This window comes from Pseudomonas sp. VS40 (assembly GCF_018587885.1).
GTDB classification, from domain to species: domain Bacteria; phylum Pseudomonadota; class Gammaproteobacteria; order Pseudomonadales; family Pseudomonadaceae; genus Aquipseudomonas; species Aquipseudomonas pergaminensis.
The window spans coordinates 510,608-739,422 of the sequence record NZ_JAGYWD010000003.1 but is presented as its reverse complement, the minus strand read 5'-3'; the positions used below and the strand labels follow the sequence as shown (position 1 = coordinate 739,422).

Below are 228,815 nucleotides of genomic sequence, written 5' to 3'. Positions count from 1 at the left end.
GCAAGTGATGGCCGACACCCCGCAAGGCGTGCTGTCCAAGCCGTTCAAGACCCAATATGGCTGGCACGTGCTGGAAGTCCTTGGCCGTCGCGCCACCGACAACACCAGCCAGGCCCGCGAGCAACAAGCGTTGAACGTGCTGCGTAACCGCAAATACGACGAAGAGCTGCAAACCTGGCTGCGTCAGATCCGCGACGAAGCCTACGTTGAGAACAAGCTGCCAGGCGCCCAGACAGGCACCGACCAGGCCGTTCAGTGAAACCCCAGCGTTTCGCGGTGACACCCGGCGAGCCGGCCGGCATTGGTCCTGACCTGTGCCTGCTGCTCGCCTCGCAACCCCAGCCACACCCCCTGATTGCCATTACCAGCCACGACCTGCTCCTTGAGCGGGCCGTGCAACTGGGTGTGGCTGTCAACTTGCTGAAGGTGGCGCCAGGCAACTGGCCCGACCTGCCCGCCCCCGCCGGCAGCCTGTACGTGTGGGACACCCCGCTGCAGGCCAAGGTGGTTGCCGGGCAACTGGACAAGGCCAATGCAGCGTTCGTGCTGGAAACCCTGACACGCGCGGGGCAAGGCTGCATCGACGGCGACTTCGCCGGCATGATCACTGCGCCAGTGCACAAGGGCGTGATCAACGAATCCGGCATCGCGTTTTCCGGTCACACCGAATTTCTCGCCGAGCTGACCCACACCGAACAAGTGGTGATGATGCTGGCGACGCGCGGCCTGCGGGTCGCTCTGGTGACCACGCACTTGCCGTTGCGTGAGATTGCCGATGCCATCACCGCCGAACGACTGGAACGCGTGACGCGCATCCTGCACGCCGACCTGCAACAGAAGTTCGGCATCGCCCAACCGCGCATCCTGGTCTGTGGGCTCAACCCCCACGCCGGTGAAGGCGGCCACTTGGGCCATGAAGAAATCGACATCATCGAACCAACCCTGGAGCGTCTGCGCCAAGAAGGCATGGACCTGCGCGGCCCACTGCCTGCGGACACTCTGTTTACCCCCAAATATCTGGAGCACTGCGATGCAGTGCTGGCGATGTACCACGACCAGGGGCTGCCGGTGCTTAAATACAAAGGCTTCGGCGCCGCAGTCAACGTGACACTGGGCCTGCCGATCATCCGCACCTCCGTCGACCATGGCACCGCCCTGGATTTGGCGGGCAGTGGCAAGATCGATACCGGCAGCCTGCACGTGGCCCTGGAAACCGCCTATCAGATGGCCGAGACCCGTATATGACTGAGCATTACCAACACCGGGCGCGCAAGCGCTTCGGGCAAAACTTCCTGCACGACGCTGGCGTGATCGACCGTATCCTGCGCTCCATCCATGCCAAGCCCGAAGACCGTCTGCTGGAAATCGGCCCAGGCCAGGGCGCATTGACTCAAGGCCTGCTGGCCAGTGGCGGCCAATTGGACGTGGTTGAGTTGGACAAGGACCTGATCCCGATCCTCAACCAGCAGTTCGCCGGCATGCCCAACTTCAAGCTGCATCAAGGTGATGCATTGAAGTTCGACTTCAATACCCTCAACGCCGCGCCCAACAGCCTGCGGGTAGTGGGAAACCTGCCATACAACATCTCTACGCCGCTGATTTTCCACCTGCTGAACAATGCCGGGATCATCCGCGACATGCACTTCATGCTGCAAAAGGAAGTGGTGGAACGCCTGGCTGCCGGGCCTGGCGGTGGCGATTGGGGCCGTCTGTCGATCATGGTCCAGTACCACTGTCGCGTCGAACACCTGTTCAACGTCGGCCCGGGCGCGTTCAATCCGCCGCCGAAGGTCGATTCGGCCATCGTGCGCCTGGTGCCGCATGCCGTGCTGCCACACCCGGCCAAGGATCACAAACTGCTGGAGCGCGTCGTACGCGAAGCCTTCAACCAGCGCCGCAAGACCCTGCGAAACACGCTCAAGGCGTTGTTGAGCAATGCCGAGATCGAAGCCGCCGGCGTCGACGGCAGCCTGCGTCCCGAGCAACTGGACCTGGCCGCGTTCGTGCGCCTGGCTGACCAGCTTGCCATTCAGCCCACGCCAGCCGCTGAATAACCCTGTAGTAGCCGGCTAGCCGGCGATGTCGCCCTCAAGATCGCCATCGCCGGCAAGCCGACTACCATAAGGGCGTGCCCACCCGGCCAGACGGCAAGTCTGGCCTAGTGCCCTCCTCTTGGCCTAGACTGACCCGCATCTGCTGTCCTCCGCTTTTGCTTTTAAGGCCTCTTGCATGTCCGATCCTCGCTACCAGATCGACGTCAGCGTCGTCACCCGCTTCCTGGCGGACCAATCGCAACCTGAACAGAACCGCTTCGCCTTTGCCTACACCATCACGGTGAAAAACAACGGGCTGGTGCCGGCCAAGCTGCTGTCGCGCCACTGGGTCATCACCGACGGTGACGGTCAGGTCGAAGAAGTTCGCGGTGCAGGCGTGGTGGGTCAACAGCCGTTGATCGACAGCGGCGCCAGCCATACCTACAGCAGCGGCACGGTGATGACCTCCAAGGTCGGCACCATGCAGGGCTCGTATCAGATGAAAGCCACCGACGGCCAACTGTTCGACGCCATCATTGCGCCCTTCCGCCTTGCAGTGCCGGGAGCCCTGCACTGATGGCAACCTACGCGGTCGGTGACCTGCAAGGCTGTCTGGAGCCCCTCAAGTGCCTGCTTGAACGCGTGAGCTTCGATCCGGGCAACGATCGGCTGTGGCTGGTCGGTGACCTGGTCAATCGTGGCCCGGCATCCCTGGAGACGCTGCGCTACTTATATAGCCTGCGCGAATCCCTGGTGTGCGTACTGGGCAACCACGACCTGCACCTGCTGGCGGCCGGCAATAACATCGAGCGCCTGAAAAAGGGCGATACCCTGCGCGAAATCCTCGAAGCGCCCGATCGCGCCGAGTTGCTCGACTGGCTGCGCCGGCAAAAAATCATGCATTACGAGGAAGGCCGCAACATGGCGCTGGTCCATGCCGGCATCCCACCCCAGTGGACACTCAAGAAAGCCCTCAAATGTGCCGCCGAAGTCGAGAGCGCCCTGGCCGATGACAACCTGTACACCGCTTATCTTGACGGCATGTACGGTAACGAGCCGGTGAAGTGGGACAACGACCTCACGGGCGTTACGCGGCTGCGGGTAATCACGAATTACTTCACGCGCATGCGCTTTTGCACCGCGGAAGGCAAGCTGGACCTCAAGAGCAAGGAAGGTGCCGACACCGCACTGCCCGGCTACAAACCCTGGTTCGCCCACAAGGAACGCAAAACCCGCGACACGAAGATCGTCTTCGGTCACTGGGCCGCCCTTGAGGGCAAATGCGATGAACCCGGCGTATTCGCCCTCGACACCGGTTGTGTGTGGGGCGGCGCCATGACCCTGATGAACATCGACACGGGCGAGCGCCACAGCTGCCAGTGCGAATCCCCCCTTCCCGTTACACTGCCGGCCGCCGCCAAGCGCTAGACGCCGCCGCTGCCAAGCCCAAGGAGCCCGCCATGAGCGAATTCAAACGTATCCCCCCTGAACAAGCCCAGGCCCTGCGCGAGAGAGGTGCAGTGGTGGTCGACATCCGTGACCAGCCGACCTATTTGGCTGCCCACATCACCGGCGCCCAACATCTGGACAACGTCAACATCGCCGATTTCATCCGCGCTGCCGACCTCGATGCACCGGTGATCGTGGCCTGCTACCACGGCAATTCCAGCCAGAGCGCGGCGGCCTACCTGATCAGCCAGGGCTTCTCCGACGTCTACAGCCTGGACGGTGGCTTTGAGCTGTGGCGCACGACCTATCCTGCGGAAATTTCCTCAGGCAATTCGCAATAATTTTTTTACACCCCGCTACCCCGCGTGACGCTTGGGCTCGCGCCGTTTCTGACGAACGGCGCAGCCAAACTAATTGCGCATCGCGCCTTGACCTCTCCGATTCCGAACTATCCTTAAGCGCAGGCCATCCGAATCAGGGGAGAGCCGGTACACCGGCGTGCGGGTCATCGGTAGCGTTTCAGGGTGTTTGGGGGGAAAACAGCCGTTGGCGTTCGCCAATGTCTGCCAGCATCGACTGATTGATCCGGCGTCGGCTCCACGTATCGAGCGAGGTGACGACGTCATGAGTATTTTTAGCCACTTCAAAAACCGCTTCGAATCCACACAGCAGGAAGAACTCACGCTGCAAGAGTATCTCGAGCTGTGCAAACAGGATCGCAGCACCTACGCCTCTGCCGCCGAACGTCTGCTGCTAGCAATTGGCGAGCCGGAGCTGATAGACACCTCGAACAATTCGCGCCTGTCGCGAATATTCTCCAACAAGGTGATCCGCCGTTATCCGGCCTTTGAAGACTTCCACGGAATGGAAGAATGCATTGACCAGATCGTCTCCTACTTCCGCCATGCCGCCCAAGGCCTGGAAGAGAAGAAACAGATCCTCTACCTGCTCGGTCCCGTCGGCGGCGGCAAGTCGTCCCTGGCCGAAAAGCTCAAACAGCTGATCGAGAAGGTGCCCTTCTACGCCATCAAGGGCTCACCGGTCTTCGAGTCGCCCCTGGGCCTGTTCAACGCCACGGAAGATGGCGCGATCCTCGAAGAAGACTTCGGCATCCCGCGCCGCTACCTCAACACCATCATGTCGCCGTGGGCCACCAAGCGCCTGGCCGAGTTCGGCGGTGATATCAGCCAATTCCGCGTGGTGAAACTCTACCCATCGATCCTCAACCAGATCGGCGTAGCCAAGACCGAACCAGGCGACGAGAACAACCAGGACATTTCGGCCCTGGTGGGCAAGGTCGATATCCGCAAACTCGAGGAATTCCCACAGAACGACGCCGACGCCTACAGCTACTCGGGCGCACTGTGCCGGGCCAACCAGGGCCTGATGGAGTTCGTGGAAATGTTCAAGGCACCGATCAAGGTGCTGCACCCCCTGCTTACCGCGACCCAAGAAGGCAACTACAACAGCACCGAGGGCCTGGGCGCGATCCCGTTCACCGGGATCCTGCTGGCCCACTCCAACGAATCGGAATGGCACACCTTCCGCAACAACAAGAACAACGAAGCCTTCATCGACCGGATCTACATCGTCAAGGTGCCGTACTGCCTGCGGGTCAGCGATGAAATCAAGATCTACGACAAGCTGCTGTTCAACAGCTCCCTGTCCAAGGCTCATTGCGCACCCGACACTTTGAAGATGCTCGCCCAGTTCACCGTGCTGTCGCGCCTCAAGGAGCCGGAAAACTCGAACATCTATTCGAAGATGCGCGTGTACGACGGCGAAAACCTCAAGGACACCGATCCGAAGGCCAAATCGATCCAGGAATACCGCGACACTGCCGGCGTGGACGAGGGCATGAACGGCCTGTCGACACGCTTTGCGTTCAAGATCCTGTCCAAGGTCTTCAACTTCGACCCGCACGAGATCGCCGCCAACCCTGTGCATTTGCTCTACGTGCTGGAACAGCAGATCGAGCAGGAACAATTCCAGGCGGAGACCCGCGAGCGCTACCTGCGCTTCCTCAAGGAATACCTGGCGCCGCGCTATATCGAGTTCATCGGCAAGGAAATCCAGACCGCGTACCTGGAGTCCTACAGCGAGTACGGCCAGAACATCTTCGACCGCTACGTGCTCTACGCCGACTTCTGGATCCAGGACCAGGAATACCGCGACCCGGAAACCGGCGAAATCCTCAACCGCGTAGCGCTCAACGAGGAACTGGAAAAAATCGAGAAACCCGCCGGTATCAGCAATCCGAAGGATTTCCGCAACGAAATCGTCAACTTCGTACTGCGCGCCAGGGCCAACAACAACGGCAAGAACCCTACCTGGCTCAGCTACGAGAAGCTGCGGGTGGTCATCGAGAAGAAAATGTTCTCCAACACCGAGGATCTGCTGCCGGTCATCAGCTTCAACGCCAAGGCCAGCAAGGAGGACCAGCAAAAACACAACGACTTCGTCACACGAATGGTCGAGCGCGGCTACACCGACAAACAGGTACGGCTGCTCTCCGAGTGGTACCTGCGGGTTCGCAAATCGCAGTAAGGCAGCGACAGGCGTGCGCTGCCGGGCCTCAGGCCTGGCAGCCGACCGCTTGTCTCTAAGCTTCCAGCTCGCGGCTTGAAGCTTGTAACGTGAAGCTGCCCGGAGGGCTCCCCATGAGCTATGTGATCGACCGACGCCTCAATGGCAAGAACAAAAGCACGGTAAACCGCCAGCGTTTCCTGCGGCGTTACCGTGACCACATCAAAAAGGCCGTTGAAGAGGCCGTCAGCCGCCGTTCCATTACCGATATGGAGCATGGCGAACAAATCAGCATTCCCGGACGGGACATCGACGAACCGGTGCTGCACCACGGCCGGGGCGGTAAGCAGACCGTCGTGCACCCAGGCAACAAGGAGTTCACCACCGGCGAACACATCCAGCGCCCCCAAGGCGGTGGCGGCGGCAAAGGCCCGGGCAAGGCGGGTAACTCCGGCGAAGGCATGGACGAGTTCGTGTTCCAGATCACCCAGGAAGAATTCCTCGAATTCATGTTCGAGGACCTGGAACTGCCCAATTTGGTCAAGCGCAACCTGACCGGCACCGACACGTTCAAGACCGTGCGCGCCGGGATCAGCAACGAGGGCAACCCGTCACGCATCAATATCATTCGCACCCTACGCTCGGCCCATGCCCGGCGTATCGCCCTTTCCGGCAGCAGCCGCGCCAAGCTGAAGGAAGCCAAGGACGAATTGGCGCGCCTGAAGCGTGAAGAACCGGATAACTTCGGCGATATTCAGGAAATCGAGGCGGAAATCGAGAAACTCAGCGCGCGTATTCATCGCGTGCCCTTCCTCGACACCTTTGACCTGAAGTACAACCTGCTGGTCAAACAGCCCAATCCCAGCTCCAAGGCGGTGATGTTCTGCCTGATGGACGTGTCGGGCTCCATGACGCAGGCCACCAAGGACATCGCCAAGCGCTTCTTCATCCTGCTGTATCTGTTCCTCAAGCGGAACTACGACAAGATCGACGTCGTGTTCATTCGCCATCACACCAGCGCACGGGAAGTGGACGAAGAAGAGTTCTTCTATTCACGCGAAACCGGCGGCACCATCGTTTCCAGCGCCTTGAAACTGATGCAAGAGATCATGGCCGAACGCTATCCGGCCAATGAGTGGAACATCTACGCCGCCCAGGCCTCGGACGGGGATAACTGGAACGACGACTCGCCCATCTGCCGCGACATCCTGATCAACCAGATCATGCCGTTTGTGCAGTACTACACTTACGTTGAAATCACCCCCCGTGAGCACCAGGCACTGTGGTTCGAATACGAGCGCATCGGCGAAGCCTTTGCCGACACATTCGCCCAGCAGCAATTGGTCTCGGCCGGCGATATCTACCCGGTCTTCCGTGAACTCTTCCAGCGCAGGTTAGTGACATGACCGCCAAAAAAGAGCAAAAACGCCAACCTATCTCCACGGGCTCCGAGTGGACCTTTGAACTGATCCAGGCCTATGACCGGGAAATCAGCCGCATTGCGGCGGGTTATGCCCTGGACACCTACCCCAACCAGATCGAAGTGATCACCGCCGAACAGATGATGGATGCCTATGCATCGGTGGGCATGCCGCTGGGCTATCACCATTGGTCCTACGGCAAACACTTCCTCAGCACCGAGAAATCCTACACTCGGGGCCAGATGGGCCTGGCCTACGAGATCGTGATCAACTCCGACCCCTGCATCGCTTACCTGATGGAAGAAAACACCATCTGCATGCAGGCACTGGTGGTGGCGCATGCCTGCTACGGGCATAACAGCTTCTTCAAGGGCAATTACCTGTTTCGCACCTGGACCGACGCCAGTTCGATCATCGATTACCTGGTGTTCGCCAAGCAGTACATCATGCAGTGCGAGGAACGCCACGGCATCGACGCAGTGGAAGACCTGCTCGACTCCTGCCACGCGCTGATGAACTATGGCGTGGACCGTTACAAACGCCCGTACCCGATCTCCGCCGAGGAAGAACGCCTGCGCCAGAAGGAACGCGAGGAACACCTGCAGAAACAGATCAACGACCTGTGGCGCACCATCCCCAAGCGCGCTGGCAAGAACAGCGACAAGGACAATGCACGCTTCCCCGCCGAACCCCAGGAAAACATCTTGTACTTCCTGGAAAAGCACGCCCCCTTGCTTGAACCTTGGCAACGGGAAATCGTGCGCATCGTGCGCAAGATCGCCCAGTATTTCTATCCACAGCGCCAGACCCAGGTCATGAACGAAGGCTGGGCAACGTTCTGGCACTACACGCTGATGAATGACCTGTACGACGAAGGCCTGGTCACCGACGGCTTCATGATGGAGTTCCTGACCTCTCACACCAGCGTAGTCTTCCAGCCCGGCTTCGACAGCCCTTACTACAACGGCATCAACCCCTATGCACTGGGCTTTGCCATGTACCGCGACATTCGGCGCATGTGCGAACACCCTACCGAGGAAGACCGCCGCTGGTTCCCGGAAATCGCTGGCAGCGATTGGTTGTCCACCATCAAGTTCGCCATGAGCAGCTTCAAGGATGAGAGTTTTATCCTGCAGTACCTGTCGCCTCAGGTAATCCGCGATCTCAAGCTGTTCAGCATTCTCGACGATGATCTCAAGGATGATCTGGTAGTGCCGGCGATCCACGACGAACCTGGCTACCGCATCATCCGCGAAACCCTGGCGGCGCAGTACAACCTGGGTAATCGCGAACCCAACGTGCAGATCTACAGCATCGATGTGCGTGGGGACCGCTCGCTGACCTTGCGTCACCAGCAGCACGACCGCAAACCCCTGGGTGAGTCCACCGAGGAGGTGCTCAAGCACTTGCACCGGCTATGGGGCTTCGATATCCATCTGGAAACCCTGCAAGGCGATCAGGTGATGAAGACCCATCATGTGCCACCGCGCACCGATCACAACGACAACGACTACGGTCGCCTGGACCTGGCCGTCGTACATCTCTGAAACAGCAAAGCCTCCATTGGCCAGGCACAGGCGGTATCCTGTGGCGCTAATGGAGGCTTTTTCATGAAAATCTACAAAGTCGGCGGTGCCGTGCGTGACCGCCTGCTGGGCATCAAGGTCACCGACATCGACCGCGTCGTCGTGGGCGCAACCACCGAGGAGATGCTGGCCAGGGGCTTCAAGCCTGTGGGCTCAGACTTCCCGGTATTCCTGGACCCTAAAAATGGCGACGAATACGCCTTGGCCCGTACCGAACGCAAGAGCGGCCGCGGCTACGGCGGCTTTGTGTTTCATGCCAGCCCCGAAGTTACCCTGGAAGAGGACCTGATCCGTCGCGACTTGACCATCAATGCGATGGCGGAAGACGACGACGGCAACCTGACCGATCCCTACCATGGCCAGCGTGATCTTGAAGCACGCATTCTGCGCCACGTTTCCCCGGCGTTCGCCGAAGATCCATTACGTGTACTGCGAGTCGCGCGCTTTGCTGCGCGCTATGCGCACTTGGGTTTTACCGTCGCGCCGGAAACGCTGGAACTCATGCGTCAACTCAGCGAATCCGGCGAGTTGGAAGCCCTGACACCTGAGCGCAGCTGGAAAGAAATATCCCGGGCACTGATGGAGGACCAGCCTCAGGTGTTCATCCAGGTACTGCGCGACTGTAATGCGCTGAAAACCTTGATGCCCGAGGTCGATGCACTCTTTGGTGTACCGCAACCCGCAGTTCATCACCCGGAAATCGATACCGGCCTGCACACCTTGAGCGTGTTGGAACAGGCTGCACTCCACCAGCAGCCGCTGACTGTGCGTTGGGCCTGCCTGCTTCACGACCTGGGCAAAGGCACGACACCTGTGGATAAGTTGCCGCAGCACATTGCCCATGAACACCGGGGTTTGGAGCTGATCAAGGCTGTCAATGAACGCTTCAAAGTACCGAAGGATTGCCAGGAATTGGCGTTGCTGGTGGGCCAATACCACACTCACGGCCATCGGGCACTTGAGCTAAGAGCCTCGACGTTGCTGGAATTGCTGCAGAGCTTTGACGTGTATCGTCGGCCACAGCGCTTTGAAGAGTTTGTGGTCGCCTGCGAGATGGACGCCCGAGGCCGCAAAGGGCTGGAGCAAAGAAGTTATCCACAAGCGGATTATTTGCGTGGGGCCGCGAAGGCCGCTCGCGAAGTGGCGGTTGCCCCCTTACTGGAGAAGGGTTTCAAAGGCCCTGAGCTGGGCGAGGCCCTCAAGCGCGAACGGCTCAAGGCCCTAAAAATCTACAAAGAACACCACGCACTGTAGGCGCCCGGCTTGTCGGCGATAGCGACCTCAAGAACGCCATCGCCGGCAAGCCGGACGCCTACAGGAGAATGTTTGGCGTGAGTGGCTGGCCCTGCCATTCAAACGCGACAGGCGCCAGCACCTGGTCAATCTGCGCGTCGCGCCACAGCTCAGCCAGGCTCTTGCCCACTTCAGGGTGTAAGCGCCCGGGCGCCATCAGCGACAGCGGCCACAGCACAAACGCGTTCTTCAGGATCTCTGCACGCGGCAGCACCAAACCATCGAAATTGCCCACTAGATCGCCATACAACAGCACGTCTATATCCAGCGGCAGCCCCTTGCGATCCGGCGCGTAGCGGCCATTGTCGGCCTCGATGAACTTCAAACGGCGATCCAGCTCCATCAACGGCAGATCGGTGTAGGCCGACACCACCAGGTTGAAGAACGGCCCGCTCTTGATACCCACTGGCTGGCTTTCGAACACCGGCGAACAACGCACATCCGTCAGGAAACTCGCCAACGCGTCCAGACCGGCGCACAGATGCCGCTCACGCTCGATGTTGCTGCCTAGGCCTAGGTAAACCTGAGTTAGCGACATCCGCGCTCGATCTCCACGCCCACGCCCTTGGCAGCCGGCACGGCGCCTGGCTTGGTCAGTTTGAGGTGCAACCAGGGAATCTGGAATTCACTCATCAACACGTCGGCCAGGCGCTCGGCAAAGGTTTCCACCAGTTGGAACTGGGACTGTTCGGCAAACGCCTGGATACGGGCGGACACACTGGCGTAATCCAGCGCCAAGGTCAGGTCGTCACCAGCGGCGGCCGGGCGATTATCCCAGGCGAAGCTCAGGTCCAGGCGCAGGCATTGGCGGATTCCGCGCTCCCAGTCGTAGGCCCCGATGACGGTGTCGACTTCCAGGCCTTCGATAAACACTCTGTCCAAGCACTCTTCTCCGCAGCACGACAAGGGCGCGATGCCCCGTTAGAATCAGGGCGTCCTCGCCCGGAATAGTTAGCATGTTTTGGTCACTGGCGGTTTTCGCCTACCTGCTCGGCTCGCTGTCCTTCGCCATCTTGCTCAGCCGCCTGACGGGAAATCCCGACCCGCGAATGAGTGGCTCAGGCAATGCCGGCGCCACCAATATGTTGCGCCTGGCCGGCAAGAAGCTCGCCGTACTGACGCTTTTGGGTGACGTCTGCAAGGGCCTGTTGCCCGTGCTGATCGCCAGCCTCGCCGGCCTTACCCTGCAACAACAGGCCTGGATCGGCGTATGCGCGGTCCTGGGCCATCTGTTTCCACTGTACTTCCGCTTTCGCGGTGGCAAAGGCGTCGCCACGGCTGCCGGCATGTTGCTGGGGATTTACCCACCGGCAGCGTTGCTGGCCGTTCTCGCCTGGCTGCTGACGTTCTACCTGACCCGCACCAGCTCACTCGCCGCGCTGATCGCCACTCCGCTCACCCTGCCGCTACTGGCCTGGCAGGAACCGGCGGCATTGCTGCCGATGAGCGTACTGACACTGTTGATCGTCTGGCGCCACCGGGGCAATTTACGCGACCTGTTTGCCGGGCGCGAACGGCATTTTTAAATACGTTCGCTGAGCCCGGCCCACGTTACGGCGTTACAGCGGCGACAATTGCTCCATCGGCCAGCGCGCCTGCACGCTGATCGCCAGGCTTTCATGCTGCCCGGCCTGCAGGCGCTGGCAACCGGCGTAGGCGATCATCGCGCCATTGTCGGTGCAGAACTCGGGCCGCGCGTAAAACACATCGCCTTTCATGTCGCCGAGCATTTTTTCCAGTGAACTGCGCAAGGCCTTGTTGGCGCTGACGCCGCCTGCGATCACCAGGCGCTTCATACCCGCCTGTTTCAGGGCGCGCTTGCACTTGATGGTCAAAGTCTCCACCACGGCCTGCTGGAACGCCAGTGCGATGTCGCAACGGGCTTGCTCACTGTCGTCCCCGGCGCTGACGCTCTGCTGCCAGGTGTTCAGCGCGGAGGTTTTCAAGCCGCTGAAGCTGAACATCAAGCCGGGGCGATCACACATCGGGCGCGGGAAGGTGTAGCGACCGGCAACACCCCTTTCGGCGAGACGGGCGATTTCCGGTCCGCCTGGATAATTGAGGCCCATCATCTTCGCGGTCTTGTCGAAAGCTTCCCCGGCGGCGTCATCCAGGGACTCACCCAAAAGGGTGTATTGACCGATACCATCCACCTGAACCAACTGCGTATGGCCGCCCGAAACCAACAAAGCGACGAACGGGAACTGTGGCGGTGTTTTTTCCAGCATCGGCGCCAGTAAATGGCCTTCCATATGATGCACACCGAGGGCCGGAATACCCCAGGCAAAGGCCAGCGCCTGGGCGCAAGAGGCCCCCACCAGCAGGGCTCCAACCAATCCAGGCCCGGCGGTATAGGCAATGGCGTCGATTTCGGTCGGCACGCAGCCGGCCTCATCCAGCACCTGGCGAATCAGGGGCAGCATACGCTTGACGTGATCACGGCTGGCCAGCTCCGGCACCACGCCGCCATAGGCACGGTGCAGGTCGATCTGGCTGAACAGCGCATCGGCCAAGAGCCCGCGTTCACTGTCGTAAAGTGCGACACCGGTTTCGTCGCAGGAGGTTTCAAGTCCCAGTACTAGCATGGGTTTGCGCCTTGTAGAGGCTGAATTCGAAGGCGCGCATAATAGTCGCCACTCCCCCTCCCGACTAGCGGTTTTCGATCAGAGGCTTTGCATTCCGGGCAATGAGGGGTTAACATCCGCAACCCTTAAAAACCGACGACCTCAGCCGCGAATTTTTTGCGACGAGAACGTTGATCCCGGTAATGAAAGAAGGTAGCTCTGGATGCCAGCCGTCAAAGTTAAAGAGAACGAACCCTTCGACGTAGCTCTGCGTCGTTTCAAGCGCTCCTGCGAAAAAGCCGGTGTACTGGCTGAAGTTCGTAGCCGCGAATTTTACGAGAAGCCTACTTCTGAGCGTAAGCGTAAAGCAGCAGCCGCTGTTAAGCGTCACGCCAAGAAAGTTCAGCGCGAACAGCGCCGCGCCGTTCGTCTGTACTAATACACAGACGTCTGTAGCAAGCTTCTGCCAAGCCCGGCCCTCAGCCGGGCTATTGGCATTTGCGGATATCGCTTGATGCTTCACTGTTGACGCCGCACACGCGACCGAGACAACTGCTTCACACGTCAGGACTGGCTTTTTGCCAGCGGTGCACGTCTCTTCTGACGAGCCTAACAAGGCTACTGACGAGCACACTCATTCTGTAAACAGGCGACCCACTGTGTCGACTGTGCCTATCGAAGCGTATCCGAGGCCCGCCAATGGCCAAGACCGGACGCTGGGGCAACATTTCCACACCGATAACTGATCAGAAATTAACGTCAGTGAATATTCGGCAGATACACTTCCGTACACCCCATGCAGTCGCTAGATGCTCGAGCACTCGATACGTGCGCTTGAACACTTCACGGGCCCTCATTTACACGCAGTGATGACGAGAACGCCATGGCCGGGCTGATTCCCCAGAGCTTTATTGACGACCTTCTGAACCGCACCGACATCGTCGATGTTGTCAGCTCGCGCGTGCAAATGAAGAAGGCTGGCAAGAACTACACCGCCTGCTGCCCGTTCCACAAGGAAAAGACCCCGTCGTTCAGCGTGAGCCCCGACAAGCAGTTCTACTACTGTTTCGGTTGCGGCGCGGGCGGCAATGCCCTCGGCTTCATCATGGACCACGACAACCTGGACTTCCCCCAGGCCGTCGAGGAACTGGCAAAAGCCGCCGGCATGGAAATCCCTCGCGAAGAAAGTGGGCGCCCGCACAAACCGCGGCAACCCACGGATTCGCCGCTGTACCCGTTGCTGACTGCCGCTGCCGACTTCTACCGTCAGGCGCTTAAAAGCCATCCGCAACGTAAGGCAGCCGTCGACTATCTCAAGGGTCGCGGCCTCACGGGTGAGATCGCCCGCGATTTCGGGCTGGGGTTCGCTCCACCCGGCTGGGACAACCTGTACAAGCACCTGAGCAGCGACACTCTCCAGCAAAAAGCCATGATCGACGCAGGCCTACTGGTGGAAAACGCCGAGACCGGCAAGCGCTACGACCGATTCCGCGACCGCGTGATGTTCCCGATCCGCGACAGCCGGGGCCGCATCATCGCGTTTGGTGGCCGCGTGCTGGGGGACGACAAGCCCAAGTACCTGAACTCGCCGGAAACCCCCGTGTTCCACAAAGGCCAGGAACTCTACGGCCTGTTCGAAGCGCGCAAGAACAACCGCAACCTCGATGAGATCATCGTGGTTGAAGGCTACATGGACGTGATCGCGCTCGCCCAACAGGGCCTGCGCAACGCCGTCGCCACCCTCGGCACCGCTACCAGCGAAGAGCACATGAAACGCCTGTTTCGCGTGGTGCCCAGTGTGCTGTTCTGTTTTGACGGCGACCAGGCGGGCCGAAACGCTGCCTGGCGTGCGCTGGAGGCCACGCTGTCGAGCCTGCAGGACGGCCGTCGCGCGCGCTTTTTGTTCCTGCCCGAAGGCGAAGACCCGGACACCCTGGTGCGCTCCGAAGGCACCGACGCGTTTCGCGCGCGCATCAATCAACACGCACAGCCGCTGGCAGACTATTTCTTCCAGCAACTGACCGAAGAAGCCGACCCGCGCTCCCTCGAGGGCAAGGCCCACATGGCCACCCTCGCCGCCCCGCTGATCGACAAAGTACCCGGCGCCAACCTGAAATCGTTGATGCGCATGCGCTTGCTGGAAATCACTGGGCTTAGCGGTGAAGCCGTCAGCCAGCTGGTGCACAACGCACCCCATGATGCAGCGCCACCGGCCTACGACCCAGGCATGGATTACGACGCCATGCCGGACTATTCCGACTTCCATCAACCGCAGGAAGCCTACGCGCCCCAGCAGGAATGGACGCCGAAGAAACCCGGCGCCGGCGGCAAGAAATGGGACAAGAAACCCTGGAGCAAAAACGGCAAGCGCGGTGACGGCGATGAGGCCTATGCCCCACGCACCCCGGTTGCTGTGGAAGCGCCGACATTGATTGCGCTGCGCACGCTCATCCACCACCCGCAACTAGCGGAAAAGGTCGAGAGCGCCGATCACTTTGCCAACGAGAGCAATACCTACGCCCAGGTGCTGATCGCCTTGATCGAGGCGGTACAGAAAAATCCTAAGCTAAACTCAATTCAGTTGATGGCGCGTTGGCATGGCACCGAACAAGGCCGGTTATTGAAAGCCCTCGCAGAAAAGGAGTGGCTAATTGACGGCGATAACCTTGAACAACAGTTTTTAGACACCATTACTAGGTTATCCGCGGGTCAGCACACGCAGACCCTCGATGAACTCATCAAGAGAGCAAGGCAGCCGGGATTATCGGCTGAAGAGCAAATTCAGATAGCAAAACAGATGCGCGACCTCTTAAAACAGAATGTTTCCGCATCAAACCCGACCTCAGCTGGCGTGTGAGGTCATAGCTCGGGTATAATCCTCGGCTTGTTTTTTGCCCGCCAAGACCTTCAGTGGATAGGGTGTTATGTCCGGAAAAGCGCAACAGCAGTCTCGTATCAAAGAGTTGATCGTTCTCGGTCGTGAGCAGGGTTACCTGACTTACGCGGAGGTCAACGACCACCTGCCTGAGGATATTTCAGATCCAGAGCAGGTGGAAGACATCATCCGCATGATTAACGACATGGGGATCAACGTATTCGAAGCTGCGCCAGATAAGGATTCCCTTATGCTGGCGGACGCCGATACCGACGAGGCTGCCGCTGAAGAAGCGGCTGCCGCGCTGGCTGCTGTGGAGACCGATATCGGTCGTACCACCGACCCTGTGCGCATGTATATGCGTGAAATGGGTACCGTCGAGCTGCTGACACGCGAAGGCGAAATCGAAATCGCCAAGCGTATCGAAGAGGGCATCCGTGAAGTGATGGGCGCAATTGCGCACTTCCCTGGCACGGTTGACCATATTCTCTCCGAGTACACCCGCGTTACCACCGAAGGTGGCCGTCTGTCCGACGTCCTGAGTGGTTACATCGACCCGGACGACGGCATCGCGCCGCCTGCCGCCGAAGTGCCGCCGCCTGTCGATGCCAAGGCTGCAAAAGCCGACGACGACTCCGAAGACGACGACGCTGAAGCCAGCGGCGACGATGAAGACGAAGTTGAAAGCGGTCCAGACCCGATCATCGCTGCCCAGCGTTTCGGTGCGGTTTCCGACCAAATGGAAATCACCCGCAAGGCGCTGAAAAAGCACGGTCGTGGCAACAAGCAGGCGATTGCCGAGCTGTTGGCCCTGGCTGAGCTGTTCATGCCGATCAAGCTGGTGCCGAAGCAATTCGAAGGCCTGGTTGAGCGTGTTCGCAGCGCCCTTGAGCGTCTGCGTGCACAAGAGCGTGCGATCATGCAGCTCTGTGTCCGTGATGCGCGCATGCCGCGTGCCGACTTCCTGCGCCAGTTCCCGGGCAACGAAGTAGACGAAAGCTGGACCGACGCACTGGCCAAGGGCAAGGCAAAATACGCCGAAGCCATTGGTCGCCTGCAGCCGGACATCATTCGCTGCCAGCAGAAGCTGACCGCGCTTGAGACCGAAACCGGTCTGACGATTGCCGAGATCAAGGACATCAACCGTCGTATGTCGATCGGTGAGGCCAAGGCCCGCCGCGCGAAGAAAGAGATGGTAGAAGCCAACTTGCGTCTGGTGATCTCCATCGCCAAGAAGTACACCAACCGTGGCCTGCAATTCCTCGACCTGATCCAGGAAGGCAACATCGGCTTGATGAAAGCGGTGGACAAGTTCGAATACCGTCGCGGCTACAAGTTCTCGACTTATGCCACCTGGTGGATCCGTCAGGCGATCACTCGCTCGATCGCCGACCAGGCTCGCACCATCCGTATTCCGGTGCACATGATCGAGACGATCAACAAGCTCAACCGCATTTCCCGGCAGATGTTGCAGGAAATGGGTCGCGAACCGACCCCGGAAGAGCTGGGCGAACGCATGGAAATGCCTGAGGATAAAATCCGCAAGGTATTGAAGATCGCTAAAGAGCCGATCTCCATGGAAACCCCGATTGGTGATGACGAAGACTCCCATCTGGGTGACTTCATCGAAGACTCGACCATGCAGTCGCCAATCGATGTCGCCACCGTTGAGAGCCTTAAAGAAGCGACTCGTGACGTACTGTCCGGCCTCACTGCCCGTGAAGCCAAGGTACTGCGCATGCGTTTCGGCATCGACATGAATACCGACCACACCCTTGAGGAAGTCGGTAAGCAGTTTGACGTGACCCGTGAGCGGATCCGTCAGATCGAAGCCAAGGCGCTGCGCAAGTTGCGCCACCCGACGCGAAGCGAGCATCTGCGCTCCTTCCTCGACGAGTGATAACAGAACCCCCGGCCCAGGCCGGGGGTTTTGCTTTCTACAGATAAAATCCCAAGCAACACCCCTCCCCCGCAATGCCCGTCTACACTCGAAACATTCCCCGTGCCATAACGAGACCGTTATGCCCAGACTGCCGGCCGTGTTACTGCTGTCGCTGCTGACCTGGACCGCAACGGCTGGCGCGTTGACTCTTAGCGATGATGAGCGTGGCTGGCTGGCGGACCATCAGGAGTTGCGCTTGGGGGTGGACGCCTCTTGGCCACCCTTTGAATACCGTGACGAAGAGGGTCGCTACCAAGGCTTGGCGGCCGATTACGTGCGCCTGATCCAGGATCGCCTGGGTGTGCGGGTCAAGTTGATCGAGCCAGTTAACTGGAGCGCCGTGCTGGAGCAAGCCCGCAACAACCAGCTCGACCTGTTGCCCGGCATCATGTCTACGCCCGAACGCCAGGGCTACATGGCGTTCACTCGCCCGTACCTGGACTTTCCCATCGTCATCCTGGCCCATGAAGGCGGCGCCAAACCGCGCACCCTGAAGGACCTCTACGGCTTGAAGATTGCCGTGGTGGAAAACTACGCCCCCCATGAACTGCTGCGCACCCATCATCCCGATCTCAACCTGGTGGCCATGCCCAACGTCAGCTCGACGCTGCAGGCCCTGGCCACCGATGAAGTGGATGCGGTGGTCGGCGACCTCGCCTCAAGTGTGTGGAGCCTGCGCCAACTCAAGCTCGACGGCTTGTACGTCAGCGGCGAAACGCCCTACCGCTACCAATTGGCGATGGGAGTACCGCGCGACAACAAGATGCTCGTGGGCATCCTCGACAAGGTACTGGCCGACCTCAGCCCGGAGGAAACCGACGCGATCCAGCAACATTGGGTCGGCAGCTTTACCGACCATCGCACGTTCTGGGCGGACCTGCTGATATACGGCCTGCCCGCCGTGCTGCTGTTGAGCACCGTATTGGCCGTAGTGATTCGGATCAATCGCCGGCTCAGCTCGGAAATTTCCCGCCGCGTCGCCCTAGAACAGGAGTTGCGCAGCAGCGAATACCACTATCGCGGATTGGTGGAGAGCCTGTCCGCTATCGCCTGGGAAGCCAGTGTCACCGACTTCACCTACAGCTACGTGTCGCCGCATGCCGAGGAGTTACTCGGCTATCCCCGTGCGCATTGGCTGATTCCGGGCTTCTGGCGCAACATCATTCACCCGGCCGACCTGACGCGCACCGAAGCCTATTGCTACCGCGAGACCCGCGCCAACCGCGACCACAGCATCGATTACCGCGTAATCACCGCCGACGGCCGCTGCCTGTGGGTGCGCGACATCGTCAGCCTGATCGAACACGGCCATGAGCCGGTACTGCGCGGCTTGATGATCGATATCAGCGAAGCCAAGCGCACCGAGGAAGCCTTGCAGCTGTCCGAGCAGAAATTCGCCTCGGTATTCCAGCAATGCCCGGACATGTTAGTGATTGCACGCCTGTCCGATGGCTGCCTGCTGGAGGTCAACAAGGCATTCGAGGACCAGATAGGTCTCAAGGCCGAACAAGTGGTGGGCAAAACCGCTACCGAATTGAATATCTGGGGTATCCAGGGCGTGGGGCCGGACCTGCTGCAACGGGTGCAGACCACCAGCATCCGCAACCTGGAAATGCCCTTTCTGCGCAGCAATGGCCAAGCCTTCACCGGGTTGATTTCCGCCGAGCCGTTTCAACTCGATACCGTTGAAGCCATTGTGGTGGTGGTTCGCGACATCACTCAGCTCAAGGAAACCCAGCAACAGCTGCAGACCTCCGAAGAGAAGTTCGCCAAGGCCTTCCACGCCTCCCCCGACGGCTTGCTGCTGAGCCGACAGCGCGATGGCCTGTTGATTGAAGTGAACGATGGCTTCAGTCGGATTACCGGCATCAATAGCGCGGCCTCCCTCGACCAATCGACGCTGGACCTGGGCATCTGGGTCGATCTCAATGAACGCAAACACATGCTCGAGCTGATGCAGCGCGATGGTTTTGTGCGCGACTTCGTCTGCCATATACGCCGCAGCGATGGCCAGATTCGCCTCTGTGAGCTGTCCAGCCGCCCGCTGCCGATCGGCGACGACGATTGCATGCTGACCATCGCGCGGGACATCACCGAGCGCCAACTGATGCAGGAAAAACTGCAACAAGCCGCCACCGTGTTCGAGAGCACGGCAGAAGGCGTATTGATCACCGATACCCAGCAGAACATCAGCGCCGTCAACCGTGCCTTCAGCGAGATCACCGGCTACAGCGAAACCGAAGCCCTCGGCCAGACCCCTCGCCTGCTAGCCTCCGGCCTGCATGACAGCGCCTTCTACGCCGCCATGTGGCACCAGTTGACCGCGCAGGGTCACTGGCAGGGCGAGATTTCCAACCGCCGCAAGAACGGCGAGCTGTACCCAAGCTGGTTGACGATCAGTGCCGTGCGCAACCGAGAACACCTGGTCACCCACTTTGTCGCGGTGTTTGCCGACATCTCCAGCCTCAAGCTCGCCCAGGCGCGCCTCGACTACCAGGCACACCACGACCCCTTGACCGGCCTGCCCAACCGCACGCTGTTTGAAAGCCGGCTGCAGGCGGCTCTCAACGGGCAACAAGAAACCGGCAAGCAAGGCGCCGTGCTGTTTCTGGACCTGGATCGCTTCAAACACATCAATGACAGCCTCGGCCACCCGATCGGTGACCTGCTGCTTAAAGACATCGCCGTACGCCTCAAGGAACAACTGCGCGACATCGACACCGTCGCTCGCTTGGGCGGCGACGAGTTCATCATCCTGCTCCCCGGCCTGCAACACGCCAGCGACGCCCAGTACCTGGCCAATAAACTGCTGGCCTGCTTCACGCCGCCGTTCCAGGCCGGTGAGCATGAGTTCTTTATCAGCGCCAGCATCGGCACCAGCCTGTACCCCCAGGACGGCACCGACGTCGCCACCCTGGTCAAGAACGCCGACGCCGCGATGTACCGCTCCAAGGCCAAAGGGCGCAACCGCGTCGAAAGCTATACCCGCGACCTCACCGCCCAAGCCAACGAACGCGTAGCACTCGAACATGAACTGCGTCGCGCCATCGAGCGCGACGAACTGAGCCTGTACTACCAGCCGAAACTGAGCCTGGAGACCCAGGCACTGATCGGTGCCGAAGCGCTGATCCGCTGGCGCCATCCCACTTTTGGCGACGTGCCGCCCGAACACTTCATTGCCCTGGCCGAAGAGAACGGCATGATCCTGCAAATCGGCGACTGGGTACTGGAACAGGCCTGCCAACAACTGCACGCCTGGCAAGGCACGTTCGACGATTTCGGCCCGCTGTCGGTGAACCTGGCTGGCGCCCAACTGCGCCACCCCGGCCTGCTCGGTCGCATCGAACAGCTACTGCGCGACTACCGACTAGACCCTGGCTGCCTGCAACTGGAGATCACCGAAAACTTCATCATGAGCCAGGCCGAAGAAGCGCTGGAAGTCCTGCACCAACTCAAGGACCTGGGCGTGCAACTGGCCATCGACGATTTCGGCACCGGCTACTCCTCCCTCAGCTACCTCAAGCGCTTGCCGCTGGACTTCCTCAAGATCGACCAATCCTTCGTCCGCGGCCTGCCTGATGACCCCCACGATGCCGCCATCGTCCGCGCCATCATCGCACTGGGCCACAGCATGCAATTCACCATCATCGCCGAAGGCGTGGAGAACCCCGCACAGCAAGCCTTCCTGGCCGCCGAAGGCTGTGAACAGATGCAAGGCTACATCGTCAGCCTGCCGTTACCACCGGAGCTTTTTGCCGCGACGTTTCTTCGTATGAGCATTGAGGATTTTTCGGATGGCACAGCGGGGAAACCATCGTTATAATCCGCGACCTGTTACAGGGCCTATAGCTCAGTTGGTCAGAGCAGAGGACTCATAATCCTTTGGTCCACGGTTCAAGTCCGTGTGGGCCCACCAAACAAGAAAGCCGCGCAATGCGCGGCTTTCGTGTGTCTGGCAGTCTCACTTCGCAAACAACTGCCCAATATCCCGGAATGCCTTGAACTCCAGCGCGTTCCCGCATGGATCAAACAGAAACAACGTCGCCTGCTCCCCCACCTGCCCCTTGAAGCGAATGTGCGGCTCCAGCACAAAACGGGTTTCCCTGGCCCGCAGACGTTCTGCCAAGGCCTGCCAATCTTCCCAGCCCAGCACCACGCCAAAATGCGGCACGGGCACGTTATGGCCGTCTACCGCGTTGGTGTGGGCTGACTCCTGGGAGGCGGTTTTCGGGTGTTCGTGAATGACCAACTGATGCCCGAAGAAGTTGAAATCTACCCAGTGTTCGCTGGAACGCCCCTCTTCAAGGCCAAAGACTTCACCGTAGAAATGCCGCGCAGCGGCGAGGTCGTATACCGGAATTGCCAGGTGAAAAGGTGCGAGTGTCATCAGGTCAAACCTCTGTGGGCATTAAGTCCCCCCGAGTTTAGCCTTGCTCCTGGCGATGAAAAGACGATAGTTTTTGCGCCGAGCTCAAATTATTTCGATCAATCGAGACGCCCATGCTGCGCGAATTGAAAACCTTTATTGCGGTAACCCGTCACGGCACGTTTGCGTCGGCGGGCATGCATATCGGGCTGACGCAGTCGGCGGTCAGTGCGCAGATTCGTCAATTGGAGCAGGCGCTTGGCGCGCAGTTGTTCGACCGTACCGGGCGCCAGGCCACGTTGAATGCAGCCGGTTTGCGGGCCTTGCCGTTGGCCAGGGAGATCCTGGAAACCTTCAATCGCATGGCCGTGCCCGTGGATGCCAACGAGTACCGGGGCGAACTGAAAGTGGGCGCCATCACCACCGCGCAGACCGGCCTGCTGCCCCAGGCGCTGGTGCGTTTGCGTCAGGCGGCGCCGACGGTGGAGTGCAAGTTGATACCGGGCGTTTCCCTGGAGCTGTTGAGCCGGGTGGACGCTGGCGAATTGGACTCGGCCATCATCATTCGACCGCCCTTTGATTTGCCCAAGGAGTTGCACGTACAGGTACTGCGCAAGGAGCCATTTGCGCTGGTCGTGCCTCATGCACTGACCGGCGATGACCCTTTGCATTTGCTCGCGACACAGCCCCATGTGCGTTACGACCGTGCGTCGTTTGGCGGTCGGTTGGTCAGCCGTTTCCTGCGTGAACAGAAGCTGGATGTACAGATGGCGCTGGAGCTGGATGAGCTGGAAGCCATCGTCAAGATGGTCGAGTGCGGCCTGGGCGTGTCGCTGATTCCTCAGGCTGGGTTGTGGTTGGAGCGCTCGCCCAATGTGCGAATCATCCCCTTGGGCAGCCTGACTTTTCACCGCGAAATCATCCTGCTCAGTCGCTACAGCCAACACCACCTCCCCGTACCGCAACTGTTTACCCGCTGCCTGCTCGCCGATGCCAGCCTGTAAGATGCACGCACACTGCCCCCCCTTATCGGAGCCCTCGCCTTGCCCGCCCTAGACGAAATTGATCGCCAACTGATCGCCGCCCTGCAGATCAACGCCCGCGAAAGCGTGGCCATGCTCGCCCGGCAGTTGGGCATCGCGCGCACCACGGTGACGTCACGCCTGGCACGCCTGGAGAAAACCCAGGTGATCACCGGTTATGGCGTGCGCCTTGGGCAACGCGTGGTCGATGGTGGTCTGCAGGCTTACGTCGGGATCACCGTACAAGCGCGCTCGGGCAAGGAAGTGTTGCGAAGGTTGAGTGCGATGGCACAGGTGCAGCAGTTGTGCGCGGTGAGTGGCGAGTTCGATTACGTCGCTTGGCTGCGCACGGATTCGCCCGAACAGTTGGACCAGTTGCTGGACCAAATCGGCAGCGTGGACGGGGTGGAGAAAACCACTACATCGATCATCCTGAGTAACAAATTGGATCGCGGTCAGCCAATCTGATCAACATGTTCGTCATTTCGACTAAAAACAGATCAATCCGACGACACATTGCGTCTTATTAACGAACGCTACGCTCCCTAAACTGGCTGCCATCTTTTCCTATACTCAGCGGGTCACGCCCGCCAGGTCGCCAGTAAGGGTCAGCCATGAGCATTCCGTCCAGCACCATCAGCAAGACCAATCGCCACCCCGCCGACGGCAAGAAACCCATCACCATTTTTGGCCCGGACTTTCCGTTTGCCTTTGATGACTGGATCGAACACCCGGCCGGCCTGGGCAGCATCCCCGCCGCCAACCACGGCGCCGAAGTGGCGATCGTCGGCGCCGGGATTGCGGGCCTGGTGGCCGCTTACGAACTGATGAAACTGGGCCTCAAGCCGGTGGTGTACGAAGCCTCTAAAATGGGCGGCCGCCTGCGCTCGCAAACTTTCGAAGGCGCCGAAGGCATCATCGCAGAGCTGGGTGGCATGCGCTTCCCAGTGTCATCGACCGCCTTCTACCACTATGTGGACAAGCTCGGCCTGGAAACCAAACCCTTCCCCAACCCGCTGACGCCAGCGTCCGGCAGCACGGTGATCGACCTCGAAGGCCAGACCCACTACGCCGAAAAACTCTCCGACTTGCCAGCCCTGTTCCAGGAAGTGGCTGACGCCTGGGCGGATGCCCTGGAAGCCGGTTCGCAGTTCGGGGATATCCAGCAAGCCATCCGTGACCGCGACGTGCCGCGCCTCAAAGCGCTGTGGAACAAGCTGGTACCGCTGTGGGACGACCGCACCTTCTACGACTTCGTCGCCACCTCCAAGGCGTTCGCCAAGCTGTCGTTTCTGCACCGCGAAGTGTTCGGCCAAGTGGGCTTCGGCACGGGAGGCTGGGACTCGGACTTCCCCAACTCGATGCTGGAAATCTTCCGCGTGGTGATGACCAACTGCGACGACCACCAACACCTGGTGGTCGGTGGCGTGGCACAAGTGCCAATGGGCATCTGGCGCCATGTCCCGGAGCGATGCGCCCACTGGCCGGCCGGCACCAGCCTGAGTTCGCTGCACCGCGGCGCGCCGCGCGCCGGCGTGAAACGCATTGCCCACGCCGCCGATGGCCGCTTTGCGGTCACCGACAACTACGGCGACACCCGCGAATACGCCGCGGTGCTGACCACCTGCCAGAGCTGGCTGCTGACCACCCAGATCGAATGCGACGAGACCCTGTTCTCGCAAAAAATGTGGATGGCCCTCGACCGCACGCGTTACATGCAGTCATCTAAAACCTTCGTGATGGTCGACCGCCCGTTCTGGAAAGACAAAGACCCGGAAACCGGGCGCGACTTGATGAGCATGACCCTCACCGATCGCCTGACCCGTGGCACCTACCTGTTCGATAACGGTGACGACAAGCCAGGGGTGATCTGCCTGTCTTACTCGTGGATGAGCGACGCCCTGAAAATGCTGCCACAGCCCATCGACAAGCGCGTGAAGCTGGCCCTCGACGCACTGAAAAAGATCTACCCGAAAGTCGATATCAAGGCGCGCATCATCGGTGACCCGATCACCGTGTCCTGGGAAGCGGACCCGCATTTCCTCGGCGCCTTCAAGGGCGCGCTGCCGGGCCACTATCGCTACAACCAGCGCATGTATGCGCACTTCATGCAAAAGGACATGCCCGCCGAGCAACGCGGAATCTTTATCGCCGGTGATGATGTGTCCTGGACTCCTGCGTGGGTGGAGGGCGCGGTGCAAACCTCGCTGAACGCGGTATGGGGCATCATGACTCACTTCGGCGGCAGCACTCACCCGGAGAACCCGGGGCCGGGGGATGTATTCGATGAAATCGGGCCGATCGCCCTGGCGGATTAAGGAGTTGAACATGCGTGTCGCCCTGTACCAATGCCCACCGCTGCCTTTAGATGTGGCCGGCAACCTCAAGCGCCTGCATCAACTGGCGCATGAGGCGTCCGGCGCCGATGTGCTGGTGCTGCCGGAGATGTTCCTGAGCGGCTACAACATCGGCGCCGAAGCCGTTGGCGCCTTGGCCGAGGCACAGGACGGGCCGTCGGCGCAGGCGATTGGCGAACTGGCCAAAAGCGCCGGGCTGGCAATTCTGTACGGCTACCCGGAACGGGCCGAAGATGGCCAGATCTACAACGCCGTGCAGTTGATCGACGCCCACGGCCAGCGCGTGTGCAACTACCGCAAGACACACCTGTTTGGTGATCTGGACCATTCGATGTTCAGCGCCGGCGACAATGATTTCCCGCTGGTGGAGCTCAACGGCTGGAAGCTGGGTTTCCTGATCTGCTACGACCTGGAGTTCCCGGAAAACACCCGGCGCCTGGCCCTCGCAGGTGCCGAATTGATCCTGGTGCCCACGGCCAATATGGTGCCGTTCGACTTTGTCGCCGATGTGACCGTGCGGGCGCGGGCCTTTGAAAACCAATGTTATGTGGCCTACGCCAATTACTGCGGGCACGAAGGCGATATCCAGTACTGCGGGCAAAGCAGCATCGCCGCGCCGAATGGCCAGCGCATTGCACAGGCGGGCCTGGATGAAGCGCTGATCGTCGGAGAGCTTGATCGCCAGTCGATCCTCGACGCCCGCGCTGCCAATCACTACCTGCAAGACCGTCGCCCTGAGTTATACGGCGCGCTGCACAAGCCCTGATCCAGCCGGTTTGTTAGCATAGGCACATTCTACGTTTCGGAAGTGCCCATGCCTGCGCCGGCCCACCCTCATCCTCTTCACCTGACCCTGGCCAACGGCTTGCGGGTTTCCTTGCAGCACGCGCCGCGTTTGAAGCGGTGCGCAGCCGTGCTAAGGGTGGCAGCTGGCAGCCATGACGTGCCGCCGGAGTGGCCGGGGCTGGCGCATTTCCTCGAGCATCTGTTGTTCCTCGGAACCGAACGTTTTCCCACAGACGAAGGGTTGATGGCCTACGTGCAACGTCATGGGGGCCAGGTCAATGCCAGCACCCGTGAGCGCACCACGGATTTCTTCTTTGAACTGCCGGTCGCAACGTTTGCCGGTGGACTGGAGCGGTTGGTGGACATGCTCACCCACCCACGCCTGACCCTGGAGGATCAACTGCGCGAGCGCGAAGTGCTGCACGCTGAGTATGTGGCTTGGGCCCAGGATGCCAAGGCACAACAGCAGGTCGCGTTGCTGGAAGGGCTGGCGGCGGACCACCCGCTGCGGGGTTTTCATGCGGGCAACCGCGACAGCCTGCCGGTGGAGCGTGAGACCTTTCAGCAGGCCTTGCGAGAATTCCACGCGCAGTTTTATCAGAGCGGGCAGATGACCTTGAGCCTCGCCGGCCCATTGCCGCTGGAGGAGCTGGAAGCCTTGGCACAACGGTTCAGTGAACAACTGACCTCAGGGCCTCTACGCCCACAATCCGCGCCCCCGGCATTGATGCAGGGGCAAGCGCAGCGCTATCAGCACATCGCCGATGATCAACTGCACCACGTCATCACCTGCAACGCCCCGCGTGAAGCACTGGAATTTCTCTGCACTTGGCTCAACGCCCCGGCACCCGGCGGGCTGCTGGCTGAACTGAAAATTCGGCAACTGGGCAGTGCACTGCAGGCTTCGGTGCTGTATCACTTCGCCGGGCAGGCGGTGTTGGATATCGACTTTACACTCAATAATCCCGCAGGATCGGCGACGCAGGTCGAGGCGATGCTGCACGACTGGTTGAGTTTTTTCGCACACAGCGACTGGGCTGCCTTGCGCGAAGAATTTGCCCTGCTGGCCGCTCGCCAACAACAGACCCTAGGCGCCTTGGCACTGGCTCGGCACGACAGCGAGGCACTGTCGGAACAGGCGGTCATCGCCCTCAAGAGTCTGCTCGACACACTGCACCTGCCGCCCTCCGGGCACACGTGGCAACTGCCGCCGAACAATCCATTCCTGCGCCCACCGGTGCAGGAAGAGCGCGCCGGCCTGATTCGCGGACAGACCAGCGCCCACCGAGGGTTGCGCACCTTCGCCCAGGATCGCTCCCGCGGGCGTCGTGAGGTATCGGCGCTGGCGTTCAGCCAGGCAGTGGCGGCCGACAGCGATGAAGGTGCGCTGTATCTGCAATGGCAGTCTGCGCCGTCCGGGCTGGAAAGCGCCGTGCAGTCGCTGCGCGAAAATGCTCGTCAGGCGGGCGTTGATGTGTCGTTCGAATGCCTGGGTAGCCACGAGCTGGTGAAGATGGTCGGGCTACAGGAACCCATTCCAACCATGCTGGAGGTATTGGCGCGGAGCCTGAGCGAACCGCACGCCGCCCCAGCCGTCTCGCCGCCCATGATTGCCATCCGAACCTTGCTCAAGGCGCTGCCCGCTTGCTGCACCTCGACCATGCCCGAACCGGCATCCTGGGCCACCGCGCGCTGGCAAGGCCTGGGGCTGGGCTTCTCTGCCGCGCATGAAGCCGCGATCAAAACCGCAGCGGCTCGTCTACCGGGGCAACCCGCGAGCCTCACTTCGGTCGCGCCGCCCCTCAGCGGCCAACGTATCTGGCATGAGGTGCATACCGACTCAACCGAAGCCGCATTGCTACTGTTTTGCCCGGCACCCAGCCAGTCCCTGGCGGACGAGGCCGCATGGCGACTACTCGGCCATCTGCTCCAGGGGCCGTTCTACCAGCGCCTGCGCGTGGAGCTGCAAATCGGCTACGCCGTATTCAGCGGCATCCGACAGATAAACGGCCAGACCGGCCTGCTATTGGGTGTGCAGTCCCCCAGCGTGTCCCTCGAAGGCATCGCTGATCACCTGCACACCTTCCTCCAGCAATTGCCGGCACTGATCGACAGCCTCGATGACTTGGGCAACCAGGCCTTGGCGCAGCAGTTCTCGGCGCAAACACTGCCCAACGCCCAAGCCGCCGAACTGCTGTGGCACGCCCACCTGGCGGGCCATCCGTCGGGGTATTTGGCGCACCTGCGCACTCATATCCAAACCTGTACACGGGAAGCCTTGCAGCTTGCCGCCCAGCAATTGAACGACGCCGCGGGCGGTTGGCGTTGCGTGGCCAACGGCCCGCGCCTTTCGACCATCTGGCAAACGGCAGGCTGATCATTGCCGCCCCTGCAAAAGGCTTTTTCCACCAAGACAGCGCTAACTTGAAAAGAATTGAGTAACATTCCTACGCACACATCTGAACATCTCCGACTGGAGGTGGACTATATGTATTACTTGGTAGTAAACGTCCCATCCCTTCGTAGGAGTAAGAATATGACCTGGTCCAAACCTGCTTACACTGATCTGCGCATCGGTTTCGAAGTCACCATGTACTTCGCCAGCCGTTAATCCGCTGGGTAATACAACGCCTCGGTTCGCCCGGGGCGTTTTTGTTTTGAGCTTGATGGAGCTGCCATGTTTGTCCAGATTCTAGGTTCCGCCGCCGGCGGTGGTTTCCCGCAGTGGAACTGCAACTGCGTGAACTGCGCGGGTTTTCGTGATGGCAGCCTGCGGGCCCAGGCGCGTACCCAGTCGTCCATCGCGATCTCCGACGATGGCGTGAACTGGGTGCTGTGCAATGCCTCACCGGATATCCGCGCGCAACTCCAGGGTTTCGCACCGATGCAACCCGGGCGCGCCCTGCGGGATACCGGCATCAGCGCGATCATCCTGATGGACAGCCAGATCGACCACACCACTGGCCTGTTGAGCCTGCGCGAAGGCTGCCCGCACCAGGTGTGGTGCACCGACATGGTCCATGAAGACCTCAGCACCGGCTTCCCGCTGTTCACCATGCTCACCCACTGGAACGGCGGCCTGGCCTGGAACCGCATCGAGCTGGACGCCAGCTTCACCATCCCGGCCTGCCCGAACCTGCGCTTCACCCCGCTGCCACTGCGCAGCGCCGCACCGCCCTACTCGCCGCACCGCTTCGATCCGCACCCCGGCGACAACATCGGCCTGATCGTCGAAGACCTGCGCACTGGCGGCAAACTGTTCTACGCCCCAGGCCTGGGCAAGGTCGACGCGCCGCTGCTGGAGATCATGGCCGGCAGCGACTGCCTGCTGGTGGACGGCACGATGTGGGATGACGATGAAATGCAGCGCCGTGGCGTCGGCACCCGCACCGGCCGCGAGATGGGCCACCTGGCGCAAAACGGCCCCGGCGGCATGCTGGAAGTGCTGGAACAGTTGCCCGAGCAGCGCAAAGTACTCATCCACATCAACAACACCAACCCGATCCTCGATGAAGACTCCCCCGAGCGAGCGGAACTGGTGCGGCGCAATGTCGAAGTGGCTTACGACGGCATGAGCATTGAATTGTAGGAGCGACCGACATGACTGACACGCCATTGACCACCGCCGAATTCGAAGCAGCCCTGCGGGCCAAGGGCGCCTTCTACCATATCCATCACCCGTACCACATGGCGATGTACGAAGGCCGCGCGACCCGCGAACAGATCCAGGGCTGGGTCGCCAACCGTTTCTATTATCAGGTGAACATCCCGCTCAAGGACGCCGCGATTCTGGCTAACTGCCCGGACCGCGAGATCCGCCGCGAGTGGATCCAGCGCTTGCTCGATCACGATGGCGCCCCCGGTGAGGACGGCGGTATCGAAGCCTGGCTGCGCCTGGGCCAAGCGGTGGGCCTCGACCCAGACCAACTGCGCTCCCAGGAACTGGTATTGCCCGGTGTGCGTTTTGCCGTGGATGCCTACGTCAACTTCGCCCGCCGCGCCAACTGGCAGGAAGCCGCCAGCAGCTCGTTGACAGAGCTATTCGCGCCGCAGATCCACCAGTCGCGCCTCGACAGTTGGCCGCAGCATTACCCGTGGATCGACCCTGCCGGCTACGAATATTTCCGTACCCGCCTCGGCCAGGCCCGCCGCGATGTGGAACACGGTCTGGCGATCACCCTGCAGCACTACACCACCCGCGAAGGCCAGGAACGCATGCTGGAAATTCTCCAGTTCAAACTCGATATCCTCTGGAGCATGCTGGATGCCATGAGCATGGCCTACGAACTCAAACGCCCGCCGTATCACAGCGTGACCGAGCAGCGGGTGTGGCATAAAGGGATCACCCTATGAGCTTTGATCGCAGCAGAATACCGACCTGGCGCCAGGGCTATCGCTATCAGTACGAGCCCGCGCAAAAGGGCCATGTGCTGCTCTACCCCGAGGGCATGATCAAGCTCAATGACAGCGCCGCGCTGATCGGTGGTTTGATCGACGGCGAGCGCGACGTGGCGGCGATCATCGCCGAGCTGGATAAACAATTCCCTGGCGTGCCGGAGCTCGGCGAAGACATCGAGCAATTCATGGAGGTCGCCCGTGCTGAGCACTGGATCACCCTTGCCTGAGAAGCCAGCCATCGGCCTGCCGCTGTGGTTGCTGGCCGAGCTGACCTACCGCTGCCCGTTGCAGTGCCCGTACTGCTCCAACCCGTTGGACTTTGCCGAACAGGGCAAGGAGCTGACCACCGAGCAGTGGTTCAAGGTGTTTCGCGAAGCCCGCGAGATGGGTGCCGCGCAGTTGGGTTTTTCTGGCGGTGAGCCACTGGTGCGTCAGGACCTTGCCGAGTTGATCGCCGAGGCCCGCAAGCTGGGGTTCTACACCAACCTGATCACCTCCGGCATCGGCCTCACCGAGCAGAAGATCAGCGACTTCAAGAAGGCCGGGCTCGACCATATCCAGATCAGCTTTCAGGCTAGCGACGAACAGGTGAACAACCTGCTGGCCGGCTCGAAAAAAGCCTTCGCGCAAAAGCTGGAAATGGCCCGCGCGGTGAAGGCGCACGGCTACCCGATGGTGCTGAACTTCGTCACCCATCGGCACAATATCGACAAGATCGACCGCATCATCGAGCTGTGCATTGCGCTTGAGGCGGACTTTGTCGAACTCGCCACCTGCCAGTTCTACGGCTGGGCGCAGCTCAATCGTGTGGGCTTGTTGCCAACCCAGGAACAACTGGTGCGCGCCGAACGCATCACCAACGAATACCGCGCCAAGCTCGAAGCTGAAGGCCACCCGTGCAAGCTGATCTTCGTTACACCGGATTACTACGAAGAGCGCCCGAAAGCCTGCATGAACGGCTGGGGCAGTATCTTTCTGACAGTAACACCAGACGGCACCGCCCTGCCCTGTCACGGCGCCCGTCAGATGCCGGTGCAATTTCCCAACGTGCGCGAGCACAGCATGCAGCACATCTGGTACGACTCGTTTGGCTTCAACCGCTTTCGTGGCTACGACTGGATGCCCGAGCCGTGCCGTTCGTGCGATGAAAAAGAGAAGGACTTCGGCGGCTGCCGTTGCCAGGCCTTCATGCTCACGGGGGATGCGAGCAATGCCGACCCGGTGTGCAGCAAGTCCGAGCAGCACGGCATCATCCTGCAAGCGCGGGAAGAGGCCGAACATGCCACCCAGACCATCGAGCAACTGGCCTTTCGCAATGAGCGCAACTCACGGCTCATCGCAAAAGGCTGAACGCCTCAGCGCTTGGCGATGATGTACACGGCGTGGATGATGCCTGGGAAGTAACCGCACAGGGTCAGCAGAATATTCAGCCAGAACGCACCGCCGAAACCCACTTGCAGGAACACACCCAGTGGCGGCAGCAGAATGGCGATGATGATACGAATGATGTCCATGGGTAAGCTCCAAAAAATCGGCTCGTGTGAGCCGTGTAGCTAATCGACCTTGGGCGTTCGTGAGGGTTCAGTGGGATCTGGCGTTGGGCCATCCATCGTTGTTGCGCAGACAAAAAAACGCCCCCAGCCAAAAGAATCAGGCCGGAGGCGCCGCGTAGTCCGCGAGACGGTTCAGGAATAGGGCGTTAAACGGCGATGCCCTTGCGGCACTGCAGCTGTGCAGTGCGTACGCGGGAGAAGGCGCGGGCCAGGCGCAGGAGCATTTCGTCGATGTTGCTTTTGCTCACGGTCAGGGCCGGGGTGAAGCGCAGGCAGTCAGGTTGCGGGGCATTGATGATCAGGCCTTCGTGCAGGGCAGCTTTTACGACGGCTTGCGCCGAATCATCCGACAACGTCAGGCCCCACATCAGGCCGTGACCGCGCAATTGACCGTGGTCGTAGCGGTAGGCCAATCGGGCCAGGCCTTCGCCGAGGTAAAGGCCGGACTCACGCACTTGCTCCAGGAAGCCGTGCTCCAAAACGGTATCGAGCACAGCAACCCCGGCTGACGCCATCAGCGCATTGCCATGATGGGTGCCATCCAGTTCGCCCACGTCGAAACAGCAGGCCTTGCCGCGTGCCAGCAGCGCCGCCAGGGGCACGCCGCCGCCCAGGCCTTTGCCCAGGGTGATGATGTCAGCCCGTACGCCGTATTGCTGCTCGGCGAGCAGAGTGCCGCAGCGGCCAATGCCGGTGTGCACTTCGTCGAGGATCAGCAGGATGCCCAATTCGCGGCACAGGCGCTCGACCCCTTTGAGATAGTGCTCCGTCGCGGGGACCACGCCGGCCTCACCCTGGATCGGCTCAAGCATGATCGCAACGGTTTGCGCATCGACTGCCGCATGCAGCGCTGGCAGGTCATTGAAGGGCACATGGCTGAAGCCCGGCAGGTGCGGTTCAAAACGATTGCCACGCTCACTCGCCGACGCCGACATCGCCGCAAAGCTGCGGCCGTGGCAACCACTGCTCGCGCTGATGATGCGGTAGGCGCCACCGCGATGCAGTTGCCCCCATTTGCGCGCCAGCTTGATCGCCGCTTCGCAGGCTTCCGCGCCGCTGTTGAGCAGGTACGCCTGGTCGCTGCCGGTGCGGTGGCACAGGCGATCAACGAGGTTGAGTTGGGTGCGGTTATGCAGGCCGCTACCCGGATTGATCAGCGCCTGGGTCTGATCGGCCAAGGCCTTGATCAACACCTGTGGGCTGTGGCCGAGGCTGTTGGCTGCGCCGCCCTGGCTGAAGTCCAGGTAAGCGCGGTCGTCGCTGTCCCACAGCCAGGAGCCCTGGCCGCGCACAAACACTTGAGCCGGCCGCGCCACTGTGGGCATCAGCGATTCGCTGGAAGGACTGTCGCCTGGTGTATCGAGGATCAGGTCGTCGAGGCTCGGCGCGGGACGGCGCATATTGAACAGGTTCACACCTCACCCCCGCTGGCAACCGGACCTTGGTCGGTAGACACCCTGTGCCCTGGCCGGAAATTGTTTGCCTTGCCTATGTAAACGCTATCAACATAAACGCTGTTCATTGCCCGATCCGGCCCTGTAAGCCCTGCGAATAGGCGCTAGACTAGGCGTCTCGGGGGCCAACAGCCATTTCGTTTTTCCAGCTTTTTCGATAAGTAAGTCTTATGGATTTCAAGCAACTGCGTTATTTCGTCGCGGTGTATGAGGAAGGCCACGTAGGCCGTGCCGCGGAGCGTCTGTCGATCTCCCAGCCGGCGCTGTCTCAGCAGATTCGCCAGTTGGAACAGAACCTGGACGTGAGCCTGTTCGAACGCAGCAGCAAGCGCCTGCTCCCGACACTGGCGGCGCACACGTTATACAACCATGCCCTGCCGCTGATCGATGGTCTGCAGCAGGCGGTTGAAGCGCTGCGTAACTTCAAGGGCCAGGCGATGCGCACGTTGGCCATTGGCGTACTGCAAACCGTGCACACCAGCCTGGTCCCGCAGATGCTCGAACGCGTGCGCAAGGCTCAGCCGCACTTGGTGGTGCAGATCTACGAATTGACCGGGCTTGAGATCGAACGGCGGTTGCTGAACGGTTCGCTGGATATCGGCATCAGCTATTTGCCGCCACGCCAGCCGGGGCTGCATGGCGTGTTGCTGTATGAAGATGAGCTGAAAGTGGTCATCCCCGAGGACCACCCGTTGCGCGAATTCAAGAAAGTCTCGCTGAAGCAGGCGGCCGAGTTGCCCATGTTGCTGCTCGGGGAAGAGTTCCAGGTGCGACAGATCTGGCAGGGCCAACTGTCCAACCTCGGACGGCGCCCGCAAGTGCAGGCGGAGCTCAATACCATGGTGGGGATTCTCGACAGCTTGCCGCACACAAAACTGGCGACCGTGCTGCCGGGGCGCTCCCAAGACGAGCACAACAGCCAGTTGCTGCTGTGGAAACCCTTGAGTGAACCCAGGGTGCCGCTGAAAGTGGGGTTGGTGTGCCGCGATGTGCAGCGCCAGCAGGCGACGGTGGCGCTGCTGCGCACTTTGCTGGAAGACGTGATGAATGCCCCGCAGGCGCCTGCCTGACTTTTTCGCGGGCAAAAGAAAACCCCGCCGAAGCGGGGCTTTGCAGACTGTTTCCCTGACATCCATTTCACTCCGCCTTCCTGGCAGAATCCTACGTGTCCGTGTTGTTGCTTTGCGCTTCCTGCGCGACGTCCATGTGAAGTAGATTATCCGTGGATCCAATCTGGCGATAGAGGACGAATAGCAGCACGTCATGTAAGAGAATGCTTACACGCCCTCCAATCCCTTAAAACAGGGCTTCATCCAGCAAGAACAGCGATTCACTACCGGATTTTACCGACGCACTCAGCGAGTGAATGCGTGGCAACAAGCGCGCAAAGTAGAAGCGCGCGGTGCCCAGCTTGCTGGCGTAGAAATCTTCTTCCGATTCCTTGCCCAGCGCGGCCTTGGCCATGCGTGCCCACATGTAGGCGTAGGCCATATAGCCAAAGGCGTGCAAGTACTCCACCGACGCTGCGCCGATTTCGTTCGGGTTGGTCTTGGCGCGATCCAGCACCCAGGCGGTCAACTCATCCAGGTTATCCACGGCCGCGCTCAACGGCTTGGTGAATTCACCCAGCTCGGTACCCGCCGAGGCAATGAACGCGCGGATCTCATCGGCGAACAAGGTGTAGAACGCTCCGCCGCTGCCGACGATCTTGCGGCCCATCAGGTCCAAGGCCTGGATACCGTTGGTGCCTTCGTAGATCTGGGTGATGCGCACATCCCGCACCAGTTGCTCCTGGCCCCACTCGCGAATGTAACCGTGGCCACCAAACACTTGTTGACCGAGCACGGTGGTTTCCAGGCCCAGGTCGCTCAAGAACGCCTTGGCCACCGGGGTCAATAACGCAACCAGGTTATCGGCGCGCTCACGGGCTGCGGCATCATCGCTGAACTTGGCGATGTCCAGTTGCGTCGCCACATAGGTGGAGAACGCACGGCCACCTTCGTTCGCGGCCTTCATGGTCAGCAACATGCGGCGCACGTCCGGGTGCACGATGATCGGGTCGGCCACTTTGTCTTCATGCTGTGCGCCGGTCGGTGCACGGCTTTGCACGCGGTCGCGCGCATATTCAATGGCGTTCTGGTAGGAACGCTCGCCGGACGCCAGGCCCTGGATGCCCACACCCAGGCGCTCGTAGTTCATCATGGTGAACATCGCCGCCAAGCCACGGTTCGGCTCACCCACCAGGTAACCCACGGCTTCGTCGAAGTTCATCACGCAGGTCGCCGACGCCTGGATCCCCATCTTGTGCTCAATGGAACCGCAGCTCACGGTGTTGCGCGCGCCCAGGCTACCGTCGGCATTGACCATGAATTTCGGCACCAGGAACAGCGAGATACCCTTTGGACCGGCCGGTGCGTCCGGCAGCTTGGCCAGCACCAGGTGGATGATGTTGTCGGTGAGGTCGTGTTCACCCCCGGTGATAAAGATTTTGGTACCGCTGACTTTGTAGGAACCGTCCGCCTGCGGTTCGGCCTTGGTGCGGATAATCCCCAAGTCAGTACCGGCGTGGGCTTCGGTCAGGCACATGGAGCCGGCCCATTCACCGGAATACATCTTCGGCAAATAAGCGGCTTTCAGTTCTTCGCTGGCGTGGGTGTTGATCGATACGCAGGCGCCGGAGGTCAGCATCGGGTACAAACCGAACGCCAGGCTCGACGAGTTGATCATCTCTTCAACCTGGGCCGACACCGCCTTGGGCATACCCATGCCGCCGAACATCGGGTCACCACCTACCCCAACCCAGCCGCCTTCGGCATAGGTTTTGTAGGCCTGTGGAAAACCGTCCGGGGTGAACACCGCCGTGTTGTCCCAGCGGCAACCTTGTTCATCGCCGCCGCGGCTGAGCGGGGCGATGGACTTGGCGGTGACCTTGCCGGCTTCTTCGAGGATGGCCTCTACGGTTTCGGCGTCAACGGTGTCTGCCAATGCCGGCAATTGGGCCCAAGTGGTGGCGACCTCAAAGACTTCGTTGAGGACGAAGCGCATATCACGCAGCGGCGCTTTGTAATCAGCCATGGCAAACCTCGTGAGAACATGAAAGTGATTCGGTAGGATCGGTTTTACAGGCCCCGAGTGTACCCGAACAACTTTTCAGACACATAGGGTCTACTTGTGACTGATAGGTATTTTTAAGTCATCACAGCGCAAATGCCTCCGCAGGCAGACTCATCAGGCATTCGCTGCCCGCTTCCACAGCCGCGCGGTGGGTGGCGGTGCGCGGCAGCAGCCGCTTGAAGTAGAAGTCGCACGTGGCCAGCTTGGCCTTGGCAAAGTCGGTGTCATCGTGGGCCAAGGCCGCAATAGCCATGCGCAACCACAGGTAGGCGAGAATGACGTAGCCGCTGTACATCAGGTAATCCACGGCCGCCGCGCCCACTTCATCAGGGTTCTTCATCGCGGCCATGCCGACTTTGGTGGTCAGTTCGCCCCACTCCCCGTTCAGTTGGTTGAGCTGCGCCACATAGCCCTTGAGCTGCGGGTGCTCGGCATTCGCCCCACAGAACTTATGCACAATCTTGGTAAAACCACGCAGCAGCTTGCCCTGGCTGCCCAGCACCTTGCGCCCCAGCAGGTCGAGGGCCTGGATGCCATTGGTGCCCTCATAGATCGGCGCAATCCGCGCATCGCGTGCCAGTTGTTCCATGCCCCATTCACGGATGTAACCGTGGCCGCCGAAAACCTGCATGCCGTGGTTGGTCACCTCCAGCCCGGTGTCGGTCATGAAGGCTTTGCAAATAGGTGTGAGAAACGCCAACAGGTCCTCGGCGTCCTGGCGCTGGGTGGCGTCGCTGCTCAGGTGCGCCGTGTCGAGCAATTGCGCGGTGAAGTAGGTCAGCGCGCGGTTGCCTTCGTTAAAGGCCTTCATGGTCAGCAGCATGCGGCGCACATCAGGGTGCACAATGATCGGGTCGGCGGCTTTTTCCGGGGCCTTAGCGCCGGTCAGCGAGCGCATCTGCAGGCGGTCGTTGGCGTATTTGATCGCCCCCTGGAAGCTCGCCTCGCCATTGCACAGGCCCTGCATGCCAGTGCCTAGGCGGGCATGGTTCATCATGGTGAACATGCAGTTGAGGCCCTTGTTCGCCTCGCCGATCAGGAAGCCCTTGGCGCCATCAAAGTTGAGCACGCAGGTCGCCGACCCCTTGATGCCCATCTTGTGTTCGATAGAACCGCAGTGCACCGCGTTGCGCGCGCCGGTATCGGCATGGAACTTGGGCACGATAAACAGTGAGATACCTTTGGTGCCCGCCGGCGCATCCGGCAGCTTGGCCAGTACCAGGTGGATGATATTGGCGCTCATGTCGTGTTCGCCGGCGGAGATGAAGATCTTGCTGCCGGTGACCGCGTAGCTGCCGTCCGCCTGGGGCACGGCGCGGGTCTTGATCAGGCCCAGGTCGGTGCCGCAGTGGGCTTCGGTGAGGCACATGGTGCCGGTCCATTCGCCGGCGGTGAGTTTGGTGAGGAACGTGTCTTTCTGCTCGGCGGTGCCATGGGCATGGATCGCCGACATCGCCCCGTGGGTCAGCCCTGGGTACATGCCCCAAGAGGTATTGCTGGAGCCGATCATCTCGCTGAGTACCAGGCCCAATGACTGCGGCAAGCCTTGGCCACCGTAGGCCGGATCCGCCGCCACGCCGTGCCAGCCGCCGTCCACGTACTGGGCGAAGGCGTCCTTGAAGCCTTTGGGTGTGGTGACGACGCCATTGTCGAAATGGCAGCCTTCTTCATCGCCACTGCGGTTGAGCGGTGCGAGCACGTTCTCGCAGAATTTCGCACCTTCTTCGAGGATCGCGCCGACCATGTCCGGGCTGGCATCGGTGGCGCCCAATGCGGCGTAGTGGCCGTGGAAATCAAACACGTTGTCGATCAGGAAGCGCATGTCGCGAAGGGGAGCTTTGTACTCAGGCATGGCAATGTCTCCGTCAGCAGATGGTTTCAACCTACTGCTAGCCACTGCCGCGAACAATCACTGTAGAACCGCTGAATACACCGCCATCACTCAACCGGCAGCGCTCTCCATGCGCACTGCGCCGCGCCGCGTTTGCCCAGCCGCCACCACGCAGTTGCGCCCCGCGCCCTTGGCGGCGTACAGCGCCTGGTCGGCGGACTTGAGTACTTCCTCCGGCGTGCGCTGCTCGGCCTGGCGTTCGGCCACACCGATACTGATGGTCACCGACACACTGGAAGCGCCGCTGCCCGAACGACGCTGACGCCCCTGTTGATCGTCCTGGGGACGGTCCGAATTACGCAGCTTGATGTCGTAGTCGGCAATGATCTCGCGGATCTCTTCCAGGTGCGGCAAGCATTCCTCCACCGTCTTGCCGGCGAACACCACGGCGAACTCTTCACCGCCGTAGCGGTAGGCGCGCCCGCCGCCGTTGACCTTGGACAGCTTACTCGCCACCAGCCGCAGCACCTGGTCACCGACATCATGGCCATGGGTGTCGTTGAAGCGCTTGAAGTGGTCGACGTCGCTCATCGCCAGCACATAATTGCGCCCCAGGCGCTGCATGCGCTCGTTCAACGCGCGACGCCCCGGCAGGCCGGTCAGCTCATCGCGGAAGGCCATTTGATAAGCCTCATGGGCCACGCCGGCGGCGATCATCAACATCACCTGGCTGCACATGATGTTCAGGGTGAACGGCAGGATGAACGTCTGCGGCAACATCCAGAACAGGCCCAGCAGCCCCACCAGTTGCGCCGCATGCAGCGGGCGCGGTTGGTACCAGTATTGCGCCGCCAGGGTCAGGAAGCCGATCAGGAACATCGGGTAAGACAGTTGGATCAGGCTCATCCAACTGCCGTGCAGCGCCGGCCAGCGAATCTCCGCCAGCCAGTTCAGCACCGCCTGGGGATAACTCTGCTCCAGCGCCAAGGCCACGCTGCCGATCGCCAGCAACACCGCACCACGCGCGACGAAGTCACGGAACAGGTGGGTCTTCTCCTGCCACAGCGCGTAGATGCTGAACAGCAACGGCAGCAACAGGCAGCACAAGTGGAACACCACGGCCGCGTCTTCGCGCACACGTCCGTTGTCGCGGTAGAAGTCGGTCTGGGTATCCAGCAGGAAGTAGGCGATGTACACGGTGATCATCAAGAACAGTTCACGCTGACGGCGGTACACCGCGCAGTACGAACCGCCGAGCAACAGCACCAGGGTCGGCAACACATTGAACAGCGAAGTGAAGAAGACGTTGAGGTCCTTGACGTACGCAGCCGAGAGCCCCGCCAGCAAGAGCAGCAACGAAGGAAGAAAGTGACTGAACCGTACAGCGGACACGCGTGACAAGGGTAAAACTCCGACCCGCAAAAAATGATGGCACTGTGCCTTTATGCGAACAGTTAAGCACACCCTGCCGCACATGTATCACATTGCCATCACTGTAACGGCAGCCGGCGACAATCCCTGAGCGCTGTACTGCGGTTTTTTATCGCCCACAAAAAAGCCGCCGCTCCCGTAAAGGAGCGGCGGCTCTGGAAGTGAACCCGGTGAGGCTTAGTAAGCCAGGCCGAAGTCTTCTTCTTTCATGTCCATCAGGTTGTTGGCACCCGACAGCATGGTGGCCACGTGAGTGCGGGTACGCGGCAGGATGCGCTGGAAGTAGAAGCGCGCGGTCTGCAGCTTGGCGGTGTAGAACGCCTCTTCGGTAGTACCGGTCGCCAGTTTTTCGGCAGCCAGGCGCGCCATGTCGGCCCAGAAGTAAGCCAGGCACGCGTAACCGGAGTACATCAGGTAATCCACCGAGGCGGCACCCACTTCTTCGCGGTCTTTCATCGCGGCCATGCCGACCTTCATGGTCAACTCGCCCCACTCTTTGTTCAGTGCAGCCAGCGGTGCAACGAATTCTTTGACGGCTTCGTTGCCTTCGTTGGCCTGGCAGAACTTGTGCACGATCTTGGTGAAGCCCTTGAGCGCTTCGCCCTGGGTCATCAGCACTTTACGGCCCAGCAGGTCCAAGGCCTGGATGCCAGTGGTGCCTTCGTACAGCATCGAAATGCGGCTGTCGCGAACGTTCTGCTCCATGCCCCACTCGGCGATGAAACCGTGGCCGCCGTAGATCTGCACGCCGTGGTTGGCCGATTCAAAACCGACTTCGGTCATGAACGCCTTGGCGATCGGAGTCATGAAGGCCAGCAGGCCGTCGGCCTGCTTCTTGGCCTCGTCGTCGGTGCCGTATTTGACGATGTCCACTTGCTTGGCGGTGAAGTACACCATCGCACGGTTGCCTTCGGCGAAGGCTTTCATGGTCAGCAGCATGCGGCGCACGTCGGGGTGCACGATGATCGGGTCAGCGGCTTTGTCCGGAGATTTCGGGCCGGTCAGGGAGCGCATTTGCAGGCGGTCACGCGCGTATTTCAAGCCGCCCTGGAAGCCGATCTCGGCGTGGGACAGGCCCTGCAGCGCGGTGCCCAGGCGAGCGGTGTTCATAAAGGTGAACATGCAGTTCAGGCCTTTGTTCGCCGGGCCGATCAGGAAACCGGTGGCTGCGTCGAAGTTCATCACGCAGGTGGCATTGCCGTGGATGCCCATCTTGTGTTCCAGGGAACCGCAGGACACGGCGTTGCGCTCACCGATGGAGCCATCGGCGTTCGGCAGGAACTTCGGCACGATAAACAGCGAGATGCCTTTGGTGCCGGCCGGTGCATCCGGCAGGCGGGCCAATACGATGTGGACGATGTTATCGGCCATGTCGTGTTCACCGGCCGAGATGAAGATCTTGGTGCCGGAGACTTTGTAGGAACCATCAGCCTGAGGCTCGGCCTTGGTGCGCAGCATGCCCAGGTCGGTGCCGCAATGTGGCTCGGTCAGGCACATGGTGCCGGTCCATTCGCCCGACACCAGCTTGGTCAGGTAAGCCTCTTGCTGCTCGGGGGTGCCGTGCTCGGAGATGGTGTTCATCGCACCATGGGACAGGCCTGGGTACATGCCCCACGACCAGTTGGCGGCGCCAACCATTTCGCTTACCGCCAGGCCCAGGGATTCCGGCAGGCCTTGGCCACCGTGCTCCACGTCGTGGGCCAGGCTTGGCCAGCCGCCTTCGACGAATTGTTTGTAGGCTTCTTTGAAACCCGTAGGGGTCTTAACGCCTGACTCACTCCAGGTGCACCCTTCGATGTCGCCCACGCGGTTCAACGGTGCCAGTACTTGCTCACAGAACTTGGCGCCTTCCTCAAGGATGGCGTCAACCATGTCCGGGGTAGCGTCCTGGCAAGCCGGCAGGCTCTGATAGTGCGCTTCATAGCCAAGCAGTTCGTCACGAACGAAGCGAATATCACGCAAGGGGGCCTTGTAGTCAGGCATAGCGATAAACCTCTGCTGATGTATCTGGAATGAACAACCGCGTGGAATTGTGCTGTGGCGGTCAAACAGGTGTTTGAAACATACGTTTACCACCTGGGGATGTCAAGCGTCGTCCGGGCGCCGTTTGTCATGACGTGAATCAATCGCGCAAGGGCAACGCCTGCGGCGAGATGCCACACGAACGATCAGGAGAGAAACACGACTGTAGGAGCTGGCTTGCCTGCGATACAGGCGCCGCGTTAAATCAGTGAAAACGATTAGATGCTAGCGCAGGCAAGCCAGCTCCCACGTAAAGCGAGAGCCGACTGGCATGTAGAGGGGGGTTAAGCGTAGGTGTCGATCAAGGTACCGAGCATTTCATCCGAAGCCTTGGCGACTTTTGCACCCAGTTCCACTTGGAATTTACCTTGGGCCATTTCCACCATATTGCTTGCCGAGTTGGACGGTTGGGCCCGATCGTTGGCTTGCAGACGGTCGCTTTGCGCATCCGATGGCTGGGTGGTCGCGGCGCTGGCAATTTTGCCGGCGGCCTGGTCGACACGGTTCTGCCCGGCCTGAATAGTGCTCAGCCCCGAGTAAAACGCGCTGCTTCCAGAGATTTCCATGGCGTAAGCCTGCCTTTAGAGAATCGTGAAGTTGAATTGAAGCAGATATCCCGGCAAACAGCCCGTCAAAAACACTAATGGCATAATGCCTTGCTGATAGCCAAAATCAGTCAAGCAGGTCCAATTGCAAGTATTCAGCAACGGCTTCGGCCCCGGCGTGCTTGAGTTTGGGCACGCGCCCCAGGCAGGGTGCAGGCAGCCGCTCGGCCAGGGTGGCGAGGTTCTCTTCCAGACGAGAGGTCTTCGGGTCGATGATATTTGCCACCCAACCGGCCAACTGCAAACCGTCCCGGGCGATGGCTTCGGCGGTAAGCAAGGCATGGCTGATGCAACCCAGGCGCACGCCTACCACCAGGATCACTGGCAGCTTGAGCGCCATGGCCAAATCCGACAGGTTCGCCTGATCCGCCAGTGGCACGCGCCACCCGCCTGCGCCTTCGATCAAGGTGAAATCTGCCTGCCGCGCCAGAATCTGTTGCATGGGTTTAAGCAAGGATTGCACTGTCAGTGATACACCCGCCTCACGCGCCGCCAAATGCGGCGCGATGGCCGGTTCAAACGCCACCGGGTTGACCTCGGCATAACTCAAGGGCAAGGAACATTCGGCCAACAACGCCAGGGCATCGGCGTTGCGCAGGCCCTTGGGCGTGACCTGGCAGCCGGATGCCACGGGCTTACCGGCCGCCGTGCTTCTGCCGGCTTGCCGCGCAGCGTGCAACAGGCCGGCGGCGACAGTGGTCTTGCCGACGTCGGTGTCGGTCCCGGTGATAAAGTAAGCGGCGCTCATAGAGGTTTCTCCAGTACGGCATACACCACTTGGTAAGTCGCCGGCAGGCCCGGGGCCTGGCGGAACTGCTCATAGGCTTGCACCAGTGCAACAATCCGCGCGCGGCCCGTCAACCCTCCTGGCCGCCCCGGATTGAGGTTATGGGCGCCCAAGGCCTTCAATTCGTGGGTCAGGCTGCGCACGTCCGGGTAATGCAGCACATGGGGGCGCCGTTCCAGGCTGACCACTCGCAGCCCGCTGCCCGCGCACAGTTGTTGATAAGCCTCGAACGTACGGAAGCGATTGACGTGCACCAGTCCATCCGCCGCGCGCCAGCTTTCGCGCAGCTCTTGCAGGGTGCCCACGCAGAGACTGGCGAAAGCCAGCACACCGCCCGGTTGCAACACGCGATAGGCCTCACTGAGAACCGCCTCGAAGTTGGCGCACCATTGCACGGCAAGGCTGGAGAAGACCAATCCCAGGCTTTCATCCTTGAGCGGCAAGCGCTCCGCATCACCCGCGACGAAGTGATGTGCGCCCCCCAAGGGGCGTGCGTGGTTGAGCATGCCCTCGGCGATATCCAGCGCAATGCCTTGGCTTGCCGGCAACCGTTCGGCCAGCACGCGGCTGAAATACCCGGTGCCGCAGCCCATGTCCAGCCAGCGTTGTGGCGCAGTGCTCGCCGGCAAGCGCGCCAGCAATTGGCTGCCCACCGCCCGCTGCAACTCGGCGACGCTGTCGTAACTGGCAGCCGCGCGGGAAAAGGAAGCCGCCACCTGGCGCTTGTCCGGCAAGGCCCCCGGCAGCGGGGCGTGGGATAAATCAGTCATCGACGCACTCATGCAAAAAAGCCTGGATCGCCCCCGCAACACCGTGGGGGTCCTCCAGAAGAAACGCGTGGCCGGCCTGTTCAATCAGGCCGATTTCAACATCGGGGAGCAAGGCCAGCAGGTCGCTGGCGGCTTCGGCGGGCACCAGCCCGTCCAGTCCGGCGAACAGGTGCAACTGTGGCCCGCGATACGCCAACAAGGCCTCGCGTGTGTCGAGTTGGGCGAGCAGTTCAAGCCCGGGCATCAACACGCTCGACGGCGTATTCGGTGCGCCGCTGACCAGCAGGCGCGACAACCCGCGCGGGTCTTCGGCCCCCTTGGCGCACAACAGGCCGAAACGCTTGAGGGTGACCTGGGAGTCGGCATGGCAGCCGGCGAGAAAGGCGTCGAAGGTCTCGGCGGGCATCGCGCTCGGCCAATCGTCGTGGGCGACAAAACACGGGTTGCTCGCCAGGGTCAGCAGGCCGCAACAGCGTTCGCCGCGCCGCGCCGCCAACTCCGACGCCAGCATGCCTCCCAGGGACCAGCCGCCCAGCCAGGCGTTGTCCGGCAGCGTGGCGTCGAGTTCGTCGAGCCATTCAGCCAGGTCGCCGGAATCCAGCGCAGGCAACGGCTCGATCTGCACCTGCAGGTGCTCGTCCAACCCCTGCAACGCAGCGGCCAACGGTTCCAGCGGCGATACGCCCAGGCCCCAGCCGGGGAGCAATATCAGTCGATCACGCATGGCTTCGCTCCGAACTGCCTAACAAGCGGAAACACGCCTCCAATGCGTTTAACAATAGCTGCACCTGCGCCGCGCTGTGGGCTGCCGTCAGCGTCACGCGTAAACGCGCGCTGCCCGCCGGCACGGTAGGTGGACGGATCGCGGTGACCATCAAGCCGCGCTCGCGCAGCATCTGCGACAGGCGCACGGCCTTGGCGCTGTCGCCGATCAGGATCGGCTGGATCGGCGTGAAGCTGTCCATCAGGTCCAGGCCCAGTTGCTCGGCCCCCTGGCGGAACTGGCGGATCAAACCACTGAGGTGCTCGCGTCGCCAATGTTCTGTGCGCAACAGCTCCACGCTTTTGAGGGTGGCGCACGCCAGCGCAGGCGGTTGGCTGGTGGTGTAGATGTACGGGCGGGCGAACTGGATCAGGCTTTCGATCAGGTCTTCACTGCCGGCCACAAAAGCGCCGGCGGTGCCGAATGCTTTGCCCAGGGTGCCGACCAATACCGGCACGTCGTCCTGGCTCAGGCCGAAATGCTCGACGATCCCACCGCCATTGGCGCCCAATGGGCCGAAGCCATGGGCATCGTCCACCATCAGCCAGGCGCCTTTGGCCTTGGTTTCACGGGCCAGCGCGGGCAGGTCTGCCAGGTCGCCGTCCATGCTGAACACGCCGTCGGTGACCACCAGGGTATTGCCGGTGGCTTTCTCCAGGCGCTTGGCCAGGCTGTCAGCGTCGTTGTGCAGGTAGCGGTTGAAGCGCGCACCGGAGAGCAAGCCTGCATCCAACAGCGAGGCATGGTTGAGGCGGTCTTCCAGCACCGTATCGCCCTGCCCCACCAACGCCGTGACTGCGCCGAGGTTGGCCATGTAGCCCGTGGTAAACAGCAGCGCACGCGGGCGACCGGTGAGGTCCGCCAGGGCTTCTTCCAGCTCATGGTGCGGCGTGGCATGCCCAACCACCAGGTGCGAAGCGCCACCGCCCACGCCCCAGCGGGAGGCTCCGGCGCGCCAGGCTTCGATCACCTGCGGGTGATTGGCCAGGCCCAGGTAATCGTTGTTGCAGAACGCCAGCAGCGGCTGGCCGTCCACCACCACGTCCGGGCCTTGGGGGCTGTCCAGCAGCGGGCGTTGACGATAAAGGTGTTCGGCACGGCGGGCAGCGAGGCGCGCGGCGAGATCGAAAGACATGCTGGCCTCGGTTTAACAGGATTAACTCAGTCGAGAATGTCGGAGGGGCCGCTTCGCAGCCCTGCGCAGGACAAGCCTGCTCACCACAGCAAGCCGGCTCCTACAGGGTCCGAGTCAAACAACGGCGTTATAAAACTGCTCGCTGCTCTTCTGCTCCACCAACGCCTGCTCGATCGCCGCTTGATGCACCTCGTCCGCGTGCTCTTCGCGCGCTTCCGGCAGGATGCCCAGGCGCGAGAACAGTTGCATGTCCTTGTCGGCCTGCGGGTTGGCGGTGGTCAGCAACTTGTCGCCGTAGAAGATCGAGTTGGCACCGGCAAAGAACGCCAGGGCCTGCATCTGCTCGTTCATCGCTTCACGGCCGGCCGACAGGCGCACATGGGACTGCGGCATCAGGATGCGCGCCACGGCGAGCATGCGGATGAAGTCGAAGGGGTCGATGTCCTCGGCGTTTTCCAGCGGCGTGCCGGCGACTTTCACCAGCATGTTGATCGGCACCGATTCCGGATGCTCCGGCAGGTTGGCCAACTGGATCAGCAGGTTGGCGCGGTCGTCGAGGGACTCGCCCATGCCGAGGATGCCGCCGGAGCAGATCTTCATCCCTGAATCACGCACATAGGCGAGGGTTTGCAGACGCTCGCTGTAGGTGCGGGTAGTGATGATGCTGCCGTAGAACTCCGGCGAAGTGTCGAGGTTGTGGTTGTAGTAGTCGAGGCCGGCCTGGGCCAAGGCCTCGGTCTGGTCCTGGTCGAGGCGGCCAAGGGTCATGCAGGTTTCCAGGCCCATGGCCTTTACGCCTTTGACCATCTGCAGCACGTAGGGCATGTCTTTGGCCGACGGGTGCTTCCAGGCGGCGCCCATGCAGAAGCGGGTCGACCCGATAGCTTTGGCGCGAGCGGCCTCTTCGAGGACCTTCTGCACTTCCATCAGCTTCTCTTTTTCCAGGCCGGTGTTGTAGTGGCCCGACTGCGGACAATATTTGCAATCTTCCGGGCAGGCGCCGGTTTTGATCGAGAGCAGCGTCGACACTTGCACACGATTGGCGTCGAAATGCGCGCGGTGCACGGTCTGCGCCTGGAACAGCAGGTCATTGAAGGGCTGCACGAACAGCGCTTTGACTTCGGCGAGGGACCAATCGTGACGCAAAGTGGCGGTGGTGCTGGCGCTCATGGGCGATTCCTTGATTATGCTTTGGCAAGCGCTGCGGGAAGGGCAATACCCACAGGCACGACACGGATGCTCGGCATATTTAAGGAAGATCCATGCACTGTCAACCCGACTACAAACACAAGGTTTACATCTGGTTAAAAAACGCTCAACCCTGTTTAATCTGCGATGAAGCGACCGACTCCGCCAATTGTGTATGCAACGTCTGCGAAACCGAGCTTCCCTGGCTGCTGGAACACTGCGAGGTGTGCGCCCTGCCCCTGCCAATGGAGGGCCTGATCTGCGGTCAATGCCAGAAACACCCTCCTGCCTTTAAACAGGTGATCGCACCTTGGACCTACAGCTTTCCCATCGACAGCCTGATCAGCCGCTTCAAGCACCAGGCGCGCTGGCCCCTTGGGCAGATGCTCGCGCGGCTTTTGGCGCAGCACCTGCAACACCGCCTCGACAATAGGGAACTCACACGGCCCGAATGCTTGCTGCCGGTGCCCATGGCACGCCAGCGCCTGCGCGAACGCGGCTATAACCAGGCGCTGATGCTGGCGCGCTGGCTCAGCACCGACCTGAACATCCCCTACGATGCACAGCTGTTGTTACGCCCCCATGAAACTGTCGCCCAGCAAGCCCTCGATGCCAAGACCCGCAAACGCAACTTGCTCGGCGCTTTCGCACTGGCGCCCGACGCCCAGGTGCAAGGCCGTCACCTGGCCCTGGTCGACGACGTACTCACCACCGGTGCCACCGCCCACAGCCTGGCGCGGTTGTTGATGCAGGCCGGCGCGCGGCAGGTCGATGTGTACTGCCTGGCGCGCACGCCCAAACCCGGCAGCTGACTTGACTCCCGCCCACCTTGCCCGCAACGTTCAGCCCATCACATCGAAGCGTATCCCTATGTCTCTGCCTGCATCCCTCAGCCAACACATCATCCGTCGCCCCCAGCGCATTGCCCTGCTGGCGCATATCGCCGAGCAGGGCTCCATCACCCGGGCCGCGAAAAGCGCCGGTTTGAGTTACAAGGCGGCGTGGGATGCCATCGACGAGTTGAACAACCTGGCGCAAAAACCGCTGGTAGAACGCAGCGTTGGCGGCAAAGGCGGCGGTGGCGCCAAGCTGACGGCCGAGGGCGAGCGCGTGTTGCGCCTTTACCAACGCCTGCAAGCGGTGCAGGCCGAAGTGCTGGGCTCGGATGAAGCCGCCAGTGACTTCAACCTACTTGGCCGCTTGATGCTGCGCACCAGTGCACGTAACCAATTGCACGGCCAGGTCATCGCCATCGAGCCGCATGGCCGGAATGACCTGATCCGCCTGCAACTGGCGGGTGGGCTGAGCCTGGATGCGCAGATCACCCGTGACAGCACGCAGCGGCTGGAACTGGAAACCGGTGTTGAAGTGGTCGCGCTGATCAAGGCCGGCTGGTTGGAACTGCTGGCGGCCGGGTGCCCTGCAACAACTGGACACAATTGCATGAGCGGCACCGTCGACGCCATTCTCGACGCCGACGACGGCCCCAGCGAAGTCCGCATCGCCCTGCCCAGCGGCCAGGTTTTGTGCGCCCTGGCGCAGCCCGACGCACTCAAGGCCCTGGGCGCCGCCGAAGGCCAGGCGATCCAGGTGCAATTCGCACCGAGCAATGTGCTGCTCGGAACGCCGGTGTAGCCGCCGCCCGTATTCAAACTGCAACAATTTCGTCACGCCCGCTCCTTATGGTGTCTGCAAAAACCGCAGGGAGCCTGAGATGAGCCTATTAGAAGAAAACCAAGCCACCGACCTTGAACAGATGGTCGGCGGCCTCACCCGCCGCCGCTTCATCGGCGCCGGCGCCTTGTGCGGTGCCGCGATGTTCCTGGGTGGCAACCTGCTGACCCGCAGCGCCCTGGCCGTCAACGCCGCCAGCGCCAGCCCGCTGCTGGGCTTCACCAGCATCGCCGCCACCACCAGCGACGCCATTACCTTGCCGCCGGGCTATAGCGCCTCGGTGCTGATCAGTTGGGGCCAGCCACTGAGCAAGAGCGCGCCGGCCTTCGACCCGTCCGGCAACGGCACGGCCAAGGCCCAGGAACAGCAGTTCGGTGACAACAACGACGGCATGAGCCTGTTCGCCTTTCCCGGCGACGACAACCGCGCGTTGATGGCAATCAACAACGAATACACCAACTACCGCTACCTTTTTGCCCACGGCGGCGCGCCGCAATCGGCCGAAGACGTGCACAAGGCCCAGGCCAGCGAAGGCGTGTCGGTGATCGAAGTGCGGCGCAAGGGCGACACCTGGCAGTTCGTCCAGGACTCGCGCTACAACCGGCGCATCCACGGCAACTCGCCGATCCGCCTCAGTGGCCCTGCCGCTGGCCACGCCTGGCTGAAGACCAGCGCCGACAAAACCGGCAAGAAGGCCCTCGGCACCTTCCAGAACTGCGCCAACGGCAAGACACCGTGGGGCACTTACCTGACCTGCGAAGAGAACTTCACTGACTGCTTCGGCAGCACCGACCCACAACAAACCTTCGACGCCGGGCAGAAACGCTATGGCGTGGTGGCGGCCAGTAAAGAGATCAACTGGCACCCGCACGACCCGCGCTTCGACCTCGCCAAGAACCCCAACGAACTCAATCGCCATGGCTGGGTGGTGGAAATCGACCCGTTCGACCCGCAGTCCACGCCGGTCAAACGCACCGCCCTGGGGCGCTTCAAGCACGAGAACGCCGCCCTGGCCGAAACCCGTGACGGCCGCGCCGTGGTGTACATGGGCGACGACGAGCGCGGCGAGTTCATCTACAAGTTCGTCAGCCGCGACAAGATCAACCACAAGAACCCCAAGGCCAACAAAGACCTGCTCGACCACGGCACCTTGTACGTGGCGATCTTCGACGCGGGCGACGGCAACGCCGATCATCCCAAGGGCAAGGGCCAGTGGGTCGAGTTGACGCACGGCAAGAACGGCATCGACGCCAGCACCGGCTTCGCCAGCCAGGCCGAAGTGCTGATCCACGCACGCCTCGCCGCCAGTGTGGTGAAAGCCACGCGCATGGACCGCCCGGAATGGATCGTCGTCAGCCCCACCGATGGCCAGGTCTATTGCACCCTCACCAACAACGCCAAACGCGGTGAAGACGGCCAGCCGGTGGGTGGCCCCAACCCGCGTGAAAAAAACGTCTACGGCCAGATCTTGCGTTGGAAGGCCGACGCGGATAACCACGGCTCAACGGCATTCAGCTGGGACCTGTTTGTGGTGGCCGGCAACCCGGGCGTGCACGCTGGCACACCGAAAGGCGGCTCGTCGAATATCAACCCGCAGAACATGTTCAACAGCCCTGATGGCCTGGGGTTCGACAAGGCCGGGCGCTTGTGGATCCTTACCGATGGCGACTACAGCAATGCCGGCGACTTCGCGGGGATGGGCAATAACCAGATGCTCTGCGCCGACCCGTCCACTGGGGAAATCCGCCGCTTCATGGTCGGTCCGGTGGCCTGTGAAGTGACAGGCATCAGCTTCTCGCCGGATCAGAAAACGCTGTTTGTGGGGATCCAGCACCCAGGCGAAACCGGTGGGTCGACCTGGCCGGAGCACCTGCCGAACGGCAAGCCGCGTTCGTCGGTGATGGCGATTCGTAGGGATGATGGTGGGATAGTCGGCGCCTGATAAGCACTCTTCGCGAGCAAGCCCGCTCCCACACTTGACCGAGTTCCAGCATGAGAACGCGGTCGAATGTGGGAGCGGGCTTGCTCGCGAAGGCGTCCGCACAGTCACCACCTATCACTGTTACCATACCCGGCCGGACGCGGCGCCCTGCTGCGCGCAGGAGTTCGCATGGCCCACCCGTTTGAAACACTCACCCCCGACCTGGTGCTCGACGCTGTCGAAAGCATCGGTTTCCTCAGCGATGCTCGCGTTCTGGCGCTCAACAGCTACGAAAACCGCGTCTACCAAGTGGGCATCGAAGACGCCGAGCCACTGATTGCCAAGTTCTACCGCCCGCAGCGCTGGACCAACGAGGCGATCCTCGAAGAACACCGCTTCACCTTCGAACTGGCCGAATGCGAAGTGCCGGTGGTCGCGCCCCTGATCCACAACGGCGAAAGCCTGTTCGAACATGCCGGGTTCCGTTTCACCTTGTTCCCTCGCCGTGGCGGCCGTGCGCCGGAGCCGGGCAATCTCGATCAACTGTATCGCCTTGGGCAATTGCTCGGCCGTTTGCATGCGGTGGGCTCCACCCGCCCGTTCGAACACCGCGAAGCCTTGGGCGTGAAGAACTTCGGCCACGACTCCCTCACCACGTTGCTGGAAGGTAATTTCATCCCCAAGAGCCTGCTGCCGGCCTACGAGTCCGTGGCCCGCGACCTGCTCAAGCGGGTGGAAGAGGTGTACAAGGCCACGCCGCACAAGAACATCCGCATGCACGGCGACTGCCACCCCGGCAACATGATGTGCCGCGACGAGATGTTCCATATCGTCGACCTGGATGACTGCCGCATGGGCCCGGCGGTGCAGGACCTGTGGATGATGCTCGCCGGCGATCGCCAGGAATGCCTGGGCCAATTGTCGGAATTGATGGACGGCTATCAGGAATTCCATGACTTCGATCCGCGCGAATTGGCGTTGATCGAACCCCTGCGCGCCCTGCGCCTGATGCACTACAGCGCCTGGCTGGCGCGGCGTTGGGACGACCCGGCGTTTCCCCATAGTTTCCCGTGGTTTGGCAGCGAGCGTTATTGGGGCGATCAGGTGTTGGCGCTGCGTGAGCAACTCTCGGCCCTGAACGAAGAGCCTCTGAAACTCTTCTGACAGCTTCTTTGTGGGAGCCGGGCTTGCCCGCGATGCAGACGCCTCGGTTTTGCAGGCGTACCGAGGTGATGCTATCGCGGGCAAGCCCGGCTCCCCCAGAAAGCAGATCCCATTGCCTGAGAAATATCCTTACAATCGCGCTTTGTTAGCTGCCTAAGCAAGGATTCTGCAATGCACGCCGCCAACCCCCGGAAGGGGTACATCCTGGGCCTGAGCGCCTACGTCATCTGGGGTCTGTTCCCGCTTTACTTCAAAGCCATCGCCAGCGTACCTGCCGCCGAAATCATCGTGCACCGCGTGTTGTGGTCGGCGCTGTTCGGCGGTTTGCTGTTGATGGTCTGGAAACACCCCGGCTGGTTTCGTGAACTGCGTGACAACCCCAAGCGCCTGGCGATCCTGGCCCTCAGCGGGTCGCTGATCGCGGGCAACTGGCTGACCTACGTATGGTCGGTGAACACCGGGCGCATGCTGGAGGCGAGCCTGGGTTACTACATCAACCCGTTGGTGAACGTGGTGCTGGGCATGCTGATTCTGGGGGAGCGCCTGCGCCGCTTGCAGTGGGTCGCCGTCGGGCTGGCGGCCGTGGGTGTGGCGCAACAGGTCTGGCAGGTCGGCAGCCTGCCATGGGTGTCGCTGGTGCTGGCGCTGACCTTTGGTTTCTACGGGCTGATCCGCAAGCAAGCGCCGGTCAAGGCGCTGCCGGGGCTGGTGGTGGAAACCTGGATGCTGGTGCCGATTGCAATTGCCTGGCTGCTGTTCAACCCAACCGCCCACAGCGCGCAAATGGCGTTCTGGAGTACGTCCGAAGCCTGGTGGCTGGTGGCGGCCGGCCCGGTGACGCTGATCCCGCTGGTGTGTTTCAACGCCGCCGCACGGCATTTGCCCTACACTGCATTGGGCTTTTTGCAGTACGTCGCACCGACCCTGGTGTTGCTGGAAGCCGTGCTGCTGTTCGGCGAACACCTGGCACCGAGCACCTTGACGGCTTTCGCCTTCATCTGGGCGGGCCTGGTGGTGTACAGCGTGGATATCTGGCTCAGCGTGCGCAAACGCTGATCAAATAACGTACAAACCTCTGCGAGCCACAGCCGGCGTGGCTTGCAGGCATCCACCCCAAGGTTATCCACAACCTGATCCCCGCCATTTGTGCACAAGCTTTTGAAATTGCTCGTTTTTTGCTCAGATGCCAGAGAAGCCCGGCCGGCGTGGCCTGGCGCCGGGTCTCTACAGGTTATCCACAGGCCCATGCAAGATTTACATGCATAACCCTGTGGGCAGATCATTCCTCGTGGTGCAGTTCCACCATCAAGTCATCGGCCAGGTTTTCCAGGGACAACTGCAAGGTATCCAGGGATAACGCAGCCGGCACCTGCAACAGTGCCTCGGCGGTAAACAACGGATCACCGCTCATGGGTGCCGGACGTACATCTGTACTCAGGCTCTCCAGGTTCACGCCCTGTTTGCTCAGCAGCGCGGTGATCTCGCGCACAATGCCTGCACGGTCATTGCCCACCAGCGTCATCATGATCGATTTGGAGGCCGAGGCCTGCCCGCTGCTGCCCTCGCCCACCAGCACGCGAATGCCATGGGTGGATAAATCCTCCAACGCCCCGACCAATGCCTGACGTTGCTCTGTAGGCACGCTGACCCGCAGGATCCCGGCAAACTGCCCGGCCATGTGGGCCATGCGGCTTTCCAGCCAGTTGCCACCGTAGGCAGCGATATTCTGCGCGATGCGTTCAACCAGGCCGGGTTTGTCGGCAGCGATAATTGTGAGTACAAGATGGTCCATGGCAACGCCCTCTGGAATTCAATCTACAAGGTGGACCCGAAGGGCCTCGATAACAAATCGTGTACCATTTTTAGATTTATCTGGAACAATCCAATAGTTTTTTGAGAACATCCGGTTCTCCGCTGTGACCGTACGACCAAAGTGGGTCGCTAAACGACGTATTTAGTCTAATTTTCACAACCGCAAGTCATCATGTAGTATGCGCAACCTGGCACTACATAATGAAAATCTAAAAAGCGCTTAAGCTGTGCAGAGTGAGGCAAGCAATGACTGAACACGTTCAAGTCGGTGGCCTGCAGGTCGCCAAAGTCCTGTTCGACTTCGTGAACAACGAAGCCATTCCCGGCACCGGCATCACTGCCGACCAGTTCTGGGCCGGTGCCGACAAGGTCATCCACGACCTGGCACCGAAGAACAAAGCCCTACTCGCCAAACGCGACGATTTCCAAGCGAGGATCGATACCTGGCACCAGACCCACGCCGGCCAGGCGCACGACCCGGTGGCCTACAAGGCCTTCCTGCAAGACATCGGATACCTGCTGCCAGAAGCCGCAGACTTCCAGGCCACGACCCAAAACGTCGATGACGAAATCGCCCGCATGGCCGGCCCGCAGTTGGTGGTGCCGGTGATGAACGCCCGCTTCGCCCTCAACGCCTCGAACGCGCGTTGGGGCTCGCTGTACGACGCGCTGTATGGCACCGACGCCATCAGCGAGGCCGACGGCGCCGAGAAGGGCCAGGGCTACAACAAGGTACGTGGCGACAAGGTGATTGCCTTTGCCCGTGCCTTTCTCGATGAAGCCGCACCGCTCAGCGCCGGCAGCCATGTGGATTCGACCGGCTACAAGATCGTCGATGGCACGCTGATCGTCAGCCTCAAGGGCGGCAGCAACAGCGGCCTGCGTGACGACGCGCAGTTGATCGGCTTCCAGGGCGACAGCGCCCAACCGATCGCGATCCTGTTGAAACACAACGGCCTGCACTTCGAAATCCAGATCGACGCCAGCACCCCAGTCGGCCAGACCGACGCCGCCGGCGTCAAAGACGTGCTGGTGGAAGCCGCGCTGACCACCATCATGGACTGCGAAGACTCCGTCGCCGCCGTCGATGCCGATGACAAAGTGGTGATCTACCGCAACTGGCTCGGCCTGATGAAGGGCGACCTGGCCGAAGAAGTGGCCAAGGGCGGCAAGACCTTCACCCGCACCATGAACGCCGACCGCGTCTACACCGGCGTGAATGGCCAGGACGTGACCCTGCATGGCCGTTCGCTGCTGTTCGTGCGCAACGTTGGCCACTTGATGACCATCGACGCGATCCTCGACAAAGACGGCAACGAAGTGCCGGAAGGCATTCTCGACGGGCTGATCACCAGCCTCGCGGCGATCCACAGCCTCAACGGCAACAGCACGCGCAAGAACAGCCGCACCGGTTCCGTGTACATCGTTAAACCGAAAATGCACGGCCCGGAAGAAGCTGCGTTCACCAACGAGCTGTTCGGGCGCATCGAAGACGTACTGAACCTGCCGCGCAACACGCTGAAAGTCGGGATCATGGACGAGGAGCGCCGCACCACGGTCAACCTCAAGGCCTGCATCAAGGCGGCCAGCGAGCGCGTGGTGTTCATCAACACCGGGTTCCTCGACCGTACCGGCGACGAGATTCACACCTCCATGGAAGCCGGCGCGATGGTGCGCAAGGCAGCCATGAAGGCAGAAAAATGGATCGGCGCCTATGAAAACTGGAACGTCGATATCGGCTTGAGCACCGGCCTGCAAGGCCGTGCACAGATCGGTAAAGGCATGTGGGCGATGCCCGACCTGATGGCGGCGATGCTCGAGCAGAAGATCGCCCACCCACTGGCCGGCGCCAACACCGCCTGGGTACCGTCGCCTACAGCGGCAGCCCTGCACGTGTTGCATTATCACAAGGTCGACGTATTCGCCCGCCAGGCCGAACTGGCCAAGCGCGAGCGCGCGTCGGTGGACGATATCCTGACCATTCCCCTGGCCAGCAACACCGATTGGTCCGAAGAAGAGATCCGCAACGAGCTGGACAACAATGCCCAGGGCATCCTCGGCTATGTGGTGCGCTGGATCGACCAGGGCGTCGGCTGCTCGAAAGTGCCGGACATCAACGATGTGGGCTTGATGGAAGACCGCGCCACCCTGCGTATCTCCAGCCAGCACATCGCCAACTGGCTGCGTCACGGCATCGTCAATGAAGCCCAGGTCATGGAAAGCCTCAAGCGCATGGCGCCGGTGGTGGACCGTCAAAACGCCGGGGATAAGCTGTACCGTCCACTGGCACCCGACTTCGACAGCAACATCGCGTTCCAGGCAGCGGTGGAGTTGGTGATTGAAGGGACCAAGCAGCCTAACGGGTATACCGAGCCGGTGTTGCATCGCAAGCGTCGGGAGTTCAAGGCTAAAAACGGCCTATAACGAGTGACCGAAACTTAAAAAGCCCTGATCAAACGATTAGGGCTTTTTATTTACCGCAACTAGATTTTGCAACCGGTGAATAGTTGATGAAAAGCCCCCAACTTAAAGCTGGGACTCAATAGACCGGTTCAGAACCTCTTTTAATTTTCTAACTACGAGATGAATAAAATGTCACTGTGAAACTTCCGCTTAAAGAAACCTTGAGCTTCTCGTCCTCATAGCTGATATTCAAAAAACAACCCTCGTGGGTAAAGGTGCCATTTTGATGATCCGTTACATCAACGTAAACGTCACCGCTCTTGGCGTAATAAACCTCTTGACCGTACGGATCACGATACCCATTTCGAAACAAGCTCTTAACATCAAAGTGATAACTCCCCACCTCTAGCTCCTTCCCATATACCCAAAACAGGCTCTCACGAGAAAAAAAATCATCACTATGGATCGATATACCGGATCTCTGACCCGAGATAATTGTTGTACGAAAAAAACGGGCTGCTCCGTCGGCCAACACTAATACATGCCCCACAGATTCCACAACTTTTGCACGCACTTCTTTAAACTCGACATTATCGGTAAAGTGGTTATCAGTATTCATTCTCTGCACCTCTTTTAGCGTTAGGGAACGACAAGCTTGTCAGGCCTTCGCACAGTAAAGGAGCAGCGCTGAGGATTGCCTACTGTTAGAGTTAACAGTTTTAGCCACCTACTGACGGACGGTACTGCGATATCCCCAGCTCCCGCTTCACCCTCCTCGCCAATTTCATGCTATCAATCGGTTGGGGAGGGAAATCCGCCACGCCCAAATGCATCGTGCTGATCAGGTCTGGCGCCTCCGCTTACCCTGGACTGCTCCACCCTGCGTATCTCCAGCCAGCAGATCGCCAACTGGCGCCGGATTTCGACAGCAACGTCGCATTTCCCGGCTGCGGTGGAGCGAGTGATTGAAGAGACTAAGTGGCCTAATGGGTACACCGAGCCGCTGTCGCACCGTCGGCTGAGAAGTTCAAGACTCAAAAGGCATTTAAGTAATCTAAAACCAAACAAGCTCTAATTGCAGAATTAGAGCTTGTTCATGACAACTGATTAAGGGAATGAGTAGACACCCTCTTGTTTTACTTCGACCGAGATTACTCGCCCATCGCTTTCAAAGGTAGCGGAAATTGTCCCCTCTTGAACATCACCATTGTTTGATGCAACGACGCGAACTTTTCCGGTTAAGCCGTATGCTTTACTGCCTGAATAATATTCCAGGTGGTACCCACCCCCACCATCGCCACCTACATAAGCGAACTCGTACACCCCCTCAAGTACGCGTTCTGGATAGGTCATAGAAATACTTTCGCCACCTTTATTCCCTGAAAAGGCACGATCATTAAAGTAGATGGATGTTGCGTCGAACGTATGAGTTACCACCCCATTCAAGTAAAACTTTGCGCTCATGCTCCCGATAAATGAACGCCCATTTCCACCCGCGCCACAACTTGAATTACTTTTCATAATAGACTCCCATTCTTCATTTAGTGATACGCGAATCTAATTCCGCGCTCTCAACGAGTGAATAAGAATTAGAAGTCGACGACTACTGTCAGAATTGACAGTCCCGACAAACGGTAGAAACTGCGCCATCCCCCCAAATTCCGCGTCACCCCTCTTCGCCAATTTCACGCTATCAATCGGCTTGAGTGGGAAGTCCACCACGCCCAAATGCCAGCCGATAGCGTACCGATGGTGACGGGAGTTCAAGGCCAAGAAAGGCCTGTAGACAAAAAGCCCTGATCGCGAGATCAGGGCTTTTTCAAGGGTTCAGGGAGACCGACGTGGCCGCATCGCTGGCAAGCCAGCTCCTACGGGATAAATACATTCCATTGTAGGCATTGGCTTGGCAGCAATAGCGCCCGACCAGTAACGTGAAATTCAGGACGCCATCCCCAACTCCCGCTTCACCATCTTCGCCAACTTCACGCTATCGATCGGCTTCAGCAAAAAGTCCACCACACTCAAATGCATCGCATCGATCACGTCCGGTGCTTCCGCGTCCCCCGACATGATGATGATCGGCAGCGCTGCCCGGGTGGATTCGCGTACCTGGCGGATCAACTCCAGGCCATTGCTGGGGGCCATGCGCAGGTCGGTGATCAGTAAACCGATGGAACTGCTGGACTTCAACAAATCCCACGCCGCCTCACCACTGTCGGCGGTCATGCAGCGAATACCGTCCAGCCCCAGGATTTCCGCCAGCAGTTCACGTGCGTCCTTGTCATCGTCAACAATCAACACACGTTGTGGCGGTAAATCAGGCTCCAGCATCACGGCGCTCAGCGCCTCGCGCTCGGCATCACTCAAAATATCGTGGTCGGACATACGGTTCTCAGCAATTCTCATCAATCTCCCAGCACACTCGTCAGACATCTGCGGAAGGGCGATCAATGTGCACTTCGTCGGAAAGTTTGCCTAGTGGGCGTTCTACGGGTTTTGGACGATAGTCATGTAAGGTTTTTCCCTAGGTGTGTGCCGTTTGTATCGACCTAGACTTACGTCCAATGGGCACCCGCTGCCCAGGAGTCGACCATGAGGGACGATAACGACAAAAAAACTGCGGTCACTGTTATGAGTAAAGCTGATGCCTTCGCCCAGGCGGGGAAAACTGCTGTGTTGCAAAATATCCACGGCACCCTGCAATTCCTGCAACGCTTCCCGCCGTTCAACCAGATGGAAAATGCCCACCTGGCGTTTCTGGTGGAACAGTGCCAGTTACGCTTTTATGGCCCCGGCGACAGCATCCTCAAACCGTCGGGCGGGCCGGTTGAACACTTCTACATCGTCAAGCAGGGCCGCGTGGTGGGAGAGCGGCCGGACAGCGCCGAAACCACCTTTGAAATCACCACCGGCGAATGCTTCCCCCTGGCAGCCCTGCTAGGCGAGCGGGCGACCCGCACCGAACACAAGGCCGCCGAAGACACCTTCTGCCTGCAACTGAACAAGCCCGCCTTTATCAAGCTGTTCGCGCTTTCCAGCCCGTTTCGCGACTTTGCCTTGCGCGGCGTCAGCAGCCTGTTGGACCAGGTCAACCAGCAAGTCCAGCAAAAGGCAGTGGAAACCCTTGGCACTCAATACTCCCTGAACACTCGCCTCGGCGAGTTGGCCATGCGTCACCCGGTGACGTGCAGCCCAACCACACCGCTACGCGAAGCCGTCACGCTGATGCATGAGCAACAGGTGGGCAGCATTGTGATCGTCGACGAGCACAAGGCGCCCCTGGGGATTTTCACCCTGCGCGATCTGCGTCAGGTTGTGGCTGACGGCACCAGCGATTTCAATCAGGGTATCGAAGCCCATATGACCCAGGCGCCCTTCTTCCTCACCCCGGACCACAGCGCCTTCGACGCTGCGATCGCCATGACCGAACGGCATATCGCCCATGTGTGCCTGGTCAAGGACCAGCGCCTATGCGGCGTGGTGTCCGAGCGCGACCTGTTTTCCTTGCAACGGGTGGACCTGGTGCACCTGGCGCGTACCATCCGCAATGCACCGCGGGTCGACAACCTGGTGGCGATTCGCGGCGAGATCGGCCAGTTGGTCGAACGCATGCTGGCCCACGGCGCGTCGTCCACCCAGATCACCCACATTATTACGCTGCTCAACGATCACACCGTGTGCCGGGTGATCGAACTGACCCTCGCCGAAAAAGGCGACCCCGGCGTGCCGTTCAGTTGGCTGTGCTTTGGCAGCGAAGGCCGCCGCGAGCAGACGCTGTACACCGATCAGGACAACGGCATCCTGTTCGATGCCAAGGACGCCGCCGAAGCGGCCGACATCCGTGGCCGCCTGTTGCCACTCGCGCAGCAGATCAACCAGAGCCTGGCGCTGTGCGGGTTCAGCCTGTGCAAGGGCAACATCATGGCCGGCAACCCGGAGTTGTGCTTGTCGCGGGCCGAATGGGCGCGGCGGTTCGCGGCGTTTATCCGCGAGGCGACGCCGGAAAACCTGCTGGGCTCCAGCATCTATTTCGATTTGCGTGTGGTGTGGGGCGATGAGCGCGGTTGCGAGCAATTGCGCCAAGGCATTCTCGACCAAGTGGCCGATAACCGATTGTTCCAACGCATGCTGGCCGAAAACGCGCTGCGTCAGCGACCGCCCGTAGGGCGTTTTCGCGAGTTTGTGCTGACCCGCAACGGTGGTGAGAAAGCCACCCTCGACCTCAAGGTGCAGGGCCTTACGCCCTTTGTCGACGGCGCACGCCTGCTGGCCCTGGCCAACGGCATCCACGCCAACAACACCCTGGAGCGCCTGCGTCAGCTGGTGGTCAAGGAAGTGATCGAGCCCCTGGACGGCGCGGCCTACGAAGAGGCCTACCACTTTATCCAGCAAACCCGCATGCAACAGCATCAGTTGCAGACCCGTGAGAACCAGCCCTATTCCAACCGTGTCGACCCGGAGAGCCTCAACCACTTGGACCGGCGCATCCTGCGTGAATCCCTGCGCCAGGCTCAGCGCCTGCAAAGCAGCCTGACATTGCGGTATCAGCTGTGAGTTTGTTCGGCTGGCTGCGTACGAAGAAGCCCGGGCTCGACAGCAGTCAACAACAGCGCCTGGAGCAACTGCGCCAACCCTCGCCATTGGGCGACCAACCGTTACGCAGCCAACGCTGGGTCGTGCTGGACCTGGAAACCAGCGGCCTCAACCTCAACCGAGACCAAGTGCTGTCCATCGGTGCGGTGGTGATCGAGGACGGCGCGGTGGACTTTTCGCAGATGTTCGAGCGCACCCTGCAACGGGTCGAAACAAAACTCAGCCCCAGCGTGTTGATCCACGGCCTCGGCCCCAGTGCGATCGCCGCCGGCAGCGACCCGGTCGACGCGTTACTGGACTTCATGGACTTTGTGGGCGACAGCCCATTGCTCGCCTTCCATGCGCCATTCGATCAACACATGCTGTGTCGGGCGCTCAAGGACAGCCTGGGTTACCGCCTGGCCCATCCGTTTCTTGACGTTGCAGACATCGCCCCTCTGCTCTGCCCGGATGCGCATATCCGTGAAGCCGGGTTGGACGATTGGATCAACCACTTCCATCTGCACGTAGGCGAGCGCCATCACGCCAGCGCCGATGCCCTGGCCACGGCGGAGCTGATGCTGATCCTGTTCAGCCGCGCGCGCCAGCAACACATCGACACGCCACAGGCGTTGCAAGAGCGTTTGAGCCAATGGAAACGGCGTCAACACGCGCCATCTTTTTAATGTCATCTCCCGACAGACGCCAATTGCGCCCACTCCACGGCTCTGACACAATCGCGAATAATTCTCGTTAGTTTAAACATCCCGTTTACTAGGTGATGCCTTGTCGTCGATCCAGAACCCACACAGTGAGCTTGTTGGCGCGTTGTATCGCGACCATCGTGGCTGGCTGCTGGCCTGGCTTCGACGCAACGTCGCCTGCCCGAGCCGCGCCGAAGACCTGAGCCAGGACACCTTCATGCGCCTGCTGGGCCGTGACGAGTTGCGTGAACCCCGCGAGCCACGGGCCTTCCTGGTAGCCATCGCCAAGGGCTTGTTGTTCGACTACTTCCGCCGCGCCGCCCTGGAACAGGCCTACCTCACCGAGCTGATGCTGATCCCGGAAAGCGAACACCCTTCGCCGGAAGAACAGCAACTGATCCTCGAAGACCTCAAGGCCATCGACCGCCTGCTCGGCAAGCTGTCGAGCAAGGCCCGCGCAGCCTTCCTCTACAGCCGCCTCGACGGCCTGGGCCATGCAGAAATCGCGCAACGCCTTGGCGTGTCGGTGCCCCGTGTGCGCCAGTACCTGGCCCAGGGCATTCGCCAGTGCTATATCGCCCTGTATGGCGAGCCGCAGTGACGGTGATCAGTTCCAAACCGGTCTCGGCCCGCGTGCTTGATGCCGCGATTGCCTGGCAATTGTCCCTCGACTCGGGCGACGGCAGCCTGGTGGAGCGCGAAGAGTTCGACAAATGGCTGGCCAGTGATGAAGAGCACGCCCGCGCATGGCGCCAGTTGGGCATGCTCGACCAGCGTTTCAGCGTGGCCTCGGGCCCCGCACGGGCGGCACTGTTGCAATCGCGCGAAGGCATTCGCCAGCGCGTGCGCAAGCTGGGCAGCGGCCTGGCGAGCATTGCACTGGTCGTCGGCCTGGCGTTGTTTGCCGGTGAGCGCTTTGTGCCGATCCACTATTGGCTGGCCGACCAACGCACCGCCACCGGCGAACAGCGCACGCTGAAGCTGGCGGATGGCACGCTGATCAACCTCAACACCCACAGCGCCATCGACGTGCGTTTTGACGAAAAACGCCGGCTGATCGTGTTGCAGGAAGGCGAGATTCTGGTCGAGACCGGCCACAACGACGCACGCCCCTTTTATGTACAGACCCGCGACGGCAGCCTACGCGCATTGGGCACGCGGTTTATCGTCAAGCGTGAAGACGACGCGACGCGCTTGAGCGTGCTGCAATCGGCGGTGGCCGCCCGGCCCGAGGCGCTGCAACAGGAACAGGTCTTCAAGGAAGGCCAGCAAGTGCTGATGCGCAGCGGCGGCCTCGGCCCGCTGCTGGCCGTTACCCCGGCCACTGACGCCTGGACCCGCGGCATGCTGGTGGTGGACAACGCCCGCCTGGGCGATGTGGTCGAGGAGCTGAGCCGCTACCGCACCGGCTACCTGGGCGTGGATAAAACCGTGGCCGACCTGCGCATTACCGGCAGCTTCCCACTGCACGACACCACCTTGGCACTCAATGCGCTGCTGCCGACCTTGCCGGTACAGATTGAGCAGCACACGCCGTGGTGGGTGACGGTTAAGGGCAAGCCTTAGGTTTGGCGGTGCCTTGGCTATCGCTTTCGCAGGCAAGCCAGCTCCCACACTTGACCGCGTTCCACCTGAAAAAACTCGGTCGAATGTGGGAGCCGGGCTTGCCCGCGAAGAGGCCCGCAAGCACACCTTAACGCCCAGGGAAAAATATTTTCATCCTGCCCTATCACTTTTCGATTCTCGTTCGGCACCTAGGCAATTGCGAAATATTTCCATTCAGGAGCCGCTTTATGTCCCGCACGCTAGACACCCTGTTGCGCCCCAGCCTGTTAGCCATGGCCATTGCCCTCAGCGCCCCGCTGGCCAGCACCTCGCTGATCGCCGCCGAACAGGCCTCCAGCGTGCGCGCCTACAACCTGCCGGCGGCACCGTTGGCCACGACCCTCAACCAGATCGCCAGCCAGGGCGGCCTGGCGCTGACCCTCACCCCGGCGCTCGCCGCGGGCAAGACCTCGGCGCCGGTCCAAGGCCAGTTCGATGCGCCGGGTGCGCTGCGTGAAGCGTTGCGTGGTACCGGGTTGCAGTTGGAGCAGAGCAGTGCTGGGACTTATACCTTGGTGGCGGTGCCCGATGGCGTGATGGCACTGCCGGTCACCAACATCACAGGTCAGGACGGCGACCAGGAAAGTGCCTGGGGCCCGGTGCACGGCTACCTGGCTACGCGCACCGCCGCGGGCACCAAGACTGACACCGCGCTGGTCGAGGCACCACGCTCGATCTCCGTAGCCACCCGCGAACAGATGCAGGACCGCAACGTCCAGAACCTGGATGACGCCGTCAAATACATGCCTGGCATTGTCTCCGCCAGCTACGGCAGTGACACCCGCTACGATTGGATGCGTGTGCGCGGCTTCGAACCGACCCAGTTCCTCGACGGCCTGCCACTGCCGCGTGGCGTGTATGCCAACCCCAAAGCCGAGACCTGGAACCTCGATCGCCTCGCCCTGCTGCGCGGCCCAGCCTCGTCGATCTACGGTCAGACCCCACCGGGTGGCTTGCTGGACATGGTCAGCCGCCGTCCCAGCGCTGAGTCGAGCAATGCCGTCCAGGTGCAATACGGCAGCGACAACTATCGCCAGATCAACTTTGCCAGCACCGGTAAGATCGATGACGAAGGCCAGTTCCTCTACGGCCTCAGCGGGGTAGTGCGCGATGCCGGTACCCAAGTCGACCATATCGACAACAAGCGCTACAACATCGCGCCGAGCCTGACCTGGAACATCGACCCCGATACCAAGCTGACCTTCCTGTCGCAGTTCACCCGCGACGATACGGGCACCACCAGCCAGTTCATGCCGATCCAGGGCACCAAGATCAAATCACCGCTGGGCGACGTTTCCCACCACAAGAACCTGGGCGACCCGGACTACGAGTTCTACGACCGCACTTACTACGCGCTGGGTTATGCGTTCGAACATCGCTTCAACGATACGTGGCAGTTCAAGCAGAACCTGCGCTACACCAAGTCGGAGTTGGACTTCCAGCAATTGACCGTGGGCTCCTATGCATTCTCCCCAGCCAATGCGGCGGGCGATATCTCCCGGTCGACCACCAACGTGAATGAAAGCATCGGCCAGTTCGCGGTGGACAACAACTTCCAGGCTGACTTTGCCACTGGCGACATCACCCACACCTTGCTGCTCGGCCTGGATCACCAACGCACCGATACCACCTATCGCGCAATCTACGGCACCGCATCGAATATCAACATCTTCAACCCGGTCAACACTCAGCCGACATTGCGCCCAACCGGCGTTCGTCCTTTTTACGACTACAACCAGAAAACCGTTCAAACCGGCCTCTACGCGCAAGACCAGATGGCCCTGGACAACTGGCGTCTGACCCTGGGCGGGCGTGAAGACTGGGTGCATCAGGGCACCACCTACTTCAACGACAACGACGCGACCAACACTGACCGCATCAAACACTTCAGTGGCAACGCAGCCCTGAGCTACGTGTTCGACTCGGGCTTCGTACCGTACTTGTCCTACGCCGAATCATTCCAGCCAGCGAGCAACGCCGATACCAACGCCACCAAGACGTTCAAACCGACAGAGGGCAAGCAGTGGGAAATGGGCGTCAAGTACCAGCCGCCCGGCTCCAATACGCTGCTGAGTGCGGCAGTCTATGACCTGACCCAGAAGAATGTGCAGGTGACCACCCTCGGCGCCGGGGGCCAGCAGATCAACAGCCAGACCGGCGAAGTGAAGGTCAAGGGCCTGGAGCTGGAAGCCGTGTCTGACGTGACCGAGAACCTCAAGGTCATCGCCGCCTACACCCTGGCGAAATCCGAGGTGCAAAAAGGCATCTACAAAGGCAACCGCCTGACCTTGATGCCCAACCAGCAAGCGTCGCTGTGGACCGACTACACCTGGCACACCGGTGTTCTGGATGGCTTCGGCATCGGCTTCGGCGCACGCTACACCGGCAACACCTACGGCGACCAGGCCAACACCTGGCTGGGCAAGGCCAATGCCTACACCGTGTTTGACGGTGCCGTGCACTACGACCTGGGCCGCCTGGACAACAGCCTGAAGGGCGCCTCGGTGAAGTTGAACGCCACCAACCTGTTCAACAAGGACTACCTGTCTACCTGTGATGGCAACTACTGCTACTTCGGCGACCAACGCAGCGTCGTCGCCAGCGCCACCTACCAGTGGTAATCGGCTGAGTTAACCGCCAGGCCGCCCCAGTGGGCGGCTTTGGTGTGTCTGAAGGTTGAAAAAAATGAAAAGCAAAACCATCCGCCGCTGGTCCTTCATCCATACCTGGACCAGCCTGATCTGCACGGTATTCCTGCTGCTGCTCGCCCTCACTGGCCTGCCACTGGTGTTTCACCACGAGATCGACCACCTGCTGGGCAACGAGCCGGAGTTGGCGCAGATGCCTGCCGACACGCCACAGCTCAACCTGGAACAACTGGTGGCCAAGGCTCAGGCCCATCGTCCTGGCGAAGCCATGCAGTACCTGGCGTGGGATGAAGATGACAAGAACGGCGTGATCGCGATCATGGCCGCCACCGCCGGCACCGAACCCAACTCGTCCCACACCTTCATGCTCGACGCGCGCACGGGCGAAGCCGTGGAGACCCCGGCGGCGAACGGCGGCTTGACCCTGTTCCTGCTGCGCCTGCATGTGGACATGTTCGCCGGCCTGCCGGGCAAGCTGTTGCTGGCGTTCATGGGCATTTTGTTTGTGCTGGCGATCATCTCGGGCACGGTGTTGTACCTGCCGTTCATGCGGCGCTTGACGTTCGCCACTGTGCGCCAGGACAAATCCACCCGCCTGCGCTGGCTCGACCTGCATAACCTCATCGGCGTGGTCACACTGACGTGGGCGCTGGTGGTGGGCGTGACCGGCGTGATCAGCGCCTGCGCCGACCTGATCATCGCCGCCTGGCGCCAGGACAGCCTCAGCGCGATGATCGAACCTTACAAAAACGCCCCGCCACTGACCCAACGTGCGCCAGCCACCGAGCTGCTGGCGATTGCCGCCAAGGCCGCACCCGGCATGGCGCCGGACTTCATCGCCTTCCCCGGCACGCGCTTTTCCAGCGAGCACCATTACGCCGTGTTCATGAAGGGCAGCACCCACCTGACCTCGCACCTGCTCACGCCGGTACTGATCGACGCCAGCACCCTGGCCGTCACCGCCATCGCCGAACGGCCGTGGTACATGGACGCCATGGGCATGTCCCAACCGCTGCATTTTGGCGACTACGGCGGCATGCCGATGAAGATCCTGTGGGCGGCGCTGGATGTGCTGACCATCATCGTGCTGGTCAGTGGTATTTACTTGTGGATCGTGCGGCGCAAGGCGGGCAAGGCATGAAGCCCAGGCAATCGAATTTCTGGAAGGTGTTTGGTGTGCCGCTGGTGATTGGCCTGCTCAGCGCCGCCGGGTTGTTTGCGGCATTGCTCGGCGATGGGCTGTGGGATTCGCTCAGTTGGCTCGGGTTAGGCATTCCCGCTGCAATTGGCACTTGGGCCTTGCTCAAACGGTGAGATAGATTAGCCCAGCCCTTTCTTGAGGAATGCCCATGTCCGCTCCCAGCATGACCTTGTTCCACAACCCCGCTTCACCGTTCGTTCGTAAGGTTCGCGTGTTGCTGGCTGAAACCGGCCAGCAGGATCGCGTCGCCCTGCACGGCTGCATGCCGACCCCGGTCAACCCGGATGCGCAGGTGGTGCAAGGCAACCCCGTGGGCAAAATCCCGGCCCTGCGCCTGGCCGACGGCACGGTGCTGCACGACAGCCGGGTGATCCTCGATTACTTCGACCACCAGCACGTCGGCAACCCGCTGATCCCGCGCGACGGCTCGGCCCGCTGGCGCCGCCTGACCTTGGCCTCGATGGCCGACGGCATCATGGATGCCGCCGTGCTGGTGCGCTACGAGACCGCCCTGCGCCCGGCGGAAAAGCAATGGGACCAATGGCTGGACGAGCAGCGCAACAAGATCCGCCGCAGCCTCGCCGAATTGGAAGCGGACGCGATTGCCGAACTGACCAGCCACTTCGACATCGCCGCCATCAGCGTGGCCTGCGCCTTGGGTTACCTGGACTTCCGTCATCCGGATATGCAATGGCGCCTGGCTAACCCGAAGCTTGCCGCCTGGTATGCCGAGGTCAGCCAGCGGCCTTCGATGCTGGAAACCCAGCCGCCCGTGTGACGTTCACACCGACCCAATGTGGGAGCGGGCTTGCCCGCGATCGCGGTATGTCATTCAGCACATCTGTTTCTGAACCACCGCTATCGCGGGCAAGCCCACTCCCACATTGGACGGTGGTGGTATTGAGGAACGTAACGATCCTTGAGGCTAAATGCGCCCCCACTTGCTGGTCCTCCCGCAACCCGATCATTGCACCGCCTCCAGGTCAAACGACATCGGCTCAGCCGCCTTGCGCTTGCCCACGCCATACCAATCCAACTTACGCGTCAGCACCATCACCGTGCCCAGCAGGCCAAACAGCAGCAGCGAGCCCATCAGCAACGCGTAATCCTCGGCACTCAGCAGCCCGTACAACAAGCCATACAGCGCCGCCAACCCCGCCGAGAAGCCCAGGCCGTGGGTAACGCTGCGCAGCACATGGCACACGTAGAAGCCAATCAACAACACGCAGGCGCTGGCAGAGATGAGATAAGCCAGCGCGAACCCAATGTGCTCGGACAACGACAGCAACAGCAGGTAGAAAAACGCCAGCGCAAACCCCACCAACGCGTACTGCACCGGATGCACTGCCAGGCTCTTGAGTACTTCGAACAGGAAGAAGCCGGCGAAGGTCAGGGCGATGAACAGCAGCGCGTATTTGATCGCACGGTCGCTCTTGAGGTACTGGTCCACCGGGTCGATGAAGTTCACGCCGAAGCTGCGGTTGTTGAAGTCTTCACAGCCCTGCTTGTCCAGGCAGGTTTGCAGCGCTTGCTCAAGGTTGGTGGAGAAGAACGAGGTCTGCCAGTTGGCGCTGAAGCCCTTGTCGGTAATCTCGCGTTGTGCCGGCAGGAAATTGCCGATGAAGCTGGGATGTGGCCAGTTGGAAGCGAGTGACACCTGGCTGGTCTTGCCCACCGGCACCACTTGCAGTTGCTCGGTGCCTTGCAGGCGCAGGTCGAAAGCAAAGTTCACGACGCTGGGCTTTTTGCTGTCGTGTTCCGGCAGTGTCACGTGCACGCCTTCGCCCAGCCAGTCCACCTGGGAGCCGGGTTCGAACTCCAATTGCTGGCTGCCCAGCTCCAGCTTCAGCGCGTTTTCGATGCCGCGAATATCGCTGATGCCCACCGCGAGAAATGCCGGCTCAAAGCGGTAATCGGCGAAGTCTTCGGTGATACCCAACTGCGCAGGCAATTCGAAATGCCCGCTGATGCGGTTGTCGGCATGGAACAGCCGCGCCTGGTAGATGCCCCGTGCGCGCAATTCGGTCTGCACCTTGCCGTCGAGTTCAAATCGGTCCGGCAGGAAATACAGACGACCGCGCTCTTCACGGGTGACTTCGTAGCGTTTGTTGAGCTTTTCATTGAGCTTCCACTCGCGGACGGTCTTGCGATACGGCACTACCATCACCGGGCCGGTGAGGCGCTGGGCGTAGCTGGAGCTGCGGGCGATGTCCATCAATACGCCATCGCGCAGTTGCTGGCGGTCGCTGATAATGCCGTTGATCATCAGCAACGGAATCAGCAACAGCAGGATCAGCAGCGCAATTGCGCCAAGTTTGAAAAGCAGGCTGCGGTTCATGGGTCTCTCCCTGTTTTGATGGGGAGAGTCTGGGCAGCCTGTGTGGGGGATTTATGTGGGCAATGTGGAGACTGTGTGGAGATGCAGCACCGCCTGCACGCCGCCGTCGACATTGCCGATCTGCAATGCGCCGCCGTGCAGCTTCATCACTTCCTCGACAAAGTTGAGGCCCAGGCCGGTGCTTTTGCGCCCACTGGCCGGGCGTGGCAGCGAGTAGAAACGCTCGCTCAGGCGTGGCAGGGCGTAGTCGGGAATCGGCGTGGCCTGGTTGAACAGGCTCACCTGCACGTCGTTGTGTCGCGTCTGCGCGCTGAACCTCAGCAGGCCGCCGGGCGGCGTGAAGTCCAGTGCATTGTCCAGCAGGTTGCCCAGTGCCTGACGCAGCAGAAAGGGTTCGCCATATACGTTTACATCCGCCGCAATCGTCTGCTCGACGCGCAACCCGGCGCCTTCGATACGGGCACACTGGGCCTTGATTACCTCATCGACCATGGCCGCCAGTGCAATACTGGCCTGCTCTTCCAGGCCCTGGCGTTGTTCGACCTGCGCCAGGTTCAGCAGGCGCTCGATCAACTGCTGCAGGCGCGCACTTTCGCTGTCGATATTGCCGACGAAGCGCTGCTGCTGCTCACGGGTCATATCGCCCTGCAACAGCTCGGCCGCACCGCGTATCGCCGCCAGCGGGCTCTTCAATTCATGGGTCAGGGTGTGCACGTAGCGCTCGACGTAAGCCTTGCCTTCCAACTGCGTGCGCATGTGCTCAACGGCAGTAGAGAGCTGCTTGAGTTCGCCGCCACGGTAATGGGGCAACTCGGCACGCCGGCCTTCGCTCACCGCTTCGGCATAGGCCGTCAGCCGCCTAAGGGCAACGCTCAGCCACCACGACAATACCGCACCAAGCAACAGGCCAAGAATCACCAAGCCAGCGCCGTACCACAGCAAGCGCCGCTCAGTGCGGTCGACATACGGCTGCAACGAGCTGTTCGGCTTGGCCACGGTGACCACGCCAATGATCTGGCCGTTGTCACGGATCGGCGCGCCCACGTGCATTACCGACGAGGCAGGGTCATCCAGTTCGCTGCGGGTGGAGCGCGCGCCGTACTCGCCACGCAAGGTCAGGTACACGTCGTTCCACTTCGAATAGTCCTGCCCCACCGCTTTGCCCGTGGAATCGAGCAACACGGCGCCCTTGGCGTCGGTCACGTAGATGCGATGGTTGACCTGGTTTTTCGGCAGCCCCCAGATGGTCGCGCCCGGCTGGCGATTGCCGTAGGCCTTGAGCAACTCCGGCCAGTGGCTTTGGCCGAGGGTGCCGTTCTTTACGTCGTCGCGCAGGATCTCGGCCAGCAGGTTGGCGGTGTCCACCAGGGTTTCTTCGGTGGACTGGCGCACGCCGGGGCGGATTTCCTTCATCACGGTGCTGAGCACAAAGTAGCCGGTCAGGCCGATAAACAGCGCGTACACCAGGAAGATGCGCAGCCCCAGGCGCATCAGCTATTGCTCGGGCTGTAGCTGTAGCCGAGGCCGCGATGGGTCTGGATCGGCTCGGCCTCGGCGGCCACGTTGCGTAATTTGCTGCGCAGGCTTTTGATGTGGCTGTCGATATTGCGCTCGTAGCCGGCATCCGCCGCCACGCCTACCGCGTCCAGGAGTTGCTCGCGGCTGAACACGCGCTCGGGCTGTTCCAACAGACTTTGCAGTAAACGGAATTCATGGCGCGTGAGGCTCAACGGCTGGCCGCGATAGCTGATCTGCATGCGCTCCAGGTCAACCTGGAACAGCGCCGGCGCAGCACCGGGGCCAATCCGCTTGAGGATCGCCCTGACCCGCGCCGTCACTTCCCGTGGGCTGAAGGGCTTGACCACATAATCGTCGGCGCCGATCTCCAGCCCCACCACGCGGTCGATCTCGCCATCCCGGGCACTGAGGAACATCACCGGCACTTCGCTGAACCGGCGCAGTTGCTTGCAGGTTTCAAAACCCGTGATATCCGGCAGCCCGATGTCGAGGATGATCAGGTCGGCAGGCGTCTGGCGCTGATGGGCCAGCGCCTCCTGGCCGAGGCTCAGCCAGGTGGTGGTGAAGCCCTCGCCTTGCAGGGCGAATATCAGTGTGTCGGCTATTGCCGCTTCGTCTTCGACAATCAGGATATGCGCCATGGTGGTCCGTCAGCAGTCCGGTTTGTCGGCAGTGTAACGACGTGCCGGGTTCACCGCCGCGCCAAATTCACGCAGGGCCTTGGCGCCGATCAACAAGGGGTAGTTGAAGCTGCTGCGGTCGGTGAGGTTGACCTCGACAGTGCGCTTGACGTTGCCCAGGCACATTTCCAGGTCGACCACCGGACGCTTGGCCACGGACGGCTCGTCCTTGTCGTCGTCTTCGTCGGCGCGGCTCTTGATCTTGCTGATGCGCGACACTTTGTGTTCATAGACTTTATTGGACGCGTCCTTGCCGCCGAGGCGGAAGCGCACCCAATCGTCGCCATCACGGGTGAAGGTCTCGATGTCGCGGGCCGACAGCGAGGCAGTCAGCGCGCCGGTGTCCATCTTGGCCTTGAAGGTTTCGCCGATCTCCGGCAGTTGGATGTATTCGTAGCGACCGTACAGGGTCGGCTCGGCGGCCATGACAGGCAAGGCAGCCAGGGCGAGGGAGGCAAGGAGCAGTTTCACGAAGTGATTTCCTCGGAAAGAAGTAGGCGGATTCTAGACCGCAAAGGCAGCACTTAGTTAGCTCGCTCCAGCATAACCGGCACATTGTGAAACATTCGTCCGGCGAATTCGGATTTGGCCTCTAGACTCACCTCTCTTATCATGGCCCGCCCACAGGATTCCAAGAGTTACTTATGCGCCGCCTGCTCACCGGCTGTTTCGTCACACTGCTGCTATTGCTCAACACCCTGGTGCTGTTCGGCCCGTTGATGGTGTTTGCCCTGCTCAAGCTGGTGGCCCCCGGTCGCTTGCGTGACTACATGTCGTGGGCGGTGATGTGGATCGCCGAGACCTGGGCCGAGATCGACAAGCTGATTTTCTCGCTGTGCATCCCCACCCGCTGGGATATTCGCGGCGGCGACGATTTGCGCGGTGACACCAGCTACCTGGTGATCAGCAACCACCAATCCTGGGTGGATATCCCGGCGCTGATCCAGGCCCTCAACCGGCGCACGCCGTTCTTCAAATTCTTCCTGAAAAAAGAGCTGATCTGGGTGCCCTTCCTGGGCCTGGCGTGGTGGGCGCTGGATTACCCGTTCATGAAGCGCTACACCAAGGCGTTCCTGGCCAAGCACCCGGAACTGGCGGGGCAGGATTTGAAGATCACCAAAGAGGCCTGCGAGCTGTTCAAGCGCCAGCCGGTGACGGTGGTCAATTACCTGGAGGGTACGCGGTTCACCGAAGGCAAACGCAAGCAGCAGGACTCACCGTTCACGCGCCTGCTCAAGCCCAAGGCCGGTGGCGTAGCATTCGTGCTGGCGGCGATGGGTGAACAACTGGACGCGGTGCTCGACGTGACGGTGGTCTACCCGCAAGACAGGATTCCGGGGTTCTGGGATTTGATCTGCGGATCGGTACCGACGGTGATCATTGATATCCGTACCCGCGAGCTGGACCCCGCGTTGTGGCAAGGGGATTACGAGAACGATCCGGCATTTCGCCAGACCGTCCAGAACTGGGTCAACCAGCTCTGGACGGAGAAGGACGCGCGCATCGAACAACTGCGCGCGGAGCGTCCTTAACTGCCGGTGCCCCAGGCCTGGGCCAGCTTGCCCAGCACCGAGCTGCTGGCACCCTGGCCGCCCAGGTATTGCAGGATCACCGGGGCAAACTGGCCGACCATGCCACTGTCCATGCCCAAGGCGCTGAACGCGGTGTTCAGGTCGTTGGTGTTCTTCACATTGCCCAGCAGGCCGTCGAGGCCGCTGGTCTTGCTGCCGCCGGTCTGGCCGAGCATCCCGCTCAAGGCCCCGAGGCTACCCAACGCATTGTTGCCCGACAGCTGGTCGAGCCCCGGCACGCTATTGCCCAGCTGCGAATAGTCGTTGCCGCTCAGTTTGTTCTTGGCCAGGCCCAGCATGGCGCCCGTACCGCCCACCGCTTGTTCGGGGGTGATGTTCAGTTGCGAGGTCAGGGCGCTCAACAACCCGGCCGTCTCGGACGACGGTGCGGCTGCAGCGGCCTTGTTGTTGCCACCCTGCATACCGGAAATGGCATTGGCCGCGTCGCCAAGGCTGAACCCTGCGGCGAACACCGGGCCGGCCGCCAGGGTCATCAGGCAGGAAAGGGCGAAACCGCGTGAAATCTTCATCGAAACAACCTCTGGGTGTAGGGGTGAAAGCAGGCGTTTGACTGGGGATCCGGCGCATTGTTCCGGGTCGGCCGAGGAACCCAATCGGCATATCAGAGTCCATGAAATGACTTCAAGACTTGCCAGGAACAGCCATATGAGCGCCACCCGTCCCCAAGTAATTGAGCAAAAGCCGCCTTTCTGGAACCGTCCACGCGTGTTCATCGGCGTCTGCGTGGCCATCGTCGCCGGCCTCGGCGGCGCGTTCTACACCCAGGACAACGTCAATTCCGCCGCCACCCTGGTGACCACCGCCCAGCAACCCGCGGCGCAGATTATGGCGCACAACGATTACCTCGAAGTAGAGCCGATCGCCACGGCAGCAGTTGAGCCGGATCGCAGCCTGGAACTGTGGGCCATGCCCGACGGCAGCGCACCGGTGTCGCTTGGGCTATTGCCGGAGGATGGCAAAGGCATCATCGGACTCAACCCCCGCCAGCAGGAAAGCATCAGCAAGCCGGTGGAGCTGATGGTGAGTTCGGAGACCAAGGGTGGTTCCATCAGCAAACAGCCGACGGGGCCGACCGTCTACCAAGGCGCACTGGCCACACGCTGATCCCCCAAACACCACAAACCCATGTGGGAGGGGGCTTGCTCCCGATAGCTGTAGTTCAGTCACAACTTTACTGACTGAGCCACCGCCATCGGAGCCCCCTCCCACATTGATATTCAGTGCCTGGGTGACTTGCTCGTGGCAAGGGATGGCGCTTTATAGTTCGGCCGTCGTCCACATGGCGACACGGGTTTGGCGACCCGGTGAATGGTGCAAAAGCTTCTGCTTTTTTGCAGGCCCTTTTGCGTCCGCAATAGCCGCTTTCGTGGTGGCTGTGCGCGGGAGACCTTCGGGTCTGCCGGTTCCATTCCCGGTTCGCCAACCTGCGTACAGCTGCCACCCAATTCGTTTGGCGACAAATATGTGTGTAGCCCACCTCTACTTGAATGGGTTCAAAACATGAACCGATACATGCCGCTCACCGGCCACGACAGCGCCACCCCATCCCTGCACACCGACACCCTCGTCCCCCAGGACTTCGACCTGCTATGCGCCATTGCGCTGTGCGACGGCTGCGATTTGCTCGATGTCATCAGCCGGCGATTGCAGGCTTAAAAATTGCCGCAAAAAGGGCGATGCCCTGTCGCCCTTTCTGTACCTGCGTATGCAATTTCTGGCAGCTTCAAATATACCGACTTTCATATAAAACGAATTTTTCATACCGAATAATTATAAATTACTGTCATTTCTAACAGTATCCCACGCTAGCAAGCCGTCTTAGCATTCAGACGTCACCTCACAATTCAATTAAGGATCAGATATGAATTATCAATTCGCCGTAGGAATGCTGGCTGCTTGTGTATTGGCCGGGGGCGCTCATGCAGCTGATATCAAGGACTGCCCGGCACCTAGCACCATTAAATCTGAAGCATTCCAAGAAACCATCCAAGGTAATAGCGTCGACGGTTTCAAATACACCGCCGAGAGCGGTGGTAAGAAGTGGACGGGCCAAACAGGTAACACTAAACATGATTACCTGGAACGTAAATATGAACTCGAAGCAGAGACGATCAATGTAGTGAATGGAAAGCTGCGCTGTGACTACGGCGGCAAAACGCTGATAGAAAATGGTGAAACTGCAGTTCCTAATCTAAGACTCACAGCAACGCAATAATTAATAAGGGCGACTTTGCGGTCGCCCTTCCCGCAACCCACAGGAGGCGGGTAATGAGAAGCTCACTACTTGCAGGTATGTTGGCCACGATGGCCCTGATGAACACTGTCGGTGCAGCGACCTCCACCTGTCCCTCGATCCAAGCCATCAAACAAACGGAGATGATCAATGGCGGTTACCGCTATGAGGCGTCACAACCTGATGGACGGGCCTGGATAGGTGAAAACCCGTTGGCTGCCGCTTCGTACTTGAATGATTCGACCTTTCACGATGCCCGGTACGATGCAAACAACAAAACCGTCACCTGCACCTATAAGGGCCCCATGAATAACGACGCGAGCTTTTCGGTCGCGCTCAAACCTGTGTCTGCCTGGAACCTTATCCCTCCTATTGGCGAGTGGAAAGGCACGTATTGCGAAGCCCTGGCAATTTCCAAGTGCTCATTTACGCATCAGTAAAAACGTCACCCGAATCATTCCGACCGTTCACGTTCACAAATCCTCAGCCAGCCGTCGACGTTCTTGCGGAACTGTGGGCCCGGCACGGCCCACCCAAGGCAGCCTTCTCACGATTTTCGACGCGAAGGTTCAGCCACAAACAAAGGAACTGTGACGACATGATCGGATTGATACCCAATATTTTTGCTGCCGCTACCGCACTCAACCTTCTCGATCTTCGCAGGCCACACCAGGCCTCATCGGGCCAGGCCATCGACATCGGCCAATGCCCAGCCGTCAGCGACATCCACTCCAAACCCTACACGGACCCTGACCTGCCACCGCCCTACGGCGAAGGCTATAAATACTCGGCCCACACCAGGGGCAGGACATGGAAGGGCCAGACAGCCGGAACAGATGACGATTATCTAGCCCCCAGGTACGCACTCAAGGCAGAGACCATCACCCAGACAGAGGGAAGGCTACGTTGTGACTATGGCGGAAAGACTGTCGTTGAAGAGGGTGTAACAGCCACTCCCTACCTGCGGCTCAACTCACAATAAATAATAAGGGCGACCCTGGGGTCGCCCTTATTATTTGCCCTGCTCTTTATGCCGCACTGAACAACTTATGCGGATCAATCACAAACTTCTTCGGCACACCCGCATCGAACTCGCCATACCCACGCGGCGCGTCGTCCAGGCTGATCACCTGCACACCGACGATCTCGGCAATGTTGATACGGTCCCACATGATCGCCTGCATCAACGCGCGGTTGTACTTCATCACCGGGGTCTGGCCGGTGTGGAAGCTATGGGACTTGGCCCAGCCCAGGCCGAAGCGGATGCTCAGGCTGCCCATTTTTGCCGCAGCGTCCACAGCACCCGGGTCTTCGGTGACGTACAGGCCAGGGATACCGATCTTGCCCGCCACGCGCACCACGCCCATCAGGGAGTTGAGCACGGTGGCCGGGGCTTCCGCCTTGACGCCTTCATGACCATGACCACGGGCTTCGAAGCCCACGGCATCGACGGCGCAGTCCACTTCCGGCTCACCCAGCAGTGCGGCGATCTGTTCGTGCAGCGGGGTGTCCTGGGACAGGTCGGCAATCTCGAAGCCCTGGGCCTTGGCGTGGGCCAGGCGGATCGGGTTGACGTCACCGATGATCACCACTGCCGCACCCAACAGGCGCGCCGATGCCGCCGCCGCCAAGCCCACAGGGCCGGCACCGGCGATATAAACCGTGCTGCCTGGGCCAACGCCGGCAGTGACGGCGCCGTGGTAGCCGGTGGGGAGAATGTCGGAGAGGCAGGTCAGGTCGCGGATTTTCTCCATGGCCTTGTCGCGGTCCGGCAGTTTGAGCAGGTTGAAGTCGGCGTACGGCACCAGCACGTACTCGGCCTGACCACCGGTCCAGTCGCCCATGTCGACGTAGCCGTAGGCGCCACCGGCACGGGCCGGGTTGACGGTGAGGCATACGCCGGTGTGCTGCTCCTTGCAGGAACGGCAGCGGCCGCACGCCACGTTGAAGGGTACGGAAACCAGGTCGCCGATCTTCAGGTTTTCGACGTCGCTGCCCTTCTCGATCACTTCACCGGTGATTTCATGACCGAGCACCAGGCCGGTCTGGGCAGTGGTGCGGCCACGCACCATGTGTTGGTCGGAGCCGCAGATGTTGGTGGAGACCACGCGCAGGATGACGCCGTGCTCAATCTTCCTGCCACGGGGGTCCTGCATTTTGGGATAGTCGATTTTCTGTACTTCGACCTTGCCGTTGCCGAGATACACGACACCACGATTACCAGACATGCTTTCACCTCGCTGTTGTTTTTATGGAACCACGTTGCCCGTTTGGGTGGGCAGCGCGTTAAGTGCTCGGGTTACAGATGCTGTTTTTGCGTTGTTTGTAAGGGCCTCATCGCGGGCAAGCCCGGCTCCCACATTTTGATCTATGAACACATTCAAAAATGTGGGAGCTGGCTTGCCTGCGATAGCGATCTAAAGAACGACCGTGCGATTGGCGTTCAAAAACACCCGCCGCTCAATGTGATACCCAACGGCCCGGGCCAACGTCAGCCCTTCGATATCGCGCCCCTTGGCGATCAAATCCTCGGGGTAATGACTGTGATCCACCACCTCCACACCCTGGGCAATGATCGGGCCTTCATCCAGATCGTTGTTGATGTAATGCGCCGTGGCCCCCACCAACTTCACGCCCTTGTTGTACGCCTGGTGATACGGCTTGGCGCCCTTGAACCCCGGCAGCAACGAGTGGTGAATGTTGATGGCCTTGCCATCCAGCTTGCGGCACAGCTCCGGCGACAGCACTTGCATGTAGCGCGCAAGGATCACCAATTCCGCGCCGGTGTCTTCCACCACCTGCCACACCTGACGCTCCTGGGACGGTTTGTCGTTGGGGTCGAGGGGGAAATGGTAGTAGGGAATCTGGTGCCAGTCGGCCAAAGGTTTCAAATCGGGGTGGTTGGACACCACCGCGACCACGTCCATCGACAGTTGGCCGATACGCTGGCGGTACAGCAGGTCGTTCAGGCAGTGATCGGCCTTGGAGACCATGATCACCACTTTTGGCCGGTAGTTTGGCGCGGTGAGTTCGAAGATCATGCCGAAGGCTTCACCACGGGTGGCCAGGCCATCGCGGAAACCTTGTTCGTCAAAACCGTCGGGCTGGCGGAACTCCACGCGAATAAAGAACCGGCCCGAAAGCCGGTCATCGAACGAGTGGTGCTCGGTAACGTAGCAACCCTGCTCGAACAGGTAGCGGGTGACCGCGTCCACCGTGCCGAGCACGCTGGGGCAGTCGGCGGTCAAAATCCATGTATCGGGTGCGCGGCTCATGGGGCATTCCTCAGGCTTGGACGCTCAGGCCGAATTCGGCGGATGCATCCTGTAACCACAACCACCAGTAATCCGAGAAGCTGCGACGAATCACCAGCTCCCAAGTGTCTTCAGCCGTGTGGCGGATCACCAGTTGCGACTTGGCGAACACCGTGCCCACCGCCTTGCCCACTGGGAAGTTGTTGGGGTGCACGTCGTAGCTGGTGGATTTCATCAACACATCGCGCACATTCGGGCCGCTGAGCTCAAGGATCTGCTGGCCGCCGCTGACGTTGACGATCTGGATATGCAGGTCGCCCAGGGCCTCACGCAGGCTTTTCTCGGCGGCGAATTCTTCACCGCTTGGCACGATCAGCAACCACTCATCCGGGCCGAGCCACTGCAGGCTGGTTTCACCCTTGACGATCACTTGCAAGGCGCCGGGCAATTCGATGCCCAGGGCCTTGTGCACGCCCGCAGCGAAGGCTGCATCGTGGCCATCGCCACGAATGGTCAGGTGGCCCAGAAGTTTCTTTTCACGCACGGTCACGCCGGCGTTCTTGCGACCCTTGCCGACCAGGCTGGCGAGGTCGGCATGGTGCAGCGACGACTCGGCCTTGGCGCCGGTGGTGGGGCGTTGTTGGTAAACATTGGCTGCTGTCATAAAGCACCTGTTTGAATGCTGTGGTGTCTGTTCTGGCCTCATCGGGGGCAAGTCCCTCCCACATTTTTGAATTGTGAATCGATTCAAATGTGGGAGCTGGCTTGCCTGCGATGCAGGCACCTCGGTCTGTCAGATGTTCTGGCGATCGCCTTTGGGGTCGAAGAACACCGAGGACACAATCTCCGCCTCGATCACGCTGCCATCCGCTTGCGGTGAGAACACCCGCTCGCCGATGCGCTTCAAGCCACCCTTCACCACCGCCATCGCAAACGAATAACCCAGGGAGTTATGCGCATAGCTCGATGTCACGTGGCCGACCATCTTCATCGGGATCGACTGCTTCGGATCGAACACCAACTGCGCGCCTTCCGGCAGCCATACTTTCGGATCGACCGGCTTGAGGCCCACCAGTTGCTTGCGCTCTTCGCGCACGCAGTCTTCACGGTTCATGCCGCGCCAGCCGATCCACGAGAACGGCTTGGTGCGGCCGACGCACCAGCCCATGTTCAGGTCGTCCGGGGTCATCGAGCCGTCGGTGTCCTGGCCGACGATGATGAAGCCCTTCTCGGCCCGCAGCACGTGCATGGTTTCGGTGCCGTACGGGGTCAGGTTGTACTTTTGGCCGGCCGCGACGATCTGTTCCAGCACGCCCATGGCGTAGTCGGCCTGCACGTTGACTTCGTACGACAGCTCACCGGTAAACGAGATCCGGAACACACGGGCCGGTACGCCGCCGACCAGGCCTTCTTTCCAGGTCATGAACGGGAAGCCGTCCTTGTCCAGGTCGATATCGGTGACTTCCGCCAGCAGCTTGCGGCTGTTGGGGCCGGACAGGGTCATGGTCGCCCAGTGGTCGGTGACCGAGGTGAAGTACACCTTGAGGTCTGGCCATTCGGTCTGTTGGTAGATTTCCAGCCATTGCAGCACACGGGCAGCGCCGCCGGTGGTGGTGGTCATCAGGAAGTGGTTGTCGGCGAGGCAGGCAGTCACGCCGTCGTCGAAAACCATGCCGTCTTCCTTGCACATCAGGCCGTAGCGCGCCTTGCCCACATCGAGCTTGGTCCAGGCGTTGGTGTAGATGCGGTTGAGGAATTCGCGCGCATCCGGGCCCTGGATGTCGATCTTGCCGAGGGTCGACGCGTCCAGCAGGCCGACGCTGTCACGCACGGCCAGGCATTCGCGTTTGACGGCGGCGTGCAGGTCTTCACCGTTGCGTGGGAAGTACCAAGGGCGTTTCCACTGGCCGACGTCTTCAAACTCGGCGCCGTTCTTCACGTGCCAGGCGTGCAGCGCGGTGTAGCGCACCGGTTCGAAGATGTGCCCACAGTGACGACCCGCTACCGCGCCGAAGGTCACCGGCGTGTAGTTGGGACGGAACATGGTGGTGCCCATCTGCGGGATGGTCACGTTCAGCGAACGAGCGGCAATCGCCAGGCCGTTGACGTTGCCCAACTTGCCCTGGTCGGTGCCGAAACCCAGTGCGGTGTAGCGTTTGACGTGCTCGACCGACTCGAAACCTTCGCGGGTCGCCAGTTCGATGGCGGCGGCGGTCACGTCGTTTTGCAGGTCGACAAATTGCTTCGGTGCCCGTGCGGTTGGCTTGTCGTGCGGCACTTGGTAGATCGCCAACGTCGGCTCTTCCAAGCGGCTCAGGGCTTTCGGCAAGGTGCCTTCCACCGGGGCAAAACCGGCTTCGCTGGCCGCGCGCACGCCGCCTTCAAAACCGTCTGCCAGGGAATCGCCAAGGCCATAGACGCCGTTGATACCGCCGACGCACACGCGTTTCTGCGGGGCTTCACCGGGCACAAAACCGAGGATGTCTTCACGCCAGGTCGGCTTGCCGCCCAGGTGCGAAGCCAGGTGGACCACTGGGCTGTAGCCGCCGGAACTGGCCACCAGGTCACAGTCCAGCCACTCGCCTGGGCTGGTGACTTTATGCGCTTTCACATCAATCGCAGCGACGCGGGCGGCGGTGACGTGCTTGCTGCCACGGGCCTCGATCACAGCGCTGCCGGTGAGGATTCGAATACCTTTGGCGCGGGCTTCTTCAACCAGTGCGCCGCGTGGGTTGTGGCGTACATCAGCCACGGCCACCACTTGCAGGCCGGCGTCGAGCCAGTCCAGCGCAACGCGGTAGGCATGATCGTTGTTGGTCGACAGCACCAGTTTCTTGCCCGGCGCAACGCCGTAGCGGCGCACGTAAGTGGAGACGGCACCGGCGAGCATGTTGCCCGGCACATCGTTGTTGCCGTACACCAGCGGGCGCTCACACGCACCGGTCGCCAGCACCACGCGCTTGGCGCGCACACGATGGATACGTTGGCGCACCACACCAATCGGCGCACGGTCACCGAGGTGGTCGGTGAGGCGTTCGTGAATGGTCAGGAAGTTATGGTCGTGGTAGCCGTTGACGGTGGCGCGGGGCAGCAACACTACGTCCGGCAGCGCCTTGAGTTCAGCGATCACGCTGGCAACCCATTCCGCAGCCGGCTTGCCGTCGAGGCTTTCACGCGAATCCAGCAGCGAACCGCCAAACTCTTCCTGCTCGTCGGCGAGGATCACACGAGCACCGCTGCGGGCGGCAGCCAGTGCGGCAGCCAAGCCCGCAGGGCCGGCGCCGACGACCAGCACGTCACAGTGACGGTTGAAGTTGTCGTAGGTGTCCGGGTCGTTCTCGGTCGGCGAGCGGCCAAGACCTGCTGCCTTACGGATGTACTTCTCGTAAGTCATCCAGAACGATTGCGGGTACATGAAGGTTTTGTAGTAGAACCCCGGCGGCATCAGCTTGCCGCCGACCTTGCCGAGGATGCCCATCACGTCAGTGTTGACGTTCGGCCAGCCGTTGGTGCTGGTGGCGACCAGGCCTTGGTACAGCGCCTGTTGCGTGGCGCGCACGTTGGGAATCTGGGTGGCTTCGGTGGCGCCGATCTGCAGCACCGCGTTCGGCTCTTCGGCGCCCGCAGCGAAGATGCCGCGAGGGCGCGAGTACTTGAAGCTGCGGCCGATGATGTCGACGCCGTTGGCCAGCAGGGCTGCGGCCAGTGTGTCGCCTTCAAAGCCTTTGTAGCTCTGGCCGTTGAAGGTAAACGTCAGGACTTTATTACGGTCGATCCGGCCACCGTTGGACAGGCGATTGGTCTGGCTCATACCTTCTCTCCAGAGGCCTTGGCGGTGAATTGTGGCTTCTCACCGATCTTGTAGGTTTCAAGAATTTCGTAGGTCAGGGTGTCGCGGGTCGCGTTGAAGTACTGGCGGCAACCGGCGGCGTGAATCCACAGTTCGTGGTGCAGCCCGCGGGGGTTGTCGCGGAAGAACATGTAGTCGCCCCACTCTTCATCGGTGCAGGCATTCGGGTCCAGCGGGCGCGGGATGTGCGCTTGGCCGGAGGCGTGGAATTCCTCTTCGGAGCGCAGTTCGCCACAGTGAGGACAGAAGATATGCAACATAGGGAATTTCTCCTGTTAGTGGGCGACGGCCGCAGCGCCGTGTTCGTCGATCAACGCACCGTTGTGGAAACGGTCGATGGAAAAAGGTGCCGCCAACGGGTGCATTTCACCCTTGGCCAGGCTGGCGGCAAACACGTTGCCTGAGCCCGGCGTGGCCTTGAAGCCACCGGTGCCCCAACCACAGTTGAAGAACATGTTCGGCACGGGGGTCTTGGAGATGATCGGGCAGGCATCCGGCGTGGTGTCGACGATACCGCCCCACTGGCGGTTCATGCGCACGCGGGACAGCACCGGGAACATCTCGACGATGGCCTGGATGGTGTGTTCGATCACCGGGTACGAGCCGCGCTGGCCGTAGCCGTTGTAGCCGTCAATACCGGCGCCGATCACCAGGTCGCCCTTGTCGGACTGGCTGATGTAGCCGTGCACGGCGTTGGACATGATCACGCTGTCGATAATCGGCTTGATCGGCTCCGACACCAACGCTTGCAGCGGGTGGGACTCAATCGGCAGGCGGAAGCCCGCCAACGACGCCATGTGCCCGGAGTTACCGGCGGTCACCACACCGACGCGCTTGGCGCCGATAAAGCCCTTGTTGGTTTCCACGCCGATGCACACACCGTTTTCCTTGCGAAAGCCGATCACTTCGGTCTGCTGGATCAAATCCACGCCGAGGGCGTCGGCGGCACGCGCAAAGCCCCAGGCCACGGCATCGTGACGGGCCACGCCGCCGCGACGTTGCACGGTGGCGCCGAGCACCGGGTAGCGGGTGTTTTTCGAGCAATCGAGGTACGGGATCTCGTCGGCCACTTGCTTGGCGTTGAGCAGTTCGCCGTCCACGCCATTGAGGCGGTTGGCGCTCACACGGCGCTCGGAATCACGGATGTCTTGCAGGGTGTGGCACAGGTTGTACACGCCACGCTGGGAGAACATCACGTTGTAGTTCAGGTCCTGGGACAGGCCTTCCCACAGTTTCATCGCGTGTTCGTACAGGTGCGCCGACTCGTCCCACAGGTAGTTGGAACGCACGATGGTGGTGTTGCGCGCGGTGTTACCGCCGCCCAGCCAGCCTTTCTCGACCACGGCCACGTTGGTGATGCCGTGTTCCTTGGCCAGGTAGTAGGCGGTCGCCAGACCATGCCCGCCGCCACCGACGATGACCACGTCGTAGACCTTTTTAGGGGTCGGCGTGCGCCACATCTTCTGCCAGTTTTCGTGGTGGCTGAGTGAGTGCTTGAAGAGGCCGAAGCCCGAGTAGCGTTGCATAGTCATTACTCCAAAACCGCGCTCAGCGATAAACCGGGAAATCAGCGCACAGGGCAGACACGTGCTTGGCCACGTTGGCCTCGACGTCGGCGTCGCCGAGGTTGTCGAGGATGTCGCAGATCCAGCCGGCCAGTTCGATGCACTGCGGCACTTTGAAACCACGCGTGGTCACCGCCGGAGTGCCGATGCGCAGGCCCGAGGTCACGAAGGGCGACTGCGGGTCATTCGGCACGGCGTTCTTGTTGACGGTGATGTGGGCGCGGCCGAGGGCGGCGTCCGCCTCTTTGCCGGTGAGGCCCTGACGGATCAGGCTGACCAGGAACAGGTGGTTGTCGGTGCCGCCGGACACAACATCGTAGCCGCGTTTGATAAACACGCTGGCCATGGCCTGGGCGTTGTCGATCACTTGTTGCTGGTAGACCTTGAAGCCAGGTTCCTGGGCTTCCTTGAAGCACACGGCCTTGCCGGCGATCACGTGCATCAACGGGCCACCCTGGGCGCCGGGGAATACAGCAGCGTTGAGTTTCTTCTCGATTTCTTCGTTGGCCTTGGCCAGGATCAGGCCGCCACGGGGACCGCGCAGGGTCTTGTGGGTGGTGGTGGTGACCACATCGGCGTACGGCAGCGGGTTCGGGTACAGGCCGGCGGCGACCAGGCCGGCGACGTGGGCCATGTCGACGAACAGCAGCGCACCGACCTTGTCGGCGATGGCGCGAAAGCGTGGGAAATCCAGGGTCTTGGAGTAGGCGGAAAAACCGGCCACGACCATTTTAGGTTTGTGTTCCACCGCCAGGCGTTCGACTTCGTCGTAGTCGATCAGGCCGGTGTCGGTGTTGATGCCGTACTGCACGGCGTTGTACAGCTTGCCCGAGGACGACACCTTGGCGCCGTGGGTCAGGTGGCCGCCGTGGGCCAGGCTCATGCCGAGGATGGTGTCACCGGCGTTCAACAGGGCCAGGTACACCGCGCTGTTGGCGGAAGAACCGGAGTGCGGCTGCACGTTGGCGTAATCGGCGCCGAACAATTGCTTGGCGCGTTCGATGGCCAGGGCTTCGACCTTATCCACGTGCTCGCAGCCACCGTAGTAGCGCTTGCCCGGGTAGCCTTCGGCGTATTTGTTGGTGAGGCCGCTGCCCTGGGCTTCCATCACGCGTTTGCTGGTGTAGTTCTCTGACGCGATCAGCTCGATATGATCTTCCTGACGCTGCTCTTCGGCATTCATGGCCGCCAGCAGTGCGTCGTCATATCCCTGGATCTGGTCTTTTTTGCTGAACATCGCGTCTCTCCCAGCCTTTCGTATTGTTGAGGCCCGTGCAGGGCCCTTTGATGCGATGGTAGGGCTGGCGCAGACAGGTCAAATGCCTACGGACGCCACGCAAAGGTGCGTTTACGACATGGAATGAATTCTGCGACTCAGGCAAGGCTGTGGCGCAAGGCCAGCAGCAGCAGGAAATGCGCGGGATAGAGGGCATACGCCCAGCGGCGCATAGGCGGCGGGGAGGCATTTTTGGCATGTCGCAACAGGACCAGGCCGAGTGTTGGCGCAATCAGACAAGTGGCCAATCCCGCCAACGCGACAGGGGAGCCACTAGCGAGCAGAACCTGCCATTGATTGGCCGCGACGCAGACCACGCCCGGCAATACGCTGAAATACCAGGGACGACGGAACACCAGCAGCATCGCCAGTGGCAGCAATACACCGAAAAAACCGAACATCAGCTGCGTGGAAAACACCGCGGCAATCGTGGCCGCGATCAGCGCCAATCCGCGATCAAAAAGTACTTTCTGCTGCCATCCTCGGGCAATAAGCAAGCCCAACGCCAACGTCGGCAATACGTTCAATGTATCGGCATCATCGATAAAAAGTCGGTACGGCACTTCGCTGATTACGCTGAACAGTAACAGCCAGCCCAGATACCGCCACTGGCCGGTGACAGGTGAGTTTCTCGCCCGATGAAGGTTCGCCGCAATCGCCAGGCAAAACCACGGAAACGCCAGGCGCCCCGGCACATACAGGCCATCCAGGCTCAAACCGACATACCGCAGGTGGTCCAACACCATGCTCAACAGCGCCAGCCACTTGAGCAGATCCAGAGCGCCATCACGGACGCGTCCGACAGGAATCGTTTGAGTACCGTGCATAATTCCCCAGTGACTTTGCATTTACAGTGCGTGCGCACCCGCAACAATCTTGGTTACAGTGCGCACCAACATCGACCACAGGAATGGGCCATGACCGACAAGAGCCAACAATTCGCCAGTGACAACTATTCCGGCATCTGCCCGGAAGCCTGGGCCGCCATGGAACAAGCCAACCAGGGCCATCAACGCGCCTATGGCGATGATGAATGGACCCACCGCGCCGCCGACGGTTTCCGCAACCTGTTTGAAACCGACTGCGAAGTGTTCTTTGCCTTCAACGGCACTGCTGCCAACTCCCTGGCGTTGTCTTCGCTGTGCCAGAGCTACCATAGCGTGATTTGCTCGGAAACCGCCCACGTCGAAACCGACGAATGCGGCGCGCCGGAGTTTTTCTCCAACGGCTCCAAGCTGCTCACCGCCCGCACCGAAAACGGCAAGCTGACCCCCGAGTCGATCCGTGAGATCGCCCTCAAGCGCCAGGACATCCACTACCCGAAACCGCGCGTAGTCACGCTCACCCAAGCCACCGAAGTCGGCAGCGTGTACACCCCGGAAGAAATCCGCGCCATCAGCGTGACCTGCAAAGAGCTGGGTCTGAACCTGCACATGGACGGCGCGCGCTTCTCCAACGCCTGTGCATTCCTCGGCTGCTCGCCGGCGGACCTGACCTGGAAAGCCGGCGTGGACGTGCTGTGCTTTGGCGGCACCAAGAACGGCATGGCCGTGGGCGAAGCGATCCTGTTCTTCAATCACGAGCTCGCCGAAGACTTCGATTACCGCTGCAAACAGGCCGGCCAACTGGCCTCGAAAATGCGCTTCCTGTCTGCCCCTTGGGTAGGCCTGCTGGAAAACGACGCCTGGCTCAAGCACGCCCGCCACGCCAACCACTGCGCGCAACTGCTGAGCAGCCTTGTGGCAGATATTCCCGGCGTGGAACTGATGTTCCCGGTGCAGGCCAACGGTGTGTTCCTGCAACTCTCGGAACCAGCCATTGCGGCGCTGACCGCCAAGGGCTGGCGCTTCTACACCTTCATCGGCAAAGGCGGCGCGCGCTTTATGTGTGCGTGGGATACCGAAGAAGAGCGTGTAAGAGAATTGGCGGCGGATATTCGGAAAGTGATGGAGGCCTGAAACCACGGGCCTTCCAGCGGTGTTGCAGAGACTGTTTGTACGTATTTCTGACAGTATCTATCTACCCCCTGCGTTGGATAGGATTTCGTCACCCCGAACACACGGACGCGTTACTTCGGGGTTGACTGCCTGCCGAATGATCGGTCGGAAATGGAAATCCAGCAGAGGGTTACATCATGGAATATCAGAACAACGGCAACACCCTGCAAAGCGACGGCACGATCAGCACCACCGTCATTGATTGGGATGAATTCAGGAAACACGCAAAAGTCGGTGACACCATCCGAGAGCCATTAAAGACATTGAGGATCTACGAAAAAGCCTATGAATTGACAGCATCAGGCCAGCACTTTGTAGTCCATATCTACGCCCAATAACCGTTAGCGCCTAAGACCCGCGCCGCAGACTCATGACCTGAAACGCGGGACTGTTGATCGTTCCCACGCTCTGCGTGGGAACGATCATTGGTTAGAACTCGATGCGCACATCACCCTTCGGCACACTGCAGCACGACAGGATGTAGCCTTCGGCTTCGTCTTCCTCGGTGATCCCGCCGTTGTGGTCCATCTCGACCTCCCCGCCCAGCTTCATCACTTTACACGTGCCACAGATGCCCATGCCGCAGGCTTTCGGGATCAGCAGTCCAAGCTTCGCAGCAGCGGCATGCACGGTTTCGCCCGGTGCCACGCGAATGCTCTTGCCCGAGGCAATGAATTCCACCTGATGCAGGTCCGCCAAGTCGATTTCCGGCGCATCGGCGGCTTGTTCGGCCTGCTCCACCGCGTCTGCACGGGCTTCCGGCGGCGTGGCGCCGAAGGACTCCTCGTGATACCGCGCCATGTCGAAACCGGCCGCTTCGAGCAGGCGCTTCACCGCGTTCATGTACGGCGTAGGCCCGCAGCAGAACACTTCGCGCTCCAGGAAGTCCGGCACCATCAGTTCGAGCATCTTGTGGTTCAGGTAACCGCGATAGCCGGCCCATGGCTCACCCAACCCATGTTTCTCGCAAATCAGGTGCAGGCTGAAGTTGTCGATTCGCGACGCCATGTGCTCCAGCTCGCGGTGGTAGATGATGTCCTTGGGCGAGCGCGCGCTGTGGATAAACGTCATATCGACGTTGGCGTTGGTGTCGTAGAACCAACGGGCCATGGACATCACCGGCGTGATGCCGACGCCGCCGCTGAGGTACAGCACCTTCGGGCTCGGATAGTCGATGGCATTGAACAGACCTACCGGCCCGTGCACCGCCAGTTCCTGGCCTTCGTGCAGGGTGTCGTGCAGCCAGTTCGAGACTTTGCCACCCGGCACGCGCTTGATCGTCACCGAAAAGCTGTAGGGCACCGATGGCGAGCTGGAAATGGTGTAGGAACGCATGATCGGCTGACCGTCGATTTCCAGCTCCAGGGTGACGAACTGCCCCGGCTTGAAAAAGAACAGGATCGGCTGGTCGGCCATGAAACAGAACGTGCGCACGTCCCAGGTTTCCTGGATGACTTTGACGCAACGGACAATGTGCCGACCATTGGCCCAGGTCTGGGTGGTTACCGGATTCAGGAAATTGCTGGACATGTTGTTCTCCACCGCCGACATCGGCCTTATGGTGGCGATTCTGCGTAACGCAAGAACCACCCATTTACCTATCTGCGACATTCACATACTTATCGCGACCAGCCCCCAACGACCTAGGGTTGCGCGTCGGGATCAGATTGGGCCATGTCGCCCATGGATAAGGTTCGGCGCATCAGCGGCCCCACACTCGCTCCCAACACAGACGCTTTCTTTACGCCTTGCTGCAAACCTGATTAGCCACTTATCTCGGCCACACAGAATGGCCATGAGGACACACACGATGGACGTCACCGCAACCTTAAGCTTGGGCGATCCGCTGGAACCCGCACGCAAGGCCACCGCGCAAATGCTGCAAGAGCGCGAGCGCACGTTTTCGCTGCCACAGCCGTTCTACTCTGATGAGCGGTTGTTTGATATCGACATGCAGGAGATCTTCCAGAAAGAGTGGCTGATCGCTGGCATGACTTGCGAGATCCCCACAAAGGGCAACTACCTGACCCTGCAAGTGGGCAAGAACCCGATCATCGTGATCCGTGGCGCCGAAGGTGTGGTGCATGCCTTCCACAACGTGTGCCGCCACCGTGGCTCGCGCTTGTGCACCAGCGACAAGGGCAAGGTCGCCAAACTCGTGTGCCACTACCACCAGTGGACCTACGAACTGGACGGTCGCCTGCTGTTCGCCGGCACCGAGATGGGCGCCGACTTCGACATGAAGCAGTACGGCCTGAAGCCTGTGAATGTGAAGACCGCTGGCGGCTACATCTTCATCAGCCTGTCGGAGAACCCGCCGGCCATCGATGACTTCCTGTCGACGCTCAACCACTACATGGAACCGTACGACATGGAGAACACCAAGGTGGCGGTGCAAACCACCTTGATGGAAAAAGCTAACTGGAAGCTGGTGCTGGAAAACAACCGCGAGTGCTACCACTGCAATGCGTCGCACCCGGAATTGTTGAAAACCCTGCTGGAATGGGACGACGTTACCGACCCGCGCGCCGACCAGGCCTTCAAGGATCACGTCGCCGCCTCCGCCGCCGCCTGGGATGCCGAGAAGATTCCTTACGCCCACGCCAGCTTCGGCCTGCGTAACCGTATCGTGCGCATGCCGCTGCTCAAGGGCACCGTGTCGATGACGATGGACGGCAAGCAGGGCTGCGCCAAACTCATGGGCCGCATCAAGAACCCGGACCTGGGCTCGATGCGTATCCTGCACCTGCCCCACTCCTGGAACCACTGCATGGGCGACCACATCATTGTGTTCACCGTGTGGCCGATCAGCGCCCAGGAGACCATGGTCACCACCAAGTGGCTGGTGCACAAGGACGCCGTGGAAGGCGTGGACTACGACCCGGCGCGCATGCGCGAAGTGTGGGACGCCACCAACGACCAGGACCGTCGCCTGGCCGAAGAGAACCAGCGCGGCATCAACTCCACCGCCTACCAGCCTGGCCCGTACTCCAAGACCTATGAGTTTGGCGTGGTGAACTTTGTGGACTGGTACAGCGAGCGCATGCTGAGCAACCTGGGCGCCGCCCCCGCGCCGTACCTCAAGGGCGTTGCTGTTCACGAATAACCCCCACCCCCGTAGGAGCCGGCAAGCCGGTGCCTACGGGGGTGCGTTGTTCAAGAATTGATCGATAGCGTGCTAAGCCTGTCTTTACCTGCCCTCCAGCCTTTACCCAACAACTTATCCACAAAGCCACCCACAGCAATTGTGGGCAAGTACGTCTCCCGCCCGAAATTAAATCAAGAAAATCCGTGACTTATTCAAATGGATCGGTTTGAACACTCATTGATCATTTATTAACCAATACATCGAAAGCTCCGTAATACGTGGCGTGTAGCGGTACGCGAACACCTTATCCACAGAAGCACCAACAGACTTTGGGGGCAACTTAAACAGCGCTGTGGAAAACCACCTCAAACCTTCATAAATCGTGGTTTACAGGGATTTTAATCAGCAAAAAAGCCAAATTGGTCAGATTTTAATCAATCCTTTGAAAGCCTTTATTTATAAGGCCTGTAGCCGAGAGCGAACACGTTATCCACAGAAGCGCCAACAGAGTATGGGGGCAAGTCCGCCAGGTAAACCGCACAGGCACAGCAAAAAACCCAAGTAAAAACCGTCAGTTAGCCTGGTTATTTTTCGTACAGAGGGCTGCAGGGCTTGATTTTCAGGGGGTGTGGACAACCGCGAACAGGTTATCCACAGACGGGTCAACAGGGATTGTGGGTAAGCCACCCACATGCCCCTTCAATCAGCGTACGACGCCTTCCTCAACCAGCAGCTTGAGAATCGCCTCGGCACCCGCTTGCGGGCTAAGGCCCTTCAGCACTTGCCCGCCGCCGCCACTGGCCTTGGCCGTGGCGGCCTTCATACGGTCCGCACCGCTCTTGGCCTTGATCACCTTGAGGCGCTTGGGCCGTGGCTTGGCCGGCTGCAGCACGGCGCCTGTGAATAACTCGTCTTGTTCGATTTCAACTTCATGGGCCGCCAACTCACCGCGTTGCGCCGGGCCATAGGCGCTCTGCCGGGGTTTGGGGGCGGCGTTATCCACCGTCGCCAGGAACGGCAAGCGTACCTTCAGGCGACGCCGCTGGCCGCGTGGCAAGGCTTGCAGCACATGGGCCACGCCACCTTCGATGGATTCCACCTGCGCCAGCCCCACGATCAGCGGCCAGCCCAATTGTTCTGCCAGCAGGAACGGCAACATGCCCGAGCCTTCACCGGTTTCGGCCTGGCTGCCGGCGAGCACCACCTGGGCACCCGCATCGCGCAGGTACTCGCTGAGCACCGGCAACGCATCGCTGCCCGCCGGTTGCTCCAGCACATGCAATTGCGGCAGGCCCATGCCCAGGTAGCTGCGCAGGGTCGGTTCGGCGATGTTACCGGCGTGCAGCACCTGCAACTTATCACCAGCCATTTGCAGGCCCAGCTCCACGGCTCGCGCATCCTGCTCGGCACGGCGCGGGCGCCCGGAAGTCGGGTGGGCGCCGATGGACACCAGGCTGATTACATTCGTGGACATGGCCATCTCCTTAAGCTGCATCGCGCTTGGCGCCGTTGCGGTAGGCCTCGACCGCAACGATCAAGGCTTGCAGTATCGCGGCGCTTTCGCCAATCACCGACAGGTCGGCACGCTTGATCATGTCGCAACCAGGGTCGAGGTTGATTGCCACTACTTTGTCGCAGGCGCCAATGCCCTGCAGGTGCTGGATCGCCCCGGAAATGCCCACGGCCACATAGACCCGCGCCGTGACCCAGGTGCCGCTGGCGCCGACCTGGCGATCACGCGCCATGAAGCCATCGTCCACCGCCACCCGCGAAGCGCCTTCGGTGGCGCCCAATGCAGCGGCAGTCTGGTGGAACAGCGCCCAGTCCTTCACGCCGTTGCCGCCAGAGAAAATAAACTCTGCCTCGGCCATGGGAATCGCCGCCGGGTCCACCGCCACCGCGCCGAGGTCTTCGATGCGTGGCAGGCTGCGCGCCAGAGCTGTGGATAACTCCACTGGCAGCACTTCGTGACGGGTTTCGCTGACTGGCTCAGCGCATTCTGCGGCAGCCAGGATCAAGCGCGGCAGCGGCCGCGCCAAGTCTTCCTGGCCAGCGCCGGCGCGGCCGATGCACTCGTCGCCCTTGATCTGCCACACCCGTGTGGCCGGGCGTTCCTTGAGGCTGGCGGCAAAGCGCCGACCCAGTTCGCCGCCACCGCTGCGGCTGTCCGGCAGCAACCAATGACGCGGGTTGAACTGGTTATCCACAGCGCGCAAACCTTGTACCCGCTGTTCCGGTGAATAACCGTCGAACTCATGGCCTTCCAGCACCAGCAGACGGTCGACGCCAGCGGTAGCGAACGCGCTCTCCTTGTGTTCGCCAAACACCACCGCCAGCACCGCACCCTCGCTGCCGGCGAGCTGCCGCGCCAGGCCCAGCAAGTCGCGGTCGTGGCTGCTCAGGCGGCCACCCACCATGTCCGGCACCACGTTGATGTAGAACGCCGGCGCAGGCACCTGGTGCAGTGGCAACTGAACCTCCACCGCCGCGGTGCGCTTGGCTGCCCCGCCCTGCTGGGCGCCGCTGCGGTCGATGCGCTTGATGCCGTTGGGGCCGATAAAACCGACGCCATGTACATTCTTGCGGATGACGCCGTTGGGTCCCATCCAGCTGTGTTGTACCGGCTGCATCGCCGCGTGCAGCGGGTGCAGGCGGTTGCGGGCGATCCATTCGGCCCGTGGGTCGCGGCGGATAATGTCGCTCATTAATGCACCTCCGCAGGTTCACGCTTGATGGGAGCTTTGGTAGGCGCTGCCTCTTCAAGTAATGCGTCGGCCACCAGCTCGGCAATATCCTTGATCAACGGTCGCGGCTCGACCACGCCTTCCAGCATCGCCGTGCACTGTGGACAACCCACGGCCACCAGCTCGGCGCCGGTTTCGCGGATGTCTTCCATGCGCATATCGGGGATCCGTTGCTTGCCGGGAATGTCGGTAATCGGCGCCCCGCCACCACCGCCGCAGCAGCGTGAACGGAAGCCCGAGCGTTGCATCTCCTTGACCTCAATGCCCAGCGCCCGCAGCACTTGGCGCGGCGCCTCGTACTCGCCGTTGTAGCGCCCCAGGTAGCACGGGTCGTGATAGGTCACGCTGTTGCCTTTGTGTTGGCCCAGGTTCAGCGCGCCCTCGCCGATCAACTCGGCCATGAAGGTGCTGTGATGCTGCACGAGGTAGTTGCCGTTAAAGGCGCCGTACTCGTTCTTCAGCACGTGGAAGCTGTGCGGGTCGCAGGTGACGATGCGCTTGAAGCTGTACTTGGCCAATGTCTGGATATTGCGCGAAGCCAGCAACTGGAAGGTCGCTTCATCGCCCAGGCGACGGGCCACGTCGCCACTGTCGCGCTCCTCCAGGCCGAGCACGGCGAAGTCGACCTTGGCTGCTTTCAGCACTTTGACGAATGCGCGCAAGGTCCGTTGGTTACGCATGTCGAAGGCGCCATCGCCCACCCAGAACAGCACCTCGCAACTGCCCTTGTCGCTGAGCAGTGGCAGGTTCAGATCCGCTGCCCAGTTAAGGCGCCCACCCGGCGCGAAACCGCCAGGGTTGTCGGTGGCGATCAGGTTTTCCAGGACTTCGGCGCCCTTGTTCGGCGTGGCGCCCTTTTCCAGGGTGAGGTGGCGACGCATATCGACGATGGCGTCCACGTGCTCGATCATCATCGGGCACTCTTCCACGCAGGCGCGGCAGGTGGTGCACGACCACAGGGTCTCGGCGTCCACCAGGCCGTTGACGATGGGCTGGTGCGGGTTGCCGCTGTGTTCGCCGATCGGTTTGCCTGGATAGGGGCTACCGGCGAACTTGGCATCCGTGCCACCGGCCAGGCCAACGACCATGTCCTGGATCAGTTTTTTCGGGTTCAGTGGCTGGCCGGCGGCGAACGCCGGGCACGCGGCTTCGCACTTGCCGCACTGCACGCAGGCGTCGAAGCCGAGCAGTTGGTTCCAGGTGAAATCCTTGGGTTTTTCCACGCCCAACGGCGCGGTTTTATCGCTGAGGTCCAGCGGCTTCAACCCGGTGGAACGGCCACCGCCAAAGCGTTCGGCGCGACGGTGCCAGGCCAGGTGCAGGGCACCCGCGAAGGCGTGCTTCATCGGGCCACCCCAGGTCATGCCGAAGAACATCTCGGACACGCCCCACAGCACACCGACACCCAGCAACGCGGCCAGCAGCCAGCCGCCGAAATCAGCCGGCAGGATGCCCGCCACCGGCAGTGTCACCAGGAAGAAGCTCACCGAGAACGCCATCAGGCTTTTCGGCAGGCGCATCCACGGGCCTTTCGACAAGCGCGCCGGCGGATTGCGCCGACGCAGGTAAACGAATGTGGCGCCGACAAACATCAGCACCGAGGCCAGTAGCAAGGCGTAACCGAGGATGCGGTTATGCAGGCCAAAACCGTGCACCAGGATCGCTAACAGCGCCGACAACACAAAGCCCAGCGCGGTAGCGACGTGGGTGTTGGCGATGTATTTGTCGCGGGCGACCACGTGGTGCAGGTCGACCATGTAGCGCTTGGGCATGGCCAGCAGGCCGCCCAGCAGGTCGACCTTGGAAGCACGGCCACGGCGCCACATGTTCACCCGGCGCAGGGCGCCAAGGACGGCAAGCCCCAGGGCCGCGAACAAGAGGATAGGAAGCAAGGTGTTCAACATGGTGAAGCTCCCAAAGACCACACAGGTCCTGTATGGGAGTCGGCTCACTGTGGGAGCTGGCTTGCCTGCGATGGCATCGCCTCGGTATCACTCAAAACCGAGTCGCCTGCATCGCGGGCAAGCCCGGCTCCCACACTGATCAGCTCCCACATTTAGATCGAGTACACAGTGGTTCTGTGGTTTTCTAGAAATCCTTGCACAAGCGCAGGGCGTCATAGATCGCAGCATGGGTATTACGCTGCGCCACACAATCGCCAATGCGGAACAGCAAGTACCCGTCACCCGCCTCGCTCAAGCACGGCTGCGGCTTAATCGCAAACAGCGCTTCAACGTCGATCTGGCCCTTGTTGCGCGAGCCTTCCTTGAGCGCGTAGTAGATGGCTTCATCCGGACGCACGCCGTTCTCCACCACCACCTGGTCAACCACCCGCTCCTCTTTGGCGCCGGTGTATTCGTTCTCCAGCACCGCCACCAGCTTGTCGCCCTCGCGGTAGACCTTTTCCAGCATCATGTCGCCGGTCATGATCACTTCCTTGGGGTACATGCTGCGGTAGTAGGTCGGGAACGACGTACCGCCGATGGCCACGCCCGGCTTGATATCGTCGGTGACGATCTCGACCTGGCTGCCTTTGTCCGCGAGGAAATCCGCCACCGACATGCCGGTGAATTCGCAGATGGTGTCGTACACCAGCACGTTTTTACCCGGTGCCACCTTGCCGTCGAGCACGTCCCAACTGCTCACGACCAAGCCTTCAGCCGCGCCCCAGTGTTCGTTCTGCTCGACATTCGGGTGCCCGCCGACCGCCAGTACCACCACGTCCGGACGCACGTCCAGGATAGTGTCGGCATCGGCGGCCACGCCCAGGCGCAGGTCGACCTTCAACCGTGCCAGTTCCAGTTGGTACCAGCGGGTGATACCGGCAATCTGGTCACGTTGCGGCGCCTTGGACGCCGTGGTGATCTGCCCACCAATAAACTCTTTTTTCTCGAACAGGGTCACGTCGTGACCACGTTCGGCTGCCACGCGCGCAGCCTCCATCCCGGCCGGGCCGGCACCGACCACCACAACCTTGCGTTTGACGCCGGTGGTTTTTTCGATGATGTGCGGCACACCCATGTATTCACGGGACGTCGCGGCGTTCTGGATGCACAACACATCCAGGCCCTGGTACTGGCGGTCGATGCAGTAGTTGGCGCCGACGCACTGCTTGATCTGGTCGATCTGGCCCATCTTGATCTTGGCGATCAAGTGCGGATCGGCGATGTGTGCACGGGTCATGCCGACCATGTCCACGTAGCCGCCTTCCAGGATGCGCGTGGCCTGGTTCGGGTCCTTGATGTTCTGCGCGTGCAGCACCGGGACCTTGACCACTTCCTTGATACCGGCAGCCAGGTGCAGGAACGGCTCCGGTGGGTAACTCATGTTGGGGATCACGTTGGCCAGGGTGTTATGGGTATCGCACCCCGAGCCCACCACGCCGATGAAATCGAGCATGCCGGTGTCGTCGTAATACTTGGCAATCTGCTTCATGTCCTCATGGGACAGGCCGTCCGGGTGGAATTCGTCACCACACAGGCGCATGCCCACGCAGAAGTCATCACCCACTTCGGCGCGCACGGCTTTCAATACTTCCAGGCCGAACTTCATGCGGCCTTCAAAGGTGCCGCCCCATTCGTCAGTACGTTTGTTGACCCTTGGGCTCCAGAACTGGTCGATCATGTGCTGGTGCACGGCGGACAGTTCCACCCCGTCCAGGCCACCGGCCTTGGCGCGCCGTGCGGCCTGGGCGTAGTTGCCGATCACGCGCCAGATTTCTTCCGGCTCGATGGTCTTGCAGGTGGCACGGTGCACCGGCTCACGCACGCCGGACGGCGACATCAGGGTAGGCCAATTGAAGCCGTCCCAACGCGAGCGACGGCCCATGTGGGTAATCTGGATCATGATCTTGGCGCCATGCTTGTGCATGGCGTCAGCCAGGTTCTGGAAGTGCGGGATAATCCGATCGGTCGACAGGTTGACCGAACTCCACCACTCCTGCGGGCTGTCGATGGCCACCACCGAGGAACCGCCGCAGATTGCCAGGCCGATGCCGCCCTTGGCTTTCTCTTCGTAATACTTCACATAGCGGTCGGTGGTCATGCCGCCGTCGGTGGCGTACACCTCGGCGTGGGCGGTACTGAGCACGCGGTTACGGATGGTCAGTTTGCCGATCTGGATCGGCGCGAACATTGCTTCGAAAGCCATGGCACGGTCCTCGGCTTACAACGGCTTGACGGTGAACAGGCCGTCATCGTGGCCCTCTTCGGAGCCTCCGTAGACTTGTTCGGCGACGGTGCGGATCTGGCTGCCGCGCGCTTGCAGAATCTGGTCCATGGCACCGGCAAACCAGCCGGTGAACATGTAGTCCACTTTGCGCCCGACCTTGCCGTACACGTAGACGAAGGCCGAGTGTTCGAGCTTGACGCTGGCGGTACCTTTGTCGAGGTCGATGTCCTGGATCTTGAACAGGCCCCAGCCGCGTTGCGACAGGCGCTTCATGTAGTGCTCGAACACCGCGACGCCTTCCAGGCCGTGGCATTCGGCTTCTTTTTCACACCAGTGCCAGGCGGATTTGTAGCCGGCCTTGTAGAGGATCTCGGCATAGGCATCGGCGCCCAGCACTTCTTCGATACCGATGTGGTTGTTGACGAAGAAATGGCGGGGCACGTACAGCATCGGCAGGGCGTCGGAAGTCCAGACACCGGTTTCGCTGTCGACTTCGATAGGCAATTGCGGGGCGATCTTGGCCATGGAAATTTAACTCCAGAAAATTCGTTTTCAGTGCTTAGCAAAGCTTTTGCTTCGCTCTTATAAACAAGCCGTGTGAATGACTTTGGAGCCGTAGCGAGCACGTCGAGAGCAAGGAAGGACCGGAGCGACAAGCGAGACAGTACGGAACGTACGGCGAGTTTGGCGCGAGGACCTGACGCAGCTATCGGCGAGCGGAGTAGGCTCCAGAGTTATTCACTCGCCCCAGACGTCTTTCAGGACGCTCACCCAGTTCTCGCCCATGATCTTGCGCACCACGCGCTCAGGATGGCCGCGCTTGAGCAAGGTCTCGGTGAGGTTGGGGAACTCGCCCACGGTGCGGATGCCCAGCGGGTTGATGATCTTGCCGAAGCTGGTCAGGCGGCGCGCGTAGCCCTTGTCATGGGTCAGCATTTCGAAGAAATCCTGGCCATGGCCCTGAGTGAAGTCGGTGCCGATGCCGATCGCGTCTTCGCCGACGATGTTCATGGTGTATTCGATGGCTTCGGCGTAGTCGTCGATGGTCGAATCGATGCCCTTGGCCAGGAACGGCGCGAACATGGTCACGCCAACAAAGCCGCCGTGGTCAGCGATGAACTTCAGCTCTTCGTCGGATTTGTTGCGCGGGTGCTCTTTGAGCCCGGACGGCAGGCAGTGGGAGTAGCACACCGGTTTCTTCGATTCGAGGATGACTTCTTCGGACGTCTTGGAACCCACGTGGGACAGGTCGCACATGATGCCGACGCGGTTCATCTCGCCGACGACCTCACGACCAAAGCCCGACAGGCCGCCATCGCGCTCGTAGCAGCCGGTGCCGACCAGGTTCTGGGTGTTGTAGCACATCTGCACCACACCGACGCCGAGCTGCTTGAAGATCTCGACATAGCCGAGCTGGTCTTCGAAGGCATGGGCGTTCTGGAAACCGAAGATGATGCCGGTCTTGCCTTGTTCCTTGGCTTTGCGGATATCAGCGGTGGTTTTCACCGGGATCACCAAATCGCTGTTCTCACGGATCAGGGTCTGGCTGGCCACGATATTGTTGATGGTGGCCTGGAACCCTTCCCACACCGACACCGTGCAGTTGGCAGCGGTGAGGCCACCTTTGCGCATGTCCTCGAACAGGTCGCGGTTCCACTTGGCAATAATCAGCCCGTCGATAACGATGCTGTCGGCGTGCAATTCGGCTGGGCTCATCAGGCGTCCCCTTATTGGCAATTCATGCGCCGAATCGTCTGCCGGCGCTTTGGGGCCAGCATATGCCCAGGGGCCGACAGAGCCGGGTGCAAAAACGACAGGGGAATTGCCGAAAGCGTCAATCCGCGACAAAGGCTGTTAAGAGAGGTCTGACTGGCGGCTGTTCTTTGTCCTACGCTTGAGCCAGAATTCCCGCATCACCTGATATGAGACGGCGCAATGAAATCGATTTTCCTGGCTTTGGCACTCATCGCAACCGGCGCCCACGCGGCCGAAGACACCGACAGCACGCCGTGCGACGGCATTGAAAACGACAAGCAAACCCTGGAATGCGCCACCTACAATAAAACCACTGCCGAGCAGCTGCTCAAGGATAACTATCAGGGCCTGCTGGAACGCATGGGTTCGACCTATGGCAGCGACAAGACCAAGCTGGCCGACATTACCGCTCGTCTGAAGGACGCACAGCAGAAGTGGGAAAAACTGCGCGACGCCGACTGCGCCGTGGACACCTTCCCGGCGGTGAACGGCACCAAGGCCTATGCCATTGCGCAGAATGATTGCCTGGCGCGGATGAGTGATGAGCGGTCGGAGTTTTTGGAGTCGATCGGGCAGGAATAAGCGACAATCCCCGCCACTTTCTCTCTGGACCAAGGCTACCCATGAAGACTTGCGGCATCGAAATCAAAGGCAGCGAAGCCATCATCGCTGTCGCCTCCCTGGACAACCAGGCGCTGACCCACGTTGCCCTGCCCACCAAAAAGATCGCCCTCGACGATGATGACGAGGCCGCCAACGTCAAAGCCTTCGCGGCCCAGGTGAAGGCGTTCGTGCAGGAAAACGCCGTCGAGCGTATCGCGATCAAGAAGCGCAGCAAGAAAGGCGAGTTCGCCGGTGGCCCGACGACGTTCAAGATTGAAGGGGTGTTTCAGTTGCTGGACGGGGTTGAGGTGACCTTGCTGTCGCCGCAGACCATTAATGCGCAGAACAAGAAGCACAATTTTGATCTGCCCGCGACGCTGAACAAGTATCAGCATGAGGCGTACAAGGCGGCGTGTTCAGCGCTGGTCAAGAAATAAGCCACACCCTATATCAATGTGGGAGCTGGCTTGCCTGCGATGGCGGTGTATCAGCCAGCATCTACAGCGCTGCCTCACCGCTATCGCAGGCAAGCCAGCTCCCACATGTGCTCAGCGTTTGATTCAGTTAAGTGCACGGCGCCGGTGCTGCAGCCAATCCCCGAAGGATTTGTCCTCCAGGGCATAACCCCCCCGGCTCGACTTCCATACCAGCTCTTTATCGCGCAGGGCATCGATACAGGCCTGAATGGTCTGCGTGCCTGGTACCACGTCGCTGCCCATGTCTTCCAAGGCCTTGCTGACGGCCGTGATGGTGCTGTCGGTAAACGGCGCGAACGGTTCGTTGTTCTGTGAGCGCTCCACCATCACTTCCAGCACCGCACGCTGGGGAATGGTGAGGGCGTTCCAGGCACTTTCGAACTCGGTCCAAACGCCGGCGCGCAGCAGTTCGGCGCGACTGTGCAGCAGTTGGCCCAGATTGCTCGCCTCCCCCAGTTCCAAGGCCACTTCACCAATGATGGTGCGCAACATTTCCGGGCGACGGCCCACCAGCTCAAACGCTTCATCGATGTCGGCAGCATTGAACTGGTTGGTCTTGGCCAGAAGGCCGTTGAGGTACACGGTGTAGGCCTGTGTGAATGCTTTGCCCAGCAGTGGAAATGGCGTGATGCTGGACCCGAAGAACGGCTGGCTTTTACCTAATACCAGGTGGGCAAGCTTGTCGCGATTGGACCCCGTGAACACCAGGCGCAACCCGCTGCCCTCGCCTTCACGGCCTTGGTTGAGCTGGTCACGTGCGGCCTTGAGGGCAAACATCGCATTAACACCGGCTTCGGTGGTGAGCGCGTGTTGCGCTTCGTCGATCACCAGCACGACGGTTTTCTCGGCAGCGCTGTGAAGCAACTCCAGCGCTTGCGTCAGTGTCGCGCCAGCAGGCAATTGAGGCTTGGTGAAATCCCAGGACAAGGTGCGCAGGAAGCTGAGCTTTTCAATGCCGATATTCTTGGCCAGCTTGCGGATGCCCTTTTCAAAGGGCACCAGGGCACCGGCGATGGCACTGGAGATCAGGTCGGCGGGGTCTTTTTCTTTGTCCGCCCATAGATCGACATACACAGCCAGCCAACCACGCGCCTGGCATTGCGGAACAAGGTCCTCACGCAAAAAAGTACTTTTGCCCGTGCGACGCGGCGCCGCGAGAAACAGGCCAGAGGTGAAATCCTGAATACCGGCGCCCACCAGGCCATCGGCAATGCTGCTTGCCAGGTCGGGGCGGCGGAACACGAAGCCGCTGTTCTTGGACATGCTTTTATACCCAATTATGGAAAGGACTATAAATTATAGTCGTGAGTATAATTGACTATAATCAGCCGTCAAACGACCTCCCGTCGCCGATCTTCCCTTGGGCATTTCGCAAACCGTGCCCGATAACTCCGCGTGAAATACGACGGCGACTCAAACCCGCAGGCAATGCTCACTTCCAGCACACTCATACCGCTTTGACGTAAGAGCTGCCGGGCTTTCTCCAGGCGCAGGCCGAGGTAGAAGTTGCTCGGGGTGTCATTCAAATGCAGGCGAAACAGCCGCTCCAGCTGGCGCCGGGTCACCTTGATCGTCTCAGCCAGGGCCAATGTGCTCAGCGGCGGCTCGGTGTGCTGTTCCATCTCACCGATCACCTGCACCAGCTTCTTATTGTTGATGCCATAGCGCGTGGCGATCTGCATGCGTTGGTGGTCTTTGCGTGGACGGATACGGCCGAGCACGAATTGCTCGGAGACTTGGATCGCCAGGTCGGGGCCATGGGCCTGGGCGATCAGGTCGAGCATCAGGTCGATGGAGGCCGTACCACCGGCGCAGGTGATGCGACGGCGGTCGATCTCGAACAGCTCCTGGGTGACGCTCAGGTGCGGATAGGATTCCTTGAAGGCGTCGATGGCTTCCCAGTGCAGGGTCAGGCGGTGGCCGTCGAGCAGGCCGGCTTGCGCCAGTACGCAGGCGCCCGTATCGATGGCGCCGAGGGTCACGCCGTCGTGGTCGAGACGGCGTAGCCAGTGCTCCAGCGCAGGCGTGGCGAACTGCAGCGGTTCGAAGCCCGCCACCACCAATAACGTCGCGCCCTTTTTCAACGGTTCCAGCGCGGCGTCGGCGTTGACCGACATGCCATTGCTCGCCAGCACCGCGCCGCCATCGGCGCTCAGCACGTGCCAGCGGTATAGCTCGCCACGAAAGCGGTTGGCCACCCGCAGCGGTTCGAGCGCAGAGATAAAACCGATGGCCGAGAAGCCCGGCATCAGCAGAAAGTAGAAATCCTGGGACATGGTAGCGCTCTCGTCGGACGGGCAGCGTGGCACTGTGATACTCCCGTTCTCGGCTGGATTCAAGGGGGCAGGTCGCTGCAGTGCAAGAGCTGGTCGCCGCCGTGCGTTTTGTCGGCCCTCAAGCTGCGTAACTTGATCCCACGGCGCACAAAGACGCCGGACCCCACAATAACGACCTGCCGAGGGATCCACCATGAACCGACTGATCAGCCGCTGCGTGCTCGCACTCAGCGCCAGCGCCATCTTGAGCACGAACGTACTGGCTGCCGACGCGGCATCTTGCCAGAACGTGCGCATGGGCGTGGTGAACTGGACCGACGTAATCGCCACCAGCGCCATGACCCAAGTGTTGCTCGACGGCCTCGGCTACAAGACCAAACAGACCAGCGCCTCCCAGCAAATCATCTTCGCCGGCATTCGCGACCAGCGCCTGGACTTGTTCCTGGGCTACTGGAACCCGCTGATGACCCAGACCATCACCCCGTTCGTCGACGCCAAGCAAGTCAAGGTGCTCGACAAGCCCAGCCTGGAAGACGCCCGCGCCACCCTCGCCGTGCCGACTTACCTGGCAGACAAAGGCCTGAAAACCTTCGCCGACATCGCCAAGTTCGAAAAAGAGCTGGGCGGCAAGATCTACGGCATCGAGCCAGGCTCGGGCGCCAACACCCAGATCAAGGCGATGATCGCCAAGAACCAGTTCGGCCTGGGCAAATTCCAGCTGGTGGAATCCAGTGAAGCCGGCATGCTCGCCGCCGTCGACCGGGCGGTGCGCCGCAAGGAAGCCGTGGTGTTCTTCGGCTGGGCGCCGCACCCGATGAACGTCAACGTCGCCATGACCTACCTGACCGGCAGCGACGACGCCCTGGGCCCGAACGAAGGCATGGCCACCGTGTGGAGCGTCACTGCGCCGAACTACGCCGAGCAATGCCCGAACGTGCACAAACTGCTGACCAACCTCACCTTCACCGCCGCTGACGAGAGCCGGATGATGCAGCCGTTGCTGGATCACAAGGACGCTATCGAGTCCGCCAAGCAGTGGCTCAAGGATCACCCGCAAGACCAGGCGCGCTGGCTGGAAGGGGTGACCACCTTCGACGGCAAGCCGGCCGCGGCCAACCTGCAACTGACCAGCAAATAACTTTTTCTGAACCACCGTTTCGCAGCTCAACCGGGCTGCGAACGGCACCACCACGCCTGTAAGGAACCGCCTCATGAACCACGACGTCATCATCACCTGCGCACTCACCGGTGCTGGCGACACGACCAGCCGCAGCCCACATGTGCCGGTCACCCCCAAGCAAATCGCCGCTGCGGCCGTGGAAGCCGCCAAGGCCGGCGCCACCGTTGTGCATTGCCACGTGCGCGACCCCGAGACCGGCAAATTCAGCCGCGACGTCGCCCTGTACCGTGAAGTAATGGAGCGCATCCGTGAGGCCGACATTGACATCATCGTCAACCTCACCGCCGGCATGGGCGGCGACCTGGAGATCGGCGGCGGCGAGAACCCGATGGAATTCGGTCCCAACACTGACCTGGTCGGCCCGCTGACCCGCCTGGCCCACGTGGAAGAACTGCTACCGGAAATCTGCACCCTCGACTGCGGCACCCTGAACTTCGGCGATGGCGACACCATTTACGTGTCCACCCCGGCGCAACTGCGGGCGGGCGCCAAACGCATCCAGGAGCTGGGCGTCAAGGCTGAGCTGGAGATCTTCGACACCGGCCACCTGTGGTTCGCCAAGCAGATGATTAAGGAAGGCCTGCTCGACGACCCGCTGTTCCAACTGTGCCTGGGCATCCCATGGGGCGCGCCGGCCGACACCACCACCATGAAAGCCATGGTCGACAACCTGCCCGCCGACGCGGTGTGGGCCGGCTTCGGCATCGGCCGTATGCAAATGCCGATGGCGGCGCAAGCCGTGCTGCTGGGCGGCAACGTGCGGGTCGGCCTGGAAGACAACCTGTGGCTGGACAAAGGCGTGCTCGCCACCAACGGCCAGTTGGTGGAACGGGCGAGCGAAATCCTCAGCCGCCTGGGTGCACGGGTCATGACCCCGGCCGAAGGTCGCGTGAAGATGGGCCTCACCAAACGCGGCTGATCAAAATGTGGGAGGGGGCTTGCCCCCGATGGCGGAGGATCAGCACCCGCTGTATCGACTGACACAGCCCCCTCCCACAGGGGATTACCAACCTCTTTAGGAATTTGCCATGAGCTTTATTACAGAAATCAAAACCTTCGCCGCCCTCGGCAGCGGTGTCATCGGCAGCGGCTGGGTCTCCCGTGCCCTGGCCCACGGCCTGGATGTGGTCGCCTGGGACCCGGCGCCCGGTGCCGAAGCCGCACTGCGCAAGCGTGTCGCCAACGCCTGGGGTGCCTTGGAGAAACAAGGCCTGGCACCGGGCGCCTCCCAGGACCGCCTGCGCTTTGTCGCCACCATTGAAGAGTGTGTGAAAGACGCCGACTTCATCCAGGAAAGCGCCCCGGAGCGCCTGGAACTGAAACTGGATCTGCACAGCAAGATCAGTGCTGCGGCCAAGCCGAACGCGTTGATTGGGTCGAGCACCTCCGGCCTGTTGCCGAGCGAGTTCTACGAGGGCTCGACCCACCCTGAGCGGTGCGTGGTCGGCCATCCGTTCAACCCGGTTTACCTGCTGCCACTGGTGGAAGTGGTCGGCGGCAAGAACACCGCGCCGGAAGCCGTTCAAGCCGCGATCAAGGTGTACGAATCCCTCGGCATGCGCCCCCTGCATGTGCGCAAGGAGGTCCCAGGCTTTATCGCTGACCGTCTGCTCGAAGCGCTGTGGCGTGAAGCCCTGCATCTGGTCAATGACGGCGTGGCCACCACCGGCGAAATCGACGACGCGATCCGCTTTGGCGCGGGCCTGCGCTGGTCGTTCATGGGTACCTTCTTGACCTACACCCTGGCCGGCGGCGACGCCGGCATGCGCCACTTCATGGCGCAGTTCGGCCCGGCGCTGCAATTGCCGTGGACCTACCTGCCGGCGCCGGAGCTGACCGACAAGCTGATCGACGATGTAGTCGACGGCACCAGCGATCAACTGGGCAAACACAGCATTTCGGCGCTGGAGCGCTATCGTGATGACTGCCTGCTGGCGGTCCTAGAGGCGGTGAAAACCACCAAGGCCAAGCACGGCATGACCTTCGCCGAATAACGGAACCCCTGACATGCCCGCACTCACCACCTACACCACCCAGGTCCACCCCGACTGGGTGGACTACAACGGCCATCTGCGCGACGCGTTCTACCTGCTGATCTTCAGCTACGCCACCGACGCGCTGATGAACACCCTGGGCCTGGACAGCGAAAACCGCGAAGCCAGCGGCCATTCACTGTTCACCCTGGAGCTGCACCTCAACTACCTGCACGAAGTGAAACTCGGTGCCGACGTGGAGGTGCATACCCAACTGATCGCCTTTGATGCCAAGCGCCTGCACCTCTATCACAGCCTGCATTTAGTGGGAGATGAAAAGGAGCTGGCGGGCAACGAGCAGATGCTGCTGCACGTTGATCTGGCGGGCCCGAATTCGGCGCCGTTCACCGAGGCCACATTGGAAAGACTCACGGCTATCAGTGCGGAGCAGGCCGACCTGCCGCGCCCCGCCCTGCTTGGCCGAGTGATTGGACTGCCGCTGAAAAAATAGCCACCCAAAAAACCATAAGGAGCCACCATGCAAACCGCCGCCGCTGTTGCCGACTTCCGTACTTACCCGAAGATCTGCGACATCGCGGACGTCAGGGTGCTGGAGGATCAAATCCTTGTGCAGTGGGTGGATGGGCGGGTCAGCCCGTTTCATCATCAATGGCTGCGGGACAACTGCCCGTGCACGGAATGCGTGTACAGCGTGACCCGTGAGCAGGTGCTGGAGATTGTCGACGTGGATGCCAATCTCAGTGCGGCCTCTGCATGCATTGATCAAGGCAATCTGAGCCTGGAATGGAGCGGCGGGCACCGCAGCCAATACGATCCCGGCTGGTTGCGGGCCCATGCCTACGACGATGAATCCCGTGCCGAACGCCGTGCCGCAAAACCCAAATCGCAGTTGTGGGACAGTCGCTTCCAACTGCCGGTTTTCGAATACAAGGCGGTCATGGAGGATCCGCACGCACTGCTGCAGTGGCTGCTGGCGCTGCGCGATTCGGGCTTGACGCAGATCCGAGGCGTCCCCACCGAGCCCGGCTCCCTGGCGCTGGTCGCCAAGCGCATATCCTTCATCCGCGAGAGCAACTTCGGCGTGCTGTTCAACGTGCAATCCAAGGCCGATGCCGACAGCAACGCCTACACCGCTTTCAACCTGCCGTTGCACAGTGATCTGCCCACGCGCGAGCTGCAACCGGGCCTGCAGTTTTTGCATTGCCTGGTGAACGATGCCAACGGCGGCGAGAGTATTTTTGTCGATGGATTTGCCATCGCCCATGCGTTGCGCACAGAAGACCCCGAAGCGTTTCGCGCACTGTGTGAAATACCCGTGGAGTTTCGCAACAAGGACCGTCACAGCGACTATCGCCGCCTGGCGCCGATCATTGCGCTGGATGCCCTGGGGGAGGTGGCGGAGATTCGCATGGCCAACTTTCTGCGCGGGCCGTTCGAGGCCAGTGTGGAACAGATGCCCTTGCTGTATCGGGCCTACCGGCGGTTTATTGCAATGACGCGGGAGGACCGTTTTCGGCTGGTCAAGCGCCTGAACCCGGGCGAGTTGTGGTGCTTCGACAACCGCCGCACCTTGCATGCACGCAATGCTTTTGATCCCACTTCGGGGGCGCGGCACTTCCAGGGATGCTATATCGACCGGGATGAATTGCTCTCGCGCATCCTGGTATTGCAGCGCTAGACCGTGCCGGCGATGGCGTCCGTGTAATCAGCACAAATCCCAGGCAAAAAAAGCCCCGGTCCAGCCGTGACTGGATCGGGGCAGAGTGCTTTGTGTGGCGTGACATCCCGAGGGTGACCAAACCTTCAAGTTGCTTGCCTGGCATTCAGTGTGCCTATTACTTCTGTCGGCAAATGGCTCGAAAACGACCTGCTCATAGCCATCTGAGGCATTCGTGCAATCTGCCCTTGCCGACCGTTTGAGCGGCTACCAGAATCCAAGTCAAACCCCGCTCCCTTCACCAGGATAAACGTCATGATGCATGCGGATTTGATTGACCAGGATGACCTGCTGGGCCAACTGCGCTCGCTGGGTTTCGAAGTGTCCAGTGGCGCCACTGCCGAACAGGCCTGCGAGTGTGCCGTGCGCGGTTTGAGCCCGGCGCGGGCCAAGGCCCTCAAGGGCATGGTTGAGCAGATGTATACCGGCAGCGCGACGATTCTGCCGGCCGTGCGGCAGGCAATCGACAAACAGCTGCTGCCGGCGTTGGTGCAGTTCAAACAGAACTCCGGCGCCTGATAAAACGCCATCGCAGGCAAGCCAGCTCCCACATTTTGAATGTATTCACAGATCACAATGTGGGAGCTGGCTTGCCTGCGATGAAGCCCCCTCGGTCTAGAGCCTTACACTGGCAAACGTCGACTCGTTGCGCGCCTGGCTCAACGCCGACATCGGCCCCGACAACGGTGACAACACCAGTGCCTGCGGAATTGGCATCATCGCCACTTGCTGGGTGGTGTTGGAACCCACACGCTCATCCCGTGGCGGAATGCCGAAGTATTCGCGATAGCACTTGGAGAAGTGCGGCGTCGACACAAACCCGCACACCGACGCCACTTCGATGATCGACATCGGTGTTTGCTTGAGCAACTGCCGTGCACGAATCAAGCGCAGCTTGAGGTAGTAGCGCGATGGCGAGCAGTGCAGGTATTTCTGGAACAAACGCTCAAGCTGGCGACGCGACACGGCGACATACACCGCCAGTTCATCCAGGTCGATCGGCTCTTCCAGGTTGGCTTCCATCAGCGCGACGATTTCCTGCAGCTTCGGCTGGTTGGTGCCGAGCATGTGCTTGAGCGGCACACGCTGGTGGTCCTGTTCATTGCGGATGCGTTCGTACACGAACATCTCGGAGATCGCCGCCGACAGTTCACGGCCGTGGTCGCGGCTGATCAGGTGCAGCATCATGTCCAACGGCGCGGTGCCGCCGGAGCTGGTGAAGCGGTTGCGGTCGAGGGTGAACAGGCGTGTGCTCATGGCCACGCGGGGGAAGGCCTCCTGCATCGACGCCAGGCATTCCCAGTGCACGCTGCAATCAAAGCCATCGAGCAAACCGGCGCAGGCCAGGGCCCAACTGCCGGTGCACACCGCACCCAGGCGACGGGACTGACGCGCCTGGCTTTGCAGCCACGACACATGTTCACGGGTCACGGTGCGTTGGATACCCACGCCGCCGCACACGATTACGGTGTCCAGGGCTGGGGCTTTGTGCATGGACGCATCGGGGGTGATTTGCAGACCGTCGCTGGCCCACACCTGGTTTCCGTCAACGCTCAAGGTCGTCCAGCGATACAACTCGCGACCGGAGAGCTGGTTGGCCATGCGCAGGGGTTCGACTGCGGAGGCCAGGGAAATCAGCGTGAAATTGTCCAGCAGCAAAAAGCCGATGGATTGAGGCGCACGGTTCTGGGGTTGGGCCCCGGAGTTGAACGACGTCATCGCGGTATCTCCTCACACAAAGCGGGTGATGGCCTCAGGCGAGGCTCTTGTTATTGCGCTCTGCACCTTAAGGAAACTCCTATGGCGAGACGCTTTGTGTTGATAGAGCAAATGCCATGCCTAAACTTGAATGGCCGTCCAATAACTCCTAAAAACGACCTGCTGACCCGTCTAAATAAGCCCGCGCGCGAAGTACGGGATATGCCCCGAAAAGGACGTCAGAGCGAGCCTGCTCAAGGTGTGTGAGCAGATCGGTAGCACTTGTGGGAAGGCGCTTTGAGGGCGTAGGAGAAGTCTGTCACCACACGCACAGGTGACGGGTGGTCGGGCGGGAAATCGTTTGGGAGCTACTTATCTGTTTGCGACGCGCTAAAAGGTGGCGCTTTTGCATCCGGGTGTTCACTTTATGCGCAATGTTGTCTGGACTACCGTATTCGCGAGCAAGCCCGCTCCCACACTTGACCGCGTTCTCATGTTGGAACTCGATCAAATGTGGGAGCGGCGGTGCGACGATTCGACTTGCTCGCGAATACAGGCGACGCGGTCTCAACACTCAACAGCGCTGACCGCCAACCCACCCCGCGATGTCTCTTTGTATTTGTCATGCATATCCGCCCCGGTATCGCGCATGGTGCGAATCACCCGGTCCAGGGAGATAAAGTGCTGGCCATCGCCACGCAGCGCCATTTGCGCCGCGTTGATCGCCTTCACTGCCGCAATTGCATTGCGCTCGATGCACGGCACTTGCACCAGCCCACCCACCGGGTCGCAGGTCAGGCCGAGGTTGTGTTCCAGGCCGATTTCGGCGGCGTTGCACAGTTGCTCCGGCGTGGCACCAAGAATCTCCGCCAACCCGGCGGCAGCCATGGCGCAAGCCGAGCCCACCTCCCCCTGGCAGCCGACTTCGGCACCGGAGATCGAGGCGTTCTTCTTGCACAGAATGCCCACCGCCGCAGCGCCGAGCAGGTAGTCGACCACATTGGCTTCCGTCACTTCTTCACTGAATTTCATGAAGTAGTGCAGCACCGCCGGAATGATCCCCGCCGCGCCGTTGGTAGGCGCGGTCACCATGCGCCCACCAGCGGCGTTTTCCTCGTTCACCGCCAGGGCGAACAGGTTGACCCACTCCATGGCGCTCAAGGTCGAGCCGATCACGTTCGGCTTGCCCAGCTCCTGCAAACTGCGGTGCAACTTGGCCGCGCGACGGCGCACGTTCAGGCCACCGGGCAAGATGCCTTCGTGCTTGAGGCCTTGCTCCACGCAGTCCTGCATGGCGCGCCAGAGTTTCATCAGGCCGCTGCGGATTTCTTCTTCGGAGCGCCAGACCTTTTCGTTGGCCAACATCAATTCGGCGACGCGCAGGTTGTGGGTCTTGCACAGCTGCAACAGCTCGACCGCGCTGGAGAAATCATAAGGCAGCTCGGTGCGATCCATGTCCGCCACGCCGCTCTGCGCCTGGGCTTCATCCACTACAAAACCACCGCCCACTGAATAGTAAGTGTCGCGGTGCAGCTCGCCGTCATCACCAGACACCACCAGCGTCATGGCGTTGGGGTGGAACGGCAGGTTCTCGTCGAGCAGGCGCATGTCCCGTGCCCATACAAAAGGCACTGGCAAACGCCCATCCAGCAGCAGTGTGTCGGTCTCGCGCAGGGTGTGGATGCGCAGACCGATTTGCGACGGATCGATCGCATCCGGCCACTCGCCCATCAGGCCCATGATGGTCGCAGTGTCGCTGCCATGGCCGATGCCGGTGGCCGACAATGAGCCGTAGAGCTGAACTTCGACGCGCCTGACTTGTTCCAACAGTTCACGTTCACGCAGTGCCTGGACGAACAACGCCGCGGCGCGCATGGGGCCGACGGTGTGAGAACTAGAAGGCCCGATGCCGATCTTGAACAGGTCGAAAACGCTGATAGCCATTAACGTGGAACTCCGCAGGTGAGCAGGCCGGACACCAAGGAGCTGCTACGCTCAGATCGCCCAGATGGCGGCATCATCAAGCTTTTACTCGCCGTCACGGCGTCTCACACCGACGCACTCATGCTCACCAGCGTCGCGCCCGTGCGATCGCCTGTTTTGGCCGTTTTTAGCGGTGCAGATGGGCAAAACCTACAGTTTTGCCGCTGGAAAAATCTGTAAGCGACGTCACCGACACTGGATACGACCATCCCTGTACTGGATACGACGCCCCCTGTAGGCGTCAGATTTTCACTGGTACATGATCAGTCTCGACTCGTTTGCAAGGCACCGTGCCAGAGCTGTTGTCGCACGCACCAACCGCAACACTTATAAAGCGCGGCGAAGGCCGCCAGAAAAAACACAGGAGTCTACCCAGATGAAAGGTTCACCCTCGTTGTTGTTGGCCGCCATGCTGAGTCTGCCAGTCATGGCGCACGCCGCAGAACCGGCACAATGTCAGACCGTCAATTTCTCCGATGTCGGCTGGACCGACATCACCGTCACCACCGCGACCACCAGCGAGATCCTCAAGGGCCTGGGCTACAAGCCGCGCACCACGATGATTTCGGTACCAGTGACTTACAAGTCCCTGGCCGACGGCAAGAACATGGACATCTTCCTCGGCAACTGGATGCCGACCATGGAAAACGACATCAAGCAGTACCGTGATGCCGGCACCGTGGAAACCGTGCGCGCCAACCTGGAGAACGCCAAGTACACCCTCGCGGTCCCGGAAGCGCTGTACAACAAAGGCCTGAAAGACTTCGCCGATATCGCCAAATTCAAGGATGAGCTGGGCGGCAAGATCTACGGCATTGAGCCAGGCAATGACGGCAACCGCACCATCCAGACGCTGATCGACAAAGACGCCTTCGGCCTGAAAACCGCCGGTTTCAAAGTCGTCGAGTCCAGCGAAGCCGGCATGCTCTCCCAGGTCGAACGCGCCACCAAGCGCGACCAGGCCATCGTGTTCCTTGGCTGGGAACCGCACCCGATGAACACCCGCTTCAAGATGAAGTACCTGACCGGGGGTGACGATTCGTTCGGCCCCAACTACGGCCAGGCCACCATCTACACCAACACCCGCAAGGGCTACACCCAGGAATGCAGCAACGTGGGCCAGTTGCTGAAGAACCTGGTGTTCACCCTGAACATGGAAAGCACCCTGATGGGTAAAGTCCTGGACGAAAAACAAAAACCCGATGCTGCCGCCAAGGCGTGGCTCAAAGCCAACCCGCAAGTGCTCGACACCTGGCTCGCCGGCGTGACCACGGTTGATGGCAAACCAGGCTTGGAGGCCGTTAAAGCTTATCTCGCCAAATAACACCCGCTGACCCCAGGCCGGTGCGCTGGCCTGGGATGTTTTCCCCTTCGCATGTGGACATTCACTACCATGCTGACTGAACAGAAAATCCCACTAGGCCAGTACATCGCTGCCTTCGTCGAATGGTTGACCCAACACGGCGCCAACTACTTCGACGCAATCGCATCGACACTGGAAACGATGATCCACGGCGTGACGTTCGCGCTGACCTGGTTCAATCCGCTGGCATTGATCGGTCTGATTGCGCTGCTGGCTCACTTTATCCAACGCAAATGGGGACTGACTGTTTTTGTCATCGCCTCCTTCCTGCTGATCCTCAACCTGGGGTACTGGCAGGAAACCATGGAAACCCTCGCGCAGGTGTTGTTCGCCACCCTGGTCTGCGTGGTCATCGGTGTGCCGCTGGGCATTGTTGCCGCGCACAAACCGTTGTTCTACACCATGATGCGGCCGGTGCTCGATCTGATGCAGACCGTACCGACCTTCGTCTACCTCATCCCTACCCTGACCCTATTCGGGCTGGGTGTGGTGCCTGGGCTGATTTCCACGGTGGTGTTCGCGATTGCCGCGCCGATCCGTCTGACCTACCTGGGTATCCGCGATGTACCGCAAGAGTTGATGGACGCCGGCAAGGCCTTTGGCTGCTCGCGCCGTCAGTTGCTCTCGCGCATTGAACTGCCCCACGCCATGCCGAGCATTGCCGCCGGCATTACCCAATGCATCATGCTGTCGTTGTCGATGGTGGTGATCGCGGCCCTGGTGGGCGCCGATGGTCTCGGCAAACCCGTGGTCAACGCGCTGAACACCGCCGACATCGCCCTGGGCTTTGAAGCCGGCCTGGCGATCGTGCTGCTGGCCATCATGCTCGACCGCATCTGCAAACAACCCGACGCTAAAGTAGGGGGTGATGCATGAGCATTATCCGATTCGACAAAGTCGACGTGATCTTCTCCAAAGACCCACGCGAAGCGCTCAAGCTGCTGGATCAGGGCATGAGCCGTAATGAAATCCTGAAAAAGACCGGGCAGATTGTCGGCGTGGAAAAAGCCAGCCTGGATATCGAGAAAGGCGAAATCTGCGTACTGATGGGCCTGTCGGGCTCCGGCAAATCCAGCTTGCTGCGCTGCATCAATGGCCTCAACACCGTGAGCCGTGGGCAACTGTTCGTGGAGCACGAAGGTCGCCAGATCGACATCGCGTCCTGCACCCCGGCCGAGCTGAAAATGATGCGCACCAAACGCATCGCCATGGTGTTCCAGAAATTCGCCCTGATGCCCTGGCTGACAGTGCGCGAGAACATTAGCTTCGGCCTGGAGATGCAGGGCCGCCCGGAGAAAGACCGACGCAAGCTGGTGGATGAAAAGCTCGAACTCGTGGGCCTGACCCAATGGCGCAACAAGAAGCCGGACGAGCTCTCCGGCGGCATGCAACAGCGCGTCGGCCTGGCCCGCGCGTTGGCGATGGACGCCGATATCCTGCTGATGGACGAACCCTTCTCGGCACTCGACCCGTTGATCCGCCAAGGCCTGCAGGATGAACTGCTGGAGCTGCAACGCAAGCTGAGCAAGACCATCGTGTTCGTGAGCCACGACCTTGATGAGGCCCTCAAACTGGGCAGCCGTATCGCGATCATGAAAGACGGCAAGATCATCCAGTACAGCGTGCCGGAAGAGATCGTGCTGAACCCGGCGGACGACTATGTGCGCACCTTCGTCGCGCATACCAACCCGCTGAACGTACTGTGCGGCCGTAGCCTGATGCGCACCCTGGACAACTGCAAGCGCGTCAACGGTTCAGTGTGCCTGGACCCGGGCGGCGACTCGTGGCTGGACCTGGCCGAAGGCAACACCATCAAGGGTGCCCGCCAGAATGGCGCGGTGATGAATTTGCAGAACTGGGCACCGGGGCAAGCGGTGGAAGGCTTGGGCCGAGTGCCGACGCTGGTGGACTCGAACATCGGCATGCGCGATGCGTTGCAGATTCGCTATCACACCGGGAACAAGCTGGTGTTGCATGACAACAACCAGGTAGTGGGGATCTTGGGCGACAGCGAGCTTTACCATGCCCTGCTGGGCAAGAACCTCGGCTGACAGATACCGCAAAAGCAACTGAAGAAACAATGTGGGAGCTGGCTTGCCTGCGATAGCGGTGGTGAATTCACTACCGCTATCGCAGGCAAGCCCGCTCCCACAGTTGATCCCATTCCAACATTGGAACAGTGGTGTCAGTGAAGACACCACCTAGCTCACGTATCAGCTATAGACACGGCCAAGGAGCTGCCGATGGCTTTCAAACTGATCGAGCACGTCCCGGGTGATCTGTTCCTGGGCGAAGCCCATCAGGTCGTATTCCTGAGGCCCGTTGTGCAGGTAAACCTCGGCACGGTAATAACGGGTGCGCTCTTCCTCGGGCAGGTCACTCGGTGCCGACGAGTAAGCATCCAGGCTCACTTCGTAGACAAACGGGTTGCCCTCTTCCATCTCGATGCGCACACCGATGCAACGCTTGGATTTACCCAGCAGGGTCTGCACTTCCAACCCCTGTTCACGCAACGCAGTCGCCGCTTCTTCCAGCGCTGGCGTGACATGCTTGTCCATAAAGCGCTGCACAGTGCCCTGGCTCGGTTGCAGGTCCAGTGCGGTCAGGCGCTCGCTGAAGCCACGACGACCACGCTCGGCCAATTGCGCCTGCTCCTGTTCGATCGCCACATCCTGGCGCATGGCCTTGTGCAAGCCGAACATGAAGAAGATCAGCACCACCGAGAACGGCAGCCCGGCCAGCACCACCATGGTCTGCATGGCTTCGAAGTTACCGGCGAACAGCAAGCCGATGGTCACCAGGGTGATCACCGCCGACCAGAAGATCCGCAACCAGTGCGGCGCATCTTCGTCCACGTTGCCGCCTTTGCAGGACAGGTTGGCCATCATCACCGCGCCGGAATCCGCCGGGGTCAGGAACAGCACGAAGCCCACGAAAATCGACACACCGATGACGATTTTCGACGCCGGATAATGCTCAAGCAACTGGTAGATCGCCATAGACGGCTGTTCCAGCGCGGTCTTGCCCAACTCCACCGCACCGTGGTTCAGCACCAGGTCCAGGGCCGAGTTACCGAAGATCGACAGCCACGCCAGGGTAAAGCCCAGCGGGATCAGCAGCACGCCGGCCACCAGTTCACGCACCGTGCGACCACGGGAAATACGCGCGATGAACATGCCCACGAATGGCGCCCAGGAAATCCACCACGCCCAGTAGAACAGGGTCCACAGGCCCATCCAGCGCTCGGTCTTGTCGGCGTCACCTTCGTAAACATAGAGGTCGAAGGTTTTCAGGATGATGCCGTTGAGGTAGTCACCGGTGTTCTGCACCAGGCCGTTGAGCAAGTGCAAGGTCGGGCCGAACAGCAGCACGAAGATCAGCAGGCCGCTGAACAACACGATGTTGAGGTTGGACAGGCGGCGGATGCCGTTCTCCACGCCCGACACGGCGGCGATGGTCGCGACGGTGCTCATCACGATGATCACAATCAGCAGGTTGGTGTTGCTGTGCTGCATGCCGAACAGGTTTTCCAGCCCAGACGACACCTGCATCGAACCAATCCCCAGGTTCGTCACCAGGCCCAGCAGGGTCACGAACATGCCGAAACCGTCCACCGCGTGGCCGGCCGCACCTTTCACCCAGCGCTCGCCCACCAGCGGGTACAACGCCGAACGCAAGGCCAGCGGCTGGTTATGGCGATAAGCGAAGTACGCCACGGCCAGGCCGACCAGGGCGTAGATCGCCCAGCCATGCAAGCCCCAGTGCAGGAAGGTCAATTGCAGCGCCTGGCGTGCGGCGCCATTGCTGGCGGCTGCGCCTTCGGGCGGGTTGAAGTAGTGGTCCAGCGGCTCGGAAGCGCCGAAGTACAGCAGCGAAATGCCGATGCCCGACGAGAACAACATGCCGGCCCAGGCGCCGTAGCTGAAGTCCGGGGTGTCGTCCTTGCTGCCCAGTTTCAATTTGCCGTAGGAGGAAAACGCCAGGCCGACCACAAACACCAGGTAGGCGGCGATGACCACCATGTAGTACCAGCCGAAGCTTTTCGACAGCCACGCCTGGGCGACACCGAGCATGCGCCCGGCCTCCTGCGGGGCGATGATCAGGATGGCGGTCAACAATAGAATCAACGCGGTGGAGGTGTAGAACACCCAACCGTTGACCCGTACCTTTTCCGGCGGGGTCTTTATAAGAGAGGCAGAACTCATGGCGCAGATGCTCCGGGCAGTGCGAGAGAGAAACACAAGGCAACGGTTATCCCGGGACATCGATTTTTCGGCAGTCGACGGACGGGTGTTATAAAGACACCCCTTAAATCCCTGCACCCCATGGGCGCAGTGCCCAGGGACGTTTCAGGGGTTTAACCAGGTGCCAGATGTCGTGCCTACACGTAGGAAATACCTGTAGGACGCGACCATTTGTCGCAGATCTTATTCTTTGTTGATTGAACGTTCAATCAAAACAAAATAGACTGGCCCTCAAGCCGACGGACGTTGATCGCCCATCGGCAGGCCTAAGGAGAGGTGCTACATGCCCAAGGTCGGTATGCAACCCATACGCCGCCAGCAGTTGATCGAAGCCACGCTAACGGCCATCGATCAGGTCGGAATGGGAGATGCCAGCATTGCGCTGATCGCCCGTTTGGCCGGCGTCTCGAACGGCATCATCAGTCACTACTTTCAGGACAAGAACGGCCTGATCGCCGCAACGATGCGGTACCTGATGAACGTGCTGATCGAGAACGTCCACGAACGCAGGCTTGCGCTGAAGGATGACAGCCCACGGGCGCACCTTCAGGTGATCATCGAGGGCAACTTCGATGCCAGCCAGGTCAACGGCCCGGCAATGAAAACCTGGCTGGCCTTCTGGGCCACCAGCATGCACCACCCGTCATTGCACAGGTTGCAGCGGATCAACGATCAACGTCTGTATTCCAACCTGTGCTGCCAGTTCCGCCGAGTGCTGCCGCTGCCGCACGCACGCAAAGCAGCCCGAGGCCTGGCGGCCCTGATCGACGGTTTGTGGTTGCGCGGCGCCCTGTCGGGAGACGCTTTCGACACGGCGCAGGCGCAACGGATCGCTTACGAATACATGGATTTCCAATTGGCCAAGCAGGTGAGTTAGAGCACACATAACCGCTCAACCCCTGAACTGCTGTTGATCAGTGTTGCCAGACCCTTATGGCCCACTTTTCGGCGGTTAACGCCAACCACTTATGCACTTGCGAGGACTTTATGGCCCGTTTCGAACTGCAAAAACTCTACATTGACGGCGGCTACAGCGACGCTGGCAGCGATGCCACCTTCGAAGCCATCAACCCGGCTAACGGTGAAGTTCTCGCCCAAGTGCAACGCGCGACGAAAGAAGACGTTGAACGCGCCGTGGTCAGCGCCGAAAAGGGCCAGAAAATCTGGGCCGCGATGACCGCCATGGAGCGTTCTCGCATCCTGCGTCGTGCCGTCGACATCCTGCGCGAGCGCAACGACGAGCTGGCCGCCCTGGAAACCCTGGACACCGGCAAAGCCTTCTCCGAAACCAAATACGTCGACATCGTCACCGGCGCCGACGTGCTGGAATACTACGCCGGCCTGGTGCCCGCCATCGAAGGCGAGCAGATCCCGCTGCGTGACACCTCGTTCGTCTACACCCGCCGTGAGCCGCTGGGCGTGGTTGCCGGTATCGGCGCGTGGAACTACCCGATCCAGATCGCCCTGTGGAAATCCGCACCGGCCCTGGCTGCCGGTAACGCAATGATCTTCAAGCCAAGCGAAGTCACCTCGCTGACCACCCTGAAACTGGCTGAGATCTACACCGAAGCCGGCGTTCCGGCGGGCGTGTTCAACGTACTGACCGGCAGCGGCCGTGAAGTCGGCACCTGGCTGACCGAGCACCCGCGCATCGAGAAAGTCTCGTTCACCGGCGGCACCGACACCGGCAAGAAAGTCATGGCCAGCGCTTCCAGCTCTTCGCTGAAAGAAGTGACCATGGAACTGGGGGGCAAGTCGCCGCTGATCGTGTTCGAAGACGCCGACCTGGATCGTGCGGCCGACATCGCGATGATGGCCAACTTCTACAGCTCCGGCCAGGTCTGCACCAACGGCACTCGCGTGTTTGTGCCCAAGCACCTGCAAGCGGCGTTCGAAGCCAAGATCGTTGAGCGCGTGGCGCGCATTCGTGTGGGCAGCCCGCAAGACGACAACACCAACTTCGGCCCGCTGGTCAGCTTCGCCCACATGGAAAGCGTGCTGGGCTACATCGCCAAAGGCAAGGAAGAAGGCGCACGCGTACTGTGCGGCGGCGACCGCCTGACCGACGGCGAATTCGCCAAAGGCGCTTTCGTGGCCCCGACCGTGTTCACCGACTGCACCGACGAGATGACCATCGTCCGTGAAGAAATCTTCGGCCCAGTGATGAGCATCCTCACCTACGAAACCGAAGAAGAAGTGATCCGTCGCGCCAACGACACTGACTTCGGCCTGGCCGCTGGCCTGGTGACCAAGGACCTGAACCGCGCCCACCGCGTGATTCATCAGCTGGAAGCGGGTATCTGCTGGATCAACGCCTGGGGCGAATCCGACGCGAAGATGCCGGTCGGTGGCTACAAGCAATCCGGTGTTGGCCGTGAGAACGGCATCAGCTCGCTGAACAACTTCACCCGCATCAAATCGGTACAGGTTGAGCTGGGCGACTACGCCTCGGTGTTCTAAGAACCCGAGCCTTGTAGTGCCTTTGAGGCCGCCATCGGGGGCAAGCCCCCTCCCACCTTTGACTGTGTAAACCCGATCAAATGTGGGAGGGGGGCTTGCCCCCGATGAGGCCCGACCTGACCACACATCAAAGAGGGTGCATCCAATGTCCCAAGAATACGATTACATCATTGTGGGTGCCGGCTCCGCCGGTAACACCCTGGCGACCCGTCTGACCGAAGACGAAGGCGTCACCGTCCTGCTGCTGGAAGCCGGCGGCCCGGACTACCGTCTCGACTTCCGTACCCAGATGCCCGCCGCCCTGGCCTTCCCGCTGCAGGGTCGCCGCTACAACTGGGCCTATGAAACCGATCCAGAGCCCCACATGGACGGCCGCCGGATGGAATGCGGTCGCGGCAAGGGCCTGGGTGGTTCCTCGCTGATCAACGGCATGTGCTACATCCGTGGCAACGCCATGGATTACGACAACTGGGCGAAATTGCCAGGCCTGGAAAACTGGACCTACCTCGACTGCCTACCCTATTTCCGCAAGGCCGAAACCCGCGACATCGGCCCGAACGACTGGCACGGCGGCGATGGCCCGGTCAGCGTGACCACGCCGAAAGCCGGCAATAACCCACTGTTCCACGCCATGGTCGAAGCCGGCGTGCAGGCCGGTTACCCGCGTACCGAAGACTTGAACGGCTACCAGCAAGAAGGCTTCGGCCCGATGGACCGTACCGTCACGCCGAATGGCCGTCGCGCCAGCACCGCGCGCGGTTACCTGGATACCGCCAAGAAGCGCTCCACGCTGACCATCGTCACCCACGCCCTCACCGACAAGGTGTTGTTCGAAGGCAAGCGTGCCGTTGGTGTGCGTTACCTGATCGGCGCCGCTGAAGAGCGCGTTGAAGCCCGCGCGCGCAAGGAAGTGCTGGTGTGCAGCGGCGCAATCGCGTCGCCGCAACTGCTGCAACGCTCCGGTGTCGGCCCGGCCAAGCTGCTGGAAAGCCTCGACATCCCGGTGGTCCACGACCTGCCAGGCGTCGGCGAAAACCTGCAGGACCACCTTGAGCTGTACCTGCAATATGCGTGCACTCAGCCTGTGTCGCTGTACCCGTCGCTGCTCTGGTACAACCAGCCGGCGATCGGTGCCGAATGGCTATTCAACGGCACCGGCATCGGCGCCAGCAACCAGTTCGAAGCGGGCGGTTTTATCCGTACCCGTGAAGAATTCGAATGGCCGAACATCCAGTACCACTTCCTGCCGGTCGCGATTAACTACAACGGCAGCAATGGTGTGAAAGAGCACGGCTTCCAGGCGCACATGGGCTCCATGCGTTCGCCAAGCCGTGGCCGCGTGCAATTGAAGTCGAAGAACCCACGGGACTACCCGAGCATCCTCTTCAACTACATGGCCACCGAGCAGGACTGGCAGGAATTCCGCGACGGCATCCGCCTGACCCGTGAAATCATGCAGCAGCCGGCACTCGACCAGTACCGTGGTCGCGAAATCAGCCCAGGCATCGACGTGCAAACCGATGAGCAGCTTGACAAGTTCATCCGCGAGCACGCCGAAACCGCGTTCCACCCATCCTGCTCGTGCAAGATGGGCACCGACGAAATGGCTGTCGTCGATGGCGAAGGCCGCGTGCATGGCATGCAGGGTCTGCGTGTGGTCGATGCGTCGATCATGCCGATCATCACCACCGGTAACCTGAACGCGCCGACGATCATGATCGCCGAGAAAATCGCCGACAAGATCCGTGGCCGCCAGCCACTGCCGCGCAGCACCGCCGACTACTACGTGGCCGGCGATGCGCCGGTGCGTGGCAAGCCGATGCGTGAAATTGCGCAGTAACTGAAATACCGCGTTGCCTGTATCGCAGGCAAGCCAGCTCCCACAGTTGATCGAGTTCGGCTGAACAACGTGATCACCTGTGGGAGCCGGGCTTGCCCGCGATGAGGACCGACCGGCCAATGCAAAACCCCTCCTTGATCAGCTACTCTGTTTGCCTGCCCGCGACGAGCCGCCCACAAGGAAGGCCCCATGTTCGACCACCACGCCACACTCAAAAAACACTTCACAGCCCTGCGCACCCGCGCCGAATTCTTCTCGCTGCGCTACGTACGCGAGTCCGGCCACTACCTGGCCGTACGCAAAAACGTCGCTGAACCACCGCACCTGAACCACGACGAAGGCGCCATGCTCACCGTGCGTCTCAACGGTGTGGAAGCCTACGCGGCAACCAACGATATTTCCCTGCCTGGCCTGCAAGCCGCCCTTGAGCGTGCCGAACAGCAAGCCCGGTTGATCAAACCCCACGCCCTGCTCGACCTGCGTGATCAGCATGTCTCCAGTGATGTGGCGGACTACCTGTCCCCCGAACTCAATCAGCCTTTCCCGTCCCTGAGCGACTGCTACCAATTGCTGGGCGACGAATCCGCCGCTGTGCCCAAGGACGAGCGCCTGGTGAGCTGGGAAGTCAGCCTCGGCCTGACCCACGTCGAGCAGATCTACCTCAACAACGCCGGCGCCGAGCTGCGCCAGGCCCAGCGCTTTGTGTTCCCAGGCGTCAATGTCACGGCCTACGATGGCAACGACAGCCAGAGCCGCACCCTGGGCGGCAGCAACTTCGGCCAGCAAGGTGGCTTTGATGTGATCAGCCGCTTCGGCCTGGTCGGCGCAGCGCCACGCATTGCCGACGAAGCCCTGCAACTGCTGCTCGCGCCCAACACCCCCAACGGCCCGCGCGACCTGTTGCTGATGCCTGACCAGATGATCCTGCAGATCCACGAATCCATCGGCCACCCGCTGGAGCTGGACCGCATCCTGGGTGACGAGCGCAATTACGCCGGCACCAGTTTTGTGAAGGCCAGCGACTTCGGCCATCTGCACTATGGCTCCAAGTTGCTCAACGTGACGTTCGACCCGGACATCCCAGAGCAACTCGCCAGCTACAGCCATGACGACGACGGCACGCCCGCCAGCAAGCAGTTCCTGATCCGCGAAGGGTTGCTGCTCAAACCGCTGGGCGGTGCGCTGTCGCAATTCCGTTCGGGTATGAGCGGCGTGGCCAATAGCCGGGCCAGCAGTTGGAACCGTGCGCCCATCGACCGCATGGCCAACCTGAACATCGAAGCGGGCGACAAGAGCCTGGCACAACTGATCGGCGGTATTGAAAGCGGCATCCTGATGTCGACCAACCGCTCATGGTCCATCGACGATGCGCGCAACAAATTCCAGTTCGGCTGCGAATGGGGTCAATTGATCGAGAACGGCGAGCTCAAAGGTGTGGTGAAGAACCCTAACTACCGCGCCATTTCTGCCAACTTCTGGCGCAACCTCAGCGCGGTCGGTGACGCCAGCACCTTCAAGGTCCTGGGCACGCCGAACTGCGGCAAAGGCGAACCCAATCAGGTGATCCGCGTCGGCCATGCGTCGCCGGCCTGCGTATTCAGTGATGTCGACGTATTTGGGGGAGACGCCTGATGAACAACTTCAAGGCATTGGTGGAGTGGCTCAAACATGCCATCACCGACAATGAACAATTCCACCTCGGCTATGCGGATGAAGCGTCCGAATTCGTGCGCTTCAATCACACCAAGGTGCGCCAGGCGGGCCAAGTGCAACAGGCCAGCCTCAACCTGAAACTGATCAACGATGGCCGCCACGCCGACCTCGGCATCACCCTTGCCGGCGAGCCCGAGCTGGACCGCCAGCGTTTGGCCGATGGCCTGCAACAGTTGCGCGAAACCCTGCCGCTGCTGCCACAAGACCCGTACCTGCTGCTGAACCACAACGCCTGGCAAAGCAACAACGAACAAACCCGCCCGCTGCCGGAACTGGCCCAGGTACTGGAAGACATCAGCCGGGCCGCCCAAGGTGTGGACCTGGTCGGCTTTTATGCGGCCGGCCCCATCAGCCGGGGCTTTGCCAGTTCGTCGGGCGCCTTCGGCTGGCACCAGGCCAATAGCTTCAACTTCGACTTCAGTCTGTTCCACGCCAATGGTGAAGCGGTAAAGGCCAGCTACGCCGGGCACACTTGGGACAGCGCCGAGTTTGCCGCGCGCTTCCAGCAGGCCCGCGAGCAGCTTGAGTTCCTCGGCCGTCCACTGCACAAGCTGGCCCCCGGACACTATCGCGCCTACCTCGCCCCGGCGGCGATTGAAGAAATCATCAGCATCATCACCTGGGGCGGGTTTTCCGCCCAAGCCATCGCCAGCAAGGGCAGTTCGCTGCAAAAGCTGTATGCCGGTGAACAGTCCCTGAGCCCGCTGGTGACAGTAGCGGAACAGATCAGCGGCTCCCTGAGCCAGGCGTTTTCCACCGAAGGTTACCCGCGCGGCGACGTCACGCTGATCAAGGCGGGGCAAGCCGACGGCCAATTGATCAACTCGCGCAGCGCTGCTGAATATGGTTTGAGCACTAACGGCGCAAGCAGCGATGAATCGCCCAGCGCCTTGCAAATGGCGGCGGGCAGCCTGGCCCAGGCCGATATCCTCAAGCAGTTGGGCACCGGGTTGTACATCAGCAATCTGTGGTACCTGAACTATTCTGACCTGCCGGCGGCCCGCCTGACCGGCATGACGCGCTTTGCCACCTTCTGGGTGGAAGACGGCGAGATCAAGGCGCCGGTCAGCACCATGCGTTTTGATGACAGCGTCTACAACCTGCTCGGCGCGCAGTTGGAAGCCCTGACCGCTGATCGGGAACTGCTGCTGTCGGCCAGCACCTACAGTCAGCGCAACACCGCCTCAAATCTGCTGCCAGGGGCCTTGGTCAAACGCCTGACCTTAACCTTGTAAATACAAAACCCTTGTGGGAGCGGGCTTGCTCGCGAAGGCGGCGTATCAGTCAACTTATCCGGTGGCTGGCGCTCCGCCTTCGCGAGCAAGCCCGCTCCCACACTGTCTTGCGATTACTTCAGACACCTCGACTCAATCCTTCCTACCGTCAAATCCCATCTCACGCTTGCTCCAGCGTGCTCAGTTGTCGCGCTTAAAAAACCTCGTTATAAGGGTTAGTGGCATCCCGCCACCCCCACCCACGAGAGCACGACCTTGCCCGGGAAGGGCAAGCTGGAGCGTTGACATGAACCATGGAAGTTTTGTCATTGAAAAGCTGTTCAAGCACTACAACGTTCATGTTGAGCAACTGGGAAACGATTCGCAAAAAAAGACCGTCCTGATGGTCAACGGTGCGCTGTCCACCACACGCTCCTTCGCCCGCACCAGCAAATGCCTGGCCGAGCATTTCAATGTGTTGCTGTTCGACCTGCCGTTCTCCGGCTATTCCCGCGAACACAACACTGACCTCGACTTGGTGACCAAGGACGACGAGGTGCAAATGCTGCGCGCCCTGGTCGAGCGCTTCCAGGTCAACCACTTGGTGTCGGCCTCCTGGGGCGGCATCTCGACGCTGCTGACCCTGGCACACAACCCACCCTCCATCGAAAGCTCAGTGGTGATGGCCCTCGCGCCCAACCTCAACCAAGCCATGCTCGACTATGTGGAACGTGTACGCGTATTGATCGAAGCGGACGACAAGTCCGCCGTCGGCCACTTGCTCAATGAAACCGTGGGCAAGTATTTGTCGCCCCGGCTCAAGCGCAACAACCACCGGCACCTGTCGACCATGGCCACCACCGAATACCGCCAGGCGCGTTTTCATATCCACCAAGTGTTGGCCTTGGGCGATGGCAACTACCTGCCGGCACTGCGGCAGATTGAAACGCCGGTGCACTTCCTCAACGGCGCCCTGGACGAATACACCCCCGCCGCCGAGGCCCAGTTGTTCAAGCAATACGTGGGGCGCAGCAGTTTTGCCGTGGCCGAACATACTGGCCACTTGCTCGACCTTGAATCCAACGAAGCCGCCGTGGCGGTGCACCGTGAATTGCTGGATTTCCTGGTGGGAAAACGCGCGACGAATGGCGCATAATCGCCAACACATAGCCTGCTAACCAAAAAGGGTTTCCATGCCGAATCGCGTCCCGCTCGATGCCAAGACCGCCCGCTGGCTCCCCTGGGTGGTCGCGATTGCCTTCTTCATGCAGTCGCTGGACGGGACGATCCTCAATACGGCATTACCGGCCATGGCCCGGGACCTCGCGGAAAACCCGCTGCGCATGCAAGGGGTGGTGATCGCCTACATGCTCACCGTCGCCTTGCTGATCCCGGCCTCGGGCTGGATCGCCGACCGCTTCGGTACCAAGAAAATCTTCTTTGGCGCAATCATGCTGTTCAGCATTGGCTCGCTGCTGTGCGCCTTGTCCAGCAGCCTGACCATGCTGGTGGGTGCGCGAGTCATTCAGGGCCTGGGCGGCGCGCTGATGCTGCCGGTGGGACGACTGGTGGTGCTGCGCGCGTATCCGCGTTCCGAGCTGGTGCGCATCATGGGCTTCATCACCATCCCCGGCTTGCTAGGCCCGTTGCTCGGCCCGACCATGGGCGGCTGGATGGTGCAATACCTGACCTGGCACTGGATCTTCCTGATCAACCTACCGGTGGGCATGGTCGGTTGTTATGCCGTGTGGAAACTGATCCCCGACCTGCGCGGCAGCGAACGCACGCGCTTTGATGGCATCGGCTTCCTGCTGTTTGGCGCCGCGATGGTGTTGATCACCATCGCCATGGAAGGCCTGGGCGAGCTGCACTTGCCGCACCTGCGGGTGATGTTGCTGCTGTTCGGCGGCCTCGCGTGCCTGGCGGCGTACTGGCTGCGCGCCGGGCACATCGACAACCCGCTGTTCTCGCCGGTGCTGTTCAAAACGCGCACCTTTGCCGTGGGCATTCTCGGCAACCTGTTCGCGCGGCTGGGCAGCGGCGCCCTGCCGTTCCTGGTGCCACTGCTGTTGCAGGTAGCGCTGGGTTACTCGCCGTCCGAAGCGGGCATGAGCATGTTGCCCCTGGCAGCGGCGGCGATGTTTGCCAAATCCATCGCCCGCACGCTGATCGAACGCCTCGGCTACCGCGTCGTGCTCACCGGCAACACCCTGGCGCTGGGCATTATGCTCGCCAGCATGGGCCTGGTCAGCGAGCACACGCCCTACCCGCTGCTGTTGTGCATGCTGGCAGTACTGGGGGCGATCAACTCCCTGCAATTCACTGCAATGAACACCGTCACCCTGATCGACCTCGACGACGCCCAGGCCAGCAGCGGCAACAGTTTGCTGTCGGTGGTGGCGCAGTTGTCCCTCAGCCTGGGCGTGGCCTGTGCCGGTGCATTGCTCGGCGGTTTTACCGCCGAAACCGGCAATGACGGTGTGGAAAGCGTCCTCGGCGCGTTCCAACTGACCTTCCTCACGGTGGGTATCATGGCGATGCTGGCGGCGGCGATCTTCTTGCAATTGTCGCCAACCGACGGCAAACGGGTGGTCAGCCGCGAGCACGACATCGAGCATTAACAGGCTTCTCGTCTAGAACTTGCGGGGAAATTCCCACGAGACTGGTACACTGCGCGACATTTTGTTTTGCAGAGCCAGTCCCGTGACTACCATCGCCACCGCTTTTAATACTTTGCCCCTGTCCGCCGCCATGCTGGCTAACCTCGACTCGCTGGGTTATGTCGAGATGACGCAGATCCAGGCGCAAAGCTTGCCGGTGATCCTCAAAGGGCTGGACCTGATTGCCCAGGCCAAGACCGGCAGCGGCAAGACAGCTGCATTCGGCATCGGCCTGTTGAACCCGATCAACCCGCGCTACTTTGGCTGCCAGGCCCTGGTGATGTGCCCGACCCGTGAGCTGGCCGACCAGGTCGCCAAGGAAATCCGTCGCCTGGCCCGTGCCGAAGACAACATCAAGGTACTGACCCTGTGCGGTGGCGTGTCCCTCGGCCCGCAGATCGCCTCCCTGGAACACGGCGCCCACGTCATCGTCGGCACCCCGGGCCGTATCCAGCAGCACCTGCGCAAAGGTTCGCTGGTGCTGGATGGCCTCAACACGCTGATCCTCGACGAAGCCGACCGCATGCTCGACATGGGCTTCTACGACGCCATCGAAGACATCATCAGCAAGACCCCGCCACGCCGCCAGACCCTGCTGTTCTCGGCCACTTACCCGGTGAGCATCAAGCAGCTTGCTTCCAAATTCATGCGCGCGCCGCAGCAGGTGAAGGCCGAAGCCTTCCACTCCGATGACCAGATCGAGCAGCGTTTCTACGAGATCTCGCCGGAAGAGCGCATGGACGCGGTGACCAAGGTCCTGGCGCATTTCCGCCCGGCCTCCTGCGTGGCCTTCTGCTTTACCAAGCAGCAAGTGCAGGAAACCGTGGATCACCTGACGTCCAAAGGCATCTCCGCCGTCGGCCTGCATGGCGACCTGGAACAGCGCGACCGTGACCAGGTGCTGGCGATGTTCGCCAACCGCAGTACCTCAGTGCTGGTCGCTACCGACGTTGCCGCCCGTGGTTTGGACATTGATTCGCTGGACATGGTGATCAACGTCGAATTGGCCCGCGACTCGGAAATCCACATCCACCGCGTCGGTCGTACCGGTCGTGCCGGTGAGACCGGCATCGCTATCAGCCTGGTCGCCCCGTCCGAAGCGCACCGCGCCCAGGCCATCGAGCAACTGCAGAAGTCACCGCTGAACTGGGATCAACTGGACAACCTCAAGCCGCAAAGCGGTGGTCCGTTGCTGCCACAGATGAGCACCCTGTGCATTGCGGCCGGGCGTAAAGACAAGGTTCGTCCAGGCGACATCCTTGGGGCACTGACCGGTGAAGCGGGCATCCCGGGTGCCCAGGTCGGCAAGATCGCGATCTTTGATTTCCAGGCCTTCGTGGCCGTGGAGCGCGGGATCGCCAAGCAGGCATTGCAGCGCTTGAATGACGGCAAGATCAAGGGCCGCTCGTTGCGCGTGCGAATCCTGTAAAGCACTCAAGCTCTACAGAGATCAAAATGTGGGAGCGGGCTTGCTCGCGAAGGCGGTGGACCAGTCAAGTTATTCGGTGGCTGACACACCGCATTCGCGAGCAAGCCCGCTCCCACATTTGACTATATTCCAAATCAGATTTTGTATGAGGACACCGTTTTGCGCTCGACCGAAGTTGTGATCATTGGCGCCGGCGCCGCAGGCTTGATGTGTGCACTGACCGCCGCCGGGCGTGGGCGCAAGGTGATGTTGATCGACCATGCCAACAAGGCCGGCAAGAAGATCCTGATGTCCGGCGGTGGCCGCTGCAACTTCACCAATATGTACACCGAGCCGGCCAACTTCCTCTCGCACAACGAACACTTCTGCAAATCCGCCCTGGCGCGCTACACCCAGTGGGATTTCATCGGCCTGGTAGCCAAGCACGGGGTGCCCTACCACGAGAAAAAACTCGGCCAGTTGTTCTGCGATAATAAGTCCAGCGACATCCTCGGCATGCTGCTCGACGAGTGCATTCAGGTCGGTGTGAGCCTGCACCTGGATACGTCAGTCCAGGAGATTGCCAAGCTGGAAGCCGGGTATCAGCTGCAAACCACCTTGGGTGAACTGCGCTGCGAATCCCTGGTGATCGCCACGGGCGGCCTGTCGATTCCGACCCTGGGCGCCACCGGTTTTGGTTACCAGGTGGCCAAGCAGTTCGGCCATGAACTGCTGCCGACCCGCGCCGGGCTGGTGCCGTTCACCATCACCGACCAGCTCAAGGACCTGTGTGGCGAGCTGTCCGGTACGTCGGTGGATTGCCTGCTCAGCTGCAACGGCCAGAGCTTTCGCGAGAACATCCTGTTTACCCACCGCGGCCTGAGCGGGCCGGCGATTTTGCAGATTTCCTCGTACTGGGAACCGGGCGACACGGTGGAGATCAACCTGCTGCCCGACCACGACGCCCACAGCTGGCTGCAGCAGCAACAGGCCGAGCGCCCCAACAGCGAGCTGAAAACCCTGCTGGGCGAGATCTTCACCAAGAAGATGGCCAACCTGCTGGCAGACAGCTGGTTCGTGTCCAAGCCGATGAAGCAGTACACCCACGCTGAAATTGCCGACATCGCGCAGAAACTCGGCAGTTGGCAATTGGTGCCGGCGGGCACCGAGGGCTATCGCACCGCCGAGGTGACCTTGGGTGGGGTGGACACGCGGGAGGTGTCCTCCAAGACCATGGAATCGCTGAAAAGCCCGGGGTTGTATTTTATTGGGGAAGTACTGGATGTGACCGGTCACCTGGGTGGGTTCAACTTCCAGTGGGCGTGGGCGTCCGGCTATGCCGCCGCGCAATACGCCTGACAAAAGGCTGTACTCGGTCAAAATGTGGGAGCTGGCTTGCCTGCGATAGCGGCGGTGAATTCATCGCCGCCATCGCAGGCAAGCCAGCTCCCACTTTCGTTTTGGGGTGGCACTCAAAAATATGCAATGAGATGTGATTGTCACGCTTGCCGTGACGTCACTGATGGCTCAATTTAACGGCATCGTCCCGGAAGACTCCAGACTTCATGTCATCGACCTCGTTCAAGCAGTCCATGCGGCGCCTGTGGGCGCTGGATAAATTCAGCTACAGCATTCGGGTATTCATCGCCCTCACCGGCAGCATGGCGCTGTGCTGGTATCAGGATGAAATGACGCTGCTGATCCCGTTGTTCCTGGGGATTATCGCCAGCGCCCTGGCCGAGACCGATGACAGTTGGCAAGGCCGGCTCAACGCCCTGGCGGTGACACTGGTGTGTTTCAGCATCGCCGCGCTGTCGGTGGAGCTGCTGTTCCCTTACCCGTGGATCTTCGCGATCTCCCTGGCCCTGGCCACCTTCTGCCTGACCATGCTCGGCGCCTTGGGCGAGCGCTATGGCGCGATCGCATCGGCAACGCTGATCCTGTCGGTGTACACCATGATCGGCGTGGACCAGCGTGGCGGCGCCGTTTCCGACTTCTGGCACGAGCCGCTGCTGCTGGTGGCCGGTGCCGCCTGGTACGGCGCACTGTCGGTGCTGTGGCAGGCGCTGTTTTCCAACCAGCCGGTGCAACAGAGCCTGGCACGGTTGTTTCGCGAGCTGGGGCGTTACCTCAAGCTCAAGTCGTCGCTGTTCGAACCGATCCGCCAACTGGATGTGGAAGCGCGACGCCTGGAACTGGCCCAGCAGAACGGCCGCGTGGTGGCAGCGCTGAATGCGGCGAAGGAAATCATCCTGCACCGTGTAGGCAATGGTCGTCCCGGTTCGAAAGTCAGCCGCTACCTGAAGCTGTACTTCCTGGCCCAGGACATCCACGAACGCGCCAGCTCGTCCCACTACCCCTACAACGCCCTGGCCGAGGCCTTCTTCCACAGCGACGTGCTGTTCCGTTGCCAACGGCTGCTGCGCCAGCAGGGCAAGGCCTGCCAGACCCTGGCCGAATCGATCCAGATGCGCCAGCCATTCATCTATGACGACAGCTTCGCCGAAGCCCTGGGCGACCTGAACGCGTCCCTGGAACACCTGCGCATCCAGAGCAACCCGGCCTGGCGCGGCCTGCTGCGTTCGTTGCGCGCCCTGGCGGCCAACCTGTCCACGCTGGACCGCCTGCTCGGCGACGCCAGCAACCCCGACAGCCTGGCGGACGCCACTGACAGCAACCTGCTGGACCGCGCTCCGCGCAACCTCAAGGAAATGTGGACGCGCCTGCGCACGCAGATGACGCCGACGTCGCTATTGTTCCGCCATGCGCTGCGCCTGTCCCTGGCGTTGACCGTCGGCTACGGCATGCTGCATGCGATCCACGCGTCCCAGGGCTATTGGATCATCCTCACCACGCTGTTCGTGTGCCAACCGAACTACGGTGCCACCCGACGCAAGCTCGGCCAGCGGATCATCGGCACCGCCATCGGCCTCACCGTGGCCTGGGCGCTGTTCGACCTGTTCCCGAGCCCCTTGGTGCAGTCGATGTTCGCTATCGCCGCCGGCCTGGTGTTCTTTATCAACCGCACCACCCGCTATACCCTGGCCACCGCCGCCATCACCTTGATGGTGCTGTTCTGCTTCAACCAGGTCGGCGATGGCTACGGGCTGTTCCTGCCGCGCTTGTTCGATACCTTACTCGGCAGCTTGATTGCAGGCCTGGCGGTATTCCTGTTCCTGCCCGACTGGCAAGGCCGTCGCCTGAACAAAGTGCTGGCCAATACCCTGAGCTGCAACAGCATTTACCTGCGTCAGATCATGCAGCAATACGCCGCCGGTAAGAGCGACGATCTGGCCTACCGCCTGGCCCGACGCAACGCACACAACGCCGATGCGGCGCTGTCGACCACCCTGGCGAACATGCTGATGGAGCCGGGGCACTTCCGTAAGGAGGCGGATGTGGGCTTCCGCTTCCTGGTGCTGTCGCACACCTTGCTCAGCTATTTGTCAGGGCTGGGCGCGCACCGCGAAACCCAGTTGCCGGCCGAAGTGCGCGAACATCTGATCGACGGCGCTGGCAATACCCTAGCGGCGAGCATCGATGAAATCGCCACGGGGTTGGCCAACAAGCAGCCGGTTGCGATTCAGAGCGATGCCGAGGAAGCGCTGGCGGCGGACCTGGAGCAGATGCCGGACGAGATCGATGAGGGGCAACGGTTGGTGCAGACACAGTTGGCGTTGATTTGTCGGCAGTTGGGGCCGTTGCGTACGCTGGCGGCGCACTTGATCAAGGACACCAGCGCGGCTTAGGCCGTTATCGCCGGTAAGCGCACTACATCCCATGCTGCTTCATCAACCGCGCATAACTGCCATCCGCCTTCATCTTCGCAATCTCCCGGTCAAAGCTGGCAACAATCTGCGCGTGCTCGGGGTTCTTCAGACTTACCAGGATATGCAGGCTGTTTTCACTCAACGGCGTGGGTAAAAACTCCACCGAGTTGCGCACGCGTGCCGACTCGCGCGACAAGTAATAGCGCGCCACATACTCATCCTCCACCGTCAGCCGCACGCGCTGCGCCGCCAGCATGCGCACGGCCATGGCGAAGTTATGCACCGGCACCTTCTGCAACTGCGCATCCCCATCGAACGCCGCCGAATAGGCATACCCACGCACCACGGCGATGGGGTAGTCGTGCAGTTGCCCGAGGTTCTGGTACTCGATGGGATCGTCGCGACGCTTGAGAAAGCGCACGCGGTTGAGCAGGTATTCGCCAGAGAACTGCCCCAACTGGGTGCGGGCATCGTCGTACCAGGCGTTGACCAGCACGTCATAACGTCCGTCACCCACGCCCATCAGTGCCCGGGCCCAGGGCACCTGTTCGAAATCACTAGCGTAACCGGCGCGGGCCAGGGCTGTACTGACGATGTCGGTGGCCAGCCCGCCGTTGATCAGGGTCGCATCGGTAAAGGGTGGCCAGGCGTCCGCTACCAGGCGCAAACGCTGTGCGAATGCCGGCTGGGCCAGCAGCAACACTCCAATCAAAGCAACGGCACGAGTCAATCGCGGCATGCTCAAAGTCCTTGGCAGGCAGGCGGTAGCCTTGGCTCAGGCGGGGCCCGAGGTCCTAACAGTAGCTCAGATTACACAAAGAAACCGGCGCCGAACGCACTCAATGATGGCAATTTGATTTCACTCACAAAAATAGCTGATTTAGACAGCGCCGCCGGCTGCGCTTACTATCGTGAACAGACATTTATAAGAGAACACGCCATGACAGTTGAATGGGTCTGCAAACATCACAATGACCTCGGCAAGGAACAGCTTTACGCCATCCTGCGCTTGCGCAACGAGGTGTTTGTCGTTGAGCAGAAATGCGTTTACCAGGATCTCGACGGGCAGGACCTGGAAGGCGACACCCATCACCTGATGGCCTGGCAGGACGACCAGTTGGTCGCTTACCTGCGCCTGCTGGACCCAGAGTCCCAGGGCGGTGATGTGGTGATCGGCCGGGTAATTGTAGCGCCGGTCGCGCGCGGCACCGGGCTGGGGCATCGGATGATGGAAGAAACACTCAAGCAGATTGCCGAAATCTGGCCGCAGACGCCGATATTCCTGTCAGCCCAGGCGCATTTGCAGGGGTACTACGGGCGGTATGGTTTTGTAGTGGCGGGTGAGGAATACCTTGAGGATGATATTCCGCACATCGGCATGCGCCGCGACTGAGGGCCTCATCGCAGGCAAGCCCGCTCCCCCATTTGAACGCATCCACAGGTCCAAATGTGGGAGCGGGCTTGCCCGCGATAGCGCCGGGTCACCCACCACTGACCTTCAGGGATACCCCAACACCTGCTTCACCGAAACCAGATTCACCTCGATCCACCGCCGATCTATCGCCCCCCAACTGCGAATCCGATAACACCCGGCATGGTTGCGGGCGCCGTCTTCCTGCTCGAACTCGCAGACGATATCCAAGTCGGCCAAGGCCGCAATCGTATCCTGGGCCGTACGCCGGGGCATGCCCGTCACCTCAGTCAACGCCGGCACACTGCTGGCCTGGCCGCTGTCGATCAGGTAGGCCACATACAGGCGGCGATAAAAGCTGCTCTTGGTCTTGCTCACATCCATGGTCGGTCGCCTTGTGCGGTCAGGGTTTGCCCTGCAGGTCGCGGTACGTGAGGTAGACCCGCAGGTCGAATTCCACCTGATGGTAGCCCGGCATCATGTACTCACAGAGTTTGTAGAACGCCTTGTTGTGGTCCGACTCCTTGAAGTGCGCCAGTTCGTGTACCACGATCATGCGCAGGAACTCCGGCGCCGCCTCTTTGAACAGTGCGGCAATGCGGATCTCTTTCTTGGACTTCAGGTTGCCGCCCTGCACCCGCGAGATCGTGGTGTGCAGGCCGAGGGCGCGATGGGTCAGGTCCAGGCGGTTATCGAACAGCACCTTGTCGATCGCCGGCGCGTTGCGCAGGTGCTCCTGCTTCAAGGCCAGGGCGTAGGCATACAAGGCCTTGTCGCTTTGCACGGCGTGGCGTTCGGGGTATCGCTGTTCCAGGTAGGCACCCAACTGGTCCTTGGCGATCAGCTGGCGCACTTGCTCCTGAAGGGTGGCGGGATAGGCCTGGAGGTATTTCAGCGCGGTCATGGGGTCTGCAACAGGGCTTGGATGGCCGCCAGTGTAGCGAATTCAGCGCGCGCGAGCGCGAAACCAGTGCGCCACTTCCTCGACCATCAGCGGCTCTGACGCCAGCGGGCCCTGAATGAACGGGCACCCATTGGCCTTGAGCCATTGGGCTTGCTCCTGGGTCTCCACGCCCTCGGCCACGACCACCACATCAAAATGACCGCACAGTTCGATGATGCTGCGCGCCATCACTGCATCCCGCGCGGAGCCCGGCAGGCGTGCGACCAATTGCGGGTCGAGCTTGAGCGTATCGAACGCCAGGTCGCGCAGATGCGCCAGGGAACAATTGCCCAGGCCGAAGTCATCCAGGGCGGTGCGCACGCCAATCTGGCGCAATAACCTGAGCTGCTTGGTCGACTCTTCCAGGTTGTTCATCAGGCTGTCTTCACTGATCTCCACCTCCAGCTGGCGCCCCCGTAGCCCATGCCGCTCAAGCACCTGCTGCAGTTGGGTGGCCAGGTTAGGCATGTTGAACTGGTTGCTGCTCAGGCTCACGCTCAGCACCAGCTCATCATCGAAGGCGGCTTGCCACGCCTGGCGCTGAGCGCCGACTTGTTGATAGATCCACGTGCTCAGTTGGCTGATCAACCGCGCTTCTTCCAGCAACGGTAGGAACAGCCCCGGCGATACATCACCAACACTCGGATGCTGCCAGCGCAACAGCGCTTCGACGCCACGCACGCGCCCGTCCTCCAAGGCCACTTGAGGCTGGTAGACCAAGGTGAAATCCTTGCTTTGAATCGCCGTGCGCACGCTGTCTTCGAGCATCAGTCGCGAACGGGCGCGGCCGTTCATTTCCTGATCGTAATAGCGATATTGCTGACGGCCCGCACGCTTGGCTTCGTACATGGCGATGTCAGCCGCGCGCAGCAGGCCGTTCAGGTCCGAGCCGCAGTCCGGGAAGGTGGCGATGCCGATGCTGACGCCGAGCATCACATCCAGGCCGTCCACCTGTTGGCAGATCGACACGCGTTCGATCAGTTTTTCCGCAATCTTCGCCGCCTGCTCGGGGAACTCCAGCTCCAGCAGCGCGGTGAATTCATCGCCCCCCATGCGCCCGAGAATGTCGTAGGACCGCAGGCAACCCTGTAATTGTTCAGAGACCCAACGCAGTACCCGGTCGCCCGCGTCATGGCCGAGGGAATCATTGACCCGCTTGAAACCGTCGAGGTCCAGGTAGAGCAACACCAGTGATTGCTCCAGCCGTTCGCTGCGCAGCAGGGTGTTCTCCACCGCCTGATAAAACCCGCGCCGGTTGAGCAACCCGGTCAATGGGTCGGTGACGGCCTGGAACTCCAGTTGCTGGTGCAGGTGGTGCACCTCGGACATATCCAGCACGGTCACCACCATCGCCTTCTGCTCGGCCGGCAACGGCGCACAGGACAACGCCACCGGCACCTGCTGGCCGCGGCCGGTGCGCAGGATCGCATCGTGTAGGCGCCAGGTCTCGCTCTGGCGGTAAGCGCTGTGCATCTGCGATTCGAGCCACGTGGGCACATGAGGTTTTTGCAGGAAGCTCAAGAACTCTTGGCCTTGCAGCTCATCCATCTTCGCATTCAGCAGGCGTGAGATCGCCGGGTTGGCGTACTCGATCACGCCCTCCTCGCTGACCACCAGAATGCCTTCGGCGGCGTTGTCCAACACCGAGGCATTAAAGGCGCGCGCAGACTCCAGGTCATGGCTCAGGCGCTGCAAGGCCCGGCGATTGCGCTGGTGCTCCAGCAACGCCTGGACCTTGGGCTTGAGGATATGCGGGTCGAAGGGCTTGAACAGGTAATCGATGGCGCCGCTGGCGTAGCCTTCCAGCACGGCGGCGGGTGATTGGGCGTTGGCGCTGAGGAAGATGATTGGCGTCATGCGGGTGCGCAGGCTGCCGCGCATCAGGCGGGCGACTTCAAAGCCGTCCATGCCGGGCATCTTCACATCCAGCAGTACCAGGTCGACTTCGTGCTGCAGCAGCAATTCGAGTGCTTCCAGGCCGGAACCTGCGGTGATCACCTGCCAGTCTTCCCGCTGCAAAAGTGCGCGCATGCTGAGCAGGTTTTCCGGGTAGTCATCGACCACCAAAAGAACCGAATCGCCATCGCCGTGGTGTGGAGCGCAATCCATGCTACGTCTCTTCCTTAAGGAGCTGCTCCGGTCACTTCTGAGATAAACCCGGATAAACGCTGAGGCCTCACTCTATCCCCGGTTCCAAAAAATCAGAAGTAATGGCAGTGCCATCATTGCGCCAATTTTCAGTAAGCCGACTAACGGTAAGTGCCTGAAGCCCACGGATCATGGGAAACATGGCTTTTTGACATTCCCTTGACGCCAATAAGTTGCCAGCAAACATTTAACAAGATGGTTAACACCACCTATAAAGAACCTGTCTGGCCCAAGGGCCATAGCCTACACCCCTCTGTAAAAAGGCCTACGCCATGATCGACCTATCTACCTGGAACCTCAGCATCCCGGTCGGCTCCCCGCCCGCCACCATCGACACCCCGAAGCTGATGAATGGCTTCAAAGACCAATATTTCCAGGCCGAAGGCAGCAACGTGCAATTCTGGACCCCCGTCACCGGCACCCGAACCGAAAATGCCGTGTACCCCCGCAGCGAACTGCGTGAGACCTACGCCGATGGGCGTTTACGCAACTGGACGTATTCGGATGCGGACAACTTTCTACGCGCTACCCTGCAAGTGAATCAGGTGCCGTCCACCGGCAAAATCGTGATTGGGCAGATCCATGCCTATGACAGCCAGAAGCCGCTGATCAAGCTGGAATATCAATTCAAGGAAAAGACCCAGACCGGCAATATTGTCGCCAAGGTACGCATGCGTCCGGATGACGGCGAAGGGCGGGTGATCACCATAGCCTCGAATGTGCCGCTGGAAAAAAGCTTTACCTACGTGATCAACCTCAATAAAGCCGGGTTGCTGAGCGTGTATGCCGCGGATGGAGAATGGAATGAGCGCATTGGTGCGGCGTGGGGCGCCAAGCCGCTGTACTTCAAGGCGGGGGCGTATGTGCAGGACAACAGCGGGGACAGCAAGGAAGGCGCGCGGGTGACGTTTGCGAAGCTGGATATTGATCACGATTGAGCATCGCCTAGTATTGCGTAGGCCTTGTCCTAACGAGCCCATAGATCATTCGCACTCTTGAATATACCAACGATCCATGTGGGAGCCGGGCTTGCCCGCGATGGCGGTGTATCAGGCAACATTTTCGGTGGCTGGCCCACCGTCATCGCGGGCAAGCCCGGCTCCCACATGGGTTCTGTGTCCTACAGGGCCGTTGCGGTGAATCGGAGCGCCGCTTATAGCTCGCCCCGTCGCCGGCATTGAATGGCGATAGGGTTTCGCAGCCCTACAGAGTTAATGCCGTACCCGTCAAAATACGGCATAGGCAGTCCTGCCAATGCTCGGCTTTTTATGGCGGTTGTACGTGGGAGGCCTTCGGGTCTGCCGGGTCTTAACTCCTGGGTCTGCGAACCCGCGCACAGCCGCCATCCTATTTGTTTCGCAGCAAACGGTGGCCAATCTTCTCTTGAGTTAAGGGTTTGCCATGAAGAACCAACTACCACCCCGCCGCTTCTACCCCTGCGCCGAGAACGCTACCGATAACCCCGTCCTTTTGATCGACAGCGCCGCCCCTCTGCGGGATTTCCACGTCTGCCTGCGCGAACGCCTGAACGCCGCCCTTGAACACCTCAACCTGATCGCCGCTCCAGCCTGCCGGACTTCGCCGAGCGCGACCTGAACAATGTGGCCAATACCGCACGCATTTTGATCCAAGACGTAAGTGATGTGTTCCGAGTTATTGAACACCGAGGTTTCGACTCTCCACCCTCACCACTGTAGAAGCTGGCTCGTTGCTCCTACAAGGCTTGCGTCAGCCACAAAAAAGTCCGCTTTGCTGCAGATTTTTATAAGCGCTCTGGCTGAGTTGAACTTGGTGTGCAGCTTACCATTCAGAAGCAGAACTCAACAAATCCGCTCACCCTTATCTAAAAAAACCCACCATTATAAAAAAAAGATATTGAACACTGTTATTTCTAACAGGTGCCAAACGATAAAACCCGCTTAATAATCAAAGTGAGAAAAAGGAAAAATTATGCCTATCAATTCTCTTAAACTCTAAATGAGTGGAGTATCAAAATGGCAAACTATCTATTTGGACTTTTTGAAAAAACCACGAAACCGTTTCCTCCAGCCCATCTCTGGCCTAACGGAGTTGCGCCCGACATAGAAATACTCAGAGAGGTTATTTGGACTTATCCGGCCCCCCCCCCAGGAGTCCCAGGAGCGCGGGGGAATCCAAACGCAAGCTGGCTCGAGCTGCCAAGTGACGCTTACATGGAGGGGGCAGCTATTTGTAACGGGATGCTTTTTACCAAATCGCAAACAACAGCATGGGTTGAACAACAATTGAACAGCTTGCCGTCCAACATGGAACATGTGGCGGTTGTGCAAGTTGTGGGGCAAGACAATTTTAACGTTAAAAAATTCTTGGTGGACACTAATAAAACTCGTGTTGCCGGTCTCAAATCTACAGCATCCAGTAGCGGGAAAATCGGCCCATGCATCTGCGCTACCTACTGGACCCCTGATTCAATTATGAACATTGCTAAGAGTAGAGACCATAGTATACGTTTTGATGCAGCAAATCGTTGCAATAGTGCATTATCCGGTGGCGTGCCAATTGGCCAAAATCCACCAGTATCGATGGGAGGCCAAGTGCTATATGATAATATGTGGCTAAACGAAATGTACGGGAGAGTTGTTATATATAAAACCGTCTTTCCCCGAAACGACACTGGGTTAGACATAGATTGGGCAGATATTGGTTTTGATTTGTTTTTTGGCGTCCTTGAGGACTTCTTCGATACCTTATTCGATGCCCTAACCGGCCGGCACTCAACCGACATAAATATTCTTAATTACCAAAAAGACTCACAAGATCAGTAAAAATAAAAGTCGCCACCCGTTAGCCCTGCAGCTTTCAGCTGCAGGGCATATTTTTAAACTCTACGTTATCCGTTGAACCGGATCCCTTTTCACTGGCGACGAACGGGTCGTTCTAGTCGCCATACGAGTCAAGCGGAAACAATATATGAGAGCCAACCTCAACCCAATCTTATTATTTTATTTAAGCATCTTCTTAACACTGTAACAACACTGAGTCTAAGACGGTCACAGGTATCACCTGTACCGGACTTCGGTCAAGCCAATCTGGAATTTGTCCTTGATAGGTGACATCTGACACAACGTAAACATGAACTCGGCGTAGAGATCCGGACAAAAAAGAAACCCGCTCACGGCGAGTTTCTTTCAAATCAGTTCAACACCCGGCCTCAATTGACCTTAGCGTTCAACTCACCTTTCAGGTAACGCTGGTACATCGCTTCCAGAGAGATCGGTTTGATCTTCGAAGCATTGCCAGCAGTACCGAACGCTTCATAACGCGCAATAGATATCACATACGCCGGTATCGGCCGCAAGGGTAATTGCCAGCCACGGTCTAAATCAACGTAGCCTCACCATGGCCATGCTTGGCGTCCTCGATCAACGCTTCTAGCATTGACCACCCGCGAAAACCATATTTGTACCACGACGTCATTGAACCCTTGACTTAAATGCAACCGAGTCCATGGTAGAGCCTACCTCTATCCGTTTGTTTGGTTTTTGAATGGCTTTAGCTATGAGATGTTAATAATATCTTCAAACATAATCCCCCAACAATTATACCCTTCTGAAAATATCGGAAGAGTCTCCATGTCCTTCAGAAGTATCCAAATGCTATGCGTTATAATTGGACCTTCCTTAGGCACACTGCTAATAATCGCAGGCGGTCGCCCAGCGCCTTTTGTTTTGACTGCATGCATGGCTTTTTTAACAGCGTCAGTGTCAGTTGCAGCCTATTTATACTTGTACAGAAAACAGCCGCCCCCCCTATCAGTTAGTACAGAAGCGAACGATTCATCTAGCGAGCCTCCTGTCACTTAAAGTTGCCTAATCAAATCCCAGCCACAAAAAAACCCGCATCGCTGCGGGCTTTTGTTTAAACGCCTGAGGCTCAGTTCACCTTAGCGTTCAACTCGCCTTTCAGATAACGCTGGTACATCGCTTCCAGAGAGATCGGTTTGATCTTCGAAGCATTACCGGCAGTACCGAAGGCCTCGTAGCGCGCGATACACACATCACGCATCGCGGTCACGGTGGCGCCGAAGAACTTACGCGGGTCAAACTCGCTCGGGTTGGTGGCCATCAGGCGACGCATGGCACCGGTGGACGCCAGGCGCAGGTCGGTGTCGATGTTGACCTTGCGCACGCCGTACTTGATGCCTTCGACGATTTCTTCAACCGGCACGCCGTAGGTTTCTTTGATGTCGCCGCCGTACTGGTTGATGATCGCCAGCCACTCTTGCGGCACCGAGGAAGAACCGTGCATCACCAGGTGGGTGTTGGGGATGCGCTTGTGGATTTCCTTGATGCGGTCGATGGCCAGCACGTCGCCGGTCGGCGGCTTGGTGAACTTGTAGGCACCGTGGCTAGTACCGATGGCGATGGCCAGGGCGTCAACTTGGGTCTTCTTCACGAAGTCAGCGGCTTCTTCCGGGTCGGTCAGCATCTGGCTGTGATCCAGCACGCCTTCGGCGCCGATGCCGTCTTCTTCGCCGGCCATGCCGGTTTCCAGGGAGCCCAGGCAGCCCAGCTCGCCTTCAACCGAAACGCCGCAGGCATGCGCCATGGCCACGGTTTGTTGGGTAACGCGTACGTTGTACTCGTAGTCGGTCGGGGTCTTGCCGTCTTCGCCGAGGGAGCCGTCCATCATCACCGAGCTGAAGCCCAGTTGGATGGAGCGCTGGCACACGTCAGGGCTGGTGCCGTGGTCCTGGTGCATGCACACCGGGATGTGCGGGAATTCTTCGATTGCGGCGAGGATCAGGTGACGCAGGAACGGGGCGCCAGCGTATTTGCGCGCACCGGCCGAAGCCTGGACGATCACGGGGGAGTCGGTCTTGTCAGCGGCTTCCATGATGGCGCGCATCTGCTCAAGGTTGTTGACGTTAAAGGCTGGGACGCCGTAGCCGAACTCGGCTGCGTGGTCCAGCATTTGACGCATGCTGATAAGTGCCATTGTGTTGTCTCTCCCGGTCGAGGGTCGTTAATCGTGCAAGCCTGCCGTAGCGGCGGCTGCTATTCAAGTTATTGCAGGCCAGGCTTTACACACCTGGCCTGCTGAATCGTTATTGCTGATGTGGCTGACTCAAATTCCAGTCTGGAACCGAATCGATGTGGGCGCTGGCTTGCCTGCGATCGCGGTGTACCAGAGACCGAATTCGCCAACTGGCCCACCGCTTTCGCGGGCAAGCCCGCTCCCACATTTGATCTTCAGTGATCTGACTATTGGGCCTTGCAGCCGCGGCCGATCAAATCATCAGTGGCTACCCAGTAGACCAGGCCTTCCTCACCTTTTGTGTGAAACGCCAACTGGTCGTTGCTGTACAGCACGCCCGAGGCGGCAACGTCCTGCTTGAGGCGGTAAACCTGATCGGAACCGCCCAAACGGACATCCACCTCGGATTTGGCCTGATTAGCAAAGCGCCAGTTCACCTCGGCTTTGCTGTCGCAGGTCCAAGTAGTCCACTTGTCGGCAGTTTCTGCCTTGTTGCCGAACATGTTCATGCTGCTGCAGCCGGCCAATAGGGCCAGGGCTGCCAGGGCGAAAACGCCTTTCATTGCCAATCCTCGTGAGGCGACCGATGGCCGCCAGTTGATCAGACCCGTCAAGGGCAACCCTGTTCCTGACCGTTGGGCGCGGCGTCGTATTTCTCCAGCCGTTCGTTGCCGATGCGCTTGTTGATCACCGGCATGGTTTCGGCTTGCCAGTCAGCCTGGTAGCAACTTTTTTTCGACGACGGCCCCGATTTATCAGGCTCCGGCGCCGCGTTTGGGGTGCTGCCGCAGCCGGCCAACAGGCCCGCTGCGATCACCAGTGCCAACGACTTGAACATGGGAATACTCCTTTTCCGGATCACGAGCCTTAGCCTTTGGCTCGGGTTTCCAGCACTTCAACGGCCGGCAGTACTTTGCCTTCGACGAATTCAAGGAACGCGCCGCCACCGGTAGAAATGTAGGAGATCTGGTCGGCAACGCCATATTTATCGATGGCGGCGAGGGTGTCGCCGCCGCCGGCGATGGAGAATGCCGAGCTTTCGGCGATGGCCTTGGCCAGTACTTTGGTGCCGTTGCCGAATTGGTCGAATTCGAACACACCCACCGGGCCGTTCCACAGGATGGTCTGGGAGGCTTTCAGCAGTTCCGCAAAGTTGGCGGCAGTTTGCGGGCCGATATCCAGGATCATGTCGTCGGCGGCCACGTCAGCGATCAGCTTGACGGTGGCTTCGGCGCTTTCGGCAAATTCCTTGGCGACGACCACGTCCACCGGCAGCGGCACGCTGACCTTGGCGGCGATGGCGCGGGCGGTGTCGAGCAGGTCCGGCTCGTACAGGGACTTGCCCACCGGGTGACCGGCTGCGGCCAGGAAGGTGTTGGCAATGCCGCCGCCGACGATCAGCTGGTTGCAGATCTGGCTCAGGCTGTTGAGTACGTCCAGCTTGGTGGACACCTTGGAACCGGCGACGATGGCAGCCATCGGTTGCGCCGGCGCGCCCAGGGCCTTGCCCAGCGCGTCCAGCTCAGCGGCCAGCAGCGGGCCAGCAGCGGCAACCTTGGCGAACTTGGCCACGCCATGGGTGGAGCCTTCGGCGCGGTGAGCGGTGCCGAATGCGTCCATCACGAACACATCGCACAGCGCAGCATATTGCTGGGCCAGTTCGTCACTGTTCTTTTTCTCGCCCTTGTTGAAGCGCACGTTTTCGAACAGCACGATGTCGCCGGCCTTCACATCCACACCACCCAGGTAATCAGCCACCAGCGGCACGTCGCGGCCCAGGGCTTTGCTCAGGTAGTCGGCGACAGGCTTGAGGCTGTTTTCGGCGGAGAACTCACCTTCGGTCGGGCGACCCAGGTGGGAGCAGACCATCACGGCCGCACCTTTTTCCAGGGCCAGCTTGATGGTCGGCAGCGAGGCCAGGATTCGCGCATCGCTGGTGACAACACCGTCCTTGACTGGGACGTTGAGGTCTTCGCGGATCAGTACGCGCTTACCTTGCAGATCGAGGTCGGTCATCTTCAACACGGTCATGGGTCGCAGTTCCTGAGTTACTGTTGAGGTTGTTTGGAAGCGATGTGCAGATAATGTTCCGCAACATCCAGCATTCGGTTGGCAAAGCCCCATTCGTTGTCGAACCAGGCCAGGATATTCACCAGCCTCGGGCCGGAAACGCGGGTCTGGCTGGCATCGACAATCGCCGAATGCGGGTCATGGTTGAAATCGCAACTGGCGTGGGGCAACTCGGTGTAGGCCAGCAAACCTTTGAGCGGGCCGCTGGTGGCGGCGTCGCGCAGGATCCGGTTGACCTCCGTCGCATCGGTGTCGCTGACGGTCTGCATGGTGATGTCCAGGCAGGACACGTTCACCGTCGGCACCCGTACGGCTTTGGCCTGGATTCGCCCGGCAAGTTCCGGCAACAGTCGCTCGATACCGCGAGCCAGGCCCGTGGACACCGGAATCACTGACTGGAACGCCGAACGCGTACGGCGCAGGTCTTCGTGGTGATAGGCATCGATCACCGGCTGGTCGTTCATTGCCGAGTGAATCGTGGTGATCGACACGTAGTCCAGGCCAATCGCCTGGTCCAGCAGGCGCAACAGCGGCACGCTGCAGTTGGTGGTGCAGGACGCGTTGGACACCAGCAGCTCATCGCCAGTCAGGCAATCCTGGTTGATGCCATAGACGATGGTGGCGTCGACATCTGCCTCGCTGGCCATCGGCTGGGAAAACAGCACACGCGGCGCGCCGGCGTCGAGGAAACGCTGGCCATCGGCACGGGTGTGATAGACACCGGAACACTCCAGCACCAGGTCGACGCCCAGTGCTTTCCAGTCGATGCCTTCGGGGGTGGCACTGCGCAAGACTTGCACGCAGTTGCCATTAATGTGCAGACAATCGCCTTCGACTCGTACTTCGCCGGGGAAGCGACCGTGGGTGGAGTCAAAGCGTGTCAGGTATTCGATGCTGGCCATGTCGGCCAGATCATTGATCGCAACAATTTCAAACCCGGCCGCCACCCCTCGCTCGAACAGCGCACGCAAGACGCAACGACCAATGCGGCCGTAGCCGTTGAGTGCAACTTTGTAGGGACGGGGTTGGGGCATGGGGTTCTCGATCAAGGTTCGTTCGGTGCTGAATGTTCTGACGCCATCGCGGGCAAGCCCGCTCCCACATCAGACCGCGGTCAAAATGTGGGAGCGGGCTTGCCCGCGATGGCGCCAGTACACACAACGCAGACTGACTTAGTCTTCCAGCAGCTCTTCAGCCTGACCCAGGATGTTTTCCAGGGTGAAGCCGAACTCTTCGAACAACGCTGGCGCCGGCGCCGACTCACCGTAGGTGGTCATGCCGATCACGCGGCCTTCCAGGCCCACGTACTTGTACCAGTAGTCGGCATGCGCCGCTTCGATGGCAATGCGCGCGCTGACCTGCAACGGCAGCACCGATTGCTTGTAGCCGGCGTCCTGGGCTTCGAACACGCTGGTGCACGGCATGGACACAACGCGTACGTTGCGGCCTTGGGCAGTCAGCTTGTCATAGGCTTGAACGGTCAGGCCCACTTCGGAACCGGTGGAGATCAGGATCAGCTCCGGCTCGCCAATGCAGTCCTTGAGCACGTAGCCACCACGGCTGATGTCGGCGATCTGTGCGTCGGTACGCACTTGGTGCTGCAGGTTCTGACGCGAGAAGATCAGCGCCGAAGGGCCGTCCTTGCGCTCGATGGCGTGCTTCCAGGCCACGGCGGATTCCACCGCATCGGCAGGGCGCCAGCAATCCAGGTTTGGCGTGGTACGCAGGCTGGTCAGTTGCTCGACCGGCTGGTGCGTCGGGCCGTCTTCGCCCAGGCCGATGGAGTCGTGGGTGTACACGTGGATCACGCGCTTCTTCATCAGCGCAGCCATGCGTACGGCGTTGCGGGCGTATTCCATGAACATCAGGAAGGTCGCGCCGTAAGGCACCAGGCCGCCGTGCAGGGACACGCCGTTCATGATGGCGCTCATGCCGAACTCACGCACGCCGTAGTACATGTAGTTGCCGCTGGCGTCTTCAGCCGAGACACCTTTGCAGCCTTTCCACAGGGTCAGGTTGGAGCCGGCCAGGTCAGCCGAGCCGCCAAGGATCTCAGGCAGCAGCGGGCCGAAGGCGTTCAGGGTGTTCTGGCTGGCTTTACGGCTGGCGATGGTCTCGCCCTTGGCCGCGACTTCGGCGATGTAGGCCGAGGCTTTTTCCGAGAAGTCGGCAGGCAGGTCACCGGCGAGGCGACGCACCAGCTCATTGGCCAGCTCAGGGAATTCGGCGGAGTAGGCCGCGAAACGCTGGTCCCACTCGGCTTCGGTGGCCAGGCCTTTTTCCTTGGCATCCCATTCGGCGTAGATGTCGGCCGGGATTTCGAACGGGCCGTGGTTCCACTTCAGGGCTTCACGGGTCAAGGCGATTTCCGCGTCACCCAGGGGGGCGCCGTGGCAGTCTTCTTTGCCCTGCTTGTTCGGCGAACCGAAACCGATGGTGGTCTTGCAGCAGATCAGGGTCGGCTGTGCGCTCTTGCGGGCGGTGTCGATAGCGGTCTTGATCTCTTCCGGATCGTGGCCGTCGACATTGCGGATCACCTGCCAGTTGTAGGCTTCGAAACGCTTAGGGGTGTCGTCGGTGAACCAGCCTTCGACTTCGCCGTCGATGGAGATGCCGTTGTCGTCGTAGAAGGCAATCAACTTGCCCAGGCCCAGGGTGCCGGCCAGGGAAGCGACTTCATGGGAAATGCCTTCCATCATGCAGCCATCACCCAGGAACACGTAGGTGTGGTGGTCGACGATGTCGTGGCCAGGGCGGTTGAACTGCGCGCCCAGGACTTTTTCAGCCAGCGCGAAGCCTACGGCGTTGGCCAGGCCTTGGCCCAGGGGACCAGTGGTGGTCTCGACGCCTGGGGTGTAGCCGAATTCCGGGTGGCCCGGGGTGCGGCTGTGCAGCTGGCGGAAGCTCTTGAGGTCGTCGATGGTGACGTCGTAGCCGGTCAGGTGCAGCAGCGAGTAGATCAGCATCGAGCCATGGCCGTTGGACAGCACGAAGCGGTCACGGTCGGCGAACGACGGGTTGCTCGGGTTGTGTTTCAGGTAGTCACGCCACAGGACCTCGGCGATATCCGCCATGCCCATGGGGGCACCGGGATGGCCGCTGTTGGCTTTTTGCACGGCATCCATGCTGAGGGCACGAATGGCGTTGGCACGCTCACGACGGCTGGGCATCGCTGATCTCCTGAAGTTTGAATATAAAAGAAACGGAAAAAAGGACCGGCATTTTCCCTCAGCCACCGCCTGCGGGCAATGACAGATAGTCACTTGAAGGTGTTTTTCCTGTGCTTTGGGCGGCAATCGCCTGCAGAAACGGTTAACGGGTTCGTCTAGAGGTTATAGCGGCTGCTTATAACCGCCACTTATCGTTCAATATCAAAACTTTTTGATATTGGCCTTGCGGGTATTTCCACCCATCACTAGACTGCTGGCCTTATGAACCTACCCGTGCCCTCACTGCGCCCCGACGACGGCGATGAACTGGCAGCCTTGTGCAAGGCCGCTGGCGATCCGTTGCGCCTGAACGTATTGCGCGCACTGGCCAACGATTCCTTCGGCGTACTGGAGCTGGCACAGATCTTTGCCATCGGCCAGTCCGGCATGAGCCACCACTTGAAGGTACTGGCACAGGCTGACCTGGTGGCCACCCGCCGCGAAGGCAATGCGATTTTCTACCGCCGCGCCCTGCCCCACACCGAACTGCTCGGCGGCAAGCTGCACGCCGCCCTGCTCGAAGAAGTGGACAACCTGAGCCTGCCGGGCGACGTGCAGTCGCGCATCGGCCTGGTGCATGGGCAACGCGCTGCCGCGAGCCAGGACTTTTTCGCACGGGTTGCAGAGAAGTTTCGTGCGCAGCAGGACCTGATCGCCGGCTTGCCCCAGTACCGCGACAGCGTACTGGCGCTGCTGGACAAGCTGAGCTTCAGTGAGGAAGCCACGGCACTGGAAGTCGGCCCGGGCGATGGCGGTTTCTTGCCCGAGCTGGCGCGGCGCTTCCAGCAGGTCACCGCCCTGGACAACAGCCCGGCGATGCTCGAACTGGCGCGCCAGCTGTGCGAACGCGAAGCGCTGGGCAATGTCAGCCTGCAGTTGGCGGACGCACTGAATAGCACGACGATCAAGGCCGACTGCGTGGTGTTGAATATGGTGCTGCACCATTTCGCCGCCCCCGCCGACGCCCTCAAGCAAATGGCCGGGCTGCTGCACCCCGGCGGTAGCCTGCTGGTTACGGATTTATGCAGCCACAACCAGAATTGGGCCAGGGAGGCCTGCGGTGATCTCTGGTTGGGTTTTGAACAGGACGATCTGGCCCGTTGGGCCACCGCTGCGGGACTCGTTCCCGGGGAAAGCCTCTATGTAGGTTTACGTAATGGTTTCCAGATCCAGGTCCGCCATTTTCAGCGGCCGGCTGGCGACACTCACCATCGGTAAATATCAGGAAAACATCGAGATGAGCGAATACTCCCTTTTCACCTCCGAGTCCGTGTCTGAAGGGCATCCGGACAAAATCGCCGACCAGATTTCTGATGCGGTGCTGGACGCCATCATTGCTGAAGACAAGTTCGCCCGTGTGGCGTGCGAGACCCTGGTGAAAACCGGTGTAGCGATCATCGCTGGCGAAGTAACCACCACCGCCTGGGTTGACCTGGAGCAGATCGTTCGTGACGTGATCACCGACATCGGCTACACCAGCTCCGACGTCGGCTTCGACGGCGCGACCTGCGGCGTGATGAACATCATCGGCAAGCAGTCCCCGGACATCAACCAGGGTGTTGACCGCGCCAAGCCAGAAGACCAGGGCGCCGGCGACCAGGGCCTGATGTTCGGCTACGCCAGCAACGAGACCGACGTGCTGATGCCAGCACCGATCACCTTCTCGCACCAACTTGTACAACGCCAGGCCGAAGCCCGTAAAAACGGCCTGCTGCCGTGGCTGCGTCCGGACGCCAAGTCCCAGGTGACCTGCCGTTACGAAGGCGGCAAAGTCGTCGGGATCGACGCTGTCGTGCTGTCGACCCAGCACAACCCGGACGTCTCCTACGCCGACCTGCGCGAAGGCGTGATGGAGCTGATCGTCAAGCATGTGCTGCCGGCTGAACTGCTGAGCAAGGACACCCAGTTCCACATCAACCCGACTGGCCAGTTCATCATCGGTGGCCCGGTGGGTGACTGCGGCCTGACCGGTCGCAAGATTATCGTCGACAGCTACGGCGGCATGGCCCGTCACGGCGGTGGTGCGTTTTCGGGCAAGGACCCATCCAAGGTTGACCGTTCGGCGGCCTACGCGGGTCGTTACGTGGCCAAGAACATCGTCGCCGCCGGCTTGGCCGAGCGCTGCGAGATCCAGGTGTCCTACGCCATCGGTGTGGCCCAGCCTACGTCGATCTCGCTGAATACCTTCGGCACCGGCAAGATCAGCGATGACAAGATTGTGAAGCTGGTGCGTGAGATCTTCGACCTGCGACCTTACGCGATTACCACCATGCTCGACCTGCTGCACCCGATGTACCAGGAAACCGCAGCCTACGGCCACTTTGGTCGTACCCCTGCGCAGAAGACAGTCGGCGACGACACCTTCACCACCTTTACCTGGGAAAAAACCGACCGCGCCAACGACCTGCGCACTGCCGCCGGCCTGTAATCGCATTCGGTCCACAAAAGCCCTGCCGGGTGCATCCGGCGGGGCTTTTTATTGCCACGCAAATGGCGCGACAACCTTCACACTTTTTGGATCCAAAGCTTGCAGGCCCAATGATGGCCCTCTAGAATCCGCGCCCTCTCGGGCCCTTCACCTTATTTGGATATTGCCCTGCGCCAGCCCGGGATTCACACGTGTGCGGGCAATCGAACATTGAGGTTTTTCATGCGCATTTCCACGCTCGCCCCCACTGCCCTACTGCTTAGCCTGTTCGCCTTGCCGGTAAATGCCGCCGACCTGAGCGCGCTGAGTGGTGCCCTGGGCGCCCAATTGGGTGGCGGCAACTCCGGCGACTGCCAGAAGCAAGCCAACGACCTGCAAGGCAAGATCGATGCGGCCGAGGCCCAGAAGGACACCTTGAAAGTGAAGGCCTTTAAAGCGGCCCAGGACCAGATCAACAAAGGTTGCAACAAACTTTCCGAAGCCCAGGCCAAAGCCGACGTCAAGCAGCAAACACAGGAAGCCAAGGCCGATAAGCCGGACGCTGTGAAAGCCCTGGGCGGTCTGTTCAAGTAAATAGAAACACCCAGTAAAAAGCCCCGCCTTGTCGGGGCTTTTTTGTGGCCGAGTGGATCATTTAGGCTGGGCGCCCCTTCCGAGCAAGGATGCTCATGATGCATTTACTGGTTGCCCTTTTACTCATCGCATTACCTCTCTGGGTGTGGGCCGAAGAGTGCCCGGATGCAGCCCGTTCACAGGTGGGCGCCCTGGCCGAGCAGATCCGCCACTGGGATGACAGTTACCACCGGCTTGGCCAGTCCCCCGTCAACGATGAACTCTACGACCAGGCGCGCCAGCGCTTGACCCATTGGCACCAGTGTTTCCCGGAAACGGCTGCGGCGCCTGCCAACCCACTGGCGAGTTCACGCGGAACCCTGTCTCATCCCGTTGCCCATACTGGCCTGGAGAAGCTACTGGACGAGCAGGCCGTCGACGCCTGGTTAAGTACGCGCCAGGATGTCTGGATTCAACCCAAGGTCGATGGTGTTGCAGTGACCCTGGTGTATCGACAGGGGCACTTGAAACAGGTCATCAGCCGAGGCGATGGAACAGCAGGCCACGACTGGTCCGCCTCTGCGCGCAAGATTCCCGGCATTGTCCAGCAGTTGCCCAAGCCCATCGACCTGGTGCTGCAAGGCGAGCTCTATTGGCGTCTCGATGACCACGTGCAGTCAGCAAGCGGCGGGCTCAATGCTCGCAGTAAGGTGGCCGGGTTGATGAACCGCAAACATTTGAGCGACACCGACGCCGCTGGCATTGGCTTGTTCGTTTGGGCCTGGCCGGAAGGCCCGGCAGCGTTTACCGAACGCCTGGCCACCCTGGCACGCTGGGGTTTCATCGATAGCCGGCGCTACAGCCAGCCCATCCGCGACATCAGCGAAGCCGCGCACTGGCGCGCCTATTGGTACAACCACCCCCTGCCGTTTGCCAGCGATGGCGTGGTGCTGCACCAGGCACAACACGCACCTGCCAAGCGTTGGCAAGCCAGCGCCCCCTATTGGTCAGCCGCCTGGAAGTACCCGGTGACCAAGGCCTTGGCATGGGTGCGCAACGTGCAGTTCAAGATTGGCCGCACCGGGCGCATCACGCCCATGCTGGAATTGGAGCCGGTACGGTTGGATGACCGGCAGATCAGCCGGGTGAGCGCTGGCTCATTGAAACGCTGGCAGGCACTCGATATCCGCGCGGGCGACCAGGTTTCCATCAGCCTGGCGGGCCAGGTTATTCCTCGGCTGGACGAGGTCGTCCTGCGCAGCCCCACCCGGGCGGACTTGCCAGTGCCCAACCCGGCTAGATTCCACGCCTTGAGCTGCTGGCAACTGGACCCCGGTTGCGAGGAGCAGTTGCTGGCACGCCTGACCTGGCTGAGCGGCAACCAGGGCCTGGCCTTGCCATATATCGGCCGCGAGACCTGGAACGTATTGATCCAGGCCGGTCTAATCGCAGGCTTTCTCGATTGGTTGACCCTGGATGCGGCAGAGCTTGCTAACATTGACGGCTTCGGTGATCGCAGCCGCGCACGAGTGCTCGAGGGCCTCCACAGCGCGCGGCAACGGCCTTTTGCACAATGGCTGAAAGCCTTGGGTGTACCGCCTGCGGCACGTAACAACCTGGAAGGCGACTGGCAGACGCTGGTCGCCAGAGACACCCAGGCCTGGCTGGCCATCGATGGGATCGGCCCGGGCCGCGCGGCGCAATTGAGCGCTTTTTTTCGCGACCCGCATGTACAGGCCATGGCTGAAACATTACGCGTGGCGGGGGTGGACGGCTTTTGAACCTGTTCCCTCCACCATCAGATTGCGACTTTGGAGCACCCTATGAAATTTCTAGCCCCCTTTGCCTTGCTGACCGTCGCAAGCTTCATGGCCACGCCGCTGCTGGCTGCCGAAGAAGCCTCCCAGCTCACTGGCTGCGCGGCCAAGCGCCAAGCCATCAGCACCCAGATCGAACAAGCCAAGGCCCACGGCAACAGTGCCCAACAAGCCGGCCTGGAAAAAGCCCTGAGCGAAGTCACCGCCAATTGCACCGACGCGTCCCTGAAGAAAGAACGGGAAAACAAGGTGCTCGACGCCAAGCATGAGGTCAGCCGCCGCCAGGCCGACCTCGACAAGGCCATGAAAAAAGGTGACGCGGACAAGATCAACAAGCGCAAGGACAAGCTCGCCGAGTCCCGCAAGGAACTGCAGGACGCTGTCGACGAACTCGACGAATAAACCCGGTCAGTGGTCCCGGAACTGTTTATGGCAGGCGCTGCAGGCATCTTCGACTTTCTGCACCGCCGGCCCCAGGTTGCTGGCCTTGTAAGGCTGCACCTGGCTGGCGGTCACCAATTCACCGGTGGCCGTTTCAAGGTTGCGGGCCAGTTGCTGGAACTGCGCCTGTTTCTGCCACACGTCATCCTTGGCGCTGGTGTGATCTTCTTCACGCACGCTTGGAAAATGTTTCCACGGTTCATGGGACAACGCATCCAGCTTGACCGCGCCTTCGGCGAATTTCGCGCCGTCGAATGGAATACGCCCGCGCAGCATGCCGCCCAGGTCTTCACCGGTCTTGAGCATCTGTTTGAAGATCGCCTTGCGCTGGCCCAGTGGCGAATTTGGATCAACGCCGCCACAGGCGGACAGGGTCAGGCAGGCCAGCAGTACAACGGTCAGTCGTTTAAAAGTCATGGTGGCTTCGAGGTCACGGAAAACGGCGGCCAGTATCCTCGCACCGCCCGCAAAGACCAATAGCCCTATTAATAATAAGGGTTGCCCAAGGCGCTGCGGCGCGGGCAATCGCTTCAGGAATTGTTTGTATGAATGTCACTTTGAAAACCTGGAGCCGCCGCCTGGCGTGGGCTCTACCGATGATCGCGCTGCTGGCCGGCTGCGACGCGGGCAAAGAAACAGCCAAAGATGAAACGTCCAAACCCCACGCCGTTGCCACCTATGTGAATGCACCATGGGAAGCCTTGCCGGCAGTGTCCGACAGCGACCTGCTGGCCGGTTTTGAATCCTGGCGCAGCGCCTGCCAACGCCTCAAGGCGGACCCGATCTGGGGTGCGACGTGCGCAGCCGCTGCGACCGTGCCCGCTAATGCTGCGGCGGTGCGGGGCTTCCTCAAGGAGCGTCTGGATGTGTTCGGCCTGCGCTCTGCCGACAACACGCCCAACGGCTTGATCACCGGCTACTACGAGCCGGTCTACCCCGGCAGCCTGACCAAGACCGCCACCGCCAACGTGCCGGTGTACGGCGTGCCGGACGACCTGATCATCGTCAATCTCGAAAGCATCTACCCCGAGCTCAAGGGCAAGCGCCTGCGCGGTCGCCTTGAAGGTCGCGTGCTCAAGCCCTACGACGATGCCAGCGCCATCAACGGCCAGGGCTCCACGGCCAAACCGATTGCCTGGCTGACGGACCCGATGGACCTGCAATTCCTGCAGATCCAAGGCTCGGGCCGCATTCAACTGGCGGGTGGGCGCCAACTGCGCGTCGGTTATGGTGACCAGAACGGCTACCCTTACCGCCCGATCGGCCGCTGGCTGGTGGAACAAGGCGAGTTGAAGAAAGAAGACGTGACCATGGGCGCCATCAGCGCCTGGGCCAAGGCACACCCGCAGCGCATTCCGGAACTGCTCGCGAGCAATCCCAGCTATGTGTTCTTCAGCGCTCGGCCTGACAGTAACGAAGGCCCGCGCGGCTCGTTAAACGTGCCATTGACCGCCGGCTACAGCGTGGCGGTGGATCGCAAGGTGATTCCGCTGGGCAGCCTGTTGTGGCTGTCGACCACCAAGCCCGACGGTTCGCCAATCGCACGGCCCGTCGCGGCACAGGACACCGGTGGCGCGATCACGGGTGAAGTGCGTGCAGATTTGTTCTGGGGCACCGGCGATGCGGCGGGTGAACTGGCGGGGAACATGAAGCAGCAGGGGCAGATCTGGATGTTGTGGCCAAAGGGTGCAGCGCTGCCCCAGGTGCCGGATGCCCCTGCGGGGAACTAAGGGACGCTGAAAATCCAAAATGTGGGAACGGGCTTGCTCGCGAATGCGGTGTATCAGCCACCTATGTACTGACTGGCACTCCGTATTCGCGAGCAAGCCCGCTCCCACAGGGGATCGTCATCAACCCGTCAAATCGAGACGAAGAAGAAACTCGCAATCAACGCCATCCCCACGAACCACACCAGCGAACGCAGCATCGCCCAGTCCGCCAGGTAGCAGATGATGTACAGCAGGCGGCTGGTTATAAACAGCACGGCCAGCACATTGATGGTCACCAATTCGGCCGTGCCGGCCAAATGCGCGATAATCACTGCAGCCGCAAAGGCCGGCGTGACTTCAAAACTGTTGAGTTGCGCACTGTGGGCGCGTTTGGCAAACCCTTCGAGGGTATCCAGGAACGCGCGAGGATCGTGGTTCTGCCGAGGGCCGAACTTGCCACCGCTGAACTTGGCCACCCCCGTGCACAGGTAAGGCAGGAAAATTGCGATCAACACACACCAGAAGGCCACCGTCATCACTGATTCCTTATTCAGATTGTTATTTGAGTTCGAGGCAGAAATTAGAGTTTTAGCACTAAATATGCACAGCCGCACCTATCGCTATGAGCCGCCAGCCCCGGAAAGGTTCTATCGGTGATTTGCCCTCAGCCCTGCAACATCGCGCCGCTGCTGCGGTCCATCCCCCATCAACGCTGTCCCACCCAACTTCCAAGGACCCCGGATGCTTGAACTTGTCGCCGCTTTTATTTGCCTCACCACCCTGCTCACCTATGTGAATTTCCGTTTTATCGGCCTGCCGCCCACCATCGGCGTGATGGTCACGGCCCTGGTGTTTTCACTGATCCTGCAAGGCTTGAGCTTTCTCGGCTACCCAGGCTTGGAGGAACGTATCCAGCAACTGATCGGCCAGATCGACTTCGGCGATTTGCTGATGAACTGGATGCTCTCGTTCCTGCTGTTCGCCGGCGCCCTGCACGTGAACCTGAACGACCTGCGCAGCTACCGCTGGCCCATCGGCCTGCTGGCTACCTTCGGCGTATTGATCGCGACCGTGGTGATCGGCAGCCTGGCGTATTACATCTTTGCCCTGTTTGGCTGGCACGTGAGCTTCCTCTACTGCCTGCTGTTCGGCGCACTGATTTCCCCCACCGACCCGATTGCAGTGCTGGGTGTGCTGCGAACCGCCAATGCCTCCAAGCCCCTGAAGACCACCATCGTCGGCGAGTCGCTGTTCAACGACGGCACGGCGGTAGTGGTGTTTACCGTTTTACTGGGCATTGCACAGTTGGGCGAAACGCCGACCGTGAGCGCCACCGCCATGCTGTTTGCCCATGAGGCGATTGGCGGCGTGGTGTTCGGGGGCCTGATCGGCTACCTCGTTTACCTGATGATCAAGAGCATCGAGCAGCACCAGATCGAGGTGATGCTGACCCTGGCGCTGGTCATCGGCGGTTCGGCGATGGCTACTGAGCTGCACGTCTCGGCGCCGATTGCGATGGTGGTCGCCGGCCTGATCATCGGCAACCTGGGGCGCAAGCTGGCGATGAACGACATGACCCGTCGCTACCTGGACGGTTTCTGGGAATTGCTCGACGACATGCTCAATGCGCTGCTGTTTGCGCTGATCGGCATGGAGCTGCTGCTGTTGCCATTCAACTGGCTGCACGTGTTCGCCGCCAGCCTGCTGGCCGTGGCGATCCTGCTGTCGCGCCTGCTCACGGTTGCACCGGCCATCCTGCTGTTGCGTCGCTGGCGCACGGTGCCACGCGGGACCATCCGCATCCTGACCTGGGGCGGCCTGCGCGGCGGCGTCTCGGTGGCACTGGCGTTGGCCCTGCCGCTGGGCCCGGAGCGCGACCTGCTGCTGAGCATCACCTACATTGTGGTGCTGTCGTCGATCCTGTTGCAGGGGTTGAGCATCGGCAAGCTGGTCAAGCGCGTGACCCGGGACGAGCCCCAGGCCACGCCTGACGCTCACTGATCCTTGTCGATCTGCTGCGGATGCCTCGGGTCCGCAGCCTTTTTACCCGGCAAACTGCCCTCGCTGCGGATTTGCGCATGGCTGATCAGCGCGAAGATAAAGCTGCCGCCAATGATGTTGCCCGCCAGCGTCGGCCCGGCGAACACCAGCCAGAAATCCTTCCACGGCAATTCGCCGGCGAACACCAGGTACGACACCTCGGCCGAACCGACGACGATATGGGTGAAATCACCCAGGGCCATCAGGTAGGTGATCAGGATGATGATCCACATTTTGGCGCTTTCCATGGAGGGGATCATCCACACCATGGTGGCGATCATCCAGCCGGACACAATGCCCTTGGCGAACATCTGGCCGGCATCGTTCTCCATGATCTTGCGCCCGATTTCGAGGAAGGCCAGGTCAGTCTTGGTGTCGAAGATCGGCAGGTGCAGCATCACATACGCCACCAGCAGGGTGCCGCACAGGTTGCCCACCAGCACCACTGTCCACAGCCGCAGTAGTCTTCCAGCATTGCCCAGTGTGGGTTTACTCATCACCGGCAGCACGGCGGTCAGGGTGTTTTCGGTGAACAATTGCTGGCGCGCGAGGATCACCGCGAGGAAACCCGCGCAGTAACCAAAGCTGGCGATCACCTTGAAGGCTTCGCCTTCCGGCAGGCGCGAGTTGAGCAATCCCATCGCCATCAGCGACAGCCCCATGGTTAGCCCGGCGGCCAGTGCCGACCACCACAAGGCGGCGACACTGCGCTCCAGTTCCTGATCGCCCTGGGTGCGGATGATTTCATGCAAAACCGCCGCGCGGGGTGGCTGGTTCTTGTCGACATCCTGTTGCTCTTCCTGCGACAGGTTGGGGGTCTTGCCGTCTGCGTTGGTGGCCATGATGTTCCAGAGTCCGAGGGGTGCCTGTAGCTACGACACGCCGCGACGGTGGCTGTTCAGTGACCATGCAACTAAACCGGGATGCGCCAGGCCTTGGCCGCTTCCACCGTGGTAGAGCTGAACGGAGCACTCCAGGGCTTATTGCTCGCCGGGTAGTCTTTGACGATGCCGTCGAGCACGTTGTTGAACGCCTGTGGCGTCTTGGCATCCGCCAAGTCACGTGCCGCACCTCGCAGCAACTCGACGTTGGCTGCCGGCTGGCCCGGACGATAAAGCGACGGGTAAATGACTTCCCGCGTGAAATTTTCGGATTTAACCGCGAGATCGCGCCTTTTCATCTGCGCAACCGCGCTCGTCATAACCTTCGACAATGCCTCTGCGTTGCCAGGTGACTGCTTGCTCATCACTTGCAGGAGTTGCTGAAAATTGGGCTTGCCGGCTGCATTGAGACGCCGCCCAAACCATTCGAAATGCTCGGGACGCCGCGCCAGTGCATCGAGGTTACGCAACGCCGCCGCCAATTTGGGGGTCACCGTCAGTTTGTCACTGGCCTGATTGGCTTCGGTAATGGCGACATCCATCGCTTGCATGGCTTGCTGCGCGCTCTGGCGAAACATCAGCACATCCTTGGCGGCAGGATCTTTCTTCAGATCATTCTCGACGCTCGCCAGCATTTCATCGTCCATGGCCAATACAGCGTCGTCCAATGACTGAAATGGATAGCGCTCACGGAGCTCGGCACGCTTTTCCAGGTGCGCGCCTACCGCCGTACACGCCGATGTCTGCAAATGCTGTTTCTGAGCGTCGGTCATGGTGAAATTAACCGTGCCGCCCAGCATGCCGCGAAAATCGCCCTTGTCGGACTTCAGCGGTAACACGACGGTTTGGTCCGCCTGGGCCATGAGCTTGTCTTCCTGATACCCCACCGCGGCCGCATGCGAGACACCAATGAGGGTATCGACCAGGCCACTCACAACGCTGCCTCCCTTTGCAGGCTCCGGCTTATCGGATTCGAACTTGACGACCAGCGACTCGGTCTTGCTCAGGGGGCTTTCTGGAAAAGACGGATCAATCACCGCAGAAGAGGGTGTATTGACCAGCAGCCCACCATCCTGAAATGCCGTTTGCTCAGCATGCTCCTGAAAGGCGTGGCCTTGCTCCTTCGGGCTTTTGAACAGACCAGGCAATGAGCCGGAAATATGAGCCGCCCGGACAATGTCCATCTCCGGGGTGGTGCTGGTGTTGAAGACCACCAACTGCGGCCGGCCATCGAACATGCCGGTACCCGTGATATTGAGCTGCTTGACCGCCGGAATGTGGCGACTCAACACCTCTATGTCGCGAAAAGTCGGCCCCTTCCCCGCACTGAGCCGGTCGGCAATCTTCATGACTTCATCTGGCCGGCTTTCCCGAGATGTTCCTGCAATCTGTGCCAGCAGCGACTTGCGCGCTTCACTGCCAATCAAATCTTCAAGAGGTTGCGCTTCGGTTTGCAGACGCGGCAGGAGGGTGAACAGTAATTGCGCAATGTTGCCGGCAGGCCCAGGCAAGCGCCCCGCCCATTTGCCAATTTCAGCACTGGCATTCTGCAGCTTGGCAATCAACGGGGTTTTGCTGTTCAGCAATTCAGGCAGGTTGACGCTGTTCGACAACTTTTCAAAGGCCTTGGCATCCATGCCACTGGCCAGCAACGCAGCAGAGATCGCCCCTGCGGATGAGCCGGAAATTACGTTTACGCCGCCCAATGCTTGGTGGTCTTCAAGCGCCCGGACCATGCCCGGGAATGCAATCCCCTTCGCCCCACCGCCACTCAATACCAAGTGTGCAAGCGGCGGCGGCGACAGGGTCACTTCCACTCGGCCATCGCTGAAGCGAACAAGGCTCACCTTGCGCTCGCCTACGCTGTTGACCAGAGAGGTCTTTACATCTTTATCGACACCTTCAGACTGTTGAGACTGAAAATTGGCATTAGAACTGGACACTTTCATACACGGCTCTCTCTACAGGATGTAGTCCTGAGTGACGCGAGAGCCTGGGATGGGTCCACCCGGAATGGTTTGGTAAAACAAATCAACCCGGGCCTGGGTTACTCGGGAAGACTGTCGTCCTTGAACTGGTCTTTCACGTACTTGATCTCGGTGCGGCCATGAGGTGCTGGCAGGCCATCTTCACCAAGGTTGACGAAGACCATTTTCTCTACCGTCAGGATGCTTTTGCGGGTGATTTTGTTGCGCACTTCACACGTCAGGGTAATGGAGGTGCGGCCGAACTCGGTGGCCGTGATGCCCAATTCGATGATGTCGCCCTGGCGCGAGGCGCTGACAAAGTTGATTTCGGAGATGTACTTGGTCACGACGCGCTGGTTGCCCAACTGGACGATGGCGTAGATGGCCGCTTCTTCATCGATCCAGCGCAGCAGGCTGCCGCCGAACAGGGTGCCGTTGGGGTTGAGGTCTTCGGGTTTTACCCATTTGCGGGTGTGGAAGTTCATGGTCACTCCAAAGCATGTTGCGAAATGATGGTCAACATCATGGCAGAGCCCGGCCCCAAGCTCTATGCGCCATTGCCTATCAAGCCCATGCGCGATCTTCATATGGCCGACAGAAAGGCTTGGGATGTGCCGCGTACACGGCTATAATCGCCCCGCTTCAAAACGGTCATCTTCAATTGATACCGTTCTCCCGCCACCTGTCCGAGGGGCGCTGCAGCAGGTTCAACCTGTCAGGCTCGGATGGGGCGTTGTCCGGCCTGGTTTACCTGGCCTGATACTAAACGCACAACGGCGCCCATTCGCACACTACGAATGGAGGCTCTCTATGAGCGCTGTAATCACGCCTGCAGATTTCAACGACTACAAAGTCGCCGACATGTCCCTCGCTGCCTGGGGCCGTCGCGAAACCTTTATCGCCGAATCCGAAATGCCGGCCCTGATGGGTCTGCGTCGCAAGTACGCCGCTGAGCAACCGCTCAAGGGCGCGAAGATCCTCGGCTGCATCCACATGACCATCCAGACCGCCGTGCTGATCGAAACCCTGGTTGCCCTGGGTGCCGAAGTGCGTTGGTCGTCCTGCAACATCTTCTCGACCCAAGACCAGGCCGCTGCCGCCATCGCTGCTGCCGGTATCGCGGTATTTGCCTGGAAAGGCGAGACCGAAGAAGAGTACGAGTGGTGCCTGGAGCAAACCATCCTGAAAGATGGCGCGCCTTGGGATGCCAACATGATCCTCGACGACGGCGGCGACCTGACCGAGCTGCTGCACAAGAAGTACCCGCAGATCCTGGACCGCGTCCACGGTGTGACCGAAGAAACCACCACCGGCGTACACCGCCTGCTGGACATGCTGGCCAAGGGCGAGCTGAAAATCCCGGCCATCAACGTCAACGACTCGGTGACCAAGAGCAAGAACGACAACAAATACGGCTGCCGTCACAGCCTGAACGATGCCATCAAGCGCGGCACCGACCACCTGCTGTCGGGCAAGCAAGCGCTGGTGATCGGCTACGGTGACGTGGGCAAGGGTTCGTCCCAGTCCCTGCGTCAGGAAGGCATGATCGTGAAAGTTTCCGAAGTCGACCCGATCTGCGCCATGCAAGCCTGCATGGACGGTTTCGAAGTGGTCTCGCCGTTCATCAACGGCCAGAACGACGGCACCGAAGCCAGCATCGACAAGGCCCTGCTGGGCAAGATCGACCTGATCGTCACCACCACCGGTAACGTGAATGTTTGCGACGCGAACATGCTCAAAGCCCTGAAGAAGCGCGCCGTGGTCTGCAACATCGGTCACTTCGACAACGAGATCGACACTGCTTTCATGCGCAAGAACTGGGCATGGGAAGAAGTGAAGCCACAGGTCCACAAGGTTCACCGTACCGGTGCGGGTGATTTCGACCCACAGAACGATGACTACCTGATCCTGCTGGCTGAAGGCCGCCTGGTTAACCTGGGCAACGCTACTGGCCACCCGAGCCGCATCATGGATGGCTCGTTCGCCAACCAGGTACTGGCCCAGATCTTCCTGTTCGGCCAGAAATACGCCGACCTGTCGCCAGCCGAGAAAGCCGAGCGCCTGACTGTGGAAGTTCTGCCGAAGAAACTCGACGAAGAAGTGGCCCTGGAAATGGTCCGCGGCTTCGGCGGCGTCGTGACTCAACTGACCAAGACCCAGGCCGACTACATCGGCGTGACCGTTGAAGGTCCGTTCAAGCCGCACGCTTACCGTTACTAAGTAACCGGCTCTCTCCCTGTCGGAGCGGGCTTGTGTGGGAGCGGGCTTGCTCGCGAATACGGAGTGTCAGTCGAAGCAATCATGACTGACCCACCGCATTCGCGAGCAAGCCCGCTCCCACATTGACGGTGTAAGCCTTCCAGTTTTGAGTTTCCAAGGATACGACCATGTCCCAAGACCGTCGCTACAGCTTCGAGTTCTTCCCGACCAAGACCGATGCTGGGCATGAAAAACTGATGGCGACTGCCACGCAGTTGGCCAGCTACAACCCCGACTTCTTCTCCTGCACCTACGGCGCCGGTGGCTCGACCCGCGATCGCACGATCAACACCGTGTTGCAGCTGGAAAGCCAAGTCAAAGTTCCCGCCGCTCCGCATTTGTCCTGCGTGGGCGACAGCAAGGCCGACCTGCGCGGCCTGCTGACCCAATACAAGGCCGCCGGCATCAAGCGCATCGTCGCCCTGCGTGGCGACCTGCCGTCCGGCATGGGCATGGCCAGCGGTGAGCTGCGCTACGCCAATGACCTGGTGAGCTTCATTCGTGAGGAAACCGGCGATCACTTCCATATCGAAGTGGCGGCTTACCCGGAGATGCACCCCCAGGCCCGCAACTTCGAAGACGATCTGCAGAATTTCGTGCGCAAGGCCAACGCCGGCGCCGACAGCGCGATCACCCAGTACTTTTTCAACGCCGACAGCTACTTCTACTTCGTCGAGCGTGTACGGGCCATGGGTGTGAACATCCCGATCGTGCCGGGCATCATGCCGATCACCAACTACAGCAAGCTGGCACGTTTTTCTGACGCCTGCGGTGCCGAGATCCCACGTTGGGTGCGCAAGCAACTGGAAGCCTATGGCGACGACGTCAAGAGCATCCAGGCGTTTGGCGAACAGGTCATCAGCACAATGTGTGAAGAATTGTTGCAAGGTGGCGCACCAGGGCTGCACTTCTATACCCTTAACCAGGCTGAACCGAGCTTGGCCATCTGGAACAACCTCAAGCTGCCGCGCTGAGGTCTGTTCAAGCAGCCCCCAGGCCCCCGTTTATACGGGGGCTTTTTTTGTTTATCTCTCCCCGGAATGGATGCCTGCAGTAAATGAATACAGCGTCACTGACTCACCGCCCTCAGCTGGTTTACCTGGTATTCGGGGCCGAGACCTATCATCAGGAAGCGGTATTCAGCATCGCCAGCGCCCTGTCACACCTGGGCGGCACCGCGAACATGCCGCTGGACATCCAGGTGTTCAGCGACAACCCGGCGCCCTACGCGGGCTTGCCGGTGCAGGTCCACACCCTGGATGACGCCACGCGCAAACGCTGGAGCGAGCCCCACGGCTACCATTTCCGAACCAAACATGTGCTGTTGCGCCAAGTGCTGGAAACCGCGGAACGGGCCTTGCTGATCGATACCGACACGTTCTTCCACGACTCGCCGATGGCGCTGTTCGAACGCGTCGCCCCCGGCACCCTGCTGTGCAATGCTTTCCACGCCAAATACGGTGATAACCGCGAAAGCGTGCTGTATGAATCCCTGGCCAAGCACCTGGCCGACAAAGGTGTCGCCGACGACGATATGTGGCTGCTCAACTCCGGCGTCATGGGCATGGCCCGGCAGGACGCGCACCTGCTGGATCATTCGATCGAGCTGATGGACGAGCTGTTTCCAATGGCCCAAGGTGCCTACACCCTGGAAGAGTTCTGCCTGTCGGTTGCCGCGTACCGTCACGTCAACGTGCGCCAGTGCCCGGACCTGATCCATCATTACTGGAGCCGCAAACAGCTGTTTCGCGCCAAAGTCAGGGCCTGGATCAACAAGCACGCCACCGCCCCCACCTGCGACCAGGCGCTGGCCGATACCCGCAAGGTCTCCTCCCACCTGCCCCGTCCACCGCGCCTGCAGCGCTTGATGTACAAGCTGATCACCCTGGCGCTGCCCAAGCGCAAGCAGCAATTTATCCGCGAGATTCTCTACGGCTGCTACGAACACGAAAACGAGTTCGATCAGGCGTGTGGCCCGGTTTGGTGGGACAAAGCGCGACAGAATCAGGAAGAGCGCCAGCAATGCCCGGTTGACGCGCACCAACTGGAACACTGGTTCGCCAACCCGCTGGTGCGCCTGATTCTCGGCGAGCGACGCGCAGCCATCTACGAACACCTGATGACCTCAGAGACCAAATAGCATCGCCCGCAGATGCTTGTTGCAGAGCTTCTCTTTAACGGCGGGGCGTCGTAACCTCAGGGCATGCCCGTCATTCTGAAGTTGTTGACTGCTGCCTTATTCACTTGCCTGAGCCTGGCCGCTTATGGCGAGAAACTGCGCATTGTCACCGAGCCCTGGGCGCCCTACGTGTATGAGGACCAGGGCACCATGCACGGGCTGGACTACGAGACCACCGTGATCGTGTTCCAGCGCCTGGGGGTGGACGTGCAATGGCAGTTCCTGCCCTGGAAGCGCTGCCTGGTCATGCTCGACCAGGGCCAGGCCGACGGGGCGCTGGATATATTCCACAGCCATGAGCGCGACGCCTTGCTGCTGTACCCCAGCGAACCGCTGTCGGAAGTCGAGTTCGTGCTCTTCTATGCCAATGAGCGTCCCCACCCAGCCCAAAGCCTCGAAGACCTGCGCGGCCTTACCGTCGGTACCTCGCCGGGCTACCTGTACGGTGCAGAGTTCAGCGACTCCGGCCTGTTCAACCGCGAACCGGCCCCCAGCCATGAGGCCAACTTCGGCAAACTGATGCTGGGACGTATCGACATGGTGATCACCGACCGTCGAGTGGGCCAGCATGTGATCAAGGCGCTGGGCCTGGAGGGCAAGGTCAGCCAGGCGCCGGCGGTGGTCAGCCGCCAGCCGCAGTTCCTCGCAGTACGCCGTGGCGCGGGCATGGACCTGCTGGTACAACGGTTTGCCGCCGAGCTCAAACGCTTCAAACAGGAACCGGCCTATAGTGCCTTGAGCGCCAAATATGGTGGAATCCAGGCGAATACGGGGTCTGGACGCACCGTTGAGCAGCAGGAAAGCAGCGCGCCCTGATTGCTCTGTTATACTCCGGCCTTTCCGCCAGGCTCACGCCCGGCCGCTGAGGTCTTGAAAAAGGCACCCAACCCCGCTACAGCGCAGCTTTCAGCCCGCGCGAGCCGGTGGAGTGCCCGCCAGACGCAGCAGGACCGGACGGGGTTGCGCTCCCCTAAGCGCCATTCACGCCCGGCAAGATTATCCCTTTGGGCCAAGCCCTAACTAAAACAGGATTACTCATGTCCTTTGCTTCCCTCGGTCTCTCCGAGGCTTTAGTCCGCGCCATCGAGGCAGCGGGCTATACCGAGCCTACTCCGGTGCAACAGCGGGCCATTCCCGCCGTGTTGCAAGGTCGCGACCTGATGGTTGCGGCTCAGACAGGTACTGGTAAAACCGGCGGCTTCGCCCTCCCGATTCTGGAGCGGTTGTTCCCCAACGGTCACCCGGACAAATCCCAGCGTCACGGCCCGCGCCAACCACGCGTACTGGTCCTGACCCCAACCCGCGAACTCGCCGCCCAGGTGCACGACAGCTTCAAGCTGTATGCCCGCGACTTGAAGTTCGTCAGCGCCTGCATCTTCGGCGGCGTCGGCATGAACCCACAGGTTCAGGCCATGTCCCGTGGCGTCGACGTACTGGTGGCCTGCCCGGGTCGTTTGCTCGACCTGTGTGGCCAAGGCAGCGTCGACTTGTCCCACGTGGAAATCCTCGTGCTGGACGAAGCCGACCGCATGCTCGACATGGGCTTTGTCCATGACGTGAAAAAGGTCCTCGCCCGCCTGCCGGCCAAACGTCAGAACCTGCTGTTCTCGGCAACGTTCTCCCAGGACATCACTGCCCTGGCCGGCAAGCTGTTGCACAACCCGGAACGCATCGAAGTCACGCCGCCGAACACCACGGTCGAGCGGATCGAGCAGCGCGTCTTCCGCCTGGCCGCCAGCCACAAGCGTGCGCTGCTGGCCCACCTGATCACCGCCGGCGCGTGGGAACAGGTGCTGGTGTTCACCCGCACCAAGCACGGCGCCAACCGCCTGGCCGAATACCTGGACAAGCACGGCCTCACCGCCGTCGCCATCCACGGCAACAAGAGCCAGAACGCGCGCACCAAGGCCCTGGCCGACTTCAAGGCCGGCTCTGTGCGCATCCTGGTTGCCACCGATATCGCCGCCCGCGGCCTGGATATCGACCAACTGCCGCACGTGGTCAACTTCGAGCTGCCCAACGTCGATGAAGACTACGTGCACCGTATCGGCCGTACTGGCCGTGCCGGTCGCTCGGGTGAAGCCATCTCCCTGGTCGCACCAGACGAAGAAAAACTGCTGAAAAGCATCGAGCGCATGACCAAGCAGAAAATCGCCGACGGCGACCTGATGGGCTTCGATGCCAGCGCCGTGGAAGCCGAGAAGCCAGAAGCGCGCGAGCGTCCGGATGTGCGCAACCCGCGCAACCCACGTGGTCCGAAGGGCGATGGCCCGAACGGCGGCGGTGGTGGCGGCGGTCGTCGCGACAAAGGCAAAGACAAAGGCAAGGAAAAATCCGCCTCCAGTGGCCGTGGCGAACGCCCAGCCCGTGAGCAGAAACCCCGTGAAGGCACTCCGGCCCGCGAACAGCGCCAGCCGAGCCAGCCACCACGCGCTGCTGCCGACCGCGCTCCGGACGAGTTCCTCGACGACGATGTGGATAACTTCGGTAACCGCGTTGACTACGTGCCACAGGCCAAACCGGCCCAAGGCCGTGGCCGTCGTCCAGGTGCCCCGGCACAGGGTGCAGGCGCAGGCGCTCCACGTGGCGGCCAGCCACAAGGCGGCCGCCAGAACGGCCCGCGCAACAGCAGCGGCGGCACCACCGGTACGCCGCCTGCCAAGCGCAACGGCCCGCGTAACGGTGCACCCCGTGACGGCCAAGCTCGCCGCGAAGACTCGCGCAGCAACAACCGTCGCCCAGCCCGTGACGACCAGCCTCGCTCCTCCGAACCGGCCGTGCAGAACCCACGCGGTGGCCCGGCGCCAAAGATCATCCACAAGGAGTCGAAGGCTGACCGCTTCCCGACACCCGAGCAGTTGGATCAACTGCCAGGCCGTCCTCGTGGTGAAAAACCAGCGCTGCTGACCCGCAATCGCTGATTTTCAACGCCGATAAAAATGCCCCGCCTCTTTCGAGACGGGGCATTTTTTTTGACTCAACACAAATCAACTGTGGGAGCTGGCTTGCCTGCGATTGCATTGACTCGGTGTGCCTGATGCTCCGAGGTGCCCGCAGCGCAGGTAAGCCAGCTCCCACATTGATTGCATTCCAGGCATAAAAAAACCGGATCTCAGGATCCGGTTTTTTCGTGTAAAAACAGAAATTACTTCTGCTTCACACCTTCCAGCGAGATGTCCAGGTCCACAGTCTGCGAGGACGGACCTGGGCCTTTGATGCCGAAGTCGTTCAGGTTGACAGTGGTCTTGGCGTTGAAGCCGGCGCGCTCGCCGCCCCACGGGTCTTTGCCCTCACCGTTGAAGGTGGCCTTGAAGGTCACCGGCTTGGTCACGCCGTGGAAGGTCAGGTCGCCGGTCACGTCAGCGGTTTTGTCGCCGGTGGACTTGACTGCGGTGGAGACGAACTTGGCATCAGCGAACTTGGCAACGTCCAGGAAATCTTTGCTGGCGATGTGCTTGTCACGTTCTGCGTGGTTGGACCACAGGCTGGCGGTTTTCACGTCGACCGCGATTTTGCTGGCCTCTGGCTTGGCGGCATCCCAGCTGAACGTGCCATCCCAATCCTTGAAGGTACCGTGAATGAAGCTGTAGCCCAGGTGGCTGATTTTCCAGTCGATGAAGGCGTGCTGGCCTTCTTTGTCGATCTTGTAGTCAGCTGCCATCACCTGACCTGCAGACAGCAGGGCAGTACCGATTGCCAGAGCGGCGAGGGTCTTTTTCAACATGCTTTCTATTCCTTGTGAGTCGAGGTTGAACATCAGGCTTTGCGCCCCAGCATACGAACCAGGGTCGCATCACGATCAATGAAGTGGTGTTTGAACGCAGCCACGCCATGCAAGCCGGCGAAGACCACCAACACCCAAGCGAGGTACAGGTGTACCAGGCCTGCGTTATCTGCCTGGTCCGGTAGCCCGGAAACCACGGCAGGAATCTCAAACAGGCCAAACACCGGGATACCGACACCGTCTGCGGTGGAAATCAGGTAACCGGCGATCATCACGGCAAACAGCCCGAGATAAAGGAACGCGTGGCCAAATGCAGCACCGATACGGGTCATGCGGCTGTAGCTGGCCAGTGGTGGTGGCGGTGGGCTCACCAGCCGCCAGACAATACGCACCAGCATGATGGCGAACAGCGTGATGCCAATGCTCTTATGCAGGTCCGGCGCGTCTTTGCGCCAGGCGCTGTAGTAGTCGAGACCGACCATCCACAAGCCCAGGGCGAACAGGCCAAACACCACCAGGGCGACGCCCCAGTGCAAAACAATGCTGACCCAACCATAGCGGGCCGATGAATTACGTAGCTGCATGTCCCAAATCCCGTAAGAGCTGTGCCCAAGACTAGCGATTTACCTATCGAATTAAAGCGGAAAATTTCGCTTTGAAATATCGAGAAATACGATCTGGAGCCTAGGCACAATAAGTTAACGACGGATTAAGGACTATTCCTAAGAAACGTGACAGACCGTCCTGTGTTTACCGCGAATTCACTCACAATAGGTTGTGACTCGAGCCACCATTGCATAGGCTTGCGCGATTGATTCACCTGCGCCCGCCGCAGGACCGCTTCGAGGAGATAACCGATGGGCTTGAACAACCAGTGGATGCAACGCGACCTCGCCGTGCTGTGGCATCCCTGCACCCAGATGAAAGACCACCAGCAATTGCCGCTGATCCCGATCAAGCGCGGTGAAGGCGTCTGGCTGGAAGACTTCGAAGGCAAGCGCTACCTCGATGCCGTCAGTTCCTGGTGGGTCAACGTGTTTGGCCATGCCAACCCGCGTATCAACCAGCGCATCAAGGACCAGGTCGACCAGTTGGAACATGTGATCCTCGCCGGTTTCAGCCACCAGCCGGTGATCGAGTTGTCCGAGCGCCTGGTGCAGATGACACCCGAGGGCCTGACCCGCTGCTTCTACGCCGACAACGGCTCGTCGTGCATCGAAGTCGCGCTGAAGATGAGCTTCCACTATTGGCTCAACCGTGGCCTGCCGAACAAGAAGCGCTTCGTCACCCTGACCAACAGCTACCACGGCGAAACCATCGCCGCGATGTCGGTGGGCGACGTGCCGCTGTTTACCGAGACCTACAAGGCGCTGCTGCTCGACACCATCAAGGTGCCGAGCCCGGACTGCTACCTGCGCCCCGAAGGCGTGAGCTGGGAAGACCACTCGCGCACGATGGCCCAGGTGATGGAGCAGACCCTCGCCGAGCACCACGACACCGTCGCCGCCGTGATCGTCGAACCGTTGATCCAGGGCGCCGGCGGCATGCGCATGTACCACCCCGTGTACCTCAAACTGCTGCGCGAAGCCTGCGACCGCTACGGCGTGCACCTGATCCACGACGAAATCGCCGTCGGCTTCGGCCGTACCGGGACGATGTTCGCCTGCGAGCAAGCCGGCATCCGTCCGGACTTCCTGTGCCTGTCCAAGGCCCTCACCGGTGGCTACCTGCCGCTGGCGGCCGTGGTTACCACCGAAGATGTGTACAGCGCGTTCTACGACGACTACCCGACACTGCGCGCTTTCCTGCATTCCCATAGCTACACGGGGAACCCGCTGGCCTGTGCGGCGGCGTTGGCGACGCTGGATATTTTCGAAGAAGACAACGTCATCGAGAACAACAAGGCCCTGGCCCAGCGCATGGCCACGGCCACCGCGCACCTGGTGGACCATCCTCACGTCTCGGAAGTGCGCCAGACCGGCATGGTGCTGGCCATCGAGATGGTGCAGGACAAAGCCACCAAGACCGCCTACCCGTGGCAGGAACGCCGTGGCCTGAAGGTGTTCGAACACGCCCTGGAACGCGGCGCACTGTTACGTCCATTGGGCAGCGTGGTGTATTTCCTGCCGCCCTATGTGATCACGCCGGAGCAGATCGACTTCCTCGCCGAAGTCGCCAGCGAAGGCATCGATATCGCCACCAACAGCAAGGTCAGTGTTGCCGTGCCGAAAGACTTTCACCCAGGCTTCCGCGATCCCGGTTGATCACTCACACCCGTGTAGGAGCCGGCTTGCCGGCGATGGGGCCCGTAATTCAGCGCAGCGCCAACGCCCTTGTCGCCGGCAAGCCGGCTCCTACAGGAACACCCTATTTTCCAGAGAACAGAAATGAGACTGTCCCGCTTTTTTACCGACACCCCGCTCAGCCTCGGCGACCATGAGCTACCCGAAGCCCAGGCGCACTACATCAGTCGCGTGCTGCGCATGGGCGAAGGCGATGCCGTGCAATTGTTCGATGGCTCGGGCCAGGAGTTCCTGGGCAGCCTGCTGGAAGTCGGTAAAAAGCGCGTCACCGTGCAAATCACCGAAAGCTTTGCGGGCCAGGCCGAATCGCCGCTGCACATCCACCTCGGCCAGGGCCTGTCCCGTGGCGAACGCATGGATTGGGCGATACAGAAGGCGACCGAACTGGGCGTCAATGCGATCACGCCGATTTTCAGCGAGCGCTGCGAAGTGCGCCTCAAGGATGAACGCGCCGACAAACGCCTGCTGCACTGGCGCCAAGTGGCGATCAGCGCCTGCGAACAATGCGGGCGCTCCACGGTGCCGGTGATTCACCCACCGCTCTTGCTGGCGGACTGGTTGAAGCAGACCGAGGCGGATTTGAAACTGGTGCTGCACCCGGTGGCCGAGCCAATGGTCAGTCACGCCAAGCCTTCCAGCCTAGCCTTTCTGATCGGCCCTGAAGGTGGGCTGACCGATAATGAAGTCGACAGCGCCCAAGCCGCCGGCTACCACGCCGCCCGCCTCGGCCCGCGCGTGCTGCGTACCGAGACGGCGCCGGTGGTAGCGTTGGCAGTCGCCCAACAATTGTGGGGCGACTTCTAGGGATTACTCCACGGGATCGCTGACTGGCTTGGCAATGATCGCCTTAAGCTCGCTGGTCATCGGAAATTCCAGGTTCAGCCCCTTGGGCGGAATCGGCTGTTCAAACCAGCGCTGGTAAATCCCGTTGATCTCGCCACTGCGGTACAGGTCGGCGAGTGTTTCGTTGACCACCGCCAGAAACTGCGGGTCGTCCTTGCGCACCATGCAACTGTAGATTTCGCGCGATTGCTCCTCGCCCACCACGACCCAGTTGTGTGGGTCCTTGGCCTTGGCGCGCTCGCCGTAGAGCAACGCGTCGTCCATGTAGAACGCCACAGCGCGGCCTGTTTCGAGCATCTTGAACGCTTCACCGTGGTCCTTGGCGCTGATCACGAACATGTTGGTTTTGTGCTCGGCGTTGTAACTCTTGAGAAAGCGCTCGTTGGTGGTGCCCGCGGTGGTCACCACGTTCTTGCCTGCCAGGTCGGGAAAGCCTTTGATACCGCTGTCCTTGGCCGTGAGCAGTTGCCCCTTCACGTAGATAAACCCGTAGGAAAACGCCACCTGCTTCTGCCGCTCGGCGGTCACGCCGGTGGAGCCGCATTCCAGGTCGACGGTGCCATTTTGCACCAAGGGGATACGGGTCTGCGACGTCACCAGGTTGTACTTCACATTGAGCTTCGCCACCCCGGTTTTCTGCTGGATACGTTCGACGATCTTGCTCGCCAGGTCTACCGAGTAGCCCATGGGTTTGCCGCTGTGATCGCCCACATAAGAAAACGGCACCGACGCATCGCGATAGCCCAGGGTGATGGACTTGGCGTTGCCGATCTTTTCCAGCGTGCCGCCCAAGGGCGCTTCATTCGCCTGGACCTGTGCGCCGAATAAAAGCCCCAGGGTGCAGCCGGCCAACAGGATTCTTTTCATTGTTATGCTCCGTTGTTGTTTGAATTGTTTGAGTTATTTACGTACAGCGATCACGCTGATTTCCACCAGCACGCTCGGTCGTGCCAGCTCCGCTTGCAGGGTGGTGCGCGTGGGCGCCATGCCCGGCGACAGCCACGCGGACCACACCGCATTCATCGGTGCGAAACCGGTGCCGATGTCCTTCAGGTAAATGGTGGCGTTGAGCAGGTGGTCCTTGTCACTGCCCGCCTGGGCCAGCAGCGCGTCGATTCGGTCCAGCACCTCCTGGGTCTGGCTCGCCACATCCTGGCCGTCACCGGGCACCTGGCCGGAGAGAAATACCAGGTCCTTGAAGGTCACGGCACCCGAGAGACGTTCGTTGCTGTTGATTCGGTTGATGGTCATGGAACATCCTCAGGCGGCGCGGGGCGATAGGCCCTGCATATCAATGGAAGGAACGTGTTGGCCGATCAGTTCGGCCAGCACTTGGGCGCTGCCACAGGCCAGGGTGAAACCCAGTGCACCATGGCCCAGGTTCAGCCACAGGTTGCGGTAGACGCTCGCGCCAATCAGCGGCACACCGGTCGGGGTGGCCGGGCGCATACCGGCCCACTCCACTGCGTGGGCATAATCGCCGGCCAGCGGAAACGTCTCCAGGGCTTGGCGTTTTATCAGCGCCAGGCGCTTGGGCTCGAGGCTGGCGTCAAAGCCGACGATGTCCACCATGGCCGCGATCCGCAGTTGTTCACCGATACGCGCGTAGACGATCTTGCGGTCATAGTCGGTGATGCTCACGTTCGGCGCCTGATGTTGCGCGCCAATCGGCACGCTGAGGCTGTAGCCCTTGAGCGGGTACAGCGGCAACGGCACGCCCAACTCGGCGCTGCGATACCCGGCCGCCAGCACCAGGTGTTCGACCGGCATTACTTCATCCCCTATCTCGATAGCCTGTACCGCGCCCTCGGCATGGCGAATCCTGGTGACTTTGCGCCCCAACAAAAAGGTGCAACGCCCCGACGCTTGCAGCCGCGCCGCTAATCGCTGACAGAAGGCATGACAATCGGCGACCTCTTCATTGGGCGTATAGATCCCGCCGACAAATCCACCGCCCGCCAGTGCTGGCTCCAGGCGCGCGCAATCGGCGGCAGACAGCACCTGCTGTTGCAGGATATCAGTGACCTTGCCGCGCGCCTGTTCAAAGGACCTGGGGTTGCGAAAGGTCACCAGCTTGCCGTTGCGTCGCCAGTCGAAGCCGTCCAGGTGGTCGTCGTCGCGCCATTGCTGCAAGGTGTCCTGGCTCAGGGAGGCCAGGCGCAGCAGGTGCGCGGCATTGCGTTTGTTCACCGAGCCACGGCAGGCGCCCAGGAACGCCGCCATCCAGCGCCATTGCTGGGGGTCGAGGCGTGGGCGCAGCTTGAGCGGCGAGTCACCGCGCAGTAACCAGCCAATGGCTTGCAGCGGCACGCCAGCATCGGCCAACGGTGCCACGTAGCGATAGGACAATTGCCCGCCGTTGGCGAAACTGGTTTCGCTGCCCAGGGTCTCGCGCGCCTCGATCACCGTTACCTCGTGACCTGCACGCACCAACGCGTAAGCGCTGGCCAGACCAATCACCCCACCGCCAATGATGCACACCATCTTTGCCGCCCGCCGTTGAATCAAGAGGCCTCAAGCCTAGGGGCAGGTGACAGGCCACCGACAATGAATAAAGATGGACCACCTATAAACAAAGGTTATGGACTCGCCATGCGCTTGCGTCATATCGAAATCTTCCAGGCTATACGCCAGACCGGCTCCGTCAGCGCCGCCGCGCAGTTGCTGCACGTATCGCAGCCCGCCGTCACTAAGGTGTTGCAGCACGCCGAATTGCAGCTGGGCTTCCCCCTGTTTCTGCGCGTGCGCGGCAAGTTGCAGCCCACGCCAGAAGCCCTGGCGCTGGAAAGCGAAGTCGAGAAAGTCACCGAAAGCCTGCAAGGCGTGCGCCGCCTGGCCAAGAGCCTGCGCCGTGCACCGGGCCAGAGTGTGCGCATCGGCGCGATCCCGGCGCTGGCCCTGTCGCTGCTGCCGCCGGCGATTCTGGAGTGGAAGCACGCCTACCCGGACATGGCTTGCGAACTGTCCAGCGACCATAGCCGCGAGCTGGTGCAGAAGCTGCTGATGCGTGAGATTGACTTGGCGCTGACGTTGAACTTCTCCGGCCATCCGGGGCTGACCACGCAGGTGCTGGCCAACGGTGTGTTGGTGGCATTGGCGTCCAGCGGCTATTGGTCTGAAGCCGAACTGAGCAGCCCCTTGGCCTTGGCTGACCTGGCGGGAGCGCCGCTGATTGGCCTTTCCAGCGCGGATCCACTGGCAGCGAAACTCGACAGCTACCTGGAAAATGTCGACCCACCGCCGCGCGTAACGATCTCGGTGCAGACCTACTCGCTGGCCCGCGCGATGGTCGAATCCGGCGCCGGCCTGACGGTCATCGACCCCTTCACCGCCCTCGGCGCATCGACCGCGACTACCTGCATTCGCACGCTGACCCCGCCGCTGCCGATCACCCTGTACGCCCTGACCCGCGCCGACGAACCGCCGCCTCATATGTTGGCCAACCTGCTGGAGATCTTCGGCCAGCGCGCCCGTGACCTGCTGCAACGCCTATAAAGCTATGAGCTGGCAAGCCGGCGCCTATAGCACGTAATGCATGATCGCCACAAAGTGCAGCAGGCTGCCGCCGATCACAAACAGGTGCCAGATGCCATGGGAATGGCGCAGGCGGTGTTCCAGGGCAAAGAAGATAATGCCGACGGTGTACAACACCCCGCCTGAAGCCAACCAGATAAACCCTGCCATACCCAGTGCGGCCATCAACGGCTTGACCGCCACCAGCACAATCCAGCCCATCACCGCGTAGATCACGATCGACAGGATGCGCGCCTCGGAGCGCGGCTTGATCTCCTGCAGGATGCCGATCACCGCCAGCCCCCACACAATCCCGAACAGCGTCCAGCCCCACGGCCCGCGCAGCGTCACCAGGCAAAACGGCGTGTAGCTGCCGGCGATCAACAGGTAGATCGAAAAGTGATCGACCTTCTGCATGATCTCTTTTCGGCGCCCCTGCACGCTGTGGTACACGGTGGACGCGCTGTACAGCACCATCAAGGTAAAACCATAGATCGCCACGCTGACGATCTTCCAGGGGCTGCCGTCCAGGCTCGCCACCACCAACATCCACACGGCGCCAATACACGCCGCGATTGCACCGAGCAAATGGCTCCAGGCGTTGAAGCGTTCCCCGTGGTACATCTGTCACTGGCCTCCTGTAATCGTTAAGCACTGACCGGCAAGCGTCCGGCCTTGCGCATAAGAGTGCAAGCGGCTTATGACGTTCCGAGGACGCCGTGCGGTTTTGCGGGCACAATCGACAGCATTCGAACAAGAGCCACGGCCATGCTGATCGACGAAGAATTCACCCTCAAGAAACTGGAAATCTTCCTGGCGTTCATGCGCACCGGCAACCTGGCCCGCGCCGCCGCCGAGCTGCAAACCAGTAACGTCAGCGTGCACCGCGCCATCCACTCGCTGGAAAACGCCCTGCGCTGCCCGCTGTTCAAACACGAAGGGCGCAACCTCACGCCGCTGGAAAGCGCCTACGTATTGGAAGAGCGCGCGCAAAAACTGGTCGCCGATGTGGTCGACAGCGTGCGCCTCACTCGCGAAGCCGCCGGTTTTTCCGCCGAGCGCTTCAAGCTCGGCTCGCTGTATTCGCTGACGGTGAAGACCGTGCCGCAGCTGATCATGGGCCTGAAGATCCGCCGCAGCGAACTCAACATCGACCTGATCCTGGGCTCCAACTTCGACCTGCTCTACAAGCTCAAGAACATGGAAGTGGACGCGATCCTCATCTCCCTGGACGAACACGCCAACGACCCCGATTGCGAACAGATTGCGCTGTTTTCCGATGATATTTACCTCGCCACCCCCGCCGATTCCCCCTTCAACCGCGAGCGCGAGATCGACCTTGCCGACGTGCGCGACGCGACCTTCATCACCCTCACCCAAGGCTTCGCCACGCACCAGGATGGCAATCGCGTATTCAAGCAGGCGGGGTTCGAGCCGAAGGTGGCGATGCAGGTCAATGACATCTTCACGCTGCTGAGCATGGTCAGCTCGGGCGTGGGTTATGCACTGCTGCCAGGTAGGATTGCGGCGGTGTATGAGAACCGCGTGAAGCTGATACCGCTGCAACCCAGGTATCGGTTGCAGCAGCATATTGGTGTGGTGTTCCTGAAGGCCAAGGAAAGGGACCCGAACTTGCTGGCGTTATTGGCGGAGTGCCGCATGTACGCCAACCGCCAAGCGACAGTCTGACAAACCGCTATCGCGGGCAAGCCCGCTCCCACATTTTGATCTGTGAACACATTCAAATGTGGGAGCTGGCTTGCCTGCGATAGGGCCCTCACAGACGATTCAAATCAACCGACCAACCCGCGCACGATGAAATAGAGCAGCGAAGGCCCGAGCAGGCAACCCAGCCCGGTGTGGAACGTCGCCGTCAACGCGCCATACGGCACCAGCCGCCGATCCGTCGCCGCCAAGCCCGCCGTCACACCGCTCACCGTGCCGGCCAACCCACCAAACACCATTGCCGAACGCGGGTTATCCAAGCCCATCCAGCGCGCTGCGACCGGCGTGCCGACCATCACCAGAATCGCCTTGATCAACCCGGTGGCAATCGACAGCGCCATCACATCCGAGGTCGCGCCAATCGCCGCACCGGTCACCGGGCCGACGATATAGGTCACGGCACCCGCGCCAATGGTGGTCATGCTGATCGCATCGCGATAACCAAAGGCCCAGGCCATGCTTGCACCGACGATAAACGGCAGGATCGTGCCCAACAGCAGCGCAATCACACCGATCATCCCGGCCTTGCGCGCCTCGGTGGCTTGCACTTCGAACGCGGTGGCGACGATGGCGAAATCCCGCAGCATCGCGCCGCCCATCAGGCCGATCCCGGAGAACAGCGCCAGGTCCGCCAGGCCTTTCTGGCCGCCGGTGATCGTGCCGCCGACCCAGGCCAGGACCAGGCCGATGACAATGGCAATCGCCGAGCCATGAATACGCCCGAAGGTCAGGCGCTTGGACAGCACCACCGAAATCCACATGACCACGCCAACGAAGGCAAACGCGGTAATCAGGCCGTTGTGTTCCAAACCTTTTTCAATGAGATCCCACATATCAGCGACCTCCTGCCGGTGCGATCAGCGGCTCTTCATCGGGCAGCGGTTCACCCTTGTGCGTGCGGCTGATCAGGGCGATGGTGCAACCACATACCACCACCGACCCGATCGCGGCGAGCACCGCCACCGGGCCGCCGTGCAGGGCGGTCACGACGTTTTGTTGCGCGGCCATCGCCACTACCACGGGGATGTACATGGCGCCCCAGAAGCCGACGCCCATTTCGCAATCCTTGGTCATGCCGCCGCGCTTTTGCATCCACAGGCGGGCGCAGATCAGCAGGATCATCGCGATGCCCACCCCGCCCACGTTGGATTTGACGCCCAGCAACACGCCGAGCATGTCGCCCATGATCACGCCTGCAAGCGTGCAGATCGCCAGCAATGCCACACCGTAGATAATCATTGTTGTTGTCCTCAAAGTGCTCGATCGAAATTGTTGTTGTTGTGCTTCGAAAGCCTTGGGTGCTGCTTTATCGGTGGCGGCGTTCCTCCTCTTGCAGCAGGGCCTGCAAAGTGTCCAGGCGTGCGCCTTCGCAGGCGATCACCGTGCCCTGTTCAAACACCCGGCGCGACAGGCCGGTGAGCACCGCGCCCGGAGGCAGTTCGATTTGCAGGCGCACGCCGCGCTCGTAGGCGCTTTGCACGGTGCCGCGCCAGTCGACGATGCGACACATGTTGAAGGCCAGGTCGTCGCGCAGTTGCTCCGGGTTGTGGATCGGCCGCGCACGGGTGCTGCTCAGGTAGGTGATGCGCGGCGCCTTGAGCGGCACGAAGGCTTGTGCCAAAGCCTGGGCTGGCTGCTCCAGCAACGCGCAGTGAGACGGCACACTGACGGCCAGGCGCTTGGCGATGCCGTTGCCTTTGATGCGACTGGCGACAAGCTTCATGGCCTGGTCGCTGCCGGCGATCACCGTCTGGTTGTCGGCGTTGATATTGGCCAGGTACACCGGGGTTTCGGGGCTGTGGATTTCGGCCAGCAGGTTTTCGACGGTGGATAACTCCGGGCCGATGATCGCGGTCATGCCGTAGCCCTGTGGATAAGCGTTTTGCATCAGTTCGCCGCGCAGGCTGACCAGTTTGAGGGCGTCGGCGAAATCCAGCGCACCGGCAATCACCGCTGCCGGGTAAGCACCGATGGACAGCCCTGCGACGTAATCCGGCGTGTGCTGCAGCAAGCGAGCGTGGGCCACGCCGGCGATCAGCAGGCAAAGCTGCACGGCGCGGGTACTCGCCAGGGCGTGCGCCGAATCCAATGCACGAACGTCTTCACCCAAGGCTTCGCTGGCGTGTTCCAACACATCGGCCGGCAACGCCTGGAGCATGCCGGGGCGTTGGGCGCCCTGGCCGGGGAAGACAAGAAGACTGCTCATGCTACGGCCTGCCAAGGGTCGAGGACGAGGTGCGCACCGCTGACCGTTTTCAACAGCACCCGCCGCGATGGACCGGCCCATTCGCGCAGGGCGATAGCGCCGAAAGGTGTTTGCAGTTGCATATCCACAGCGCACGCGGCTTTGTCCAAGGCTGTCAGCAAGTCGCGTGCATCGTTGCGATCCAGCGGCTCGGGCGTGCGCAGAATCAGGTCCAGATCGCTCTGGGCATGCAGCGCTTCAATGCCCGTGGCCAGCTCAAAACCCGCGCTGCCGGTGATGCCCCAATTCAACGGCGTCAGCACTGGCCGCAACTGTTCGAGCGCCTGCAAGGCCGGTAAGTCCCGTGTCGAGGCAACATCACGCAGCGCTTCCGGCGTTACTCGCCGCTGCACCGCGGGAATCGGCATTTCGGCGGCAAACCGCTGCTCGCGCAAACGCCCGCGCACGCCTACCGCGACCCAGCCCGGCGTGACGGTGGCGCGACGCACCACCACCGTGCCTACTGCCTCCACCGCCCACGCCGGAGCGTCAGCAGGCAGATGCGCCGGGGTCATGCCCCAGAGCAAGTCGTGGGCGTTCACCATTGTTCCCGCAGCAGTTGGCGTACGTGGCTGGAAGCGGCGCGGTTGGTCGCACCCAGGCGGCCGCTCAAGTCGGTGCTGCCAATATCCTTGATCGCACTCACCAGGCAATCGCTGACCCGCGCCACATCCTCCGGCGTGGGCTGTTCAATCTGGCTGACCGACAAGGTTTCCCACAGCAACCCCAGGCTGGCGTAACTGTCGATGTCGTAGGCCATGGGCGGCACGCTGGCGGCCAGGGCTTCCAACTCTTCAACGCTGCGCAGCGTCACGCGCGCGGCCGAGGCCTTGCCCATGGCGTGCACCATCACACCGGGATCGCGCAGGGCAATCAGGCGATTGGCTTGATACCCATGAGCGAGAAACGCACCGGACATCGCCTTGCCGACCAACAGCGCAATCACCGGGTGCCCCGCCAGACGCGCACGGGCATAGCTGTCGGCGGCGGCGGCCAAGGCCTGGTGGATGCCAAGGGCTTCTTCGCGCCGGCCATAGGCTTGGCTCGGTACATCGACGATGGCGATGATCGGGCGTTTATCGCCTCGGGCGATGGCTTCATCGGCGGCCTTCGCCAGCCCCCAGCCTTCCAGCAGGCCGACTTCGCCGTTGCGTGCGCGGGGGAAGCGGTTTTGCGCGTCGGTGACCACAGCGATATAGCGCACAGGCTGCTCACCCAGCACACCATCGGCGACTTTCAGCGAGTTGGGCAAACCCTCAACGGCTGTCGCTCCGGCGCTCAATGCGTTGAACCACTGCAAACCTCTCATGAGCGTTCTCCTTGATACAGCTCGCGCACTGTCGCCGGGTCGATCTGCGCCGTGGCGTCCAGTTCGGCCAAGCGCGCCAGGTAATAGTCGGCCTGGCGACTGCGTTGTTGGGTGGGCAGGCCTTGTTGTAGTAATGCGCTGACGGTCTGTTGAATCTCGGCCACATCGTCAGCGACATAACGATCGGTCAAGCCGCTGTTGAAGCGTTGCTCACCGCCGGTCAGGCTCCAGATGAAAGGCCGATCGCGGGAGTCGTACTCCTCAAGCCCCGCTTCCTGTTCGATGACTTGCGGGCCATTCAAACCCAGGCGTGCTTCGCGGGTGACAACAAGGTAACTGCACAACCCAGCGGCGATGGACATGCCGCCAAAGCAACCGACACTGCCCGCCACCACGCCGATCACCGGCTGGTACTGGCGCAGGTCGACAATCGCCGCGTGGATATCGGCAATGGCGGCCAGGCCGAGGTTGGCTTCCTGCAGGCGCACACCCCCGGTTTCCAGCAGCAGCACCGCGCGGGTCGGGACGCCCTTACGGTTGTCTTCGGCGGCCAGTTCCAGGGCGCCGGCGATTTTCGCGCCGCCCACTTCGCCGAGACTGCCACCCTGGAAGTTGCCTTCGATGGCGGCAATGACGACAGGTTTGCCGTCGATGCTGCCCTTGGCGATCACCACACCGTCATCGGCCTGTGGCACCACGCCTTGGCGGCTGAGCCACGGCGACATGACGCGCTGGAACGGGTCGATCAATTCGCGGTAGGAGCCGGCGTCCAGCAACGCCTTGGCCCGCTGCCGAGCGCCCAGTTCAACGAAGCTGTGTTTGGCGAGTAAGTCAGTCATGGCCGATCTCCTCGAAACCCTGCTCCAGGCGCAAGCGCACCACGCCGGGGGTGGCACCGAAGTCGTGGATATCAATGTTCAACGCCGGTGGTGTCTGCTCCTGGAAGATGCGCTCGAACAGATGCTGCCAGCGTTGCTCGGCGCCATTCACCGAGGTTTGCACCTGGATGGTCAGCGTGCCCGGCGTGCCCGGTTCCAGCAGCACCTCCAGATCGCCCGAGCCGACGCAACCCACCAGCGCACGGCCTTTTGGCGGCTGCCCGGCAGGGAATTCAAAGGATAAGGTTTCCATCACAACGCTCCGTCGAGGCGGTCGATAAACAGGCAGGCGGCCAACAGGTCGGCGGCGCCGCCGGGGGAGGCATTCAGGGCCAGCAGTTGAAGGTCCAGCGCGTGCAGTTGGCGACGACCGCCGAGGGTTGCGCTGCCGCCTGCCTCCAGCACGGCCTGGGCGCCGCGTTGCATCGCGTAGAGGCCTTCGGTGCCAGCACGGTAGAGCACGCAGGTATCGGCCAGGTCCGTCATGATCGCGAGCAAGGCGTCCAGGCGCGCGTTCTGTTCGCCGGCGTTTTGCTGGCGGCTTCGGTGCAGCTGCGGCAAGCCGCGTTGCACCACGGACGGGAAGCCCAGTTGCGCTTCTTCACGAGCGCCGCGTGCGCCGTAACGTTGGGCGACTTGAGCACCGTGGCTCACGGGCTGCGGCGCATAGCGGTCGTTGAGCAAGGCCAGTTTGGCTGCCGTCAGCGTGACGGCGCGAGGTTCCAGCGCCGCCGCTGCCGTGAGCAAACCAAGAGCCCAGATCGCACCGCGATGGGTGTTCACGCCGTTGGTGGTGGTCAACATTGCTTGCTCACCTTCACGGCCAATGCGCCCAAGGGCTTCACGCAGGGGCAAGCCGACTTCACCGAATTCAATCGCCGCCTCGGCCATTTCCTTGAACATCGGCCACAGCGACAACGCCGAGGCGTGCATCAGGCCCAGGTGCAAATCACTGTGGGCGCCGTTGCCACGCCGGTCCACCAGCGCGGGTTTGGGCGACAGGTCCGCTTCATCGATCAGCGCATCGACGGCCAGATCGGCCAGGCGATCCGCAAGGCTGAGTTCATGCAATTTAAGGGCGCGCATTTACCAGCTCCTGAATTTGGCGGGCGGGTTGTACAAGCCACCGGACCACTCCACCAGGTCGGCTACGCTCTTGGCGGCCAACAACTCGCGGGTGGCGTCGGTGCGGCGGATGCCCAAGTCTTCGGGCAAGGCGATCAGGCCTTCGCGGCGCATGCGCGCGGTGTCCTTGGGGTTGTGGCGCATGCCAATCGCCGTGACACCTGCGACGGCAGCGATCATCGCCTGGCGCTCTTCGAGTGAACGCGCTTTGTACAGGTAGGCAATGCCCTCTTCGGTGAGCAGGTGAGTGACGTCATCGCCGTAGATCATGATCGGTGCCAGCGGCATGCCGCTTTTGCGCGCGACCTCCACGGCATCGAGGGTGTCGACGAAGGTGGGTTTGCCGCCTTCCTGGAAGGTCTCGACCATTTGCACTACAAGTTTTTTGCCGCGCTCCAACAAGGCTTCGGGCGCATCGTCGTGGCGCATATCCAACCACGCCGGCGTGCCATGGCGGCGACCGCGCGGGTCGTGACCCATGTTCGGTGCGCCACCAAAACCGGCCAGACGGCCACGGGTCACGGTAGAGGAATGGCCGTCACCGTCGACTTGCAGCGTCGCGCCGATAAACAGGTCCACCGCGTATTGGCCGGCGAGTTGGCAAAACATCCGGTTGGAGCGCATCGAGCCGTCGCGGCCGGTGAAGAACACATCCGGCCGTGCGGCGATGTAGTTCTCCATGCCCAGTTCGGTGCCGAAGCAATGCACGCTTTCCACCCAGCCGCTTTCAATCGCAGGGATCAGCGTGGGGTGCGGGTTGAGGGTCCAGTTGCGGCAGATCTTGCCCTTAAGGCCAAGGGATTCACCGTAGGTCGGCAGGATCAACTCGATGGCGGCAGTGTTGAAACCGATGCCGTGGTTGAGCGACTGCACATTGTGTTTTTCGTAGATGCCACGGATTGCCATCATTGCCATCAGCACGTGCACCGGCTTGATGTGGCGCGGGTCGCGAGTGAACAGCGGCTCGATATAGAACGGCTTGTCGGCCACCACCACAAAATCCACCCAGCTCGCCGGGATATCCACACGCGGCAAATCGGTGACGTCATCCACCAACTGGTTGACCTGCACGATCACGATGCCATCGCTGAACGCGGCGGGCTCGATCAGCGCCGGGGTGTCTTCAGTGCTGGCGCCGGTGTAGATATTGCCGGCGCGGTCGGCCATAAATCCGGCGGAAAGCACCACGTTGGGGATCAGGTCCACCACCAGCCGCGCATAGAGTTCGATGTAGGTGTGGATCGCGCCGATTTCCAGCAGGCCGTCTTCGAGCAACTGGCTGATACGCAGGGATTGGGTGCCGGCGAAGGAGAAATCCAGCTTGCGGGCGATGCCTTTTTCAAACAGGTCCAGGTGCTCGGAACGGCCAACACTGGGCATGATCATGTGCAAGTCGTGGAGCTTGGACGGGTCGGCTTTGGCGAGGGAGCGCGAGAGGAAATCCGCCTGCTTCTGGTTATTGCCCTCCAACACCACACGGTCACCGGGCAGGATCAGCGCCTCAAGCGCCTCGACGATCCTGTCACTGGGCAACACCGCCCCGTTTGCGTATTTTTTGACCAGCCCGAGCCGCCGCTGCTTCTCGTCGCGCCGCCGCGTCCAGCGCGAATCGGGGGTGATTGTTGTTGTCATGGTCGCTCCACGGGTTTGCTGTCGTGGGCTGTACCTTAGGAGTGATTCAGAGGGCCATCAATCAAGCTCGGTGGTGAACCGTTACGGCTGGAGTAACAAAGCCTGTGTAGGAGCTGGCTTGCCAGCGATAGCGGTCGCTAATTGAACAATGTGCCAACTGACAGCACGCCATCGCCGGCAAGCCGGCTCCTACAGTTGACCGGTGATTCATTCCCACCTATGACCAGCAAGCAATGCTTGCACATTGCTCATTAATATCTTCGCACCTTCCATTAATTGGCCCAGCAGCGCCTCATCTTCATCCATGTACCCTTCATATTCCGCGAGGTTCCGACGCTCATGACACAACGCCAACAACCTCACCTGCACCTTGCCGGCGTCTGCGGTATGAACCAGGCATTGGAAGACCAGATAGCGTTTATCCGAACGATAACCTTGCAAGCGCAAGGCTGTAAGGGCGATAGCATGAGCGGCGTTGTAAGCCAGGTCGAAACGACTGGCGAATGATAACTGCGGATTACCGGCGTCCCTCAGCCGATCCCTGGCTGAACGCATCAGCCCATTACACTCCTTGCGATCCGGCGGCTCAGCCTTCAAGCCGCCGCTACGTTGCAGATTCTCCAGGTTTACCTTGTTGTCCATCCGTGGATTCCAGGGGGTTGCTCCCCATCAGGTTGATCTTGTCCTGCTGCACGACCCGCTGCACAAAACTGTTCCCGGCATTCCATTTGCCGATCCAGTCTTCAGGGGTGTAAAGCGTCGGGTTGAGGGTGCGGCCCAGTTGCTCTTCCAGCGGCATGAGCTGCTCCATGACTTCACTGTAGTTGAGGCTTTCGCCGATCAACATGAGATCTATGTCACTGGATGAGTGCGCCTCGCCTTTGGCGATGGAGCCGTAGATAAACGCCCAGGTTATCTGCTTGGCGAACGGCGCCAGTGCAGTGCGCAATGGTTCATCCAGGCTCAGGGTCTTGCGCACGATGGCCAACAACTCCGAGTAAATCGGGCATTGGGGGTTGGCTTGGTAATGGGTCTGGTTGCCTTGGCGCGTCATGCTCAAGATGCCCGCCAATTGCAGACGTTCAAGCTCACGAGTGAGGCTGCCCTTGCCCACCTGGGCCCATCGCGCAATCTCATTGGTGAAGAAGCTTTGGTCAGGTTTGCCGAACAGCAGGCCCAGTACTTTTTGTTGGGTGACGGTGAAGAGTGCAGTGCTGATCGGCAAGGTGTGCATGGCAGCGGCCAAAGAGTCCCAAAAAGGGAACGATAGGTCCCTTTTTGGGAACGATCAAGTTTTAAGTCACTAGAGAAGGGGAAATCTGTTCCAGGGCACGGTCCACTAATAGCTGCCCCAGCTCCGCCATTTGCTGGATGCCGAGCATGATCGCGCGCTGGGAGGTGTCCAGGTCGAAGGCGAAATTGCAGGTGAGTGCGTTAAGAGAAGACAGGGTTTCGCTGGCGTTGACCAGCAGGGTTTCGGTGTTTTCGTGCGGGTTTACGGTGAAGAGCGGCGGGTTGGGGGTAGGTTTGACCATGATTTACAGCTCCGATATGTGATGGAGACTGCCCTCTTCCGCTTGCACGCGAATAAAGGTGGCAGCTGTGCGCAGGTGTGCAAGACCGGGCATATCGGACCCCGGCAGACCCCGAAGGGTCTCCCACGCACAGCCGCCATAACAAATACAGCAGGCATAAAAAACGCCCGTTGGATGGCTATGGGCGTTGGTGCGCCGATATGTAACCGGACTTGCACGTCCGTGTCACCGTTTTTTGCGATGACAGGACGAAGACTAGGCGCGCTGACGGCACGCGACAAGTTCATGCATGGCCCAACATCTTGCAGGAAAAATCCGAAGCCAGCCGGTCTACAACTTCATGTCTATGCTCACAGCGCCCAAACCTTCAAGCGGATAGCTGCGGTACTCATAAACCTCACCACGAACAGTGAGGTGGATGACGCCATCCTGCCGGGTCACTTGAACATCCGGCGCTTTGGTTTTCAAAAAGGGGTGTGCCGAAACCAGCGCTGTCAGTATCTCCCGATCACTACCTAAGTCCTTATGAACGTAGTACCTGTAGGAAAATCCCACTGTCGCGCCGCCCTGACCGTCACGTGCTCCATAAATTGAGCTGCCGTTGCCCAAGGAGTGTTTCAAAACCACTTCGTCCAAATCCGGTGTACCGGATGACATGATCCAATTGCCCCCGATATAAATCAGGCAGGCTACCAGCAGGCAGTTGCGCAGAACCGGCAAGAGGCCCTTAGTAGCCCTGAGAAATTGCATACTCAATACCCCTCCTTATCCACTATTGATCTCGAGGATCATCGCCAAAAGGGTCTGCGCCCCACCATGACCCAAATTCCGGCTTGGTGGTTTTTGCGAATGTTTGAGCGACACCTGCTGCCCGTAACAGAACATGCTCGGGAATACCCAGCACCGTACCTGTAGCACCATAATTGAAGTTACCAAAAGCTTCGTACTGACGCCCTCGCTTCTTGTAGTTCCATGGGCCGGCAGCCCTGACCTGTGAGTAAAACCAGGAATAAGCGAATGCCGAGCCTGGCTGGAGATGAGTGCCTTTACACTTGGCGGTCGCCATATTTTCGAGAAGTGAAACACCCGGCGGCATTAACGGTACGGCCATTTGCGAATCCTTGCTGGCTGTGAGGAGCGCTGAACCTAGCACCCCACCTGGCACTGAACATCCCGCGCAATCCAGATACAGAACTTGCCTATAACAGCTCCATCCCGTTCCGACATATTGATTTTCTCCACACAGAGCCTGGGAACGAGCGCGATTTAGTGTAGGAGCTGGCTTGCCAGCGATAGCGGTGGGTCAGTTGTTAATGAGTGGGCTGGCAGACCGTCATCGCCGGCAAGCCGGCTCCTACAGGGATCTATGCCAAACCGGATTCGACCAGCAGGGCCTCAAGCCCCATAAGGTCCGGCACCTTCGCCACATGCTCGCCCACCTGCACCGCCGCCAGCTCCAGCGGGCACAGCGGCACGTCCACGTAGCTCAATTCACTATCAAGCTTGTACGACCGGGGAATGCCCTGGATCACCAGCGCAATAAACTTCAGCGTCGGCCGCCCGCCCAACGCGTTCAACACCACTATCCGCGAGCGTTCGCCGGTCACGCTGGCTTCACCGCACACCGCTTCAAAGCTGATCAGCGGGATTTGCCTGTCGCGCCAGGTCACTTGCCGCAAATACCACGGCGGTGCATCGCTGGCCGGTTCGCCGCGCTGAAAGTCGATCAGTTCGGCGATGGCGACGTTGGGCAGCACCAGGTGGCGGTCGGCCAGGGGCAGCAGCAGGCCGGTGAGTTGGCTGGTGCGGTGGTCAAGCATGGGACTTGCTCCAGTAGGCGATGCTTTCGAGCAGCACCGATTCCTGGTACGGCTTGCCGAGGTAGTCATTCACGCCGATGGCCATGGCGCGGTCGCGGTGTTTCTGGCCGGTGCGCGAGGTGATCATGATGATCGGCAGGCGCATCAGCCGGGGGTCGTTGCGCACTTGGGTGGCGACTTCGAAGCCGTCCATGCGCGGCATTTCGATGTCGAGCAACATCAGGTCCGGGCTGTGCTCTTCCAGCACAGCGAGGGCGTCGATGCCGTCTTTGGCGGTGAGCACGTTCATGCCGTTGCGCTCCAACAGGCGGCTGGTGACTTTGCGCACCGTGACGGAGTCGTCCACCACCAGCACCAGCAACGGGCGCTTTTTCAACGGGTCGTTGAGGATCAGCGGCGCGTCGACCGACTGGGCCGGCAAGGCCGGCTGGCGTGCGCGAATATGCGCGAGCAAATCGATGATCAGCACCACGCGACCGTCGCCCAGGATCGTCGCGCCCGACAGGCCCTGCACGCCGGCAAACTGCGGCCCCAGGCCCTTGACCACGATTTCCCGCGTGCCGGCCATGGCGTCCACATGGATCGCCACGCGCCGCTCGTTGCACTGCACCAAGAGCACCGGCACCGGTTGGTACTGGCCCAGCAGTTTCGGGCGGCTGACGGTGTGCAGCAGGTCGCCCAGGTAGAACAGCTCGTAACGCTGGCCGGCGTATTCATAACTCGGCGGATCCTGCTGATAGTGCCCCGCCAGCTCATGGGGCAGCACCCGCACCAGGCCTTCGATGGTGTTGAGCGGAATCGCGTACTGGTCATCCGCACATTGCACCATCAGCGCGCGGTTGACCGACACGGTGAACGGCAAGCGAATACGGAAATGCACACCCTCGCCCGGCGTCGAGTCAATGACCATCGAGCCGCCAAGCTGACGCACTTCCTCATGCACCACGTCCATGCCCACGCCGCGCCCGGAAATCTGCGTGATCTTTTCCGCCGTGGAGAAGCCCGGCTGTAGGATGAACTGCAACACGTCGCGGTCGCTGATCTCTTGATGCGGGGCGAGCAAGCCACGCTTGATCGCCTTGCGCCGCACGGCCTCCAGCGGCACACCGGCGCCGTCGTCGCGCATGTCGAAAACGATGTCGCCGCCTTCGTGGGTCAAGTCGAGGGTGATGCGGCCTTTCTCGGGCTTGCCGGCCAGCAGCCGTGCATCGCGGGACTCCAGGCCGTGGTCGACGGCGTTGCGCAGCATGTGCTCCAGCGGCGCGGCCATGCGCTCCAGCACGTTGCGGTCCATCTCGCCCTCGGCGTTGCCGACGATGAATTCCACGTCCTTGCCCAGCTCACCCGCCACCTGGCGCACGATGCGCTTGAGGCGCGGCAGCATGCGCTCGAACGGCACCATGCGCGTGCGCATCAGGCCTTCCTGCAACTCGGTGTTGATGCGCGCCTGTTGCTGCAACAGGTCGTGGGCGTCTTCGTTGCGGCGCTCGAGGGTGTCCTTGAGGTCGAGCAGGTCGGAAGCGGATTCGGACAATGCACGGGACAATTGCTGCAATTGCGAGTGGCGGTCCATTTCCAGCGGGTCGAAGTCCTCATAGCCCAGGCGCTCGGCCTCGGCTTGCTGGCGGCTGAGGATGCGGCCCTGGGTTTCAGTGTCGAGACGCCGCAGTTGGTCTCGCATGCGTTCGATAGTGGTTTCCACTTCCGTGAGGGCGATGCGGGCGTCGTTGACTTGCTGCTCGATACGGCCACGGAAGATGGACGTCTCACCGGCCAGGTTGACCAGATCGTCGAGCAACTCGGCAGAGATCTTCACCATGTCGGCGGCCGGGTCTACCACGGCCTCCACCTTGCCCGCTGGCAACGCCACCGGCGTCACCGGTTCGTCGCTGGGGTGCACCAGGCTCTTGATGCGCTCGATGAGTTTGTCCACCGAGCCGACCGGCAAGCCATCCGCCACCGCGTCGATCATCTGCGCCAGGCGGTCGTGGCAGCCCTGCAGCAAGGCGAACAGCTCCGGCGACGGCGCGAGCAAGCCGGCAGACAGGCCTTCGTAGAGAAATTCCAGTTCGTGGGCCAGGTCGCCAATGGGCGCGATCTCGACCATGCGCGCGCCGCCCTTGAGGGTGTGCAAGTCGCGCAGCAGGGTTTCCACCTCCTGGCGATTGCCGGGCTCGGCCTGCCAACGCGACAGCGCCGCACTGGAACTGTCGAGAATGTCGGCAGCCTCTTCCAGGAAGATATCCAGCAACTCGGGGTCGGCGCCGGACGTTGGCGGCGCAGTAGCCGGTGCAGCAGGCGCAGTGGCTTGACGCAACACCCGGACCTTGGCGATCAGCTCGGCGCTGTCACTCAGGGGCTGGTGCTGCTGCAGTTCTTCCAGCTGCAACGCGAGCAGCTCATGGCAGGCCATCAGTACCAGGGACAGTTCGGCGGAGTAACTGTAGCGGCGGTCCACCAACCCTTCGTACAGGCATTCCAACTCATGGGCCAAGTCGCCAATCGGGCCGATTTCGGCCATGCGCGCACCGCCCTTGAGGGTGTGCAGATCGCGCTGCAATGATGACAACGGCGCGGCGTTGTCGGGCTCCAGCAACCAGCGCTTGAGCGATTGCCCGGCGCTGTCGAGGATGTCCACGGCCTCTTCGAGGAAGATCTCGACGATCTCGTCGTCCATCGCGGTGGCCTGATCCAACTGCTGTGTGGCGGCGCCCAGCTCGGAAATGCTCAGCACCCGGCTGCCGTCGCTTTTGATCAGGCCGGTGGCGGACGGGTCGAGGGCTTCATCCAGCAGTTCGCGCAGGGCGTCGACCCGTGCCGGCGCGGGGCTGACTTCCTGGCCAGCGGCCAGTTGGTCGAGCATGCTGATCAGTGCTTCATGGGCGTGTTCGGCCTCATGGAAAAACCGCTCGCTCACCGCCAGGCTGCTCTCCTCCACCGCGCCATAGAGGTCGAGCAGGGCTTCGCAGAGTTCGTCGATGGCGTGCAGGTCGGCGACGTGCGCGCCTTCCCCCAGGGTGGTCAGTTCGTCGAGCAGCGCGGTGAGCTCCTGGCGTTCGCCGGGATGCTGTTGCCAGCGGCGCAACAGGCTTTCGGCGTCGAGCAGAATGTCCATGCCCTGGGCCAGGAAGTTGGCGATCAGTTGCGGGTCGCGCTTGATGCGCAGGCCGGTGTTCGGGGCGTCGAGCAAGGCTTCAAGCTGGTGGTCCAGCAGGCTTTGGGTACGGTTGATCAGGTCCTGTGCGCCCCTGATGGGCGCCAGGGGGTCGCCGTCCAGGTCACGCAGCCCGCGCTGGAACAGGCCCTCGGCTTCGAGCAGCAACTCAACTTCGTCCAGGTCGAGCGGCAGGCGGTGGGCCTTGTACTCGCGGGTCAGGTGGTCCAGCGGGCGCGCCAGCTCGGCGATGGGCAACACGCCGGCCATGTAGGCGCTGCCCTTGAGGGTGTGCAGGGCGCGTTGCAGTTCATCGCTGACTTGCAGCGGTACATGCTCGGCGGCCTGTTGCAGGAAGTGGTTGAGGCTGTCCAGATGGCTTTGGGCTTCGTTGCGGAAGATCTCCAGGAGCATCGGGTCATGAGGCTCAGCGGCCGCTACCTGTGTACCGCTGGCCAAAGCGTGGGCACGGGCTGCCAGGGCATCGACCTCATCGCGCTGGCGCTGGTCGTCGGTGGCGAAGTCGGCGATCAGCTCCGGCAGCAGGGCCACCGCTTCATCCAGCACCTGTTGCACCTCGGGGCCCAGGGCCACGCTGCGTTCCAGTACGCGGTTGAGCAGGTTTTCCACCGCCCAGGCCAGCTCGGCCAGGACCAGGGCGCGGACCATGCGGCCGCTACCCTTGAGGGTGTGGAAGGCACGGCGCATTTCGCCCTGAGCCGTTTTGTCCGCGCTGTTGGGCAGGTGCCGGTGCAGCACCTCTAGGACCTCGTCGGTCTCTTCGAGGAAGACCTCGCGCAGTTCATCGTCGATGGGCTCTTCGTTGGCCGGTGGCGGCAGCAGGCTGCCAGGGCGCTGCAAGGCCGGCGGGTTTAGCCGCGACGTGGGGCTGGCCAGCGCATCGAACTGCGACTGGCTCGGCGCGACCTCCGCCGCCAATGCTCCATCCGGTGCAACCAGGGCTTGGCGCCAGGGTTTCTCGGCAGGCAGGTAACCCAGCGCCGCCAGGCCTTGGGTGGCCAGTTCCAGCACCCGTTCACCTGCGGCATCGGGGTCTTGGAGCATGCGTTCGAGGTAGTACTCCAGGCTGCTGATCACGTCGGCGAAATGCGCCAACTGCATCTCGGATGGCGGCGCGTCGCTGCCCATCAACTGTTCGTCGACGTAGTCCGTACAACCACGCATCAGGCTTGCCGCGCGGGGCAAAGGGATCATCGCCAGGGCGCCACGTACTTGGCTCAGCAGCTCCGGCAGGGACTCAAGCCGCTGGCGGTCCCAGTCGGCTTCAATACAGTCGATCACCAGTTCTTTGGCTTGCTTGAGGCACTGGCAGGATTCGCGGATCACCAGTTGGTGGATCTGGGTCAGGTCGGTGGTGGGCAGGCGGCTGTCTTCGCGGCTTTCCGGCTCGACGGTGCCGACCATGCCCGCCAGTGTGGCCTCGACGTAGAGCAACGCGCCGGCGACGTCCATCAGCACCGCATCGTTCGGCTCGCGTTGGCCCTGGGCCAGGCTCAGCACCACGGCAAGCTGGTCGATGATGACTTTACGCGGCTGGCCGAAGCCCAGTACCGCCAGGGTGTCGGCGATCTGCCGCAGCGGTGCCAGCAGTGCATCAAGGTCGCGGGCGTGCTGACGGTCGCTGCGTACGAACAAGTCGAGACGCTCCTTGACCCGCACCAGTTCTTCACACAATGCCCCCAGCACCGAGCCCATGGCGTTGCGATCCGGTCCGGCCAGGCGTGCGCGTTCGGCATCGACCACCGCGCTGTCGGGCAAGGCTTCATCAAGGCCGTAGCGTTCCTTGAGGCTTTGCATGCGCGGCGTCGGCCGGGTGACCTTGGCGACATAAAACAGCAAGCTTTTGAGCAGCTCATCCGGCGCCGGCTGGTTGATCCCGCCGATGCCTTGGGCCAACAGGCGCTTGAGCTGTTTATCACTGGCCTTGAGCAGGCTGCGCAGCGCCGGGCTGTTGGCGATCACGCCAGTCAGCATGCCTTCGACCAGCGCCGAGGTGACCTGCCACAGCGGCAACAGCGGCGCGCCTTGGCACAGTGCCTCGAGGCGTGCGAACACCCGCGCCATGTCTTCCAGGTTGCTGGGGCCATGGTCTTCGCGCAGCAGCCCGGCGAGCGCTTGTTGCAGCAGTTGGTGCCACTGGCGCAATTGCTCTTTCAGGTCGGGCGCCGCGCGTTGGGCCAGGGCTTCATCGGGCAGCGGCGCAATCGCCAGCAGTTGGGGACTGAACAGGCTGGTCTCCGACAGCAGGCTTTCACCACGGGCACTGCGCAGGTCGTTGAGCAGCGGCAACACCACCAGCGGCAGGTCACGGCGGGCGCTGTGCACACGGTCCAGGTAGAGCGGCAATTGGTTGAGGGCCTGTTGCAGCAGACGGATGCCTTCGTCGCGCTGGCTCACATGACCGGCTTGCAGGGCCAGGGCCAGTTCTTCGACTTCCTCGGCGAGCAGGGCCGCGCCGTAGAACTCGACCATTTGCAACGCGCCATGCACTTGGTGGATAGCGCCCAGGCACTCGCTGATGGCATCGCTGTCGCCGGTTTCGACGTAGGCGTCCAGCGCCGAACGGGCCTGTTTCAGGGTTTCGGCAATGTCGCCCTTGACCCATTCGAGGGCCACGTAGTCGTGCCGATCAACCATAACTGCTCCGCTTAGAATTCATGGGTTGCTGATGTTGCAGATATACCAAATCCAATGCATATCTAATGTGGGAGCGGGCTTGCTCGCGAATGCGGTGGGTCAGTTAATAGAGTAGGTGACTGATACACCGCATTCGCGAGCAAGCCCGCTCCCACATTTGGATAGCATTTCAATCTTCCGGCTGCTTGGCAGGTGGAAGTGTGAAACCCGACACCGACCGGCGCAGTTGGCTGGCCATTTTTGCCAGGTTGCCGATGCTTTCGGCGGTGGCCGTCGACCCCGACGAGGTCTGGGTAGTGATCTGTTGGATCACGTTCATGGTCAGCGATATCTGCCCGGCCGATGAGGTCTGTTGCTGCGCTGCGTTGGAGATGCTCTGGATCAGCGCCGCCAGGGTTTTCGACACGCCTTCGATCTCTTCCAGCGCCACCCCGGCGTCCTGGGCCAGCCGCGCGCCGCGCACCACTTCGGTGGTGGTCTGCTCCATGGAGATGACCGCTTCGTTGGTGTCGGCCTGGATCGCCCGCACCAGCGTTTCGATCTGCCGGGTGGCCGCAGACGAACGTTCGGCCAGACGCTGCACTTCATCGGCCACCACCGCAAAGCCGCGTCCGGCGTCACCGGCCATGCTCGCCTGGATCGCGGCGTTGAGGGCGAGGATGTTGGTCTGGTCGGCAATGTCGTCGATCAGGCTGACGATATCGCCGATCTCCTGGGACGACTCACCCAGGCGCTTGATGCGCTTGGCGGTGTCTTGGATCTGCTCGCGAATGTTGTCCATGCCGTGGATGGTGTTATGCACCACCTCGTTGCCCTTGTTGGCGATTTCCACCGAGCGCTCTGCCACCGCCGAGGACTCGGCAGCGTTGGCCGAAACCTGGTCGATGGACTGGGCCATCTGGTTGATCGCCGTGGAGGCTTCGGCAATCTGCTGGGCCTGGTGCTCCGACGCTTGGGCCAGGTGCATGGCGGTGGCCTGGGTGTCCTGCACGGCGCCGGCGACTTGGCCGGCGGTGAGGTTGATGGTGGCGACCAGGTCGCGCAACTGGTCGACGGAATAGTTGATGGAGTCGGCGATGGTGCCGGTGAAGTCTTCGGTCACCGAGGCCGTCACGGTGAGGTCGCCGTCGGCCAGGTCTTCGATTTCATCCAGCAGGCGCATGATCGCGTTCTGGTTGCGTTCGTTCTTCTCGGCGGTTTCGTGCAATTGGCGGTTGGTTTCGCGCACCATCACCAGGCCGATCAGGATGATCGAGGTCAGCGCCAGCAAGCCCAGCACATAGCCGCCGATGGTGTCGAAGCTGCGCCCGCTGGCGAGGTTTTCGAACCCGGTGGCCAGGTGCGAGGCTTCATCGAGCAGGGTTTGCGACAGGTTGAAGATATTGCTCGCCGAGGCGCGCACCTGGAACAGTTGCGGCGAAGTCTCGAGGATCTCGTCCACGGAGCCGGAGACAAACTCGAACAGCTCGGCGATTTCCGCCAGCCGCGCGCGGGCGTCGCGGTCTTCGACCTGGGTGATGCGCAGGCCGGGGTTGCCCTGGAGCATGCCGTTGAGCACCTGGCCGAAGCGGTTGGCGTCACGGCCAAAGGCATCGGCGGCCTGCACGGCGGTTTCGTCGCCGGCGAGTACGGTGTTCACCGCGCCAAGGATACGTTCGGCCAACAGTGACTGACGCTGGGCCAGCGCCACCTGGCTGGCCGGAGCGCCGCGCTGCAGGAGGATGTCGACGACCTTTTCCGATTCCATCTGCAACTGCGGCACGGTTTCGGCCAACGTCGCGGCGACCTGATGCAAGGACAGCACGGTCTGTTCGCTGGCGAGGATCGCGTCGGTATTTTTCAGCAGCGCTTCCCAGTCGGTCTGCACCGCGCGCATTTCGGCGCGCACCGCGTTGGGTGCGGCAGGCAGGCCGGTTTCCGGGTCACCTTTTTTCAGGTAGCCCCAACGCTGGGCGAAATCGTTGCGCGCATCGCCCAGCAGCTTGAACGCCGCAGCCTTGCCGGCGGCGGCTTCGGTGGCGTTCTTGGCGATACGCTGGGACAGCACGCGCAGCTCACCGGCGTGACCGATGTACTGTTTGTCATAGGTGGACTGGGTGTTGAGGTACGCAAAGTTGGCGAACAGCAACATGATGAACACGATGAGTGCGATGAACAGCACGATGATCTGCGAGCGGCTGCGTGAGCCGGCCTGGGGTTTTGGCGGGGTAACGGTGGTCATGCGGCAACATCCATGAAGCCTGGGGCCTGGGCCAGGGCGAAGGGGCTGAAGACCTGCCATTGCTGGTCGCTGTCGAACTGGCCCTGGATAAACGGCGCACCGGGCGCGGCGCTCGCCAGCAGTGCGTCTTGTGCGAAATGCTGCATTCCCACCACCTCATCGACCAGCAGCCCGACAAACAAGTCGTTGAATTCCACCACCAATACACGCCGCTGCTTACGCGCCTTGGACAATTCCAGGCCGAGAAACCCGCCGAGGTCCATCACCGGCAGCAAACGCCCACGCAGGTTGGCCACGCCCTTGACCCACGGTTTGACCCCGGGCATCAAGGTGCAGCGCGGTTCATGCAGGACTTCGGCGACTTCGCCCATGGGGGCCACATACCAGTGCTGGCCCAGGCGAAAGCCGATCCCACTCCAGCGTTGCAGGCGGGTCTCTTGGGACGGCAGGTCAGCAGCCAGCAGGCGGCAGCGCCGATCGATGTCCAGCAGCAACTCGAAGGCGGTTTGCGACTCGGTCATGATGGCGAACCGTCAGCCGGCCAGCACCTTGTTCAGGGTGGCGATCAGCGTTTCTTCGTCCACCGGCTTGGTCAGGTAATCCTTGGCGCCCTGGCGCGCGCCCCAGATCTTGTCGGTTTCCTGGTCTTTGGTAGTGATGATGATGATCGGGATGCCGTTGGTTTCGGGCTCTTTGGACAGCTGGCGCGTGGCCTGGAAGCCATTGAGGCCCGGCATCACGATGTCCATCAACACGGCATCGGGTTTTTCCTGGCGGGCCAGGGCCACGCCGTCCGCGCCGTTTTCGGCCTTGAGGACCTGGTGGCCATGCTTTTCAAGCATGCCGGTCAGTTTGTACATTTCAGTCGGCGAATCGTCGACGATCAGAACACGTGCCATGGTTTTCCCCACTACATAGGTGGACGCCAGCCCTTGTGAGGCGGTGTCAGTGTGCTTGTTCTACTGCGGCGAAACCCGGCACGTAGGCCTTGATCGCGCCCAGCAGTTCTTCCTTGCTGAAAGGCTTGGTCAAAAACTGATCGACACCGACGATGCGCCCCTTGGCCTTGTCGAACAGGCCGTCCTTGGACGACAGCATGATCACCGGGATCGACTTGAACGCCGGGTTGTTCTTCACCAGCGCGCAGGTTTGATAGCCATCCAGGCGCGGCATCATGATGTCGACAAAAATAATGTGCGGGTGATGATCAACAATCCGGGCGAGGGCATCGAAACCGTCGATGGCCGTGATGACATCGCACCCCACATTCTTCAACAAGGTTTCAGCGGTGCGGCGGATCGTCTTCGAATCGTCGATCACCATCACTCTCAAGGCGTTGGAATGCTGTTCCATATCTGCTCTGCCATCGCCACCGCGAATCGGTTTTCGGTGTGTACTGCCTGATGTTGCACAGGATGAGCGCCGCAAGCCTTGGAATTCAAGGGCTGCTACGCCGTGGCAGTCTTTTTAGCACAGTCTCCGGACGCAATCTATCGAGCAACCGGCCAGGTGGTTTTTCCTTGACCCACAACAGCCACAGCGCCACTCTGACGCCACTTTTATGCGCCCTAATTTGCTAGAGGAAATCCCCCATGAGCGTTCGCGTCGGCATTGTCATGGACCCTATCGCCAGCATCTCCTATAAAAAGGACAGCTCGCTGGCCATGCTCCTGGCCGCCCAGGCCCGCGGCTGGACGTTGTTCTATATGGAGCAGCGCGACCTTTACCAGGGTGACGGCGAGGCCCGCGCGCGCATGCGTCCGCTGCAGGTGTTTGCCAACCCGCAGAAGTGGTTCGAGCTGTCGGACGAAATCGACAGCCCGCTGAGCGATCTGGACGTGATCCTGATGCGCAAGGACCCGCCGTTCGACATGGAGTTCGTCTACTCCACCTACCTGCTGGAACAGGCCGAACGCGCCGGCGTGTTGATCGTCAACAAGCCGCAGAGCCTGCGCGACTGCAATGAAAAGCTGTTCGCCACCCTCTTCCCGCAGTGCACCCCGCCCACTGTGGTCAGCCGCCGCGCCGATGTGCTGCGTGAATTCGCTGCCAAGCACGGCGATGTGATCCTCAAGCCGCTGGACGGCATGGGCGGTACCTCGATCTTCCGCCACCGCGCCGGCGACCCGAACCTGTCGGTGATCCTGGAGACCCTGACGGCCCTGGGCACCCAGCAGATCATGGGCCAGGCCTACCTGCCGGCGATCAAGGACGGCGACAAGCGCATCCTGATGATCGACGGCGAGCCGGTGGATTACTGCCTGGCGCGCATCCCGGCAGCCGGCGAGACCCGCGGCAACCTGGCGGCCGGTGGTCGTGGTGAAGCCCGCCCTCTGTCGGACAAGGACCGTTGGATTGCCGCCCAGGTTGGCCCGACCCTGCGCGAAAAAGGCCTGCTGTTCGTGGGGTTGGATGTGATTGGCGAGAACCTCACCGAAATCAACGTCACCAGCCCCACCTGCATCCGCGAGATCGACAACGCATTTGGCACGAACATCGGCGAAATGTTGATGGCTGCCATTGAGCGCAAGCTACAAGCCAAGTGACATAGAACAGCCGGACACACACCAACATTGCGTTATCATGCGCCACCTGTGAAACGCGCGATGTTGGTTTTTTTGTCATGACACTCCCGTCCGAACTGCCCCCCGAACTCTCCCACAGCGGCGTGCGCCCGGCTGATCGGCTCGGATTTACCCTGTTCCTCGCTGCACTGATTCACCTGGCCGTGATCCTCGGCGTTGGGTTCACAATGGTTGAACCCAAGCAGATCAGCAAAACCCTGGAAATCACCCTCGCCACGTTCAAGAGCGAAAAGAAGCCCGAGAAGGCTGACTTTCTCGCCCAGGACAACCAGCAAGGCAGCGGCACCCTCGACAAGAAAGCCGTGCCCAAGACCACCGAGGTGGCGCCGTTCCAGGACAACAAGGTCAACAAAGTCACGCCGCCACCGGCCCCCAAGCCCGAGGTCAAGCAGGCAGCGCCCAAGGCCGCCGTGACCACCGTCGCGCCCAAACCGCAAAAAGCTCCGACCCAGCGTGAAAAAACCAAGACCGAGCCCGTGCCCGAGCCCGTGAAGCCGGCGCCGACCTTCGACAGCTCGACGCTGACCGATGAAATCTCCAGCCTGGAAGCCGAACTGGCCAACGAACAGCAGCTGTACGCCAAGCGCCCGCGCATCTATCGGCTGAACGCCGCCTCGACCATGCGCGACAAAGGTGCCTGGTATAAGGACGAGTGGCGCAAGAAGGTCGAACGTATCGGCAACCTCAACTACCCGGATGAGGCACGCCGCCAGCAGATTTATGGCAATTTGCGCTTACTGGTGTCGATCAACCGCGACGGCACGTTATATGAGGTGCAGGTGCTGGAGTCGTCCGGCCAGCCGTTGCTGGACCAGGCCGCCCAGCGCATCGTGCGCCTGGCCGCCCCCTTTGCACCGTTCAGCGGCGACTTGAATGACGTCGATCGCCTGGAAATCATCCGCACCTGGAAGTTCGCCAGGGGCGACCGGCTGTCCAGCAACTGATACACCTGCCGGCCCCTACAGGCAGGGTGTTCGACATGAAAGGTAGGCTTGTCGTGCATCACCAGCTTGTCAGTTCGCCCCTCCGCCGCCACACTAGCGGACATGAAAAATGTCAGCCCGACCTACCTCAAGCACCAATTCCTGATCGCCATGCCCCATATGGCCGACCCGAACTTTGCGCAGACCTTGACCTACATCGTCGAGCACACCGCCAAGGGTGCCATGGGGTTGGTCATCAACCGCCCGCAAGAGCTGAACCTGGCGGACATCCTTGAGCAACTGCGCCCCGAGATCGACCCGCCCGCCCGTTGCCAGGGCGTGCCGATCTACATCGGCGGCCCGGTGCAGACTGATCGCGGCTTTGTGCTGCACCCCACCGGGCCGAAGTTCCAGGCCACGGTCGACTTGGAAGGCGTGTCGCTGTCCACGTCCCAGGACGTGCTGTTCGCCATCGCGGACGGCGTGGGCCCTGAGCAAAGCGTGATCACACTCGGCTATGCGGGCTGGGAAGCCGGGCAGTTGGAAGCCGAACTGGCCAGCAATGCCTGGCTGACCTGCCCCTTCGACGCCGAAATCCTGTTCAACACCCCCAGCGAACTGCGCCTGGAAGCCGCTGCGGCCAAGCTGCGGGTGAACCTCAGCCTGCTGACCAGCCAGGCGGGGCACGCCTGATGGCTTTGCGTCTGATCCTTGGTTTTGATTACGGCACCAAACAGATCGGCGTAGCCGTCGGCCAGGTGATTACCGGCCAGGCCCGCGAGCTGTGCACCCTGAAGGCCCAGAACGGCATACCGGACTGGAACCAGGTCGAAGCCCTTATCAAGGAATGGAAGCCCGATGCCGTGGTGGTCGGCCTGCCCCTGAACATGGACGGCACCCCCAGCGACATGTGCCTGCGCGCCGAAAAGTTCGCCCGCCGCCTCAATGGCCGCTACAACCTGCCCTTCTATACCCACGATGAACGCCTGACCACGTTTGAAGCCAAGGGTGAGCGTCGCGACCGTGGTGGCCAGAAAGGCAGCTACCGCGACAACCCCGTGGACGCCATCGCCGCCACGCTGCTGTTGCAGGGTTGGCTGGATGAAAACACTGCTTTATTTGAATCCTGACTGACGCGGCTTGCCGCGTCTTTTTACGTTTGAGCCCGGACCTTGCCTGCGCGAGGCCTAGAAGGAGCACCCATGAGCCTGCCCAATCCCGCCGAACTGATCAGCCAGATGGCGACAAGCCTCACGACCCATCTGCACCACCGTGCCATTAGCGAGCCACGCTTCATCGGTATTCGCACCGGCGGTGTGTGGGTGGCCCAGGCGCTGCTGGAAGCACTGGGCAGCGACTCACCCCTTGGCACCCTGGATGTGTCCTTCTACCGCGATGACTTCAGCCAGAACGGCCTGCACCCGCAAGTGCGCCCGTCGGCCCTGCCGTTCGAGATCGAAGGCCAGCACCTGGTGCTGATCGACGACGTGCTGATGAGCGGCCGCACCATCCGCGCCGCCATGAACGAACTGTTCGACTACGGCCGCCCGGCCAGCGTGACCCTGGTGTGCCTGCTTGACCTGGACGCCGGCGAATTGCCGATCAGCCCGGATGTGGTCGGCGCCACACTGTCGCTGCAAGCCCACCAACGGGTAAAATTGTCCGGTCCCACGCCGCTCGAACTCGAACTGCAAGACCTCGCCCTTTAAACCGCCTTGTAAAGAGTCCCCGCGATGACGCCTCTAGATGCCAAGCGCCCGCTGCAGCTCAATGCTCAGGGTCAGTTGCAACACTTCTTGTCCCTCGACGGTTTGCCCCGCGAACTGCTCACCGAAATCCTCGACACCGCCGACTCGTTCCTCGAAGTCGGAGGCCGCGCGGTGAAGAAGGTCCCGCTGCTGCGCGGCAAGACCATCTGCAATGTGTTCTTCGAGAACTCCACCCGCACCCGCACCACCTTTGAACTGGCGGCCCAGCGGCTGTCGGCCGATGTGATCACGCTGAACGTGTCCACCTCGTCGGCAAGCAAGGGCGAAACCTTGCTCGACACCCTGCGCAATCTCGAAGCCATGGCCGCCGACATGTTCGTGGTACGCCACGGCGACTCCGGCGCCGCGCACTTCATCGCCGAACACGTGTGCCCGCAGGTGGCGATCATCAACGGCGGCGATGGCCGTCACGCTCACCCGACCCAGGGCATGCTCGACATGCTCACCATTCGTCGGCACAAGGGCAGCTTTGAAAACCTCTCGGTGGCCATCGTCGGCGACATCCTGCACTCGCGGGTCGCGCGCTCGAACATGCTGGCCCTGAAAACCCTGGGTTGCCCGGACATCCGCGTGATCGCACCAAAAACCCTGCTGCCGATCGGCATCGAGCAGTACGGCGTGAAGGTCTACACCGACATGACCGAAGGCCTCAAGGACGTGGACGTGGTGATCATGCTGCGCCTGCAGCGTGAACGCATGGCCGGCGGCCTGCTGCCAAGCGAAGGTGAGTTCTACCGCCTGTTCGGCCTCACCACCGCGCGCCTGGCCGGTGCCAAGCCGGATGCCATCGTGATGCACCCCGGCCCGATCAACCGCGGGGTGGAGATTGAATCGGCGGTGGCCGACGGCAACCAGTCGGTGATCCTCAACCAGGTGACCTATGGCATCGCCGTGCGCATGGCGGTGTTGTCCATGGCCATGAGCGGGCAAACCGCACAACGTCAATTCGAGCAGGAGAACGCCCAGTGAAGCTCAGCATTCTCGGCGCCCGAGTCATCGATCCGGCCAGTGGCCTGGATCACGTCACCGACCTTCATCTGGAGGCCGGCAAGATCATCGCCATCGGTGCCGCGCCCGCAGGCTTCAGCGCCAGCGAGACCATTGATGCCAAAGGCCTGGTGGCCGCGCCTGGCCTGGTCGACCTGAACGTCGCCCTGCGTGAGCCTGGCTACAGCCGCAAGGGCAACATCATCAGTGAAACCCGCGCCGCCGCAGCCGGTGGCGTGACCAGCCTGTGCTGCCCGCCGCACACCAAGCCGGTGCTGGACACCTCGGCCGTGACCGAGTTGATCCTCGACCGCGCCCGTGAGGCCGGCAACTGCAAGGTGTTCCCTATCGGCGCTTTGAGCAAAGGGTTGGAAGGCGAACAACTCGCCGAACTGATCGCCTTGCGTGACGCCGGTTGCGTGGCCTTCGGCAATGGCCTGGACAGCTTCCGCAGCAGCCGCACGCTGTGCCGCGCCCTGGAATACGCGGCCACCTTCGATTTGACGGTGATCTTCCACTCCCAGGACCGCGACCTGGCCGAAGGCGGCCTGGCCCATGAAGGCGCCGTGGCCAGCTTCCTTGGCCTGCCGGGCATTCCGGAAACCGCCGAGACCGTGGCCCTGGCCCGTGACCTGCTGCTGGTGGAACAAAGCGGTGTGCGTGCGCACTTCAGCCAGTTGACCAGCGCTCGCGGCGTGGCCTTGATCGCCCAGGCCCAGACCCGTGGCTTGCCGGTGACGGCGGATGTGGCGCTGTATCAGCTGATCCTGACGGACGAGGCGCTGATCGACTTCTCCAGCCTGTACCACGTGCAACCGCCACTGCGCACCCTGGCCGACCGCGAAGGTTTGCGTGCGGCGGTCAAGTCCGGTGTGGTCTCGGCGATTTCCAGCCACCACCAGCCCCATGAGCGCGATGCCAAGCTGGCACCGTTCGGCGCGACTGAGCCGGGCATCAGCAGTGTCGAACTGTTGCTGCCGCTGGCAATGACGTTGGTAGAGGATGGGTTGCTGGACTTGCCGACGCTGCTGGCACGCCTGAGCAGCGGCCCGGCCGAGGCCTTGCGCCTGCCGGCGGGCAAGTTGGCGGTGGGTTCGGCGGCGGACCTGGTGCTGTTCGACCCGGCCAGCTCCACGGTCGCCGGCGAGCAGTGGCTGTCCAAGGGTGAAAACTGCCCGTTCATCGGCCATAGCCTGCCGGCGACGGTGCGTTACACCTTGGTAGACGGCCGCATCAGCTACCAGGCCTGATAAAACACGCCTGATGTGGACAAGGCCCATGTGGGAGCTGGCTTGCCTGCGATAGCATCACCTCGGTTTAGCTGAAAGACCGAGGTGTCTGCATCGCAGGCAAGCCAGCTCCCACACAAGCCAGCATCCATATTGGATTGTGTGCAGGCTTACCGTCCGGCGTTGCGCTCGGCATTGCGGATCGAAATCTGCGTATTCAACGTCCAGAAGTCATACAGCACGCCCACCAGGAACAAGCCGCCGGTCAGCAGGTAGATCAAGCCGGTGATCCATTTGCCCTGGTACATGCGGTGCACGCCAAATACCCCGAGAAACGCCAACAGAATCCAGGCCACGTTGTATTCGATCGGCCCGGCGGTAAAACGCAGGTCCGCTTCACGGTCCATGGCCGGGATCAGGAACAGGTCGATCAGCCAGCCGATACCCAGCAAGCCAAAGGTGAAAAACCAGATCGTGCCGGTCACTGGCTTGCCGTAATAGAAGCGATGCGCCCCGGTAAAACCGAAAATCCATAGCAGGTAACCGATCACCTTGCTGTGGGTGTCTTGCTGCGAACCAATCTGTTGATAGGTGTTCATCGCGTACCTCTTTTGCCTCGATAGATAAATTTTTTCACTTTCTTTGTGACTTTTTTACAGGCGCCCGACGTACGGCAAATGGTATCTTCCCTGCCCTGAAAGCCTTATGCCACCTGACTTGTGTAGGACAATTGCGGCGAATCGTCGCGTTTTTCCTGAATTTGACGTCAAGGTTCAGTCGACAAACGGCCTGAGAACGACACAAAAAGCTGTTATAAAGTTGCGCGCAAACCCATAAGAGCCACGCCTAATGCGACCATTTTTCAAGACATGGCTAACCATTTGCCTATTAATGCCACTGGCCGCCCACGCCACCAATCGTGAGCAACGACTTCCTAACGTTAACGGTTTCACCCCTAAAGTCCACAGCACGCCAAGCACCGCCAAGTCGGTCAAGCTGACCGTCAACCGCCCGACTCAACTGAGCAAGGCCCATAACGGTAAAGCAGTTCCGGGCCTGGTTGGCGTCAACACCAAGCAGAGCAGCACCGTCCTCAGCCGCGCCGTCAACGTGCTCGGTACTCCTTATCGTTGGGGCGGCAGCAGCCCAAGTAAAGGGTTCGACTGCAGTGGCTTGGTGAAATATGCGTTTAACGACGTAGCAGCCGTGGATTTGCCGCGCACCTCCAACGCCATGGCCGCCGGCCACGGGCAGAAGGTTGATCGCAAGGACCTGAAACCCGGCGACCTGCTGTTCTTCAAACTGAAGAGCCGCCAGGTGAACCACGTTGCCATCTACCTGGGTAACGACCGTTTCATCCACGCGCCGCGTCGTGGCAAGTCGGTGAGCATCGACACCCTGAAGAAACCGTTCTGGGACAAGAACTACGTGATTGCCAAGCGGGTACTCCCAAAAGAGCAGAATAACTTGCGGGTCGTTCAGCGCTGATTTCAGACTGAAATGCAGTACCCAATGTGGGAGCGGGCTTGCTCGCGAAAGCGGTGGATCAGTCGATTAATTTGTTGACTGACACTCCGCATTCGCGAGCAAGCCCGCTCCCACATTTGATTTACATCGTTCTTGATGCCTCATAGGTCTGCTGGCACCCTCGCCTTCTCCCGCGCCTCTTCCCGGCTGATCAACCCCTCTCCGACCAACCTCTTCAAACTCATATCCAGCGTCTTCATCCCCAACGCCCCACCCGTCTGTATCGCTGAAACCATCTGCGCCACCTTGTCCTCCCGGATCAAGTTCCGAATGGCCGGCGTGCCCAGCATGATTTCATGGGCCGCCACGCGTCCGCCGCCGATCTTCTTTACCAGCACTTGGGACACCACCGCCTGCAACGACTCCGACAACATCGAGCGGACCATGGCCTTTTCCCCAGCCGGAAACACGTCCACCAGCCGGTCTACGGTCTTTGCCGCTGAACTGGTGTGCAGGGTGCCAAACACCAGGTGCCCGGTTTCAGCCGCCGTCAGCGCGAGGCGGATGGTGTCCAGGTCGCGCAGTTCGCCCACCAGGATCACATCAGGGTCTTCCCGAAGGGCGGAGCGCAGGGCGGTGGAAAAGTCATGGGTGTCCCGGTGCACCTGGCGCTGGTTGATCAGGGCGGTCTTGGGGGTGTGGATAAATTCGATGGGGTCTTCGAGGGTGAGGATGTGCTGGCGCCGATGCTGATTGAGATAATCGATCATCGCCGCCAGGGTGGTGGACTTGCCCGAGCCGGTCGGGCCGGTAACCAGTACCAAGCCCCGTGGCAGTTGGGCGATACGCCGGAACACCTCGCCAAGGCCAAGGCTTTCCAGGCTCCGGACCTCGGACGGGATGGTGCGAAACACCGCGCCCATGCCGCGATTCTGTTGGAACACGTTGGCCCGGAATCGCGCTACGCCGGGCAGTTCGAAGGCGAAATCTGTTTCTAGAGATGTTTCGAAATCTTTTTGTTGGTACTGATTGAGCAACGGGCTCAATAAGTCCGCCACTTGCGACGGTGAAAGCACCGGCCAATCCAGCGGCCAGACCTCGCCATCCACGCGCAGCATCGGCGCCAGGCCGGCCGACAAGTGCAGGTCGGAAGCGCCACGGCGCACACTGGCCGTGAGTAATTCAGTGATATCCATAGGGCTTTCCATTTCCAGTAGAATGCCGCGGACTCCATATCCACGGGCGCATCTTGAATGTCGACGATAGCAGACAACATCGGCCAGGTTAGCCAGCGCATCCGCGCCGCTGCCGACGCCGTGCAACGTGACGCAAGCAGCATCCACCTGCTGGCCGTGAGCAAGACCAAACCCGCGCAGGCGGTGCGCGAAGCCTATGCCGCCGGCATGCGCGACTTTGGCGAGAACTATCTGCAGGAAGCCCTGGGCAAACAGGCCGAATTAACCGACCTGCCCTTGAGTTGGCACTTCATCGGCCCCATTCAATCGAACAAGACGCGCGCTATCGCCGAGAACTTCGCTTGGGTGCATTCCGTGGACCGCCTCAAAATTGCACAACGCCTGTCCGAACAACGCCCGGCCGACCTGCCACCGCTGAACATCTGCATCCAGGTCAACGTCAGTGGCGAAGCCAGCAAGTCCGGCTGTACACCCGCCGACCTGCCGGCATTGGCAAACGCCATCAGCGCCCTGCCGCGCCTGAAGCTGCGTGGCCTGATGGCCATTCCCGAGCCGACCGAAGATCGTGCCGCGCAAGACGCAGCGTTCGCCGCTGTTCGCGACCTGCAAAACAGCCTGAACCTGCCGTTGGACACACTTTCCATGGGCATGAGCCATGACCTTGAGTCGGCCATCGCCCAAGGCGCCACCTGGGTGCGGATCGGTACCGCCCTGTTTGGCGCCCGCGACTACGGCCAGCCATGAAATGGCTGACTTCCCTCTGAGTAAGGACCTGTCATGAGCAACACGCGTATTGCCTTTATCGGCGCCGGTAACATGGCGGCCAGCCTGATCGGTGGCCTGCGGGCCAAGGGCCTGGACGCCGCGCAGATCCGCGCCAGCGACCCGGGTGCCGACACCCGTGCCCGCGTCAGCGCCGAGCACGGTATTGAAACCTTTGCGGACAACGCCGAGGCCATCCGTGGCGTCGATGTGATCGTGCTGGCAGTGAAGCCGCAGGCCATGAAGGCCGTGTGCGAAAGCCTGCGCCCGAGCCTGCAGCCGCAGCAGTTGGTGGTGTCCATCGCCGCCGGCATTACCTGCGCCAGCATGAAGAACTGGCTGGGCGCCCAGCCGATCGTGCGTTGCATGCCCAATACCCCCGCCCTGGTCAGCCAAGGCGTGAGTGGCCTGTATGCCACCAACGAAGTGAGCGCCGAACAACGCGACCAGGCGCAAGAGCTGCTGTCCGCCGTGGGCATCGCCCTGTGGCTGGAGCACGAGCAGCAACTGGACGCGGTCACCGCCGTGTCCGGCAGCGGCCCGGCGTATTTCTTCCTGCTGATCGAAGCCATGACCGCCGCCGGCGTGAAACTGGGCCTGCCCAAGGACGTGGCCGAGCAACTGGCCGAGCAGACCGCCCTGGGCGCCGCACATATGGCGGTTGCCAGCGACGTGGACGCGGCCGAGTTGCGCCGTCGCGTGACCTCCCCCGGCGGCACCACGCAGGCGGCCATCGAGTCGTTCCAGGCCGGGGGCTTTGAAGCCCTGGTGGAAAAAGCATTGGGTGCCGCTGCGCACCGCTCGGCGGAACTCGCCGAACAACTGGGCAAATAAGGAGCCAACATGATTGGTTTGAATACCGCAGCCGTCTACGTGCTGCAAACCCTCGGCAGCCTGTACCTGCTGATCGTACTGATGCGTTTCGTGCTGCAACTGGTGCGCGCGAACTTCTACAACCCGCTGTGCCAGTTCATCGTCAAGGCTACCCAGCCGCTGCTCAAGCCGTTGCGCCGGATCATCCCGAGCCTGTTCGGCCTGGACATGTCATCGCTGGTGCTGGCGATCCTGGTGCAGTTGGCCTTGATGGCGCTGACCCTGCTGCTGACCTACGGCACCACCGGCAACTTCGTACAACTGCTGATCTGGGCCATCATCGGCGTGACCGCGCTGTTCCTGAAGATCTTCTTCTTCGCCTTGATCATCAGCGTAATCCTGTCCTGGGTCGCCCCGGGTAGCCACAACCCTGGCGCCGAGCTGGTGAACCAGATCTGCGAACCGGCCCTGGCGCCGTTCCGCCGCCTGCTGCCGAACCTGGGAGGCCTGGATATCTCGCCGATCCTGGCGTTCATGGTGCTCAAGTTGCTGGACATGCTGGTGATCAACAACCTGGCGGCAATGACCATGATGCCGGACATTCTGCGCCTGCTGATCTAACGTTTGGCGCAGTATCGTGTGGGAGCTGGCTTGCCTGCGATAGCGGTGTATTAGTCGACGAACGGGTCGATTGGCACACCGCCATCGCAGGCAAGCCAGCTCCCACATTTTGTATCTGTGTGTTGAATTCAATCCGCGCAGGCCTTTGCTTGCCGCTGGGGTTCCCGCTCTTTAGACTTACGCCTCATTTAAACGAGAGCAGGGTCGATGCCAGCTGCCTTTCCCCCCGATTCTGTTGGACTGGTCGTGCCCCAAGTGGCGCACTTCAGCGAACCGCTGGCCCTGGCCTGCGGCCGTTCGCTGCCTGCCTACGACCTGATCTATGAAACCTACGGCCAACTGAACGCCACGGCGAGCAACGCCGTGCTGATCTGCCACGCTTTGTCCGGCCATCATCATGCCGCCGGTTTTCACTCGGTCGACGACCGCAAGCCCGGCTGGTGGGACAGTTGCATCGGCCCCGGCAAGCCCATCGACACCAACAAGTTCTTCGTGGTCAGCCTGAACAACCTCGGCGGCTGCAACGGTTCCACCGGCCCGAGCAGTATCAACCCGGAAACCGGCAAGCCGTTCGGCGCAGATTTCCCGGTACTGACCGTGGAAGACTGGGTGCACAGCCAGGCCCGCCTCGCCGACTTGCTCGGCATCCAGCAGTGGGCCGCCGTGATCGGCGGCAGCCTGGGCGGGATGCAAGCCCTGCAATGGACCATCACTTACCCGGACCGTGTGCGCCATTGCCTGGCCATCGCCTCGGCCCCCAAGCTGTCGGCGCAGAACATCGCCTTCAACGAAGTGGCGCGCCAGGCAATCCTGACCGACCCGGAGTTCCACGGTGGTTCGTTCCAGGAAGCCGGTGTGATCCCCAAGCGCGGCCTGATGCTGGCGCGGATGGTCGGGCACATCACCTACCTGTCCGATGACTCCATGGGCGAGAAATTCGGCCGTGGCCTCAAGAGTGAAAAGCTCAACTACGACTTCCACAGCGTCGAGTTCCAGGTGGAAAGCTACCTGCGTTATCAGGGCGAGGAGTTCTCCGGGCGTTTTGACGCCAACACCTATTTGCTGATGACCAAGGCCCTGGATTATTTCGACCCGGCCGCCAACCACGACGATGACCTGGCAAAAACCTTCGAAGGCGCCACGGCCAAGTTCTGCGTGATGTCATTCACCACCGACTGGCGTTTCTCGCCGGCGCGTTCGCGCGAGCTGGTGGATGCGCTGATGGCCGCGCGCAAAGATGTCTGCTACCTGGAGATCGATGCTCCGCAAGGCCACGATGCCTTCCTGATTCCGATCCCGCGTTACTTGCAGGCGTTCGGCAATTACATGAACCGGATTACTGTGTGAGAACGCCATGAGAGCCGACCTGGAAATCATCCAAGAATGGATCCCCGCCGGCAGCCGCGTGCTCGACCTGGGCTGCGGTGATGGCGAACTGCTGAGCTGGCTGCGCGACAACAAGCAAGTCACCGGCTATGGCCTGGAAAACGACCCGGACAACATCGCCCAGTGCGTGGCCAAGGGCATCAACGTGATCGAGCAGGACCTGGACAAGGGCCTGGGCAACTTTGCCAGCAACAGCTTCGACATCGTGGTGATGACCCAGGCCCTGCAGGCGGTGCACTACCCGGACCGCATCCTCGACGAGATGCTGCGCGTCGGCCGCCAGTGCATCATCACCTTCCCCAACTTCGGCCACTGGCGCTGCCGCTGGTACCTGGCCACCAAGGGTCGCATGCCGGTGTCGGACTTCCTGCCGTACACGTGGTACAACACGCCGAACATCCACTTCTGCACCTTCGAAGACTTCGAAGCCCTGTGCAGTGAGCGTGAAGCCAAGGTGATCAACCGCCTTGCCGTCGATCAACAGCACCGCCACGGCTGGGCGAGTAAACTATGGCCCAACCTGTTGGGCGAAATTGGTATTTACCGGGTCAGCAGTCCTGGCCTGACCGACCACAAGATTGCCGTCTAATCATCTTCAAGAGGGACGCTCATGAGTCGTTTGGCTATTTTTCTATTGACCGCCTGCCTGGGCGCCAGCGCCGTGGCCGCAGACGCAATAGACGCTAACCGCAAGAAAGACTTCGGTGACATCACCGTGCACTACAACACGTTCACCTCCAGCTTCCTGCAACCGGAAACTGCCCAGGCAGTCGGCGTGGTACGCAGCAAGGAGAAGGGCCTGATCAACGTGACCGTGATCAAGGGCGTAACCCCGGTGGCCGCGCAAGTGACGGGCACCATCAAGGATCTGGGCGGCAAGAGCGAGATCCTCACCTTCAAGCAAATCAACGAAAAAGGTGGCATCAATTATCTCGCGCCCTACGCCGTGACCCAGCGGGAATACAAGACATTTACCATCAACGTTGAAACCGGCGGCAAAGCCCATAGCTTCCAATTCAACCAGGAACTGTTTCCGGCGGAATGATGAACCTTACCCAACTCGTACTCGCCAGCCATAACGCCGGCAAACTCAAAGAACTGCAAGCCATGCTCGGCGACGCCGTGCAGTTGCGCTCGATTGGCGAGTTCAGCCAGGTGGAGCCGGAAGAGACCGGCCTGTCGTTCGTCGAGAACGCCATTCTCAAGGCGCGTAATGCTGCACGCCTCTCCGGCCTGCCGGCGCTGGCGGATGACTCGGGCCTGGCGGTCGACTATCTCGGTGGTGCGCCGGGTATCTACTCGGCGCGCTACGCCAATGGCCAGGGCGACGCCGCCAACAACGCCAAGCTGCTGGATGCGCTCAAGGACGTGCCCGACGCCGAGCGCGGCGCGCAGTTCGTCTGCGTGCTGGCCCTGGTTCGGCATGCCGATGACCCGCTGCCGATCCTCTGCGAAGGCGTGTGGCACGGGCGCATCCTGCATGCGGCCAGCGGTGAGCATGGGTTTGGCTATGACCCGCTGTTTTGGGTGCCTGAGCGTAACGTTTCCAGCGCCGAACTGAACCCCGCCGACAAGAACCAGATCAGTCACCGCGCCCGCGCAATGGATTTGCTGCGCCAACGCCTGAGCCTGAAATGACCCAGAACACCTCTGCGCAGCCGCTGATCCACGGTGGCGCGCAAACACCTCGGGCGGCCTTGCCTGTGCTGCCGCCCCTGGCGCTGTATATCCACATCCCGTGGTGCGTGCGCAAATGCCCCTATTGCGACTTCAACTCCCACACCGCCAGTAAAGTACTGCCGGAAGAAGAGTATGTGGACGCCCTGTTGGCCGACCTCGATCAGGACCTGCATGCGGTTTACGGCCGCGAGCTGAGCTCGATCTTCTTTGGTGGCGGTACGCCAAGCCTGTTCAGCGCCGCTGCGCTGGGCCGCCTGCTCCAGGGCGTGGAAGCGCGTATCCCGTTTGCCAGCGATATCGAGATCACCCTGGAAGCCAACCCCGGGACGTTCGAGCAAGAAAAATTCGTCGCGTACCGCAAGCTGGGCATCAACCGCCTGTCCATTGGCATCCAGAGTTTCCAGCAGGAAAAGCTCCAGGCCCTGGGGCGCATCCATAATGGCGATGAGGCCGTGCGCGCTGCCGGCATGGCACGCCAGGCCGGCTTTGATAACTTCAACCTGGACCTGATGCACGGTTTGCCCGATCAGTCCCTGGACGACGCCCTCGGCGACTTGCGCCAAGCCATCGCGCTGAAGCCGACGCACTTGTCCTGGTACCAGCTGACCCTGGAACCCAACACCGTGTTCTGGAACCAGCCGCCTGCGCTGCCGGAAGACGATACGTTATGGGACATTCAGGAAGCCGGCCAGGCGCTGCTCGCTGAACACGGTTATGCGCAATATGAAGTGTCGGCCTATGCCCAAGCGGGTCGACCGGCGCGGCATAACCTCAATTACTGGAGCTTCGGTGACTTCATTGGCATCGGCGCCGGCGCCCACGGCAAACTCAGCCACCCGGACGGACGCATCGTTCGCACCTGGAAGACCCGGGCGCCGAAGGACTACCTCAACCCGGCCAAAAGCTTCCAGGCCGGCGCTAAAGAACTGACCAACGAAGAACTGCCATTCGAGTTCCTGATGAACGCCCTGCGCCTCACCGAAGGTGTCGACGCCAGGCTCTACGCCGAGCGTACCGGCCTCGACCTGGCGAGCCTCGATGAAGGCCGCCGCGAGGCAGAACAAAGTGGCTTAATGCAGGTCGAACCGTCACGCCTGGCGGCGACCGACCGCGGGCAACTCTTTCTCAATGACCTGTTGCAGAAGTTTTTGAGCTGACGCTCTAAGGAAATCGAATGGATTTGGTACTCGACCTGCTCGCCACCGTATCCCGCTGGAGCCGCAGCAACCTGTCGGAAATCTCCCTTGCCCTTGTGGGCTGCCTGCTGGTGCTGTTCGGCGCCGATATCAAGGGGTGGATCGAAGCACGCCTGGGCAGCATCGCAGGCGCGTTGCGCGTCCCGCTGATGGCGTTGGTGTGCATGATCGGCAGCGGCGCGGCGCTGATCTATGCCACGCCTTGGATTGTGCGGGGGTTGAGCCAGTTCAATAACTACAGCCTGGCGCCGGTGTTGATCGTGGTGCTTGTATTGATTGGCGTCGTCGCAGACCGCCGCTGACTCCCACGCCAACGCAGATACACATGTGGGAGCGGGCTTGCTCGCGAATGCGAAGTGTCAGTCACTGGAGATATTGACTGATCGACCCCATTCGCGAGCAAGCCCGCTCCCACATTTTTGACCGCATTCCAAACCAACGGTTTGTCAGTCAACCTTCTCAAACTTCAGATCCCACACCCCATGCCCCAACCGCTCGCCGCGGCGTTCGAACTTGGTAATCGGGCGCTCAGCCGGGCGTGGTACGCATTTGCCGTCTTCGGCGAGGTTGCGGTAGCCGGGGGCGACGTTCATCACTTCCAGAATGTATTCCGCGTAGGGTTCCCAGTCGGTAGCCATGTGCAGGATGCCGCCCACCTTGAGCTTGCTGCGCACCAGCTCCGCGAAGGAGGCCCGGACGATGCGGCGCTTGTGGTGACGGGCTTTATGCCATGGGTCGGGGAAGAACAGCATCAGGCGGTCAAGGCTGTTGTCGGCGATACAGCGGTTGAGCACTTCGATCGCGTCGCAGTCGTACACACGCAGGTTGGTCAGCCCTTGGGTCAACACACCGTTGAGCAGCGCGCCGACACCGGGGCGGTGGACTTCCACGCCGATGAAATCCTGGTCCGGCGCGGCGGCGGCCATTTCCAGCAGGGAGTTGCCCATGCCAAAGCCGATTTCCAGGGAGCGCGGGGCCGAACGGCCGAACACCTGGTCGTAATCCACCGGCGCATCGGCCAATGGCAGCACGAACAGCGGCGTACCTTGCTCCAGGCCCTTTTGCTGGCCTTCGGTCATGCGACCGGCGCGCATCACAAAACTCTTGATGCGGCGGTGCTTGGACTCGTCGCCTGGTTCCAGCGTGTTCGGCGTTTCGTTTGATTCAGTCATCAATGGCTCTTACTTGATCAGACCATCCAGCGGCGAAGAGGCGCTGGCGTAGAGTTTTTTCGGCATGCGACCGGCGAGGTAGGCCAGGCGGCCCGCGACGATGGCGTGGTTCATGGCTTCGGCCATCATGATCGGTTGCTGGGCATGGGCGATGGCCGAGTTCATCAGCACTGCGTCGCAGCCCAGCTCCATGGCGATGGTTGCGTCGGAGGCGGTGCCCACGCCCGCATCCACCAGCACCGGGATCTTGGCTTCTTCGAGGATGATCTGCAGGTTGTACGGGTTGCAGATACCCAGGCCGGAACCGATCAGGCCGGCCAGCGGCATCACGGCGATGCAGCCGATTTCCGCCAATTGGCGCGCAATGATTGGGTCATCGCTGGTGTAGACCATCACGTCGAAGCCTTCCTTGACCAGGGTTTCGGCGGCCTTGAGGGTTTCGATCACGTTGGGGAACAGGGTTTTCTGGTCGGCGAGCACTTCCAGCTTCACCAAGTTGTGGCCGTCGAGCAGCTCACGGGCCAGGCGGCAGGTGCGCACGGCTTCGATGGCGTCGTAGCAACCCGCAGTGTTCGGCAGGAAGGTGTAACGATCCGGCGACAGCACTTCGAGCAGGTTCGGCTCGCCTTCGATCTGGCCCAGGTTGGTGCGGCGCACGGCGAAGGTGACGATCTCGGCGCCCGAGGCTTCGATAGCCAGGCGGGTTTCTTCCATGTCGCGGTACTTGCCGGTGCCGACCAGCAGACGGGACTGGTAGGTACGACCGGCCAGGACGAAGGGCTTGTCGTTACGAACGATGCTCATGGGAAATCCTCGAAATGGGGTGAGGTTCTGCAGAATTCAGGAAGCTGCGCGATCAGCCGCCGCCAATGGCGTGGACCACTTCGACCTGATCACCTTCGGTGAGCGCGGTCTCGGCGTGCTGGCTACGCGGGACGATATCCAGGTTGAGCTCCACTGCAACGCGACGCTCGGTCAAGTCCAGGCGGGTCAGCAGGGCCGCAACGGTTTCACCGTCGGGCAGTTCAAAGGATTCGCCGTTCAACTGAATGCGCATGCCACGGGCCGCCATCGTTTTAAGGGGCCAGCATTCTAGCTCGATTGGGACCTAAAGGTCAGCTCCAAGCGTCAAGCGGTCAGCTGCAAGCGCCAGGCAGCAAGGCCGAGGAAAAACCAACCAAGCAGGAACGCCAGGCCGCCAAATGGCGTGATGATCCCGAGTTTGCTGATGCCGGTCATGGTCAGCACGTACAGGCTACCGGAGAACAGCAGGATGCCGACGGTAAACGAAATACCCGCCCAGCTGACCAACCGGCCAGGAATATGCGCCGCCAGCAGCGCCACGCCAAACAGCGCCAGGGCGTGCACCAGTTGGTAGGTCACGCCGGTGTGGAAGATCGCCAGGTAGTCGGCGCTGAGGCGGTTTTTCAGGCCGTGGGCGGCAAAAGCGCCGAGGGCAACACCGGTAAAGCCGAAAAACGCGGCCAGCATCAGAAAGCTTCGCAGCATGAGGAACTCCAGTCAGACTCAAAGGGCCGGGTCTGTATAATGGCCCGCTCAACGGGTTCGGCCAAGCCATCTCTATGCTGCGTCTCCTCTTCAAACGCTTTCTCAACGTCGTGAAATGGTTTGCCATCGGCAGTGTGCTGCTGGTGCTGCTGTTTCGTGTCGTCCCGCCGCCCCTCACCGCGCTGATGGTGGAGCGCAAGGTCGAATCCTGGTTCGACGGCGAACCCATTGACCTGCAGCGCAGCTGGGTGCCGTGGGACGAGATCTCCGATGACCTCAAAGTGGCGGTGATGGCCGGTGAAGACCAGCGTTTCCCGCAGCATTGGGGTTTTGACTTCGGCGCAATCCAGGCCGCCATCCTGCACAACGAGCGCGGCGGCTCGATTCGCGGCGCTAGTACATTGAGCCAGCAGGTGTCGAAAAACCTGTTCCTGTGGGCCGGCCGCAGTTATTTGCGCAAAGGCCTGGAGGCGTGGTTCACCGGGTTGATCGAGGTGCTGTGGCCCAAGCAACGGATCCTTGAGGTGTACCTCAACAGCGTGGAGTGGGATGAAGGCGTGTTCGGCGCGGAAGCGGCGGCGCGGCATCACTTTGGGGTGAGTGCCAAGGGATTATCGCGACAGCAGGCCAGCTATTTGGCTGCTGTACTGCCTAACCCGAGGGTGTGGAGCGCCAGTCACCCGACGGCGTATGTGGCGAGGCGAGCGGCTTGGATTCGCCAGCAAATGAGCCAGTTGGGTGGGGATGGGTATCTGGTTGAGCTGAACAACTCACGCAAAGCACCCTGGTCCGACTGACTCCCCGCGGTTCCTGTGGGAGCCGGCTTGCCTGCGATAGCGGTGGGTCAGTCAACAATTGTTTTGGCTGACACGGCCTCATCGCAGGCAAGCCAGCTCCCACCTTAAATCGAGTTGACCTGAGACTCTTTGAGCACAAACAAAAATGCCCCGATCTTCCGATCGGGGCATTTTTTTATCTTTTCGCAGCGTTTTAGGCGGCGATCGACAATTTCAGCTTGTTCATCGCGCTTTTCTCGAGCTGACGAATCCGCTCGGCCGACACGTTGTACTTCTGCGCCAGGTCGTGCAGCGTGGCTTTTTCTTCCGCCAGCCAGCGCTGGTAGAGGATGTCACGGCTGCGGTCGTCCAGCACTTCCAGCGCTTCATGCAGGTTGTGGTTGGAGTTGTCGCTCCAGTCGGCGTCTTCCAGTTGACGCGCCGGGTCGTACCGGTGGTCTTCCAGGTAGTTGGCCGGCGATTGGAAGGCGCTGTCGTCGTCCGCTTCGGCGGCCGGGTCGAAGGCCATGTCATGGCCAGTCAGGCGGCTTTCCATCTCGCGCACTTCACGAGGTTCCACGCCCAGGCTTTCGGCCACACGGTGAACTTCCTCGTTATTCAGCCACGCCAGGCGTTTTTTCTGGCTGCGCAGGTTGAAGAACAGCTTGCGCTGGGCCTTGGTGGTCGCGACTTTCACAATGCGCCAGTTGCGCAGGATGAACTCGTGGATTTCCGCCTTGATCCAGTGCACGGCAAACGACACCAAGCGCACACCCATTTCAGGGTTGAAGCGCTTTACCGCCTTCATCAGGCCGACGTTGCCTTCCTGGATCAGGTCAGCCTGGGCCAGGCCGTATCCGCTGTAGCTACGGGCAATATGTACAACAAAACGCAGGTGGGCGAGCACCATCTGCCGAGCCGCCCCCAAATCCTGCTCATAGTAGAGACTCTCGGCCAGTTCACGCTCCTGCTCGGGCGTCAGCAATGGAATGCTGTTTACCGTATGCACATAGGCTTCCAGGTTCGCACCCGGGACCAAGGCATAAGCAGGTTGCAAAGAAGTGGTCATACGAAAAAACCTCCGACTCACATAACTCGTGCAGTGAAGCACTGCGAAAATTGACCGGGAACCGTAGGACAAGTTCCCTAAACCACCGATACGGTCAATACAAACGAAACCACATTAATCTGACATTAACTACTTCGGTGCCAGCTCACGTAAATGCCGTGCGACCGCAATCCAAGCACCGATATACCCCAACAACACCGCGCCAAGCAAGAGACTCAGACCATCGGCTACCGGCACACCGGCCAGCGCGAAATCACTGCCGTAGAGTCCGGCCAGCCCGACAACCGCGTCGTTCAGCCAGTCTAGGCCAAATGCCAGCACGCCCCAGGACAAAACCCCGGCACCGAAGCCATAAAGCGCGCCCATGTACAGAAAAGGACGACGCACATAGCTGTCCGTGCCGCCGACCAGTTTAATCACTTCTATCTCGGTGCGACGGTTTTCAATATGAAGACGAATGGTATTACCTATCACCAAAAGTAATGCAGACACCAACAGCACCGTCAAACCGAACACAAACCGGTCGCCCAGCTTGAGGATCGCCGCCAGGCGCTCTACCCAGACTAGATCAAGTTGCGCCTGCTGCACCTTGGGCATCTCTGCGAGTTTTTGTCGCAGGGCTTCCAGCGCCGGTTTGTCGACTTCATTCGGCGTCACCAGTACCACGCCCGGCAGCGGGTTCTGCGGCAGCTCTTTAAGCGCCTCGCCCAGGCCGGATTGTTGCTGGAACTCTTCAAGGGCCTGGTCGCGGCTGATGTACTCGGCATCCGCCACACCTGGGATGTTCTTGATGTCGTCGCGCAGCGCTTCGCCGTCTTTGGCGCTGGCGTCGATGTTCAGGTACAGCGAGATCTGCGCTGCACGCTGCCAGGAACCGCCCAGGCGCTCCACATTATTAAGCAGCAGCGACAGGCCCATCGGCAGGCTCAAGGCCACTGCCATCACCAGGCAGGTGAAAAAGCTGCCGATCGGTTGCTTGCCCAGGCGGCGCAGGCTGTCGAGCAGGCTGGCGCGATGGCTTTCGATCCAGGCGCGCAGCAAGGTGCTGAAGTCCGGGCCGTCGTCATCATGATCGTGTTTTTTCTTCTGCGGTTGCGGGTCGGCCGGTTTCGGCGCCACGCGCTCGGAGACTTTAGGGCTGCGTGTAGCACTCATACGCCGGCCTCCCCGTCACCGATCAGGCGGCCGCGCTGCAGGGTCAGCATGCGATGGCGCATGCGGGCGATCAGCGCCAGGTCGTGACTGGCGATCAGCACGCTGGTGCCCAGGCGGTTGATGTCTTCGAACACGCCCATGATCTCGGCCGCCAGGCGCGGGTCGAGGTTACCGGTAGGTTCGTCCGCCAGCAGCAAGGCCGGGCGGTGGACGATGGCGCGGGCGATGCCAACGCGCTGTTGCTGGCCAGTGGAGAGGTCGCCGGGGTACAGGTCGGTCTTGTCCGACAGCGCCACGCGCTCCAAGGCCGAATCCACGCGCTTGACGATCTCGGCCTTGGACAGCCCGAGGATCTGCAACGGCAGCGCCACGTTGTTGAACACGGTGCGATCAAACAGCAGTTGGTGATTCTGGAACACCACGCCGATCTGCCGGCGCAGGAACGGGATCTGCGCATTGCTGATGGTTGCCAGGTCCTGCCCGGCCAGCAGCAGTTTGCCGGTGGTCGGGCGTTCCATGGCCAGCAGCAGGCGCAGCAACGTACTTTTACCGGCACCCGAATGGCCGGTGACAAACAAGAACTCGCCCCGCCGCACTCGAAAGCTCAGCTCATGCAAGCCGACATGCCCGTTGGCATAGCGTTTACCGACCTGTTCGAATCGAATCATGAACGCTCCCGCTCGGCAAACAGTGCCTGTACAAAGGGTTCGGCTTCAAAGGTGCGCAGGTCGTCGATGCCTTCACCGACGCCGATATAACGAATCGGCAACCCGAACTGTTTGGCCAGGGCGAAAATCACACCGCCCTTGGCCGTGCCGTCGAGCTTAGTCAATGCCAGGCCGGTCAGTTGCACCGTCTGGTTGAATTGTTTGGCCTGGCTGATAGCGTTCTGGCCCGTACCGGCGTCCAGCACCAACAGAACCTCGTGCGGCGCGTCTGCGTCGAGCTTGCCGATCACGCGACGGACTTTCTTCAGCTCTTCCATCAGGTTGTCTTTGGTGTGCAGGCGACCGGCGGTATCGGCGATCAGCACATCAATGTTGCGGGCCTTGGCGGCTTGCACGGCATCGAAGATCACCGAGGCGGAATCGGCGCCGGTGTGCTGGGCGATGACCGGGATCTTGTTGCGCTCGCCCCAGACCTGCAGTTGTTCAACTGCGGCGGCACGGAAGGTGTCACCCGCCGCCAGCATGACCTTCTTGCCTTCGGACTGCAGCTTTTTGGCCAGCTTGCCGATGGTGGTGGTCTTGCCGGCGCCGTTGACGCCCACCACCAGGATCACGAATGGCTTCTTCGGCGTGATCACCAGGGGTGCTTCCACCGGCTTGAGCATGGCGGCCAACTCGGCCTGCAGGGATTTGTACAACGCGTCAGCGTCGGTCAACTGCTTGCGCGCGACCTTCTGGGTGAGGCTCTGGATGATCACGGCGGTGGCTTCAACGCCCACGTCGGCGGTAAGCAGGCGGGTTTCGATGTCTTCCAGCAGTTCGTCGTCGATGACCTTTTTGCCCAGAAACAGGCTGGCCATGCCTTCGCCGATACTGGCGCTGGTCTTGCTCAGGCCTTGCTTGAGGCGGGCGAAGAAGCCGGTCTTGCTGGTCTCGGCAGGCGCGACAGGTTCTTCGATAACGGCGGGAGCGGCTATTACTGGCTCGATCGCCACCGGTGCGGGAGCTGGCGCTTCAACGACCACCGGCTGCGGCTCAATGACCACCGGAATCGGCGGCACCACGTGCTCGGCCTGCACATCTTCAACCAGTGCCACGGGCTCTTCGGCCACCGGCAGTTCCGGCCACGGCTTGTGCTCGGGCTGCGGCTCGGGTTCAGGCTCAACCTCGGCGACCGGCTGCAAAACCGGTTCGGCCATCGGCAACACCACGGGTGCCGGGGTTTCGGCTTCTACTATAGGCTCGGGGATCGGTTCGGCTTGAACCTGTGGCTGTTCGTCGACGGTTTCCTGCGGCTTTTTGCGCAGCCATCCGAACAGGCCTTTTTTCTCGCCAGCCGCAGCTGGGGTCTTCTTGTCGTCGTTGGAACCAAACATGGAGACGGCTATCTCAAGGTAGCGACGCACCAAGGGGCGCGCCGGTAAATAAAATTCGATGCGTAACAGACTGTTTTTTAGCCAGCTCGTTCATGCGCAACATTTCGTAAGGCCTAAAACGGCCTCAACACGACTGCCGCAGTGGCCGTCCTTAAATCCGATCAGTATCCTAGCACCTCCTCGCCCGCCGACGCTAAGACCAAGCGGGCAGCCCAACAGGTTTAAAAACGAATGAATGCTCTAGCCCGCCGCGCCGCAGGCCTGCTGTTCAGCACAGTTTGTCTGCCTCTTTCAGCTCTGGCTGCCGACCCACAACCCACCCACGAATTCACCCTGGACAACGGCCTCAAGGTCGTCGTGCGCGAAGACCATCGCGCGCCAGTGGTGGTTTCCCAGGTCTGGTACAAGGTCGGTTCGAGCTACGAAACCCCGGGCCAGACCGGTTTGTCCCACGCCCTGGAGCACATGATGTTCAAGGGCAGCGCCAAGGTCGGCCCCGGCGAAGCCTCGCTGATCCTGCGCGACCTGGGCGCGGAAGAGAACGCCTTCACCAGCGATGACTACACCGCTTACTACCAGGTGCTGGCCCGCGACCGCCTGGGCGTTGCCTTCGAGCTGGAAGCCGACCGCATGGCCAGCCTGCGCCTGCCCGCCGATGAATTCAGCCGCGAGATCGAGGTAATCAAGGAAGAGCGCCGCCTGCGCACCGACGACAATCCGATGTCCAAGGCCTACGAGCGCTTCAAGGCCATGTCATTCCCGGCCAGTGGCTACCACACGCCGACCATCGGCTGGATGGCCGACCTGGACCGCATGAAAGTCGAAGAGCTGCGCCACTGGTACCAATCCTGGTACGTCCCGAACAACGCCACCCTGGTGGTGGTCGGCGATGTCACCCCGGACGAGGTGAAGAACCTGGCCAATCGCTACTTCGGCCCTATCCCCAAGCGCGACGTGCCACCGGCGAAGATCCCAATGGAACTGGCCGAGCCCGGCGAGCGCCTGTTGACCCTGCATGTGCAAACCCAACTGCCGAGCGTAATGCTGGGCTTCAACGTCCCTGGCCTGGCCACCGCCGAAGACAAGCGTTCGGTGCAGGCCCTGCGCCTGATCTCGGCCCTGCTGGACGGCGGCTACAGCGCTCGTATCTCCGAGCAGCTGGAGCGCGGTGAAGAGCTGGTCTCTGCTGCGTCGACCAACTACGACGCCTATACCCGCGGTGACACCCTGTTCATGCTGTCCGCCACGCCGAACCAGCAGAAGAAAAAGACCGTCGCCCAAGCCGAAGCCGGCCTGTGGCGCCTGCTGGAAGAGCTGAAGGCCAAGCCACCGACCGCCGAAGAGCTGGAACGCATCCGCGCCCAGGTCATTGCCGGCCTGGTCTACCAGCGTGACTCCATCACCAGCCAGGCCACGGCCATTGGCTCCCTGGAGACCGTTGGCCTGTCCTGGAAGTTGATGGACACCGAACTGGCCGACCTGCAAAGCGTGACCCCGGAAGATATCCAGAAAGCCGCGCGCACCTATTTCACCCGCGAACGTCTCAGCGTCGCCCATGTTCTGCCTCAGGAGACCGCTCATGAGTGATCGCAAAAGCAGCCGCCTGTTCTTCCCCGGCCTGGTCGTCGTCACCCTGATCGCCGCCAGCGCCGTGTACTTCCTGCGCCCGAGCGACTCCGTGGCCAGCCCGGCATTGGAAAAAGCCCAATCGAGCAACACACTGCAATCCCTGGCGGAACTGGACGGCAAGGCGCCGACCAACCGCAAGCTCGACGTGCAAACCTGGACCACCGCCGAAGGCGCCAAGGTGCTGTTCGTCGAAGCCCATGAACTGCCGATGTTCGACGTGCGCATCCTGTTCGCCGCCGGCAGCAGCCAGGACGGCAACGTACCGGGCCTGGCGCTGATGACCAACGCCATGCTCAACGAAGGCGTGCCGGGCAAGGATGTGAGCCAGATCGCCCGCGACTTCGAAGGCCTGGGTGCGGACTTTGGCAATGGCGCGTACCGCGACATGGCGCTGGTGTCCCTGCGCAGCCTCAGCGACAGCGATAAACGCGACGCCGCCCTGAGCCTGTTTGACCAGGTGATCGGCAAGCCGACCTTCCCGGCCGACTCCCTGGCGCGGATCAAGAACCAGATCCTGGCCGGCTTCGAATACCAGAAGCAGAACCCCGGCAAGCTGGCGAGCCTTGAGCTGTTCAAGCGCCTGTACGGCGACCATCCTTACGCGCACCCAAGCGAAGGCACACCGGAGAGCGTCCCGAAGATTACCGTCGCGCAGTTGCAGGCGTTCCACGCCAAGGCTTACGCAGCGGGCAACGCGGTGATTGCAGTGGTCGGCGACCTCACCCGCGCCGAAGCCGAAGCCATGACCGCCAAGGTTTCCGCGTCGCTGCCCAAGGGCCCCGCCCTGCCAAAAATCGCCCAGCCGACCGAACCCAAACCGGGTTTGAGCCGTATCGAGTTCCCGTCCAAACAGACGCACCTGCTGTTCGCACAACTGGGCATCGACCGTGCCGACCCGGACTACGCTGCCTTGTCACTGGGTAACCAGATCCTCGGCGGCGGTGGTTTCGGCACCCGCTTGATGAGCGAAGTGCGCGAAAAACGCGGCCTGACCTATGGCGTTTACTCCGGCTTCTCGCCAATGCAGGTGCGTGGCCCGTTCATGATCAACCTGCAGACCCGCGCGGAAATGAGCGGCGGCACCCTGCGCCTGGTAGAGGATGTGGTAGCCGACTACCTCAAGACCGGCCCAACGCAAAAAGAACTCGATGACGCCAAGCGCGAGCTGGCCGGCAGCTTCCCGCTGTCGACCGCGAGCAACGCCGACATCGTCGGGCAGCTGGGCGCCATGGGTTTCTACAACCTGCCGCTGAGCTATCTGGAAGATTTCATGAAACAATCCCAGGCCCTGACCGTAGAGCAGGTCAAGGCTGCAATGAACAAACACTTGAGCGCCGACAAGATGGTCATCGTGACCGCCGGCCCGACGATTGCGCAAAAGCCACTACCGCCCCCCACTGATAAACCCGCCGAGCAGCCGCTCGGGGTTCCGGAGCATTAATGGCCAGTTCATCTCGCCCGAAAAAACCTGTCCACAACGTCCATAACGGTGTGGGCCAACTGCGCATCATTGGCGGCGAATGGCGCAGCCGCAAGCTGAGCTTCCCCGACGTCGTGGGCCTGCGCCCGACGCCGGACCGCGTGCGTGAAACCCTGTTCAACTGGCTCGCACCGTACATCGCGGGCGCCAAGGTGCTGGATCCGTTTGCCGGCAGTGGCGCGTTGTTCCTGGAGGCGTTGTCCCGTGGCGCCGCCCTGGGCCAGGCGCTGGACGCCAGCAATGTGGCGGTGTCCAGCCTCAAGGAACACCTGGGCACCCTGCGCTGCACCACCGGCCAAGTGCAAACCGCCGACGCGCTGCGCTACCTCGAGACACAGCCAGCCAGTGAATACGACGTGGTGTTCCTCGACCCGCCGTTCAACCAGAACCTGCTGCCAACCGTGTGCGCACTGCTGGAAGAACGCCAATGGCTGGCACCGGATGCGTGGATCTACACTGAAAGCGAGACAGCGCCCTCTACCCTCGGCTTGCCAGCAGCGTGGCGCCTGCACCGGGAACAGAAGTCCGGACGGGTGTATTACGCGTTGTGGCACCGTAGCGTCGCCTGACCTCCGGACGTGGCAGCAGGGCTTGTGTTGTAGTGAGCGGGCTTGTCGAATCGTCGCACTGCCCGCTCACCACAATTAAGTGCGCTCGCCACAGAGAGTTTCATGAAGCCTTCTACCCACCTGTTCACTCCCGCCTTCGGTCTCGGCAACCCTCACCTGCAAACGCTGTGGGGGCCGCTGTGGCGCCCCACTACCCATATCGAACGCCAACGCGAACGCCTGTGGCTGGAAGATGGCGACTTCCTCGATCTCGACTGGCACGGCCCACATGACGCGCAAGCACCCTTGGTGCTGGTGCTGCATGGGCTGACCGGTTCCTCCAACTCGCCCTATGTGGCCGGCCTGCAAAAAGCCCTTGCCGCGCAAGGCTGGGCCAGCGCCGCGTTGAACTGGCGTGGATGCTCGGGCGAACCGAACCTGTTAGCGCGCAGCTATCACTCCGGCGCGAGCGAAGACCTGGCAGCGGCCATTGCCCACCTGCGGGCCAAGCGACCGTTGGCGCCGTTGTATGCCGTGGGTTACTCACTGGGCGGCAATGTGCTGCTCAAGCATTTGGGGGAAACCGGCGCGGCATCGGGGCTGCAAGGCGCCGCGGCGGTGTCGGTGCCGTTTCGTTTGGACCAATGCGCGGACCGTATCGGCCTGGGCTTTTCGCGGGTTTACCAGAAGCATTTCATGCGCGAAATGGTGGCGTATATCCGCGTCAAGCAAAGCCGCTTTCTACAGGATGGTCGGGCGGACGGGCTGAAAACCCTGGAGGCCCTGGGCTCATTGGAGAAAATGCGCACGTTCTGGGACTTCGATGGCCGGGTGACTGCGCCGTTGCATGGTTTCTTGAGTGCCGAGGACTATTACCGCCGCGCGTCGAGCCGCTATTACCTGGGCGGCATCCAAACGCCCACCTTGATCATCCAGGCGGCTGATGACCCGTTTGTGTTTGCCCATAGCCTGCCTGAGGCGAGTGAACTGTCGGCGTGCACTGAGTTTGAGCTGACAGCCAAAGGTGGGCATGTAGGTTTTGTCGACGGTTCTCTTAAACAGCCAAGCTATTACCTGGAACGCCGGATTCCCGCCTGGCTGCTGACGCAAACCACACCGCACCTGTAGGAGCACGGCTTGCCGGCGCCTACAGGGGTTGTGTGTTCAGTCGCCCGTGGCGATTTCACGCTGTGGATCGGTAATCCACTCACTCCACGACCCTGCATACAATTTACCCAATGGGTAACCCGCCAGGCTCAGGGCAAACAGGTTGTGGCACGCCGTCACGCCCGAACCGCAATACGCCACCAGATCTTCCGGCGAGCGCCCCTGCAATTGGGCGGCGAAACGTTGCTTGAGCTGCTCAGCCGGCAGGAAGCGGCCGTCAGTGCCGAGGTTTTCATTGAACGCCGCGCACTGCGCACCCGGGATGTGCCCGGCAATCGGGTCGATGGGCTCCACGTCACCGCGAAAGCGCGGCTGGGCGCGGGCATCGATGAGGGTCAGGCCGGGTTGGCCCAGGCGTTTTTGCAGGTGTTCAGCGTCCAGCACCAGGCGATTGTCCGGCGTGCCGATAAATGTACCCGGCTCAACCACCGGCGCGTCCAGGCTCAACGGAAACCCCGCCGCATGCCAGGCCTTGAGGCCGCCATCCAGGATAAACACGCCGTCACGCTTGCCCAGCCAGGCCAGCAACCACCAGGCACGCGCGGCATAAGCTCCGGGGCCGTCGTCGTAGAGCACCACGTCGGTGTCGGCATTGACGCCCCAGGCCCGTAATTGCTCGGCGAAGGTGTTGGCGTCCGGCAACGGGTGACGGCCAGTCACGCCCTTGGTCACCGGCCCGCTGAGGTGGCGTTCCAGGTCGGCATACTGCGCGCCCTCGATATGCCCTTCGGCATAGCTGCAGAGTCCGTAATCCGGGTCTTCCAAGGCAAAACGGCAATCCAGGACCACCACCCCATCGGCCTTCTGGCGCTCGGCCAGTTGCTGGGGGCTGATCAATTGGGCAAGCGGCATGACGGACTCCTATGAACGATTCGGGAAAGGTCCTACTTCACTTCTTCCAATGCCTGATTTAACGGCACGTAAAATTCCTTGAACAAAGCATCCACTGCTTCTTTTGCCTGGGGCGTGACAAAACCCGCCTCCAGCACCAGCACCTGATACACACCGCGCTTGATCGCCTCGGCGCTCAGGTGGGCCGAGTTCTCATTGGTGGTGCACAAAAACCGCACCCAAGAGGTGAGGATGATCCAGGCATTGAGGGTCAGGGCTTCGGTTTGCACCGGGTCCATATTGAGGATGCCGGCGTCGACAAACCCTTGGTAGATAGCCCCACCCTGGGTCAGGCAGCGCTGGGAAAAACGCCGGTAGCCGGTGGCCAGTTCCGGGTCGCTTTCCAGCAGGTGTTCGAGGTCGCGGTGCAGGAAACGGTAGCGCCACATGCCAGCCAACACGGCCTGCAGGTAGAAGCGTTTGTCTTCGACCGTAACAGCGCGGCCTTGGGGTGGGCGCAGGAAACTGTCCACCAGGGCTTCGTATTCACGAAACAGTACGGCGATGATCGCCTGCTTATTGGGGAAGTGGTAGTACAGGTTGCCCGGCGAAATTTCCATATGGGCGGCAATGTGGTTGGTGCTCACACTGCGCTCGCCCTGCTGGTTAAAAAGCTCCAGGCTGGTTTGCACAATGCGCTCGCTGGTCTTTACTCGTGGTGCCATAGGGAATCAGCTTCTGTACACGTGATGGGGCATCTTACGGACTATTCTTGCAGGGATAAATCCGCACGTAGGCGTAATGACATTTGACAATTTAGAGTAATGACTCTAAAAATCCAGGCAGACCAATAACAATCGGGAACGCCGCCATGTCTGCCAACGTTGCCTACCTGCAAGATTCCCAGGCGCTGGATCAACTCCAAGACCTGTTCGACACCCAGCGCCGTGCCTACGCGGCCAACCCGATGCCGCCGGCGGCCCAGCGCCAGCAATGGCTCAAGGCCCTGCGCGACCTGCTCAGCGACGAGCGCCAGGCGCTGATCAACGCGATCAGCCAAGACTTCAGCCACCGTAGCGCTGACGAAACCCTGTTCGCCGAACTGATGCCCAGCCTGCATGGCATTCACTATGCCAGCAAACACCTCAAGGGCTGGATGAAACCTTCACGACGCGCTGTCGGCATTGCCTTCCAACCCGCCTCGGCCAAAGTCATCTACCAACCCTTGGGCGTGGTCGGGGTGATCGTGCCCTGGAACTACCCACTGTACCTGGCCATCGGCCCACTGGTCGGCGCACTCGCCGCCGGTAACCGGGTGATGCTCAAGCTCAGCGAATCCACCCCCGCCACGGGCGAGTTACTCAAAGCGTTGCTGGCGAAGATCTTCCCCGAGGACCTGGTGTGCGTGGTGCTGGGTGAAGCCGAAGTCGGCATGGCCTTCTCCAAGCTGCCCTTCGATCACCTGTTATTTACCGGCGCCACCAGCATCGGCAAGCACGTGATGCGTGCGGCGGCCGAACACCTCACCCCGGTCACCCTGGAGTTGGGCGGCAAGTCGCCCGCCATCGTGTCTGTCGACGTGCCACTCAAGGACGCCGCCGAACGTATCGCCTTCGGAAAAGCGCTGAACGCTGGGCAAACCTGCGTGGCACCCGACTACGTGCTGGTGCCGGAGGATCGCGTCGAAGGTTTTGTCGAAGCCTACACCCAGGCCGTTCGCGGGTTTTATCCAAGCCTGGTCGACAACCCGGACTACACGGCGATCATCAACGAACGACAACTGGCTCGGCTCAACGCCTACGTCAAGGACGCTACCGACAAAGGCGCCACCCTGATTCCGCTGTACGACCAAGGCCAGGCGCGGCGCATGGCCCATAGCCTGTTGTTGAATGTCAGCGATGACATGACCGTGATGCAGGACGAAATCTTCGGCCCGGTGCTGCCGATCGTGCCCTATCGCGGCATCGACCAAGCCTTTGCCTACATCAACCAACGCCCTCGCCCACTGGCCCTGTATTACTTCGGCTACAACAAGGGCGAGCAGGATCGTGTGCTCCACGAAACCCATTCCGGCGGTGTGTGCCTGAACGACACGCTGCTGCATGTGGCCCAGGACGACATGCCATTTGGCGGCATCGGCCCGTCGGGCATGGGTCACTACCACGGCCACGAAGGCTTCCTCACCTTCAGCAAAGCCAAGGGCGTACTGGTGAAACAGCGCCTGAACGCTGCGAAGCTGATCTATCCGCCCTACGGCAAAGCCATCCAGAAGTTGATCCAGAAGCTGTTTGTCCGCTGACACCGCCACCCACGGGATAACAATAACAATGAACCCTAGCCTGACTGAAACACCTGCGCTGTCGCGGCGCGGCGTCTTGAAAATCGGCCTGTGCGCCAGCGCCTTTCTGGCCACCGCCGGGTTGGGCGCCAGCCTGAGCGGTTGCTCCAGCAGCACCCCGGCCAGCGGTTTTGCCATGTTGCGCAGCAGTGACCTGCCGTTCTTGCGCGCGGTGATCCCGGTGTTGCTCGAAGGCGTGGCCAGCGCCCAGGAAGTCGCCAGTGGGATTGAAGGCACCCTTAAAAAGCTCGACTTCAGCCTGCAGCGCCTGTCGCCGGAGATGTTCAAGCTCACCCAGCAGTTGTTCGACGTACTCGGCATGGGCATCACCCGAGGCCCGCTGACCGGTATCTGGGGCAGTTGGGAAAACGCCAGCAGCGAACAGATCGGTAACTTCCTGCACCGCTGGGAAAACAGCTACCTGAACCTGCTGCGCATGGGCCAGGGCTCGCTGCTCAAGCTGGTGATCATGGCCTGGTACTTCCAGCCCGCGTCCTGGGCCCATTGCGGCTACCCCGGGCCACCGAAGATCTAGCCTTGATAACCCGATCAAAAATGTGGGAGCGGGCTTGCTCGCGAAAGCGGTGGATCAGCCACACCTTTATCGACTGACACGTTGCATTCGCGAGCAAGCCCGCTCCCACATCGACCACAACTTCATACAAAAATAAGAGTGCACACCTATGCCCGTACCCGACCTGTTCCGCGACGGCATGGCCCGTGGCTGGAAAACCCACAATGGCGCCGCCCTCGACAACGACCTGACCCTGGAGGCCGACGTCGTGATCATCGGCAGCGGCGCCGGAGGCGGTACCACTGCTGAAATTCTCAGTGCCGCGGGCTACAAAGTGCTGCTGATCGAAGAAGGCCCGCTCAAGACCAGCAGCGATTTCAAGTTGCTCGAAGACGAGGCCTACACCAGCTTGTACCAGGAGGGCATCGGCCGTATGAGCAAGGATGGCGCGATCACCATCCTGCAGGGCCGGGCCGTGGGTGGCACCACGCTGATCAACTGGACATCGAGCTTTCGTACCCCGGACGCCACCCTCGCCCATTGGGCCAGCGAATACGCCGTGAAGGGCCACAGCAGCGCGGAGATGGCGCCCTGGTTCGAAAAAATGGAGCAACGCCTGGGCATCGCGCCCTGGGCCCTGCCGCCCAACCCCAACAACGATGTGATCCGCAAAGGCTGCGAGAAGCTCGGTTACAGTTGGCACGTGATCCCACGGAACGTGCGCGGCTGTTTCAACCTGGGTTACTGCGGCATGGGCTGCCCGGTCAACGCCAAGCAGTCGATGCTGGTGACCACCATTCCGTCCACCCTGGAAAAGGGTGGCGAACTGCTCTACCTGGCCCGCGCCGAACGCCTCAACTACAGCGGCGACACCATCAACAGCCTGGAATGCGTGGCCATGGACACCCTGTGCGTGGCGCCGACCGGACGCAAGATCACGGTGAAGGCCAAGCATTACGTGCTCTCGGGCGGCGGCATCAATAGCCCGGCGCTGCTGATGCGCTCAGACGCGCCCGACCCGCATTCGCGGCTGGGCAAACGCACCTTCCTGCACCTGGTGAATTTCTCCGCCGGGTTGTTCGACGAGGTGATCAACCCGTTCTACGGCGCGCCGCAGTCGATCTATTCCGACCATTTCCAGTGGCAGGACGGCACCACGGGCAAAATGTCGTACAAGCTGGAGGCCCCGCCCCTGCACCCGGCGTTGGCCAGCACCCTGCTCGGCGGCTACGGCACCCAGAACGCCCTGGACATGAGCCAGTTGCCCAACACCCACGCGATGCTGGCGCTGCTGCGCGACGGCTTCCACCCCGACAGCCCGGGCGGCAGTGTGGAGTTGCGCGGCGATGGCACGCCGGTGCTCGACTACCAGGTGTCGGACTACGCCTGGGATGGCTTGCGCCGTGCGTTCCACAGCATGGCCGAGATCCAGTTCGCGGCGGGCGCCAAGTCGGTCAAGCCGCTGCATCACGATGCGCGCTACGTCAAAACCCTGGGCGAAGCCCGCACGATGATTGACGACCTGAACCTGGAACTGCATCGCACGTGCCTGGGCAGTGCCCATGTGATGGGCGGTTGTGCCATGGGTGACGACCCGAAAAACGCAGTGGCCGACAGCCTCGGTCGGCACCACCAACTGCGCAACCTGTCGATCCACGATGGCTCTTTATTCCCCACCAGCATTGGGGCCAACCCACAATTATCGGTGTACGGTTTGACTGCCCAACTGGCGACAGCATTGGCCGAACGTCTGAAAACAGCATGAAAAAACACGGTATTCGCCATGTCTATACTGCTTTCTTCTGCATAAGTTGACTTTCCCGACCGGGATGGCTGCGATACCATCCGGTTCCCCAACGGACTCCGCCAGGACGACGCGATGAACCGAGTGTTGTACCCAGGTACCTTCGACCCGATTACCAAAGGCCATGGCGATCTGGTCGAACGTGCCTCACGCTTGTTCGACCATGTGATCATCGCGGTCGCAGCCAGCCCCAAGAAAAACCCGCTGTTTCCCCTGGAACAGCGTGTGGAGCTGGCGCGTGAGGTCACCAAACACCTGCCCAACGTGGAAGTGGTCGGTTTTTCCACGCTGCTGGCGCATTTCGCCAAAGAGCAGAACGCCAACGTATTCCTGCGCGGCCTGCGCGCGGTGTCAGACTTCGAATACGAATTCCAGCTGGCCAACATGAACCGCCAACTGGCGCCGGACGTGGAGAGCCTGTTCCTCACCCCGTCGGAACGTTATTCGTTCATTTCCTCGACGTTGGTCCGTGAGATCGCCGCTTTGGGCGGAGATATCACCAAGTTCGTGCATCCGGCTGTAGCAGATGCACTGACGCTGCGCTTCAAGAAGTAACACCGTTCAATCGGCGCCTGCTCGCACTGCGGGCGCCAATGCGGCACAATTGCGCGCATTAGTTTTCAGATGCCTTGGCTGACAGCCCTGGCAGGAGTTTCCATGTCCCTGATCATCACCGACGATTGCATCAACTGCGACGTCTGCGAACCCGAGTGCCCGAACGCCGCGATTTCCCAAGGCGAAGAGATCTACGTGATCGACCCCAACCTGTGCACCCA

Annotated in this window: 215 protein-coding genes, 1 tRNA gene, 2 pseudogenes and 1 riboswitch (2 of these 219 running past the window's edge); of the genes and pseudogenes, 119 read left to right on the top strand and 99 right to left on the bottom strand. The window is 61.0% G+C overall.

Features of this window, described 5'->3' with window-relative positions; genetic code table 11:
• The 10 genes from KHP07_RS12555 to KHP07_RS12510 all read left to right on the top strand — a co-directional run.
• On the top strand, positions 1-259 hold the final stretch of the coding sequence (locus tag KHP07_RS12555) for a peptidylprolyl isomerase (protein WP_078050423.1). Its footprint begins 1,079 nt before the window's first position; 259 of the gene's 1,338 nt are visible here — the last part of the coding sequence; its start codon lies beyond the left edge, outside the window; it ends in the stop codon at positions 257-259.
• The gene (gene pdxA / locus KHP07_RS12550; protein ID WP_099493041.1) at positions 256-1,245 is read left to right on the top strand and encodes a 4-hydroxythreonine-4-phosphate dehydrogenase PdxA; all 990 of its coding nucleotides are present in this window, start codon (positions 256-258) and stop codon (positions 1,243-1,245) included. Before KHP07_RS12555 ends, pdxA begins: the two co-directional genes overlap by 4 nt.
• The gene (gene rsmA / locus KHP07_RS12545) at positions 1,242-2,054 is read left to right on the top strand and encodes a 16S rRNA (adenine(1518)-N(6)/adenine(1519)-N(6))-dimethyltransferase RsmA (protein WP_214497274.1); all 813 of its coding nucleotides are present in this window, start codon (positions 1,242-1,244) and stop codon (positions 2,052-2,054) included. The genes pdxA and rsmA overlap by 4 nt, the downstream gene beginning before the upstream one ends.
• Positions 2,055-2,229: 175 nt before the next feature.
• On the top strand, positions 2,230-2,610 hold the full coding sequence (gene apaG / locus KHP07_RS12540) for a Co2+/Mg2+ efflux facilitator ApaG/CorD (protein WP_010206973.1): 381 nt from the start codon (positions 2,230-2,232) through the stop codon (positions 2,608-2,610).
• Positions 2,610-3,461, top strand: a complete 852-nt coding sequence (locus KHP07_RS12535) for a symmetrical bis(5'-nucleosyl)-tetraphosphatase (RefSeq protein ID WP_214497273.1) — start codon at positions 2,610-2,612, stop codon at positions 3,459-3,461. The genes apaG and KHP07_RS12535 overlap by 1 nt, the downstream gene beginning before the upstream one ends.
• A gap of 32 nt (positions 3,462-3,493) precedes the next feature.
• Complete coding sequence (gene glpE, locus KHP07_RS12530; RefSeq protein WP_078050427.1) at positions 3,494-3,823, top strand: thiosulfate sulfurtransferase GlpE; 330 nt, start codon at positions 3,494-3,496, stop codon at positions 3,821-3,823.
• A gap of 283 nt (positions 3,824-4,106) precedes the next feature.
• Complete coding sequence (locus KHP07_RS12525; protein ID WP_078050428.1) at positions 4,107-6,029, top strand: PrkA family serine protein kinase; 1,923 nt, start codon at positions 4,107-4,109, stop codon at positions 6,027-6,029.
• 113 nt (positions 6,030-6,142) lie between these two features.
• Positions 6,143-7,414 (top strand): YeaH/YhbH family protein, encoded by a 1,272-nt coding sequence (locus tag KHP07_RS12520; protein ID WP_034109658.1) that lies wholly within the window; start codon positions 6,143-6,145, stop codon positions 7,412-7,414.
• Positions 7,411-8,976: a SpoVR family protein gene (locus KHP07_RS12515; RefSeq protein WP_078050429.1), complete on the top strand. Its 1,566-nt coding sequence runs from the start codon at positions 7,411-7,413 to the stop codon at positions 8,974-8,976. The genes KHP07_RS12520 and KHP07_RS12515 overlap by 4 nt, the downstream gene beginning before the upstream one ends.
• Positions 8,977-9,039: 63 nt before the next feature.
• Positions 9,040-10,269 (top strand): multifunctional CCA addition/repair protein, encoded by a 1,230-nt coding sequence (locus KHP07_RS12510; protein WP_214497272.1) that lies wholly within the window; start codon positions 9,040-9,042, stop codon positions 10,267-10,269.
• 58 nt (positions 10,270-10,327) lie between these two features.
• Here the strand turns inward: KHP07_RS12510 and folK are convergent, their stop codons facing one another.
• Together folK and folB are read right to left on the bottom strand one after the other, a co-directional pair.
• A complete protein-coding gene (gene folK / locus KHP07_RS12505; RefSeq protein ID WP_214497271.1) occupies positions 10,328-10,846 on the bottom strand; it encodes a 2-amino-4-hydroxy-6-hydroxymethyldihydropteridine diphosphokinase in 519 nt (172 codons plus the stop codon).
• On the bottom strand, positions 10,837-11,190 hold the full coding sequence (gene folB, locus KHP07_RS12500) for a dihydroneopterin aldolase (RefSeq protein WP_099493044.1): 354 nt from the start codon (positions 11,188-11,190) through the stop codon (positions 10,837-10,839). Before folB ends, folK begins: the two co-directional genes overlap by 10 nt.
• Before the next feature lie 74 nt (positions 11,191-11,264).
• Here folB and plsY point away from each other — a divergent pair, with 74 nt between their 5' ends.
• Entirely contained in the window at positions 11,265-11,834 is a 570-nt protein-coding gene (gene plsY, locus KHP07_RS12495; RefSeq protein WP_078050433.1) for a glycerol-3-phosphate 1-O-acyltransferase PlsY, read from the top strand.
• 33 nt (positions 11,835-11,867) lie between these two features.
• Here the strand turns inward: plsY and tsaD are convergent, their stop codons facing one another.
• Entirely contained in the window at positions 11,868-12,893 is a 1,026-nt protein-coding gene (tsaD, locus tag KHP07_RS12490; protein ID WP_078050434.1) for a tRNA (adenosine(37)-N6)-threonylcarbamoyltransferase complex transferase subunit TsaD, read from the bottom strand.
• Between the two features lie 202 nt (positions 12,894-13,095).
• On the opposite strand from tsaD, the gene rpsU reads away from it, so the two are divergent.
• The 5 genes from rpsU to KHP07_RS12465 all read left to right on the top strand — a co-directional run bounded on the left by rpsU (position 13,096) and on the right by KHP07_RS12465 (position 21,605).
• Complete coding sequence (gene rpsU / locus KHP07_RS12485) at positions 13,096-13,311, top strand: 30S ribosomal protein S21 (protein WP_002551877.1); 216 nt, start codon at positions 13,096-13,098, stop codon at positions 13,309-13,311.
• A gap of 444 nt (positions 13,312-13,755) precedes the next feature.
• Positions 13,756-15,729 carry a DNA primase gene (gene dnaG / locus KHP07_RS12480; RefSeq protein ID WP_078050435.1) on the top strand — a complete coding sequence of 658 codons (1,974 nt, stop codon included), beginning with the start codon at positions 13,756-13,758 and terminating at the stop codon, positions 15,727-15,729.
• Positions 15,730-15,796: 67 nt separating this feature from the next.
• The gene (gene rpoD, locus KHP07_RS12475; RefSeq protein WP_034109669.1) at positions 15,797-17,647 is read left to right on the top strand and encodes an RNA polymerase sigma factor RpoD; all 1,851 of its coding nucleotides are present in this window, start codon (positions 15,797-15,799) and stop codon (positions 17,645-17,647) included.
• A 121-nt stretch (positions 17,648-17,768) separates the two neighbouring features.
• Entirely contained in the window at positions 17,769-21,512 is a 3,744-nt protein-coding gene (locus tag KHP07_RS12470; RefSeq protein ID WP_100492012.1) for a bifunctional diguanylate cyclase/phosphodiesterase, read from the top strand.
• Between the two features lie 16 nt (positions 21,513-21,528).
• A tRNA-Ile gene (locus KHP07_RS12465) sits at positions 21,529-21,605 on the top strand.
• Positions 21,606-21,650: 45 nt separating this feature from the next.
• Here the strand turns inward: KHP07_RS12465 and KHP07_RS12460 are convergent.
• Entirely contained in the window at positions 21,651-22,076 is a 426-nt protein-coding gene (locus KHP07_RS12460) for a VOC family protein (protein WP_214497270.1), read from the bottom strand.
• A 113-nt stretch (positions 22,077-22,189) separates the two neighbouring features.
• On the opposite strand from KHP07_RS12460, the gene KHP07_RS12455 reads away from it, so the two are divergent.
• From KHP07_RS12455 to pqqE, 10 genes are all read left to right on the top strand, one after another.
• Positions 22,190-23,059, top strand: a complete 870-nt coding sequence (locus tag KHP07_RS12455) for a LysR family transcriptional regulator (RefSeq protein ID WP_214497269.1) — start codon at positions 22,190-22,192, stop codon at positions 23,057-23,059.
• Positions 23,060-23,098: 39 nt separating this feature from the next.
• Entirely contained in the window at positions 23,099-23,545 is a 447-nt protein-coding gene (locus KHP07_RS12450) for an Lrp/AsnC family transcriptional regulator (RefSeq protein WP_010206997.1), read from the top strand.
• Positions 23,546-23,712: 167 nt separating this feature from the next.
• On the top strand, positions 23,713-25,395 hold the full coding sequence (locus KHP07_RS12445; protein WP_099493332.1) for a flavin monoamine oxidase family protein: 1,683 nt from the start codon (positions 23,713-23,715) through the stop codon (positions 25,393-25,395).
• Positions 25,396-25,405: 10 nt separating this feature from the next.
• Positions 25,406-26,200, top strand: coding sequence for a carbon-nitrogen hydrolase family protein (locus KHP07_RS12440; RefSeq protein WP_214497268.1), 795 nt, complete (start codon positions 25,406-25,408; stop codon positions 26,198-26,200).
• Positions 26,201-26,248: 48 nt separating this feature from the next.
• Entirely contained in the window at positions 26,249-28,597 is a 2,349-nt protein-coding gene (gene pqqF, locus KHP07_RS12435) for a pyrroloquinoline quinone biosynthesis protein PqqF (protein ID WP_214497267.1), read from the top strand.
• Between the two features lie 159 nt (positions 28,598-28,756).
• Positions 28,757-28,831, top strand: coding sequence for a pyrroloquinoline quinone precursor peptide PqqA (gene pqqA, locus KHP07_RS12430; RefSeq protein WP_003194766.1), 75 nt, complete (start codon positions 28,757-28,759; stop codon positions 28,829-28,831).
• 66 nt (positions 28,832-28,897) lie between these two features.
• Positions 28,898-29,809, top strand: a complete 912-nt coding sequence (gene pqqB / locus KHP07_RS12425) for a pyrroloquinoline quinone biosynthesis protein PqqB (RefSeq protein WP_032883902.1) — start codon at positions 28,898-28,900, stop codon at positions 29,807-29,809.
• Positions 29,810-29,820: 11 nt separating this feature from the next.
• Positions 29,821-30,573 carry a pyrroloquinoline-quinone synthase PqqC gene (gene pqqC / locus KHP07_RS12420; RefSeq protein WP_214497266.1) on the top strand — a complete coding sequence of 251 codons (753 nt, stop codon included), beginning with the start codon at positions 29,821-29,823 and terminating at the stop codon, positions 30,571-30,573.
• Complete coding sequence (pqqD, locus tag KHP07_RS12415; RefSeq protein WP_015886196.1) at positions 30,570-30,845, top strand: pyrroloquinoline quinone biosynthesis peptide chaperone PqqD; 276 nt, start codon at positions 30,570-30,572, stop codon at positions 30,843-30,845. Before pqqC ends, pqqD begins: the two co-directional genes overlap by 4 nt.
• Entirely contained in the window at positions 30,838-31,968 is a 1,131-nt protein-coding gene (gene pqqE, locus KHP07_RS12410; RefSeq protein WP_078050443.1) for a pyrroloquinoline quinone biosynthesis protein PqqE, read from the top strand. Before pqqD ends, pqqE begins: the two co-directional genes overlap by 8 nt.
• Before the next feature lie 5 nt (positions 31,969-31,973).
• On the opposite strand, the gene KHP07_RS12405 is transcribed toward pqqE, so the two are convergent.
• On the bottom strand, positions 31,974-32,132 hold the full coding sequence (locus KHP07_RS12405) for a YqaE/Pmp3 family membrane protein (protein ID WP_003194776.1): 159 nt from the start codon (positions 32,130-32,132) through the stop codon (positions 31,974-31,976).
• A 185-nt stretch (positions 32,133-32,317) separates the two neighbouring features.
• Positions 32,318-33,586 (bottom strand): aspartate aminotransferase family protein, encoded by a 1,269-nt coding sequence (locus tag KHP07_RS12400; protein ID WP_214497265.1) that lies wholly within the window; start codon positions 33,584-33,586, stop codon positions 32,318-32,320.
• A 209-nt stretch (positions 33,587-33,795) separates the two neighbouring features.
• Between KHP07_RS12400 and KHP07_RS12395 the strand changes: the two genes are divergently transcribed.
• The gene (locus KHP07_RS12395) at positions 33,796-34,695 is read left to right on the top strand and encodes a LysR family transcriptional regulator (protein ID WP_100492005.1); all 900 of its coding nucleotides are present in this window, start codon (positions 33,796-33,798) and stop codon (positions 34,693-34,695) included.
• A gap of 226 nt (positions 34,696-34,921) precedes the next feature.
• Here the strand turns inward: KHP07_RS12395 and KHP07_RS12390 are convergent, their stop codons facing one another.
• The 10 genes from KHP07_RS12390 to bioB form a co-directional block, all read right to left on the bottom strand.
• The gene (locus tag KHP07_RS12390; protein WP_214497264.1) at positions 34,922-36,700 is read right to left on the bottom strand and encodes an acyl-CoA dehydrogenase C-terminal domain-containing protein; all 1,779 of its coding nucleotides are present in this window, start codon (positions 36,698-36,700) and stop codon (positions 34,922-34,924) included.
• A 121-nt stretch (positions 36,701-36,821) separates the two neighbouring features.
• Positions 36,822-38,591: an acyl-CoA dehydrogenase C-terminal domain-containing protein gene (locus KHP07_RS12385; RefSeq protein ID WP_214497263.1), complete on the bottom strand. Its 1,770-nt coding sequence runs from the start codon at positions 38,589-38,591 to the stop codon at positions 36,822-36,824.
• 90 nt (positions 38,592-38,681) lie between these two features.
• Positions 38,682-39,971, bottom strand: coding sequence for a GGDEF domain-containing protein (locus tag KHP07_RS12380; protein WP_078050448.1), 1,290 nt, complete (start codon positions 39,969-39,971; stop codon positions 38,682-38,684).
• A 207-nt stretch (positions 39,972-40,178) separates the two neighbouring features.
• Positions 40,179-41,984, bottom strand: coding sequence for an acyl-CoA dehydrogenase C-terminal domain-containing protein (locus KHP07_RS12375; protein WP_214497262.1), 1,806 nt, complete (start codon positions 41,982-41,984; stop codon positions 40,179-40,181).
• A 323-nt stretch (positions 41,985-42,307) separates the two neighbouring features.
• Positions 42,308-42,589, bottom strand: coding sequence for a hypothetical protein (locus tag KHP07_RS12370; RefSeq protein ID WP_025857014.1), 282 nt, complete (start codon positions 42,587-42,589; stop codon positions 42,308-42,310).
• Positions 42,590-42,695: 106 nt separating this feature from the next.
• Entirely contained in the window at positions 42,696-43,376 is a 681-nt protein-coding gene (gene bioD / locus KHP07_RS12365; protein ID WP_078050450.1) for a dethiobiotin synthase, read from the bottom strand.
• The gene (gene bioC, locus KHP07_RS12360; RefSeq protein ID WP_214497261.1) at positions 43,373-44,185 is read right to left on the bottom strand and encodes a malonyl-ACP O-methyltransferase BioC; all 813 of its coding nucleotides are present in this window, start codon (positions 44,183-44,185) and stop codon (positions 43,373-43,375) included. The genes bioD and bioC overlap by 4 nt, the downstream gene beginning before the upstream one ends.
• Entirely contained in the window at positions 44,178-44,909 is a 732-nt protein-coding gene (locus tag KHP07_RS12355; RefSeq protein WP_214497260.1) for an alpha/beta fold hydrolase, read from the bottom strand. The genes bioC and KHP07_RS12355 overlap by 8 nt, the downstream gene beginning before the upstream one ends.
• Positions 44,902-46,083 (bottom strand): 8-amino-7-oxononanoate synthase, encoded by a 1,182-nt coding sequence (gene bioF, locus KHP07_RS12350; RefSeq protein WP_078050453.1) that lies wholly within the window; start codon positions 46,081-46,083, stop codon positions 44,902-44,904. The genes KHP07_RS12355 and bioF overlap by 8 nt, the downstream gene beginning before the upstream one ends.
• A 114-nt stretch (positions 46,084-46,197) precedes the next feature.
• The gene (bioB, locus tag KHP07_RS12345) at positions 46,198-47,253 is read right to left on the bottom strand and encodes a biotin synthase BioB (RefSeq protein WP_016977842.1); all 1,056 of its coding nucleotides are present in this window, start codon (positions 47,251-47,253) and stop codon (positions 46,198-46,200) included.
• A 92-nt stretch (positions 47,254-47,345) separates the two neighbouring features.
• Between bioB and KHP07_RS12340 the strand changes: the two genes are divergently transcribed.
• The 5 genes from KHP07_RS12340 (at position 47,346) to rarD (ending at position 53,086) form a co-directional block, all read left to right on the top strand.
• Positions 47,346-48,083 (top strand): ComFC family protein, encoded by a 738-nt coding sequence (locus KHP07_RS12340; RefSeq protein WP_214497259.1) that lies wholly within the window; start codon positions 47,346-47,348, stop codon positions 48,081-48,083.
• Between the two features lie 58 nt (positions 48,084-48,141).
• Positions 48,142-48,906, top strand: coding sequence for a TOBE domain-containing protein (locus KHP07_RS12335; RefSeq protein WP_214497258.1), 765 nt, complete (start codon positions 48,142-48,144; stop codon positions 48,904-48,906).
• A 79-nt stretch (positions 48,907-48,985) separates the two neighbouring features.
• The gene (locus KHP07_RS12330) at positions 48,986-50,887 is read left to right on the top strand and encodes a PhoX family protein (protein ID WP_214497257.1); all 1,902 of its coding nucleotides are present in this window, start codon (positions 48,986-48,988) and stop codon (positions 50,885-50,887) included.
• Positions 50,888-51,055: 168 nt separating this feature from the next.
• On the top strand, positions 51,056-52,030 hold the full coding sequence (locus KHP07_RS12325; protein WP_122735979.1) for a serine/threonine protein kinase: 975 nt from the start codon (positions 51,056-51,058) through the stop codon (positions 52,028-52,030).
• Between the two features lie 171 nt (positions 52,031-52,201).
• Entirely contained in the window at positions 52,202-53,086 is an 885-nt protein-coding gene (gene rarD, locus KHP07_RS12320) for an EamA family transporter RarD (protein ID WP_078050457.1), read from the top strand.
• 223 nt (positions 53,087-53,309) lie between these two features.
• Here rarD and KHP07_RS12315 read toward each other — a convergent pair whose 3' ends face one another.
• Positions 53,310-53,822 carry a glycine cleavage system transcriptional repressor gene (locus tag KHP07_RS12315; RefSeq protein WP_214497256.1) on the bottom strand — a complete coding sequence of 171 codons (513 nt, stop codon included), beginning with the start codon at positions 53,820-53,822 and terminating at the stop codon, positions 53,310-53,312.
• A 266-nt stretch (positions 53,823-54,088) separates the two neighbouring features.
• On the opposite strand from KHP07_RS12315, the gene KHP07_RS12310 reads away from it, so the two are divergent.
• Complete coding sequence (locus KHP07_RS12310; RefSeq protein ID WP_078050459.1) at positions 54,089-56,266, top strand: malate synthase G; 2,178 nt, start codon at positions 54,089-54,091, stop codon at positions 56,264-56,266.
• 148 nt (positions 56,267-56,414) lie between these two features.
• Here KHP07_RS12310 and KHP07_RS12305 read toward each other — a convergent pair whose 3' ends face one another.
• From KHP07_RS12305 to KHP07_RS12295, 3 genes are all read right to left on the bottom strand, one after another.
• A complete protein-coding gene (locus tag KHP07_RS12305) occupies positions 56,415-56,864 on the bottom strand; it encodes a hypothetical protein (protein ID WP_214497255.1) in 450 nt (149 codons plus the stop codon).
• 488 nt (positions 56,865-57,352) lie between these two features.
• Positions 57,353-57,766 carry a hypothetical protein gene (locus KHP07_RS12300; RefSeq protein WP_214497254.1) on the bottom strand — a complete coding sequence of 138 codons (414 nt, stop codon included), beginning with the start codon at positions 57,764-57,766 and terminating at the stop codon, positions 57,353-57,355.
• A 417-nt stretch (positions 57,767-58,183) separates the two neighbouring features.
• Positions 58,184-58,630 (bottom strand): response regulator, encoded by a 447-nt coding sequence (locus KHP07_RS12295; protein WP_058426679.1) that lies wholly within the window; start codon positions 58,628-58,630, stop codon positions 58,184-58,186.
• A 246-nt stretch (positions 58,631-58,876) separates the two neighbouring features.
• On the opposite strand from KHP07_RS12295, the gene KHP07_RS12290 reads away from it, so the two are divergent.
• From KHP07_RS12290 to KHP07_RS12255, 8 genes are all read left to right on the top strand, one after another.
• Positions 58,877-60,799 carry a putative nucleotidyltransferase substrate binding domain-containing protein gene (locus tag KHP07_RS12290; RefSeq protein ID WP_214497253.1) on the top strand — a complete coding sequence of 641 codons (1,923 nt, stop codon included), beginning with the start codon at positions 58,877-58,879 and terminating at the stop codon, positions 60,797-60,799.
• The gene (locus tag KHP07_RS12285) at positions 60,796-61,503 is read left to right on the top strand and encodes a 3'-5' exonuclease (RefSeq protein WP_099493063.1); all 708 of its coding nucleotides are present in this window, start codon (positions 60,796-60,798) and stop codon (positions 61,501-61,503) included. Before KHP07_RS12290 ends, KHP07_RS12285 begins: the two co-directional genes overlap by 4 nt.
• Before the next feature lie 100 nt (positions 61,504-61,603).
• Positions 61,604-62,122 carry an RNA polymerase sigma factor gene (locus tag KHP07_RS12280; protein ID WP_078050462.1) on the top strand — a complete coding sequence of 173 codons (519 nt, stop codon included), beginning with the start codon at positions 61,604-61,606 and terminating at the stop codon, positions 62,120-62,122.
• Positions 62,119-63,087: a FecR domain-containing protein gene (locus KHP07_RS12275; protein ID WP_214497252.1), complete on the top strand. Its 969-nt coding sequence runs from the start codon at positions 62,119-62,121 to the stop codon at positions 63,085-63,087. The genes KHP07_RS12280 and KHP07_RS12275 overlap by 4 nt, the downstream gene beginning before the upstream one ends.
• 227 nt (positions 63,088-63,314) lie before the next feature.
• A complete protein-coding gene (locus tag KHP07_RS12270; protein ID WP_214497251.1) occupies positions 63,315-65,747 on the top strand; it encodes a TonB-dependent siderophore receptor in 2,433 nt (810 codons plus the stop codon).
• 64 nt (positions 65,748-65,811) lie between these two features.
• Positions 65,812-66,915 (top strand): PepSY-associated TM helix domain-containing protein, encoded by a 1,104-nt coding sequence (locus KHP07_RS12265; protein WP_078050465.1) that lies wholly within the window; start codon positions 65,812-65,814, stop codon positions 66,913-66,915.
• A complete protein-coding gene (locus KHP07_RS12260) occupies positions 66,912-67,088 on the top strand; it encodes a hypothetical protein (RefSeq protein WP_099493066.1) in 177 nt (58 codons plus the stop codon). The genes KHP07_RS12265 and KHP07_RS12260 overlap by 4 nt, the downstream gene beginning before the upstream one ends.
• A gap of 35 nt (positions 67,089-67,123) precedes the next feature.
• Entirely contained in the window at positions 67,124-67,753 is a 630-nt protein-coding gene (locus KHP07_RS12255) for a glutathione S-transferase family protein (RefSeq protein WP_078050466.1), read from the top strand.
• 186 nt (positions 67,754-67,939) lie between these two features.
• Here KHP07_RS12255 and creD read toward each other — a convergent pair whose 3' ends face one another.
• From creD to rloA2, 4 genes are read right to left on the bottom strand one after another with little or no spacing between them, the layout of a single operon-like run.
• On the bottom strand, positions 67,940-69,313 hold the full coding sequence (gene creD / locus KHP07_RS12250; protein ID WP_214497250.1) for a cell envelope integrity protein CreD: 1,374 nt from the start codon (positions 69,311-69,313) through the stop codon (positions 67,940-67,942).
• Positions 69,314-69,364: 51 nt separating this feature from the next.
• Positions 69,365-70,804: a two-component system sensor histidine kinase CreC gene (creC, locus tag KHP07_RS12245; RefSeq protein ID WP_214497249.1), complete on the bottom strand. Its 1,440-nt coding sequence runs from the start codon at positions 70,802-70,804 to the stop codon at positions 69,365-69,367.
• Positions 70,804-71,472, bottom strand: coding sequence for a two-component system response regulator CreB (gene creB, locus KHP07_RS12240; RefSeq protein WP_078050469.1), 669 nt, complete (start codon positions 71,470-71,472; stop codon positions 70,804-70,806). Before creB ends, creC begins: the two co-directional genes overlap by 1 nt.
• A 9-nt stretch (positions 71,473-71,481) precedes the next feature.
• A complete protein-coding gene (rloA2, locus tag KHP07_RS12235; RefSeq protein ID WP_025858771.1) occupies positions 71,482-71,982 on the bottom strand; it encodes a retropepsin-like aspartic peptidase RloA2 in 501 nt (166 codons plus the stop codon).
• A 173-nt stretch (positions 71,983-72,155) separates the two neighbouring features.
• Here rloA2 and yihG point away from each other — a divergent pair, with 173 nt between their 5' ends.
• On the top strand, positions 72,156-73,043 hold the full coding sequence (gene yihG / locus KHP07_RS12230) for a 1-acylglycerol-3-phosphate O-acyltransferase, YihG family (protein WP_078050470.1): 888 nt from the start codon (positions 72,156-72,158) through the stop codon (positions 73,041-73,043).
• Here the strand turns inward: yihG and KHP07_RS12225 are convergent.
• A complete protein-coding gene (locus KHP07_RS12225; RefSeq protein ID WP_078050471.1) occupies positions 73,040-73,612 on the bottom strand; it encodes a DUF2780 domain-containing protein in 573 nt (190 codons plus the stop codon). The genes yihG and KHP07_RS12225 overlap by 4 nt on opposite strands.
• Before the next feature lie 136 nt (positions 73,613-73,748).
• On the opposite strand from KHP07_RS12225, the gene KHP07_RS12220 reads away from it, so the two are divergent.
• The 5 genes from KHP07_RS12220 (at position 73,749) to KHP07_RS12200 (ending at position 76,318) form a co-directional block, all read left to right on the top strand.
• Complete coding sequence (locus KHP07_RS12220) at positions 73,749-74,207, top strand: anti-sigma factor domain-containing protein (RefSeq protein WP_078050472.1); 459 nt, start codon at positions 73,749-73,751, stop codon at positions 74,205-74,207.
• Between the two features lie 396 nt (positions 74,208-74,603).
• Positions 74,604-74,759, top strand: a complete 156-nt coding sequence (locus KHP07_RS12215; protein WP_177409486.1) for a hypothetical protein — start codon at positions 74,604-74,606, stop codon at positions 74,757-74,759.
• A gap of 205 nt (positions 74,760-74,964) precedes the next feature.
• A complete protein-coding gene (locus tag KHP07_RS12210) occupies positions 74,965-75,318 on the top strand; it encodes a hypothetical protein (protein ID WP_214497248.1) in 354 nt (117 codons plus the stop codon).
• 53 nt (positions 75,319-75,371) lie between these two features.
• On the top strand, positions 75,372-75,776 hold the full coding sequence (locus tag KHP07_RS12205; RefSeq protein WP_214497247.1) for a DUF3757 domain-containing protein: 405 nt from the start codon (positions 75,372-75,374) through the stop codon (positions 75,774-75,776).
• Between the two features lie 158 nt (positions 75,777-75,934).
• Positions 75,935-76,318, top strand: a complete 384-nt coding sequence (locus KHP07_RS12200; protein ID WP_214497246.1) for a hypothetical protein — start codon at positions 75,935-75,937, stop codon at positions 76,316-76,318.
• Positions 76,319-76,364: 46 nt separating this feature from the next.
• Here KHP07_RS12200 and fdhA read toward each other — a convergent pair whose 3' ends face one another.
• The 8 genes from fdhA to KHP07_RS12160 form a co-directional block, all read right to left on the bottom strand.
• Positions 76,365-77,564, bottom strand: coding sequence for a formaldehyde dehydrogenase, glutathione-independent (gene fdhA, locus KHP07_RS12195; RefSeq protein ID WP_078050476.1), 1,200 nt, complete (start codon positions 77,562-77,564; stop codon positions 76,365-76,367).
• A gap of 189 nt (positions 77,565-77,753) precedes the next feature.
• A complete protein-coding gene (gene purU, locus KHP07_RS12190) occupies positions 77,754-78,611 on the bottom strand; it encodes a formyltetrahydrofolate deformylase (protein WP_016977808.1) in 858 nt (285 codons plus the stop codon).
• 10 nt (positions 78,612-78,621) lie between these two features.
• Positions 78,622-79,254, bottom strand: coding sequence for a sarcosine oxidase subunit gamma (locus KHP07_RS12185; protein ID WP_099493075.1), 633 nt, complete (start codon positions 79,252-79,254; stop codon positions 78,622-78,624).
• 129 nt (positions 79,255-79,383) lie between these two features.
• On the bottom strand, positions 79,384-82,401 hold the full coding sequence (locus KHP07_RS12180) for a sarcosine oxidase subunit alpha (protein ID WP_078050479.1): 3,018 nt from the start codon (positions 82,399-82,401) through the stop codon (positions 79,384-79,386).
• Positions 82,398-82,700 (bottom strand): sarcosine oxidase subunit delta, encoded by a 303-nt coding sequence (locus tag KHP07_RS12175; protein WP_010207083.1) that lies wholly within the window; start codon positions 82,698-82,700, stop codon positions 82,398-82,400. The genes KHP07_RS12180 and KHP07_RS12175 overlap by 4 nt, the downstream gene beginning before the upstream one ends.
• A gap of 15 nt (positions 82,701-82,715) precedes the next feature.
• Complete coding sequence (locus tag KHP07_RS12170) at positions 82,716-83,966, bottom strand: sarcosine oxidase subunit beta (RefSeq protein WP_010207084.1); 1,251 nt, start codon at positions 83,964-83,966, stop codon at positions 82,716-82,718.
• A 22-nt stretch (positions 83,967-83,988) separates the two neighbouring features.
• Complete coding sequence (gene glyA / locus KHP07_RS12165; protein ID WP_078050481.1) at positions 83,989-85,242, bottom strand: serine hydroxymethyltransferase; 1,254 nt, start codon at positions 85,240-85,242, stop codon at positions 83,989-83,991.
• Between the two features lie 137 nt (positions 85,243-85,379).
• A complete protein-coding gene (locus KHP07_RS12160) occupies positions 85,380-86,108 on the bottom strand; it encodes a TraX family protein (protein ID WP_214497245.1) in 729 nt (242 codons plus the stop codon).
• A 90-nt stretch (positions 86,109-86,198) separates the two neighbouring features.
• Between KHP07_RS12160 and KHP07_RS12155 the strand changes: the two genes are divergently transcribed.
• Together KHP07_RS12155 and KHP07_RS12150 are read left to right on the top strand one after the other, a co-directional pair.
• Complete coding sequence (locus KHP07_RS12155) at positions 86,199-87,239, top strand: threonine aldolase family protein (RefSeq protein ID WP_078050483.1); 1,041 nt, start codon at positions 86,199-86,201, stop codon at positions 87,237-87,239.
• Between the two features lie 176 nt (positions 87,240-87,415).
• The gene (locus KHP07_RS12150) at positions 87,416-87,616 is read left to right on the top strand and encodes a hypothetical protein (protein WP_078050484.1); all 201 of its coding nucleotides are present in this window, start codon (positions 87,416-87,418) and stop codon (positions 87,614-87,616) included.
• 91 nt (positions 87,617-87,707) lie between these two features.
• On the opposite strand, the gene gbcB is transcribed toward KHP07_RS12150, so the two are convergent.
• Positions 87,708-88,808: a glycine betaine monooxygenase reductase subunit gene (gene gbcB, locus KHP07_RS12145; protein ID WP_078050485.1), complete on the bottom strand. Its 1,101-nt coding sequence runs from the start codon at positions 88,806-88,808 to the stop codon at positions 87,708-87,710.
• A 280-nt stretch (positions 88,809-89,088) separates the two neighbouring features.
• On the opposite strand from gbcB, the gene gbca reads away from it, so the two are divergent.
• Positions 89,089-90,384, top strand: a complete 1,296-nt coding sequence (gene gbca, locus KHP07_RS12140) for a glycine betaine monooxygenase oxygenase subunit (RefSeq protein ID WP_078050486.1) — start codon at positions 89,089-89,091, stop codon at positions 90,382-90,384.
• A gap of 685 nt (positions 90,385-91,069) precedes the next feature.
• Here the strand turns inward: gbca and etfB are convergent.
• The 6 genes from etfB to KHP07_RS12110 all read right to left on the bottom strand — a co-directional run bounded on the left by etfB (position 91,070) and on the right by KHP07_RS12110 (position 98,996).
• Positions 91,070-91,840, bottom strand: coding sequence for an electron transfer flavoprotein subunit beta (etfB, locus tag KHP07_RS12135; RefSeq protein ID WP_214497244.1), 771 nt, complete (start codon positions 91,838-91,840; stop codon positions 91,070-91,072).
• 10 nt (positions 91,841-91,850) lie between these two features.
• The gene (gene etfA, locus KHP07_RS12130) at positions 91,851-93,071 is read right to left on the bottom strand and encodes an electron transfer flavoprotein subunit alpha (RefSeq protein ID WP_214497243.1); all 1,221 of its coding nucleotides are present in this window, start codon (positions 93,069-93,071) and stop codon (positions 91,851-91,853) included.
• Positions 93,071-95,014, bottom strand: coding sequence for a dimethylglycine demethylation protein DgcB (dgcB, locus tag KHP07_RS12125; RefSeq protein ID WP_078050489.1), 1,944 nt, complete (start codon positions 95,012-95,014; stop codon positions 93,071-93,073). Before dgcB ends, etfA begins: the two co-directional genes overlap by 1 nt.
• 184 nt (positions 95,015-95,198) lie before the next feature.
• Complete coding sequence (gene dgcA / locus KHP07_RS12120) at positions 95,199-97,259, bottom strand: dimethylglycine demethylation protein DgcA (RefSeq protein WP_099493080.1); 2,061 nt, start codon at positions 97,257-97,259, stop codon at positions 95,199-95,201.
• A gap of 15 nt (positions 97,260-97,274) precedes the next feature.
• On the bottom strand, positions 97,275-97,805 hold the full coding sequence (locus KHP07_RS12115; RefSeq protein ID WP_016977793.1) for a DUF5943 domain-containing protein: 531 nt from the start codon (positions 97,803-97,805) through the stop codon (positions 97,275-97,277).
• 213 nt (positions 97,806-98,018) lie between these two features.
• A complete protein-coding gene (locus tag KHP07_RS12110; protein WP_078050491.1) occupies positions 98,019-98,996 on the bottom strand; it encodes a dipeptidase in 978 nt (325 codons plus the stop codon).
• 219 nt (positions 98,997-99,215) lie between these two features.
• Here KHP07_RS12110 and KHP07_RS12105 point away from each other — a divergent pair, with 219 nt between their 5' ends.
• Together KHP07_RS12105 and KHP07_RS12100 are read left to right on the top strand one after the other, a co-directional pair.
• Positions 99,216-99,617 carry a lysozyme inhibitor LprI family protein gene (locus KHP07_RS12105; protein ID WP_078050492.1) on the top strand — a complete coding sequence of 134 codons (402 nt, stop codon included), beginning with the start codon at positions 99,216-99,218 and terminating at the stop codon, positions 99,615-99,617.
• Positions 99,618-99,658: 41 nt separating this feature from the next.
• On the top strand, positions 99,659-100,075 hold the full coding sequence (locus KHP07_RS12100) for a DUF3010 family protein (protein ID WP_214497242.1): 417 nt from the start codon (positions 99,659-99,661) through the stop codon (positions 100,073-100,075).
• Positions 100,076-100,198: 123 nt separating this feature from the next.
• Here the strand turns inward: KHP07_RS12100 and KHP07_RS12095 are convergent, their stop codons facing one another.
• Together KHP07_RS12095 and KHP07_RS12090 are read right to left on the bottom strand one after the other, a co-directional pair.
• Complete coding sequence (locus KHP07_RS12095; protein ID WP_214497241.1) at positions 100,199-101,377, bottom strand: AAA family ATPase; 1,179 nt, start codon at positions 101,375-101,377, stop codon at positions 100,199-100,201.
• A gap of 68 nt (positions 101,378-101,445) precedes the next feature.
• On the bottom strand, positions 101,446-102,390 hold the full coding sequence (locus KHP07_RS12090; protein WP_078050495.1) for a GlxA family transcriptional regulator: 945 nt from the start codon (positions 102,388-102,390) through the stop codon (positions 101,446-101,448).
• A gap of 193 nt (positions 102,391-102,583) precedes the next feature.
• Between KHP07_RS12090 and KHP07_RS12085 the strand changes: the two genes are divergently transcribed.
• From KHP07_RS12085 to KHP07_RS12060, 6 genes are all read left to right on the top strand, one after another.
• Positions 102,584-103,528: a choline ABC transporter substrate-binding protein gene (locus KHP07_RS12085; protein WP_028618234.1), complete on the top strand. Its 945-nt coding sequence runs from the start codon at positions 102,584-102,586 to the stop codon at positions 103,526-103,528.
• Between the two features lie 73 nt (positions 103,529-103,601).
• Positions 103,602-104,489 carry a 3-dehydrocarnitine:acetyl-CoA trimethylamine transferase CdhC gene (gene cdhC / locus KHP07_RS12080; RefSeq protein ID WP_016977787.1) on the top strand — a complete coding sequence of 296 codons (888 nt, stop codon included), beginning with the start codon at positions 103,602-103,604 and terminating at the stop codon, positions 104,487-104,489.
• Positions 104,490-104,598: 109 nt separating this feature from the next.
• Positions 104,599-105,564 (top strand): L-carnitine dehydrogenase, encoded by a 966-nt coding sequence (locus KHP07_RS12075; protein WP_078050496.1) that lies wholly within the window; start codon positions 104,599-104,601, stop codon positions 105,562-105,564.
• 13 nt (positions 105,565-105,577) lie between these two features.
• Positions 105,578-106,054 (top strand): thioesterase family protein, encoded by a 477-nt coding sequence (locus KHP07_RS12070; RefSeq protein WP_214497240.1) that lies wholly within the window; start codon positions 105,578-105,580, stop codon positions 106,052-106,054.
• A gap of 27 nt (positions 106,055-106,081) precedes the next feature.
• Complete coding sequence (locus KHP07_RS12065) at positions 106,082-107,242, top strand: gamma-butyrobetaine dioxygenase (RefSeq protein ID WP_214497239.1); 1,161 nt, start codon at positions 106,082-106,084, stop codon at positions 107,240-107,242.
• A gap of 294 nt (positions 107,243-107,536) precedes the next feature.
• Positions 107,537-107,800: a hypothetical protein gene (locus KHP07_RS12060; RefSeq protein ID WP_028618238.1), complete on the top strand. Its 264-nt coding sequence runs from the start codon at positions 107,537-107,539 to the stop codon at positions 107,798-107,800.
• A 96-nt stretch (positions 107,801-107,896) separates the two neighbouring features.
• Here KHP07_RS12060 and gbdR read toward each other — a convergent pair whose 3' ends face one another.
• Entirely contained in the window at positions 107,897-109,000 is a 1,104-nt protein-coding gene (gene gbdR / locus KHP07_RS12055; protein ID WP_005792167.1) for a choline metabolism transcriptional regulator GbdR, read from the bottom strand.
• Between the two features lie 546 nt (positions 109,001-109,546).
• On the bottom strand, positions 109,547-110,923 hold the full coding sequence (locus tag KHP07_RS12050; protein ID WP_078050499.1) for an L-serine ammonia-lyase: 1,377 nt from the start codon (positions 110,921-110,923) through the stop codon (positions 109,547-109,549).
• A gap of 415 nt (positions 110,924-111,338) precedes the next feature.
• On the opposite strand from KHP07_RS12050, the gene KHP07_RS12045 reads away from it, so the two are divergent.
• The 3 genes from KHP07_RS12045 to choV all read left to right on the top strand — a co-directional run bounded on the left by KHP07_RS12045 (position 111,339) and on the right by choV (position 114,376).
• Complete coding sequence (locus tag KHP07_RS12045; RefSeq protein ID WP_078050501.1) at positions 111,339-112,286, top strand: choline ABC transporter substrate-binding protein; 948 nt, start codon at positions 111,339-111,341, stop codon at positions 112,284-112,286.
• 69 nt (positions 112,287-112,355) lie between these two features.
• Entirely contained in the window at positions 112,356-113,201 is an 846-nt protein-coding gene (gene choW, locus KHP07_RS12040; protein ID WP_016972877.1) for a choline ABC transporter permease subunit, read from the top strand.
• Complete coding sequence (gene choV, locus KHP07_RS12035) at positions 113,198-114,376, top strand: choline ABC transporter ATP-binding protein (protein ID WP_028618241.1); 1,179 nt, start codon at positions 113,198-113,200, stop codon at positions 114,374-114,376. The genes choW and choV overlap by 4 nt, the downstream gene beginning before the upstream one ends.
• Positions 114,377-114,538: 162 nt before the next feature.
• On the opposite strand, the gene KHP07_RS12030 is transcribed toward choV, so the two are convergent.
• Positions 114,539-116,473: a BCCT family transporter gene (locus KHP07_RS12030; protein ID WP_223204552.1), complete on the bottom strand. Its 1,935-nt coding sequence runs from the start codon at positions 116,471-116,473 to the stop codon at positions 114,539-114,541.
• 379 nt (positions 116,474-116,852) lie between these two features.
• Here KHP07_RS12030 and betI point away from each other — a divergent pair, with 379 nt between their 5' ends.
• The 10 genes from betI to yccS all read left to right on the top strand — a co-directional run bounded on the left by betI (position 116,853) and on the right by yccS (position 131,613).
• Entirely contained in the window at positions 116,853-117,446 is a 594-nt protein-coding gene (betI, locus tag KHP07_RS12025) for a transcriptional regulator BetI (RefSeq protein ID WP_028618243.1), read from the top strand.
• Positions 117,447-117,556: 110 nt separating this feature from the next.
• The gene (gene betB / locus KHP07_RS12020; RefSeq protein ID WP_078050503.1) at positions 117,557-119,029 is read left to right on the top strand and encodes a betaine-aldehyde dehydrogenase; all 1,473 of its coding nucleotides are present in this window, start codon (positions 117,557-117,559) and stop codon (positions 119,027-119,029) included.
• A 145-nt stretch (positions 119,030-119,174) separates the two neighbouring features.
• Positions 119,175-120,869 (top strand): choline dehydrogenase, encoded by a 1,695-nt coding sequence (gene betA, locus KHP07_RS12015; protein ID WP_078050504.1) that lies wholly within the window; start codon positions 119,175-119,177, stop codon positions 120,867-120,869.
• 189 nt (positions 120,870-121,058) lie between these two features.
• A complete protein-coding gene (locus tag KHP07_RS12010) occupies positions 121,059-122,501 on the top strand; it encodes a TldD/PmbA family protein (RefSeq protein ID WP_078050505.1) in 1,443 nt (480 codons plus the stop codon).
• Positions 122,501-123,817, top strand: a complete 1,317-nt coding sequence (locus KHP07_RS12005; RefSeq protein ID WP_214497238.1) for a TldD/PmbA family protein — start codon at positions 122,501-122,503, stop codon at positions 123,815-123,817. The genes KHP07_RS12010 and KHP07_RS12005 overlap by 1 nt, the downstream gene beginning before the upstream one ends.
• Before the next feature lie 286 nt (positions 123,818-124,103).
• Positions 124,104-124,952 carry an alpha/beta fold hydrolase gene (locus tag KHP07_RS12000; RefSeq protein ID WP_028618248.1) on the top strand — a complete coding sequence of 283 codons (849 nt, stop codon included), beginning with the start codon at positions 124,104-124,106 and terminating at the stop codon, positions 124,950-124,952.
• A 37-nt stretch (positions 124,953-124,989) separates the two neighbouring features.
• On the top strand, positions 124,990-126,417 hold the full coding sequence (gene mdtD / locus KHP07_RS11995) for a multidrug transporter subunit MdtD (protein WP_078050508.1): 1,428 nt from the start codon (positions 124,990-124,992) through the stop codon (positions 126,415-126,417).
• Positions 126,418-126,547: 130 nt separating this feature from the next.
• Positions 126,548-127,885, top strand: a complete 1,338-nt coding sequence (dbpA, locus tag KHP07_RS11990; protein WP_231501119.1) for an ATP-dependent RNA helicase DbpA — start codon at positions 126,548-126,550, stop codon at positions 127,883-127,885.
• 159 nt (positions 127,886-128,044) lie between these two features.
• Positions 128,045-129,223: a BaiN/RdsA family NAD(P)/FAD-dependent oxidoreductase gene (locus KHP07_RS11985; protein WP_214497237.1), complete on the top strand. Its 1,179-nt coding sequence runs from the start codon at positions 128,045-128,047 to the stop codon at positions 129,221-129,223.
• 206 nt (positions 129,224-129,429) lie between these two features.
• A complete protein-coding gene (gene yccS, locus KHP07_RS11980; RefSeq protein WP_078050510.1) occupies positions 129,430-131,613 on the top strand; it encodes a YccS family putative transporter in 2,184 nt (727 codons plus the stop codon).
• 22 nt (positions 131,614-131,635) lie between these two features.
• Here yccS and KHP07_RS11975 read toward each other — a convergent pair whose 3' ends face one another.
• Positions 131,636-132,373 (bottom strand): substrate-binding periplasmic protein, encoded by a 738-nt coding sequence (locus tag KHP07_RS11975; RefSeq protein WP_214497236.1) that lies wholly within the window; start codon positions 132,371-132,373, stop codon positions 131,636-131,638.
• A gap of 201 nt (positions 132,374-132,574) precedes the next feature.
• Here KHP07_RS11975 and KHP07_RS11970 point away from each other — a divergent pair, with 201 nt between their 5' ends.
• Entirely contained in the window at positions 132,575-133,027 is a 453-nt protein-coding gene (locus KHP07_RS11970) for a GNAT family N-acetyltransferase (RefSeq protein ID WP_099493089.1), read from the top strand.
• A gap of 105 nt (positions 133,028-133,132) precedes the next feature.
• On the opposite strand, the gene KHP07_RS11965 is transcribed toward KHP07_RS11970, so the two are convergent.
• The 3 genes from KHP07_RS11965 to KHP07_RS11955 are packed head-to-tail and all read right to left on the bottom strand — an operon-like array spanning position 133,133 to position 136,097.
• Positions 133,133-133,429, bottom strand: a complete 297-nt coding sequence (locus KHP07_RS11965) for a winged helix-turn-helix domain-containing protein (RefSeq protein WP_078050513.1) — start codon at positions 133,427-133,429, stop codon at positions 133,133-133,135.
• A 19-nt stretch (positions 133,430-133,448) separates the two neighbouring features.
• Positions 133,449-133,949 (bottom strand): M48 metallopeptidase family protein, encoded by a 501-nt coding sequence (locus KHP07_RS11960; RefSeq protein WP_078050514.1) that lies wholly within the window; start codon positions 133,947-133,949, stop codon positions 133,449-133,451.
• A 42-nt stretch (positions 133,950-133,991) separates the two neighbouring features.
• On the bottom strand, positions 133,992-136,097 hold the full coding sequence (locus KHP07_RS11955; RefSeq protein WP_214497235.1) for a putative bifunctional diguanylate cyclase/phosphodiesterase: 2,106 nt from the start codon (positions 136,095-136,097) through the stop codon (positions 133,992-133,994).
• A gap of 311 nt (positions 136,098-136,408) precedes the next feature.
• Between KHP07_RS11955 and KHP07_RS11950 the strand changes: the two genes are divergently transcribed.
• From KHP07_RS11950 to KHP07_RS11940, 3 genes and pseudogenes are all read left to right on the top strand, one after another.
• Positions 136,409-137,074, top strand: coding sequence for a polysaccharide lyase family 7 protein (locus KHP07_RS11950; RefSeq protein ID WP_214497234.1), 666 nt, complete (start codon positions 136,409-136,411; stop codon positions 137,072-137,074).
• A 463-nt stretch (positions 137,075-137,537) separates the two neighbouring features.
• A pseudogene (locus KHP07_RS11945) lies at positions 137,538-137,833 on the top strand (fructose-bisphosphate aldolase).
• 297 nt (positions 137,834-138,130) lie between these two features.
• Positions 138,131-138,940 (top strand): hypothetical protein, encoded by an 810-nt coding sequence (locus KHP07_RS11940; protein WP_214497233.1) that lies wholly within the window; start codon positions 138,131-138,133, stop codon positions 138,938-138,940.
• Positions 138,941-139,326: 386 nt separating this feature from the next.
• Here KHP07_RS11940 and KHP07_RS11935 read toward each other — a convergent pair.
• Positions 139,327-139,449 (bottom strand): annotated as a pseudogene (locus KHP07_RS11935) (fructose-1,6-bisphosphate aldolase); the annotation flags it as partial.
• A 208-nt stretch (positions 139,450-139,657) separates the two neighbouring features.
• Between KHP07_RS11935 and KHP07_RS29745 the strand changes: the two are divergent.
• Positions 139,658-139,978, top strand: coding sequence for a hypothetical protein (locus KHP07_RS29745; RefSeq protein ID WP_352152400.1), 321 nt, complete (start codon positions 139,658-139,660; stop codon positions 139,976-139,978).
• A 70-nt stretch (positions 139,979-140,048) separates the two neighbouring features.
• Here KHP07_RS29745 and fba read toward each other — a convergent pair whose 3' ends face one another.
• From fba to tkt, 6 genes are all read right to left on the bottom strand, one after another.
• On the bottom strand, positions 140,049-141,113 hold the full coding sequence (gene fba / locus KHP07_RS11930; protein ID WP_003177554.1) for a class II fructose-bisphosphate aldolase: 1,065 nt from the start codon (positions 141,111-141,113) through the stop codon (positions 140,049-140,051).
• Between the two features lie 266 nt (positions 141,114-141,379).
• Positions 141,380-141,715 carry an MliC family protein gene (locus tag KHP07_RS11925; protein ID WP_078050518.1) on the bottom strand — a complete coding sequence of 112 codons (336 nt, stop codon included), beginning with the start codon at positions 141,713-141,715 and terminating at the stop codon, positions 141,380-141,382.
• Positions 141,716-141,762: 47 nt separating this feature from the next.
• Positions 141,763-141,990, bottom strand: a complete 228-nt coding sequence (locus KHP07_RS11920; protein ID WP_078050519.1) for an outer membrane protein assembly factor BamD — start codon at positions 141,988-141,990, stop codon at positions 141,763-141,765.
• Positions 141,991-142,019: 29 nt separating this feature from the next.
• The gene (locus KHP07_RS11915) at positions 142,020-143,183 is read right to left on the bottom strand and encodes a phosphoglycerate kinase (protein WP_025857657.1); all 1,164 of its coding nucleotides are present in this window, start codon (positions 143,181-143,183) and stop codon (positions 142,020-142,022) included.
• Between the two features lie 17 nt (positions 143,184-143,200).
• Positions 143,201-144,256: an erythrose-4-phosphate dehydrogenase gene (epd, locus tag KHP07_RS11910; protein ID WP_099493097.1), complete on the bottom strand. Its 1,056-nt coding sequence runs from the start codon at positions 144,254-144,256 to the stop codon at positions 143,201-143,203.
• A 138-nt stretch (positions 144,257-144,394) separates the two neighbouring features.
• Positions 144,395-146,392, bottom strand: coding sequence for a transketolase (tkt, locus tag KHP07_RS11905; RefSeq protein ID WP_028618256.1), 1,998 nt, complete (start codon positions 146,390-146,392; stop codon positions 144,395-144,397).
• Between the two features lie 261 nt (positions 146,393-146,653).
• Here tkt and KHP07_RS11900 point away from each other — a divergent pair, with 261 nt between their 5' ends.
• The 5 genes from KHP07_RS11900 (at position 146,654) to KHP07_RS11880 (ending at position 151,630) form a co-directional block, all read left to right on the top strand.
• A complete protein-coding gene (locus tag KHP07_RS11900; RefSeq protein ID WP_078050520.1) occupies positions 146,654-147,649 on the top strand; it encodes an ArsR/SmtB family transcription factor in 996 nt (331 codons plus the stop codon).
• A 19-nt stretch (positions 147,650-147,668) separates the two neighbouring features.
• Complete coding sequence (gene metK / locus KHP07_RS11895; protein WP_034109862.1) at positions 147,669-148,859, top strand: methionine adenosyltransferase; 1,191 nt, start codon at positions 147,669-147,671, stop codon at positions 148,857-148,859.
• Between the two features lie 222 nt (positions 148,860-149,081).
• Positions 149,082-149,432: a hypothetical protein gene (locus tag KHP07_RS11890; protein WP_214497232.1), complete on the top strand. Its 351-nt coding sequence runs from the start codon at positions 149,082-149,084 to the stop codon at positions 149,430-149,432.
• Positions 149,433-149,527: 95 nt separating this feature from the next.
• A complete protein-coding gene (ligB, locus tag KHP07_RS11885; protein ID WP_214497231.1) occupies positions 149,528-151,192 on the top strand; it encodes an NAD-dependent DNA ligase LigB in 1,665 nt (554 codons plus the stop codon).
• A gap of 42 nt (positions 151,193-151,234) precedes the next feature.
• Positions 151,235-151,630: a DUF1090 domain-containing protein gene (locus KHP07_RS11880; RefSeq protein WP_078050523.1), complete on the top strand. Its 396-nt coding sequence runs from the start codon at positions 151,235-151,237 to the stop codon at positions 151,628-151,630.
• Between the two features lie 6 nt (positions 151,631-151,636).
• Here the strand turns inward: KHP07_RS11880 and KHP07_RS11875 are convergent, their stop codons facing one another.
• Positions 151,637-152,086 (bottom strand): c-type cytochrome, encoded by a 450-nt coding sequence (locus KHP07_RS11875; RefSeq protein WP_078050524.1) that lies wholly within the window; start codon positions 152,084-152,086, stop codon positions 151,637-151,639.
• A 128-nt stretch (positions 152,087-152,214) separates the two neighbouring features.
• On the opposite strand from KHP07_RS11875, the gene mltA reads away from it, so the two are divergent.
• Positions 152,215-153,399 carry a murein transglycosylase A gene (mltA, locus tag KHP07_RS11870; protein WP_078050525.1) on the top strand — a complete coding sequence of 395 codons (1,185 nt, stop codon included), beginning with the start codon at positions 152,215-152,217 and terminating at the stop codon, positions 153,397-153,399.
• 128 nt (positions 153,400-153,527) lie between these two features.
• Here the strand turns inward: mltA and KHP07_RS11865 are convergent, their stop codons facing one another.
• Positions 153,528-153,914 (bottom strand): MAPEG family protein, encoded by a 387-nt coding sequence (locus tag KHP07_RS11865; protein WP_010207167.1) that lies wholly within the window; start codon positions 153,912-153,914, stop codon positions 153,528-153,530.
• A gap of 205 nt (positions 153,915-154,119) precedes the next feature.
• Here KHP07_RS11865 and KHP07_RS11860 point away from each other — a divergent pair, with 205 nt between their 5' ends.
• A complete protein-coding gene (locus KHP07_RS11860; protein ID WP_078050526.1) occupies positions 154,120-155,379 on the top strand; it encodes a cation:proton antiporter in 1,260 nt (419 codons plus the stop codon).
• On the opposite strand, the gene KHP07_RS11855 is transcribed toward KHP07_RS11860, so the two are convergent.
• The 3 genes from KHP07_RS11855 to KHP07_RS11845 all read right to left on the bottom strand — a co-directional run bounded on the left by KHP07_RS11855 (position 155,373) and on the right by KHP07_RS11845 (position 158,751).
• A complete protein-coding gene (locus KHP07_RS11855; RefSeq protein WP_078050527.1) occupies positions 155,373-156,260 on the bottom strand; it encodes a formate/nitrite transporter family protein in 888 nt (295 codons plus the stop codon). The genes KHP07_RS11860 and KHP07_RS11855 overlap by 7 nt on opposite strands.
• Before the next feature lie 71 nt (positions 156,261-156,331).
• Complete coding sequence (locus KHP07_RS11850) at positions 156,332-158,248, bottom strand: patatin-like phospholipase family protein (RefSeq protein ID WP_214497230.1); 1,917 nt, start codon at positions 158,246-158,248, stop codon at positions 156,332-156,334.
• A gap of 98 nt (positions 158,249-158,346) precedes the next feature.
• Positions 158,347-158,751 (bottom strand): acyl-CoA thioesterase, encoded by a 405-nt coding sequence (locus KHP07_RS11845; protein WP_003194988.1) that lies wholly within the window; start codon positions 158,749-158,751, stop codon positions 158,347-158,349.
• Between the two features lie 197 nt (positions 158,752-158,948).
• A riboswitch (S-adenosyl-L-homocysteine riboswitch) is annotated at positions 158,949-159,055 on the top strand.
• 21 nt (positions 159,056-159,076) lie between these two features.
• Between KHP07_RS11845 and ahcY the strand changes: the two genes are divergently transcribed.
• From ahcY to rhlE2, 5 genes are all read left to right on the top strand, one after another.
• Positions 159,077-160,486 (top strand): adenosylhomocysteinase, encoded by a 1,410-nt coding sequence (ahcY, locus tag KHP07_RS11840; RefSeq protein WP_078050529.1) that lies wholly within the window; start codon positions 159,077-159,079, stop codon positions 160,484-160,486.
• Between the two features lie 167 nt (positions 160,487-160,653).
• Entirely contained in the window at positions 160,654-161,499 is an 846-nt protein-coding gene (gene metF, locus KHP07_RS11835) for a methylenetetrahydrofolate reductase [NAD(P)H] (protein WP_071494443.1), read from the top strand.
• An 83-nt stretch (positions 161,500-161,582) separates the two neighbouring features.
• Positions 161,583-162,665 (top strand): hypothetical protein, encoded by a 1,083-nt coding sequence (locus KHP07_RS11830; protein ID WP_214497229.1) that lies wholly within the window; start codon positions 161,583-161,585, stop codon positions 162,663-162,665.
• A gap of 63 nt (positions 162,666-162,728) precedes the next feature.
• Positions 162,729-163,520, top strand: a complete 792-nt coding sequence (locus KHP07_RS11825; RefSeq protein WP_099493103.1) for a substrate-binding periplasmic protein — start codon at positions 162,729-162,731, stop codon at positions 163,518-163,520.
• A gap of 221 nt (positions 163,521-163,741) precedes the next feature.
• Positions 163,742-165,625 (top strand): RNA helicase RhlE2, encoded by a 1,884-nt coding sequence (gene rhlE2, locus KHP07_RS11820; RefSeq protein WP_078050532.1) that lies wholly within the window; start codon positions 163,742-163,744, stop codon positions 165,623-165,625.
• A 224-nt stretch (positions 165,626-165,849) separates the two neighbouring features.
• Here the strand turns inward: rhlE2 and KHP07_RS11815 are convergent, their stop codons facing one another.
• The gene (locus KHP07_RS11815) at positions 165,850-166,428 is read right to left on the bottom strand and encodes a YceI family protein (RefSeq protein WP_021492687.1); all 579 of its coding nucleotides are present in this window, start codon (positions 166,426-166,428) and stop codon (positions 165,850-165,852) included.
• A gap of 32 nt (positions 166,429-166,460) precedes the next feature.
• A complete protein-coding gene (locus tag KHP07_RS11810) occupies positions 166,461-167,012 on the bottom strand; it encodes a cytochrome b (RefSeq protein WP_078050533.1) in 552 nt (183 codons plus the stop codon).
• 273 nt (positions 167,013-167,285) lie between these two features.
• Here KHP07_RS11810 and KHP07_RS11805 point away from each other — a divergent pair, with 273 nt between their 5' ends.
• Positions 167,286-168,692: an adenosylmethionine--8-amino-7-oxononanoate transaminase gene (locus KHP07_RS11805; protein WP_078050534.1), complete on the top strand. Its 1,407-nt coding sequence runs from the start codon at positions 167,286-167,288 to the stop codon at positions 168,690-168,692.
• Between the two features lie 123 nt (positions 168,693-168,815).
• The gene (locus tag KHP07_RS11800) at positions 168,816-169,535 is read left to right on the top strand and encodes a 16S rRNA (uracil(1498)-N(3))-methyltransferase (protein ID WP_214497228.1); all 720 of its coding nucleotides are present in this window, start codon (positions 168,816-168,818) and stop codon (positions 169,533-169,535) included.
• Between the two features lie 3 nt (positions 169,536-169,538).
• On the opposite strand, the gene KHP07_RS11795 is transcribed toward KHP07_RS11800, so the two are convergent.
• From KHP07_RS11795 to KHP07_RS11785, 3 genes are read right to left on the bottom strand one after another with little or no spacing between them, the layout of a single operon-like run.
• A complete protein-coding gene (locus KHP07_RS11795; RefSeq protein WP_078050536.1) occupies positions 169,539-170,441 on the bottom strand; it encodes a transporter substrate-binding domain-containing protein in 903 nt (300 codons plus the stop codon).
• 33 nt (positions 170,442-170,474) lie between these two features.
• On the bottom strand, positions 170,475-170,825 hold the full coding sequence (locus tag KHP07_RS11790) for a RidA family protein (protein ID WP_099493109.1): 351 nt from the start codon (positions 170,823-170,825) through the stop codon (positions 170,475-170,477).
• A gap of 9 nt (positions 170,826-170,834) precedes the next feature.
• Complete coding sequence (locus KHP07_RS11785; protein ID WP_214497227.1) at positions 170,835-172,058, bottom strand: D-amino acid dehydrogenase; 1,224 nt, start codon at positions 172,056-172,058, stop codon at positions 170,835-170,837.
• A gap of 108 nt (positions 172,059-172,166) precedes the next feature.
• Between KHP07_RS11785 and KHP07_RS11780 the strand changes: the two genes are divergently transcribed.
• Positions 172,167-173,069: a LysR family transcriptional regulator gene (locus tag KHP07_RS11780; protein ID WP_078050539.1), complete on the top strand. Its 903-nt coding sequence runs from the start codon at positions 172,167-172,169 to the stop codon at positions 173,067-173,069.
• Positions 173,070-173,093: 24 nt separating this feature from the next.
• On the opposite strand, the gene trhA is transcribed toward KHP07_RS11780, so the two are convergent.
• The gene (trhA, locus tag KHP07_RS11775) at positions 173,094-173,711 is read right to left on the bottom strand and encodes a PAQR family membrane homeostasis protein TrhA (protein ID WP_078050540.1); all 618 of its coding nucleotides are present in this window, start codon (positions 173,709-173,711) and stop codon (positions 173,094-173,096) included.
• Positions 173,712-173,855: 144 nt separating this feature from the next.
• On the opposite strand from trhA, the gene KHP07_RS11770 reads away from it, so the two are divergent.
• Positions 173,856-174,776 carry a LysR family transcriptional regulator gene (locus KHP07_RS11770; RefSeq protein ID WP_214497226.1) on the top strand — a complete coding sequence of 307 codons (921 nt, stop codon included), beginning with the start codon at positions 173,856-173,858 and terminating at the stop codon, positions 174,774-174,776.
• Positions 174,777-174,880: 104 nt separating this feature from the next.
• Here the strand turns inward: KHP07_RS11770 and madM are convergent, their stop codons facing one another.
• The 20 genes from madM to pilG form a co-directional block, all read right to left on the bottom strand.
• Positions 174,881-175,645, bottom strand: a complete 765-nt coding sequence (gene madM / locus KHP07_RS11765) for a malonate transporter subunit MadM (RefSeq protein WP_010207194.1) — start codon at positions 175,643-175,645, stop codon at positions 174,881-174,883.
• A gap of 1 nt (position 175,646) precedes the next feature.
• Entirely contained in the window at positions 175,647-176,051 is a 405-nt protein-coding gene (gene madL, locus KHP07_RS11760) for a malonate transporter subunit MadL (protein WP_034109908.1), read from the bottom strand.
• A 67-nt stretch (positions 176,052-176,118) separates the two neighbouring features.
• Positions 176,119-177,018: a malonate decarboxylase subunit epsilon gene (mdcH, locus tag KHP07_RS11755; protein ID WP_214497225.1), complete on the bottom strand. Its 900-nt coding sequence runs from the start codon at positions 177,016-177,018 to the stop codon at positions 176,119-176,121.
• Complete coding sequence (locus tag KHP07_RS11750; protein ID WP_078050543.1) at positions 177,015-177,602, bottom strand: malonate decarboxylase holo-ACP synthase; 588 nt, start codon at positions 177,600-177,602, stop codon at positions 177,015-177,017. The genes mdcH and KHP07_RS11750 overlap by 4 nt, the downstream gene beginning before the upstream one ends.
• Positions 177,596-178,366: a biotin-independent malonate decarboxylase subunit gamma gene (gene mdcE / locus KHP07_RS11745; RefSeq protein WP_214497224.1), complete on the bottom strand. Its 771-nt coding sequence runs from the start codon at positions 178,364-178,366 to the stop codon at positions 177,596-177,598. Before mdcE ends, KHP07_RS11750 begins: the two co-directional genes overlap by 7 nt.
• Positions 178,363-179,205, bottom strand: coding sequence for a biotin-independent malonate decarboxylase subunit beta (locus tag KHP07_RS11740; RefSeq protein ID WP_214497223.1), 843 nt, complete (start codon positions 179,203-179,205; stop codon positions 178,363-178,365). Before KHP07_RS11740 ends, mdcE begins: the two co-directional genes overlap by 4 nt.
• A complete protein-coding gene (locus KHP07_RS11735) occupies positions 179,198-179,497 on the bottom strand; it encodes a malonate decarboxylase subunit delta (RefSeq protein ID WP_015886328.1) in 300 nt (99 codons plus the stop codon). Before KHP07_RS11735 ends, KHP07_RS11740 begins: the two co-directional genes overlap by 8 nt.
• Entirely contained in the window at positions 179,497-180,330 is an 834-nt protein-coding gene (locus tag KHP07_RS11730) for a triphosphoribosyl-dephospho-CoA synthase (protein WP_038849449.1), read from the bottom strand. Before KHP07_RS11730 ends, KHP07_RS11735 begins: the two co-directional genes overlap by 1 nt.
• The gene (gene mdcA / locus KHP07_RS11725) at positions 180,331-182,001 is read right to left on the bottom strand and encodes a malonate decarboxylase subunit alpha (RefSeq protein WP_100491953.1); all 1,671 of its coding nucleotides are present in this window, start codon (positions 181,999-182,001) and stop codon (positions 180,331-180,333) included.
• A gap of 207 nt (positions 182,002-182,208) precedes the next feature.
• Positions 182,209-182,643, bottom strand: coding sequence for a hypothetical protein (locus KHP07_RS11720; RefSeq protein WP_214497222.1), 435 nt, complete (start codon positions 182,641-182,643; stop codon positions 182,209-182,211).
• Positions 182,606-183,235, bottom strand: coding sequence for a nucleotidyltransferase domain-containing protein (locus tag KHP07_RS11715; RefSeq protein ID WP_068937827.1), 630 nt, complete (start codon positions 183,233-183,235; stop codon positions 182,606-182,608). Before KHP07_RS11715 ends, KHP07_RS11720 begins: the two co-directional genes overlap by 38 nt.
• A gap of 61 nt (positions 183,236-183,296) precedes the next feature.
• The gene (locus tag KHP07_RS11710; RefSeq protein ID WP_214497221.1) at positions 183,297-183,536 is read right to left on the bottom strand and encodes a DUF6124 family protein; all 240 of its coding nucleotides are present in this window, start codon (positions 183,534-183,536) and stop codon (positions 183,297-183,299) included.
• A 330-nt stretch (positions 183,537-183,866) separates the two neighbouring features.
• On the bottom strand, positions 183,867-184,286 hold the full coding sequence (locus tag KHP07_RS11705; RefSeq protein WP_078050547.1) for a hypothetical protein: 420 nt from the start codon (positions 184,284-184,286) through the stop codon (positions 183,867-183,869).
• Positions 184,287-184,308: 22 nt separating this feature from the next.
• A complete protein-coding gene (locus KHP07_RS11700) occupies positions 184,309-184,647 on the bottom strand; it encodes a polymorphic toxin type 44 domain-containing protein (protein WP_250883527.1) in 339 nt (112 codons plus the stop codon).
• Between the two features lie 253 nt (positions 184,648-184,900).
• Complete coding sequence (locus KHP07_RS11695) at positions 184,901-185,356, bottom strand: chemotaxis protein CheW (protein ID WP_010207210.1); 456 nt, start codon at positions 185,354-185,356, stop codon at positions 184,901-184,903.
• Positions 185,349-191,168 (bottom strand): Hpt domain-containing protein, encoded by a 5,820-nt coding sequence (locus KHP07_RS11690; RefSeq protein WP_214497220.1) that lies wholly within the window; start codon positions 191,166-191,168, stop codon positions 185,349-185,351. Before KHP07_RS11690 ends, KHP07_RS11695 begins: the two co-directional genes overlap by 8 nt.
• A gap of 169 nt (positions 191,169-191,337) precedes the next feature.
• Positions 191,338-193,389, bottom strand: a complete 2,052-nt coding sequence (locus KHP07_RS11685) for a methyl-accepting chemotaxis protein (RefSeq protein WP_078050550.1) — start codon at positions 193,387-193,389, stop codon at positions 191,338-191,340.
• The gene (locus KHP07_RS11680) at positions 193,386-193,910 is read right to left on the bottom strand and encodes a chemotaxis protein CheW (protein WP_078050551.1); all 525 of its coding nucleotides are present in this window, start codon (positions 193,908-193,910) and stop codon (positions 193,386-193,388) included. The genes KHP07_RS11685 and KHP07_RS11680 overlap by 4 nt, the downstream gene beginning before the upstream one ends.
• A gap of 12 nt (positions 193,911-193,922) precedes the next feature.
• A complete protein-coding gene (gene pilH, locus KHP07_RS11675; RefSeq protein ID WP_014720320.1) occupies positions 193,923-194,288 on the bottom strand; it encodes a twitching motility response regulator PilH in 366 nt (121 codons plus the stop codon).
• Positions 194,289-194,334: 46 nt separating this feature from the next.
• Positions 194,335-194,742, bottom strand: coding sequence for a twitching motility response regulator PilG (gene pilG, locus KHP07_RS11670; RefSeq protein WP_010564379.1), 408 nt, complete (start codon positions 194,740-194,742; stop codon positions 194,335-194,337).
• Positions 194,743-194,981: 239 nt separating this feature from the next.
• On the opposite strand from pilG, the gene gshB reads away from it, so the two are divergent.
• The 7 genes from gshB to KHP07_RS11635 all read left to right on the top strand — a co-directional run bounded on the left by gshB (position 194,982) and on the right by KHP07_RS11635 (position 200,903).
• The gene (gene gshB, locus KHP07_RS11665; RefSeq protein WP_100491949.1) at positions 194,982-195,935 is read left to right on the top strand and encodes a glutathione synthase; all 954 of its coding nucleotides are present in this window, start codon (positions 194,982-194,984) and stop codon (positions 195,933-195,935) included.
• A gap of 77 nt (positions 195,936-196,012) precedes the next feature.
• Positions 196,013-196,918, top strand: a complete 906-nt coding sequence (locus tag KHP07_RS11660; RefSeq protein ID WP_078050553.1) for an energy transducer TonB — start codon at positions 196,013-196,015, stop codon at positions 196,916-196,918.
• Positions 196,919-197,020: 102 nt separating this feature from the next.
• Positions 197,021-197,590 carry a YqgE/AlgH family protein gene (locus KHP07_RS11655; protein ID WP_078050554.1) on the top strand — a complete coding sequence of 190 codons (570 nt, stop codon included), beginning with the start codon at positions 197,021-197,023 and terminating at the stop codon, positions 197,588-197,590.
• The gene (gene ruvX, locus KHP07_RS11650; RefSeq protein WP_214497219.1) at positions 197,590-198,027 is read left to right on the top strand and encodes a Holliday junction resolvase RuvX; all 438 of its coding nucleotides are present in this window, start codon (positions 197,590-197,592) and stop codon (positions 198,025-198,027) included. Before KHP07_RS11655 ends, ruvX begins: the two co-directional genes overlap by 1 nt.
• A gap of 72 nt (positions 198,028-198,099) precedes the next feature.
• Positions 198,100-198,606: a bifunctional pyr operon transcriptional regulator/uracil phosphoribosyltransferase PyrR gene (gene pyrR / locus KHP07_RS11645; protein ID WP_214497218.1), complete on the top strand. Its 507-nt coding sequence runs from the start codon at positions 198,100-198,102 to the stop codon at positions 198,604-198,606.
• 24 nt (positions 198,607-198,630) lie between these two features.
• Entirely contained in the window at positions 198,631-199,635 is a 1,005-nt protein-coding gene (locus KHP07_RS11640; RefSeq protein WP_025857712.1) for an aspartate carbamoyltransferase catalytic subunit, read from the top strand.
• A complete protein-coding gene (locus tag KHP07_RS11635) occupies positions 199,632-200,903 on the top strand; it encodes a dihydroorotase (protein WP_214497217.1) in 1,272 nt (423 codons plus the stop codon). The genes KHP07_RS11640 and KHP07_RS11635 overlap by 4 nt, the downstream gene beginning before the upstream one ends.
• 149 nt (positions 200,904-201,052) lie before the next feature.
• Here the strand turns inward: KHP07_RS11635 and KHP07_RS11630 are convergent, their stop codons facing one another.
• A complete protein-coding gene (locus tag KHP07_RS11630) occupies positions 201,053-201,463 on the bottom strand; it encodes an NINE protein (RefSeq protein WP_178076816.1) in 411 nt (136 codons plus the stop codon).
• Between the two features lie 268 nt (positions 201,464-201,731).
• Here KHP07_RS11630 and KHP07_RS11625 point away from each other — a divergent pair, with 268 nt between their 5' ends.
• Positions 201,732-202,370, top strand: a complete 639-nt coding sequence (locus tag KHP07_RS11625; RefSeq protein WP_033897060.1) for a C40 family peptidase — start codon at positions 201,732-201,734, stop codon at positions 202,368-202,370.
• A 140-nt stretch (positions 202,371-202,510) separates the two neighbouring features.
• Here KHP07_RS11625 and KHP07_RS11620 read toward each other — a convergent pair whose 3' ends face one another.
• Entirely contained in the window at positions 202,511-203,545 is a 1,035-nt protein-coding gene (locus KHP07_RS11620) for a type IV pilus twitching motility protein PilT (RefSeq protein WP_078050559.1), read from the bottom strand.
• A 57-nt stretch (positions 203,546-203,602) separates the two neighbouring features.
• On the opposite strand from KHP07_RS11620, the gene KHP07_RS11615 reads away from it, so the two are divergent.
• The 9 genes from KHP07_RS11615 to KHP07_RS11575 all read left to right on the top strand — a co-directional run bounded on the left by KHP07_RS11615 (position 203,603) and on the right by KHP07_RS11575 (position 210,305).
• Complete coding sequence (locus tag KHP07_RS11615; RefSeq protein WP_025859577.1) at positions 203,603-204,289, top strand: YggS family pyridoxal phosphate-dependent enzyme; 687 nt, start codon at positions 203,603-203,605, stop codon at positions 204,287-204,289.
• 33 nt (positions 204,290-204,322) lie between these two features.
• Entirely contained in the window at positions 204,323-205,141 is an 819-nt protein-coding gene (gene proC / locus KHP07_RS11610) for a pyrroline-5-carboxylate reductase (protein WP_214497216.1), read from the top strand.
• 9 nt (positions 205,142-205,150) lie between these two features.
• Positions 205,151-205,741 (top strand): YggT family protein, encoded by a 591-nt coding sequence (locus tag KHP07_RS11605; RefSeq protein ID WP_058426554.1) that lies wholly within the window; start codon positions 205,151-205,153, stop codon positions 205,739-205,741.
• Between the two features lie 207 nt (positions 205,742-205,948).
• A complete protein-coding gene (gene metX, locus KHP07_RS11600) occupies positions 205,949-207,088 on the top strand; it encodes a homoserine O-succinyltransferase MetX (protein ID WP_078050561.1) in 1,140 nt (379 codons plus the stop codon).
• Between the two features lie 7 nt (positions 207,089-207,095).
• Entirely contained in the window at positions 207,096-207,716 is a 621-nt protein-coding gene (gene metW / locus KHP07_RS11595) for a methionine biosynthesis protein MetW (protein ID WP_078050562.1), read from the top strand.
• Positions 207,717-207,737: 21 nt separating this feature from the next.
• Entirely contained in the window at positions 207,738-208,172 is a 435-nt protein-coding gene (locus KHP07_RS11590; RefSeq protein WP_078050563.1) for a DUF4426 domain-containing protein, read from the top strand.
• Positions 208,169-208,765, top strand: coding sequence for an RdgB/HAM1 family non-canonical purine NTP pyrophosphatase (gene rdgB, locus KHP07_RS11585; RefSeq protein WP_100491946.1), 597 nt, complete (start codon positions 208,169-208,171; stop codon positions 208,763-208,765). Before KHP07_RS11590 ends, rdgB begins: the two co-directional genes overlap by 4 nt.
• Complete coding sequence (gene hemW / locus KHP07_RS11580; protein ID WP_078050565.1) at positions 208,762-209,964, top strand: radical SAM family heme chaperone HemW; 1,203 nt, start codon at positions 208,762-208,764, stop codon at positions 209,962-209,964. The genes rdgB and hemW overlap by 4 nt, the downstream gene beginning before the upstream one ends.
• A 17-nt stretch (positions 209,965-209,981) precedes the next feature.
• Entirely contained in the window at positions 209,982-210,305 is a 324-nt protein-coding gene (locus tag KHP07_RS11575) for a DUF3392 domain-containing protein (protein WP_058426549.1), read from the top strand.
• 144 nt (positions 210,306-210,449) lie between these two features.
• Here KHP07_RS11575 and trmB read toward each other — a convergent pair whose 3' ends face one another.
• The 4 genes from trmB to KHP07_RS11555 all read right to left on the bottom strand — a co-directional run bounded on the left by trmB (position 210,450) and on the right by KHP07_RS11555 (position 212,684).
• Positions 210,450-211,175, bottom strand: a complete 726-nt coding sequence (gene trmB / locus KHP07_RS11570; RefSeq protein ID WP_214497215.1) for a tRNA (guanosine(46)-N7)-methyltransferase TrmB — start codon at positions 211,173-211,175, stop codon at positions 210,450-210,452.
• A gap of 9 nt (positions 211,176-211,184) precedes the next feature.
• Complete coding sequence (locus KHP07_RS11565) at positions 211,185-211,979, bottom strand: thiazole synthase (RefSeq protein WP_078050567.1); 795 nt, start codon at positions 211,977-211,979, stop codon at positions 211,185-211,187.
• Positions 211,980-212,031: 52 nt separating this feature from the next.
• Entirely contained in the window at positions 212,032-212,232 is a 201-nt protein-coding gene (gene thiS, locus KHP07_RS11560) for a sulfur carrier protein ThiS (RefSeq protein WP_177409485.1), read from the bottom strand.
• A gap of 71 nt (positions 212,233-212,303) precedes the next feature.
• Positions 212,304-212,684, bottom strand: a complete 381-nt coding sequence (locus KHP07_RS11555; RefSeq protein WP_100491944.1) for a DUF423 domain-containing protein — start codon at positions 212,682-212,684, stop codon at positions 212,304-212,306.
• Positions 212,685-212,758: 74 nt separating this feature from the next.
• Between KHP07_RS11555 and mtgA the strand changes: the two genes are divergently transcribed.
• Positions 212,759-213,481 (top strand): monofunctional biosynthetic peptidoglycan transglycosylase, encoded by a 723-nt coding sequence (mtgA, locus tag KHP07_RS11550; RefSeq protein WP_214497214.1) that lies wholly within the window; start codon positions 212,759-212,761, stop codon positions 213,479-213,481.
• 193 nt (positions 213,482-213,674) lie between these two features.
• On the opposite strand, the gene rpoH is transcribed toward mtgA, so the two are convergent.
• The 4 genes from rpoH to ftsY form a co-directional block, all read right to left on the bottom strand.
• Positions 213,675-214,529: an RNA polymerase sigma factor RpoH gene (gene rpoH, locus KHP07_RS11545; RefSeq protein ID WP_003176698.1), complete on the bottom strand. Its 855-nt coding sequence runs from the start codon at positions 214,527-214,529 to the stop codon at positions 213,675-213,677.
• Positions 214,530-214,658: 129 nt separating this feature from the next.
• A complete protein-coding gene (gene ftsX / locus KHP07_RS11540; RefSeq protein ID WP_078050570.1) occupies positions 214,659-215,684 on the bottom strand; it encodes a permease-like cell division protein FtsX in 1,026 nt (341 codons plus the stop codon).
• Positions 215,681-216,352, bottom strand: coding sequence for a cell division ATP-binding protein FtsE (ftsE, locus tag KHP07_RS11535; protein ID WP_003234627.1), 672 nt, complete (start codon positions 216,350-216,352; stop codon positions 215,681-215,683). Before ftsE ends, ftsX begins: the two co-directional genes overlap by 4 nt.
• The gene (ftsY, locus tag KHP07_RS11530) at positions 216,349-217,728 is read right to left on the bottom strand and encodes a signal recognition particle-docking protein FtsY (protein WP_078050571.1); all 1,380 of its coding nucleotides are present in this window, start codon (positions 217,726-217,728) and stop codon (positions 216,349-216,351) included. Before ftsY ends, ftsE begins: the two co-directional genes overlap by 4 nt.
• Before the next feature lie 231 nt (positions 217,729-217,959).
• On the opposite strand from ftsY, the gene KHP07_RS11525 reads away from it, so the two are divergent.
• The 4 genes from KHP07_RS11525 (at position 217,960) to KHP07_RS11510 (ending at position 222,513) form a co-directional block, all read left to right on the top strand.
• A complete protein-coding gene (locus KHP07_RS11525) occupies positions 217,960-219,315 on the top strand; it encodes a M16 family metallopeptidase (protein WP_214497213.1) in 1,356 nt (451 codons plus the stop codon).
• Positions 219,308-220,798 carry a M16 family metallopeptidase gene (locus KHP07_RS11520; RefSeq protein WP_099493128.1) on the top strand — a complete coding sequence of 497 codons (1,491 nt, stop codon included), beginning with the start codon at positions 219,308-219,310 and terminating at the stop codon, positions 220,796-220,798. The genes KHP07_RS11525 and KHP07_RS11520 overlap by 8 nt, the downstream gene beginning before the upstream one ends.
• Entirely contained in the window at positions 220,798-221,406 is a 609-nt protein-coding gene (gene rsmD, locus KHP07_RS11515) for a 16S rRNA (guanine(966)-N(2))-methyltransferase RsmD (protein ID WP_078050574.1), read from the top strand. Before KHP07_RS11520 ends, rsmD begins: the two co-directional genes overlap by 1 nt.
• A 102-nt stretch (positions 221,407-221,508) precedes the next feature.
• Positions 221,509-222,513, top strand: coding sequence for a hydrolase (locus tag KHP07_RS11510; protein WP_099493129.1), 1,005 nt, complete (start codon positions 221,509-221,511; stop codon positions 222,511-222,513).
• Positions 222,514-222,549: 36 nt separating this feature from the next.
• Here the strand turns inward: KHP07_RS11510 and KHP07_RS11505 are convergent, their stop codons facing one another.
• Positions 222,550-223,404: a sulfurtransferase gene (locus tag KHP07_RS11505; protein ID WP_099493130.1), complete on the bottom strand. Its 855-nt coding sequence runs from the start codon at positions 223,402-223,404 to the stop codon at positions 222,550-222,552.
• Between the two features lie 32 nt (positions 223,405-223,436).
• Entirely contained in the window at positions 223,437-224,108 is a 672-nt protein-coding gene (locus tag KHP07_RS11500; RefSeq protein ID WP_016976019.1) for a TetR/AcrR family transcriptional regulator, read from the bottom strand.
• 146 nt (positions 224,109-224,254) lie between these two features.
• Between KHP07_RS11500 and KHP07_RS11495 the strand changes: the two genes are divergently transcribed.
• The 5 genes from KHP07_RS11495 to KHP07_RS11475 form a co-directional block, all read left to right on the top strand.
• The gene (locus KHP07_RS11495; protein ID WP_214497212.1) at positions 224,255-225,682 is read left to right on the top strand and encodes a coniferyl aldehyde dehydrogenase; all 1,428 of its coding nucleotides are present in this window, start codon (positions 224,255-224,257) and stop codon (positions 225,680-225,682) included.
• Between the two features lie 28 nt (positions 225,683-225,710).
• Positions 225,711-226,256, top strand: coding sequence for a twin-arginine translocation pathway signal protein (locus KHP07_RS11490; RefSeq protein ID WP_078050578.1), 546 nt, complete (start codon positions 225,711-225,713; stop codon positions 226,254-226,256).
• A 148-nt stretch (positions 226,257-226,404) separates the two neighbouring features.
• On the top strand, positions 226,405-228,000 hold the full coding sequence (locus KHP07_RS11485) for a GMC family oxidoreductase (RefSeq protein ID WP_078050579.1): 1,596 nt from the start codon (positions 226,405-226,407) through the stop codon (positions 227,998-228,000).
• A gap of 114 nt (positions 228,001-228,114) precedes the next feature.
• Complete coding sequence (gene coaD / locus KHP07_RS11480) at positions 228,115-228,594, top strand: pantetheine-phosphate adenylyltransferase (protein WP_003176711.1); 480 nt, start codon at positions 228,115-228,117, stop codon at positions 228,592-228,594.
• A gap of 102 nt (positions 228,595-228,696) precedes the next feature.
• Positions 228,697-228,815, top strand: partial view of a YfhL family 4Fe-4S dicluster ferredoxin gene (locus tag KHP07_RS11475; RefSeq protein ID WP_003195146.1) — the 5' portion only. The gene runs 133 nt beyond the window's last position; only the first 119 of its 252 coding nucleotides appear in the window; it begins with the start codon at positions 228,697-228,699; its stop codon lies off the right edge, out of view.

Excerpts from the sequence above, each read along its gene's own strand:
- rsmA (WP_214497274.1), top strand. The coding sequence starts at position 1,242 with ATGACTGAGCATTACCAACACCGGGCGCGCAAGCGCTTCGGGCAAAAC.
- apaG (WP_010206973.1), top strand. The coding sequence starts at position 2,230 with ATGTCCGATCCTCGCTACCAGATCGACGTCAGCGTCGTCACCCGCTTC.
- KHP07_RS12535 (WP_214497273.1), top strand. The coding sequence starts at position 2,610 with ATGGCAACCTACGCGGTCGGTGACCTGCAAGGCTGTCTGGAGCCCCTC.
- glpE (WP_078050427.1), top strand. The coding sequence starts at position 3,494 with ATGAGCGAATTCAAACGTATCCCCCCTGAACAAGCCCAGGCCCTGCGC.
- KHP07_RS12525 (WP_078050428.1), top strand. The coding sequence starts at position 4,107 with ATGAGTATTTTTAGCCACTTCAAAAACCGCTTCGAATCCACACAGCAG.
- KHP07_RS12520 (WP_034109658.1), top strand. The coding sequence starts at position 6,143 with ATGAGCTATGTGATCGACCGACGCCTCAATGGCAAGAACAAAAGCACG.
- KHP07_RS12515 (WP_078050429.1), top strand. The coding sequence starts at position 7,411 with ATGACCGCCAAAAAAGAGCAAAAACGCCAACCTATCTCCACGGGCTCC.
- KHP07_RS12510 (WP_214497272.1), top strand. The coding sequence starts at position 9,040 with ATGAAAATCTACAAAGTCGGCGGTGCCGTGCGTGACCGCCTGCTGGGC.
- folK (WP_214497271.1), bottom strand. The coding sequence starts at position 10,846 with ATGTCGCTAACTCAGGTTTACCTAGGCCTAGGCAGCAACATCGAGCGT.
- plsY (WP_078050433.1), top strand. The coding sequence starts at position 11,265 with ATGTTTTGGTCACTGGCGGTTTTCGCCTACCTGCTCGGCTCGCTGTCC.
- tsaD (WP_078050434.1), bottom strand. The coding sequence starts at position 12,893 with ATGCTAGTACTGGGACTTGAAACCTCCTGCGACGAAACCGGTGTCGCA.
- rpsU (WP_002551877.1), top strand. The coding sequence starts at position 13,096 with ATGCCAGCCGTCAAAGTTAAAGAGAACGAACCCTTCGACGTAGCTCTG.
- dnaG (WP_078050435.1), top strand. The coding sequence starts at position 13,756 with ATGGCCGGGCTGATTCCCCAGAGCTTTATTGACGACCTTCTGAACCGC.
- rpoD (WP_034109669.1), top strand. The coding sequence starts at position 15,797 with ATGTCCGGAAAAGCGCAACAGCAGTCTCGTATCAAAGAGTTGATCGTT.
- KHP07_RS12470 (WP_100492012.1), top strand. The coding sequence starts at position 17,769 with ATGCCCAGACTGCCGGCCGTGTTACTGCTGTCGCTGCTGACCTGGACC.
- KHP07_RS12460 (WP_214497270.1), bottom strand. The coding sequence starts at position 22,076 with ATGACACTCGCACCTTTTCACCTGGCAATTCCGGTATACGACCTCGCC.
- KHP07_RS12455 (WP_214497269.1), top strand. The coding sequence starts at position 22,190 with ATGCTGCGCGAATTGAAAACCTTTATTGCGGTAACCCGTCACGGCACG.
- KHP07_RS12440 (WP_214497268.1), top strand. The coding sequence starts at position 25,406 with ATGCGTGTCGCCCTGTACCAATGCCCACCGCTGCCTTTAGATGTGGCC.
- pqqF (WP_214497267.1), top strand. The coding sequence starts at position 26,249 with ATGCCTGCGCCGGCCCACCCTCATCCTCTTCACCTGACCCTGGCCAAC.
- pqqB (WP_032883902.1), top strand. The coding sequence starts at position 28,898 with ATGTTTGTCCAGATTCTAGGTTCCGCCGCCGGCGGTGGTTTCCCGCAG.
- pqqC (WP_214497266.1), top strand. The coding sequence starts at position 29,821 with ATGACTGACACGCCATTGACCACCGCCGAATTCGAAGCAGCCCTGCGG.
- pqqD (WP_015886196.1), top strand. The coding sequence starts at position 30,570 with ATGAGCTTTGATCGCAGCAGAATACCGACCTGGCGCCAGGGCTATCGC.
- KHP07_RS12405 (WP_003194776.1), bottom strand. The coding sequence starts at position 32,132 with ATGGACATCATTCGTATCATCATCGCCATTCTGCTGCCGCCACTGGGT.
- KHP07_RS12395 (WP_100492005.1), top strand. The coding sequence starts at position 33,796 with ATGGATTTCAAGCAACTGCGTTATTTCGTCGCGGTGTATGAGGAAGGC.
- KHP07_RS12390 (WP_214497264.1), bottom strand. The coding sequence starts at position 36,700 with ATGGCTGATTACAAAGCGCCGCTGCGTGATATGCGCTTCGTCCTCAAC.
- KHP07_RS12385 (WP_214497263.1), bottom strand. The coding sequence starts at position 38,591 with ATGCCTGAGTACAAAGCTCCCCTTCGCGACATGCGCTTCCTGATCGAC.
- KHP07_RS12375 (WP_214497262.1), bottom strand. The coding sequence starts at position 41,984 with ATGCCTGACTACAAGGCCCCCTTGCGTGATATTCGCTTCGTTCGTGAC.
- KHP07_RS12370 (WP_025857014.1), bottom strand. The coding sequence starts at position 42,589 with ATGGAAATCTCTGGAAGCAGCGCGTTTTACTCGGGGCTGAGCACTATT.
- bioD (WP_078050450.1), bottom strand. The coding sequence starts at position 43,376 with ATGAGCGCCGCTTACTTTATCACCGGGACCGACACCGACGTCGGCAAG.
- bioC (WP_214497261.1), bottom strand. The coding sequence starts at position 44,185 with ATGACTGATTTATCCCACGCCCCGCTGCCGGGGGCCTTGCCGGACAAG.
- KHP07_RS12355 (WP_214497260.1), bottom strand. The coding sequence starts at position 44,909 with ATGCGTGATCGACTGATATTGCTCCCCGGCTGGGGCCTGGGCGTATCG.
- bioF (WP_078050453.1), bottom strand. The coding sequence starts at position 46,083 with ATGTCTTTCGATCTCGCCGCGCGCCTCGCTGCCCGCCGTGCCGAACAC.
- bioB (WP_016977842.1), bottom strand. The coding sequence starts at position 47,253 with ATGAGCGCCAGCACCACCGCCACTTTGCGTCACGATTGGTCCCTCGCC.
- KHP07_RS12340 (WP_214497259.1), top strand. The coding sequence starts at position 47,346 with ATGCACTGTCAACCCGACTACAAACACAAGGTTTACATCTGGTTAAAA.
- KHP07_RS12335 (WP_214497258.1), top strand. The coding sequence starts at position 48,142 with ATGTCTCTGCCTGCATCCCTCAGCCAACACATCATCCGTCGCCCCCAG.
- KHP07_RS12330 (WP_214497257.1), top strand. The coding sequence starts at position 48,986 with ATGAGCCTATTAGAAGAAAACCAAGCCACCGACCTTGAACAGATGGTC.
- KHP07_RS12325 (WP_122735979.1), top strand. The coding sequence starts at position 51,056 with ATGGCCCACCCGTTTGAAACACTCACCCCCGACCTGGTGCTCGACGCT.
- rarD (WP_078050457.1), top strand. The coding sequence starts at position 52,202 with ATGCACGCCGCCAACCCCCGGAAGGGGTACATCCTGGGCCTGAGCGCC.
- KHP07_RS12315 (WP_214497256.1), bottom strand. The coding sequence starts at position 53,822 with ATGGACCATCTTGTACTCACAATTATCGCTGCCGACAAACCCGGCCTG.
- KHP07_RS12310 (WP_078050459.1), top strand. The coding sequence starts at position 54,089 with ATGACTGAACACGTTCAAGTCGGTGGCCTGCAGGTCGCCAAAGTCCTG.
- KHP07_RS12305 (WP_214497255.1), bottom strand. The coding sequence starts at position 56,864 with ATGAATACTGATAACCACTTTACCGATAATGTCGAGTTTAAAGAAGTG.
- KHP07_RS12300 (WP_214497254.1), bottom strand. The coding sequence starts at position 57,766 with ATGAAAAGTAATTCAAGTTGTGGCGCGGGTGGAAATGGGCGTTCATTT.
- KHP07_RS12295 (WP_058426679.1), bottom strand. The coding sequence starts at position 58,630 with ATGTCCGACCACGATATTTTGAGTGATGCCGAGCGCGAGGCGCTGAGC.
- KHP07_RS12290 (WP_214497253.1), top strand. The coding sequence starts at position 58,877 with ATGAGTAAAGCTGATGCCTTCGCCCAGGCGGGGAAAACTGCTGTGTTG.
- KHP07_RS12270 (WP_214497251.1), top strand. The coding sequence starts at position 63,315 with ATGTCCCGCACGCTAGACACCCTGTTGCGCCCCAGCCTGTTAGCCATG.
- KHP07_RS12265 (WP_078050465.1), top strand. The coding sequence starts at position 65,812 with ATGAAAAGCAAAACCATCCGCCGCTGGTCCTTCATCCATACCTGGACC.
- KHP07_RS12260 (WP_099493066.1), top strand. The coding sequence starts at position 66,912 with ATGAAGCCCAGGCAATCGAATTTCTGGAAGGTGTTTGGTGTGCCGCTG.
- KHP07_RS12255 (WP_078050466.1), top strand. The coding sequence starts at position 67,124 with ATGTCCGCTCCCAGCATGACCTTGTTCCACAACCCCGCTTCACCGTTC.
- creD (WP_214497250.1), bottom strand. The coding sequence starts at position 69,313 with ATGAACCGCAGCCTGCTTTTCAAACTTGGCGCAATTGCGCTGCTGATC.
- creC (WP_214497249.1), bottom strand. The coding sequence starts at position 70,804 with ATGCGCCTGGGGCTGCGCATCTTCCTGGTGTACGCGCTGTTTATCGGC.
- creB (WP_078050469.1), bottom strand. The coding sequence starts at position 71,472 with ATGGCGCATATCCTGATTGTCGAAGACGAAGCGGCAATAGCCGACACA.
- yihG (WP_078050470.1), top strand. The coding sequence starts at position 72,156 with ATGCGCCGCCTGCTCACCGGCTGTTTCGTCACACTGCTGCTATTGCTC.
- KHP07_RS12225 (WP_078050471.1), bottom strand. The coding sequence starts at position 73,612 with ATGAAGATTTCACGCGGTTTCGCCCTTTCCTGCCTGATGACCCTGGCG.
- KHP07_RS12220 (WP_078050472.1), top strand. The coding sequence starts at position 73,749 with ATGAGCGCCACCCGTCCCCAAGTAATTGAGCAAAAGCCGCCTTTCTGG.
- KHP07_RS12215 (WP_177409486.1), top strand. The coding sequence starts at position 74,604 with ATGAACCGATACATGCCGCTCACCGGCCACGACAGCGCCACCCCATCC.
- KHP07_RS12210 (WP_214497248.1), top strand. The coding sequence starts at position 74,965 with ATGAATTATCAATTCGCCGTAGGAATGCTGGCTGCTTGTGTATTGGCC.
- KHP07_RS12205 (WP_214497247.1), top strand. The coding sequence starts at position 75,372 with ATGAGAAGCTCACTACTTGCAGGTATGTTGGCCACGATGGCCCTGATG.
- KHP07_RS12200 (WP_214497246.1), top strand. The coding sequence starts at position 75,935 with ATGATCGGATTGATACCCAATATTTTTGCTGCCGCTACCGCACTCAAC.
- fdhA (WP_078050476.1), bottom strand. The coding sequence starts at position 77,564 with ATGTCTGGTAATCGTGGTGTCGTGTATCTCGGCAACGGCAAGGTCGAA.
- purU (WP_016977808.1), bottom strand. The coding sequence starts at position 78,611 with ATGAGCCGCGCACCCGATACATGGATTTTGACCGCCGACTGCCCCAGC.
- KHP07_RS12185 (WP_099493075.1), bottom strand. The coding sequence starts at position 79,254 with ATGACAGCAGCCAATGTTTACCAACAACGCCCCACCACCGGCGCCAAG.
- KHP07_RS12180 (WP_078050479.1), bottom strand. The coding sequence starts at position 82,401 with ATGAGCCAGACCAATCGCCTGTCCAACGGTGGCCGGATCGACCGTAAT.
- KHP07_RS12175 (WP_010207083.1), bottom strand. The coding sequence starts at position 82,700 with ATGTTGCATATCTTCTGTCCTCACTGTGGCGAACTGCGCTCCGAAGAG.
- KHP07_RS12170 (WP_010207084.1), bottom strand. The coding sequence starts at position 83,966 with ATGCAACGCTACTCGGGCTTCGGCCTCTTCAAGCACTCACTCAGCCAC.
- glyA (WP_078050481.1), bottom strand. The coding sequence starts at position 85,242 with ATGTTCAGCAAAAAAGACCAGATCCAGGGATATGACGACGCACTGCTG.
- KHP07_RS12160 (WP_214497245.1), bottom strand. The coding sequence starts at position 86,108 with ATGCACGGTACTCAAACGATTCCTGTCGGACGCGTCCGTGATGGCGCT.
- KHP07_RS12155 (WP_078050483.1), top strand. The coding sequence starts at position 86,199 with ATGACCGACAAGAGCCAACAATTCGCCAGTGACAACTATTCCGGCATC.
- KHP07_RS12150 (WP_078050484.1), top strand. The coding sequence starts at position 87,416 with ATGGAATATCAGAACAACGGCAACACCCTGCAAAGCGACGGCACGATC.
- gbcB (WP_078050485.1), bottom strand. The coding sequence starts at position 88,808 with ATGTCCAGCAATTTCCTGAATCCGGTAACCACCCAGACCTGGGCCAAT.
- gbca (WP_078050486.1), top strand. The coding sequence starts at position 89,089 with ATGGACGTCACCGCAACCTTAAGCTTGGGCGATCCGCTGGAACCCGCA.
- etfB (WP_214497244.1), bottom strand. The coding sequence starts at position 91,840 with ATGTCCACGAATGTAATCAGCCTGGTGTCCATCGGCGCCCACCCGACT.
- etfA (WP_214497243.1), bottom strand. The coding sequence starts at position 93,071 with ATGAGCGACATTATCCGCCGCGACCCACGGGCCGAATGGATCGCCCGC.
- dgcB (WP_078050489.1), bottom strand. The coding sequence starts at position 95,014 with ATGTTGAACACCTTGCTTCCTATCCTCTTGTTCGCGGCCCTGGGGCTT.
- dgcA (WP_099493080.1), bottom strand. The coding sequence starts at position 97,259 with ATGGCTTTCGAAGCAATGTTCGCGCCGATCCAGATCGGCAAACTGACC.
- KHP07_RS12115 (WP_016977793.1), bottom strand. The coding sequence starts at position 97,805 with ATGGCCAAGATCGCCCCGCAATTGCCTATCGAAGTCGACAGCGAAACC.
- KHP07_RS12110 (WP_078050491.1), bottom strand. The coding sequence starts at position 98,996 with ATGAGCCCAGCCGAATTGCACGCCGACAGCATCGTTATCGACGGGCTG.
- KHP07_RS12105 (WP_078050492.1), top strand. The coding sequence starts at position 99,216 with ATGAAATCGATTTTCCTGGCTTTGGCACTCATCGCAACCGGCGCCCAC.
- KHP07_RS12100 (WP_214497242.1), top strand. The coding sequence starts at position 99,659 with ATGAAGACTTGCGGCATCGAAATCAAAGGCAGCGAAGCCATCATCGCT.
- KHP07_RS12095 (WP_214497241.1), bottom strand. The coding sequence starts at position 101,377 with ATGTCCAAGAACAGCGGCTTCGTGTTCCGCCGCCCCGACCTGGCAAGC.
- KHP07_RS12090 (WP_078050495.1), bottom strand. The coding sequence starts at position 102,390 with ATGTCCCAGGATTTCTACTTTCTGCTGATGCCGGGCTTCTCGGCCATC.
- KHP07_RS12085 (WP_028618234.1), top strand. The coding sequence starts at position 102,584 with ATGAACCGACTGATCAGCCGCTGCGTGCTCGCACTCAGCGCCAGCGCC.
- cdhC (WP_016977787.1), top strand. The coding sequence starts at position 103,602 with ATGAACCACGACGTCATCATCACCTGCGCACTCACCGGTGCTGGCGAC.
- KHP07_RS12075 (WP_078050496.1), top strand. The coding sequence starts at position 104,599 with ATGAGCTTTATTACAGAAATCAAAACCTTCGCCGCCCTCGGCAGCGGT.
- KHP07_RS12070 (WP_214497240.1), top strand. The coding sequence starts at position 105,578 with ATGCCCGCACTCACCACCTACACCACCCAGGTCCACCCCGACTGGGTG.
- KHP07_RS12065 (WP_214497239.1), top strand. The coding sequence starts at position 106,082 with ATGCAAACCGCCGCCGCTGTTGCCGACTTCCGTACTTACCCGAAGATC.
- KHP07_RS12060 (WP_028618238.1), top strand. The coding sequence starts at position 107,537 with ATGATGCATGCGGATTTGATTGACCAGGATGACCTGCTGGGCCAACTG.
- gbdR (WP_005792167.1), bottom strand. The coding sequence starts at position 109,000 with ATGACGTCGTTCAACTCCGGGGCCCAACCCCAGAACCGTGCGCCTCAA.
- KHP07_RS12050 (WP_078050499.1), bottom strand. The coding sequence starts at position 110,923 with ATGGCTATCAGCGTTTTCGACCTGTTCAAGATCGGCATCGGGCCTTCT.
- KHP07_RS12045 (WP_078050501.1), top strand. The coding sequence starts at position 111,339 with ATGAAAGGTTCACCCTCGTTGTTGTTGGCCGCCATGCTGAGTCTGCCA.
- choW (WP_016972877.1), top strand. The coding sequence starts at position 112,356 with ATGCTGACTGAACAGAAAATCCCACTAGGCCAGTACATCGCTGCCTTC.
- choV (WP_028618241.1), top strand. The coding sequence starts at position 113,198 with ATGAGCATTATCCGATTCGACAAAGTCGACGTGATCTTCTCCAAAGAC.
- betI (WP_028618243.1), top strand. The coding sequence starts at position 116,853 with ATGCCCAAGGTCGGTATGCAACCCATACGCCGCCAGCAGTTGATCGAA.
- betB (WP_078050503.1), top strand. The coding sequence starts at position 117,557 with ATGGCCCGTTTCGAACTGCAAAAACTCTACATTGACGGCGGCTACAGC.
- betA (WP_078050504.1), top strand. The coding sequence starts at position 119,175 with ATGTCCCAAGAATACGATTACATCATTGTGGGTGCCGGCTCCGCCGGT.
- KHP07_RS12010 (WP_078050505.1), top strand. The coding sequence starts at position 121,059 with ATGTTCGACCACCACGCCACACTCAAAAAACACTTCACAGCCCTGCGC.
- KHP07_RS12005 (WP_214497238.1), top strand. The coding sequence starts at position 122,501 with ATGAACAACTTCAAGGCATTGGTGGAGTGGCTCAAACATGCCATCACC.
- KHP07_RS12000 (WP_028618248.1), top strand. The coding sequence starts at position 124,104 with ATGAACCATGGAAGTTTTGTCATTGAAAAGCTGTTCAAGCACTACAAC.
- mdtD (WP_078050508.1), top strand. The coding sequence starts at position 124,990 with ATGCCGAATCGCGTCCCGCTCGATGCCAAGACCGCCCGCTGGCTCCCC.
- dbpA (WP_231501119.1), top strand. The coding sequence starts at position 126,548 with ATGCTGGCTAACCTCGACTCGCTGGGTTATGTCGAGATGACGCAGATC.
- yccS (WP_078050510.1), top strand. The coding sequence starts at position 129,430 with ATGTCATCGACCTCGTTCAAGCAGTCCATGCGGCGCCTGTGGGCGCTG.
- KHP07_RS11975 (WP_214497236.1), bottom strand. The coding sequence starts at position 132,373 with ATGCCGCGATTGACTCGTGCCGTTGCTTTGATTGGAGTGTTGCTGCTG.
- KHP07_RS11970 (WP_099493089.1), top strand. The coding sequence starts at position 132,575 with ATGACAGTTGAATGGGTCTGCAAACATCACAATGACCTCGGCAAGGAA.
- KHP07_RS11965 (WP_078050513.1), bottom strand. The coding sequence starts at position 133,429 with ATGGATGTGAGCAAGACCAAGAGCAGCTTTTATCGCCGCCTGTATGTG.
- KHP07_RS11960 (WP_078050514.1), bottom strand. The coding sequence starts at position 133,949 with ATGACCGCGCTGAAATACCTCCAGGCCTATCCCGCCACCCTTCAGGAG.
- KHP07_RS11955 (WP_214497235.1), bottom strand. The coding sequence starts at position 136,097 with ATGGATTGCGCTCCACACCACGGCGATGGCGATTCGGTTCTTTTGGTG.
- KHP07_RS11950 (WP_214497234.1), top strand. The coding sequence starts at position 136,409 with ATGATCGACCTATCTACCTGGAACCTCAGCATCCCGGTCGGCTCCCCG.
- KHP07_RS11940 (WP_214497233.1), top strand. The coding sequence starts at position 138,131 with ATGGCAAACTATCTATTTGGACTTTTTGAAAAAACCACGAAACCGTTT.
- fba (WP_003177554.1), bottom strand. The coding sequence starts at position 141,113 with ATGGCACTTATCAGCATGCGTCAAATGCTGGACCACGCAGCCGAGTTC.
- KHP07_RS11925 (WP_078050518.1), bottom strand. The coding sequence starts at position 141,715 with ATGAAAGGCGTTTTCGCCCTGGCAGCCCTGGCCCTATTGGCCGGCTGC.
- KHP07_RS11920 (WP_078050519.1), bottom strand. The coding sequence starts at position 141,990 with ATGTTCAAGTCGTTGGCACTGGTGATCGCAGCGGGCCTGTTGGCCGGC.
- KHP07_RS11915 (WP_025857657.1), bottom strand. The coding sequence starts at position 143,183 with ATGACCGTGTTGAAGATGACCGACCTCGATCTGCAAGGTAAGCGCGTA.
- epd (WP_099493097.1), bottom strand. The coding sequence starts at position 144,256 with ATGCCCCAACCCCGTCCCTACAAAGTTGCACTCAACGGCTACGGCCGC.
- tkt (WP_028618256.1), bottom strand. The coding sequence starts at position 146,392 with ATGCCCAGCCGTCGTGAGCGTGCCAACGCCATTCGTGCCCTCAGCATG.
- KHP07_RS11900 (WP_078050520.1), top strand. The coding sequence starts at position 146,654 with ATGAACCTACCCGTGCCCTCACTGCGCCCCGACGACGGCGATGAACTG.
- metK (WP_034109862.1), top strand. The coding sequence starts at position 147,669 with ATGAGCGAATACTCCCTTTTCACCTCCGAGTCCGTGTCTGAAGGGCAT.
- KHP07_RS11890 (WP_214497232.1), top strand. The coding sequence starts at position 149,082 with ATGCGCATTTCCACGCTCGCCCCCACTGCCCTACTGCTTAGCCTGTTC.
- ligB (WP_214497231.1), top strand. The coding sequence starts at position 149,528 with ATGATGCATTTACTGGTTGCCCTTTTACTCATCGCATTACCTCTCTGG.
- KHP07_RS11880 (WP_078050523.1), top strand. The coding sequence starts at position 151,235 with ATGAAATTTCTAGCCCCCTTTGCCTTGCTGACCGTCGCAAGCTTCATG.
- KHP07_RS11875 (WP_078050524.1), bottom strand. The coding sequence starts at position 152,086 with ATGACTTTTAAACGACTGACCGTTGTACTGCTGGCCTGCCTGACCCTG.
- mltA (WP_078050525.1), top strand. The coding sequence starts at position 152,215 with ATGAATGTCACTTTGAAAACCTGGAGCCGCCGCCTGGCGTGGGCTCTA.
- KHP07_RS11865 (WP_010207167.1), bottom strand. The coding sequence starts at position 153,914 with ATGACGGTGGCCTTCTGGTGTGTGTTGATCGCAATTTTCCTGCCTTAC.
- KHP07_RS11860 (WP_078050526.1), top strand. The coding sequence starts at position 154,120 with ATGCTTGAACTTGTCGCCGCTTTTATTTGCCTCACCACCCTGCTCACC.
- KHP07_RS11855 (WP_078050527.1), bottom strand. The coding sequence starts at position 156,260 with ATGGCCACCAACGCAGACGGCAAGACCCCCAACCTGTCGCAGGAAGAG.
- KHP07_RS11850 (WP_214497230.1), bottom strand. The coding sequence starts at position 158,248 with ATGAAAGTGTCCAGTTCTAATGCCAATTTTCAGTCTCAACAGTCTGAA.
- KHP07_RS11845 (WP_003194988.1), bottom strand. The coding sequence starts at position 158,751 with ATGAACTTCCACACCCGCAAATGGGTAAAACCCGAAGACCTCAACCCC.
- ahcY (WP_078050529.1), top strand. The coding sequence starts at position 159,077 with ATGAGCGCTGTAATCACGCCTGCAGATTTCAACGACTACAAAGTCGCC.
- metF (WP_071494443.1), top strand. The coding sequence starts at position 160,654 with ATGTCCCAAGACCGTCGCTACAGCTTCGAGTTCTTCCCGACCAAGACC.
- KHP07_RS11830 (WP_214497229.1), top strand. The coding sequence starts at position 161,583 with ATGAATACAGCGTCACTGACTCACCGCCCTCAGCTGGTTTACCTGGTA.
- KHP07_RS11825 (WP_099493103.1), top strand. The coding sequence starts at position 162,729 with ATGCCCGTCATTCTGAAGTTGTTGACTGCTGCCTTATTCACTTGCCTG.
- rhlE2 (WP_078050532.1), top strand. The coding sequence starts at position 163,742 with ATGTCCTTTGCTTCCCTCGGTCTCTCCGAGGCTTTAGTCCGCGCCATC.
- KHP07_RS11815 (WP_021492687.1), bottom strand. The coding sequence starts at position 166,428 with ATGTTGAAAAAGACCCTCGCCGCTCTGGCAATCGGTACTGCCCTGCTG.
- KHP07_RS11810 (WP_078050533.1), bottom strand. The coding sequence starts at position 167,012 with ATGCAGCTACGTAATTCATCGGCCCGCTATGGTTGGGTCAGCATTGTT.
- KHP07_RS11805 (WP_078050534.1), top strand. The coding sequence starts at position 167,286 with ATGGGCTTGAACAACCAGTGGATGCAACGCGACCTCGCCGTGCTGTGG.
- KHP07_RS11800 (WP_214497228.1), top strand. The coding sequence starts at position 168,816 with ATGAGACTGTCCCGCTTTTTTACCGACACCCCGCTCAGCCTCGGCGAC.
- KHP07_RS11795 (WP_078050536.1), bottom strand. The coding sequence starts at position 170,441 with ATGAAAAGAATCCTGTTGGCCGGCTGCACCCTGGGGCTTTTATTCGGC.
- KHP07_RS11790 (WP_099493109.1), bottom strand. The coding sequence starts at position 170,825 with ATGACCATCAACCGAATCAACAGCAACGAACGTCTCTCGGGTGCCGTG.
- KHP07_RS11785 (WP_214497227.1), bottom strand. The coding sequence starts at position 172,058 with ATGGTGTGCATCATTGGCGGTGGGGTGATTGGTCTGGCCAGCGCTTAC.
- KHP07_RS11780 (WP_078050539.1), top strand. The coding sequence starts at position 172,167 with ATGCGCTTGCGTCATATCGAAATCTTCCAGGCTATACGCCAGACCGGC.
- trhA (WP_078050540.1), bottom strand. The coding sequence starts at position 173,711 with ATGTACCACGGGGAACGCTTCAACGCCTGGAGCCATTTGCTCGGTGCA.
- KHP07_RS11770 (WP_214497226.1), top strand. The coding sequence starts at position 173,856 with ATGCTGATCGACGAAGAATTCACCCTCAAGAAACTGGAAATCTTCCTG.
- madM (WP_010207194.1), bottom strand. The coding sequence starts at position 175,645 with ATGTGGGATCTCATTGAAAAAGGTTTGGAACACAACGGCCTGATTACC.
- madL (WP_034109908.1), bottom strand. The coding sequence starts at position 176,051 with ATGATTATCTACGGTGTGGCATTGCTGGCGATCTGCACGCTTGCAGGC.
- mdcH (WP_214497225.1), bottom strand. The coding sequence starts at position 177,018 with ATGAGCAGTCTTCTTGTCTTCCCCGGCCAGGGCGCCCAACGCCCCGGC.
- KHP07_RS11750 (WP_078050543.1), bottom strand. The coding sequence starts at position 177,602 with ATGGTGAACGCCCACGACTTGCTCTGGGGCATGACCCCGGCGCATCTG.
- mdcE (WP_214497224.1), bottom strand. The coding sequence starts at position 178,366 with ATGAGAGGTTTGCAGTGGTTCAACGCATTGAGCGCCGGAGCGACAGCC.
- KHP07_RS11740 (WP_214497223.1), bottom strand. The coding sequence starts at position 179,205 with ATGACTGACTTACTCGCCAAACACAGCTTCGTTGAACTGGGCGCTCGG.
- KHP07_RS11735 (WP_015886328.1), bottom strand. The coding sequence starts at position 179,497 with ATGGAAACCTTATCCTTTGAATTCCCTGCCGGGCAGCCGCCAAAAGGC.
- KHP07_RS11730 (WP_038849449.1), bottom strand. The coding sequence starts at position 180,330 with ATGCGCGCCCTTAAATTGCATGAACTCAGCCTTGCGGATCGCCTGGCC.
- mdcA (WP_100491953.1), bottom strand. The coding sequence starts at position 182,001 with ATGACAACAACAATCACCCCCGATTCGCGCTGGACGCGGCGGCGCGAC.
- KHP07_RS11720 (WP_214497222.1), bottom strand. The coding sequence starts at position 182,643 with ATGGACAACAAGGTAAACCTGGAGAATCTGCAACGTAGCGGCGGCTTG.
- KHP07_RS11715 (WP_068937827.1), bottom strand. The coding sequence starts at position 183,235 with ATGCACACCTTGCCGATCAGCACTGCACTCTTCACCGTCACCCAACAA.
- KHP07_RS11710 (WP_214497221.1), bottom strand. The coding sequence starts at position 183,536 with ATGGTCAAACCTACCCCCAACCCGCCGCTCTTCACCGTAAACCCGCAC.
- KHP07_RS11705 (WP_078050547.1), bottom strand. The coding sequence starts at position 184,286 with ATGCAATTTCTCAGGGCTACTAAGGGCCTCTTGCCGGTTCTGCGCAAC.
- KHP07_RS11700 (WP_250883527.1), bottom strand. The coding sequence starts at position 184,647 with ATGGCCGTACCGTTAATGCCGCCGGGTGTTTCACTTCTCGAAAATATG.
- KHP07_RS11695 (WP_010207210.1), bottom strand. The coding sequence starts at position 185,356 with ATGCTTGACCACCGCACCAGCCAACTCACCGGCCTGCTGCTGCCCCTG.
- KHP07_RS11690 (WP_214497220.1), bottom strand. The coding sequence starts at position 191,168 with ATGGTTGATCGGCACGACTACGTGGCCCTCGAATGGGTCAAGGGCGAC.
- KHP07_RS11685 (WP_078050550.1), bottom strand. The coding sequence starts at position 193,389 with ATGACCACCGTTACCCCGCCAAAACCCCAGGCCGGCTCACGCAGCCGC.
- KHP07_RS11680 (WP_078050551.1), bottom strand. The coding sequence starts at position 193,910 with ATGACCGAGTCGCAAACCGCCTTCGAGTTGCTGCTGGACATCGATCGG.
- pilH (WP_014720320.1), bottom strand. The coding sequence starts at position 194,288 with ATGGCACGTGTTCTGATCGTCGACGATTCGCCGACTGAAATGTACAAA.
- pilG (WP_010564379.1), bottom strand. The coding sequence starts at position 194,742 with ATGGAACAGCATTCCAACGCCTTGAGAGTGATGGTGATCGACGATTCG.
- gshB (WP_100491949.1), top strand. The coding sequence starts at position 194,982 with ATGAGCGTTCGCGTCGGCATTGTCATGGACCCTATCGCCAGCATCTCC.
- KHP07_RS11660 (WP_078050553.1), top strand. The coding sequence starts at position 196,013 with ATGACACTCCCGTCCGAACTGCCCCCCGAACTCTCCCACAGCGGCGTG.
- KHP07_RS11655 (WP_078050554.1), top strand. The coding sequence starts at position 197,021 with ATGAAAAATGTCAGCCCGACCTACCTCAAGCACCAATTCCTGATCGCC.
- ruvX (WP_214497219.1), top strand. The coding sequence starts at position 197,590 with ATGGCTTTGCGTCTGATCCTTGGTTTTGATTACGGCACCAAACAGATC.
- pyrR (WP_214497218.1), top strand. The coding sequence starts at position 198,100 with ATGAGCCTGCCCAATCCCGCCGAACTGATCAGCCAGATGGCGACAAGC.
- KHP07_RS11640 (WP_025857712.1), top strand. The coding sequence starts at position 198,631 with ATGACGCCTCTAGATGCCAAGCGCCCGCTGCAGCTCAATGCTCAGGGT.
- KHP07_RS11625 (WP_033897060.1), top strand. The coding sequence starts at position 201,732 with ATGCGACCATTTTTCAAGACATGGCTAACCATTTGCCTATTAATGCCA.
- KHP07_RS11620 (WP_078050559.1), bottom strand. The coding sequence starts at position 203,545 with ATGGATATCACTGAATTACTCACGGCCAGTGTGCGCCGTGGCGCTTCC.
- KHP07_RS11615 (WP_025859577.1), top strand. The coding sequence starts at position 203,603 with ATGTCGACGATAGCAGACAACATCGGCCAGGTTAGCCAGCGCATCCGC.
- proC (WP_214497216.1), top strand. The coding sequence starts at position 204,323 with ATGAGCAACACGCGTATTGCCTTTATCGGCGCCGGTAACATGGCGGCC.
- KHP07_RS11605 (WP_058426554.1), top strand. The coding sequence starts at position 205,151 with ATGATTGGTTTGAATACCGCAGCCGTCTACGTGCTGCAAACCCTCGGC.
- metX (WP_078050561.1), top strand. The coding sequence starts at position 205,949 with ATGCCAGCTGCCTTTCCCCCCGATTCTGTTGGACTGGTCGTGCCCCAA.
- metW (WP_078050562.1), top strand. The coding sequence starts at position 207,096 with ATGAGAGCCGACCTGGAAATCATCCAAGAATGGATCCCCGCCGGCAGC.
- KHP07_RS11590 (WP_078050563.1), top strand. The coding sequence starts at position 207,738 with ATGAGTCGTTTGGCTATTTTTCTATTGACCGCCTGCCTGGGCGCCAGC.
- rdgB (WP_100491946.1), top strand. The coding sequence starts at position 208,169 with ATGATGAACCTTACCCAACTCGTACTCGCCAGCCATAACGCCGGCAAA.
- hemW (WP_078050565.1), top strand. The coding sequence starts at position 208,762 with ATGACCCAGAACACCTCTGCGCAGCCGCTGATCCACGGTGGCGCGCAA.
- KHP07_RS11575 (WP_058426549.1), top strand. The coding sequence starts at position 209,982 with ATGGATTTGGTACTCGACCTGCTCGCCACCGTATCCCGCTGGAGCCGC.
- trmB (WP_214497215.1), bottom strand. The coding sequence starts at position 211,175 with ATGACTGAATCAAACGAAACGCCGAACACGCTGGAACCAGGCGACGAG.
- KHP07_RS11565 (WP_078050567.1), bottom strand. The coding sequence starts at position 211,979 with ATGAGCATCGTTCGTAACGACAAGCCCTTCGTCCTGGCCGGTCGTACC.
- thiS (WP_177409485.1), bottom strand. The coding sequence starts at position 212,232 with ATGCGCATTCAGTTGAACGGCGAATCCTTTGAACTGCCCGACGGTGAA.
- KHP07_RS11555 (WP_100491944.1), bottom strand. The coding sequence starts at position 212,684 with ATGCTGCGAAGCTTTCTGATGCTGGCCGCGTTTTTCGGCTTTACCGGT.
- mtgA (WP_214497214.1), top strand. The coding sequence starts at position 212,759 with ATGCTGCGTCTCCTCTTCAAACGCTTTCTCAACGTCGTGAAATGGTTT.
- rpoH (WP_003176698.1), bottom strand. The coding sequence starts at position 214,529 with ATGACCACTTCTTTGCAACCTGCTTATGCCTTGGTCCCGGGTGCGAAC.
- ftsX (WP_078050570.1), bottom strand. The coding sequence starts at position 215,684 with ATGAGTGCTACACGCAGCCCTAAAGTCTCCGAGCGCGTGGCGCCGAAA.
- ftsE (WP_003234627.1), bottom strand. The coding sequence starts at position 216,352 with ATGATTCGATTCGAACAGGTCGGTAAACGCTATGCCAACGGGCATGTC.
- ftsY (WP_078050571.1), bottom strand. The coding sequence starts at position 217,728 with ATGTTTGGTTCCAACGACGACAAGAAGACCCCAGCTGCGGCTGGCGAG.
- KHP07_RS11525 (WP_214497213.1), top strand. The coding sequence starts at position 217,960 with ATGAATGCTCTAGCCCGCCGCGCCGCAGGCCTGCTGTTCAGCACAGTT.
- KHP07_RS11520 (WP_099493128.1), top strand. The coding sequence starts at position 219,308 with ATGAGTGATCGCAAAAGCAGCCGCCTGTTCTTCCCCGGCCTGGTCGTC.
- rsmD (WP_078050574.1), top strand. The coding sequence starts at position 220,798 with ATGGCCAGTTCATCTCGCCCGAAAAAACCTGTCCACAACGTCCATAAC.
- KHP07_RS11510 (WP_099493129.1), top strand. The coding sequence starts at position 221,509 with ATGAAGCCTTCTACCCACCTGTTCACTCCCGCCTTCGGTCTCGGCAAC.
- KHP07_RS11505 (WP_099493130.1), bottom strand. The coding sequence starts at position 223,404 with ATGCCGCTTGCCCAATTGATCAGCCCCCAGCAACTGGCCGAGCGCCAG.
- KHP07_RS11500 (WP_016976019.1), bottom strand. The coding sequence starts at position 224,108 with ATGGCACCACGAGTAAAGACCAGCGAGCGCATTGTGCAAACCAGCCTG.
- KHP07_RS11495 (WP_214497212.1), top strand. The coding sequence starts at position 224,255 with ATGTCTGCCAACGTTGCCTACCTGCAAGATTCCCAGGCGCTGGATCAA.
- KHP07_RS11490 (WP_078050578.1), top strand. The coding sequence starts at position 225,711 with ATGAACCCTAGCCTGACTGAAACACCTGCGCTGTCGCGGCGCGGCGTC.
- KHP07_RS11485 (WP_078050579.1), top strand. The coding sequence starts at position 226,405 with ATGCCCGTACCCGACCTGTTCCGCGACGGCATGGCCCGTGGCTGGAAA.
- coaD (WP_003176711.1), top strand. The coding sequence starts at position 228,115 with ATGAACCGAGTGTTGTACCCAGGTACCTTCGACCCGATTACCAAAGGC.